Here is a 227,517-nt window from a genome sequence, read left to right as displayed (position 1 = left end):
CACATCCTTGTAAAGCAGATAGCGGAACAGCCCCGGACCACCGGCGTAACACGCCTGCGGGCAGAAGGCGCGCAGCCACATGTAGTCACCGGCCTCGACCTCGACCCAGTCCTGATTGAGCCGATAGACCGCCTTGCCCTCCAGCACATAGAGCCCGTGTTCCATCACATGGGTCTCGGCAAAGGGGATCACCGCGCCGGGTTCAAACGTCACGATCGTCACATGCATGTCGTGGCGCAGGTCTTCCGGATCGACAAAACGCGAGGTGGCCCATTTGCCATCGGTTCCCGCCATCGCGGTGGGCGTTACGTCTTGTTCGTTGGTGACAAAGGCCTCCGGCGCCTCGATGCCTTCGACCGCCTGATAGGCCTTGCGGATCCAGTGGAATCGTACCGGCGCATCGCTGCTGTTGGTCAGTGTCCATCTGGCGGATGGCGGCAGGAAGGCATAGCCGCCCTCGCCCATTTCATGCGCCTGCCCATCGATGGTCAGCAGCATCTGCCCCTCGACCACAAACAGCACCGCCTCGACGCCTGCCTCGGTCTCGGGCCGGTCGGAGCCACCACCGGGCTGCACTTCGGCGATGTAATGCGAAAACGTCTCGGCAAAGCCCGACAGCGGCCGCGCGATCACCCAGAACCGCGACTTCTCCCAGAACGGCAGGAAGCTGGTCACGATATCGCTGTTGGTGCCCTTCGGGATCACCGCATAGGCTTCGGTGAACATGGCCCGGTCCGTCAGGAGCTGGGTCTGCGGCGGCAGCCCTCCGTGGGGGGCGTAATAGGTCGGTTTTGTCATCACATCGCCTTCTCAAAATCTCTGCCCCCATCAAACCGTGTGAGCGCCCTCAGTCCAATCATTTTGATGATCCCAAAAGCATGAAGGATTATAAGGCTCGATTTGAAAGCCCGCCCCATTGACCCCCACCTCAACCGGGGGACACTATGTCCACAACCGCCCTCACGGACAGGACCGCCCGCCAATGACCCAAAGCCTGCACGACACCGCGCTGGAGCTGTTCCGCTGTGCCATTGACCGCGCTGATCCCGCAGCCGCCGTGCGTGCACACCTCGCCACGCAGCCCCTTGCACCGCTTGAGGGGGAGGGCCGCCGCATCGTTATCGCCGTGGGCAAGGCCGCGGTGCCGATGATGCGCGCCGCACTGGCCACCCTGCCCGAGGCCCCCGCCACCGCGCTGGCCATCACCAACCCGGAAAACCAAGCGGATCTCGCTGGGGCCGAGGTCATCACCGGCGCACATCCCGTCCCGGACCAGACCAGCGCCGCTGCCGGGGCGCGGGCGCTTGATCTGCTGAAGAACCTCAGCCCACAGGATCAAGTGCTCATGCTGATCTCCGGCGGTGGCTCCGCCCTGATGGTGGCACCAGCGCCGGGGTTGACCCTCACGGACAAGGCCGCCGTCAACGAGATGCTGCTGGCCTCCGGGCTGGACATCAATCGCATGAACCTGATCCGTCAGAACCTGTCGCAGCTCAAGGGCGGGGGCCTCTGTCGTGCTGCCGCCCCCGCACGGGTCACCGCGTTGATCCTGTCGGATGTGATCGGCGACGACTTGCGCGCCATCGCCTCCGGCCCCACCGTCGACCCGCTCGGCACCGCACAGGACGCCCGCGCGCTGCTGCAGGACCAAGGACTGTGGCGCACCCTGCCCGACACGGTGCAAACCCATCTGTCAGAGGCCGGTGCCGCCCACGAAACGCCCGTGGCGCAGAACATCCTGATCGGCTCCAACCGCTTCAGCCTGGAGGCGATGCGCGACCGGGCCGAGGCCCTCGGCTGGCAGGTGCCAGAGCTGATCGCCGACCTCACCGGCGACGTGACAGAGGCTGCCACCCGCGTTCTAGCGGCTGCACACTCCGCCCCCATGGACCGCCCCGTCGCGCTGTTGTTCGGCGGTGAGACCACTGTGCGCCTGACCGGCACCGGCCGCGGCGGGCGCAATCAGGAGCTTGCCCTGCGCGTCGCACAGGCGGCAGATGGGCTGGACGGGGATTGGGTCTTCCTCTCCGGCGGCACCGATGGCCGCGATGGCCCCACGGATGCGGCGGGCGGTCTGGTCACCCCGCAGACCTGGGCAGAGATTGCGCAGGCAGGCGCGGACCCAGAGGCATTGTTGAACAATAACGACAGCTACGCCGCCCTGCAGGCTGCAGACGCGCTGGTCAGCATCGGCGGCACCGGCACCAATGTGGCGGATGTGCAAATCCTGCTGCGTCGCCCCGCCTGACGCGGCTCAGTCGTCCAGCTCGTAAAGGTCGTTCAGCAGGTCCAGCAGCGCCTCATAGCGGTCCGGCCCCATTTTCTCGCGCGTGCGTTCGATCAATTCGAGGCTGGCATCGATGTTCTCCTCGATCACCGTGTCCCCTGCCGCGGTCAGGGTAATCACCTGACGGCGACGGTCGGCCTCGTCGCGGACCCGGTTGATCAGGCCCTTCTCCTCCAGCTTCTGCAGGATCCGGGTCAGGCTCGGCAGCAGCAAACAGGCACGATCAGCAATCTGCGTCGGATCGATCGGCCCGCTTTCCTGCACCACGCGCAGCACCCGCCATTGTTGTTCGGTCAGATCAACGTCGCTCAGCAAATGACGAATCGGCCCCATCACCCGCTCGCGCGCGCGCAGCAAGGCAATGGGAAGAGAGCGGTCCGTGGAGGGCAATGCATGTGTCATGCCCTCCTGTATCGCCCTGAACGACAATCTTGGCAATCATTTCGCGAAGTTAAGTAATTTCCGCAGCCTGTCGTTGACAGCAAGGGCACATAAAGATAACATGTTAAGCAGTTTGGGAGGAGGACCCGAATGCCCCATATAACCTTGGACTACGCACCCCGGCTGGCGCAGATCATCGACATAGCACAGCTCTGCGACCTGTTGCGCCGTGCAGCCATCGACACCGGCGTCCTGCCGCTGGCAGGCGTCCGGGTCCGTGCCTTTGCAGCGGACCACGTTAGCATGGCCGATGGCAACGCCGACTTCATGTATCTCGACATTTCGGTCCGTTTGCGCGGCGGGCGCGACCTGCCCACCCGCGAGGCCGCAACCGAGACGATCTTCAATGCCGCCCGCGCCTATCTCGCCCCGGCGATGGACACCCACCCCATCGCGCTCTCGCTGGAGATGCGCGACATCGACCCCGCGCTTTCGCCCAAATGCGGCACCATCCGCGATCATCTGAGCACAGGAGACCCCGCATGAGCGATCTCGCCGCCAATCTCGCCACACTCGACGCCCTGCTGGACAAACACCGCGCAAGCGGCATCACCAACCTAATCAATGGCGAGGCCCGCCCCGCCGCCTCCGGCCAGACCTTCGAGACCACCTCCCCGGTGGACGAAAGTGTCATCTGCACCGTGGCCCGTGGCGATGCCACTGACATCGACGTCGCCGCACAGGCCGCCAAGGCGGCCTTTCCCGCCTGGCGCGACATGCCCGCCACAGAGCGCAAGGCGATCCTGCATCGCATCGCCGACGGCATCGTTGCTCGCGCCGAGGAGATCGCGCTCTGTGAATGCTGGGACACCGGTCAGGCCCTGCGCTTCATGTCCAAGGCCGCCCTGCGCGGTGCGGATAACTTCCGCTTCTTTGCGGATCGTGCGCCCAGCGCCCGGGACGGTCAGATGCTGCCCTCGCCCACGCTGATGAATGTGACCACCCGGGTGCCGCTCGGCCCGATCGGCGTCATCACGCCGTGGAACACACCCTTTATGCTCTCGACGTGGAAGATCGCGCCCGCGCTGGCCGCAGGCTGCACCGTGGTGCATAAACCGGCGGAATTCTCTCCCCTTACCGCCCGCATCCTTGCCGAGATCGCCCATGATGCCGGCCTACCGCCGGGCGTGTGGAACCTCGTGAATGGCTTGGGCGAAGAGGCAGGCCGCGCCCTCACCGAACACCCCGACATCAAGGCCATCGCCTTTGTCGGCGAGAGCAAGACCGGCTCGATGATCATGGCCCAGGGCGCCCCAACCCTGAAGCGGGTGCATTTCGAACTCGGCGGCAAGAACCCGGTGGTGGTCTTTGACGATGCCGACCTGGACCGCGCCTTGGATGCGGCGATTTTCATGATCTACTCCCTGAATGGCGAGCGCTGCACCTCCTCCTCCCGCCTGCTGATCCACCAGGACATCGCCGAGGACTTCGAGGCCAGACTGATCGAGCGCGTCAACAATATTCAGGTCGGCCACCCGCTGGACCCGAGCACCGAGATCGGCCCGCTGATCCACAAGGTCCACTTCGACAAGGTAACCTCCTATTTCGACATCGCTCGCAAGGACGGCGCCACCATCGCGGCTGGCGGCGCGCGCCACGGCGACACAGGCTGGTTCGTCCGCCCCACCCTCTTCACAGGGGCCACAAACGACATGACCATCGCGCAGGAGGAAATCTTCGGCCCGGTCCTCACCGCCATCCGCTTCACCGACGAGGCCGAGGCGCTTAGCATCGCCAATGACACGCAATATGGTCTCACCGCCTATGTCTGGACCAATGATGTCACCCGCGCCATGCGCTTCACCACCCAGCTCGAGGCCGGGATGATCTGGGTGAACTCGGAAAACGTCCGCCACCTGCCAACCCCCTTCGGCGGCGTCAAGGCGTCCGGGATTGGCCGCGACGGCGGCGACTGGAGCTTTGAGTTTTACATGGAACAGAAACACATCGGCTTTGCCACCGGGCACCACAAGATCCCCCGCCTCGGCGCCTGAACCCTTCATCTTTTCCCAAATACCTCGGGGAGCGCGAGGGGCAGAGCCCCTCGCATGTCGCCCTAACATTCGGCCTGTCCATTCGGAGGAGACCCGACATGCCCATTCCCGCACCGACCCTCTACCCGCCCTTCAACATCACCCGCCTCAGCCATGTTGAATACGGCGTCACCGATCTTGCCGCCTCCCGCGCTTTCTATGTCGACATCCTCGGCCTGCAAGTCACGGCAGAGAACGACAACCGCATCTACCTGCGCGCGATGGAGGAACGCGGCCACCACTGCATCATCCTGCGCCAATCCGACAGCGCCGGCGTCTCCTGCCTCGGCTTCAAGCTCTACGACACCCCCGAACTCGACAAAGCCGCCGCCTTCTTCGAGGGCAAAGGCCTGCCCGTGGAGTGGATCGAGCGCCCCTTCATGGGGAAGTGCTTCCGCACCTGCGATCCATGGGGTGTGCCGCTGGAATTCTACGTCAAGATGGACCGCCTGCCGCCGATCCACCAGCAATACAGGCTCTACAACGGCGTCAAACCTCTGCGCATCGACCACTTCAACATGTTCTCCGCCAATGTGGACGAGGCGATCGCCTTTTACGGCGAGATGGGATTTCGCGTCACCGAATATACCGAGGATGACGAGTCCGGCCGCGTCTGGGCCGCATGGATGCACCGCAAGGGCGGCGTGCATGATGTGGCCTTCACCAATGGAACCGGGCCGCGCCTGCATCACACCGCCTTCTGGGTGCCAACCCCGCTCAACATCATCGACCTTCTCGACCTGATGGCCACCACCGGCTACGTCGCCAATATCGAGCGCGGCCCCGGCCGCCACGGCATCTCCAACGCCTTCTTCCTCTATGTGCGCGATCCTGATGGCCACCGGATTGAGATCTATTGCTCGGACTATCAGACCTGCGACGCAGACCTGGAACCGATCAAATGGTCCCTCACCGATCCTCAGCGTCAGACCCTCTGGGGCGCACCCGCGCCGCGCAGCTGGTTCGAAGAAGGCTCGCTGTTTGACGGTGCCGAGATCCGCGACAGTGATCTCAAGGCACAACCGATCATCGCGCCGTAACACACCAGAGGGCAGCGCCTGACCGCCCGCCGGAAAGGCGCTGCTCGGGCCAAAGCCCGAACAAGGGAGCATATAATGAACTGGACCGATTTCGCAGGCTGGGGCCGCAAGGTCGCCGACTGGGCGCAGGACTACCACCTCACAGTGGGCGAGCGCCCGGTGCGCGCGCAGACCAAACCCGGCGATATGCTGAACGCGCTGCCCGAGACCCCGCCGGAACAAGGCGAGGGGATGGAGGCGATCTTTGCCGATTTTGAGGAAAAGGTGATGCCCGGCATCACCCATTGGCAGCACCCGCGCTTCTTTGCTTATTTCGCCTCCAATGCCGCCGCGCCCTCGGTGCTGGCGGAATTCCTGACCTCCGCCATCGCACCGCAATGCATGCTCTGGCAGACCTCTCCGGCGGCGACCGAGATGGAGACCCGGATGATGGACTGGCTGCGCCAATCCCTTGGCCTGCCCGGGGAATTTCGCGGCGTCATCCAAGACAGCGCCTCCTCCGCCACCCTTGCCGCCGTGCTCACCATGCGCGAACGGGCCTTGAACTGGCAGGGCAACCAACAGGGGCTGTCCGGCCAGCCGACCTTGCGCATCTATTGCTCGGCGGAGGTGCATACGTCTGTGGACCGCGCCATCTGGGTTGCGGGCATCGGTCAGGCCAACCTTGTGCGCGTGCCAATCAAAGGCGACTGGCGCGGCATGGACCCCGCCGCCCTTGAGGCCGCCATTGAGGCCGACAAGGCCGCTGGCCTGCATCCGGCGGGTGTTATCCTCTGCGTGGGCGGCACCGGCACCGGCGCCACTGACCCCGTGGCCGAATGCATCAGGGTCGCCCAAGCCCACGACCTCTACACCCATGTGGACGCGGCCTGGGCCGGTTCCGCGATGATCTGCCCGGAGTTTCGCGACTACTGGCCCGGCGTTGAGAACGCCGACAGCATCGTCTTCAACCCGCACAAATGGCTCGGCGCGCAGTTCGATTGCTCGGCGCATTTCCTGAAGAACGCCGATGATCTGGTGCGCACCCTCGCCATCAGCCCGGAATACCTGAAAACCCACGGTCACGACGGCATCATCAACTATTCCGAATGGTCGGTCCCCTTGGGCCGTCGCTTCCGCGCGCTGAAGATCTGGTTTCTGATCCGCACCTACGGCATTGAAGGATTGCGACAACGCATCCGCAACCATGTTGCATGGTCGCGCCAACTTCACGACGCCCTGGCGCAAGAGCCGGATTTTGAAATCATAACCCCGCCGATGTGGTCGCTCTGGACCTTCCGCTACACGCCTGACGGGGCCACGGACCTCGATGCGCTGAACCTTGAGCTGGTCAACAAGATCAATGACGATGGCCGCATCTACCTCACCCAGACCCGCGTCGACGGCGCGCTGGTGATCCGGTTTCAGGCGGGCGCATTTGAAACCACCGAAGCAGACATCATGCTGGCCCATGATGTGATCACCGAGATTGCACGAGGACTGACATGATGCGCTTTGCCACCTATACCACCGCGGGCGAGACTTTCTATGGCGCCATCACTGACGCGGGCGCAATCGCCCTCTCAGCAGATTTCCCCGACTGGCCCAGCCTGCGCGAGGTGATCGAGGCCGACGCCCTCCATACCCTCGCCCAAGCCGTGCAGGGGCGGGATGTGACCCATACACTCGACCAGATCACCTATCAGATCCCGGTGCCCCGCCCGGAAAAGATCATCTGCGTCGGCGTCAACTTTCCCGACCGCAATGCGGAATACAAGGACGGGCAAGCGGCCCCGCCAAACATGTCGCTGTTTCCACGTTTTGCGCGCAGCTTCACCGGCGCAGGTAGCCCGCTGATCCGCCCCCCGGAAAGCCCGCAGCTGGATTACGAGGGCGAGATCGCCATTGTCATCGGCAAGGGCGGCCGCCGCATTTCTGAGGCAGACGCCTATGACCATATCGCCGCGATAACCCTCTGCAACGAAGGCACAATTCGCGACTGGGTGCGCCATGCCAAATTCAACGTCACGCAGGGCAAGAACTGGGACTCCTCCGGCGCGATCGGTCCCTGGCTGGTGCCCTTCACGGCTCCAGCACAGCTTGATGACATACGCCTCACCACCAAGGTCAATGGCGAGCTGCGCCAGGATGATCGCACCTCCCGGATGCTGTTCCCGATCCGCCGTCAGATCGCCTATATCTCTACCTTCACCACGCTGGTGCCCGGCGACATCATCGTCACCGGCACCCCCACCGGCGCCGGTGCGCGGTTTGACCCGCCGAAGTTCCTGCAACCCGGTGACGTGATCGAGGTCGAGGGCGAAGGCATCGGCATTCTGCGCAACACGGTAGAGGATGAGGCATGACCCCGGATCAACACGCCGAGGCCGCCGCCCAGCTTTTGCAGGCCGAGGAGACAGGCCAGCAATGCGACCTCCTCTCGCTCGCTTATCCCGGCATGACGCTGGACGACGCCTATGCGGTGCAGGCCGCACTGGTGGCGCAGAAGCTGGCGCAAGGGCACCGCAAAATCGGCTGGAAGATCGGCCTCACCAGCCGCGCCATGCAGCAGGCGCTGAACATCACCACGCCGGACTCGGGCGTGCTCCTCGATGATATGGTGTTTGAAAATGCCAGCACCGTGCCCGCCGGTCGCTTCATCCAACCCCGCGTCGAGGCCGAGATTGCCTTTGTGATGAAATCCCCACTCCCGGGCCGCGACTGCACCCGCGACGACATCCTGAAGGCCACCGATTATGTGGCCCCGTCGCTGGAGATCCTCGACACCCGCATCCTGCGCACCGATCCCAAAACCGGGCAGGCACGGATCATCACCGACACCATCAGCGACAACGCCGCCAATGCGGGCATCGTGATGGGCGCGGCACAGCATCCGGTCGACGCCTTTGATCTGCGTCGCGTCGGTGCGATCCTGAAACGCGATGGCGTGGTGGAGGAAACCGGCTTAGGCGCGGGCGTGCTGGACGATCCGGTCACCTCCGTGTTGTGGCTGGCGCGGCGCATGGCGGACTATGGACAACAGATCGAGGCGGGCGATATCGTCTTGTCAGGCTCCTTCATCCGGCCCGTGGAATGCCCGCCCGGAACCCAGATACATGCCGATTTTGCCGATTTCGGCACCGTCGAGATTTCATTTGAATAAAAGAGGTTAGACATGGCCGCGCCGAAAAACCACTTCAAACAGGCCCTCACCGAGGGCCAGCGTCAGATCGGCTGCTGGTGCAGCTTTGGCGAGGCCATCACAACCGAATTAATGGGCACCGCGGGCTTTGACTGGTTGGTGATCGACGGCGAACACGCGCCCAACGACATCCGCTCGATCCGCGACCAGTTGGTCGCACTTGCGACATCCAGCGCCGAACCGGTGGTGCGGGTGCCGATCGGCGAGACCTGGATCATCAAACAAGTGCTGGATGCCGGCGCGCAGACGGTTCTGGTGCCAATGGTGGAAACCGCAGATCAGGCGGCCGAACTGGTGCGCGCCTGTCGCTATCCGCCCGAGGGCACACGCGGTGTCGGCGCGGCCGGAGCGCGCGCCACCCGCTTTGGCGGCACGCCGGAGTATATTCAGACCGCAGACGCGCAGATCTGCCTGCTGCTGCAGGTGGAAAACCGCATCGGCATTGAGAACCTCGATGCCATCCTCGCGGTAGAGGGGGTCGACGGGATCTTTATCGGCCCGGCGGATCTGTCCACCGACATGGGTCATCAGGGCAATTCCGCCCATCCGGAGGTGCGCGCGGTGATCGCCGACGCGATCACAAGGATAAAGGCGGCGGGCAAAGCGCCCGGCATTCTTGGCGTCACCGAAGAGGCGACGCAGGCCTATGCCGAGATGGGCGCGCAGTTCCTCGCGGTCGGGATCGACGTGGTCTTGCTGGCCCAGAGCGCACGGGCGCTGGCGTCGCGATGGTCAGACGACGGAACCGGCTGAGGTAAGGTCACTGCCAACGCAACCCCACCGCCGTGCCTGTTGCCCACGGGAACGGCGGTCTAAGTGCATGCGACGAGCTCAGTGCATCTGTGGCAAGCCGCCAAAGCGTTTTTCCAGCTCGACGCGGGGATGGCCCAGCAGGCCAAAGGTGCAGATCTCGACGCGGCTTTGCAGGTCCACCAGACGCAGACGGCCTGCACGGGGCTTCATGTCAAATCCCTTGCCGCGCAGCATCTCCCGCAGGGTCGGCCAGCTGTCGGCCGTGGTCATCGGCTCGCTCAGGTTGGCCCGCAGCAACATCATTGACTCGGAGTCCAGACGCTCTCGGGTGCTGGCACAGCCCCAAGCGGTTTGCCCATACGTCAGCTTTTCGACTTCGTCATTCTGGTCATGAAAACTCATGGTTCACCCTCCAATCCACTCTGAGATCAGAATACCCTGATCGAAGGCAAAAATGGGGCGCTCTTAGGTTACTCAGGCGGCCCAAAAGTACAGTTTAGTGTACTTTTGAGCCGTTCCCCGATGCACTTGGCCTATCGCAGAACTTTTCCCTCGGGCCATGAAAGGCGGGTGTTGAGGGTGATAACACGGGTCTCGCCCGGCTGCATTTCCAGATCCCACGCAAGGATGCCGCGCTGCTTCTCAACGTTCTCCTCGCTCGGCGCAGGGCTGGCGGACCAGTTGATTTCCAGATCCTCCTGCTCGCTGTAGGGCACCTGGTCCAGCACTCTCAGGGGCCAGGTGTCGCCGGTCAGGTTCTCCACCTCGATCTCCGCTGTAAGGTCGCGCTGGTTGCTGCGCGAGATCACGCCGCGCCCGCCTTCGCTCTGATCCAGCAGGTCGCGTTTGATGCGCAGACCATCAATGGGGCCAAAGCCCAGATCCGCCTCGGCCTCCGAGGTCAGCCCGCCAAAATGCCCGGAGCCGATCAGCTCACCATCGACAAAGAACCGGCTGTTGGAACTGCCCAGCAGCTCCTCACCACTGGTGTTGGTCACGCTGGCCATGCGAAAGGCGGTCTGGTCGCGACGCGGCACCGCGCGCGCGGTCACCTCGGCCATCATCGTCACATCCGGCAGGTTGAGATAGGCAAGCTCCGCCCCGGAGCGCAGGGTCACCGGCGTTTCAAAGCTGTAGGAGACGCCCGCCTCGCTGGTCACGGTGCCAAAGCCGCCACCTGCTTCTTCCATCATGACAGGCGCGGCAACCGAGGCCTCGAGAGAATCACTCATGACGCGGCTATCGGAGGAAAACTGCTGCTTTGCTTCGTAGTCGTCCTCGATCCACCGCCGGGCGGGCCACAGCTCGTTTGGATTGATCCGCTGATCCGGTGTCGAGGTAGAGACGCGCAACGCCACATCCACCCAGTCCTCGCCCGTGGCCTGCTGGATCATGATGTCACGACGCAATGCGACTTGCGGGGCGTCGCCGGTCTTGAGGTTGAACTCGTACGCAGGCTGCCAAGACACCGCATCCGCCGGGTAGCTCAGGCGCAGCGGGACCGTCACCCCCTCGGAGGCCAGCACATCCAGCGCCAGGAACATCTGCTTCTCGTCCTGCTGCGACAGCGCCTCAAGCTCGGCCTGGGCCCGCAGCAGCTCCGCCTCAAGCGCTGTCAGGTCCCGCTCAAAGCTGCGTTCCGTTGCTTCGGTACGCAGGATGGTCTCGCGCGCCTGCGCGGTTTCCTCGCCAATGGTGGTGATCAGGGCGCGCAGCTGATCGGGATCGGGAAGGGCCGTGCCCTCGCCCCGCCCCAGCTGGGTCAGGAACGCGATCGAGGCCTCTGCCCCGTCCGCGGCCAGTCGCGCCTCTGCCGATGCGCGGTGCAGGGCGTCGATCTGATCCTCCACCTCCACGACGCGGGCCTTGGCGGCCTCGCGCTCGGGTGTCGAGGCATCCTGCAACACCGGATAGCCCTCGCGCATGTAAAGGCCAACACGGCGCACTCCGGGGTGGATCACCTGCAGGCCTTCGATCTCGTCAATGAAGGGCATGCCGCCAATCAGGATACGGTGGCGGCCCGCCGGCAGCTCCACCTCTGCGGTGCGCGTGATCAGCGCCTCGCTGGGGTAGACAGTGACCGCGCTGACGCGGCTTGTGGCCGAGAACGTATCGGCCAGGGCGGTGGTGGACATCAGGGCCGCGGCCCCAAGGAGGGCGGAGGACAGAAGAACGCGCATGGAAATCACCTGCAGATCAAATCATTGCGCCCACGCTCGCCCGATGCCTGCGCAAAAGCAAGGGGCGCCCCGCCGGGACGCCCCTCATGATCCGATATTGGCCGATTGCCTGATGGTATGTCCCATCCAGGCGTCAGCTCCGTGTCCGTATTGGACGACGATCAGCCCTTCTTCAGAACCTCACGGCCCAACAGCTCGGCGATCTGCACCGCGTTCAGGGCGGCGCCCTTGCGCAGGTTGTCGGAGACGCACCAGATGTTCAGACCGTTGTCCAGCGTCGAGTCCTGACGGATGCGGCTGATGAAGGTGGCAAAATCGCCGACGCATTCTTTCGGCGTCACGTAGCCGCCGTCCTCACGCTTGTCGATCACCATGATGCCCGGAGCCTCGCGCAGGATGTCGCGGGCCTCGTCTTCATCAAGGAAGTCTTCAAACTCGATGTTGATCGCCTCGGAGTGGCCGACAAACACCGGTACCCGCACGCAGGTCGCGGTCAGCTTGATGCTGGGGTCGATGATCTTCTTGGTCTCGGCGACCATCTTCCACTCTTCCTTGGTGGAGCCATCATCAAGGAACACGTCGATATGCGGGATCACGTTGAAGGCGATGTCCTTCGGGTAGACCTTGCGCTGGTAATCGTCGGTCGGATTGTAATGCGCCTTGGTCTGATCCCACAGCTCGTCGATGGCATCCTTGCCGGAGCCGGAAACGGATTGGTAGGTCGACACCACAACGCGTTTGATCTTGGCACGATCATGCAAGGGCTTCAGCGCCACAACCATCTGCGCGGTGGAGCAGTTGGGGTTGGCGATGATGTTCTTCTTGTCATAACCATGCACGGCCTCGGGGTTCACCTCCGGCACGATCAGCGGCACATCGCGGTCGTAGCGATAGAGCGACGAATTGTCGATCACCACGCAACCCGCCTTTGCGGCCTTGGGCGCGTATTGCTTGGTGGCGTCAGACCCGATGGCAAACAGCGCCATATCCCAGCCGGTGAAATCGAACGTGTCGAGGTCCTGGGTCTTCAGTGTCTTGTCGCCGAAAGTGACCTCCGTCCCCAACGAACGGCGCGATGCCAGAACGGCAATCTCATCCACTGGAAACTGGCGTTCGGCCAGAATATTCAGCATTTCACGGCCCACGTTGCCCGTGGCGCCGGCGACAACGACGCGATAACCCATGATAGTTTCTCCAAATTTGGTCCGGCCTCATGACCGGCTGCGGTGTGATATAGTTTCTGCGGCTGCATTGAAAGGCGCGATTCAGCGTGAAACACCGTTTCACAGGGTTTTGTTCCATAAGACTGCGGCTTTTCTGCCCCTGCCCCTCTGTTGAAGGCGATGTTTCGGCCTGTCACGCTTGCGCGAGGGTGGCTTGTTCCGCATGAAAATCACTACAGGTTTACGCCATCAGCGCCCAATTCGCGGCGCATGGCCGCCCAATGCAGAGACAGTGAATGACACGCGCAGATCCGTTCTACGCCAGCCTCACCAAGATGAAGAGCTTTGCGGAGCTGACCCGCGGCACCCGGTTCACGCCGCTGCCCGAGGATTGGCTCGTCGGCTGCTGCGACATCGTGGATTCGACCGGGCTGCTGGCGCAGGGACGCTACAAGACGGTGAACATGGTCGGTGCCTCCGCCATCGCTGCGCTGATGAACGCGTTTGACCACGCGCCGTTTCCGTTTGTGTTTGGCGGCGACGGCACCTCCTTTGCGGTGCCGCCTGATCTGGCCGAGACCGCGCGGCGGGAGCTGGCAAAACTGCGGTCCTGGGTGCAGCAGGAATTCGACATCACCCTGCGCGCCGCTCTGGTGCCTGTGGCGGAGGTGCGGACCGAGGGCTTTGACGTGCGCGTCGCCCGCTTTGCGGCCTCCGAGCATCTGGACTATGCGATGTTCGACGGCGGCGGTGTGGCCTGGGTCGAAGGGCAGATGAAGGCCGGACGTTTCGACATTCCGCCCGCCCACCCGGTGCAATCCCCCAATCTGGACGGGCTGTCCTGTCGCTGGGACAATGTCGCCTCGGTCAACGGGCAAATCCTGTCCCTGCTGGTGGTGCCGCAGCCCGACACGGATCGCGCCGCCTTTGACCAACTGGTGCGCGAGATTCTGTCAGAGGTCCGCAAGAGTGATCGCGGCGGCCACCCGCTGCCGGTCGCCGGGCCGAACATGCGGTTTCCGCCGCGCGGCCTCGCGATGGAGGCCCGCCTGTCACGCGGAAACTTACCTGCAATTCTCCGAAAATGCGCGCTGCTTGCGAACTCTGTATTTGCGGGGATTCTGTTCCTGCGCGGACGCCCCACGGGCAATTTCGACCCGGTCCGATATCGTTCCGTGATCGCCGCAAACGCCGATTTTCGCAAATTTGATGACGGGCTGAAAATGACCGTCGACTGCACCGCACAGACTCAGGCGGTGATCGAGGGATTGCTGACCGAGGCGCGGGCCAATGGCATTGCCCACTATGGGCTGCATACGCAGGACGAGGCTCTGGTGACCTGCATCGTTCCATCACCGATGCAGGACGATCACATGCATTTCGTGGATGGCGCATCCGGCGGCTACGCCAGGGCGGCGGAGCAGCTGAAATCCGGGGCCTGAACCGCCCCGAACCTGCTGCTCATTCCGGTGTCTTCAGACCTTGGTGAACTTGCTCGACTTGGGGTCGTAGCACTCCAGCCCGCCCTCGCCGATATCGGTCCAGAGCCCATGCAGGCTGAGCTCTCCGGACGTTACTGCGCTCTCGATGAACGGGAACGTCATCAGGTTTTCCAGCGAGGCAACAACGGCCTGGCGCTCGAACTGACGCGCCTGTTCATGCGCATCCTCGATGTGCTCGACCTCGGAGAATCGCGGCTTCAGGATATCCATCCAGCGCCCGACAAAGCTGGTCTTTTCCTCCAGCGCCGGCGCATGGCCCTTGCACATGTCGATGCATCCCTGAACACCGCCACATTGCGAATGCCCCAGCACGATCAGATGCGCCACCTTGAGCACAGTCACGGCATATTCGACCGTGGCAGAGGTGCCGTGGTGATCGCCGTCAGGCGCATAGGGGGGCACCAGATTGGCGATATTGCGGTGGATGAAGAACTCGCCCTGATCAGCGCCAAAGATCGAGGTCACATGCACCCGGCTGTCACAGCAGGAAATCACCATGGCCCGCGGGCGCTGTCCCTCTTTGGCAAGGCGGCGATACCAGCCCTGGTTCTCTTCATAGACCGTTGCTTTCCAGCCGTGATAACGGGATACCAGATAGCTCGGCAGGGGCTTTGCATAGTCCATGTCATATACCTCGGGTTGTCGACTGTCGGTTGTGATAACCGCAATTCACGGCAAATTCGAGAGATATACGTTTCGGATGGAAACCTTTTGACAACCAGTGCGGCGCAAATTGGTGCCATGCCGTGGGGGCATACCGAATACGGGGTGAATAGTGGTGGCTAATATACTCACAGTCAATCTTAGGGAAAACGTCCACTTGGACCCGCAAAAGCTGACAGAGCTCTACTCTCAGCTGGGCGAAACAAGTGCCGAAGATGTCGTGTGCCGCGCCATCGAGGAGCTCGCGGTGCGTCTGACGCATTGCGAACGACTTTGGCGTCAAGACGATTTCGAAAATCTGCGCAAGAGCGCAAGATCATTGATCGCGATCTCGGAGCAGATCGGAATGACGGCCATGGCCGGCATTGCATGCGATGTTACCAGCGCAATTGACGCGGATGATTCTCCGGCGGTGGCAGCGACGCTGTTCCGCCTGATCCGCGTCGGCGAAAGCTCCCTGACCGCAGTCTGGGAACAGCACGACCTGACGGTCTGAGGGATTCGCCGCAGACGCGGCGCGTCCATGTTGGTTTTGAGTTCGGCCCGGTTGGGCTTGCGGCGGCGGCTGCGACAGATACTCTGGTGGCAAGAGGCATTAGACCCAAGCCATACCAAGAGGACCTGTCCATGCAGCCCCATTTTGCCGTGCCCAACCTGGCCGTACCGACCTTTGCCCCCGCTTCCGACGCGGGGCTTCCCCTGCACATCGTAACAGAGCGCACCCTGGAGGCTTGGCTGTCACAGCAAGACGCCGCAACCGCAGGCTGGGCCCGTACTATGGGCTTTAGCGGCGCATGGGGTCAGGTGGTGGTGCTGCCCGGCCCTGATGGCACTGCAAGTGGTGCCCTGGTTGGCGCAGGATCGCCCAAAAGCCGCCAACGCCAGCGCTTCCTGCTCGCCGCGGCTGCCGCCAAACTGCCCGAAGGCACCTATGCGTTGGCCTCGGACCTGCCCGCTGACTTGTCCCCCGAGGTCGAGTGCTTTGGCTGGCTGATGGCGCAATACGCCTTTGATCGCTATGCAAAAAACACCGGCGCCAAGGCCCGGTTGATCGCGCCAGAGGGCGTCGATGCCGCGCGGGTCGAGGTGATGGCCGCAGGAGAGACGTTCACCCGCACGCTCATCAATACTCCAGCCGAGGACATGGGTCCGGAACAGTTGCAACAGGCGGTCGAATCGTTGGCAGAGGTGCATGGCGCGACCGTCACGACCGTGGTCGGCGAGGATCTGCTGGCGCAGGACTTCCCGCTCATTCACACGGTGGGCCGAGCCTCTGATCGCGCCCCGCGTCTGATCGACATGCGCTGGGGCAGCGAGGGCCCGACGCTGACGCTGGTTGGCAAGGGCGTGTGTTTTGACACCGGTGGCCTGAACCTCAAACCCGGCGCCAGCATGGCCTTGATGAAAAAGGACATGGGCGGATCGGCAAATGTGCTGGGTCTGGCGCATATGATCATGGCGACGGGTCTCAGGCTGCAATTGCGGGTGCTGATCCCGGCGGTGGAAAACGCCGTCTCCGGCCCTGCCTTCCGTCCCGGTGACATTCTGACGTCGCGCAAGGGGCTGACGGTTGAGATCAACAACACCGATGCCGAGGGCCGTCTGGTGCTGGCCGATGCGCTGGCGCTGGCCCAGGAAGACACCCCCGATCTGCTGATTTCCATGGCAACCCTGACCGGGGCTGCACGGGTGGCTGTCGGCGCCGACATTGCCCCGTTTTTCACGGACCGCGAGGGCGATGCGGTGACACTGGCGAGCAATGCGCAGGACGCGGCGGACCCGGTCTGGCGGCTGCCGTTTCACGCCCCCTACGAGGCGATGATCGAACCCGGCATTGCCGATCTGGACAACGCACCATCCGGGGGATTGGCTGGGGCGATCACCGCCGCATTGTTCCTGCGTCGCTTCGCCGGAGAGGCGCGCTACATGCATTTCGACGTGTTCGGCTGGTGCCCATCCAGCCTACCCGCGCGCCCCAAAGGTGGCGTCGGCCAGGGCACCCGCGCGCTATTTCAGGCGCTGCCGGACATGCTGGCGCTGTCATGACCCGTACCCGTATCGCCCGCCCGGTCAGCGATCTGTGCAAAGCGCCAAATGGCGCGCGCGAGCGGCAATTGCTGATGGGCGATCACGCCGAGATCCTGTCGCGCCAGGACGGCTGGTGCCATTTGCGCGCAGAAAAGGACGGCTACACCGGCTGGGTCGCCGAGACGCATCTGGCAGAGCCGCTCCCGATGACCCATTGGGTCAGCGCGCCCGCCACCCATGCCTATGCGCAGGCGGACTTCAAATCGCCGGAGCTGACCGCGCTCAGCCTTGGCAGCCAGGTTGCGGTACGTGGCACGCACGACCGTTTTGCTCAGACAGATCAGGGGTTCGTGCCGCTGGTGCATCTGTCCCCACTGGCGACCCGCGCCCCCGATCCGGTGACGGTGGCCGAAGCGCTTTTGGGCACGCCTTATCTGTGGGGGGGCAATAGCCGCTTTGGTATTGATTGCTCCGGACTGGTGCAGCTTTCGTGCCATGCCTGCGGTCTTGAATGCCCCGGCGACAGCGGCCCGCAGGAGGCCTCTCTGGGCAGCGCTTTGCCCGACGGCAGCCCGTATGAGCGGGGGGACCTCTTATTCTGGAAAGGGCATGTGGGCTGGGTACGCGACCCGCTGACACTGCTGCACGCAAATGCGCATGCCATGGCGGTGACTCTGGAACCGCTTCACGCGGCGATCACCCGCATCGTTGATCAGGGCGACGGGCCAGTGACAGCGCATAAACGCCTGGGCTGACCAAGCATCCAGGTTGCAGGGCGCGAAGGCTGTGCGATCAAGAGCGGTCGGATCGCGCAGCGATCCGATCCGGGCCGGGGCCGCGCGGGCTGTTACTCCACGGCGCGGATCAGTTTGCGCTCCAACACCCGCAGCACGGTCTTGAGGTCATTGCCGCGCTTCAGAATCTGGCCGTCCATCCCTACCACGGAATATTGCCCCTGCCGGTTGCGCAGCTTGGGACGTTTCTCGATCCGGTAAAGAGGATTTTCAGCCGTGCGGCGAAACACTGAAAACACAGCCATTTCGCGCAGGTGTGACAGGCCGTAATCGCGCCATTCCCCGGCCGCCACCATGCGGCCATAGAGCGACATGATCACGGAGAGCTCGCGCCGGTGAAAGGCGATCTGTTCAGACGGCGGCGGTGTCGGGAAGGACCCGGTGCTGTGATCGTTCATCTCTTTAACGTCGGGGCATTTGCGCCGTAAATCAAGCCTCTTCACAGCTTTTCGATGTGGTCCCACGCGCCAGCACGCCCCCCAAACCAAGCATATCATGGAGGGCCCGGTGCCCCGGTGCCGTCACCTCCAGCCCACGGCCGCGCACAGGGCGGCGAAGCCAGCCAGCCTCCAGCGCATGGGTGAGGATCTGCCGCCCCATCGGGCCTGCGATATGCAAACGCCGCTCGGTCCAATCCATGCAGGGCCGGGCAAAGGGCGTGCGCCCGACATGCTCCGGCACCGTCACACCAAGCCCTGTCCAGACGGCGCCTGCAACCGGATGAAAGCCGCCTGCCTCTTCGCGCAGATGACCGCGCGCGATCAGCGCATCCGCAAGTGCCACGGCCAGCGGCCCGGCGAGGTGATCATAGCAGCTGCGCACCTCCGCGAGCCCGCCGGCCTTGCGGCGCTGTGCGCGGTACAGGCTGTCCATGGGGGCAATCGCTGCCAATTGCTCCAGCGTGTGCGCCACCTCTGGCCCCGACAGGCGATGAAAAACACAACGCCCGCGCTTTTCCGCCACCACCAGACCGGCATCCTGCAACAGGCGCAGATGGGCAGAGGCCGTCTGCGGCGTGACCCCTGCGGCGCTGGCCAGTTCCTTGTTGGTGAAAGCACGCCCCTCCATCAGCTCGCAGAGCATCCGGGTGCGGCTTGCATCCGCAATCGCCTGTCCGATGATATCAAAACGCGGTGTCGCCATGCGCCGATCTTAGCGTCGATGCCGGGCGTTGCCCACGGCAAAGGCTTCGCCCCGCACCGAAGTCTTTGCAGCGAGGGCGCATTGATCGACCGCCGCACCACGGCTCACGGGCATCAACGGATCGCCCCCTCGGCCCCGAAGCCAGATGACGCCGGGATTGCGACCTGCGGTCTCAACCAGGCTTTAACCGGACGACGAGGCGCCATAGCGCGCGAGGAACATATCGACGGTCGCGTCGGCAACCCGGTCGATCTCGGCCTCCTCAACACCGTCGCGCAGATTGAAGATCAGACGCGGGAACAGATCCGCGCGCAACAGCGCCATCCATTGCTCGGCGGCCATGTCGAAATCCTCGATCTCCAGCTCGCCGCGCGCCACCGCCGCCCGCAGGTAGTCCTTGAGCTTGTCACGCTCCACCTGTGGGCCGCTGGCGAAGAATTCTCGGCCCAGATCGGGAAACCGCTCGGTCTCTGCCACGCAGATGCGATAGATCTTCTGCCCCACCTCGGACAGGATGACCGACAGGATATGGCGTGCCAGCTGCGTCAACACCTGACGCGGCCCGGAGCCTTCGGGGATGTCCAGCTGCCGTGTTGCATGACGGGCGCATTCGCTGCGCGCCACCTCCATGAACAACAGCCTCTTGTCGGGGAAATAACTGTAGAGCGTGGCCTTGGAGACCTCTGCCGCGCGGGCAATGTCATCGACACTTGCGCCTTCGAACCCATCTGCCATGAAGACCTTGCGGGCCCCCTCCAGCACTTGATCGAATTTCCGGCCCCTGCGCACGGCGGTTGCGCTTTGGTTCATCACCTTGTCCATCCTCCTTGCACGCAGCCGGGGCCGTCCCTTGCCCACTCATGCGGGCTGCGTGACACATACACTCCAGTCCAGTTGCACGCCTTCGAGGCCGTCCCAAGCCCCGATCCGTGCAATGGACCAGCATTAACGCACAAGCTGACAGCAGGAAAGCGACAGTGCCGTGTTCATGCGTGCAGAGCGCAGGCAAAAAGCCTTTTTCTTCTGGTCAGTTCAGGTTACCAATTCTGGAAATGGCCGAGATTTTCTTTCGCACACTTCCGTTCTTTGCAATCATCGGCCTGGGCTACTGGGCCGGGCGCACGCGCTTTTTCACCGAAGAAGCCACCGCGTTCCTGACCAAGTTCGTGTTCTTCTTTCCACTGTCGGCGATGATTTTCCGCTTTGCCGCGAACCTGTCGGTGGCGGAGATTTTCGATCCCAACCTGATCCTCGGCTACCTTGCAGGCACGCTTGGGGTTTATGCGGTGGCGACCGTTGTGGCGATGCTGCGGCGACAGGATATATCGACCGCCGCAGTAGAGGCCCAATGCGCGGCGATCGGCAATGTCGGCTTTCTTGGCATTCCGATGATGGTGATCCTCTTTGGTGAGGCTTCCGTGGGACCGATGATGCTTGTGCTCACGGTGGATCTGGTGGTGTTTTCCTCGCTGATCGTGGTGCTGATCAATATCCATCGCGGTGCGGGTCTGAGCCTTGCAACGCTGCGACTGGTCGGCGTGGGGCTGCTGAAGAACCCGATGATCCTGGCCATTGTGGCGGGGCTTGCATGGTCTGCCGGACAGGTGCCGATCCCGACGCCGATGAATGATTTCCTTGCGATCCTGGGCGGCGCGGCCACCCCCGGCGCGTTGTTTGCCATTGGCGCGTCGCTGGCTTCGAAATCCGCCGAACGGGTGGAGGTCGCGGGCTGGCTCTCGTTTGCCAAGCTGGTGTTGCATCCCTTGGGCGTGGCGGCGGGCGTGTTGTGGCTGATGCCGGTTGCGCCGTTTTCTGCAGCGGTGGCGATTTCTGCCGCCGCGCTGCCGGTGGCGGGCAATGTCTACATGCTGGCGCAGCACTACGGCGTCGCACCGCAACGCGCCTCGGCAGCGATCCTGATCTCCACTGTGGTGTCGATCGTGTCGGTGCCGCTGGTGATCGCCTGGGCCAATACGCTGTTATGAGTTCGGCCGTATGGCCGGACAGCGCCTGACCTTCCCCCGGGAAGGCGCTTCACGCCTCCCCAAGCTCAGGTGCTGCCCTACACACCAACCCAACCATTTGAAAAATGCGATCTTCAGCCAATTGAAACCTTCCGGCGCAAAAAGGGGTCAAGACGACGCCCCAGCACTGGATTAATACGCCCCATCCGGTTAGCGATGAGCCAACACCGATTTATGGAGGTCTTCGATGGCAACTTCGATGGAAACCCTGGCCGAGAACCGGGCCTTTGGCGGCATTCAGGGTGTCTACCGCCACGCCAGTTCCGCCACCAACTGCGACATGACCTTTGGCCTGTTCCTGCCGGAAGAGGCCACCGACGGTCCGGTGCCGCTCTTGTGGTATCTCTCCGGCCTCACCTGCACCCATGAAAACGCAATGACCAAGGCGGGCGCGCAGGCCTGGTGCGCCGAGCAGGGCATCGCCATGGTCTTTCCCGACACCAGCCCGCGCGGCGAGGGGGTTGCCAATGACGAGGCCTATGATCTGGGACAGGGCGCGGGCTTTTATGTCAATGCCACTCAGGATCCGTGGGCGCCGCATTTCCAGATGTGGGACTACGTGGCCGAGGAGCTGCCGGCGCTGCTGGCGGAGAACTTCAACCTCGACATGGCCCGGCAAGGCATCACCGGCCACTCCATGGGCGGCCACGGCGCGCTGACGCTGGCGATGAACCTGCCGGGGCGGTTCCGCTCGGTCTCGGCCTTTGCGCCGATCTGCAACCCCACCGCCTCCGATTGGGGCCGCAAGCAGCTGGGCGCCTATCTCGGCGCGGACGAGAGCCTCTGGACCAAGCATGACGCCGCGCTCATGATGCGCGACGTGGGCTTTGACGGCCCCGTTCTGATCGACACAGGCACGGCGGACCAGTTCGGCGATCTGCTGAAGACCGAAGCGCTGGCGAGTGCCATCGCGGAGCGCCGCCAAGAGGCCAGCCTGCGGATGCAGAAGGGCTATGACCACAGCTATTTCTTCGTCTCCACCTTCATGGAGGAGCATGTCTCCTTCCACGCCGACGCCCTCTACCGGGAGTAACACCATGACCGCGACCCGTTCCAAGTTCGACTATGATCTGATCGTCATCGGTTCCGGCCCCTCCGGCCGGACCGCCGCCATTCAGGCCGCCAAGCTCAAGCGCCGCGTGCTGGTGATCGACCGCAAGGATCGCTTGGGCGGGGTGTCGGTCCACACCGGCACGGTGCCATCAAAGACACTGCGCGAAACCGTGCTGAACCTCACCGGCTGGCGCGAGCGCAGTTTCTATGGCCGCGCCTACCGGGTGAAGGACCAGATCAAGGCCGATGACCTGAAGGCGCGCCTGCACATGACGCTCGACCACGAGGTCGACGTGCTGGAACATCAGTTCAACCGCAACCACGTGGATATGCTGGCCGGCATGGCGCATTTCACTGGCCCCAACGAGGTCGAGGTTGAGGTCGAGGCAGGCGACACCACCCGCGTCACCGGCGAGAAATTCCTGATTGCCACCGGCACCCGCACCTATCGCCCCGACACCGTGCCCTTCAACGGCACCACCGTGGTGGACGGGGACGAGTTCCTCGAGATGGGGGAAATCCCGCGCTCGCTGATCGTGGTGGGCGCCGGGGTGATCGGGGTGGAATATGCCACCATGTTCTCAGCCCTAGATGTGCGGGTCACGCTGATCGAGCCGCGCGACACCTTCCTTGATTTCATCGACCGCACCCTGATCCAGGAGTTCACCCATCAGATCCGCGAAAACGGCGTCGATCTGCGGCTCGGCTCTCCCATCGAGAGCATCGAGGACGAGGGCAGCCATATCGAGGTGACGCTGGACAATGGCCGCCATATCCGTGGCGAGATGCTGCTGTTTGCCGCCGGGCGCATGGGCAATACGGATCGGCTGAACCTCAAGGCCGTGGGGCTGGAGACCGATCATCGCGGCCGTCTGGAGGTGGAGCGCAAGACCTATCAGACCAAAGTGTCCCATATCTACGCCACCGGCGATGTGATCGGCCATCCGTCGCTGGCCTCCACCTCGCTGCAGCAGGGCCGCGTCGCCGCCTGTCACGCGATGGAAGTGCCCACGGTGCCCGAAAGCCCCTGGTTTCCCTATGGCATCTACTCGGTGCCGGAAATGTCCACCTGCGGCATGTCCGAAGAGGAGCTGAACGAGCGCGGCGTGCCTTACGAGGTCGGCATCGCGCGGTTCCGCGAAACCTCGCGCGGGCATATCATGGGGCTGGAGCACGGCATGCTGAAGATGCTGTTCTCGCTCAAGACCCGCCGGGTGCTGGGGGTGCAGATCGTCGGCGAGGGCGCCACCGAGCTGATCCACATCGCCCAGGCGGTTCTGAACCTCAAGGGCACGGTGGATTACTTCGTGCAGAACACCTTCAACTACCCGACCCTGGCCGAGGCCTACAAGATCGCCGGGCTGGACGCCTTCAACCGGATGCCGATCCCGGAGGCCTACAAGGACAAGAAGCCCGCCAAGCCCAAGAAAGCCCCCGCCAAGACGGCCGAGGCCAAAGCCGATAAGGCGGATGGCGAGACCGGCAAGGACAAGGCCACAAAGTGAGCGCGCTCTATATCGATGCGGATGCCTGCCCGGTGAAGGCCGAGGCGGAGCGCGTGGCCAGCCGCCACAAACTGCGGATGTTCGTGGTCTCCAACGGTGGCTTGCGTCCCTCGCAGAACCCGCTGGTGGAGAATGTCATCGTCGATGCGGGCGCCGATGTAGCCGACATGTGGATCGCCGAGCGCTGTGGCCCCGGCGATATCGTGGTGACCGGCGACATCCCCCTGGCCGCAAAATGCATCGAGGCCGGCGCCAGGGTGCTGCGCCACAACGGTGAGCGGTTCACTGAGGCCAATATCGGCCAGCAGTTGGCAATGCGCGACCTGATGGCGGATCTGCGCGCCGCCAACCCGCTTGGCATGGCAGGCGGCGGCAAGGGGTTTTCCAAGGCGGACCGCTCACGGTTCCTGGACTCGCTTGAGCGGGAAATCCGCGCGGCGAAAGGGTGAAGAGCAATGACTGACATGACAGAAAGCACTTCAGACGATGCGGTGCGCCTGAGCGGGCGGATGATCTGCGCAACCCCTGCGGATGTCGCGCTGATCAAAGCCGAGCTGCCCGAACATATCCGCCTGACGCGGAACGAGCCCGGCTGCGTCTCTTTCGAGGTGCGACAGACAGACGATCCGCTGATCTGGAGCGTCGAGGAATGTTTCACGGGTCCGGCGGCGTTTGACCTTCACCAGACCCGCTCCCGGGCATCGGACTGGTGGCATGCGACCGAGCACATTCCGCGCGAATATGAAGTTTTTGGTCTGACATAAGCCCAGATCGCCACGCCAAACGCCGGGATCACGCCAAAGCGCCCCGGTTGGATCTCTCATCCCCGCTTCGATCCGGGGTGCTGATCCCCAATGGCAAGCAAGGGATCATCTAAGGTCTACTGTCCGATAAGGATGGCGGCGCCGCCACAGGGGCGGAGGTGACCGGGGGTATCCCCCCGCGTGCTCAACGTTATCTCTGCACTGCCCCCCAACGCGGGGGAGCCGGTTCCTGGTGTGTTGCCGAGTATTTTACGCCCGGCAGATGATCGCGATCCACTACAGCCTAACCAACCTGTCTCAGGATTTCGCAACCAGTGCGCACGGCCCGCATGCAACACCGGGTGCAGGCGAGACGGGGGCGCTCCCGCCCCAACGGGTGCCTTGCCCTGCGGCAAGCCCCCCTGGTTGCGTTGGGCCAGGCCTTCCGCCCCGGTCAGGGGCGGAAGGCCGCACCGCGCGCCCCACGGGCGCGCGGTGCCACCCCCAAACCGGCATACCTGTGCCTTCGGCACAGGGCCGACGGGCGGGAGCCCTCCCCCTTTGCCACGCACTCCACTCTGACCGATTGGTACATCTTGCGAAATTGTACCTGTGCCGCATTCTCGTTGCCCTGTGCTTGACCATGCGCGACAACCGCCGGGGAGGCACACACCGATGCGTACAGCACTGATCAATTCGAATGTTCTCGGCATCCTCGCCGCGATTGGCGCCGCCGTCGCCTTCTCCGTGATTGATGTGACCTTCAAGTTCCTCTCCGACGATTATCCGCTCTACCAGGTGGTGTTCTTCCGCTCTGTTGTGGCGCTGGCCCTGCTGCTGGCGATCATCATCCCGCTGGAGGGCGGCTATCGCATCCTGCGGACACGCAACACGCGGTTGCACCTGATGCGGATCGCCGCTGTGGCCTTTGCCAATATCTCCTTTTTCTCCGGTCTTGCGGTCTTGCCCCTGGCCGAAGCGGTGGCCATTGCCTTTGCCACACCACTGATCGTCACCATCCTCTCCGTCCTGTTTCTGAAGGAACGCGTCGGACCCTGGCGTTGGGGCGCCGTTATTGTGGGGTTCAGTGGCATCCTGGTGATCGTCAAACCCGGCATGGACGCGTTTCAGCCCTATGCGCTGCTGCCCTTCTTCGGCTCCTGTGGCTATGCGACGCTGCATATCCTGACCCGACGCGCCGGTGGATCTGACAAGGCGGCAACGCTGTCGTTCTATCCCACCCTCGGGTTTCTCATCATCAGCGCTCTCGCCGGCCTGATCTTCGGTCATGGCAATTGGGCCACCGGCGCACCGCTTACGGATGTGGTACTCAAGCCCTGGGCCTGGCCCGAGGGCTTTGAGTGGGGCATTTTTGCCATTGCCGGGGTGTCCGGCGCAATCGGGGGCTATCTGGTTGGTCAAGCCTATCGCATGTGCGAGGCCGGGCTGGTGGCACCTTTTGAATATATCGCCATGCCGCTGGCTGTGGTCTGGGGGGTTCTGGTGTTTGCAGAATGGCCGGATCAGTCCGTCTGGCTCGGCTCGGCCTTGATTATCGGCGCCGGTCTTGTTTCTCTCTGGCGTGAAACCCGCACCCCCGGCCCGCCGCCACGTCCGCGGCCCCGTTCCTCCGGCTAGAAAGGCCTGCCCTTATGTCCATCACCGCCGTCGTCTTTGATATCGGTCGCGTTCTACTCGAATGGGAGCCGGAGCGTTTTTACGACCGCCTCATTGGCGAGCCGCGCCGCACCGCCCTGTTCAAGGAGGTCGATCTGCATGGCGCCAACCTCGACGTCGACCGTGGCCACCCGTTCCGCGAGACGATCTATGGCCTTGCCGACAAACATCCCGACTGGGCCGAGGAAATCCGCCACTGGCACGACAGCTGGATCAAGATGGCCAGCCCGGAAATCCCCCATTCGGTGCGCTTGCTGCGGGCGCTGAAGGCCAAGGGCGTGCCGGTCTATGCGCTGACAAATTTCGGTGCGGAGACCTTCGTGATCGCGCAGACGCATTATCCGTTCCTGCGCGAATTCGATCAGGCCTTTGTCTCCGCCCATCTGCGCTGCATCAAGCCGGATGCGGAGATCTATGCGCAGCTGGAACAGGGCACCGGGCGCCGCCCCGATGAGCTGCTGTTCACCGACGACCGACCCGAAAATATCACCGCCGCCGCCGTGCGCGGCTGGAAAACCCATCTGTTCGACCAGCCCGAAACCTGGGCCGCGCGGTTGGTTGCAGAGGGGCTATTGACTGAAGAGGAAGCGCAATGAGCCTGACCAACATTGAATTCGACCAAGGAGAGGCCTTGCTGGACTGGGTCACGCTGAGTGATGCGCTTGCCGAGGGGCACAACCATCCCAAGGCAAAGGTCGACGACACGTTTCTCTACCGGGGCGACGATACGCTGCTGTCGCGGTCTGCCTGGATCGACGGGCTGGGCATCGCCGTCAAGACCGCGATGATCTTCCCCGGCAACCCGGATCGCAATCTGCCGGTGGTGAACGGCGGCGTGAGCCTGTTCAACGACACCAACGGCCTGCTGGAAGCGCTGGTGGATTTCCATCTGGTCACCAAGTGGAAAACCGCCGGAGACAGCCTGCTGGGCGCGCGTCGTCTGGCCAATCCGGACGCGAAAGAAATCTTGATTGTCGGCGCCGGCACGGTTGCGGGCACCCTGATCGAAGCCTTCTCGGCCGTCTGGCCCGACGCGCAGATCCGCGTGTGGAACCGCACCACCGCCAAGGCCGAGGCGCTGGCGGCGGACCACCCCGGCACCGCGGTCGCCACCGATCTGCCGCAGGCTGTGTCGGCCGCCGACATTATCCTGACCTGTACCATGTCTACCAAACCGGTGATCCGCGGCGAGTGGCTGCGGCCCGGCCAACACCTCAACATGATTGGCGCCTATCGACCCGACATGCGCGAGGCCGACGATGCGGCGCTGGCAAAGTCCCAGATCTATTGCGACAGTTTCGACACCACGCTGGACCATATCGGTGAGTTCAAAATCCCCCTGGCCACCGGAACGTTGCAGCGATCCGATGTGCTGGCGGATTTCTACAACATCGCGCAATTCCCGGCCTATGATCCGCAGGCGATCACCCTGTTCAAGAACGGCGGCGGTGCGCATCTCGACCTGATGGTCAGCCGTCATATTCTGGATCTCTGGACCCAAAGTGAATGATCTGGCTGCCGGTCATTGGCCTTCTGCTCCTGAGCCTGTTGTTCCTGCCCTCGGTACAGGAAACCCTGCGCAGCCCAATGACAGAGTCGATGCGCCGCTTTGCCCGTGGCAGCTTTGCTGAGCTGAGCGAGGGGATGACCCATTTCTACTGGATCGGACCAGAACGCGGTCCGGTTGCGGTCTGCGTGCATGGCATCACCACCCCGTCAGAAGGGCTGGTGCCACTGGCCGAGGAACTGGCAAAAACCGGATACCGTGTGCTGCTCTATGATCTCTACGGGCGCGGGCTGTCGGACCATGTGACAGGACCGCAGGACCGCGCCTTCTTTCACCAGCAACTGCAGGATCTGCTGGCGCATGAGGGCGTGGTGGAGGACTTCACCCTTATTGGTTATTCCGCCGGAGGATGCATCGCCACCTCCTTTGCCGCCGAGAACTTGCCACGGGTGCGCCAGCTGATCCTGATCGCCTCGGTCGGGCTGCATTCCCCGACGTCTCCGGTCGCGAGCTTCATGGAGCACCGCCCCGGCCTGCGCGACCTGTTCCTGCGCTGGACCTATCCGATGGCGGCGCGGCGCTACCTTCGCAGTCATCTGACAGACAGCGATACCCCGCCCGACGTCACCCGTGCGCAGGTGGCGCAGACCCGGCGGCGGGGCTTTTTTCCCTCCAACCTGGCGGCCATGCGCGGCATCCTGCGTGATGATTTTGGCCCCGAGCACCGGCTGTTTCATCTTCAGGGCCTGCCGGTCCTGGCAATCTGGGGCGGCGCGGATCGGATCATCCCCGGCCATGTGATCGGGCGGCTGGCGGAGATCAACCGTTCCGCCAAGCAGGACGTGGTTGAAGGCGCCGGACATGGCGTGGTCTACACCCACCCTCAGGAGGTGGCGCGGATCATCTCCGACAACATCCGTCACGGTCTGCACTAAGCTGCACGGGCTGCGCCATCCGCTTGCCCCGGCTGACGCTCAGACCGCCGGGGCCACCGGCAAGGGGCGTTCGCGCACCGGCAGATGCACGATGGCGCTGAAGGCGCCGACGCCCACACCGATCCACCACACCATGGTGTAATCGCCGTAGATGTCATACATCCGACCGCCCAACCACACGCCGAGGAAGCCGCCGATCTGGTGGCTGAGGAAGACGATACCATAGAGCGTGCCCATGTAGCGCAACCCATAGATATGCGCCACAAGGCCAGAGGTCAGTGGCACCGTCGCCAGCCACAATGATCCCATCGCAACCGAGAAGATAATCACCGACAACGGCGTGATCGGCAGCAGGATGAAGGCCCCCGCCACAATGGTGCGCGCAGTATAGATCCCCGCCAGCAGGTATTTCTTGGAATAATGCTTGCCCGCCCAGCCTGCCAGCAGCGTGCCGCCCACATTGGCCAAGCCGATGAGCGAGATCGACACCGCCCCCAGCGCCGAGGTGGTGGTGATCCCCAGCCCATGCAGCATACCGCCCGGCATGATCGGGCCGCACATCTCCGTCACAAAGGCCGGAAAATGCGCGGTGACAAAGGCCAGCTGATAGCCGCAAGAGAAAAATCCGAGGAAAATCAGCGTGTAAGACGGATCGCGAAAGGCCTTCTTCAGGATCGCGCCCATGCTCTCTTCCAGTTCCGCCTTGCCGGCAGAAACCGGCGCGCGCATCAGCGGCAGCGACAGGATCAGCGCCAACACCACGCCGGCAAAGACCAGGAACACCGATTGCCAGGACATCAGCCCCAGCAGATATTCCGCCGTCGGCGCGCCAAAGATCTGCCCCGCCGAGCCTGCCGCGGTGACGATCGCCAGCGACATAGAGCGGTTCTCGTCCGAGCTGGCACGGCCCACCACCGCAAGCACCACGCCAAAGCCGGTGCCCGCAACGCCAAAGCCCACCAGCCATTCGTAGCTCTGCATCTCAAACGGGGTGGTGGCGCCGGAGCTGAGCACCAGACCGGCGGCATAGATCACCGCGCCGATGATGATCGCCTTGCGGTCGCCGATCTTCTCGGCGATGGCGCCAAAGATCGGCTGACCGATGCCCCAGGCGAGGTTCTGGATGGCAATGGCGAGGGAGAATTCACTGCGCAACCAGCCGAAATCCTCGGCGATCGGGATCTGGAACACCCCAAAGGAGGCGCGCACGGCAAAGCTGACCATGATGATCAGGCAGCCCACCAAAAGGACGGGCGTGAACAGGGGGGCGGGGCGGTCCATGGCGGTCTCCGGTTCTTGTTGCGCGACAGTGTGGCGATCCGGCAGGGGCCGTCAATTCAGGAGTTTTGTGTGCATACATCAGAAAAATTGAACACTCAGGCGCGCTCGCCGTGCCCGTGCCGCTTTCCTTTGCAAAATCATCCCGCTATGGCTGGACCATGACACATATGACTGACCTCTATCAGGCCCGCGTCGACGCCGGGCAGATCCAGCCGGACCCAGCGCAAGAGGCGGTCCTGCCGGAGTTTGACCGCATCGCCGAAGGCCTGCGCGCCGAGCCGGTCAAGCGCGGCCTGTTCCGCAAGGCGGTCAGGGAAGAGGTCAAAGGGCTCTATCTCTGGGGCGGCGTCGGGCGTGGCAAGTCGATGCTGATGGATCTCTTTGTCGAGAGCCTCGACGATATTCCCAGCCGCCGGGTGCATTTTCATGCCTTCATGCAGGAAATCCACGCCAAGATGCACCTCGCCCGTGAGGCCGGCACCGAGGATGCGCTGGCGCCGGTGGTGGCAGATGTGGTGGCCTCGGTGCGCTTGTTGGCGTTTGATGAGATGCAGATCACCGATATCACCGATGCGATGATCGTCGGCCGCTTGTTCGAGGCGCTGTTCGAGGCTGGCGTCGTGGTGGTGACCACTTCCAACCGGGTGCCCGATGATCTTTACAAGAACGGGCTGAACCGGCAGCTGTTCCTGCCCTTCATCGACCTCATCAAGGAGAAGATGCAGGTGCACGAAATGGTCAGCCCGAAGGACTACCGCCAGGACCGTCTGACCGGCTCTCGGGTCTATTTCACGCCGCTGAACGCCGACACCCGCGCCGAGATGGAAGAGATCTGGCGCGATCTCACCGGCGGTGCGGCGGAGCCGTTGGTCCTGACTGTGAAGGGCCGCGAGGTCACCCTGCCCGCCTATCGCAACGGGGTGGCGCGGGCGACATTCTACGACCTCTGCGGCACCATGCTGGGCCCGGGCGACTACCTTGCCGTGGCCGATGCGGTAAAGGTTCTGGTGCTGGAGAACATCCCCAGCCTCGGGCGTAATAACTTCAACGAGGCCAAGCGGTTCGTGACCCTGATCGACGCCCTCTACGAGGCGCGCGTGCGGCTCATTTGCTCGGCAGCGGCAGAGCCGGAGTACCTCTATATGGAGGGCGACGGCGCCTTTGAATTTGAACGCACCGCCTCGCGCCTGCGGGAAATGCAGGACAAGGACTGGGGGCGCGGGGATTGAAGCCGGAGCTGGGGGCGCTGCCCCCGGCCCTTTGGGCCTCCCCCGAGGTATTTCCGAAAAGATGAAGGGGTGGCGGATCCTAGCCGTTTTCGCGCAGGATATTGCCCGCGAGATAGAGCGAGCCGCAGATCAGCACTCGGCAATCGGGATCACGGGCCAGGATCGCGTCCAGCGCCGCCGCAACGCTCTCGGCCTCCTGTGCCGCAAGCCCCACGGAGGCCGCCGCAGCCGCGGTGTCTGCCGCGCTGAGCGTCGCCGCTTCGCCGGGGATCGACACTGCGGTCAGACTGTCGGCCTGGGCTGCAAGGGGGCGCATATAGCCGGTCACATCCTTGGTGTTGAGCATGCCGCAGATCAGATGCGTCGGACGTTTGGGCAGCTTGGCCAGCACATCGGCGAGCGCAATCCCGGCGGCGGCGTTGTGACCGCCATCGAGCCATAGCTCTGCCGCGCCTGCGGCCTCGACCAGCGGACCGGTTTTGAGGCGTTGCATGCGGGCGGGCCATTCGGCGCCGGTCATCGCAGCCTCGCAGGCGGCCTCATTCGCGCCGAGGTGACGCAGCACTGCGAGCGCTGCCCCCGCGTTCTGCACTTGGTGCGCGCCCATCAATGCGGGAAGTGGCAGATCCAGCAGACCGCGTTCGTCCTGATAGACCAGACGGCCACGTTCCTCATGGACATGCCAGTGCTGACCATAGGCAATCACCGGCGCCCCCAGGCGCAGGGCGGTGTCTTCGATGACCTCCATCGCCTCGTCGGGTTGCGGGCCGACCACCACCGGCACGCCGCGCTTGATGATGCCCGCCTTCTCGCCTGCGATCTTGGCCAGCGTGTTGCCAAGGAATTGTTCATGGTCGATGGAAATCGGCGTAATCACCGAGACTTCGGGCGTGATGACATTGGTGGCGTCGAGCCGCCCGCCAAGGCCAACCTCCAGCAGGGTGTAATCCGCAGAGCTCCGCGAAAACGCCAGCAGCCCCGCCACGGTGGTGATCTCGAAATAGGTGATCGTCTCGTCGCCATTGGCGCTGTAGCACTCGTCCAGCACCTGCGTCAGGTGATCCTCGGAGATCAGATCGCCCGCCAAACGAATGCGTTCGTGAAAGCGCGCCAAATGCGGCGAGGTATAGGCGTGCACGGATTTGCCCCAGCCCTCAAGCCCGGCGCGGATCATCGCCTGGGTGGAGCCCTTGCCATTGGTGCCGGCGACATGGACCACCGGCGGCAGCTTGTCCTGCGGGTTGTCCAGGGCCGCCAGCAGGCGCCAGACCCGGTCGAGCGTCAGGTCGATGATCTTGGGATGCAGCGCCATCATGCGGGCGAGGATGGCGTCGGAGGTCTGGTCAGTCATCTGGCGTGATCCGGTCTGATCACGGAGCCAGGCGATGCCACATGCGATGAGGGCAGCGCCCGTCCCGTCGGGGTGGAAGCGAAGCGCCCGTCCCGGTTTAGGGCGGGACGGGCGCTGCCCGACCTTCGGTCAGGCAAGACTTACAATGAAGGGACGCAGGCTTATTTGTCTTCGCCCGATGCGTCCTCTGCGGGCGCTTTTTCGTCTTTTTCGACCGAAATCTGTTCCGGCTCCGGATCCGGCGCGGGCAGGTCCCCGTGCACTTGCGGCGGCAGGCCCATCAACATCCTGATGATGGTGACCAGCTCGCCGCGCATCGCGGTGCGCGGAGTCACGCGGTCCAGCATGCCGTGATCCAGCAGGTATTCCGCGCGCTGGAACCCGTCAGGCAGCTTTTCACGGATGGTCTGTTCAATCACGCGGGGACCGGCAAAGCAGATCAGCGCGTTGGGTTCGGAAATATGCACATCGCCCAGCATAGCGTAGGACGCGGTGACGCCACCGGTGGTCGGATGGGTCAGCACGACGATATAGGGCAGGCCCGCCTCTTTCAGCATCTCGATCGCAACGGTGGTGCGCGGCATCTGCATCAGGGACAGGATGCCCTCCTGCATGCGGGCGCCACCGGCGGCGGAGAACAGAACCAGCGGGCGGTGCAGCTTCACAGCCTCTTCGGCGGCGGCGATGATGGCGTTGCCGACATACATGCCCATGGAGCCCGCCATGAAGGAGAAATCCTGCGCCGCGGCCACGATCGGGGTTCGGCCAATCTCGCCAGTGGCGACCAGCATCGCTTCCTTCTCGCCAGTGGTCCGCTGTGCGGTGCGCAGCCGATCCGGATAGCGTTTCTGATCGCGGAACTTCAGCGGATCCACCACGGGTTCCGGCACCTTGACCTCTGCGAAGATGCCGCCATCAAACAGCGCGTCAAAGCGATCCCGCGGCGTGATGTGCATGTGGTGCCCGCAGTTGGTGCAGACGTTCTGATTGTCGCTCAACTCGCGGTGAAACAGCATGGTGCCGCAGTCGTCGCATTTCTTCCACAGGTTCTCGGGCACTTCGCGGCGCGAAAAGATCGAGTTGATCCTGGGACGGACGTAGTTGGTGATCCAGTTCATCAAATGGCCTCTGCCTGATTGGCGTTGCGTCCCCAGATAAGGTGACTTTCAGTCAATTGCAATCAGGCCCTGATCGCAACCCGTGCCGCAAGCCATGACACGAGGATCACCAGCAGATCCACCAGCAGCCAGGGGCGCAGGGCGGCAATGTCGTCCATGGCAAAGGGATGCAGGTAGAGCGCCAGCCCGTGAAGACTGGACGGAGAGGCAATTACCAGAAGCGACCAGACATTGTTGACGAAATGCACTGCGATCGCGGGGCCAAGGCTGCCGGACCGTGCCGTCAGATCCGCCATCAACACACCGTAAAGGGTCGAGCCCGCCACGATCAGCCAGGCATTTTCTCCCGCCTCGGCCGGCATGTAGTGTCCCATGCCGAACAGTGCCGAAGGCAAGACCATCCACACCAGCGGGCTTTTGAACCGGGCCGCGAGACCTTGCTGAAGATAACCGCGAAACAGGATTTCCTCTGCGCTGACCTGAATCAGCACCAGTGCGAGCGAGAGCGGAAGCCACATCAGCCAGCGCGCAAGGTCGAGATTTCGACCCAACGGCGCGCCCATGCTGTAGGGGGGCAGGATGACCAGCACGGCCACAAGCACCGCGAGGATGCGCAACACGCGCGTTCCCTGCCAGATGGCGCGGTGCTTCGGACCGATCACCGACCCGAGGCTGCGGTGATGCAGCCCCTGCACCACCAGCCCGACAGCGACAATCGCGTAGATGAAACTGCCGAGCAGCATCGCCATTCCGGCCGGATTGGTGCCGGTGATGAAATCGGCTTGGCCGGTCGCCGCAAGCAAAACGGGCAGCAGGAACACGTCCGACAACAGGCTGAGGGCAAACCAGACGACGATCACCAACACCACACCGAGGGCAAAGCGCCAGAGTTCCGATTTGGCGCGCGCCTCCTGCAACAGGGTCTCATGCGGGTGGTAGCTCATATCGGCGGGCCTTCTTCGGTCATCATGTATTGGGGCAGGCGATCATCAGCATCAATGATCTGGTGCCACCGGGGCTGTGGCTGTCCCGTCATCCGCCGAGGTCGCCAGTGCGGAGGGGGCCGCGGGCATGCGACCTGAGCGCGCCTCCTGCAGGGCCTCTGCCGCGCTGGACAAGTGGCCCGACACGGTCTTCAACAATTGCAGGGCCACCGAAATGTCGCTTTCGATCACGGTACGATATTCCTGTGACCCGATGCGCAGGAAAACACAATCTTCTGCGGCCAAAAGATCCAGTTGCCTGGGGTCACCGGTGATCACCGCCAGGTCGCCGATCAACCGCCCCGGACCGATCATGTCCAGATGGCTTCCATCCTCGGGAAAACGCAGCGATGCCTGGCCTGACAGGCAGAGATAGACCGCATCGCCCTCTTCGCCCGCGCGAAAGACTGCGGCCCCGGTTGGGACATTTACCCAGGATGCGGAGAAGGCCAGCAGCCGGCGATGCCGCGCGTCAAGCCGCGCAAACAGATCAATCTCGCTGATGACCGCAAGTTTGCGGTCGAAATCACCGCCGGTGTCATCCGTGTCGGTCCAGACCGGCGTTGCCGACCCCTCCTGCCCGTCAACGCGCCCGTCCTTCAGCTCCAGATAGAGATCATAGCGCGATGGGTTTTCAAAATGATCCTCAAAGTGGATCATGGTGGTCTTGGGCAACAGGGCCTGCAGTCGGGTCCGGGTTTTCAGTCGGCTGTCAGAGTCGTGGCTGGCCAGCACATGGTCCAAGATCAGGATGTCCGGGCGTTTGATCGCGGCGCGGGTAAAGGCGGCACGTTCACGGAACACAGGCTCCAGCAGCGCTCCGCCGAGGCCGGTTGGCAGGTCGTAGATCATCAATGCCAGCCGTGCTTTCAGGTCGTGGTCGGCCATTACATCCGCCACGGCATCCTCGACCGCCTGCGCCCGCGCCCCCGCATGCGCCGAGATACGGCCAAACAGAGCGTTTTCCAGCACCGTCAGCTTGCGGGCGTATTCTTCCGACCGCAGGCGCCGATAGACGCCGCTGCATTCGCTCAACAGCAGATCGCTGCGGTTCTCGCGTATGCGCAGGATGTGGGTCTTGTACGCGCGCGGCAGGCCGGGGCCGATCTGCTCTTCGGTAAGCAGGAATGGCAGGGTACACAACAGCGCGCGATCCTCGCGGTTGAGCTCCTGCGCCGCCAGATGGCGCTCCGCGGCCTTGGTAATGCGGGCATAAAGGTCCTCATCGAGGCCGAGGCGACGGAACAGCGGATGCGAAGTGTCGCCGCGACCGAAGGTGCGCTGCAAGGTGTCGAGAAGCGCCAGACTGATGTCGCGGGTCTGCGCCTCCAGCCCCTCGGCGCGCAACACGCGCTGAAAGGGGCCATCCGGGTTTGTGAACAGTTTGGCCGGAACCGGCTGCACCGGAAAGGCGAACATCATGTTCTCCGCCAGCGACAGCGCCGGATTGTAGTGATCTGGCAGGAAGCGATAGACCACATCGCGCAGGCCTTTTTCCTGCAGGCGCGCCTCGATCCGAGGGCGCAGCTCGGTGATCTGCGCTTCCAGCGCGCGGTGGCGGTCCTGCAGCCGGGCGTGCAGGGTGCGATGGAAGAGCTGCCCGTCAATGCCCATGGCCTCGACCAGCTGGAACCACCAGTCGCGCAGGCCATCCTCGGACCCCAATCCGGCCAGATCCGGGTTCACCCAATCGGCGTTCAGAGGGTCCGGGCTGTTGCCCGCGCGCAGGGATTCCGCTCGCTGCAGCAATTGCAGTTCGGGGCCGGTTGCGCGTGGACGGCTGCGCAGTGGCATCAACACGTTGTCGCCAAGCGAGCCGTCAAACAGGTAGGGCGCATTGAACGCATAGCCGATGCGGCTTGCGATCACCCCCTGGTGCAGCTCTGCCAGCGGACGGCCTGCCACGATAACCTCGCCACGGCTTGGCAGCACCTCACGGGTCAACACCTGCGCCAGCGCCTGACGTTCGGCGGTCGAGCTGCTTTGGATTGCGACCTGCGCCCCCGCCGGAATGGTCAGGCTGAGGCTATCGAGGATCGGCTTGCCCTCGGCGTCCTTCACGGTGACGTCGCGCAGCTCGATCTCTCCGCGCAGGTGCGGCACTTCCCGGGGCTCACCTTCAAACAGCTTTTCATCAATCATGCCGGGAGGGGCGAATTTCTCCGCCATGATCTGCCAGCGCAGCGACATGTCCTGCACCTGATTGTAATAGGTCAGCAGCTCCTTCCAGGGGGCCGACAGGTCCTTGTAAGCCGCCAGTGCCGCCACCAGTGCGCCCACGGTGATCTCACCCCGGATCGCCAGAACGCCGCCGACCGAATAGAAAAAGAACGGCGTCAGGTGGCCGATCAGGTTGTTGAGGAACTTCATGAAGAATTTCTTCATGTAGATGCGGCGGCGGATCTCGAACAGGCGGCCCAGACGGTTGGAGACCTGCGCCAGCCGGTAGCGCCAGCCGCCATTGCTCCGCAGATCGCTGAGCCCTGCCGCCGTCTCGCCGATCTCGGCCGATAGCGCGCGCACCTCGGCGATACGGTCCTTGTTGAGAAGGTTGATCTGGCGCTGCAGCATTGGAATCAGCCAGGCCTGCAGCGGGATCAGCGCCACCGAAGCCAGGCCGAACCAGACGCTCTGGACAAAGAGAAACGTCACGATGGTCAGCATCTGCCCGGCCTGGAACACCGGCTGCGCCACCGCATCCCCCATCAAGCCGCCCATCGGCTCGGACTCGGAGGTGATCATCGACACCATCTCGCCTTGGCTGGTGGTGTGGAAATGCCCCGATGGAAACCGCATCATGCGGGCAATCATCTGATAGCGCAGCCGCCGCAGCAGGCGTTCGGAGAGGATCCCCTTCAGCGTGTTGAGCCGCATCTTCATCATGCCGCTGGCCAGCACCGCCCCGAGAAAGGCAAAGCAGAGCACCAGAAGGTAGTCCTCGGACGTCAGCCGCCAGCCCCAAAGATCCACCCATTCGCTGGGCGAACCGATGGCGTCGTTGACAATACGTTTGGGCAGTTCCAGCGTGATATACAGGAACGGAAACGTGAGCAGGGTCAGAAGCAGAAGACCAAGCTGCTGGCGTCTCGAATGGCGCCAGATGAAGGAAAACAGGCTCGGCTCCACGCCGTGTCCTTTCTGTCCGTCGGACCGCCGTGAAGCCCATGGCGGGTTGAAAACAAGAGCGATACCGTCTGTCGCAGACAAACGCGCCCCGAAAATCTGTCAAAGAGCGCCTGATACGTCACCGCATCCCGCGAAGGCGCGTCAGGTAAGCGTGTTGTTGCCGCAATTCAAGTCACGCGTGTTCACTCTCCGTTAGCACTTGTTCCGATTCAAGGCTCCGTTTAAACAAACTGGGTATGAAAATAAGGGCGTGCCCCGGTGTCGGGGTCACGCAGAATCTGGGTGCAGGGGCAGACATTGACCGGATTACGGGCACGGACCACAGCCATTCATTGCGCCCTCGGTCGGCGCCGGACAAAGGTCTTCGCTGGCCTGTTAGATCGTGCAGGCGGGCGAGTGGATCTGCGCCGATGTCTGCTCTTGCTCGTGCTGCCGCTCGTGTTGGCGGGATGCATGGAAGGCAACCGTCTGGCCTTTGCCCCTCCGGGTCAGGATATTCCTCATTCCGGCAATGGGCGCGGGCGTGCACTGACGGCGGTCTTTGGCGATGGGCAACTGATCCTCGCCGCCCCGTCCGGTTTCTGTTTTGACGCCCAGATGGAACAGCACACCGGCAGCGGCGGCTTTGCACTGCTCGCCCGCTGCGAGCGGCTTGGCACGTTTGGGCGTTTCAGGACGGGCGATGGTGCAATGCTGACCGCCACCGTGGGCGCGGTGGCCGCAAACACACCGCCTCCCTCTGCCGATGCGCTACGGTCGGCGTTTGCCACCTCCCGCTCCACCGCGAGGGTTCTGGAAACCCGCAACGACGGAGGTGTTCCGCTGGTGAAGCTGCACCTGAACGGGCATTCCGCAGAGGGGGCCAGCGGCACCCATTGGCGCGGTGCGTTTGTGGTGCATGGGCATCTCGTTTCGATTGCGCTCTATGCGCCGGACGGCAGCGGCTATCTGGGTGAATCCGGCGCCCGCCTGATCCGCGAGTTTGTTCGCGCGACCCGCAATGCCACACATCTGGCGGAGACCTCTGCTCCGCCCGCCTCCACCGATGCTGCAGAGCGGGCCGCGGCAGGAGCGCACTCTGCCGTGCCCGCGACGGCGCTGGCCGCCCGCAGGTCCACGCCGCGCACTCCGGGCGCGTGACATCACAGCGCCACAGGAGAGAGAAACTCTGTGTCGCCGTGTTGTTCCCTTGTGCTAATCCGTTAATATGTAGACGAAATCCAGAGCAGCACGCTCTGGTAAAGCACGCGACAGCGCGATCTGCGGGGGAAGAATGGGCAGATTTCTTGAACAGGTGCTGAACGCCAGCACATTTCGCCGCTGGCAAGCCGCCGTGCGCAAAGCCCCGGATGCGGGTCTTGCCCGCCTGCGGCAACAACGCAATGAGGCCCGAAAGCTGCGCGCGCGCCTCGACCAGCTGATCCATATCGCCGATGGCCAGCTTGCGTTGCCGCGGATCGGATCGTCCTATTTCGCGCGTCCGCACGGTACCGACTGGTCTTGGCGCCCGGAGCTTTGGCGCGGCCCGTTGCCGCTTGCGGGCGTGTCCTCGGCGCCCAGCAAGACGCCGCTCGGCCACGAGGTGAAGCTGTTCCATGATTGCACCATTTCAGAACTGACCCTGCGCCAGCTGCGCAACACCCGCGAAGAAGATCTGGCCCCGTTTGGCCTGCGGATGGATGTGTTCAAATTCGATGGCTCGTTTCTGTCATTGGTCATCGATCTGCCCGCGGAGGCGACCATCGGCCTGACCCGCCAGCATCTGGTGCGCCTGGACTGCATTGTCGAGAGCGAACAGCCTGTCGAGATTTTTGCCCGCCTGAACATCAAGCACGGTCCCAATACCGAACAGCTGGTGCGGGAGCTTCCGCATGGCGAGACGGCGGTCTCGGTGGAATATGATCTGGCCTATTCGCGGTTGAACGAAAAGCGGATCGAGAAAGCCTGGGTGGATCTGATCTTTGAAGCGCCCGACATGAACCAAGTGGTGCTGCGCGACGTGACTTTTGCCCGGTTCCGCCGGGCCAACCTCTGATCCCAGTGCCAGGAGACCCCTCATGAGCGCCCTGACCCTTCGCAAAATCCGCTTCCGTTCCGGCCTCTGGGAAGGACAGATCGACAATGCGCCTACCTCCGGCGCCCGACCGCAGATTTCGGTTCGGTTTCTGGACCGGGAAGTTGAGGACGTGACGCTGACCGAAGGGGACGCCCCCGGAAGCTGGCGCCTGTCCGTCCCGATCCCAAGCGAGGCCGTGGGCGATGGGGTTCAAAGCTTCCTGATCTATGACACGGTCGCGGATGTGAAACTTGGTGATTTCGCCCTTGTCGCCGGTGAGCCCCTGGCCGATGATCTGCGCGCCGAGGTGGAGTTGCTGCGCGCCGAACTGGACATGCTGAAGCGCGCCTTTCGACGGCATTGCCGGGAGACCATCTGATACGCCCTCCGGTATGGGAGTGACACGGCACCACTGGGGAAATCTGTGGCGCAAGAGGTATTGCGCCCGCTTGCGCGTCCGCCGTGGGGCGCGCGCCGGGCCACCGGCCCGGCGCGCGCGAGTCCGACCGATCCGGTCGGAAACACCTCACCAGAAGCCCTATCAGGTCTTCCTTACGCCGAAGTGGCACTCAAATCCCGCTCGATCTCGATCAGGCGTTGTTTACGCCACAGACCTCCGCCATAGCCGGTGAGCGTGCCATCTGCCCCCAGCACCCTGTGGCAGGGAATCATCACAGCGATCTGGTTTGCACCATTGGCCCGGGCCACCGCGCGGCTGGAACCGGGGCGCCCCAGATCTTTGGCCAACTGACCGTAGCTGCGGGTCTCTCCAGCCGGAATGTCACGCAGGGCACGCCAGACCTCAGCCTCAAAGGCGGTGCCATGATAGGCCAACGGGGTGTCAAACCGTGCCGCCCGGCCCGCGTAATACTCTGTCAGCTCTGCCGCAGCCTGATCGATCACCTCAGGGCGACCAAAGCCCAGACCTCCGGGCTGGCGTTTCTGCAGTTTGGCCACTTCACGTGGCAGCGCCTTGCGATCAGCGAACTCCAGAAGGTGCAGCTTGTGCCGACAGGCGACGGCCACCATCGCACCGAGGGGCGTGTCGATCCAATCCGCCAACAATTGTGCATCCTTGCGAAAAGCTCCGGGGGCCACACCGACAAGCCGGGCAAAGGCGGCACGAAAGGCGCTGGGACTGTCAAAGCCCGCATCCATCTGCGCCGCGATCACCGGCTCACCGGCGCTGAGCGCGGTGAAGCCCTCGCGCAACCGGCGCTGACGGGCCATTTCCAGAAATGTCATGCCGAACTGTCGCTTGAAGGCGCGGCGCGCGGTGGACGCATCCACCCCCAGCGCCATGAGATCCTCCTCACGCCAGCGGTAACTGGGTCGGGCCTCCAATGCATCCAGCAGGCGGCGCACCATCGGGTCATTCCCTGCAGCAGCGCTAAGAGGATGACAGCGTTTGCAGGCCCGGAACCCGGCCTCGATACAGGCACCTGGCGTGGCAAAGAACTGGCAATTCTCAAACTTGGGTTTTCGCGCCGGGCAGGTCAGGCGACAAAAGATCCCGGTAGAAGAAACGCCCACATAGGCACGCCCGTCATAGGCCGCATCGCGGGCCAGCAGCGCAGCATAGAGGGTTTCGGAATCAGGCAGATCAAACATCATCATGCCCAAACCTTAGCGCGCACGCGCGGTCCACGCCGCCGAAATTCGGGCGTCTATATGGAAAACACCCCGAAATCGCCTGTGCTCTGTGGAACAACGATCAAAACAGTGTTGCGAGCAATGAAAAAGGCCGCCCGGTGAGGGCGACCTTTGATGAATATCCTGCGAACGGAAGAGGTTACTGTTTCGGCCCCAGTGCCGACAGCCCCTTGAGGATGTCGATGGCATAGGCCATCTGATAGTCTTCCTCGCGCAGCTCGGCTGCTTTCTCCGCTTTCTCGCGATCCGCCTCGATCTGACGCACCTCGTCTTCGGAAAGGCTGTCGTTGTTCAGGCGTCCGCGCAAGTCGGCCTCGGACCGGGGGCCAAAGGCGCTGCTGGCGGGCTCTTCCTCTTCTGCCTCGGGGCGATTGCGCGGTTGCGCAACAACGATGTCGGGGCTGACGCCCAGCGCCTGAATGGACCGACCGGACGGCGTGTAATAGCGCGCCGTGGTCAAACGCATGGCGCCATCGCCGCGCAAAGGCATCACGGTCTGGACCGAACCCTTACCGAAGGATTTGGTGCCCACCACGATGGCGCGGCGGTGATCCTGCAGCGCACCGGCGACGATTTCGGAGGCCGAGGCAGAGCCGCCGTTGATCAGCACCACGATCGGCTTGCCGTCGATCAGGTCGCCCGGAGTGGCGTTGAACCGCTCACCATCCGCCGCCTGACGGCCACGGGTGGAGACGATCTCGCCGCTTTCGAGGAAGCTGTCGGCCACGCTGATCGCCTGGGTCAGCAACCCGCCGGGGTTGTTGCGCAGGTCGAGCACGATGCCGTTGACGTTGTCCATCCCGCCCAGTTCCTCGATTTGCTCTTCGAGATTGGCCTCCAGGTTGGGGGTGGTCTGCTCGTTGAAGGTGGTAACCCGCACGACAACCGACGAACCTTCCGTACGTCCACGCACAGCGGTGAGCTTGATGGTGTCGCGGATGATCGAGACATCGAAGGGCTCGTCCTCGCCCTCGCGCACCACGGTGATGATGATCTCGGACCCGACCGGGCCGCGCATCAGCTCCACCGCTTCGTCGAGGCCGAGGCCCAGCAGGCTCTCACCATCGACATGAGTGATGAAATCACCGGCCTCGATTCCAGCCTCATAGGCGGGCGTGCCGTCCATTGGCGAGACGACCTTCACAAAGCCGTCGGCTTGCGTGACCTCGATGCCGAGACCACCAAATTCGCCCCGGGTCTGCACCCGCATCTTGTCAGCGTCATCGGGCGAGAGATAGCTGGAATGCGGATCAAGCGATTGCAACATGCCACCAATGGCCGCCTCGATCAGCTCTGTCTCGTCTACTTCCTCGACATATTGCGCGCGGATGCGTTCGAAGATGTCGCCAAACAGGTCCAGCTGTTCATAGACAGATGCCTCGTTGCTTTCCTGCGCCAGCAGCGGTGCTGCCACATAGGTCGTTGCCACAATGCCCGCGAGCGTCCCGCCCAGAGCCGCCATCGCAAATTTCTTCATCTCTTGCCTATCCACCTTGCCCGGTCCGGAACCATGTCTCAGGGTCCACGGGACTGTTTTCCATTCTAACCTCTATATAGAGCGTTTCTGATCGGCCAGTTCCACCCCCTTCACCGCTAAGTGACAAAATCGCGCTTGTCGCGGCCGCATCACCGCCCATCAAACCGACCGGCGTGCCCTCGGGGATCACCTGACCGGCGGCGCCAAAGACCTCTGCAAGGCCGGACAGGATGAACAACGTGTCCGGCTGCGGCTCCAGAATCACCACATTGCCGAGATCAAGCAACGGACCGAGGTAGCGGATCGTCGCGGCCGTCGGACTGACGACCAGAGACCGGGGGCGGCTGGCCACCAGAATGCCGGCCCGCGCCACGCCGGCGGCGTCCTTGTCGCCATACCCACGCAGCAGCAACCCCTCGACCGGCAGCGCAAGATCGCCGCGGCGGTCGGAAATATCAGAACCCGACGTTTGGACCCCATTGGCCTCGGCAATCAGTGCAAGCCCATCAGCAAAGCCGGTCAGCGTCTCGGTCGAGGAAATCAGGATTGCGGTCTGCACCGGATCCTCGGTGAACCGTTGCGGCAAGTCCTGACGGTCAGCGATCGCGGTCGAGAGCGCAGCCCGGGCCGCCTGGACGCCCTGCAGCCCGTCTTCGAGCTTCTGTGCCGCGTTCTGCTGCAACAGGCGCAGGTCACGCACTTCCTGCAGATCATTGCGCAACGCATCGGCACGCGCCTGCAGCCCCGGTGTGACCTCTGCCAGCATCATCGCCGAACGCGCCGCACCCAGCGGCCCGGAGGGATGCAGCATCAGAACCGGCGGCGTCGAGGTCTCGATGGTGGTGATGACGCCCAGCAGCTCGGCCACCTCCTCATCACGGGCCCGCAGCTGCGTGGTCAGCTGTGTTTCACGCCGGGCCACCCGGCGCAGGCCTTCGCGCATGGCTTGCAGCCCGTCCTCATAGGCCCGCACGGTTTCGGTCAGTGCCTTGACCCGGTCATTCGCGGTTTGTGCGGCATCCATGCGTTCGCCCGCCGCTTCCAGCGCTGCCGCAGCCGTGCTGGCAGCCTCGCCGGGGCTCTGGGTCGCCGCAGAGGCAGACACGCCAGCCAGCAGACACAGGCCCAGCGCAAAGGTCGTCGCGAGATTTCGCATCATGCGAGCAGGCTTTCCCCGGTCATTTCCTCGGGCTGTTCCAGCCCCATCAGCGCCAGCAGGGTCGGCGCCAGGTCCGCCAGCCGCCCATCGCGCAAGGCAACACCCTCTGGGCCATTTACCAAAGCAACAGGAACGAGGTTGGTTGTATGCGCCGTATGGGCGCCGCCAGTGTCCGGATCCACCATCAGCTCGCAATTGCCGTGGTCGGCGGTGACGATCATCGCGCCACCGGCGGCCTTCAGCGCCGTAACCACCGCGCCAAGCCCCTTGTCCACCGCCTCGCAGGCCTTGATGGCCGCGTCAAGATCACCGGTGTGACCGACCATGTCCGGGTTAGCGTAGTTGGTGACGATGAGATCATAGCCCGCCTCGATCGCCGCCACGAATTTCTCGGTCACCTCGGGGGCGGACATTTCCGGCTGCAGATCGTAGGTCGCCACCTTGGGCGATTTGGGCATCGCACGGTCCTCGCCCGCCTCGGGTGTTTCCTTGCCGCCGTTGAGGAAGAACGTCACATGCGGATATTTCTCGGTCTCGGCGAGGCGGAACTGGGTCTTGCCCTGCTTGGCTACCCATTCGCCGAGCGTGTTGACGATGGCCTTTTTCGGATATGCCGTGGTCATGTAGCCGTTGTGATCGGCAGAATACTCCACCATGCCCAAGAGCGCGGCAAGGTCGGGGCGCGGCCCGGTGTCGAAGTCGGTGAAATCGGGCTCTCCGATGGCGCGCAGGATCTCGCGGGCGCGATCAGCGCGGAAGTTGAGGCAAAAGACCCCGTCGCCATCCTGCATGCCGTCAAAATCTGCCACCACCGTGGCCTTGATGAACTCGTCCAACTCCTCACGTGCGTAGGCATCCTCGACCGCCGCTTTTGCGGTCTGCGCGGTGAACTGGCCTCTGCCGTGGACCATCGCCTCATAAGCCTGGCTCACCCGCTCCCAGCGGTTGTCGCGGTCCATGGCGAAATAGCGCCCGGTGACGCTGGCGATCCGTGCGCCCTCCGCCAGTCCGGCCTCAAGCTGCTCCAAATAGCCCAGCGCCGATTTGGGTGCCACATCACGCCCATCGGTCATGGCATGCAGCCAGACCGGCACACCCGCATCGCGGATCGCCTTCACCGCCGCGAGGATATGGGTGACATGGCCATGCACGCCGCCATCGGACACCAGCCCCATCAGATGCGCCGCCCCACCGGTGTCTTTCAACTTGGCAATGAAGGCCTGCAGCGCGTCATTGTCGAAGAAGGAGCCATCCTCGATCGCCAGGTCGATCTGGCCCAGATCCATCGCCACCACCCGGCCGGCGCCGATATTGGTGTGACCGACCTCGGAATTGCCCATCTGGCCGGAGGGTAGTCCGACGTCGGGACCATGGGTGATGAGGCGGGCAGCCGGGCCGTCCGCCATGATCGCATCCAGCGTCGGGGTCTCTGCCAGATAGGGCGCGTTGGCCGGTCCCGGCGCGGCGCTGCCCCAGCCATCCAGAATGCAAAGAACGACAGGTTTGGGTGCGGGCATGTTTCGTCTCCGGTCAGCGACAGTGGTTTGATCCGGGTTCTACAGCCTGTGACGCGGTTGGGAAACCGGCGAGTGCGATCTCGGCAGTTTTGTGACACCGGGCCCTGCGGTATTTGCACATCGCAAACGGCGCGCGATGCGCAGCGCGCCGCCAGGCGCGCTGCCGGGCCCAACGGGGGCGCCGGCATGTCCAATGCAGGTGACACGGGCGGGAGCCTCCCCCGGCATGGGAGGTTTGCCACTGCGGTGAAGGCGCAAGATCCGGGTCGCTGGACGGGCAGCGAGAGGACTATCCAAAGGGCAGCCAAACAAAACAGGACCACTGCCCATGCCCCATATCATCGCCATGTCGACCAACACCGTACGCGCCTATCAATCCGGCCAGCCCGATGCGCACGGCCAACTGCCAGAGCGCGTCACGTCCAACGGCGGCGGCAACCCCTGCCGCCATTGCCTGCGCTACATCCCGGAAGGTGCTGAGATGCTGATCCTCGCCCACCGCCCCTTTCCCGCAGCGCAGCCCTATGCGGAAACCGGGCCGATCTTCCTCTGTGCCGGCGCCTGCACCCGGCACGAGGGTGCGGCGATGCCCGAGGTCTTCACCCGCTCGCCCGACTATCTGATCAAGGGTTACTCGGACGACGACCGCATCGTCTATGGCACTGGCGTGGTGGTGGAAAAGGACCGGATGATGGCGCAGGCCGAGGAGATCCTCGCCGACCCGCATGTGCGCTACATCCACATACGCTCCGCCCGCAACAACTGCTATCAGGCCAGAATCGAACGCTGAGCAGCCCGACGTCGGGGCACTAGAACGTCTTGGTCATCGCGTAGTTGTGGATCATCACGCCGCAACGCTCAAAATCACGGCGCCCTGCCTCGGCAAACCCCTGCCGCAGGAAGAAGCGCCGCGCCGCCTCGCTGGCCTCCACATAAAGCGACGCAAGACCAAGGGCGCGGGCTTCTGCCTCAAGGCAGGCATAGAGGTCCGCGCCGATGCCCGTTCCGGCCACCTCGGGCGCGAGGTAGAAACAGTCGATGTGGCCGTCGGCCTCCAACTCGATAAAGCCCTGCGCCACGTCGCGCGCATCCGCCGCAACCCAAATCCGACGACCGTCCTGCCCGCGTTCCAGCACGCGGTCGAGCGGGGCCGGTTCCGGGCTCCAGGCCGCGCATTGTTCGGGGGTGTAGTCACGCGCGCCGACCTGATGCACGGCGGCATGGAAGATGCGCGCCCAGTCGGCGGCATCGCGGGGCTCAAACGGACGGATCAGCATCAGCGGGACTTCGTCAGCGCGAGGAAGACATCTTCGAGGTCGGCCTCTTCGGTCTTTACATCACGGATGGAAATTCCCGCTGTACGCACCGCCTCCAGCACCGCCTCGGCAGAGGTCTCATTGCTGTGATAGCGCAGCACAAGGGCACCGTCGCCGCGCAATTCGGCCTCAATGCCCGGGCCCTGCGGCAGCTCCGTCACCGGGGTTGCGGGCTGCACCACCATGGCGCGCGCATCCAGACGTCCCAGCAGGTTTGCGGTCGAATCCCGCGCCACCACTTCGCCCTGGTTGATGATGGCGATCTCGTCGCACATCTCCTGCGCTTCCTCGAGGTAGTGGGTGGTGAGGATGATAGTCATGCCCTGCGCGTTGAGCTGACGGACATTCTCCCACAGCATCTGGCGCAACTCGATATCCACACCGGCGGTGGGCTCATCCAGCACCAGAATATTGGGGCGATGCACCAGCGCCTTGCCCAGCAGCAGCCGGCGCCGCATGCCGCCCGAGAGAGTCCGCGCATAGGCCTCGGCCTTGTCCTCCAGCCCGATCAGCTTCAGGATGCCGTCGCTGTCGCGCTCTGCCTTTGGCACGCCATAAAGCCCCGCCTGCACCTCCAGCGCGCCGCGCGGGGTGAAGAAGGGATCGAGGTTCAGCTCCTGCGGCATCACCCCGATCGAGGCCCGGCTCTGACGGGGGTTCTGATCCTGATCGAAGCCCCAGATCGTCACCTTGCCGGAGGTCTTAAGCACCAGCCCGGCGAGGATGTTGATCAGCGTCGACTTGCCCGCACCGTTTGGCCCCAAGAGACCAAAAACCGATCCGCGTGGCACGGTGAGGTCGATGCCCTTCAGCGCGTGCTTTTCAGGCTGGCCCTTCTGGCCTTTGTAGGTTTTGCGCAAAGCTTCAATTCGGATTGCCTCATCAGTCATCGCGACCCTTGCCCCCGGTATTTTCATGGCTCATAAAGCTCCTAACCCATTAGCCAGAGGACCGCCAGCGATGACCATTGAAGCGCCGGAAACCAAAATCGTGGACAGCATGCGAGTGGCCTGCGACGGCAGCGAAGGCGCATTGGGACATCCACGAGTCTATCTGCAGATCCCCGAGGACACCGGATTTGTGGAATGCCCCTATTGCGACTGCAGGTTCATCCACAAGGATTTCGAGGGCAAGATCGCCTGATCCGGCTTTCGCGCCTGGACATGAGCCGTTAGGCTTTGATGCATGGCAGAGCTGTTGATTGTCTATCACTCCCGCACCGGCGGCAGTCACCAGATGGCCGAAGCCGCCCGCGCGGGCGCTGCGGAAGAGATCACCACCCATCTGCTGACCGCCGATGAGACCACGCCGGAGGATCTTCTGGCTGCAGACGGCTATCTGTTCTGCGGCCCCGAGAACCTCGCCGCGCTATCCGGCGCGATGAAGGAATTCTTCGACCGCTGTTATTATCCCGTTCTGAGTCGCCTCAACGGGCGCCCCTATGCGCAAATGATCTGCGCCGGATCGGATGGCGAGAATGCCGCCCGGCAATTGGCACGGATCGCGCAGGGCTGGCGACTGAAGGCGGTGCAGGACCCGTTGATTGTCTGCACCCATGCGCAGACGCCCGAGGACATTCTGGCCGACAAGGTGATCCCCGAGGCTGACTTGCAGCTGTGCCGGGAACTGGGTCAGGCCATAGGCGCGGGGCTGGTGATGGGGATGTTTTGAAGCACTGAGGACAGCCCCCGAGCCTGGGTGGGGGTGAAGCCCCCTCCCGGGGGAGGGTCGGGGGCTGTCCGACCTATCGGCCGGACGGTGACGCCTCCCCAAGGTCAGGCACTGTCCTCTGCAACCTGCCGATCAGCCCTCCAATCCCAAACTCCAATTGCCCTTGGCCCCCGGATCATTGATAACCCAGAAACAGAACACGAACGATTTCCCGAGAAGGAGCGCGACGGTCATGAGCGGAACGCAATTCGGCAAAGGCTGCCATCTTCACCTGATCGATGGCTCCGCCTTCATCTTTCGCGCCTACCACGCGCTGCCGCCGCTGACGCGCAAATCCGACGGGCTGCCGATCGGCGCGGTTGCGGGCTTTTGCAACATGCTGCAGCGCTATGTGGAGGGCAACACCGGCCCGGACGCGCCGACCCATGTGGCGGTGATCTTCGACCATTCCGGCAAGAGCTTTCGCAACGATCTTTACGACCAATACAAGGCCAACCGCCCGCCCGCGCCCGAGGACCTGGTGCCTCAGTTCCCGCTCACGCGCGAGGCCACCCGCGCCTTCAACATCGCCTGCAAAGAGACCGAAGGCTTCGAGGCCGACGACATCATCGCCACGCTGGCCTGTCAGGCGCGCGACGCCGGTGGACGGGTGACCATCATTTCCTCGGACAAGGATCTGATGCAGCTGGTGGGCGACGGCGTCGAGATGCTGGATGCGATGAAGAACAAGCGCATCGACAGCGACGGCGTGCGCGAGAAATTCGGCGTCGGCCCCGACCGGGTGGTGGACGTGCAGGCATTGGCGGGCGACTCGGTCGACAACGTGCCCGGCGCCCCCGGCATCGGCATCAAGACCGCCGCGCTGCTGATCAACGAATTCGGCTCTCTTGAGGAGCTGCTGGACCGTGCCGAGGAGATCAAGCAGCCCAAGCGCCGCCAGACCCTGATCGAGAAACGCGAACAGATCGAGATGTCGAAAACGCTGGTGCAGCTCGATTGCGAGATGGCGCTGGACTTCACCCTCGACGAGCTGGAAGTGCGCGACCCCGACCCGGAGGTGCTGCTGGGCTTCCTGTCGGAGATGGAGTTCCGCACCCTGACCAAACGGCTGGCCGATCAGTTGGGTCAGGAGGCACCGACGATCCCCGAAACCGCCGCCCCGGCCGCGCAGGCGGATCTGCCCGAAGCCCCCGGTTTTGACGTCGCCGAATATACCACCGTGCGCGATGCCGAGACGCTGCAGCAGTGGATCGACCGCATTCGCGAGCATGGCTATGTCGCGGTGGATACCGAAACCACCGGCCTTGACGAGATGATCGCCGATCTGGTGGGGATTTGCCTCTGTGTCACCCCCGGACAGGCCTGCTATGTGCCGCTGACCCATAAGGCGGGCAATTCCGGCGATCTCTTTGGCTCTGACGATCTGGCCGAGGGGCAGATGCCGCTGGAGCAGGCGCTGGAGATGCTGAAGCCGGTGCTGGAGGATGACGCGATCCTCAAGATCGGCCAGAACATGAAGTATGACGCCAAGATCTTCGTGCGCAACGGCATCGACGTGGCGCCGATCGACGACACCATGCTGCTGTCCTATGCGCTGCACGGCGGCCTGCACGGGCATGGCATGGACACGCTGTCGGAACGCTATCTCGACCACCAGCCGATCCCGATCAAATCTCTGCTGGGCACGGGCAAATCCGCGATCACCTTCGACCGGGTGCCGATCGATGAAGCCACGCCCTATGCGGCCGAAGATGCCGACATTACCCTGCGCCTGTGGCAGCAGTTCAAGCCGCAACTACATCAGAAACAGGTGACCACGGTCTACGAGACGCTGGAACGTCCGCTGGTGCCGGTGCTGGCCCAGATGGAGCGTCATGGCATCAAGGTGGACCGCGACACGCTGAGCCGGATGTCGAACGCCTTTTCGCAGAAGATGGCGGCTTTGGAATCGGAAATCCACGAGCTGTCGGGCGAGAGCTTCAACGTCGGCTCACCAGCGCAGCTGGGGGAGATTCTGTTCGACAAGATGTCCCTACCGGGTGGTAAGCGCGGCAAGAACGGCAAGTATTCCACCGGCGCCGATATTCTTGAGGATCTGGCGACCGAGCATGAGCTGCCCGCCCGGGTGCTGGACTGGCGGCAGTTGTCCAAGCTGAAATCGACCTACACCGACGCGCTGCAGGAACATATCCACCCGGAGACCGGCCGGGTGCACACCTCCTACCTGCAGACCGGTGCCAACACCGGGCGCATGGCCTCCTCCGATCCGAACCTGCAGAACATCCCGGTGCGCAGCGAAGAGGGTCGGCGCATCCGCGAGGCCTTTGTCGCGGATGAAGGCAACGTGCTGTTGTCGCTTGACTATTCCCAGATCGAGCTGCGCATCCTCGCCCATGTGGCGGAAATCGACGCGCTGAAACAGGCCTTTGCCGACGGTCATGACATTCACGCCATGACCGCCTCGGAGATCTTCGACGTGCCGCTGGACGAGATGACCTCGGAAATCCGCCGCAAGGCGAAGGCGATCAACTTCGGGGTGATTTACGGAATTTCGGGCTTTGGCCTGGCGCGCAACCTGCGCATCCCGCGCGGCGAGGCGCAGGGCTTTATCGACCGCTACTTCGAACGCTTCCCCGGCATTCGTCATTATATGGACGACACGGTGAATTTCGCCAAGGAGCACGGCTATGTGCAGACGCTGTTTGGCCGCAAGATCCACACGCCGGAGATCGCCGCCAAGGGACCCCGGGCGAGCTTTGCCAAACGCGCAGCGATCAACGCCCCGATCCAGGGCACGGCGGCGGATGTGATCCGCCGCGCCATGGTTCGGATGCCGGAGGCGATCGCCCACCTACCGGCCCGCATGTTGTTGCAGGTGCACGATGAATTGATATTCGAGGTTCCAGAAGGTCACGTGGATGAGACCATTTCGGTCGCCCGCAAGATCATGGAAGGCGCTGCCGATCCGGCGGTGCATATGGACGTGAAACTGGTGGTGGACGCCGGTCGCGGCCAGAACTGGGCAGAGGCGCATTAAAGCGCCTCATGCCCCTCATCGGCACAGCCCTTTCCGGCGGGCGCCCGACGTGGCCGCCGGTCATTGACCAAGCCAATTGGATGAAGACCTTTGAAACCGATCATATTGACCGCAGCGCTCGCGGCGCTGTCTGCCTGCGCCCATCATATCAACCCGGAAGTCACGGCCTATAACGGCGACAGCGTCACCATCGCCACCAGCGAGACGTTCAAGCGCCGCTGGGCTTTGAATGTGGCCTCTGACGAAGCGGAGCGTGTCTGTCGTCAGGGACAGGGCAAGCGGGCGGAACATGCGTCCACCCGGAAGGATCGCGCCCGCGGTCGCAATCTCGACCTGTTTCTTTGCCTGCAATAAGCTGAGCTGGCGGCCTGGCTCCGCGCCGCGTCAGCGGCGCCGGGCCCAACGGCCAGAGATCATCTGTGATGATTGAATGGCGGGCGGGAGCCCCCCTGCCCGGATTGCGTAACAGATCACGCATCGCGACCCGCCGCGTGACAACAGGTGCCGTCAGGCCGCCTGCAAAGTCCGCATCCAGCGCAGGCTGTCCTCGGTGCGCAGCGTACTTGGCGTGTATTCCGCACTGACCCACCCGGTATAGCCGCTGTCATCCACCGCCGCGAAGAACTGATCGAAATCCAGCGCGCCGCGCCCCGGCTCGCAACGCGATGGCGCTGCCGCAAACTGCACATGGGTGGCGCGGTGGCCGAAGACCTCCCAGACCTTCAACGCGTCGCCATGTATCAGCTGAGCATGATAGGCGTCGAACTGCAGGGTGACGTTCTCCCGGTCCACCTCATCAAGGATCTCGACCGCGAGGTTATAGTCATCCAGAAAATAGCCGGGGAAATCACCGCTGTTCAGCGGTTCGATCGTGAACTGCTGATGGGGGGCAGAATCCGCAGCCGTCTGCAGGTTCTGCACATAGGTCGCCCGTGCGGCATCCCCCTTGGCGGGCCCTGCCATCACATGGACACGTTGCGCTTTCAGCATATCCGCATAGCGCATCACCCGACGGATGTCGCGCTGGAAGCGGTCCGCCAGCTTTGGCACCGCAGCATAGCCCGGGTCACCGCCGGCATAATTCGGCGGCGGGGCATTGATCAACAGCAGCTCCAGACCATTGGCCAGGAGCGCTCGCTGAGTTTCTTTCGCTGCAAACTCATAGGGAAACAACACTTCCACCGCCTTGAACCCGGCAGCGGATGCCGCGGCAAACCGGTCCAGATAGGGCAGCTCCGCAAAGAGCATGGATAGATTGGCCGCGAACCTTGGCATTCTCACCTCCTGCTGCGCATGCAGCCCCTACGTCTGACTATACCACAGACCTGCGGCTGGCGTAGATCGATTTAACTTAACTTTGAACTGCATCTGCTCTCTCGGTGCGAAGATATGCCTTTGCGCAGCACGGATGGAAATGCCCTCGATTTGTGCAATTTTAATGATCCACGTCGCACACCCCGTCCTCCCTTCGCCACCGCCTCGGGCCAAAGTCTGAGCCTGCAGCCCACACAGGCGCAAGCGTCAGGATCGTGCGACGCCCTTTCAGGCGAGATCCAGCTCGTCGGCAGGCATGATGCGAAAGAACGCGCCACCGGACCAGAGACCGAACCAGCCATCGCGCGCAACGCCACGCTCCACCAGCCGGTAGAAACTCTTGCGGTCGATCAGCGCCTCCAGCCCGCTTCGGATGTGCACATAGGGGGATGGCTCGTCGGTCTGCGGGTCACGTTCCACCCGGATCGGATTTTCAGGCCCCGCTGTCGCGCGATCCCCCACATGGGTGGTGAAGGTCAGATCCTGCGACTCCCCCTGTCCCGAGGCATCGAAATCCACCGCCACAAAAGGCGCATCATCCACCGTGATGCCGACCTTTTCCACCGGCGTGACGAGATAGTATTTCCCGTCCTCCAGCTTCAGAATCGAGGAGAAGAGCTTCACCAGCTCAAACCGGTTTATCGGGGAGCCAAGGTAGTACCAGCTGCCATCGCGCGCGATCCGCATATCCAGATCACCGCAGAACGGCGGATTCCACAGATGCACCGGCGGCAATCCGCCCTTGCCAGCCGCCTTTGCGCTTGCTTCAAGGGCATCTGCATTGGGGGTCACAACTTTTTGTCCACTCATTCGTTTTGCCATTCCATCTGCGCGCGATACACTCAAACCATATAAGCCCACGGGAAGGGAAGTCATGAGCGAAGCACAGGATCTTTTGTCCGACATCGAGGCGCTGGAAACCAAGCTGCAGGAGGCACGGACCTCCATCACCCGCCGGTTCATCGGCCAGGAACGGGTGGTGGACCTGACGCTGGCGGCGCTGCTCTGCGGTGGTCACGGGCTGCTGATCGGCCTGCCCGGCCTCGGCAAGACCCGGCTGGTCGAGGCGCTATCGACGGTTATGGGCCTCAATGGCAACCGGGTGCAATTCACGCCCGACCTGATGCCCGCCGATATCCTCGGCTCGGAGGTACTGGACACCGCCGCCGACGGCACCCGGGCGTTCCGGTTTGTGCAGGGGCCGATCTTCTGCCAGCTGCTGATGGCGGATGAGATCAACCGCGCCTCGCCCCGAACGCAATCGGCGCTTTTGCAGGCGATGCAGGAAAAGACCGTCACCGTTGCTGGTGCGGATCGGGCACTGGAGGCGCCGTTCCACGTGCTGGCCACCCAGAACCCGATCGAACAGGAGGGCACCTATCCGCTGCCCGAAGCACAGCTGGACCGTTTCCTGCTGCAGATCGACGTCCCCTACCCTGACCGCGACACCGAGCGCGATATCCTGCTGGCCACCACCGGCGTCGAGGAAGAGGAGGCACATCAGGTCTTTACCGCTGCCGAACTGATCGCCGCGCAGACGCTTCTGCGTCGGATGCCCGTCGGTGAATCGGTGGTCGAAGTGATCCTCGATCTCGTGCGCGCCTTCCGTCCTGACGAACCTGACGTGACCGCCCGGGTGGCACAGACCGTGGCCTGGGGGCCGGGACCGCGCGCCGCGCAGGCGCTGATGATGGCGGTCCGGGCGCGGGCGCTGCTGCAAGGGCGGCTGGCGCCCAACGCCGAGGATGTGATCGACATGGCCCGCCCGGTGCTGAGCCACCGGATGCAACTGAACTTTGCTGCACGGGCACGTGGTGACAACTTGGCGGATCTGATCGACGAGACCGCCGCCGCATTGGTCCGGACCGAGGCCGCAGCGTGAGCCAGCCCGCGTCCTCTCGCAACGGCATCGCGGATATCCCCGCTGGACAGCTCCGCACCCGCGCCGAAGAGGCCGCCAGTGTCCTGCCGCCCCTGCTCGTGCAGGCGCAGCAGCTGGCGGGCGCGGTTTTGTTGGGGGAGCACGGACGCAGGCGCTCGGGCGTCGGTGATGACTTCTGGCAGTATCGCCCGGTGCAGCAGGGCGACAGTCGCCGCATGATCGACCACCGCCGATCAGCCCGAGGCGATCAGCAATTTGTCCGCGAACGGGAATGGCAAATCGCCCAGACCGTTCACCTTTGGGTCGATCAGGGGCAATCCATGCGCTTTGCCTCTGATACAAACCTGCCGCGCAAGATCGACCGGGCTCGCCTGCTGTCATTGGCTGCAGCGGTGCTGATGATCCGTGGGGGCGAGCGTGTCGGCCTGACCGGCGGGCAGCTGCCGCCCCGCCGTGGCAATATGCAAGTCCTGCGCATGGCACAGCATTTCACCGATGATGACGATACCCCCTACGCCCCGCCAGAGCACAGGGCGCTGATCCCGCATGCCAGGGCGCTGTTTGTGTCCGATTTCCTCGGCCCGTTTGAGGAATTGGAGATCGCGCTCACCAAAGCTGCGGATCGTGGGCTGCGCGGCGTGCTGTTGCAGGTCTTGGACCCCAGCGAAGAACAGTTCCCCTTTGCCGGGCGCACCCGCTTTGAAGGTCCGGGCAATGGCGTCACCCATGAAACACTGAAAGCCTCCGCCCTGCGCGACCGCTATCTGGAGCGCCTGGCCGAGCGGCGGGACGCGCTGGAGCGCCTGTGCCGCGCTGCGGGCTGGACACTGGGGCTGCATCATACCGGGGACAGCGCGCAATCTGGCCTGCTCTGGCTTTATCACGCATTGGAGCGACGCCAATGATCATGATCGCGGGCATAGGTTTTGCCAGTCCCTGGTTGCTGCTGGGGCTGTTGGTGCTGCCAATCCTGTGGCTGCTGCTGCGCGCCATCCCGCCCGCGCCAAAGCGGCAGCCGTTCCCTGCGGTGACGCTGCTTCTGGGGCTGAAGGATGACGAAAGCCTGTCGGATCGCACACCGTGGTGGCTGCTGCTGTTGCGGATGCTGGCGGTTGCGGCGGCGATCATTGGCCTCTCTGGTCCGGTCCTGAACCCGGTACAGGAACACGGTGGCTCCGGCCCCCTGCTGATCGTGATGGACTCGGGCTGGGGCGGAGCGCCAAATTGGGAGCAGAACCGCGCTCAGATCGAAGCGGAACTCTCCGAAGCCGGGCGGGCGGGGCGCCCCGTCGCCATGCTGCGTCTCACCGCACCGGAACCGTTGCAATTCCTCGCTGCCGCGCAATGGACCCGGCAGCTGGCAGGGATGACACCCGCGCCATGGGTCGCCGCCCCTGCTCAGGTGGCCACGGCCCTCGACGTGATTTCCGAGACCGATGGCGGTTTCGACACGCTCTGGCTCAGCGATGGGGTGGAAATGCAGGGCCGCAGCGATCTGGTCACCGCGCTGGCAGAACGTGGCGAAATTGATGTCTACGAAAGCGGCGCGCCGGTGATCGGCCTGCTGCCTGCCACATATGAAGATGGCCTGATCGTGCTCCACGCCGCGCGCAGCACGGCGGGTCTGGCGCAAGAGGCCACGGTGCAGGCGCTTGGGCCTGACCCCAGCGGCACCGAACGCGCACTGGCCTCGGCTACGTTGGAGTTCGACGCGGCAGCGCATCATACCGAGGCGCAGCTGGCATTGCCGATGGAGCTGCGCGCCCGCATCAGCCGCTTTGAAATCCTCAACACCCGCTCTGCCGGGGCAGTTTCGCTGACCGATGATCGGCTGCGGCGACGCGAGGTTGCGCTGATCTCGGCCCAGAGCAGCGACGAGGGTCTCGCACTGCTGTCCCCTCTGCATTATCTGCGTCAGGCGCTGGAGCCAACGGCGGAGCTGCTGGAAGGGGCGCTATCGGACCTTCTGCCCGCCAACCCGGATGTGGTGGTGCTGGCCGATGTGGCCCGACTGGCCCCGGCACAGGAAAAAGCCCTGATCGACTGGGTGGATCAGGGCGGGCTGCTGCTGCGCTTTGCCGGGCCACGTCTGGCCGCCAGCGACACCGCCCGCGACACCGAAGAGCCGCTGATGCCAGTGCGCCTGCGCATCGGCGGACGTAGCATCGGCGGCGCCATGAGCTGGGGCGAACCCAAGGCGCTGGCGCCCTTTGGCGAGGGCTCGCCCTTTTACGGGCTGGAGATCCCGCAGGAGGTCACGGTCAGCTCGCAGGTGATGGCGCAGCCGGACCCCGAGCTGGCCAGCCGTGTGGTGGCCGAGCTGAGCGACGGCACGCCACTGGTCACCCGCAAGCCGCTGGGTCAGGGGCAGGTCATCCTGTTCCATGTCACGGCCAATGCGGAATGGAGCACCCTGCCGCTGTCGGGCCTGTTCGTCGAGATGCTGGAGCGCCTCGCGGTGTCCTCCGCCGCGAAACCTCCGGTGGCCGCTGATCTGGAGGGCACTACCTGGCAGGCCGCCGAGGTTCTTGATGGCTTTGGCCGCCTGACGGACGCCGACACGCTGGCCGGGGTCGCCGGTCCGAATCTGGTCGATGCGCCCTCTGGTCCCGAACTGCAACCGGGGCTTTATACCAGCGGCAGCCGTGCCTATGCCCGCAACGTCCTGCGGGAGGGCGATGATGTGCTGCCCACATCCTGGCCCGCGTCGGTGCCGGTGATGACTTATGAGGGGGCAGATGAACGGCCGTTTGGCGGTCTGCTGTTAGGTGCGGCGCTGGTGATGCTGGCGCTGGATATTGCCGCAGCGTTGCTGGTGTCCGGCCTCTGGTCACCTGCCCGTACGGCGGCAATCTTCCTGATGAGTGGTCTCATGCTTGGGGTGCCGCAGGAGATGCTGGCCAAATCGGCCACCACCCCGACCGACCTTACCGCTGAGCTGACTTTGGCACATGTTCTGACCGGCGATGCCAAGACCGACCGCATTACCTCCGAGGGGCTACAGGGGCTGAGCAACGTTCTGACCCTCCGCACGTCGATCGAGCCTGCACCGCCTTACGGCGTTGATCTGGAGACGGATGAGCTGGCGTTCTTTCCCTTCCTCTACTGGCCGGTGACGGAAGGCCAGCCGCTGCCCTCCTCCGATGCCTATGCCAAGCTCAACGCCTATCTGCGCACCGGCGGCATGATCCTCTTTGACACCCGCGATGCGGATCTGGCGCAGGCCGGAGCCACCAGCAACGCGGCGCGGCGACTACAGCAACTGGCGCTGCCGCTGGACATCCCGCCACTGGAGCCGTTGCCCGCCGACCACGTGCTGACCCGGGCCTTCTATCTGCTACAGGATTTTCCTGGTCGTCATCCGCGCGGTCAGATCTGGGTCGAGGCCGCGCCCGAGGATGCCGAACAGGTCGAGGGGCTGCCGTTTCGCAACCTCAACGACGGGGTGACACCGGTGGTCATCGGCGGCAACGACTGGGCCGCGGCCTGGGCGGTGGATCAAGACAACGCCCCCCTTTACCCGGTCGGACGCGGCTTTGCCGGCGAACGGCAGCGGGAACTGGCACGGCGCTTTGGCGTCAACCTGCTGATGCATGTGCTGACCGGCAACTACAAATCCGACCAGGTGCATGTGCCGGCACTGCTCGATCGATTGGGGCAATAGCGCCATGGCCACCCTCCAATTCGCGCCGCAAGGAGCCCATCCGCAATGACGCAATCCATCCTCTTCGACCCGCTGGTGCCCTGGCTGGTGCTGGCCGGTCTGGCCGGGCTGAGCACGCTGGCGCTGGGGCTGGCGATCTGGCGGCGGCTTGCAGGCTGGGCGCTGCGTGCGGGCGCAGCACTTGTGCTGCTGGCCGCGCTGGCTGGCCCGGTGATGCAGGTCGAAGACCGCAGCCCGCTCAGTGATATCGTCATCGTCGCTGAGGACCGCACCGCCAGCCAGCACCTGTCCGACCGCGCCGACCAGATGACGGTCGCGCGCGCCGAACTGGAGGCGGCGCTGGCCGGGCGCGCCAACACCGAGGTGCGCTGGATCACCGTGGAGGACAGCCCAGACGATGGCGGCACCCAGCTGATGGACGCGCTGACCCGAGCCCTGGCGGACGAGCCGCGCGCCCGGGTGGCCGGGCTAATCGCGCTGTCCGACGGGCAAGTGCACGACATGGCCCGCGCGCCTGACCTGCCCGCACCGCTGCATCTGCTGATGACGGGCCGCTCGGACGACTGGGACCGCCGCCTGATCGTCAAGAACGCGCCCTCCTTCGGCATCATCGGCGAACCGATCACCCTGACGCTCCGGGTCGAGGATCAGGGCGCTGTGCCCGATGATGCGCGGCTGACAGAGTTGCAGATCTCCATCGATGGTGGCGAGGCGCAGACTTTCCGCCTGCCGGTGGGGGTCGATTTCGACCTGCCGCTGACCCTGCCCCATGGCGGGCGCAACGTGGTGGAGTTCCGCGTCCCCGAGGCCGAGGGCGAGCTGACCGCCCGCAACAACGCCGCGTTGTTGCAGATCAACGGCGTGCGGGACCGGCTGCGGGTGCTGCTGGTCTCTGGCGCGCCGCATCCGGGCGGGCGCACATGGCGCAACCTGCTGAAATCCGACAGCGCCGTCGATCTGGTGCATTTCACCATCCTGCGGCCACCCGAAAAACAGGATGGCGTGCCGGTGGACGAGCTGTCGCTGATTGCCTTCCCAACCCGCGAACTGTTCCTGGAGAAGATCGAGGATTTCGATCTCATCATCTTTGACCGCTACAAGCGACGCGGAATCCTGCCCTCAGCCTATCTCGAGAATGTGGCCAACTACGTGCGCCGCGGTGGCGCGGTGCTGGTGGCGGCGGGGCCGGATTTCGCCAGCGCCGACAGTATTTTTCGCACGCCTCTCGCGGAGGTTCTGCCTGCCAGCCCCTCGGCCCGCGTACTGGAAGAGCCCTATCGCCCCACCATCAGCGAGACCGGCCTGCAGCATCCGGTCACCGCAGAGCTGACCGGCGCCGAGGACTGGGGGCGCTGGATGCGGCAGGTGGAGCTGGACACCACCGGCGGCACCACACTGATGCGCGGCATCGGCGAGCGCCCCCTGCTGACGCTGGACCGGGTGGAGGAGGGCCGTGTCGCGCTATTGGCCTCGGACCACGCCTGGCTGTGGAGTCGCGGGTATGAGGGCGGCGGACCGCAGCTGGAACTGCTGCGCCGTCTCGCCCATTGGATGATGAAGGAGCCGGAGCTGGAAGAAGAGGTGCTCACCGCCGAGGCCACCGGCCAGCGCATGCGCATCCAGCGGCGCACGCTTGGGGAAACCGTCGGCCCGGTGACGGTGACCGCCCCGGACGGCAGCACCTCGCAGATTCGCTTGCGCGAGGCACGTCCCGGTCTCTGGGAGGGGCGCTATGAAAGTGATCAGATCGGCCTCTACCATCTGGCGGAGGGCGACGAACGTGCGGTGATCGGCCTTGGCCCCGCCGCGCCCCGGGAGTTCGAACAGACCATCGCCACCGCCGATGTGATGTCGCCCTTGGTGCGCAGCCTGCGCGGCGGTGCTGTGGCGCTGGAGGATGGGCTGCCATCGTTGCGCAACATCCGCGAGGGGCGGCCCGCGGCGGGGCGTGGCTGGATTGGTCTGGTACCGCGTGGCGCCTATGAGACCACCGCCGTGACCCAGTCGCCGCTGTTGCCCGCGTGGCTGTTGGTGCTGCTGGCCGCGTCACTGCTGATCGGCGCCTGGCTGCGCGAAGGGCGCAGCTGACATAACTCATGGGTCGCTTACGGACCTGAGCCTGAGTCGCGCGGCGTTGGAGCAACAGCACCTCCGCCCGCTCTTGTGGCCTGAGGCATTTTTCACGCAGTGGGCCAAGCGCCGCGCCAAAGGCGCGGCGCGGGTCGCATCGGGCAAAGCCCGATGCGAAACCCTTCACTCCTCAGATGTTCTTGCAAACCACCGCGGGCAGGTGGGCTTGGACAATTTCCCTCAGGACGACGGCCCAAACAGCACCGACACCTCCGGGCTTCCCGGCAGGCCCTCGTAGCTCACCGTCGCACCGCCCTTGAGGCTGCCGGGTGGCACCAACGGTCCGAAAGAGCCCACCGAGACCAAATCTCCCGCCTTGAAGGTCACGCCAACCGCGTGCAGCCAGAGGATCGTCTCCGCCGGATGCCCCAGAACGGAGGTTCCAGGCGCGGAGAGCACGACCTCGCCCGCGCCATCGCGCAGCTGCACCTGCATCTCGGCCAGCGCCTTGGTCATTGCGGCGGCGTCCTCCACCGGGATCGCCGCGCCCAGAACCCCGTGTCGCGCGCCCACCCCCATTGCGGTGATCGTTTCCGGCGTCATCGGCTGGCTTTGGTCCACCGCAAGATCCGGCAGTTCGATGAAGGGGCGGATGCTGGCAATGTTCTGCATCACTTCCTCGCGTGTGGTGGCGGAATTGACGGCGGAATCGCCGATCTCCAGCACCAGATCCGCCTCTACCATAGGCACCGCGCCCCAGGGCACGTCGAGCGTCGCGCCGGTTTCCAGCATCATGTCACGATAAAGCACGCCGCGCACCGGCGCACTGGCGCCAAACCGCTCCTGCGCCGGGGTGCTGGTCAGCCCTGCCTTGTAGCCGATCACCGGTCCCAGATGCGCAGCCAAGGCATCACTCAGACGGGCTTGGGTGCAAAGTGCATCCACCATCGTGCCGCCCTGCCCCAGTGCTTCGGTTGGACGATGATCCATGTAATCCGCCACAAACCGCGCAACCTCCTCGTCGCTGGCGCAATCGGCGGCAGCACTGCCCGCCCCGATCACCCCCGCCGCGATCAGCGCCCAAATCCAGTGTCCTGCCTGCTGCATTCCGCTCGCCTCCTCTTTCGCTCGCGTCAGCCCGTCTCCTCGATCTCGACGGTCACCCGGGCAGATTGCCCGTCCGCATCGATCACCACAAGCGTGGCGTGGCCCGGCCCGGGGCTCGGCAGGTCGAGATCACGCGACCGCAGACCCCGGGCTACCGGCAGACCGTTGGCCAGCACCGTGAAGGGCAGCCTCCCGCCGCGCAGCTTCAGCGCCAGACGGCCTTCCACCAGCGCGAGCCGGGCGCGGGTGGGCGGAAAGACCACCTCCGGCGCCCCGATGCCAGTGTCGGAAAACACCTCATCCCGGGCGCGGAACCGCTGCAGCGGTTGCGGCAACTCGGCCGAGGACAGCACCAGCGCATTGGGCGGCGGCGGCGACAACGGCGTCAGGTCGGGCTTCAACGCGGCAAAGGCCTCGAACAGCACCGGCGCCGCCAGTTCCGCGCCAAAGACGCCCGGAACCGGGGTACCATCCGCCCGTCCCAGCCAGACGCCGATCACATGCTGGCCGTCCCACCCCACGGCCCAGGCATCCCGATGCCCGTAGGAGGTGCCGGTCTTGTAGGGCAGAACGCCCGCCCGGGCACCGCGCGGCACCGGCACATCGCGCAGGATATTGCCAAGGTACCAAGCCGCAACAGGGGAAATCACCTGCGGGGTTCGGTCGCTGCCGTCGCCTGCCTGAACCGACAGCCGTGGTCCCGCCCCCCCCGCTGCTAGAACCGCATACATCTGCACCAGATCCTGCAGGCTGACGCCAACGCCACCAAGGCTCACCGCCAGCCCGGGTTTGCCACCCGGCAGCACGGGGCGCATGCCGGCCTGACGCATTGCCGCCATCAACCGCGAGGGCCCAAGCGCGTCGGTCAGGGTCACCACCGGCGTGTTAAGTGACATCTGCAGCGCATCCCGCACGCGAATGTCGCCGCGAAAACTGCCGTCGAAATTCTGCGGCGCGTAACCGCCAAAGGACACCGGCGCGTCGCGGATCAGCGTATCGGGATGCACCAGCCCCTCGTCAAAGGCGAGGCCGTAGACCAGCGGTTTCAGGGTCGAGCCGGGCGAGCGCTCAGCCGTCACCATATCGACAAAACCGCGCCGCGCGGAATTGGTATAGTCCGGCGCGCCGATCCGGGCGAGAATCTCGCCCGTTTGGTGGTCCGCCACGATCATCGCGGCACCAAGCCGTGGCCCCGCCGCCGTCACCCGCCGGTGCAGAACAGCCTGTAGCCGCGCCTGCAGATCGGCGTCCAGCGTCACGTCAAACCGCGCCTGCGCTGGCGAGGCCGTCCGCAGCTGGTCGCCCAGATGCGGCGCCAGCAACGGGAACGGGCGGCGGCTGTCCGGCACCCGTGCCTGCGCCGCCTGACGCGCGACCTGTGCCGACAGCACACCGGCTTCATGGCTGCGTTGCAACACCCGCGCCCGTGCGGAGCGTGCTGCACCTACCGAACGGTCAGGGCGGCGTGTTTCCGGCGATTGCGGCAGCGCCACCAGCAAGGCCGCCTCGGCGGCGGTCAGGCGATGCGGCTCCTTGCCGAACCAGGCAAAGCTCGCCGCCCGCACCCCTTCGAGATTGCCGCCAAAGGGCGCATGGGTCAGATAGAGCGTCAGGATCTCCGATTTCGACAGCTGCCGCTCCAGCGCCAGCGCCACCCGGATCTGGCGCAGCTTGCCGCTCCAGCGCCCGGTCGAGCCATCCTCCAGCAGCCGCGCCACCTGCATGGTCAGCGTGGAGCCGCCAGAGACTGTGCGCCCGTGCCACAGGGCCTGCCCGGCCGCGCGCAGCATCGCCAGCGGGTCAACCCCGATGTGCGTGTCGAACCGCTTGTCCTCATAGGCGTGCAGCATCTGCAGATAGGTCGGGTCCACATCCTCGGCCCGCACCGCCATGCGCCAGATGCCATCCTCCACAGGATAGGCCCGCAACAGGCGACCAGCGCGGTCCCGCAGCTCGACCGAGGTTTCCGCAAGCCTGCGGGGCAGCTCGGTGGCCGCGACCCAGGCCTCCAGCCCTTTGCCACCCAGACCCCCTGCAACCAGCATCACCAACAGCGGCGTCCTGAGCCGCGCCATCGTCTGGACCAAGGGGCGGGCACCGCCCCCGCCTGACCGAACGGTCAGGCCGCGCCCGGCCCCGGCAGGGGCCGGGCGCCCCCGCCGTCGCCGCAACATGCGCAGCCAGCCGGGGCGATCTGTCGGTGTCATTTGACCTGCAGCCGTCCCGCCGCCGTATTGGCGCGATAGGCCGGGCGATACATGTCCTCAACCGAGGCCGCCGGGTGGTGGAACTCACCGGGGCTGACCGCGCGCACCATATAGGCCAGCGTGATCGGATCGTCCCCCCGCGAGGTCACCGCCGCCAGAAAGCGATCCGAGCGGAACTCCACATGATCGGCCTCCCAGAGGCTGAGCCAGTCCAGATCTCGCAGATCGCCGGAGCGCAGCAGGTTGGGGTTGTCGATCTCCAGCCCCGCCGGCAGCGGGTCATTGATCATCAGCCGGGCACCGATCTCCTCCTGCGGCAACACCCGCAGCACCGTCACCAGCCGGGTGCCGACCGCGACCGAGGCCAGATCCACCGGCTCCCCTTCCAACGTGTAATACTCCCGCGTCAGGGCAAAGCCGTAGCCACGCGCCGGAGGCGGCACGATAGGCACGCCGATGCGGGTCAGGGTAATGTCGGTGCTCCGCCCGGAGGCCGCCGTGACCGACAGATCTGCCGGACTGTCACCCTCCATCACCTCGACAAAAGCGCCGCTAACGGGCTGGCCGTTGACGCGCAGACCGGAGTCTTCGGGATTGTCGACCAGCGCCTGCGCCGCCATCAGGCTCCAGGCCGCTTCCTGGGTGGAGCGATAGCCGTCACCGCCCGAAACCCGCGCCGTGAGGTAGTCGCGATTAACCGCCGTGCTGCCGGCCTCCACCGCGAGCGCCAAGACCGCAGCCGAGTCACGCAGTTGGGTGCCGTAATCGACACGCCACACTGGCTTTTCGGCGCCTTGGCCTGCGATCATCTGCGCGGCGCGGGCAAACATCTTGTCCGCCCGGCGCTGATCACCGTAGGCCGCAAGCGCCGCCCCCAGTTGCGCCGCGCCCATCGGGGTTGAGAAGGCCTCGGCCTTCACATCCGCATAATACCGCAGATCCCCCATCGCCGCAGCGCCCTCCCGCGCCAGCACCAGCAGCGCATAGGCCACTTCCTCACCGCCGCTGTCAAAATCAGGCGCGTAGTTCAGCCGGTTGCGCAGATTGTCCATGGCGCGGGCAAAGGCCTGATCTGGCACGATGTAGCCTTTGGTCCGGGCCCGGCTGAGGAAGTCGGAGGCATAGGCATCCAGCCACAGATCGCCGCTTTCGGCGCGCCAGAGGCCAAAGGCGCCATTGGCGGCCTGCCGGGTCAGCACCTTGCGGATGGCGCCGTTGATGCGCGCGTCCACCTTGGGGCCATCGCCCAGACCGGCAGCCTCGGCCACCGACGACAGATAGAGGAGCGGCAGCGCCTTCGACGTCACCTGCTCGGTGCAGCCGTAGGGGTAGCCGTCCAGTTGCGATAACAGACCCGGCACGTCGAATTTGGCCAGCGGTCCTGCCGACATCACCGCGCGGGCGGAGCCGGGGCGCAGACCTGCGAACACATCCGCGTTGAACAGGAAGCTGTCGCCGCCCGCCAGCGAGAAGCGCCGGGTTTCCGAGACCTCGGGATCATTGGCGCGCACCGGCAGGCGCAGGGTCTGGTCCAGCACCTCGCCGCCGGGGGTGGTCAGGCTCAGGCGGACCTCGGGATCGCCCACGGCCTCTGCCGTGACCGGCAGTTCTAGCAGCACCCGGCCCTGTTCGGTGAGTGTCACCGAAGGCGGCAGCGCGCCCAATTGCAGCCCAGCCCCGATCACCTCAGCCCCCAGACCGATCTCGCCCGCAGGCCCATCGGCGTGGGTGATATCCAGCCGGATGCGGCTCTGATCGCCGGGCGCTAAGACGCGAGGCAGCGATGCGGTCAGCACCACCGGATCGCGAACGATCATATCGGCCTCCGCCTGCCCGACCGAGCGGTCAGTCCAAGCCACAGCCATCAGCCGCACGGTGCCATTGAAGTCCGGCAGATCGATGGGCAGGCTCACGCTACCATCTTCCCCGACCTGCACCGCGCCGTGGAAGACCGACATCAGATCCTGCGTCGGCGGGGGGGACTGGAATTGCGCCCCAAGCCCGGCATCGCCGCCGGAGCGCACACGCCCTAACGCGCCGTTGCCCGGATCGATGAGGCGGCCATAGAAGTCGCGCAGTTCCATCCCCAGACGCCGCTGACCGTGGAAATAGCCCACGGGATCCGGGCTTTGAAAGCCGGTGAGATTGAGAATACCGACATCAACGGCGGCCAGCGTCAGCCAGACTTCCTCGCCCGTCTCGGCCCCGGCGACAGTCACGGTCGCCTCGACCGTCTGGCGGGGGCGGGTGACCTCAGGAGTCTTGATCGTGACATCCAACTCCTGCCCCGGCTGGGTCACCGTGGCATGGGCGATGCCCAGCGCCCGGGTCGGTGTGCGGCCCTGCCGACTGGCGACGGGCTGCACGACAGAGGCGGTCACATAGGCGCCGCTGCCCCAGTCGGATGTGACTTCAAGCGGGATCACGTTCTCGCCTGCTGTCACCTCGACCGCCTGACGGTGGATCAACTCGCTGCCCATGACGGAGATCAGCGCGGTTCCTGCCGCTTGCGGCACGATCCGCAGGCGAGCAGTGTCGCCGGGGGCGTAGCTTTCGCCATCCAGCGACAGTTCCAGACGATCCGGGGTCTGCGCGTCGGAGGCGGGCACATACCAGCCAGCGTAGAAATCCTGCGCAGCGGTCACATAGTCGCCATCCAGACGTTCCACCACCAGCTCGTAGCGCCCCCAATCCACCGGCGCGGTGACCGCCACCGGATCGCCGCCCAGCATCGCCTCGCCCGAGGCCACGCGGGTGCGGCGGGTGATCGGCTCCCACTGCCAGTCGCCATAGAGCTGATACCACTGATAGCGCGTCTCGACCCGGTTCAGCACCCATTGCACCTGCATCGGGGCGGGGGCGAGATCCGGTGCGAGCGAGATCAGCTCGAAGCCGGCCTCGGTGCCCTCGGCCACCACGTCATCGGCAAACTGCGTCTTGATCCCGATCACGGGTGTCGCAGGCTGCACCGGTACAGTCAGTTCACGCTCGACAGGGCGGGCGGAGCCATCGGAAAGTCGCGTGCGCAAGCGTGCCTCAAGCGGCAGGCCGGCGGCTTCGACCTCGGGCAGGTCACCGATGGCCACGGACTGCCCTTTCGGGTCCGTTTCATCGCCACCAAAATACCTGGTCTGGCGGGTGGTCTGCGCATCATAGCGCCCAAAGCGATAGCCGGGCCAATCCGCAAGCTGCCGCACCGGGGCGAGAGAAACGTCGCCCTCGACACTCAGGCCAGCGCCGGGAGCGCCAAACAGGAAGCGGGCGTCGATGTCGACAACCAGCTGGCCGCCGGGGCGCAGGCTGGCGACGTCGCGGATGTCCTGCTCGAAATCGATCCGCTCGGGTAGGAAATCCTCGACCAATACGGTTTGCCGCGCCAGCGGATCGGCCTTTGGATCGGTGTAGAGCTCCACCGCCCAGGAGCCGCGCGGGGCGCTGTCGCCCACGGGCAAGGCAAACACATGGCCACCGGCGTTACCACCGTCAGAGATATGGCGCGAATATTCCACACCGTCAGGGCGTTTCAGCACCGCGATCAGCGGCAGGCCTTCGATGGCCTGCGCGCGGGGATCTCGCGACAGAGCGGTGATGTTGATGGTTTCACCGGCACGATAAGCGCCACGATCCGTGGTCAGGAAGACATCAACCGGACCGGGCGCGGGACGGCCCTCGACACCACGATCCGACAGATCAAAAGCGGCATCACGCAGCGACAGGAAGGCAAAGTCCTCCTCACCCGCACGGGCCAGCAGCATCGCGGGCGCGGCGCTGCCGGTGCCCCGCGTCAAGCCTGGTGCAAAATGCGCATAGCCGGTGGCATCGCTGGTGGCTCGGGCAATCACCGCGTTGGCCTCCGAGATCAGCTCGACCTCGACGCCTGTGCGGGCCTTGGCATCCGACAGGCCCTGAACCTGCACATGCAACCCATCGGCCCCGGACATGGAGCTGAGGCCAAGATCGGTCAGCACAAACCACTGCATCGCCGCCGGGCTGTCATAGGGATCGGCGCCCGGCACCGCCGCGCTGAGCGCGTAGATGCCCACAGGTTGGTCGGCCAGCACATCGTCCAGCGGCAACCGTGTGGTCATGTCGCGGTTGAGATCCTGCTCCACCTCGGCGGTGCCGGTCCAGAGTTCCTCGGCGAGCGTGGCGTCAAAACTGTCGCTCTGCCACTGGTTCAGCGGGCGTGCGAACAGATCCTCCTGCATGCTGCGCAACAGGTTGCGATCGCTGATGCGGGAGAGTTTCAGATCGAGCTTGTCGACATTGACCGTCTCCACCGGCAGCGCAATCACATCGCTGCGCGCCAGCACATAGGCGCGACCGGGGAAGCGCACCGAGGGGCTGCGGTCGCGGATGTATTGGCTGAGGTCGACGTCCTTGATCAGTGTCTCGCCATTGGCCGCCGGAAGGCCCCGGCGCAGGGTGACCCGCAGGTGCTGACCATGGCTGAGACCGGTGAGGCATAGCTCCTGCCCCGCGGCTTCAACCGCCAGACCCTCGGCCTCGGATTTCACGTAATCGCCATAGGTTACGCCGGTTTTGACCAACTCCTCGGAGAAGACGACGCACATGCGCGGATCAGCGCTGTCGGCCTCGACCCGGGTGTCGCTGACGCGGAAGCCGTATTTTGCGACGGCCCGGCTCAGAATGTCAGCAATTTGCTTACGAGGTTCGATGGTCTCCGCCAGACGCAGCACGGAAATCATATCGCGGCCACGGCCCAGTTTCTCCAGTGCGAGTGCAGCCTCAGTCAGGGCGGTGGCCTGCATTGGCGGCGAGTCAGCACGCAGATATCCATTCAGCGCGGCCGCAACGGCCTCGGCATGATTACGGCGGGTTTCACTGCCGCCATCAGTCGGCATTGCGCGCATGTAGCGGGCATATTCGACCCAGAGATCGGCAGCGTCGCTGAGGGCCACGGCTTCGCCCATCCAGCGGACAGCCATTTCGGCATTATTGCCGACAAAGAACTGTTGCGCCCCTTCGACCAGCGTGTCGAGATCACGTCCGCTCAGCTGGTACCGCGTGCCGATCTCGACGGCGAGATCACGCGCAGACGCGACATCCACGCCACCGGGCAAGGACAGCCGGGACGCGCGCTCCGCGGCACGTGCAGCGAGGCCTTCATCCACCGACAGTTTGCGGACCGTCAGGGCACCGACAAAGGACGAGGGATCGCGCAGCGCTGATTTCGGGAAGCAGGCATCGGATTTCAGATTGTAGACGAAGCCGACACAGGCCGATTGCGTAGCGCAGGCCCGCTGGCAGGACTTCAGAGATGTATCGAAGAGCGCCTGCAGATCGGCACCAAAATGATCGGTGTCAGGCTGCGAGACAAACCGTTGTGCCGGCAAAGGACCAGAATCATCAGCCTGGGCCTGCACTGCGGGCAACAAAATATGAGAAAAAAGAAAAGTGAATAAAATCAAAAGGCGCCGCATGGCATTCTCCCTGTCAACGCGCAGAGGCTCGCATGCGGTTAACCTCATGGCAAGCATGCTCGCCATACCACTAGCGCTAAAGGCAAATTAAGGATTGGCTGCGAGATTGAGGCCGCAGGTTTGGAAATGAGTAGTGTTGGAGTTGGCGCATATGTCGCTTGCTGATAAATTGGCCCAGGAACGCAGAGCCCGTCTGGCGGCAGAGCGACTACTGGAGCTGAAACAAGCGGAATTGACGGACGCCAACCGCAAGCTCGGTCGGCATGCGCTGGCCTTGACCAAACGCATCGGTGCTACGCAGGCAGAGATCGCGACCTTTCGCAACGAAAACGAAAAGGTCAAAAGTGATCTCAACACCGCCAATGAGAAGGTTGAACAAGCCGAACGACGCCTGTGGCATTCCATTCAGGCCTTTCAGGACGGGTTTGCGTTTTTCGACAACAACAGCAAGCTGATCGGCGCCAACACCGCCTACCTCAACATCTTTGAAGGGGTCGAGGAGGTCTCGCCCGGCGTATCCTATGTGCGCATTCTGCAGATCCTGACGGATGAGGGGCTGATCGACACCGAGGAGCTCTCGGCGGATGCCTGGCGCGCGACGATGACCGAACGCTGGATGTCGCCCGCGCCGGAACCCACGGTGATCCGCCTGTGGAATGACCGCTACCTGAAGCTGATCGACCAACGCGGCCATGATGGCGATATCGTCAGTCTTGCACTCGATATCACCGCGACCGTGCATTACGAGGAAGAGCTACGCACGGCCCGCGAACGCGCCGAGGCCGCCAACCGCGCCAAATCCGCTTTCCTCGCCAACATGAGCCATGAGATCCGCACGCCGATGAACGGTGTCGTGGGCATGGCCGAGCTGCTGAACGATACCAGCCTCAGCGAAGAACAGCGCCTATACGCAAACACCATCAAGAATTCCGGCGACGCGCTCTTGGTGATCATCAATGACGTGCTCGACTATTCCAAGATCGAGGCGGAAAAGCTGGTCCTGCATCCCGAACCCTTCGATTTGGAGGCCTGCATGCATGAGGTAGTCATGCTGCTTCAGGCCAATGCCCGCGACAAGGGTCTGACATTGCTGGTGGATTACGATCTGTTCATGCCGACCAGCTTCATCGGCGACCCGGGTCGCATTCGTCAGATCCTGACCAACCTCATCGGGAATGCGGTGAAATTCACCAACACCGGCCATGTGACCACACGGGTCACCGGGGTGCCCCACCCCGAAGATAACACCGTGATGCTTCATATCGCGATCGAGGACACCGGCATCGGCATACCCGAGGAAAAAATCCAGCACATCTTTGGCGAGTTCAATCAGGTCGAGGATGAAGCCAATCGCCAGTTCGAGGGCACCGGTCTTGGCCTTGCGATCACCGAGCGGCTGATCAAGATGATGGATGGCGAAATATGGGTCGAGAGTGAGCTTGGCCAAGGGTCGTGCTTTGGGTTCCGCCTGCCGCTCGTGGTATCAAACGGCAGCCAGATCAATGCGCCGGAGCTGCCGGAGAACCTGAACTGCGTGATGATCGTGGACGACATGGAGGTCAATCGCGAGATCCTCAACCGCCAGCTGCAACGCCTTGGGCTCAAGGTGCTTGCGGTCAACAACGGCGCCGAGGCGCTGGAGAAGGTCTCCGACGAAGTTGATCTGGTGATCACTGATCGCAACCTGCCCGGCATGGATGGGCTGAAGCTGGCACGCAGCCTGCGACACGCGCAGCGGAATATGCCGGTGCTGTTGCTGTCATCCGACCCCGCCGACAGTCGCGACCCCGCGATCCGCGAGATCTTTTCCGGTGTCTTGCAAAAACCGCTACCACGTGGCGCCCTCTTTACGGCGCTGGCAGGTCTCAACACATCGACAATGGATGTTGAAACATCCCCTGCCCCAACGGACACGACACCCCCGCCATCAACCGGGTCTCCCCCCCAAGAGACGCCAAAGCAGGCAGGTCGATCAGATCAACGGCCAATGCGAATTCTGGCGGCAGAAGACAACCGCACCAATCAACTTGTGTTCCGCAAGATGGTGAAAGACCTGAACATCGATCTGCAGTTTGCCGGCAATGGGCAGGAAGCGGTGGAACTCTACCAGAACTTCAAGCCCGACATGATCTTCATGGACATCTCGATGCCAAAAATGGACGGCAAGGAAGCCACCCGAACGATTCGGGGGCTGGAGCAGGAGTCAGGGCGTCGGATCAAGATCGTGGCGCTCACCGCCCATGCGATGGACGGTGACTCCGAGGGTATTCTGGCGGCTGGCCTCGACGATTATTTGACCAAACCGCTCCGCAAGGCCCTGATCCACGAGCGTATCATGGACAACAAGCCTGATGATGTGGCGCCGCTGACCGACGAGGCGGGCCGGCTGCGCGCCACCGGCTAGGGGTCAGCCCTTGCGCAGAAACACCGGCTTGTCGGTCTCCGACAATTCGGGCTGATACGCATAGCCACCGCTGTCGAAATCACGGATCGCTTCGGCGTCGGTCAACCGATGCTGGATGATGAAGCGAGCCATCCCGCCACGGGCCTTCTTGGCATAGAAACTCACAACCTTGGGCCCGCCCGGCTTGTCTTCCATAAACACCGGCGTCACGACGCGCAGCTTCAGCGCCTGCAGATCCACGGCGCCGAAATACTCCTGGCTGGCACAGTTCACCAGCAGATCGCCCCCCACGGCCCCGGCTTGCGCATTCAGCGCTTCGGCAATGGTGCTGCCCCAGTACTCGTAGAGGTTCTTGCCCTTGGCCGTCTTCAGCCGCGAGCCCATCTCCAGTCGGTAGGGCTGCATCCCGTCTAGCGGCCGCAGGAGCCCATAAAGGCCTGAAAGAATACGGAAATGATCCTGCGCCCAGGCCATCTCCTCCGCGTCCAGCGAGACCGCATCCAGCCCCTGATAAGTATCGCCGGCAAAGGCCAGCGCGGCGGGGCGCAGATCCTCAAATTTGGGGTCATCTTCAAACGCGCGAAAGCGGTCGTGGTTCAGCTTGGCCAGATCCTCGCTGATATGCATCAGCTTCATCAGATCGCCCACCGACAGCTTGCGTGCCTCTTCGGCCAGCGCGATGACGTCGCCCTGCAGCGCCGGATAGGTCATGTCCACATCGCGGTCGGACCAGTCGAGTTTCTTGGCGGGGGATGTCACTACAAGCATTCACTGCCTCCGTTGGTTCAGGGCACCGACTTAGCCCGCGCCGCGCAAGACGTCCAGAAACGCCATGGCGAAACGTTCCGCGCGGCGCTCCCCCAGCAGACGTTCAAGACCCGTTTCATCATCACTGCGCATCTGCGCCACTTTCGCCAGCTGCGAGGCTGAACAGGTCAGCGGCTTCTGGGTGCCGCACTCGCCCCGTTGCAACCGCGCCTGCACTTCCAGCAGCGTGTCGTAGATCGAGCCCTGTTCGCGCCCGGCCAGCTTGCGCCGCGCCGGGTGCAGCACCTCTGCCTCGCCGGTGATCACAGTGAGAAAGGCATCGCCGTAGCGCTCCAGCTTCTTGGCGCCGACGCCGCTGATCCGCGCCATCTCGTCCAGGTTTTGCGGGCGTTTCTCGGCCATCTCGATCAGGGTGCGGTCGGGGAAGATCACATAGGCCGGGACTTTTTGCGCCTCGGCCAAGGCGCGGCGCTTTGCCTTCAGGGCAGAGAGCAGCGGCGCGTCTTCATCCGAGACCAGCGCCTTCACTGCCGGACGGCGGGCGGCGGATTTCACAGTGTCCTTGCGCAGGGTGATCTCCGCCTCTCCGCGCAGGATCGGCAGCGCCGGTTCGGTCATCCGCAGCGCACCGTGGCGTTCCGGGTCGGGCCTTACCAGGTCGCGGCCCATCATCTGACGAAAGATCGCCTGCCATTCCGGTTTCGAGTGATCCTTTCCGCAGCCGAAAACCGACAGGTCGTCATGGCGCTTCTGCCGCACCCGGTCATTGGCGTTGCCGATCAGGATGTCGATCAGATGCCCCGCGCCATAGGTCTCATCGGTGCGCAGGATCGCCGACAGCGCCTTCCTCACCGAGGTGGTGCCATCAAAGGTCGCCACCGGCGTGTCGCAGAGATCGCAATTGCCGCAGGGCTGCGCGTCTTCGCCGAAATAGCCCAGCAGTGTCTGGCGGCGACAGATCATCGCCTCGGCCAGACCCAACAGCGCATTGAGCCGCGCATGATCCGCGCCACGACGCTCGGGCGGGGCGAGCCCTTCGTCGATCTGGGTGCGGCGCAGGCGAATGTCCTCGGGGCCGAACAGCGTCATCGTCTCCGCCGGGGCGCCATCGCGACCGGCACGGCCGATCTCCTGATAATAGGCCTCGATGCTTTTGGGCAGATCCGCATGGGCCACCCAGCGGATATCAGGCTTGTCGATACCCATGCCAAAGGCCACCGTGGCCACCACGATCAGACCGTCCTCGCGCGCAAAGCGGGTTTCGACGATGCGCCGGTCCTCGGCCTCCATGCCACCGTGATAGTGGCAGGCCACATGGCCGGAGGCCTCAAGCGCTCGGGCGATGTCCTCGGTCTTGGCACGGGTGCCGCAATAGACGATGCCGGACTGACCGCGCCGCGCGTCGGCAAACTCCAAAATCTGTTTGCGTGGGCTGTCCTTTGCGGCAAAGGCGAGGTGGATGTTGGGTCGATCAAAGCCACGCAAAAAGGCGCGCGGCACCTCGCCATCGAACAGTTTCTGGACGATTTCAGCTTGGGTTTCCTGATCCGCCGTTGCGGTAAAGGCCGCCAGCGGCACATCCAGCGCCCGACGCAGCTCTCCGATGCGCAGATAGTCTGGGCGGAAATCGTGGCCCCACTGGCTGACGCAATGGGCCTCGTCCACCGCGATCAGCGACACGCCGATGCGGCGCAGCATGCCCATGGCGCTGCCCGCCGCCAGACGTTCGGGGGCCATATAAAGCAGCTTCAGCTCGCCCGCCTCGATGGCATTCCAGACCGCCTCGGTCTCTTCTTCCGTGTTGCCGGAGGTGAGCGCGCCCGCGCAGACGCCGGCCTCCTGCAGGGCGCGGACCTGATCGCGCATCAGGGCGATCAGCGGCGAGATCACCACGGTGATCCCATCGCGCCGCAGCGCAGGCAGCTGGAAACACAGGGATTTGCCGCCCCCGGTGGGCATGATCGCCAGTACGTTTTCGCCCGCGGTCACGGCATCGACGATCTCTTCCTGTCCGGGCCGAAAGCCGTCGAAGCCAAAGATATCGCGCAACAGGGGGATTGCGTCGCTCATGTGAGGGGCCTGTGGGTTGGTCTGCTCATGCTATGCGCGGCACAATCCCACAGGTGGAATCGGGGGGCAAGAGGTGCAGCGCGGGATGGCGTTCAATTGACGCGCCTTACATCGCCCTGCACCAGACCCGATTAGTAGAAAACGCTCGCGTTGTTCACGAGAATGATGCGCAGAGCGTAGACCGCGACCAGAACCACCAACGGCGCCAGATCAATACCCTGCATGTTAGGCAGAACACGGCGCACCGGCGCATAGATCGGCTCAAGAATACGGTTGAGACCGTACCAGATCTGCGCAACGAACTGCTGGTTCAGGTTCAGAACCTGGAAATTGATCAGCCAGCTCATGATCACGTGGGCAATGATGAAGAACCAGACAATGTCCAGAACCAGCATCAGAATTTGAAACAGCGACTGCATCTTTGAAATTTCCTCTTTCGCTCTGCATCACAGGTAGGCGGGACATGCCGATTTCGCAACCCTTCCGCAAGGTCCCTGGTTGACGTGAAGTGAACGGGTGGCATCTAGGGAACAAGTAAACCGGAGTGTTCAGATGTACCCGATTGTCCGCCTGCTGAAAGACGCTGTTCTTGCCAGCCGCCAACCGCGCCTTGCGCCGCTCGACACCCATGTGTCGCGCCACCATTGCTGGCCGTGGGACATCGACATCTGGATGGAGCTGAACAACGGCCGCACGCTGACGCTCTATGATCTCGGGCGCACCATGCTGACCTTGCGCAGCGGGCTGGCCGGGGTGCTGAAGCGCGAAGGCTGGGCAGTGGCTGTGGCCGGTACGTCGATCAGGTATCGCCGCCGCATCAAGGCCTTTGAACGTTTTGAGATGAAAAGCCGGGCAATCGGCTGGGACGACCGGTTTATTTATGTGGAACAGGGCATGTGGAAGGCCAACGGTGACTGCGCCAACCATGCGCTGTTGCGCACGGTGGTGACGGACAAGAACGGTATCGTGGCCCCCGCGCGGGTGATCAAGGCCTGGGGGTTGGATATCGACAGCCCGCCCCTGCCCGACTGGGTGCTGGCCTGGTGCGCGGCAGAAGACAAGCGCCCCTGGCCGCCGATGCGCGACGCCAAGACCGACCCGGACCACGTGAGGCTTGCCAGCGCCTCCTGACCCCTGCCATACCTTGCCCGAACAAGGCACGTCGGGGGCAGTGATGGCAGAGGTTTCAGTGGCGCAGGGCATTCCCCTGCGCAAACGCATCTGGGGGTGGTGGTTCTTTGACTGGGCCAGCCAGCCCTATCACACGCTGCTGGTGACCTTTATCTTTGGCCCCTTCTTTGCCGCCACCGCGACGGAGTATTTCCTCGCCACCGGCCTGAATGACGAGGCGGCGCGGGCGCAGGCCCAATCGAGCTGGTCGCTCTGCCTGACCATCACCGGGCTGATCATCGGGCTTTCGGCGCCGTTCCTCGGGGCGCTGGCCGACATTGCCGGGCGCAAGATGCCGTGGATCATCGGCTTTTCCGTCGCCTATGTGGTCGGCTCAGCCGGCCTGTGGTTCATGGACCCCGCGGGCAGCAACCTGTGGTGGATGCTGATCAGTTTCGGCATCGGCTTCATCGGCGCGGAGTTTGCGCTGATCTTCGTCAACGCGCAGCTGCCCTCGCTGGGAAGCAAGGAGGAAGTCGGGCAACTGTCCGGTTCCGGCTTTGCCTTTGGCTATCTCGGCGGGGTGGTGGCCCTGTTCATCATGCTGCTGTTGTTTGTCGAGCAGGACAGCGGCAAGACGCTGATCGGCCTTGATCCCGCGCTCGGGCTGGACGCCAGCGCCAGAGAGGGCACCCGGGCCGTCGGCCCCTTTGTGGCGCTGTGGTTTGCGGTGTTCATGATCCCCTATTTCGCTTGGGTGCGCGACCCGCGTGGACCGCGTCTGGGCACGGCCAGTCTGACACGCGCAGTGTCCATGGTGGTCGCTTCCGTGAAAGGGTTGGGGCAGCGCCGCAGCCTGACCAGCTATCTGGTGTCTTCCATGCTTTATCGTGACGCGCTGAACGGGCTTTATGGCTTTGGCGGCGTCTATGCGGGGCTGGTGCTCGATTGGTCAATCACCCAGATCGGCATCTTCGGCATCATTGCCGCCGTTTCCGCCGCGCTGTTCAGCTGGGGCGGCGGGCTGGCGGACAAGCAATTCGGGCCGAAACCCGTCATCATCAGCGCCATACTGGTGCTGAGCCTGGTTTGCCTGATCGTCGTCAACATGTCCCGCACGCATCTTTTTGGCATCCCGCTGGCAGACGGGACAGCGCTTCCGGATCAGGTGTTCTTTGCCTGCGGCGTGCTGATCGGCGGCTTCGGCGGAATATTGCAAGCCACCAGCCGCACCCTTATGGTGCGTCATACAACCCCAGAAACCGCCACCGAAGCCTTTGGTTTATATGGACTTTCTGGACGAGCGACGGCCTTTCTTGCACCCGCACTGATCGGCCTGATGACAACAATAACAGGCAGTGCGCGCCTCGGAATTACACCGGTGATTGCGCTCTTTGCCCTTGGTCTGCTCTTATTGATGCGGGTGGATGGTGAAGGAGATCAGGTTTGAGGTTTATTCGACACGTCACCCTTGCGGCGCTGTTTCTGGCCGCCTGTGCCCCGGCACAGGACAGTCCGCGCGCATCCGCAACGGCATTTGCGAACAAGGCCGTGAATTCCACCGTACCCGCGAAACAGCTGTTTGGTGCCAAGCGCAATAGCTCAGCCCAGCGCCCGGCACCGCTCGGCTCCTACGCCAAGGGCTGTGTTGCAGGCGCGGCGCAACTGCCGGAAACCGGACCCACCTGGCAGGCGATGCGCCTGAGCCGCAACCGCAACTGGGGCCATCCCGAAACGATTGACTTCATTCAGGACCTGAGCCGCGTGGCCGCACGTCAGCCGGGCTGGCAGGGCCTTTATGTAGGCGACATCAGCCAGCCGCGTGGCGGGCCGATGCTGTCGGGCCACCGCAGTCACCAGATCGGGCTGGATGCCGACATCTGGATGCTGCCGCCGAACCGTCTCGACCTGAGCCGCGATGCGCGCGAGAACATCTCCTCAATCTCTTTGCGGCGGGCGAGCGGTGCTTATGTCAACGACAACTGGAGCCCGCAGCATCAGGCTATTCTGAAGGCTGCCGCCTCTGATCCGCGTGTCGCACGGATCTTTGTCTTCCCCGGCGCAAAGGTGAAGATGTGCGATACAGCCACCGGTGATCGCAGCTGGCTGCGCAAGATCCGTCCCTGGTGGGGGCACCACTACCATTTCCACGTCAGGCTGAATTGCCCGCGCGGCGCCCGAGGCTGCGTCGAGCAGGATCCGCCACCACGCGGCGATGGCTGTGATGATGCCCGTGAATGGGTGTCCAACATCATCAACCCGCCGCCGCCAAAACCGGTTGACCCGAACGCGCCAAAGCCTAAACCGCGCAGGGACTACACCCTTTCGGATCTTCCCCAGCAATGCGCCGCCGTTCTCTCCTCCGACTGATCACGCTCTCTGCCGCCCTGGTCGTCACGCTCTGCGCGGCGGCCTGGGCGGCCTCTGCGGTCTGGAAGGCGACGCAAACTGACAGCAACAGCGCCCGGCACATTGCCAGCTTCCGCTGGTCTGAAGAGGCTGATTGGTTTGGTGGCCTGTCCGGGCTTGAATTGAACAGCGACGGTACCCGGTTTGTTGCGATCACTGATCGTTCCCATATCGTCGAAGGCACGCTGGTCCGGAAAGCAGGCAAGATCACCTCGGTTCGTATGCTGCGGGAGGCGCGGCTGCTGGATGCAGACGGCACCCCGATCAAAAAAGGTGCCGAGGACAGCGAAGGGCTGGCGTTGGCTGGCGACGGGCATTTCTACGTCTCCTTCGAAAGCCCACATCGGGTTCTGGAGTACACCCCCGAAGGCCCCCGCGCACTGCCCTCACCAGAGGCATTCTCCACCTTCCGCTTCAATGCCTCGTTCGAGAGTCTCGCCCGCGACGCCGCTGGGCAACTGTTGATGATTTCCGAAGCACCCTCGCGTCAGCCACAGATTGCCCGCGTCTGGACCTGGTCCCGCGACACGGGCTGGCACGGCCTTGGTGCCTATCCGGAGCAGGACGGGTTTCTGCCTGTTGGCGCAGATTTCGGGCCGGACGGGACGCTCTATGTGCTTGAGCGAAAGTTTGTCACCATCGGATTTCGCAGCCGCCTGCGCCGGTTCGCCGTAACCAGTACAGGCCTTTCGGGTGGAGATGTGCTGCTCAATACGCCGTTGGCAGAGCATGACAACCTCGAGGGTCTCAGCATCTGGCGAGACGACAGCGGGGCGCTTCGGGCCACCATGATCTCGGACGATAATTTCTTCTGGGTCCAGCGCACCGAGATTGTCGAGTACCGGCTGCCCGACCCGCTCTGAGCGATCACGAATCGGGGAATCACTTGCCATTCCAGCCTGACCCGAATAACTGAGGCGATCCTTCGCGCCCGGAGTCCTGACCGGACGGGGTGCACAAGTCTCCGCGACCTTGTCTAAAAAACGGTATGAAAACATGACCCGCACTTATCTACCTGGCATTCTTGCCATGGCTGCCGTCGTGGTGGCCTCAAACATTCTCGTACAATTCCTGTTCGGCAACTGGCTGACCTGGGGCGCGTTCACCTATCCGGTGGCCTTCCTTGTCACCGATGTCACCAACCGCGTCTATGGCGTCGGCCCTGCCCGCAAAGTGGTCCTGGCCGGCTTTGTCGTCGGTGTCATCTGCTCCCTCATCGGCACGCAGATCATGGGCGAATTTGGCCCGCTGGTGACCCTGCGTATTGCGCTTGCCTCCGGCCTTGCCTTCCTGCTGGCGCAGCTGTCGGATGTCGCGATCTTTGCCCGCCTGCGTGGCGGCAAATGGTGGCGTGCACCGCTGGCCTCGACGCTGATCGGGTCGTCGCTCGACACGGCGATCTTCTTCACCGTGGCCTTCTCCGGTGCGCTGAGCTTTATCGAACCCGCAAACGACGTATCCTGGGCCGGTGAGATGTTGCCGCTGCTGGGCGTCGGCCCGATCAGCCCGCTCTGGGTCTCGCTGGCGGTCGCTGACTGGTTGGTGAAACTGTCTCTGGCTCTGCTCGCGCTGGTTCCGTTCCGCCTGATTGTTGCGCGCCTCACAAGCGCGCGACCCGCGAACGCCTGATTTCGCGAGAATTTCATTTGGAGATCCTCGAATTCCGTGCCAGTCTAAATCCAACGGAAACAGAGAGAATAGGAGGTGATCCAGTGTCAGAAAAGGTGTTGGAGCAAGGCGTAGCAACAACCGGAGCGGCCCGCCTCTGAGGCAGCCCTCTTTGGCAGTGGCCGACCGGCTGGGTATTGCACCCTAACCTGCCTTTGCTCTCAAACTTTCGGAAGGGCCGCTCCCCTCGGGGCGGCCCTTTTAATATTCCGCCCTGTATGTTCCACCTTCACACACGCTCTCGTTGGTTTTTCATTTGCCCTTTGGCATCAACGTTCTATGGTCCGCACCATGCTGCGTATCAGTGATGACATAACCCTGCAGGACTGGGAGCTGACCGAAAGCTTCATGCGTGCCTCCGGCCCCGGTGGGCAGAACGTGAACAAGGTGTCCTCTGCCGTGGAACTCCGTTTCGAGGCAGAGCGTTCGCCGCACCTGCCGGGACCGGTCAAGACACGTCTGCGTCGTATTGCCGGACGCCGTTGGACCAACGACGGCGCACTGGTGATGCAGTGTGACGAGACCCGCTCACAAGCCCGCAACCGCGAGATCATACGCGAGCGTCTGGCCGAGCTGATCCGCCGCGCATTGGTAAAACCCAAGCGGCGCATCGCTACCAAGCCGACCCGCGGCAGCGTGGAACGGCGTCTCAAGGCCAAGAAAACCCGCGCCGAAGTCAAGAACATGCGCGGGCGTGTCGACGGCGACTGAATTACACGATTGCCCTTCTGATCACTGCGCGCCATCCTGCCCGAAACAAGCGATTTGAGGGAGGATTATTCATGCGTCTCAAGGACAAGACCGCCATCGTAACCGGCGGCGCTTCCGGATTTGGACAGGGCATCGTAGAGGCATTCCTGCGCGAAGGCGCGCGGGTGATGATCGCAGATATCAACGGAGATGCTGCCGCTGATCTGGCCCACCGCTGCGGCGACAAAGCCATTGCACAGCGCGTCGACGTTGGCGACCGCGCCTCGGTGAACGCCATGAGCAAGGCCGCGCGACAGGCCTTTGGCCAGGTCGATATCCTGGTGAACAACGCCGGTGTCACCCATCTTCCGACGCCCCTGGAGGAGGTCTCCGAGGAAGAGTTCGACCGGGTGGTCAACGTGAACATGAAATCCGTCTATCTGACCGCGCAGGCGCTGGTGCCGCATATGAAAGCGCAGGGCAGCGGCGCAATCCTCAATGTTGCCTCCACCGCGGGCGTGTCACCGCGTCCCAACCTCAATTGGTATAATGCCTCCAAGGGCTGGATGATCACGGCCACCCGCACCATGGCGGTCGAACTGGCCCCCTCCGGCGTGCGCGTGAATGCAATCAATCCGGTGGCGGGCGAAACGCCTCTGTTGAAGTCCTTCATGGGAGAGGACACGCCGGAGGTGCGGGCAAAATTCCTCTCCACCATTCCGCTGGGTCGCTTCTCCACGCCACAGGACATGGGCAACGCGGCGCTCTACCTCTGCTCGGACGAGGCCAGCATGGTCACCGGCGTCTGCATGGAGGTGGACGGCGGCAGGTGTATCTGACGCAGGCCTCCCCCACCAAACGGCGCGTCAGCGCTGACCCTGCGCGCCCGGCACGGGCGCTCCGCTTCGCAACCCTCCCTCCCGCAAGGATCAGAGAAAATGAAACCCGGCCCCCGCAACCTGATCACCGATGTCGCCGGCCTCAAGGTCGGCAATGCATCCGACACGGCGTTGAAGTCCGGCACCACGGTGCTGACCGCAGATCAGCCCTTTACCGCTGCCGTGCATATCATGGGGGGCGCGCCGGGCACCCGAGAGACCGATCTGCTCGCCCCCGACAAAACGGTGCAGGCGGTGGACGCTCTGGTTCTGTCTGGCGGCTCTGCTTATGGGCTCGATGCCTGTTCCGGTGTTGTGGACGGGCTGCGGGCCATGGGGCGCGGCTTTCGCCTTGGTCCCGCGCTGGTTCCGATCGTCCCCGGTGCCATAATCTTCGACCTGCTGAATGGCGGAGAGAAGGATTGGGACCAAAACCCCTACCCCGCTCTGGGCCGCGCTGCGCTGCAAAACGCAAGCGCGGATTTTGCGCTCGGCACCAGTGGTGCCGGGACTGGCGCGCTCACCGGGATGCAAAAGGGCGGGCTTGGCTCGTCCTCGCTGGTGCTCGACAGCGGGCACACCGTTGGCGCGCTGGTGGTCGCAAACCCGATCGGATCGGTCACCACACCGGGCGAACGGCATTTCTGGGCCGCACCGTTTGAGATCGACGCGGAGTTTGGCGGCCTTGGCCCCGACCCGGCAGCGGGGCTCGGGCGTAGTTTGCGCAGCCGCAAGATGGAAGCCATGGCTGCGCTGGCCGGTGCACCAGTGTCCTCAAACGGCTCAAACACCACCATTGCCATCGTCGCGACAGACGCCACACTGACCAAGGCCGAGGCCCAGCGCATGGCAACCACCGCGCATGACGGCATGGCCCGCGCCATCCTACCCTCACATGGGCCACATGACGGCGATCTGGTGTTTGCAGCCGCCACCGGGTCCCGCCCTCTGGAGGATCCGGCGCAGGACATGCTCGGCCTGTGTCACGCCGCCTCACTGTGCCTGGCCCGTGCGATTGCCCGTGCGGTCTACGAAGCGCGTCCGGCCGATGGAGATATCCTGCCGTGCTGGCAGGCCTGATCGGCAAGTCTTTTGGCATGATTTGAAAGTGATTTCTGATCAGCGCGACCACATGTCTCTTATGTCGCGTTGACTTCACACCGGAAACACCCCGAACCTGCCGCCAGCGACTAGAACTCATAGGAGCCAGTTTATGAAACGAATTCTAACCACAGCCGCGCTTGTCTGTCTCGCGATGCCAGCCCTTGCCGAAGGCGACGCCGAGAAGGGCGAGAAAGCCTTCAACAAGTGCAAATCCTGTCACCAGATCGTCTCTGACACGGATGAAACCATCGTCAGAGGCGGCAGAACCGGCCCCAACCTCTGGGGCATCGCTGGCCGTCAGGCTGGCACCGTCGAGGATTTCCGCTACGGGGATGATCTCGTAGCCGCAGGTGAAGCCGGACTGGTCTGGGATGAGGCAAAATTCGTGGCCTACGTCCAGGACCCGCGTGGCTTCCTCAAGGAAGAGCTTGACGATAGTGGCGCCAAATCCAAGATGTCTTTTCGCGTGAAGAAAGGCGGCGAGGATGTCTACGCCTATCTGGCGCAGTTTGGCCCAGCCGAGGCCGCAGCAGACGACGCGGCCACCGCGACCGACTAAGGTCTGTCTTGGCGAAATCTTGCGACACACGCCGCGGCCTTCCGGGCCGCGGCGTCTTGCGTCATCGCCCGCGCACTTGAGATATGTCACGGCTTGCCCTACATGACCGGCTTTCCACACGCGGCCCCATCCGGCCGCTCATCCGCAGGAGCACCATGCCAGAGCGCCGCCCCGATCTGATCCCCGCCTGGGTCGATGACACGTTGACCCCGGTGGACAAGTTGCGCGCCCATCAGGAGGGCCTGCGGCACAAGGCCGTTTCCGTCTTTGTGGTCCAGGGCCGTGAGATCCTGATGCAGCGACGGGCGATGGGCAAATACCATACACCCGGCCTCTGGGCGAACACCTGCTGCACCCATCCGATGTGGCGCGAAGCCTCGGATCATTGCGCGGTGCGCAGGCTGGAAGAGGAACTCGGCCTCTCCGGCTTGCACCCGGAATACCGCCACACGCTGGAGTATCGTGCCGACGTGGGCGATGGTTTGATCGAGCATGAGGTGGTCGATGTCTATCTGGCCCATATGCTCGCGCCGCTTGGTCTCGCGCCAAACCCGGCAGAGGTGATGGAGACCCGCTGGGTCGATTATCATGATCTTCTGGCCGAGGTCAGCCGCCACCCAGAGCGTTTCACGCCGTGGCTGAAGATCTATCTTGCGGAGTATGCCGACGTGATCTTCGGCCCGGAACTGATCGTCTCTTCACGCATCTGAGGCCTGTCTGCGGCTTGCCTTTTGTTTTGAACGCGTGGTCTTATGCCGCGCGGGAGGAACCAGAACAGATGACAGTTTTGATTGCAGGCGGCGGTATCGCCGGGCTCACCCTCGGGTTAACGCTTCACCAGATCGGGGTGCCGTTTAAGGTCTTCGAGGCCACGCGGGAGCTGAAGCCCATGGGGGTTGGCATCAACCTCCAGCCCAATGCGGTGCGCGAACTCTTCGATCTGGGACTGGAAGCCGAGCTGGATACCATAGGCGTGCGCACGCAGAGCCTTGGTTTCTTCTCCAAGCTGGGAAACACGATCTGGGAAGAGCCGCGCGGGATGGAGGCGGGCTATGCTTGGCCACAGTTTTCCGTGCACCGTGGCGAACTGCAGATGCTGCTGTATCGGACGTTGCTTGACCGGGCTGGACCGGATGTGATCGAGACCAACGCCCGCGCGGTGGGCTGGGCAGATACAGGCACGGAGGCGAAGTTGCAGCTTGCCGACGGGCGCCATGCCTCGGGCGCCTTGGTGGTGGCCGCTGACGGCATCCACTCCGCCCTGCGTGCAGTTGAATACCCTGATGAAGGCGCTCCGATTTGGGATGGGCGCATCCTGTGGCGTGCCACCACCCGCGCGCCGCTGTTTCGGGGCGAGGGCGCGATGGTGATGATCGGCCATGATGATCTGCGGTTTGTATCCTACCCGATCTCCACCCCCGATACAGACGGCCTCGCCACGCTCAACTGGATTGCGGAAAAGCGCTTTGATCCCAATCAGGATTTCCAGCGCGAGGACTGGAACCGGGCCGTGGACGTGGAACGCTTCGTGGCGGAGTTTACAGACTGGCGGTTCGACTGGATCGACGTGCCCGCCCTGATCCGCGGCGCCGAGACGGTTTATGAATACCCGATGGTGGATCGCGATCCGCTGCCGCGCTGGACCTTTGGCCGCCGCACCCTGATGGGAGACGCCGCGCATCCAACCTATCCGGTGGGATCAAATGGGGCGAGCCAGGCGATTCTGGATGCTCGCGTGATGGGGGCACATGTCCTGACGCAGGGGCTGACCCCCAAAGCGCTACACGCCTATGAGGCCGAGATGCGCCCGGCGGCCACCAAGATCGGCATGGCGAATCGCTCTGGCAACGGCCCGGATGCGGTATTGCAGCAGGTCGAGGCCCTGTGTGGCGGCGCGTTTGATAACATCGACAGCGTTATCCCACGGGCTGATCTGGCCGCGCATGCCGCGAAATACAAAGCCATCTCCGGCTTTTCCATCGAGGCTCTCAACGCGCGACCGCGCACCATTGCCGACGGTGCGCGACTGGCCTGACAGCAGGGCCCCGAACGCGCCGGGGACCTGCCAGCATCAGACTCGTTTCGGTTAGACCCCGATCACTGCCTGAACGGCACGTTTCCAACGGGCATAGGCCTCTTCGCGGCGGCCTGTGTCCAGCATCGGCTTGAACTCGCGATCAAGCGCCCAGGTTGCGGCAAAGCCTTCCTGATCCGGGTAAACACCCGCCTTCATCCCTGCGAGCCAAGCAGCCCCCAGCGCCGTGGTCTCCTGCATCACAGGACGATCAACAGCCGCGCCGAGAATGTCCGACAGGCTCTGCATCGCCCAGTCACTGGCGCTCATGCCGCCGTCGACGCGCAGGGTGACATTGGCCTCGCCCTGCCAGTCGGCCCGCATCGCCTCCCAGAGATCACGGGTCTGGTAGGCCACGCTTTGCAGGGCCGCGCGAGCAAATTCTGCCGGACCAGAATTGCGGGTCAGCCCAAACATGCCGCCACGACATTCGGGTTCCCAATAGGGGGCGCCGAGGCCGGTGAAAGCAGGCACCAGGATCACGTCCTGCGTCGGGTCCGACTTATCCGCCAGCACGCCCGACTCACTCGCCTTGCCGATAATGCCCAGCCCATCGCGCAGCCATTGCACCGCTGCACCTGCGATGAAGATCGACCCTTCCAGCGCATATGTCGGCTTGCCGTCCAACTGATAGGCGATGGTGGTCAGCATGCGGTTCTTCGACAGCACCGGTGTGTCGCCAGTGTTCAGCAGCGCAAAGCACCCGGTGCCATAGGTGGATTTCATCATCCCCGGTTTGAAACAGGTCTGGCCCACGGTGGCGGCCTGTTGGTCCCCGGCCACCCCAAGGATCGGGATAGCGCCACCCAGATGCTCTGCAGAGGTGTGTCCGAAGTCCGCAGCACTGTCTTTGACCTCGGGCAGGAGGGCCATCGGAACGTCGAGTATCTTGCAAATCTCCGCGCTCCACTGGCCGTCCTTGATGTCATACATCAGCGTGCGGGCCGCGTTGGTGGCGTCAGTGACGTGCGAGGCCCCCCCGGTCAGACGCCAGATCAGGAAGCTGTCGACGGTTCCGAACAGCAGTTCCCCCGCCTCGGCGCGGGCGCGGGTGCCTTCGACCGTATCGAGGATCCACTTTACTTTGGTGCCCGAGAAGTAGGGATCCAACAACAGACCGGTGGTTTCCCGCACCAGATCCTCATGCCCCTCGTCGCGGAGCGCTTCGCATGTCTCTGCCGTGCGCCGATCCTGCCAGACGATCGCATTATGGACCGCCTTGCCGGTCGCCTTGTCCCAGACCACCGTGGTTTCGCGCTGGTTGGTGATGCCGATCCCGGCAATGTCGGAGGCGGAAACACCCTTTTGCTCAAGCACCTTGCGGCAGGTGGAGAGCGTGGTGGCCCAGAGGTCCTCCGGGTCATGCTCAACCCAGCCCGCCTGCGGGTAGTGCTGGGGAAACTCCTCCTGCGCCACGGCGGCCACCTGCATATCAGCATCGAACAGGATCGCGCGCGTCGAGGTGGTTCCCTGGTCGATCGCAAGAATGAATGTCATGAGGTCCCCTCCAAAGTATCTCTTTGGGGCGGAGATTAGGCATAAATTGTTAGCGCGACCAGCCCCTACTAATCAATTAGTAGATCAAGAGTCTGAATTGCGCTCACACAGCGATGTTGTCGATCAGGCGCACCCCATCGAGCCACGCCGCCACGAACATCCGCGCCGGGCGATCAAGGCGCTCCATCGTGCAGAGTGTCTCGGCACAGCGCAGGTCGATGTATTCCACCTCAGAAAATCCCAGATCTGCCAGCTGGCGGCGCATGTCGGCCTCTTGCGCGGCGTAGACCTCTCCGGCGCGCAAACGTTCGGCGGCGGCCTCCATCATGGGGTTCAATTGACCTGCTACCGCCACCGCCGCAGGCGACAGCCGCATATTGCGCGAAGACATGGCAAGACCGGAGGCTTCACGGACAGTGGGGCACCCGATCACCTCGATAGGAATATCCAGATCCCGCGCCATGCGTTTGACGACCATCAACTGCTGATAGTCCTTTTCGCCAAAGAATGCCCTGTCGGCGCCGGACTGCAAGAACAGCTTGGCCACCACGGTCGCGACCCCCTCAAAATGACCCGGACGATTGGGGCCCTCCATCACTTCGGTCACGCCAGTGAGGCTGATCGTGGTCGCATAGCCCTCTGGATAAATCTGATCCGGATCAGGCACATAGATCGCATCAGCACCATAGGGGGCGAGCTTCTCGGCATCGTCATGTTCGGTGCGCGGATAGTTCGCCAGATCTTCGGGGTTGTTGAACTGCTTCGGGTTCACGAAAATGGTCACGACAACGTGGTCACACGCCGCCTTCGCAGCCTCCACCAATGACAAGTGACCGGCGTGCAATGCGCCCATGGTGGGCACGAGGGCGAGTGTCTCACCCTTCTGGGTCCAGTCGCGGCGCAGCGCGCGCAGGTCTTCAAGGCGGCGCAAAATCGGAGTCGTCATGTTTGGCATGGTCCTTCAGGTCTTCTTGGCCGGGGCCTGATCGGCAAAGGTATGTTCCGGTTCCGGAAAGCGTCGCGCCCGTACCTCGGTGGCATATTCTGCAATCGCGGCCTCGGCCTGGGTACCAAGATCGGCATAGCGTTTCACGAACTTCGGTTTGAAGGCGGTGAAGAAGCCCAGCATGTCATCCACAACCAGCACCTGGCCATCGCACCCCACCGAGGCGCCAATGCCAATGGTGGGAATGTCCACGATTTCAGTGACCTGATCGGCCAGGGTGGCAGGCACTTTTTCCAGCACCACGGCAAAGGCACCGGCATCGGCCACCGCGCGGGCATCGGCGATCAGCGGCTTGGCCGCCTCATCGCGGCCCTGCACCCTGTAGCCGCCCAGCGTGTTGATAGATTGCGGCGTCAGCCCGATATGCGCCATCACCGGGATGCCCCGTTTGACAAGGACGCGGATGGTTTCGGCCATCTCCACGCCGCCTTCGAGCTTGACCGCAGCGGCGCCGGTTTCCGCCATCAGACGGGCCGCATTGCGAAAGGCCTGCGCCGGGCTTTCCTCGTAGGAGCCGAACGGCATGTCGATCACCATCATGGCGTGGCTCAGTCCCCGGGCGACGGCGGCCCCATGCATCACCATCATGTCCATCGTCACGCCCAACGTCGACGGCAGACCGTGCAGCACCATGCCGACACTGTCGCCGACCAGCACAAAATCGCAATGTCCATCCATCAGTCGCGCCATCGGGGTGGTATAGGCGGTAAGGCTCACGATGGGGGTCTGCCCCTTCATGGCGCGGATATCCGCCGCATTGAGGGCAGTTTTTCGGGCGGTGGCGCTCATGTCTCGGCTCCCTGTCTGGGCCTGCGCTGCGGGACTGGTCGCCGCCTGCGGGCAGGTGACCATTTCGGCACAGTGGAAATTCTATATCAACTGACACAGCTGCATACCAGCCGTGCGGCAGCGCAGCAAAGCTTGATTACGTCGCGAAAAAGACCGACGCTCTGTTCAATCGCCCCAGCAACGTGGGCGCAATGATCCGGCGGACGCCCAGCGCTCGTCGACAGAGGAGGACCTGTGACGATGAAATTGAAGAAGCCCTTTGTGGCCGCGGTCTCCGCGCTTGGCCTGATGGCCGGAGCGGCGTGGGCCAAGGATACAGTGACATATGCCACGCAGCTGGAGCCCCCACATCTGGACCCGACCGGCGGCGCAGCGCAGGCGATCGATACCGTGGTGTATCTCAATATCTTCGAGGGTTTGACACGCTTTACCCCGGATGGGGCGGTTGTCCCGCTGCTGGCCAAGTCATGGGAGATCTCCGAGGATGGGATGACCTATACGTTCAAGTTGCAGGACGGCGTGACCTTCCACGATGGCACCGCCATGACGGCTGAGGACGTGAAATTCTCGCTGGACCGCGCCCGTGCCGAAGACAGCACCAACGCGCAGAAATCACTCTTCTCCACCATCGCCGACGTCAAGGCGACAGAGCCGCAAACCGTGGTGGTCACCTTGTCGGAACCGAATGGTAGCCTTCTGTTCAACCTCGCCTGGGGGGATGCGGTCATCGTCGCACAAGAGAGCGTCGAGACCCTGAAAACCGCACCTGTGGGCACCGGCCCTTATCGCTTCAACGAGTGGGTTCAGGGCGACCGTGTGGAACTGGTGCGCAATCCCAATTACTGGGGTGAAATCCCCGAGCTGACCAGCGCGACGATCAAGTTCATTTCAGATCCGACTGCCGCGTTTGCTGCCATGATGGCCGAAGATATCGACGCGTTCGACAATTTTCCGGCGCCAGAGAACATGGTGCAGTTTGAGGCGGATCCCCGGTTTCAGGTCATCATCGGATCCACCGAGGGGGAAACGATCCTCTCTACCAACAATGCGCAGGCACCATTCGACAATCCCAAGGTCCGCGAGGCCCTGGCCCATGCGATTGACCGCAACGCGATTATCGACGGTGCCATGTTCGGCTACGGCACCCCGATCGGAACCCATTTCGCCCCCCACAATCCGGCCTATGTGGACCTGACCGCTCAGTCTGATTTTGATCCGGAAAAGGCCCGCGCATTGCTCGCCGAGGCCGGGCTGTCCGACGGGTTTGAAACCACGCTGCACCTGCCGCCCCCCGCCTATGCCCGCCGTGGAGGCGAGATCGTGGCGGCTCAGCTGGCTCAGGTCGGTATCAAGGCCGAGATCATCAATGTCGAATGGGCGCAGTGGCTGGAAACGGTGTTCAAGGGCAAGACGTTCGGCCTCACCATCGTCAGCCACACGGAGCCGATGGACATCGGCATTTACACACGCCCGGACTATTACTTTCAGTATGACAATCCGGACCTGCAGGGTGTGATGAACCGTTTGAACGCCACAACGGATCCAGACAAGCGGACAGAAATGCTGCAGGAGGCGCAGACAATCATCGCTGACGACTACGTCAACGGCTATCTGTTCCAGCTTGCAAAGCTTGGTATCGCCAAGGCTGGTTTACAGGGAGTCTGGGCCAACGCACCCACCGCAGCGATCGAGATCGGCGCGCTGAGCTGGGCGGAATAAGGCCGGACCGCTGCAGTTTTCGCGCCGTCTTTAGGGGCGTCGGGTCACCTAACCCGGCGTCCTCAACCAAGACATAGCGGTCTGCCACTAGGCACGCTGCACCCTTTGACCGGCGGCTTGCCATCGTTGCCTCAAGTGCGCGACACGATCCGTGATGTCCTGTCGTATTGGTCCGTTGCGTGGCGCATCGCGCAATGTGCTGAACCAATGCTCCGGTGGATTGCGACCAAGGCGGTGACCCTTGAACTCCAGCGCGCGCAGGAGTGCCTCAGCCTCTGGGGGCAGATGGTCAGGGATCTCCGCCCCCAGCAATGTGGCCCAGACCCCGGTCCATAACCGCCCCACCGACCACGGGTTATACCCGCCGCCGCCGAGAACCAAGTAACGCGGCGCCAAGCCATTCAGCGCCGACACCACTGCCCAATGGGCAGTGTTTGACAGGTCGAGATGCGCCAGCGGATCCTCGGTCACCGCATCTGCCCCGCATTGCAGGACCACCGCATCCGGCGCGAAATCCGCCACCGCAGGCACGACCAGCGCATCACGGATATATGCCATCTCGCTGTCGTTCAGCCCCCGCGGCACTGGCAGGTTCAGCGCCGAGCCGCCGGCGTCGTCCTGCAGCAGCCCGGTCTTCGGCCAGAGGTTCTCCTCATGCACCGAGATCATCAGCACGTCGGGATCGCCTGCAAAGGCGGCCTCGACCCCGTCGCAGTGATGCGCGTCAATATCCACATAGGCGATCCGCTGAGCACCATGATGGCGCAGCGACAACATCGCCAGCACCGGATCGTTCAGATAGCAAAACCCGTTGGCCCGATCCGGCATGCCGTGATGGGTGCCGCCCGCCGGATTGTAGACCACCCCACCCCGGGCCAGCAGTTCTCCGGCCAGGATCGACCCGCCCGCCGCCGTTGCCGGGCGGCGAAAGACCTCAGGGAAGACTGGATTCGACACGGTGCCAATGTGGTGGCGCGCTCGCACATCGGCACTGACCTCCTGCGCGGCCTCTGCCGCTTGAAGGGCCGCCACATACTCAGGCGTGTGAAAGGCGTGCAAAGCGGCTGGCTTGGCCCGAGGCGATGTCACGAATGCCTCTTGCGGCAGCCACCCCATCGCTCGTGACACGTCCATCACCGTCGACACACGCGGCACCCGCAGCGGATGCGCGCGGCCATAGGACGACCCGCGATAAATCTCATGACCGATGAAAAGAGGGCGTGGCAGCATCTCACAATAGCTAGCGAACCGCGCCGAATTGGCAAGCACCGCGACACGCAAAGCAGTTTTGTAATCATGCCTCTGGACGCATGACCTGCACGCGCCTAACGTGCCGTCAATGCTGCACTATCTCCTCAAACGACTGATGTCGCTGATCCTGAGCCTTGCCGTCGCCTCGATGGTAATCTTTGCCGTGATCGAGGTGGCACCGGGCGATCCCGCCTCCTTCATGCTCGGCACGGGCGCGCAGGAGGATACGGTGGCCGCCCTGCGCAGTGAACTGGGCCTCGATCAAGGCAAGGTCAGCCGCTACCTGACCTGGGTCGGCGGCATGCTGACCGGAGATTTTGGCACCTCCTACACCTACCGCACCCCGGTGGCAGAGATGGTGGGCGAGCGCCTCTGGGTGTCCCTGCCGCTGGCACTTTATGCGCTGACGCTATCGACGCTGATCGCCCTGCCCGCCGGGATCTATGCCGCCGCACGCCGGGGCAAGGCGGGCGACATGGCCGTGATGGGGGCAACGCAACTGGGTGTGGCGGTGCCGAACTTCTGGTTCGCGATGCTGCTGGTGCTGGTGTTTGCCATCAATCTGCGCTGGTTCTCCGCCGGAGGATTTGTCGGCTGGGACAAAGGGCTCTGGGCCGGGTTGCACGCGCTGACCCTGCCGGCGGTGGCGCTGGCCCTGCCGCAGGCGGCGATTCTGGCCCGTGTCATGCGTTCAGCGCTGCTGGAAGCGCTAGGCGAGGACTTCATGCGCTCCGCTCGCGCCAAGGGGCTGAGCCAGCGGCAAGCGATCCGCCGTCACGGGGTACGCAATGCGCTGATCCCGGTGCTGACCATCATCGGGCTGCAGTTTTCCTTTCTGCTGGCGGGTGCGATTATCATCGAGCAGGTGTTCTACCTCCCCGGTCTGGGTCGACTGGTGTTCCAGGCGATCTCGGCGCGCGATCTGATCGTGGTGGAAAGCGTGGTGATGCTGCTGGTCTTTGCGGTGATCCTGGTGAATTTCCTCGTCGATCTGACCTATGCGGTGGTTGATCCGCGGCTTCGGAGGGCAGCATGACAGGCATCAACTCTGAAGTTAAGTGTCCGGCCTCGCCGGACAGCGCCCGACCCTCCCCACGGGAGGGCGCTTCGCACCCACCCAGGGTCGAGCGCAGTCCTCATATCTTGCACGCGAGGGCGTCATGAACCGAAGCCTGTTTCTTGGCGGTCTTCTCTCGGGGATCATGCTGCTTCTGGCCATAGCCTCCTTTGTGTGGACACCGTTTGATCATGCGGTGATGAACATCCCCGACAAGCTCCAGACGCCCAACGCCACGCACTGGCTGGGCACCGATCATTTTGGCCGCGATATCCTGTCGATGGTGATGGTCGGTGCGCGCACCTCACTGGCGGTGGCACTGCTGGCCGTGGGAATCGGCGTCGGGCTGGGCGTTCCCTTGGGCCTTGCTGCCGCCGCCACCCGCGGATCGTGGCTGGACGAGGTCATCATGCGCGGCAATGATCTGGTCTTTGCCTTCCCCTCGCTGGTGATCGCGATCCTGATCACCGCCGTCTTTGGCCCCAGCGCCACCAATGCTATCATCGCCATCGGCATCTTCAACATCCCGGTCTTTGCCCGCGTCGCTCGGGGCGGCAGCCTCAGCCTCTGGGCGCGGGAATTCATTCTGACCGCGCGTGTGGCGGGCAAATCCCGCGCCCGCATCTCGGCCGAGCATATCCTGCCCAATATCGCCAATCTGCTGATCGTGCAGGGCACCATCCAGTTCTCGCTGGGCATTCTGGCCGAGGCCGGACTGTCCTACGTGGGTCTTGGCGCGCAGCCCCCGACCCCCAGTTGGGGCCGCATGCTGGCGGAGGCGCAGACCCTCGTCAGCCTGGCGCCGCATCTGGCCATCGTGCCGGGGCTGGCGATCATCCTCACCGTGGTGGGGCTTAACCTCCTTGGCGACGGGCTGCGCGACCGATTTGATCCGCGCCTGATGGAGGGCCGCGCGTGAGCCTACTGGACATCTCCGGCCTCACGCTGTCGATCGGGGCGCTGCCGATCCTGCGCGATGTGACCCTGTCGATCGCCGCCGGCGAGATCCTTGCGGTCACCGGCGAAAGTGGCTCCGGCAAGTCGATGACCGCGCTTGCGGTGATGCGCCTGCTGCCGCAGGCCGCGGCCACCCGCGGCGCGGTCTATCTGGAAGACGAAGACCTCTGCGACCTCAGTGAAGACGAGATGTGCCAGCGTCGGGGGCGTGACATCGGCATGGTGTTTCAGGAGCCGATGACGGCGCTGAACCCGGTGATGACCATCGGCGCGCAGGTGATGGAAACCATCCTGATCCACACCGATACCTCCACCGCCGACGCACAGGCAGAAGCCGCCCGCGTCCTCACCCGCGTCGGCCTGCCACCGGAGCGGTTTCCGCTGGACCGCTACCCGCATGAACTGTCAGGCGGCCAACGCCAGCGGGTGGTGATCGCCATGGCCATCGCGCTGCGTCCGAAACTGCTGATCGCGGATGAACCGACCACCGCACTTGATGTCACCACACAGGCGCAGATCCTCGACCTGCTGCGTGATCTGGTGCGCGAATATGGCATGGGGCTGATGATCATCACCCATGACCTCGCTGTCGTGGCAGGGCTTGCCGACCGCATCGTGGTGATGCGCAAGGGCGAGGTGGTGGAGCGTGGCCCGACCATGAGCGTCCTGACCCACCAGCGCCATCCCTACACGCGGATGCTGTTCGAGGCGTCGCGCCATGCGGTCACCCTGCCCGCCGCACCAGCGGCTCCCGCCCCCTTGCTGGAGGTACGCGAAGCCGTGCGGGATTATACCACCCCGCGCAAAGGCTGGCTTGGCAAACCGGGGCGGTTCCGCGCGGTGAACAACGTCAGCTTCACGCTCCACAAGGGCGAGCGTCTGGGGCTGGTGGGCGAGTCGGGCTGCGGCAAATCCACCCTGACCCGCGCCCTTCTGGGCCTCGAAGAGCTGCAAGGCGGTGAGCTGCTGCTGAATGGTCAGCCGCTGTCGCAACAGCGCAGCCCCGCTGAACGGCAGGCGATGCAGGTGGTGTTCCAGGACCCCTACGGCAGCTTCAATCCCCGCCACCGGGTGGAGCGCCTGGTGACCGAACCCTTTCACCTGTCGCCGGATGCCCCCATGGGCCGCGCCCGGCAGGATCTCGTGGCGCAGGTGCTGGAGGACGTGGGCCTGTCCGCTGCCGACGCGCAGAAATACCCGCATCAGTTCTCCGGCGGTCAACGCCAGCGTATCGCCATCGCCCGGGCGCTCATCACTCGGCCTGAACTGATCCTCTTTGATGAGGCGGTCTCGGCGCTGGATGTCTCGGTCCGTGCACGCATCCTCGATCTGATTGCCGACCTCTGCGACGCCTATGGGCTGACCTATCTCTTTATCAGCCACGACCTGAGCGTGGTGCGCGAGGTCTGCGACCGGGTGCTGGTGATGCAAAAGGGTGAAATCGTCGAACAAGGCCCGGTGGAAGATGTCTTTACCGCGCCCAGACACGCCTACACCCAGACACTGCTGGCCGCCGCCCCCGTGCTGCCGGATATCACGCCGACCGAACCGCTCGAGGCCCCGGCATGAGCGTCACGCTCTCGCTGATCCTGCCGCGAGAGCGGGGACGGCTTGCCAGCCTGCTGGCGCCCTATTTTGCCGAGGTGGCCCCGCAGGCCCGCATCGACCCGACCGAGCGCGCGGGCCAGCTGCTCAATCGCAGGGATGTCACCACCTTCTGGATCCACGACGCGGCCCGTCGGGTCGGCGTTGCCATCGTGCTGAACCTGCCCGATGACCGGCGCGAATTGTCCGAATTCATGATCCTGCCGCAACACCGTCGCCGGGGGCTGGGCATGCAGGCGGCAGCGCTTATCCTCAATGAATTTCCCGGCTTCTGGCGTATGGGCATCTCCCGACATTCACCGGCGGCAGCGGCGTTCTGGGGCACCCGCCTCAGCCTGCTGCCCAATGTCAGGGCGCTGCAGGAGGGCGCGCCCTTTACCGACCATCAGGTCAAGAGCTTCACCTTTGAAATCCAAGGACCGCATCATGGCTGACACCCCTCCCCTCTGGTTCGACCCGCACCTGTGCTTCATCGCCGGACAGTGGCGCCCCGCACAGGATGGCGCCACCCTGCCGTTGACAAACCCCTCAGATGGTAGCGAAATCTGCCAGATAGCACGCGGTCAGTCTGCCGATATCGACGCCGCCGTTGCCGCAGCGCAGGCCGCGCAAGAGGGTGCATGGGGCGAGATGAGCGCCACCGAGCGTGGCCGTATCCTGACCCGCCTCGGCCAGGTGATTTCGCAGAACGTGGACAGGCTTGCAGCGCTGGAGGTGATGGACGTCGGCAAGCCGCTGACCCAGGCGCGCGCCGATGCGGTGGCGCTGGCGCGCTACTGCGAATTCTACGGTGGCGCGGCGGACAAGATCACCGGCGACACCATCCCCTATATGAACGGTTACACCGTCTTCACTCTGCGCGAACCCTTTGGCGTCACCGGCCATATCGTGCCCTGGAACTACCCGATGCAGATCATCGGACGCTCTGTTGGCGCGGCGCTGGCGATGGGTAATTCCTGCGTGCTGAAACCCGCAGAAGAGGCCTGCCTCACCGCGCTGGCTTTTGCCCATCTGGCAGCGGAGGCGGGCCTGCCAGCAGGAGCGTTGAACGTGGTGCCGGGGCTGGGGGCGGAGGCCGGGGCGGCGCTCTCGGGCCATGGAGGCGTGCAGCACATTTCCTTCACCGGCTCGGTCGCCACCGGCGCGCTGGTGCAGGCCGCGGCGGCGAAAAACGTGGTTCCGGTGACGCTGGAGCTGGGCGGCAAATCCCCGCAGATCGTCTTTGCCGACGCCGACCTCGACTCGGCCCTGCCGTTCCTCGTCAACGCCGGCATCCAGAACGGCGGCCAGACCTGCTCTGCCGCCTCGCGCATCCTGGTCGAACGCCCGGTCTACGAGGCGGTCAAGGCGCGCATGGCAGCGGCCTACGCCGACCTCACCGTCGGCCCGGCTGCAGAGGACTTGCGGCTTGGTCCGCTGATCTCAACCCGCCAGAAAGAGATTGTCGAAGGTTTCCTCGCCAAAGGTGCGGATCTCGAAATCGCGGGTCAGGGCCGGATCAGCGACAACGCGCCAGAAGCAGGCGCCTATGTGCGCCCCACCCTGTTTGCCGATGTGCCCGCCGATCATCCACTGGCGCAGCAGGAGATCTTCGGCCCAGTGCAGGTGCTGATCCCTTTCGAGACCGAGGCCGAGGCGGTCAGGATCGCCAACAGCACCGACTACGGCCTTGTGGCCGCCCTCTGGACCCGCGACGGAGCCCGGCAACTCCGGCTGGCCAAGCGGCTGAAAGCGGGACAAGTCTTCCTCAACACCTATGGCGCGGGCGGCGGCGTGGAACTGCCATTTGGCGGCATCGGCAAATCCGGCCATGGCCGCGAGAAGGGCTTCGAGGCGCTCTATGGCTTCTCACAATTGAAAACCGTGGCCGCCCACCACGGCTGATCATTTCATCTTTTCAGAAATACCTCGGGGGTGAGGGCCCAATGGCCCGAGGGGGCAGCGCCCCCCCCTGTCACCACCGGCGATCAGACAATCACGTCCATACTCTCCTGTGCCCCAACGCCAAAGACCCGCTTGTAGCGCGCAATCTCCTCCGCCGGTCCCATCGCTTTCTCCGGATTATCCGACAGCTTTACCGTGGGACGTCCGTTGGCCGAGACCGCCTTGCAGACCAGCGAGAATGGCGCAAGCCCCTCATCGGGTACCAACCCGCGGAAGTCATTGGTCAGCAGTGTGCCCCAGCCGAACGACGCCTTCACCCGGCCTGAGAACTGCCGGTGCAGCTCGGCGATCTTGTCCACATCGAGCCCGTCGGAGAAGATTACCCGCTTTTCACGCGGGTCCTCGCCGCGCTCTTGCCACCAGCGGATGGCGATCTCGGCCGCCGCCGCAGGATCGCCGCTGTCGACGCGAATGCCGGTCCAGCCCGCCAGCCAGTCCGGCGCATTGTCGAGGAACCCCTGGGTGCCATAGGTATCCGGCAGGATGATGCGCAGGTTGCCGTCGTGCTCCTCATGCCAATCGGACATCACATCATAGGGCGCACGCGCCAAGGCGGCATCATCCTCGGCCAGCGCCGAATAGACCATCGGCAGCTCATGGGCATTGGTGCCGATCGCCTCCACCTCGCGTCGCATGGCGATGAAGCAGTTCGAGGTGCCGGTGAAGGATGACCCCAGCCCCTCCATCATTGCCTGCACGCACCAGTCCTGCCAGAGGAACCCATGCCGCCGACGGGTGCCGAAATCCGCAATACCAAGCCCGTCGATGCCGCGCAGCGTCTCGATCTTCTCCCAGACACGGGTCATGGCGCGGGCATAGAGGATCTGGAGTTCGAACCGGTCCATCTGATCCAGCACTGCGCGCGAGCGCAGCTCCATCAGCACCGCCAATGCCGGTATCTCCCACAGCATCACCTCAGGCCAGGAGCCCTCAAACGTCAGCTCGTATTGGTCGCCCTTGCGCTCCAAGTGGTAGGGCGGCAAGCGTAGCCCCTCGAACCACTCCATGAAGTCGGGGCGGAACATCTGCCGCTTGCCGTAGAACGTATTGCCGCGCAGCCAGGTGCTTTCCCCCCGGCTCAGTGACAGCGAGCGGATATGATCCAGCTGCTCGCGCAGCTCGCCCTCATCGATCAGCTTTGCCAGAGGCACCGAGGTGGAGCGATTGATCAGCGAAAAGGTGACCTGAGTGTCCGGCTTGTTGCGGAACACCGACTGGCACATCAGCAGCTTGTAGAAATCCGTATCAATCAGGGACCGGACGATCGGATCGATCTTCCACTTGTGATTGTAGACGCGCGTTGCAATATCCAAGGGCCGACCTCTTGCGGTTGTTCACCGATTGATAGGACAGGCTGCGCCAGTTCAGCAAGCAGTTCAACCGCCTTCGGTCTCGCGGGCGGTTTCGGCGAATTCCAGCAACAGGTTCAGCAACTCGTGGCGCGACAGCGGTTTGCACAGGAATGTGTCCATGCCGGCCTCAAAACAGGCTTCGCGACTGGTGTCGTCCGCATTGGCGGTCAACGCGGCGATAAACGGCTGCACGATGTCGAGTTTGCGAATGGCGCGGGTTGCTTCAAGCCCATTCACCTCCGGCATCGACATATCCATCAGGATGATCTGTGGTTTGAAACCGACCGTCAGCTCCTCTGCCTCCGCGCCATTGCGGGCGAAACGCAGATTGAGTGGCGCATCAGCCAGGAATTTGCTGATCAGCAGACGGTTGACCCGGTTGTCCTCGGCGACCAGCAACCGCAGCCCGTCCAGCCCTGACAGGTCCGGAAGATGGCTCACCGTTTCGGACACTGCCACCGGTACAGTCGGGTTGGAGGCCAGCTCCAGATCGAGTGTCAGCTTGAAACAAGAGCCCTTGCCAGGTGTGGATGTCACGCTGATGTCACCGCCCATGGCCTGCGCCAGCCCCCGAGAGATCGACAGCCCAAGCCCGGTGCCGCCGTATTTACGTGAAATCGCATTATCCGCCTGCGAGAACCGCTCAAAGATATGATCCAGCTTGTCTGCCGGTATCCCAATCCCCGTGTCCTCCACCGCAATGACAGTCGCAAGCGCCTCATCGCGCATCTCGGCGCTGACCCGGATTTTGACATTGCCAGTGGTGGTGAATTTTACGGCATTGCCCACCAAGTTGACGAGGATCTGGCGCAAACGGCGATCATCCCCACACACCCAGGCGGGCACATCGGGATCGATATTGATCGAGAGCGACAGCTGTTTCTCATCCGCCTGACCACGGAGCAGAAGCGCAGTATCGCGCACGCAGGCGTGTAGATCGAATTCCACATTGAACAGGGACACCCCGGCTGCGTTCATACGCGACAGGTCCAGCACATCGTTGATCAGCGACAACAGAGCGCGGGAGGAACTGAGGATCGTCTCGGTGTAGAGTTTCTGGTCCTCGCTCAGATCGGTGGCCTGCAGCATCTGCGCCATGCCGATCACCCCGTTCATCGGCGTGCGGAATTCGTGGCTCATGGTTGCGAGGAACTCTTCCTTGATACGCGCGCCCTCTTCGGCTGCCCTGCGGGCTTCTTTCAATTCGCGTTCGTGCTCCTTGGTTGCGGTCACGTCCCGCTCCACCGCGATGTAGGTCTCCACGCGACCCGCATCATCGAAAACAGGGACCTGATTTGTCTCGATCCAGATGTTCTTGCCATCCTTGCGCCGATTGATCAGCTCTGCCCGAAACGGACGGGCCTCCTTGCGGCCATCCTCAATGAACCGCAATGTGTCCTTGTCAGTCGCATCACTGTTTAGGATCGCTCCCGGATTGCACCCCACCAGCTCATCAAAGGAGTAGCCGGTCATCCGCGAGAAACCGTCGTTGACCCAGCGTACGATTCCATCGCACCCGATCAGCATGACGCCATCATTGGCGTGTTCGGCGATCATTGCCAAGCGCCGCGCTTCCTGCTTCTGGTCGAACAGGCGCATATAGGCATCTTCGAGCGCCTGCCGCTGCAGTGCCTGCGACCGCAGAGTGCGTCGCGCATTTCGATGCCTTTTCTGAACCAGCACTAGAAACCAGATTTGTGTCAGGGCGAAGGCCAAGAAGCCGGCGCCCATGACCTGCAAGCTTGTGCTATCGACTTCATGTACCTGCAAGATATGCGCTGCAATCCCAAGCGGCGGTAAGAGCAGGAAGATCAAGCGCACCGTGGCCGACCACGGCGAATAGCGAAAATCAAGAGAAGCGCTTAGCGAGGCGCCAAGTACGATGCACAAGGCAAAGAAGGGCTCAACCAGCACATCATGAGTGCTGCGCTCCACATGCACTCGAAAATAAGGGATGATTGCGAAGGCGCACATACACAGCGCATGCACCCCTGAATAGACCGAGATTACCAGATGTGCCCGAACGAGCGGCAGCCCTGCATTCAGACGCTTGGGCAAGTTGCGCAGATATGCGGTCTCTGCCAGATCAGCGGTCAGGTAGATTGCAAAAACAAGCAAGGGCCAAAAGGTGCTGAAAATCAGCGACAGAACAAGAGTCGCTCCAACGGCAACCGAAAGGCGGCCATAGAAAAGCCTGCTGCGAATGACTGCATAGCGCGACAATAGCCCCTTGGGGCTGAACTGAGCATTGTGTAACGACAGTGGGCCGTCTGATGCAGGTTTGGTCTGCTCCATGTCACGTGTACTCGGTTGCGCCTGCTCTCTGTCGGCAGGCTCAGACATCTTCTTACAGCACTGAGATTAACAAATGACCGACCTGCTCAGGCAAATTTCACGCCCCGCTGACGCATATTCTCCATTTGCGTGCTCAGAGATCCGTCAAGGTCAATCGCCCGGCAGGCGTCGAGCACAACCCTGACGGAGAAATTGAGACGACGGGCATCCAGCGCGGAAAAGGCGACACAGAAATCCGTGGCCAACCCGACCATCGTCAGATCCGTGATCCCGCGGCTGCGCAAATATCCTTCAAGCCCGGTTGGAGTGGTCTGATCGTTCTCAAAAAACGCAGAGTAGCTATCAACATCGGGACGAAACCCCTTGCGAATAATCAGGTCGCCATCGGTTCGCAAATCGGAGTGAAACGCCGCGCCCGAGCTGCCCTGCACACAGTGATCCGGCCATAACACCTGTTGGCCATAGGGCATCTCTGTCGTATCAAACGGCCCGTGTCCGGGATGCGAGCTGGCAAAGGAAGAATGCCCCGATGGATGCCAGTCCTGAGTCAGAATCACCGTATCGAACTGCTGCATCATGGCATTGATGGGTGCGACCACCTGATCTCCATCCGGCACGGCCAGCGCTCCGCCGGGGCAGAAATCATTCTGCACATCGATTACGATCAGCGCTTCGGTCATCATCGTCTCCAATATCGTTCATATCGTTGGCTCTTTCTGATCAGAAGACTGCGCCAAACGGCCTGCAAGCGCAATCAACCACAAGGTGTTTCACCCTGAGGTTGCCTGTGACTCGAACGCCAGCAAATGATATATTTCAGCTACTTATTTCCGCGCTCATGGTTGACATTTTCTCATCTTGCAAAATTGCGCACTTCGCTCTATCCGCCCCTTCTATGTACACCATTGCCGCACTCTACCAGTTCACCCGCTTTGACGATCCAGCCGCGCTAAAGCCGGCGCTGCTCGACCTGTGTCTTGCGCAAGACGTCAAGGGCTCGCTTCTGCTGGCCAAGGAAGGGATCAACGGAACGATCGCAGGGCCGCGGCGCGGGATCGACACAGTTCTTGCGCACATCAAGTCCCTGCCCGGCTGTGACGGGCTGGAGTGGAAGGAAGCGACAGCAGAGCAAGCTCCCTTTGGCAAGATGAAGGTTCGGCTGAAGAAAGAGATTGTCACCATGGGCCAGCCGGACGTCGATCCGCGCGCCACAGTCGGCCACTATGTGGAACCGGGTGAATGGAACGACCTGATCCGCTCTGACGATGTGGTGGTGATCGACACCCGGAATGACTACGAGGTCGCCATCGGCACCTTCGAAGGCGCTCTGGACCCGAAAACCGAGAGTTTTCGCGAATTTCCGAAATGGTGGGAAGAGAACAAGGACCGCTTTCACAACAAGCGCGTTGCCATGTTCTGCACGGGCGGCATTCGCTGCGAGAAGTCGACCAACTACCTGCTCTCGCAGGGGGTCGAGGACGTCTATCACCTGAAGGGCGGTATCCTGCGTTATCTTGAAGAAATGCCCGAGGACAACAGCACCTGGCAGGGCGAGTGTTTTGTCTTCGACAATCGCGTGTCTGTCGGGCACGGGCTGGCGGAAGGCCCGCACGAGCTATGCCACGGCTGCCGACGTCCGATCCTGCCTGCCGACAAGGCGCGTCCGGAGTTCGAGGCCGGGGTCTCCTGTCACCAATGCCGCGACACCACCAGCGACGCGGACAAAGCGCGCTTCCGTGAGCGGCAGAAACAAATCCACCTGGCGCGCGAGCGCGGCGAGCTCAGTTGAAGTTTTAAAGACCGCATTCCAACCAGTCAGATACCTCGTCCCAAAGAGCCTCACGCCCCGGGCGAAAGGCACCTTCGTGCCCGATGCGGTTCACGCCGTACTCTCGTGGACTGCGCACGACCAGTTCCGTATCCGCACTCGGATAAACCGCGAGCAGGTCCCGTCCACTCGCGCGCGTGGCTATGGGATCATCCGAGAAGATCCACGACCGGATCGGCGCGTTGACCTCTGCATAGGCTTGAGGTTGCAGGGCGCCCTCTAGATCAGGCTGGAAATAGCCCCGCCGGTGGCTCCAGCGTCTCCATGTGCGGAACAGACGCGGAGGTAGCGCCTCGCCCTGCCAGCCTCCGATCGGCATCACAGCCTTGTGCCGCCACAAAGAGTAGCTTCCCAGTCCCCACCAGAAGTAGAGTTCCTTAGGTATATTCCGCCAGTGATGGCCGCCCCAGTAACCGGTTCCAATACTGAGAAACGCATGCCGTAGCAGCCGGGATTGGTTCGGCATCAAACCCAGAAAATGCCCCCCCACACTATGCGCTACATGCGCGAGCGGGAGATCACCGGCAACGCGTGCCAGAACATCAACTGCGGCGGACATGTCATACCGGCCCCAGTCGGAGTACTCGATATTGGCAAAGTCATGCCCAGCGTTGAAGGATCCACCGATACCGCGATAGTCGTAGGTCAATACCAGTGCACCCCGATCCGTAAGATACTGTGCAAAATGACGGTAGAACCTGCGGGGAAACCCTGTGCCCGCCGACATCATCACCGCGTGTGTCGCTTCGGCTTGACTGTGGTACAGCGTGCCCGCCAGAGGCCAACCATCTGCCGCCGCAAAGCCAATGTCTTCGATCAAAGTTTCAGCCATGGGACGCTGGGCCTCCTGCGATGATCTCGTCGGCGTTGTCTTCCAGATGGGTCAGAAAGCGCCGGATCACCTCGCATTCCTCGTCGCTGAATGGAGCCAGCAAGGTTGCATTATAGTGACGTGTGTCCTGACGTGCGCGCATCGCCAGCGCTTCGCCCTTCTCGGTCAGGTGGACGAGAATGCTGCGTCCATCGGTTGTCGCCGGTTTGCGGGACACCAACCCTCGCGTGCTCAGCCGGTCTACCAGACCTGTGATGCCGGAGTTGGCCATGGAAAGCTGCGCGGCAAGTGCGGTTGATGGAAGGGCACCGTCGTTCAGCAGGATAATCAGCACCGCCATCTGGCTAGTGCTCAGATCCAACTCCTGCCGGCCGCGATTGTCTGCGGCACGGAACAACGAGCTATGGGCCTTTTGCAAGTGATGAAAGACACGAAACCTTGTCAAACCAATCTCCTTCGCATGCAAAGCAATTTAGTTTGTATAGGAATTACTTTCAGCTCATGACAATGGTGTCCCTACGTCAGGCAAGCGCGCCTCGATACAAAAAAGGCCACGCCCAGGGGGCGCGGCCTCTCTCATTCCGGGGGGGGGCTGGCGGCCCTGTCAGAGCGCCGCTTTGAACAGCTGCGTCAGGTTTTCTTCGGTCAGTTTGATCGGGTTTCCGCCGCAGCTCGGGTCAATGATCGCGCCTTTGACCAGCTCCGGAATCGAGTCCTCGGTCACGCCCAGTTCGGAAAGGCCACGCGGGATGCCGAGACTGTCGTTGAACTCCTGCACAAAGGCTCTGAAGCCTTCAAAGCCCCCCTCAATCCCGAGGTAGGCTGCCGCCATGTCAAACCGCTCCGATATCTCAGAGGCGTTGAACTCCAGCACAGCAGGCATGCAGACTGCATTGGTGGTTCCATGGTGAGTATTGAAATGCGCACCAATCGGGTGGCTCATGGCGTGGATTGCACCGAGGCCTTTCTGAAAGGCTGTCGCGCCCATGGCCGCCGCAGACATCATATGCGCGCGCGCCTCAATGTCGGTGCCATCGGCGTAAGCGCGCGGCAGGTAGTCCTTGACCAGGCGCATGCCTTCAAGCGCCATGCCCTGAGACATCGGGTGGTAGTGCGGCGAGGAGAATGCCTCGACACAGTGAGCAAAGGCATCGAGCCCGGTGCCCGCGGTGATGAACTTGGGCATGCCGACGGTCAGTTCGGGATCGCAAATCACCACGGCCGGCAGGACCTTGGGGTGGAAGATGATCTTTTTCTGATGGGTGACACTGTCAGTGATCACAGAGGCACGGCCCACTTCAGAGCCGGTGCCGGCGGTGGTCGGTACTGCGATGATCGGTGCGATGGCATCTGCATCGGCACGGGTCCACCAGTCGCCGATGTCCTCAAAATCCCAGACCGGGCGGGTCTGGCCCGCCATGAAGGCAACCATCTTGCCCAGATCAAGACCGGAGCCGCCGCCAAAGGCGATCACGCCGTCATGGCCGCCGGCCTTGTAGGCCGCGACACCGGCATCGAGGTTCTTCTCGTTCGGGTTGGGATCCACCTCGGAAAACATCCCGCGACCAAGGCCGGCGGCCTCCATGATGTCGAGGGTGGATTTTGTCACGGGTAGATCCGCAAGCCCCTTGTCGGTGACCAGCAGCGGTTTCTTGATCCCGGCCTGCGCGCAAGCATCGGCCAGTTCCTTGATCCGGCCTGCGCCGAATTTGATGGCGGTCGGGTATGACCAGTTTCCAATGAGAGACATCAGCATGTTCCTGTGGTGAGCCGGAGGTGGGGGCGCTGCCCCCGCTTGCCATACGGCAAGCTCCCCCGAGATATTTTCAAAAAGATGAAGGGCCTCAGCCCGTGACTTTTTTCAGGTGGTAAGACTTGGGTCGGGTCAGGTTGTGATAGCCGATCATCGACAGGCCACCGCCGCGACCGGTGTTCTTGCAACCGGTCCAGCACAGCCCCGGATCGAGGTAGTCGGCGCGGTTCATGAACACGGTGCCGGTTTCGATCTGATCGCCCATGGCTTGCGCGCGCTCCAGATCCTTGGTCCAGATGGAGGCGGTGAGACCAAATTCGCTGTCGTTCATCAGCTTGATCGCTTCCTCATCGGAAGAGACCTTCATGATGCCGACCACCGGACCAAAACTCTCATCGCGCATCACCCGCATCTCATGGGTGACATTGGTCAGGATCTGCGGTGTCAGATAAGCGCCGCCATCATCGGCTTCCGTGGTGGCGATATGGGCCACGGCGCCCTGTTCGACCGCCTCGGCGATCTGGTCGCGCACCTCTTGGGCGAAGCGCACATTGGCCATCGGACCAATGGTAGTCTCCGCATCAAGCGGGTTGCCGAGCTTGTAGCCATTGACCACCGCCAGCGCCTTTTCAAGGAAGCTGTCGTAAAGACTTTCATGCACATAGATGCGTTCGATGCCGCAGCAGCACTGGCCGGAGTTGAACATGGCCCCGTCGATCAGCGTGTCGACCGCCGCATCCACATCGGCGTCCTCCATGACGTAGCCGGGATCCTTGCCACCAAGCTCCGTGCCAACACCGGTGAAGGTGCCCGCCGCTGCGCGTTCCATCGCCTGTCCGCCACCAACGGAGCCGGTGAAGTTCACGAAATCAAACGCCTTTTCGGCAATCAGCGCCGATGTGGTGTCATGATCGAGGAACACATTCTTGAACACATCTTCGGGCACGCCCGCTGCATGGAAGGCCTTTGCCATCCGTTCCCCGACCAGCAAAGTCTGGGTTGCATGTTTCAGCACCACACTATTGCCCGCAATGAGCGCCGGAGCGACCGTGTTGATGGCGGTCATATATGGGTAGTTCCAGGGCGCGACCACAAAAACCACGCCGTGGGGAATGCGCTTGATGTAGCGTTTGAACGTCGCGTCTTCGCCGACCTCGATATCCGCCAGCGACTCAGCCGCGATCTGCGCCATATGTGATGCGCGTTCGTTAAACCCGCCAAACTCGCCGCCAAAGCGCACGGGACGGCCCATCATATGGGCCAGCTCCGGCACGATCTCGTCGTTCATCTCGCCAATGGCCGCCACACCCGCCATCACGAGGTCAATGCGCTCCTGAAGCGGGCGCGCCGCCCAGGCCTTCTGTGCCGTCCGCACAGCGACCACCTCGGCGCGGGCGGCGTCCAGATCCAGCGTCTCGCGGCTGGCGTAGACCGATCCGTCGATCGGCGAAATACAGTTCAGTGTCTTGCCCATTGGCCAACTCCTCCGGGGGCGCAGGATACGGCCCCGATTATCTTCAGCTTTTTCCAAATACCTCGGGGGTGCGGGGGCTGGCCCCCGCCTGTCCGCGCGATATCAGGCTTTCTCAAACCCGCGCGCAACTTCGTAGTCGGTCACCACGCGGTTGAACTCTTCAATCTCCCATTCAGCCGCGCGGGCATAATGAGTGATCACCTCTTCGCCAAAGGCCTCACGCAGCATATCAGACGCCAAAAGCGCCTCACGTGCGGCCAGCAAGGTGTTCGGTATGTGCTGCTGCGGCTTGCCCGCATAGGCGTCGCCAGCGAAGGCGTCCTGCAACTCGAGCTTCTCCTCGATCCCTTTGAGGCCCGCCGCCAGCATAGCAGCTTGTGCCAGATAGGGGTTCATATCAGATCCCGGCACTCGGCATTCCACGCGCACCGCTTTGCTTCCTTCACCGCACAGGCGGAACGCTGCGGTGCGGTTATCAACCGACCAGACCAGCTGTGTCGGTGCAAAGGTGCCCTTGGCGAAACGCTTGTAACTGTTGATGTAGGGCGCCATGAAATAGGTGAAGTCAGCCGCGTATTTCAACAGCCCCGCCATATAGTGGTCCATCAGCTTCGACTTGCCGAGCGGCGCGCTCTCATCAAAGAAGGCGTTCGCGCCCTCTTTCCACAGCGACTGATGCACATGCGCGGCAGACCCGACACGATCCTGGTGCCATTTGGGCAGGAAGGTCGCGGCATAACCCTGCTGGTGCGCGATTTCCTTGATGCCGTGCTTGGCCAGCGTGTGGTGATCGGCGGTCGCCAAAGCCTCGTCATATTTGACGTTCAGCTCTTCCTGACCGGCTTCTGCCTCGCCCTTCGAGCCTTCGATCGGAATACCCATAGCGCGCAAATGGTTGCGGATCGGGCGCATCACGGGTTCCTCCTTCGAGGTCTGCATGATGCTGTAATCTTCGTTGTAGGTGGAGATTGGCTCAAGTTTCTGGAACCCACCGGCAGCGATTTCGTCATGGGTGCCTTTGAAGAGGAAAAACTCCAGCTCGGTGGCCATGACCGGCGACAGCCCCAGTTCCGCACAACGCGCGATCTGTGCCTTCAGCATTTCCCGCGGGGAATGCGCCACCGGCGCGTGGGTGTGGTGGTCGATCACATCACAGAGCACCATGGCGGTCCCATCGAGCCACGGCACCGGGCGCAGCGTCGAGAGATCCGGCTTCATGATGTAGTCGCCGTAGCCCCGCTCCCAGCTGGTGGAGGCATACCCATCGGGCGTTGCCATGGCGAGGTCGGTGGCCAGCAGATAGTTGCAGCAGTGGGTTTCACCTTCGGCCATCTCAAGAAAGGCGTCGGCGTGGAAGCGTTTGCCCATCAGGCGGCCCTGCATGTCCACAATGCAGACCAGCACGGTGTCGACCTGTCCGGCGGCGATCTGTTCCTTGAGATCCTCGAAAGTCATCTGGCGTTCCCTGTTATTCTGACAGGGGGCAGGACAAAGCCCTGCCCCCGACATATGTTGGTTTTCTTACGGAGATCAGCCGTAGCGATACGGACGGCCGGCCTTGGCCATGTCGGCGTTGTACTTCTTGAAGATCTCGACAACGCGCGCCTTGGTCTCGGACTCGGCTGCAATCTCGTCCCAGAACTTCACGGCAGCGTCTTCGACCTGCTGCCATTCGGCATCGGGGATCGACGTCAGTTTCAGCTTGTCACCGTTGACCCGCAAGGACGCTTCACCACCCCAATACCACCACTGACGATAGTAGTGCGACTGATCCGTGCAGACGCGGAACAGCGCCTGCAGATCTTCCGGAAGCTCATTCCAGCGATCCATATTGGCAAAGAACGACCCGGCCCAAGCACCCGAGATATTGTTGGTCAGGAAGTGGTTGGTCACATCGGCCCAACCCACGGTGTAGTCTTCGGTAATGCCGGACCATGCGACGCCATCCAGCTCGCCGGTCTGCATCGCGACTTCGATGTCCTCCCATGGCAGGGTCACCGGCACCACGCCAAACTGGCTCAGGAAACGGCCCGCAGTCGGGAAGGTGAAGACGCGCTTGCCCTTCAGATCCTCAAGCGAGTTGATCGGATCTTTGGTGGCAAAATGGCAGGGATCCCAGGCCCCGGCAGAGATGTGCTTCACGCCGACCTTGGAGTACTCTTCGTCCCAGATCTCGTTCAGGCCGTACTGGTTGAACAACACCGGAACGTCGAGCGAATAGCGGGACGCGAAGGGGAAATAGCCACCAAAGACGGTGACTTCGGTCGGTGACGCCATGGAGTCATCATCGGACTGCACCGCATCGATCGTGCCTTTTTGCATTGCGCGGAACAGCTCGCCGGTGGGCACCAGCTGATCGGCGTAGAACAGCTCGATCTGCATGCGGTCGCCTGCGATCTTGTTGAACATCTCGATCGCCGGATCGATCACATGAGCTGCCAGCGCAGGACCGGCATAGGTCTGCATCCGCCAGGTGATCTTGTTCTGCGCGATGGCCGGGGTGGCCAGCGGAGCCGCCGCGGCGCCCAGCGCTGTGGTCTTTAGAAAATTACGACGTGTTGTCATGTCTTTCAGTCTCCTCTGTCGGACTAAGTTCAATGGCTGTGCCCGCAGGGCCTCAGCCGTCTGAATCCTTCCCGGAGCCGTTGCGGTGCATTCTCGCGAAGGATGTCGCCATGCGCGAGCACGACGATATTGGGCTGCCAATCCAGCATCCGGGTCAGCGCATCGCGCAACTTGTCCCGATTGCCGGAGAAGGACATCCAGATGTCCAACGGCATTTTTCCATTGGGGGCGAGGATACCCGCCACCCAGGCAAAGGGTCGGATCCACAGGGGCAGATCCTTGCCATGCATGTTCTCGATCAGGTCGGTGAGCACCAGCGTGTGGCTCTTTTGGTGAAAGAACACGACCTCTGTGTGCGCCTTGCTCCCCCGAACGATAAGTTGATCAATCTCACCCGACCAGTCTGTCGCAGGGCCGTCCTCCAAATCTCGATCAAAGTTGATCTCGACCTTGCGGCTCTGTGCCCGCTCCCGCACGCCGGGTGACGCCCACGCGATGGTATCAGCACAGTGGCGCTGCCAATCCGCGATGTAGGCGTAGTGAATCCAGTTGGGCGACACGAGGTGACGGATGGTGCCCAGCCTCTTCAGTTCTTCCGCCAATGCCTCTGTGTAGGCGATGGGCGAATGCAGGAAGAGGTCGCCGTTCGCCAGCCGGATGACCGTCATCCGGGTCGGGAAAGGGATCCGGTAGAAGTCGATGGTCGGACCATCCACAATCCAGATATCCTCACCCAGAGGCGTCAGGAGAGGCCCGTCATTTCCCATAGACAGTCTCCGGCAGCCACAGCGCAATTTGCGGGAACGCCATGATGATCGCCAGCGCCAGAACCATGATCCCAACAAACGGCACGATCGAACGATAGATATCCGTCAGCGAGATTTCTGGCGGCGCCATCGCGCGCATCAGGAACAGGTTGTAGCCAAACGGCGGCGTCATATAGGCGATTTGCGTGGTGATGGTGTAGAGCACACCATACCAGACCAGATCAAAGCCAAGCGCGGCCACCAGCGGCACATAGAGCGGCGCCACGATCACCAGCATGGCGGTATCATCAAGGAAGGTGCCCATGATGATGAAGCTGAGCTGCATCAGGATCAGGATCATCCAAGGGTTGAGACCCAGCTGCTCGGTGAACAGGCTGTCGATCGCCTTGACCGCGCCGAGACCGTCAAACACCGCGCCAAAGCCAAGGGCCGCGAGAATGATCCACATGAACATGCAGGAAATCGCTAGCGTGCTCTTGGTGCAGGATTCGAAGATCTTCCAGGTCATGCGGCGCTTTGCGACCGATGCCGCCAATGCGGTGAGCGCGCCAATGGCTGAGCTTTCCACCAGCGAGGTCCAGCCGTTGACGAACGGCACCATCATCGCGGCAAAGATCATCAACGGCAGCGCCCCGGCCCAGAGCAGGCGCAGCTTCTCGGCCCGCGGGACCTCATGCGCATCTTCCATGGCCGGGCCCAGCTCCGGGTTCGCTTTGCAGCGCAGCCAGATGTAGAGGATGAAAAGGCCCGCCATCATCAGCCCCGGCACGACCCCGGCAAGCCAGAGCTGCCCGACCGGCTGACGCGCAATCATCGCATAGAGCACCAGAACCACCGAGGGCGGCACCAGAATGCCTAAGGAGGACCCCGCCTGAATGACGCCGGTCACCATGGTTTTGTCATAGCCGCGCCGCAGAAGTTCCGGCAGCGCGATCGTGGCACCGATGGCCATACCAGCCACCGACAGGCCGTTCATGGCCGAAACCAGCACCATCAGGCCGATGGTGCCGATCGCTAGGCCGCCATTGATCGGCCCCATCCAGACGTGGAACATCTTGTAGAGGTCATCGGCAAGGCGGCTTTCGCTCAGCACGTAGCCCATGAAAATGAACATCGGCAGGGTCAGCAGCGGATACCATTTCATCAGCTTCATCGCAGCTGAGAAGGGGATATCATAGCCGCCCACGCCCCACAGCAGCAGCGCCGCTACGGCACCCACCGCGCCAATGGCACCAAAGACGCGCTGCCCGGTAAAGAGCATCAGCATCATCGATGCAAACATGAAGATGGCGATATATTCCTGGCTCATGAGGCGCGCTCGCTTGGGATGTCATGGCCCTTGAGGCGGGCGATATCTTTGAAGAGTTCCGAGATGGCTTGCAGCAGCATCAAGAAGAAGCCGAAGACCATGATGGATTTGATCGGCCAGATGAAAGGGCGCCACGCGGTGGAGGCACGCTCCATGTGGCCAATTTCTTCGGCGCCGGTGATCAAGCCCCAGAAGAAGGCAAAGGGATTGTCGCCCCAATAGCCCAATGAATACGCCGTGGATCCAAGCCCGCCGTAGAACAGAATGGCCAGATAGGTGATCAGCGCCAGCACGGTGAAGGCATCGAACCAGGCTTTCCGTCGTGTTGACCAATTGTGATAGAACAGATCCATGCGCACGTTCGAGCCTAACTGGATCGAGTAAGCGCCGCCGAGAATATAATAGGTGACCATGGCAAATTGTGCCATTTCCAGGGTCCAGAGCGAGGGCAGAAAGAAGGTCTTGGAGATCGAGGACCACAACAGGATCCCCATCATCGCAAACAACCCCCACATCATCACGCGGCCGATCCGATAATTTACCGCATCAACCACGCGCACATATCCAAGCATGGCGCCGATCATGCAAACGCCTCCTTCAGGGTGGAGCGGATCCAGGGCGCGAGCTGTTCAGCCCAATCCGCCTGCTGCTCCGCCGTGGCAATCAGATCGTTTCGTATTTCCAGCATGACGTTCAGGAGCCCGTTGTCGCAGCCATGCAAGTCCAGCGTATGTGCAACCCCGTCCGCGGCGCTGTACGGTTCATTCAACCGAACATTCCACGGCAAGGTTTCGGGCTGCCTGACCATCATCGCCTCGGCAAAGCGATCATCGCGCCCATGCAACAGACCCAACTCCACCGCCCGGCTCTCGCCTTTGTAGATCGGCGTGAAGCTATGCACCGTGACCACCAGGCGCAACGCGTCCTTGCCCCGGTGAATTTCATCGGCAAGCGCGGCGCAGAACGGTTCGTACACCGCCTGCACACGCTGCGCACGGGCGGCATCCGACAGATTTTGATTGCCCGGCACGTCAAAAATCTCTGACGCTGCGGGAATTGCGGTCGGCGACTCCGGCGGTCGGTTGAGGTCATAAACCAGACGCGAGATGCGCCCCTCGACAAGCGGGCCTTGCAACAGTTCTGCCAGTTTGCGGGCCACGCCCAGCGCACCTGGATCCCAGGCAATGTGACTATTGCGTGCAGAGACTTCGAGGCCAAGATCCGCCAAACCCGGAGGGATCCAGTTGGCGGCGTGTTCACACACCACAATCACCTCAGCCCCAGTAGCAGATGAGGTCGTTGAGAAGGAGGGACCGAAGTCAAAGGCAGAGGAATCCGTATTCATATGTAGCATGCTCTTCAGCCGACACCGTTCTGTCAATATGGTTTCTGTAAAAATTCTTTCATCATCATACGTTCTGTAATAAAATGCGAAAAACCTGAGCAGGAGAGCCGTGGATGCCGACGATCGCCGAGAAACTGAAAGCCCGCGAACCTGAATTGACACGGGCGGAACGGCAACTGGCGGCAGCGATCTTGGACAACTATCCCATTCCGGGCCTCGGCAGCATCACAGAGCTGGCAGAGCTGGCCGAAGTCTCCACTCCTACAGTCGCTAGAATGGTGCAAAAGCTGGGTTTTTCCGGCTATCCCGAGTTCCAGCATGCCCTACGAGAAGAACTGCGGGAGATCATCTCCAACCCAGTGGAAAAGCGCGCTGAGCACGCGCCTGCCCTGCCAGAATCACATATGCTGAACCGCTACGCGGTGGGGGTTTACGACAACATTCGCGCCACGCTGGAAAATGTGAACCTGGAAGAGTTCGACACGCTCTGCGCCCTCTTGGCGGACACAGATCACCGGGTCCATATTGCCGGTGGACGGCTCAGTGGCACCTTGGCGCAGTCCTTCTACCTGCATCTGCAGATGATCCGAAGAGATGTCTTCATGATCCCGCCGCGGGCCTCCTGGACCCACTCGGTGCTCGACCTTCTGCCCGGCGATACGCTGATCCTGTTCGATATCCGTCGCTATGAAAACGCCACCCTGCTTCTGGCCGAAATGGCGCATGAGCGCGGGGTCAAGGTCGTGCTGTTCACCGATCAGTGGCGCTCACCGATCCAGAAGGAGGCGACATACACCTTTGCCGCGCGTATCGCGGTGCCGTCGGCCTGGGATTCAGGCCTCGCACTGCTGCTGCTGGTCGAAAGCATGATCGCCAAAATCCAGGAAGATCACTGGGAAACGGTGAAGGCGCGCACCGATGAGCTTGAGGCGGCCTTCGACCGCACCCGCCTGTTTCGCAAGTTCACCTGAGCCCTGTTCCCCGAAAGCCAGCTCGGCTATTCTGCGCGCCGACCCGGATCAGGCAGACATGGATATGCGCAAGGCTCACGACAGATTTCACCTCTCGCCCGAGACCCATGTCCTGACCCCGGATGTGGCAGGTCTGACGGTGCTGCTGGAGACCCTGCGCGAGGGCCATTCCCTTCTTGCACGCCCCTCGGATGAGCCGATTTCCCCTGTGTTAGAGCCGAAACAGTGGCTCTATTGTCAGAGTTCCGGCTCTACAGGCTATGCCAAGACAATCCGGCGTACGCCTGACAGCTGGATCCGCAGCTTCGAGATGGATCAGGAGATGTTCGGTCTGTCCTCGGCGGATGTTTACGCCAGCCTCGGCACGCTTTCGCATTCGCTGACGCTGTTTGCAGCCGTCGCGGCCTGTCATATCGGTGCCGACCTGGCGATGCTGGGGAACATGGCTCCGAGGGGGCAGATTGCTGGGCTTGAGCGCCTTGACGCCTCGGTGCTGTACGCCACCCCGGCGCAGCTTCGGCTGTTGCTGCGGGCGGGTGAGGGGAGCGTGCTTCCTGGTATCCGGCTGATCTTCTCCTCCGGTGGCAAACTGGATCAGCCGACGCGTGCGGCGCTTGGAGTTTTATTTCCGCAGGCCGAGGTGCAAGAGATCTTTGGCGCCACAGAGACCAGTTATATCACGCTGGCCGGACCCGACGCCCCCGCGGGGTCCGTTGGCACGGCCTATCCGGGGGTGGAGCTGCGCCTGACGGAGATGGATGCGGCAGGCGTGGGCGAGATCTGGATGCGCAGCCCGTTCCTGTTTGATGGCTACGCCGAAGGACACAGTGCCGAGACCCTCTGGGACGGCGATTGGCTCACCATTGGCGAGATGGGTTGGATCGACGCTGACGGGAACCTCTACCCAAAGGGGCGGCGCAACCGCATGGTGACAGTAGCGGACAAGAACGTATTCCCCGAAGAAATCGAAGGCGTGCTGATGCGGGTCGAAGGGGTGGAGCTTGCAGTGGCGCTGGCCTTGCCGGACGCCCTGCGCGGCCACCGGATTGTTGCTGTCATCCAGGGCACTGCCGAGGCAAATAAACTGCGACTCCTTTGCCGACAGGAGATTGGCGATCACGCCGCGCCTAAGGAGATCCGCCAACTTGACGCCCTCCCCATGCTGCCCGCCGGCAAGCCCGATTTGCGCGCGCTAGCGCGCCTGTGGGAAGACGTTTGATGCCGAGGATCATCGCGGCCCGACGCACTGCTGTCGTTCCACGGGGCGGCAAATTCGCCTTGTTAGAGCCACATAATCTGGCCAGACCGGTGATCGAGGCCTGTCTTGCGGATGCCGCGCTTGACGCCAGTGATGTCGGCGAACTGATCCTGTCCAACGCGCTGGGTGGCGGTGGCAACCCGGCGCGGATCGCGGCGCTGGCCGTTGGTCTGCCGGAACGGGTGGCAGGCCTCAGCATCGACCGTCAATGCGCGGGCGGGTTGGATGCCATCCTGCTGGCACATGCGCTGATCGAGGCCGGGATGCATGAGGTGGTGATCGCTGGCGGAGCGGAGAGCTACTCCCGCCGACCATTGCGGTCCCGTACCTTTGCCGATGGTCGCCCTCCTGTTCCTTACGATCAGGCGCGGTTCACGCCCTGGGCCGAGCGCGATCCCGACATGGCCAAAGCGGCGGACACATTGGCCCGGACGCTCGACATAACGCAGGGCACTCAGGACGTATGGGCGCAGCGCAGTCATGCCCGCGCCCGCGCGCATGCGGACAAAAGACAGGCCGAAATTGTGCCCGTTGAAGGCGTCACTGAGGATACATTTACCCGCGATCTGACGGATCGGCATTGCCAGCGGGCGAAGACGGTCACCGGCAGCATCACCGCCGCAAACATGGCCGTGGCTGCGGATGCCGCCGCCTTTGTGGTGGTCGTCAGCGATCGTGTAGCGACGCGCTTGCAGAAAGGCGGCATGACACTGGCGCAAGGCGTGACACTTGGCGCCACGCCCGATCAGCCCGGCCTCGCGCCCGTTCCCGCCATTCGCGAGGTGCTGCGCCGTCAGGGCCTGCAGCCCAATGATCTACAGCGGGCAGAGATCATGGAGGCCTTTGCCGTTCAGGCGCTGGCTTGTGTCACAAACGCCCAGTTAGAGCCTGATATTGTCAATCCCGCTGGCGGTGCGCTGGCGCAGGGACACCCTGTTGGTGCCTCCGGCGCGATCCTCGCGGTGAAGCTGTTCCACACCCTGCGTATGGGGGACAGACCGGCCTTGGCCGCGATCGCCGCAGCCGGAGGACTCGGCACCGCCGCTCTGCTTGAGGCCGTCGGCCCAGACTAAAGAAGGCGCCGCAGGACGCGACGCCTTCCTCGATATCTTAGGCCTCAGCGGATCAGCTGAGGTCGAAGCGGTCCAGCTCCATGACCTTGACCCAGGCCGCCACGAAGTCATTGACGAACTTGCCGGCATTGTCGTCCTGGGCATAAACCTCGGACAGGGCACGCAGCTGCGAGTTGGAGCCGAAGATCAGATCGGCACGGGTGCCGGTCCATTTGACCTCGCCGGTTGCCCGGTCGCTGCCCTCGAAGATCTCGCCCGAGTCGTCTGTGGCGGTCCATTTGGTGCCCAGATCCAGCACATTGACGAAGAAGTCATTCGTCAGCTGGCCCTTGCGGGTGGTGAGCACGCCATGGGCACTGTCGCCATAGGTGGCTCCGATTGCCCGCAGACCGCCGATCAGCACCGTCATTTCCGGTGCGGAGAGCGTCAGCAGCTGCGCCTTGTCGATCAGCATCTCCTCGGTGGAGACGGTGAACTTGGTCTTGGCGTAGTTGCGGAAGCCATCGATCTGCGGCTCCATCACGTCAAAGCTCTCGATCTCGGTCTGTTCCTGAGACGCATCGGTGCGGCCCGGGGTGAAGGGCACGGTCACGTCGAACCCTGCGTCCTTGGCAGATTTCTCCACGGCTGCCGTGCCCGCCAGAACGATCAGATCGGCCAGTGAAACCTTCATGCCGCCAGAGCCCGCAGCGTTGAAGCTGCTCTGGATACCTTCCAACACGCCCAGGACCTTTTCCAGCTTGGCAGGCTCATTTGCCTCCCAGGCCTTCATCGGTGCCAGACGGATGCGCGCGCCATTGGCGCCACCCCGCTTGTCGGAACCACGGAAGGTGGAGGCAGAGGCCCAGGCCACATAGACCAGATCCTGCACCGACAAGCCGGAGGCGAGGATGTCTGCCTTCAGAGACGCGACCTCAGTCGCACCGATCAGCGCATGATCGACCGCCGGCACCGGATCCTGCCAGATCAGATCTTCGTCCGGCACATCCGCGCCGAGGTAGCAGGCCTTCGGCCCCATGTCGCGGTGGGTCAGCTTGAACCATGCGCGTTTGAAGGCGTCGGCGAACTCTTCCGGATTCTCGTGGAACCGCTTGGAGATCGGGCCATAGATCGGGTCCATCTTCATCGCCATGTCGGCGGTGGTCATCATGATCGGAACCTTCTTGCCGGAGCCATCCACCTCGGGCGCATGGTCTTCGTCCTTCAGGTCCTTGGCATGCCAGATCCATGCACCGGCAGGGGATTTGGTCAGCTCCCAATCGTAGCCGAAGAGAACGTCGAAATAGCCCATGTCCCATTGGATCGGGTTGGACGTCCACGCGCCTTCGATGCCGGAGGTGATGGTGTCGACGCCCTTGCCGGACTTGTGCGACGACAGCCACCCCTGCCCCATCGCCTCGATGGGTGCGCCTTCGGGCTCTGGTCCGACGGCCTCGACCGGCCCGTTGCCATGCGCCTTGCCAAAGGTATGGCCCCCGGCGGTCAGCGCCACGGTTTCCTCGTCGTTCATCGCCATCCGCGCAAACGTCTCACGAATGTCGCGACCGGAGGCGATCGGATCCGGGTTGCCGTCCGGGCCTTCGGGGTTCACGTAGATCAGCCCCATCTGCACGGCGGCCAGCGGATCTTCCAACTCGCGGTCACCCTGATAGCGGGCCAGCTCGTGGTCGGAGGTGGCAAGCCATTCGTCCTCAGCCCCCCAGTAGATGTCTTCCTCGGGTTCCCAGACGTCGGCACGACCGCCGCCAAAACCAAAGGGCTTCAGCCCCATGGATTCGATAGCGCAATTGCCCGCGAGGATCATCAGGTCGGCCCAGGACAGGGCGTTGCCGTATTTCTTCTTGATCGGCCACAGCAGCATGCGGGCCTTGTCGAGGTTGCCATTGTCCGGCCAGGAGTTCAGCGGTGCGAAACGCTGTGTGCCAGTGGAGCCACCACCGCGACCGTCTGCGGTCCGGTAGGTCCCCGCCGAGTGCCAGGCCATGCGGATCATCAAGCCGCCGTAATGACCGTAATCCGCCGGCCACCAGTCCTGACTGTTGGTCATCAGCGCGATCAAGTCTTTTTTCACTGCATCGAGATCAAGGCTCTTGAAGGCCTCGGCATAGCTGAAATCTTCGCCCAGCGGGTTCTGGCGGGCCTGATGCTGATGCAGAATCGCCAGGTTCAGCTGGTTCGGCCACCAGTCGCGGTTGGAGCGACGCCCCTTGCTGGCGTTGGCTCCGGAAAACGGGCAACCGCCTGCGCTATTGTCTTGTCCGTCCATATCTTCCTCCAGAAAATGTCCGTGGTGGGGACTGTTTGAACTGTTGGGTCAGCCGGGACAGCAACACGCCCTGTCGGCGAATCCGCGACATCAACCCTCGGCCTCATTCGTAGCAAGCATTCAGAATTATTCTAAGTTGCATTTTTTCATGGCGTCGATAAGAAAATCCTATGATGAACATCACCCTCAAACAGCTCCGTTATTTTGAAGCCCTGACGCGCTACCGTCATTTTGGTCGCGCCGCAGAGACCTGTGCGATCTCGCAGCCCGCCTTATCCGTGCAGATAAAGGAGCTGGAAGAAACACTTGGCGTTGTTCTGTTTGAACGTAGTGCGCGGCAGGTTCGGCTGACAGGGTTCGGGCAGGATTTTGCCGAACGCGCCCGCGACGTCCTGCGGGCTGTGGATGAGCTGGGCGATCTGGCCCGGCTGGCCAAGGATCGAATGGTGGGACGTCTTCGAATTGGGGTGATCCCGACCGTTGCACCGTATCTGCTGCCCACCTTGATCCATCAGTTGAATACTCAGCACAGCGGATTGGACGTGCATATCCGCGAAACACTGACGCAGAGACTGATTGCCGAGTTGCTCGACGGGCGGCTGGATACGGCCATCGTGGCACTGCCGGTGTCCGAACCCGGCCTGGTCGAGACCCCTCTGTTTGAAGAGAAGTTCGTATTGGTACGCAACGCTCAGGACGCCGAGGCTCCGGTCCCGTCGCCCGAAGGCATGCGGGAGATGAAGCTTCTGCTGCTGGAAGAGGGGCATTGCTTTCGCGATCAGGCGGTCTCCTTCTGCCACCTCCGCCCAGCCCTTGCCCGCGACGGCCTCGACGGTAGCTCGCTGTCGACGCTGGTTCAGATGGTCGGGGCCGGCATCGGCGTGACGATCATTCCGGAAATGGCTGTATCAGTCGAAACCCGCTCTGCCCCGGTTGCATTGGCGCGTTTCCCGGGCGAGGAGCCGGGTCGTTCGCTCGGTATGGTCTGGCGCAAGACCAGCCCCCTGGCGCCGCAACTAAATGAGATCGCCGAGGTTGTGCGCAACTCCGCAGAGACTCTTCACGCGCAAAATCAGCACTTGTTGCCAATCTGACCGTGTCATTCAAACGCCAATATAGCTGCCAGCATATATCATGCGACTGCGCACCCACTGATACGGGTGATAAATTATCATGTATTTTGAAGAATAATGGTGCCCAGAAGAGGACTCGAACCTCCACGTCCTTGCGGACACTAGCACCTGAAGCTAGCGCGTCTACCAATTCCGCCATCTGGGCACGGATATCGTGGTCAGCCGTATAGGAGGAAATCAAAGGGGCAGCAAGCGGAAAATGCTCTGGGCGCGGGCATATTTTCAGCCACCCTCAACACGGCTGAACCGCGCGCATTTGTCTTTCAACTCAATGAGTTGCTCTGACTAGTCTAGCTACATTTAAGGGGGTATAAATGGTGCCCAGAAGAGGACTCGAACCTCCACGTCCTTGCGGACACTAGCACCTGAAGCTAGCGCGTCTACCAATTCCGCCATCTGGGCACGGATATCGTGAGAGCGGCGTATAAGCAAAGTCGCGAGGAGCGTCAAACGGATTTTTGACATTTTTGCAAAACCTCCGCTCATTTCCCGCAAATCACACGCCTGCAGGACCGCCAGCGGCGTTTTGCGCCTTGTTTGAAAGGGCTTGGGGCGGTAAATCGGATCAACAGCTACGCGAGAGGAGCCAAGTCATGTCGAAACTGGTCACCATCTATGGCGGATCGGGGTTTGTCGGTCGCTACATCGCGCGCCGCATGGCGAAAGAAGGCTGGCGCGTTCGCGTCGCCGTGCGCCGCCCCAACGAGGCGATGCATGTCAAACCCTATGGCGTTCCGGGCCAGGTTGAACCTGTCTTCTGCAACATTCGCGACGATGCCTCTGTTGCGGCCGTCATGGCCGGAGCGGATGCCGTGGTGAACTGCGTCGGCGTCCTGAGTGAGACTGGCAAGAACACATTCAGCGCCGTTCAGGCAGAGGGCGCCGGTCGGATTGCGCGAATCGCTGCTCAGAATAATGTCGAACGCCTCGTCCAGATCTCCGCCATTGGCGCAGATGCCGCAGGGTCGAGCGACTACGCACGCACCAAAGGCGAAGGCGAGGCCGCCGTACTGGCAGCCTATCCCGACGCCATGATCCTGCGTCCTTCGATCATTTTTGGCCCCGAGGACCAGTTCTTCAACCGCTTCGCCAGCATGACCCGCCTAGGCCCCGTGCTACCGATCGCCGCCGGCAGCACCCGCTTCCAGCCGGTCTATGTCGACGATGTCGCCAAGGCAGCAGTTGCCGGGCTTACCGGCGAGGCCAAGCCGGGCGTCTTTGAGCTGGGCGGCCCGGAGGTGAAGAGCTTTTCCGAACTGATGACACAAATGCTCGAAGTGATTCATCGCCGCCGGCTCGTGGCGTCCTTGCCAAACTTTGTCGCGCGCTTGATGGCCTTCAGCTTTGATCTGGCCCAGTCCGCGTCCTTCGGGCTCTTTCAGAACGGGCTCTTGACCCGTGACCAGCTGAAAAACCTGCAGAACGACAATGTTGTCTCTCAGGACGCAAACGGGTTTGCAGACCTCGGAATTGAGCCAATCACCCTTGGCGCTGTCCTGCCCGACTACCTGTGGAAGTTCCGCCCCTCCGGCCAGTACGATGAGCTGATGAAATCGGCGCGCAACCTGCACGGCGACGTCTGATCCTTACCTCATCGGATTTGTGACAAAAGGCGTGGCGATTGCTGCGCCTTTTTAGCTATAGGCGATCCCGAGCAGCACGACACCAAGGATCACGCGATAGATCACATAGGGCGTAAAACTCACCGACTTGAGCAGGCGCATCATCAGAGCCAAGGCCGCCAGGGCGGCCCCCATTGCAAGCAGTGCAGCAATCCCCATGTCCCGCATCAGGGCGACGTCGGCCTCGATCGCAACCTCGGCCCCCAACAAAACGCCGGAGGCGATAATCGTCGGGATTGACATCAACATGGCGATCCGCGCGCCGTCCTTCCGGTCATACCCCAATTGACGGGCGCCAGTGATGGTGATGCCAGAGCGCGATGTGCCCGGGATCAGTGCAATCATCTGCCACAGCCCCATGATCAACGCATCGCGCAGGCCCCAATCGTCCATCGACTTGTGGGTCCTCCCCCATTGATCGGCGATATAAAGCACCAGCCCGAAACCGAGCATGGTCCAGCCGATCACGGCCACCGACCGCAACGCGTCGCTGAAACCGCTGAAATGCAGGAATGCGCCAAAGAGCACGGTCGGAATCGTTGCCACGATCAACCCCATCGCAAGCCGTGACCCTTCCATGTCCCAGCGCCCGGTCAAGGCCCGCGGCAGCCCCATGAGCCCCACCCGCACGTCACGCCAGAAGTAGATGACAACGGCGGCAAGCGTGCCGACGTGGACAGCAACGTCGATGGCCTGTCCCTGATCCTGCATTCCAGTCAAACTCGGCAATAAGATCAGATGACCTGACGAGGAAACTGGCAAAAATTCAGTAATGCCCTGAATCAGGGCAACGAGGATGAGCTGGAACAAAGGCATAAATCAGGGACCGAAGGCTATGCTGCGCGAAGGCCGCAGCTTCGGCATCCTGTATAGCTCCCTTGATTTTATGAGAAAGTCTATTTTTAGGACCGGATCGGATCTAAAAATACTGTACAAAGCCACCGGAACGGCTATTCACAGACAGCTAGTCAAGTAATAGGTCAGCATTACTGACGTACTACTTGAGCTTCAAGACTTTGTACTGTCGCCGCCAGCTAAAAGGAGAGTGTCACCGTGGCCAAGCAACCGATGCTTAAGTTCGTGAAGATTGATCGCGATATGCCCGTGAAACGGGCGGCGGAAACGCGCAAGGAAGATTTCGACGAGATCTATGCGGAATTCGCCGCGATCAAGGCAGAAGAACAGGCAAGCCGCTGCAGCCAATGTGGCGTGCCCTATTGCCAGTCGCACTGTCCGCTGCACAACAACATCCCCGACTGGCTGAACCTGACGGCCACCGGTCGCCTGAAAGAGGCCTATGAGACATCGCAGGCCACCAACACCTTTCCGGAAATCTGCGGCCGCATCTGCCCGCAGGACCGCCTGTGCGAGGGCAACTGCGTCATCGAGCAATCCGGCCATGGCACAGTCACCATCGGCGCGGTTGAAAAATACATCACCGACACTGCTTGGGACAAAGGCTGGGTGAAGCCCAACGCCCCGCGCGCCGAGCGTGAGGAATCCGTAGGTATCATCGGTGCGGGCCCAGGTGGCCTGGCGGCGGCGGACATGCTGCGCAAGGCTGGCGTGCAGGTCACCGTCTATGACCGCTATGATCGCGCAGGCGGCTTGCTGACCTATGGCATTCCCGGCTTCAAACTGGAAAAAGACGTGGTCATGCGCCGCAACCAGTTGCTGGCCGACGGCGGCGTCACCTTCGTGATGAACTGCAACATCGGCGAGGATATCTCGTTTGACGAGATCCGCGGCAAACATGACGCGGTGATCATCGCCACCGGTGTCTACAAGTCCCGCGACCTCACCATGCCCGGCTCCGGCGCCACCGGCATCGTCAAGGCGATCGACTTTCTCACCGCCTCCAACCGGGTGGCGAACTTTGGCGACAGCGTGCCGGAGTATGAAGACGGCACCTTCAACGCCGACGGCAAGAACGTGGTGGTGATCGGTGGCGGTGATACGGCCATGGACTGCCTGCGCACCTCGATCCGCCAAGGCGCCAAATCGGTGAAATGCCTCTACCGTCGCGACCGCGCAAACATGCCCGGCTCGCAGCGCGAGACTCAGAACGCCGAGGAAGAAGGCGTGGTGTTCGAATGGCTGTCCGCCCCCAAGGGCTTCACCGACGAGAGCGGCAAGGTCACGGGCGTTATGGTGCAGAAGATGCGCCTGGGTCAGCCCGATGCCTCTGGCCGACAATCCCCCGAGGTGATCGAGGGCGCCGACTACGTTGAGGACGCCGATCTGGTGATCAAGGCGCTTGGCTTTGAACCCGAAGAGCTGCCGACGCTCTGGGACCAACCCAACCTTCCGGTGACCCGCTGGGGCACCATCAAGGCGGAGTTCCGCACCGGCGCGACCAACCTCGATGGTGTCTATGCGGTGGGGGACATCGTGCGCGGTGCCTCTCTCGTGGTCTGGGCGATCAAGGATGGTCGCGATTGTGCCGAGGCAATCCTGGAACGCTTCACCACCAAGGCGGCTGTCGCAGCCGAGTAATCAACAGGTTCCCGAGCGGTCCGGCGCCCCTGACACAGGCGCGGCGCCACCGCCAGGCAGAGGAGAATACACAGATGACCAAATATGATGAGAACTGGGTCCGCGCAGAAGAAGCCAAGCGCCAGTGGATGGCCGAAAACGGTCTTTACTCTGAGGAAGAAGAGCATTCTTCCTGTGGTGTGGGGCTTGTGGTCTCCGTTGACGGCAGTAAGAGCCGCAAGGTGGTTGAGGCCGGCATCGACGCACTAAAGGCGATCTGGCATCGTGGTGCGGTGGATGCCGATGGCATGACAGGCGATGGCGCGGGCATTCACGTGCAAATCCCGGTGCCTTTCTTCCACGATCAGGTCAAGCGCACCGGCCACGAGCCGCGCAAGGATGAGCTGATGGCCGTGGGTCAGGTGTTCCTGCCACGCACCGATTTTGGCGCTCAGGAAACCTGCCGGACCATCGTCGAGACCGAAGTGCTGCGCATGGGGTACTATATCTACGGCTGGCGCCATGTGCCGGTGGATGTGACCTGCCTCGGCGACAAGGCCAACGCAACCCGCCCCGAGATCGAGCAGATCCTGATCTCCAACGCCAAGGGTGTGGACGAAGAAACCTTCGAACGCGAGCTTTACGTCATCCGTCGCCGCATCGAGAAGGCCGCTGCCGCCGCGCAGGTTGGCGCGCTCTATATCGCGTCGCTGTCCTGCCGGTCGATCATCTACAAGGGCATGATGCTCGCCGAACAGGTTGCAGTCTTCTACCCCGACCTGATGAACGAACGGTTCGAAAGCGCCTTTGCGATCTATCACCAGCGCTATTCCACCAACACCTTCCCGCAGTGGTGGCTGGCACAGCCGTTCCGCATGCTGGCCCACAACGGCGAGATCAACACGTTGAAGGGCAACGTCAACTGGATGAAGAGCCATGAGATCCGCATGGCGTCTTCGACCTTTGGCGACCACGCCGAGGACATCAAGCCGATCGTCGCCAATGGGTCTTCGGACTCCGCAGCACTGGATTCGGTGTTTGAGGTTCTGGTGCGCGCAGGCCGCTCCGCACCTATGGCAAAAACCATGCTGGTGCCGGAAAGCTGGTCCAAACAGGCCGAGGAACTGCCGCAGGCCTGGCGTGACATGTATTCCTACTGCAACGCCGTGATGGAGCCCTGGGACGGGCCCGCCGCGCTGGCGATGACCGATGGCCGCTGGGTCTGTGCTGGTCTCGACCGCAACGGTCTGCGCCCGATGCGCTATGTGGTCACCGGCGACGGTCTGGTCATTGCGGGCTCCGAGGCCGGCATGGTGCCGATCGACGAAGCCTCTGTGGTGGAAAAGGGCGCACTGGGTCCGGGTCAGATGCTGGCCGTGGACATGAAGAAGGGCGAACTCTACCACGACGTTGAAATCAAGGATAAACTTTCCCGCGCGTTGCCCTTTGGCGACTGGGTGGCGAAAGTCAACGATCTGGACGCGGTGCTGGGCAGCGTGCAGGAGACGCCCCTGTTCTCCGGCGAGGAGCTGCGCCGCCGTCAGGTTGCTGCCGGCTATACCATCGAGGAGCTGGAGCAGATCCTGTCGCCGATGGCCGAGGACGGCAAGGAGAGCCTTGCTTCCATGGGCGATGACACCCCTTCTGCGGTGCTATCGAAGCAATATCGCCCGCTGAGCCACTTCTTCCGCCAGAACTTCTCTCAGGTGACCAACCCGCCGATCGACTCTTTGCGCGAATTCCGCGTGATGAGCCTGAAGACTCGCTTCGGCAACCTCAAGAACGTGCTCGACGAGGACAGCTCCCAGACCGAGATCGTGGTGCTGGAAAGCCCCTTTGTCGGCAACTCGCAATGGGACAAGCTGGTCGAGAACCTCGGCTCCAAACTGGCCGAGATCGATTGTTCCTTCGCCCCCGGCAAAGGGTCGCTGCACAGCGCGCTGGCCCGCATTCGCGCCGAGGTGGAAGAAGCCGTGCGCTCCGGCGCTGGCCATATCGTTCTGACCGATCAGCACTCAGGTGCGGGCAAGGTCGCGATGCCGATGATCCTGGCGACATCCGCCGTACACTCGCATCTGATCCGTCAGGGCCTGCGCACCTTCTGCTCGCTCAACGTGCGTTCGGCGGAGTGTATAGACCCGCATTACTTCGCAGTGCTGATCGGCTGTGGTGCAACCGTGGTGAACGCCTATCTGGCGGAAGATTCGCTGGCCGACCGCATCGAGCGCGGATTGCTTGATGGCTCCCTGACCGAGAATGTCGCCCGCTACCGCGAGGCGATCGATCAGGGCTTGCTGAAGATCATGGCGAAGATGGGCATCTCCGTGGTGTCGTCCTACCGTGGTGGCCTCAACTTCGAGGCGGTGGGCCTGTCGCGCGCCATGGTGGCAGAGTATTTCCCCGGCATGACCTCGCGGATTTCCGGCATTGGTGTCTCGGGGATTCAGGTGAAGGCCGAGGAGATCCACGCAAAGGGCTGGGATACCGCGGAAAACGTGCTGCCGATCGGCGGCTTCTACAAGGCACGCAAATCGGGTGAGACCCACGCCTGGGAAGCCACCTCGATGCATATGATGCAGATGGCCTGCAACCGCGCGTCTTTCGAGATGTGGAAGCAGTACTCGGCCAAGATGCAGTCAAACCCGCCGATCCATCTGCGTGATCTGCTGGACATCAAGCCGCTGGGCAAGGCGATCCCGATCGAAGAGGTGGAATCGATCACCTCGATCCGTAAACGCTTTGTCACCCCGGGCATGTCGCTGGGCGCACTCAGCCCCGAGGCGCACAAGACCCTGAACGTGGCGATGAACCGGATCGGCGCCAAGTCCGACTCCGGTGAGGGCGGCGAAGATCCGGCGCATTTTGTGCCAGAAGCCAACGGCGACAACCCGTCGGCGAAGATCAAGCAGGTGGCGTCGGGCCGTTTTGGCGTGACAGCCGAATACCTGAACCAGTGCGAAGAGCTGGAGATCAAGGTCGCTCAGGGCGCCAAGCCCGGCGAGGGCGGTCAGCTGCCCGGCATGAAGGTCACCGACCTGATTGCGCGCCTGCGTCACTCCACCAAAGGTGTCACGCTGATTTCGCCGCCGCCGCACCATGACATCTACTCGATCGAGGATCTGGCGCAGCTGATCTACGACCTGAAGCAGATCAACCCGCGCTGCAAGGTGACGGTGAAGCTGGTGGCCTCCTCCGGTGTTGGCACCATTGCCGCCGGTGTGGCCAAGGCGAAAGCCGACATCATCCTGATTTCGGGCCACAACGGCGGCACCGGGGCCTCGCCTGCGACCTCGATCAAATACTGCGGCCTGCCGTGGGAGATGGGTCTGACCGAAGCGCATCAGGTTCTGGCAATGAACAACCTGCGCGGCCGCGTCACCCTGCGGACCGATGGTGGCCTGCGCACCGGGCGTGATATCGTCATGGCCGCGATGATGGGCGCCGAGGAATACGGCATCGGCACCGCCGCACTGATCGCGATGGGCTGCATCATGGTACGCCAGTGCCAGTCCAACACCTGCCCGGTGGGCGTCTGCACCCAGGACGAGGCACTGCGCGGCAAGTTCACCGGCAATGCCGACAAGGTGGTGAACCTCATCACCTTCTACGCACAGGAAGTCCGCGAGATCCTCGCCTCCATCGGGGCGCGCAGCCTTGATGAGGTGATCGGGCGGGCGGATCTTCTGGCGCAGGTGTCGCGTGGCTCGGCCCACCTCGATGACCTCGACCTGAACCCGCTGCTGATCACCGTCGATGGCTCTGCCAGCATCGTCTACAACCGCGACAAGGACCGCAACGCGGTGCCGGATACGCTGGATGCTGAAATCGTGCGCGATGCCGCTCGGTTCCTCAAGGACGGCGAAAAGATGCAGCTGTCCTATGCGGTGCAGAACACGCATCGCACCGTGGGCACCCGCACCTCCAGCCACATCGTGCAGAACTTCGGCATGCGCAACACGCTGCAGCCCGATCACCTGACGGTGAAACTGCAGGGCTCTGCAGGTCAATCGCTCGGGGCATTCGCCGCGCCAGGGTTGAAACTGGAAGTCTCTGGCGACGCCAACGACTATGTTGGCAAGGGACTTTCGGGCGGCACCGTGGTTGTGCGCCCCTCGATGGCGTCGCCGCTGACCGCGTCTGAAAACACCATTGTCGGCAATACCGTGCTCTATGGTGCAACTGCAGGCTACCTGTTCGCCGCGGGCCGTGCGGGTGAGCGTTTCGCGGTGCGCAACTCCGGCGCCAAGGTGGTGATCGAAGGCTGCGGCACCAATGGTTGCGAGTACATGACCGGCGGCGTTGCTGTCATCCTCGGCACCATTGGCGCGAACTTCGGGGCCGGCATGACCGGCGGTATGGCCTATCTTTACGATCCAGAAGGCACCGCCGAGCATCTGATGAACATGGAAAGCCTCGTCACCTGTCCGTTGACTGTGGACCATTGGGAGGCAGAGCTGAAAGCGCTTGTCGAACGTCATCTGGCGGAAACAGGCAGCCGCAAGGCCGCCGAGATCCTGCAGCACTGGGATAGCGAAAAGCAGCATTTCCTGCAGGTCTGCCCAAAGGAGATGCTGAACAAGCTGCCGCATCCCATCGCAACGGAATCTTCGGCGATCCCCGCCGAATAACTCAACGATCCCCGAGAATAAGATCCTATCTTATTCCTGAAACTGAGCCCCGCAGTGTTTCGACCTGTGGGGCGCTTTTTTGCCCCGAACACTGCAACCTGCCAAGCTGGACGTTTCCCTGTTGGAGAGCAGCGGTTCTCTGTCTTATAGAGAGCCCATGGCAAAGGCAGCACGCAAGAAGACATCCCGCAAATCGAAATCGAAGCCCGCACGGTTCAGCCCGCGCGCGCTCTATCTCCGCCTGCGTCGTTGGGCGCTGCGGGCTGCACTTGGCGGCCTGGCCTTTCTGCTGGCGATGATTCTGCTTTACTCCGTGGTGAACCCGCCACTCACCCACACGATCTGGACCGAGAAGCGTCGCCTCGGCCATGTGGAACGTGAATGGGTCCCCATCGAGGACATCGCCCCTGCCCTCGCCCGCTCCGTTGTGGCGGCAGAGGATGCGCGATTCTGTGAACACTGGGGATTTGACGTCAATGCAATCCGCAACGCGCTGGAAGCGGGCGCAAATCGCGGGGCGTCGACGATCACGCAGCAGGTCGTGAAGAACGTCTTTCTCTGGCAGGGACGCAGCTGGGTACGTAAAGCGCTGGAGACTTTTATGACCCCCGTGGTCGAAGCCACCTGGAGCAAGCGCCGCATCGTCGAGGTCTATTTGAATGTGGCCGAGATGGGCAATGGTGTGTTTGGCGCCGATGCCGCCGCGCAGCACTATTTCGGTATCGGTGCAGATGCGCTCAGCTCACAGCAGGCGGCACTGATCGCAGCGCTTCTGCCCAACCCGAAAGAGCGATCAGCCGCTCAACCCGGCAATTTCATGCGCAAAAGAGCGCGCCAAATCATGGATGGCGCCGCCACCATCGAGCGTGACGGGCGCTCGGCCTGTTTCGAGCATTGAAGTTTCCGCTCTGGCAAGGCATTGCTGGAGAAACCCGACCTCATCACAACCGGAGAGCACTTGACGCCCATGGCACGTCTCTATCACGTCCCCCTGTCCCCCTTCTGCCGCAAGGTCCGCCTGTCGCTGGCAGAAAAGAAGATAGAGGTGGAGCTTGTCGAGGAACGCTACTGGGAGAAGGACGCGGACTTCCTGCGTCGCAACCCTGCGGCCAAGGTCCCGGTGTTGCGTCTCGACGGCATGTTGATGGCCGAAAGCGCCGCCATCTGCGAATACATCGAAGAAACCCGCCCCGACCCGTCACTGATGCCAAAGACCGCGCCCGAGCGGCTGGAAGTGCGCCGTCTGGTCAGCTGGTTCGACGACAAGTTCCACAGCGAAGTGACCTCGAAGCTGCTCTATGAGCGGGTGAACAAGAAGATGACCGGCGAAGGCTATCCCGACAGCTCGAACGTGAAATCAGGCGCCAAAGCGATCAAGTATCACATCGACTATATGTCCTGGTTACTGGATCACCGGCGTTGGTTGGCGGGGGACAACATGACGCTGGCAGATTTCGCGGCCGCGGCGCATTTATCGTCGCTCGATTACATCTCGGATGTGGACTGGAACCGCTCTGCCGTGGTCAAGGATTGGTACGCCAAGATCAAATCCCGCCCCGCCTTCCGCTCTATCCTGGCCGATCAGGTGTCTGGCTTCCGTCCGCCGTCGCATTACGCGGATCTTGATTTCTGAGACCGCTCTGGGGGCGCTGCCCCCTCCGGACCTTGCGGCCCGTTCACCCCCGAGGGTATTTCTGAAAAGATGAATGACGTCGGCGATATAAAGTCACGGCTTGTGGAACAGGCACGCGCCGAGGGGTTTGTCTCTGCGCGCATCTGTCGGCCATGGGATGTGCCGGAGGTGCCAGAGCGGCTGCGCGCGTTTCTCGATGCTGGACACCATGGCCAGATGGGCTGGATGGCAGACCGGGTGAACTGGCGTGAAAATCCGGCCGCACTCTGGCCGGAGGCGCGCTCTGTCATCATGCTGGCGGAAAGCTATACGCCGGATGAAAACCCGATGTCGGTTGTGGGCTTGCCGGACCGCGCTGCGATCTCCGTCTATGCCCGCGGCAAGGACTACCATGATCTCGTCAAGAAACGGCTGAAGCGACTGGCGCGCTGGTTGATTGCCGAGGCGGGTGATGAAACGCAAGTGAAGGTGTTTGTCGACACAGCTCCAGTGCCAGAAAAGGCGCTGGGACAGGCTGCCGGCTTGGGTTGGCAGGGCAAGCACACCAACCTTCTGAGCCGAGATTGGGGAAACTGGGCCTTTTTAGGCTCTGTTTTTACCACATTGGAGCTGCCCATCGACCCGGCTGAACCGGATCATTGCGGCTCCTGCAAGGCCTGCCTGACGGCCTGTCCGACGGACGCCTTTCCAGCGCCCTACCAGCTGGATGCGCGGCGTTGCATTTCTTATCTGACGATCGAACATAAGGGACCCATCGACGAGGAGCTGCGCGGCAAACTCGGCAATCGGATCTATGGCTGTGACGATTGTCTGGCGGCCTGCCCCTGGAACAAATTTGCGGTTGAAGCCTCCGACATCCGCTATGCTGCGCGGGAGGGTACGGTTGCGCCGCCGCTGGCCGAGCTGGCGCAACTGGATGATGCCGATTTTCGCGCGCGTTTTTCTGGCTCGCCGATCAAACGGATCGGGCGGGATCGGTTTGTGCGCAATGTGCTTTATGCCATCGGAAATTCCGGCGACCCCGGCCTGTTGTCCGATGCCCAACGGCTGTGTGAAGATCCCGATCCCACCGTGGCCGATGCTGCGCGTTGGGCCGTGATGCGACTGCAGGAATGACGCAAACAGAGTGGACGTGACGCGAATGGTCGTGACACCCATGCAGGCGTGAACAGAATTCGAGGATAACATGGCATTGTTGCTTGGGGTGGACACCGGGGGCACCTACACGGATGCGGTCCTGATCCGCGACGAAAAGGAAGTGATCGCTTCGGCCAAAGCGCTCACCACCCGACAGGATCTGGCGATCGGGATTGGTGGTGCCGTGCGGGCGGTGCTGGAACAATCCGGCGCTTCACCCAATGAGGTGTCCTTGGCGGCCCTGTCCACGACCCTGGCCACCAATGCGCTGGTTGAGGGACAGGGCGGGCGTGTGGCGCTCATCTACATCGGCTTTTCCGAACAGGATCTGGACCGCCATGGCCTCAATGAAGCGCTGAAAGGCGACCCGGCGCTGATCATCTCTGGCGGCCATACCCATGCGGGCAGTGAGGCGAAACCACTCGACACAGAGGCCCTGATTGCCTTTTTAGAGACTGAAACTGCCGGTGTGAGCGGCTTTGCCGTCGCCGGGGTCTTTGCCACTCGCAACCCCGCGCATGAGCTGGAAGTGGCGAAGATTATCCAGGAGCGCACTGGCGCGCCGGTGACCTGCTCGCATCAGCTCTCGGCCAAGCTGAACGGACCCAAGCGGGCGCTGACAGCGGTGCTGAACGCGCGCCTCATCGGCATGATCGACCAGCTTATCAATCGCGCGGCGGACACGCTGGCGCATATCGGGATCGAAGCCCCGATGATGGTGGTGCGCGGGGACGGGGCCCTGATGTCGGCGCAGCAGGCGCGCAGCCGGCCGATCGAAACGATCCTCAGCGGGCCTGCCGCCTCGATCGTCGGTGCGCGCTGGATGACCGGGGCTGAAAACGCACTGGTCAGCGACATTGGTGGCACCACCACCGATGTCGCACTGATCGAACGTGGCCTGCCCAAGATCGACCCCGAAGGCGCGTTGGTGGGGGGCTTTCGCACCATGGTGGAGGCAGTGGCCATGCGCACCACCGGCCTTGGTGGTGACAGTCAGGTGCATCTCAACACCGATGGTCTGGACGGTGGCGTGACGCTTGGTCCGCGCCGGGTACTGCCGGTTTCCCTCGTTGCCGCCGAGGCACCTGATGTCGTGCATGCCGCGCTTGAGGCGCAGCTGCGCGCGCCTGTGGTGGGGGAGTACGACGGTCGATTTGTCCGCGCCGTCGAAGGGCAGCCCGCAGTTGGTCTGTCGGAACGAGAGGCCACTGTTCTGGCACGGGTCGGCACCGGCGTCCGTGCACTGGGTGACGTGCTGCGCACCCGGATGGAGCACGGGGCGCTGAACCGCTTGGTTGACCGTGGTCTGGTGCAGATTGCGGGTATCACGCCCTCCGATGCCAGCCACGTCCTGAACCGGGTTTCCGCATGGGATCGAGACGCGGCAGAAAAGGCCCTGACGATATTTGCCCGCCGCCGGATCGGAAGCGGCGACACAGTGGCCGAAGACGCGAAAGCGCTGGCGCAGATGATCGTCGACCAACTGACGGAGCAGACGGCGCTGACGTTGCTGGAATCAGTTTTTTGCGAAGAGCAGACCTCGTTTGGGGGCAACCCAAAGGATCTCGCCCGTCATATCCTGCTGCAGCGTGGTCTGGCGGGGCATCGGGGCGTGTTGGCACTGGATGCGCGCGTGAACGTGGATGTGATTGGTCTTGGCGCTTCTGCCCCAAGCTATTACCCGGCGGTGGGTGATCGGCTGCGCTGCAGAATGATCCTGCCGGAACACGCCGGGGTCGCCAATGCCATCGGTGCCGTCGTCGGGCGGATATCCCAACGACGGAGCGGAACCGTCACCTCCCCGTCCGAGGGCAAGTTCCGGGTGCATTTCGACACCGGTCCGCGAGATTTCACGGCCAGTGCGGAGGCCCTGGAGGCGCTGGAAAAATATCTGCGCGCGGACGCCGTCGCCGCCGCCGAAGCAGCAGGGGCCGGCGATATCCACGTACATGTCAGCCGGGACATCCGGACCGCAGAGGTCGAAGCGCGGTCGATCTTCGTCGAAGCGCTGCTGACGGTGCAGGCCAGCGGCCGCCCGCGCGTTGCGCATCAGTAGCATCTGAAATGGCAAACGGCCGTCCTGTACCGGACGGCCGCTTCTGGGTTCAGGGCCTGATATCAGGCTCTAATCAGGTTTATTCCGCTGCTTGATTCCGCTTGGGCAAGACCCAGTCGGGACGAGCAAAGTGGCAAGTGTAGCCACTTGGCAGGCGCTGCAAATAGTCCTGATGTTCGGACTCGGCCTCCCAGAAATCGCCTACGGGCTCCACTTCTGTCACCACTTTGCCAGGCCAGATGCCAGAGGCATCCACATCGGCGATCGTGTCCAGCGCCACCGCTTTCTGCGCCTCATCCACATAGTAGATGGCGGAGCGATAGCTCATGCCGACGTCATTGCCCTGGCGATTCTCTGTGGTGGGATCGTGGATCTGGAAGAAGAACTCCAGCATTTCACGGTAGGAGGTCTGCTCGGGATCAAAGATGATCTCGATCCCCTCAGCATGAGTACCATGGTTCTGATAGGTCGCGTTCGGGACATCGCCGCCGGTATAGCCGACACGGGTGCTCAGCACGCCTGTGCGCTTCCGGATCAGCTCCTGCATGCCCCAGAAACAACCGCCAGCCAGAACGGCACGTTCGGTATTGCTCATCGGTGGTCCTCCACTTGATTGATGTAGGCGCCATAGCCTTCCGCCTCCATGTCGTCGAGGTGGATAAAGCGCAAGGACGCCGAGTTGATGCAGTAGCGCAGGCCGCCCCGATCCGCCGGTCCATCAGGAAAAACATGCCCGAGATGACTGTCGCCATGGGTGGAACGCACTTCGGTGCGGATCATGCCGAGGGTCCGATCCTCGATTTCCTGCACATGGGCGGACTCGATCGGCTTGGTAAAACTCGGCCAGCCACACCCCGACTCATATTTGTCGGCAGAAGCAAACAGCGGCTCGCCGGAGACGATGTCCACATAGATACCGGGTTCCTTGTTGGACAGCAGCTTGCCCGTGCCCGGCCGTTCGGTTCCCGCATTTTGCGTAACGTGGAATTCCTCTTCCGACAGCGCTGCGACGGCATCTGGGTTCTTGAAGTATTTGGTCATGGGCCCCTCCCACATGATTGATAGGGCAATATTTGGGGTCGGAGACTGCGCTTTCAAACCCCAATGCGCAAGAGGGTGACTGGCATTCACCTCCTCCCGTGAGCAAAAGTGATCCATCCTGCGGGACGGTCCGTATACTTTCAAAAGGAGAGTTCTGATGCGCGTGTTTCTGGCAGGGATGTTGATGTTGTTTGGGATTTTCGGAATGTCGACGGTAAACAGCGCGCCGCTACAAGGCACGTTTCAATCCATAGATGGCGAGACCCTCGATCTGGAGAGCTTTCGCGGGCAGCCGGTGCTTGTGGTCAACACGGCCTCAATGTGCGGGTTTACCGGACAGTATGATGGGCTGCAGACCCTCTACGATACCTATCGTGAACGGGGTCTGATTGTGCTGGCCGTCCCGTCGAATGACTTCAATCAGGAGCTTTCCAACGCCGAAGAGGTGAAAGAGTTCTGCGAAACCCGTTTCGATCTCACATTGCCGATGGCGGATATCACGCAGGTGACCGGTCAGGACGCCCATCCGTTCTTTCGCGAAGTGGCACAGCAGACCGGGTTTGTGCCGCGCTGGAACTTCAACAAGATCCTGCTGTCACCAGACGGAAATGTTGTGAAGACTTGGGGCTCCCTCACGCGGCCAATGTCCGGTGCGATCCGTCAGGCCGTCGAAGGGCAGCTGAACAGCTGAGTTTTTAATCCGCCCGCGCCGAGAGACTGGGCGCCATCGGTGCGGTTCTGGTCGCGGGCTGCCGCGACAGCTGCACCGCAAGAATACCAAGCGTCACGATCCCCACGCCAACCACATCCAGCACTCCGAGGCGCTCTCCCAGCAGAATGCTGGCAATCGCGACACCGAACACCGGGTTGAGGAAGTGGAAGGTCGCCGCCCTCACCGCACCGATCCGGTTGAGCAGCATCACCCAGATCAGCGTCGCCGCCAGCCCGGGCACCAATGTCGTATAGATGAACGCGAGCGCGAGCGGCCAGCTCGGGTCGACGCGAATGGTCTCAAACGTCAGGGCCGCCGGAAACAGCACTGCGGAGCCGATCAGCATCTGCAACCCCACCACCATCATGAAGTTGCCACCTGACGTCGCCCCGCGCAGCGCAAGTGTGGCTGCAGTCAGGGCCAAGACCCCAAGCCCACAGAAGGCCACACCAACAAGGTCGACACCGGCACCAATCCGCGTTCCCATGATCAGGCCGACCCCGGCCACACCGGCCACAAGTCCCAGCAACCCGAGCGGGCGAATTTTCTCACGGAACACGATCAGCGAGGCAAGCGCCACCAGCAGCGGCATGGTCGACGCAATAATGGCGGCCAAAGACGCCTCGATCCATTGCATCGCAACGAAGTTGAGCCCGAGATAGAGCGCATTCTGACAGACGCCAAACACGATGGTCGCCTTCCACTGCCCAGACGTCAGTCGCCATGTCTGCCCAAGGGCACGCGCGATCAGGACACCAATCACGCCGGAGATCAGAAACCGCATCGCCAGCGAAAACAAAGGTGAAGCATCCACAACGATGATCCGCGCCGAGGTAAAGGCAGAAGACCACATCAGGGCAAATGTCAGCCCCATCGCTATTGCACGCAAATCCATCAATGGCCCCTTCGTTGTCATCGCCGGCACGCTAACCAGTTCCCGACGGGGTGAATAGATCGTGATCGGATATTGGTACAAAACAAAAGGGCCGCCCCAAAGGGCAGCCCCGAAGCTGTCGCCAGACCAAAAGGTCTATCAGGCGTCGCCGTTCACGCTGTCTTTCAGCGCTTTGGCGATGGTCATTTTCACGACCTTGTCTGCTTCTTTCATGAACTTCTCGCCGGTGGCCGGGTTGCGCACTTCGCGCTCCGGACGCTCACGGCAATAGATCTTGCCAACGCCCGGCAGAGTCACGGCGCCACCGCCGGACACTTCACGGGTGATCAGGTTGCACACGGCATCCAGCGCGGCGCCAGCGGTTTTCTTGTCGCTGTCCATTTCCTCAGCAAGCGCTGCCACAAGCTGAGTTTTGGTCATCGGTTTGGACATTCTTAGTCTCCTTGAAACTGCCCGACGTGTTGGGGCCTCATCGCGTAACATTAGCGTTATGTTGTGGGACAACACAACGCGTAGCGCATAAGATCAAGCGCCAAACTAGAGATTTTCGGTGGAAAACAGCATATTTTCGCCTTTACAGGAAGGCTGTTTCGTCGAAAGAGCGCAATTTCCGGCTATGAAGGCGCTCCAACGGCATGCTCCGGAGCATTTCCATCGCCTTGATCCCGATCAGCAAATGCTTTGAGACCTGGGTGCGGTAGAAGTCCGAGGCCATGCCCGGCAGCTTCAACTCACCGTGCAGCGGCTTGTCGGACACACACAACAGCGTCCCGTAGGGCACCCGGAAGCGGTATCCGTTGGCGGCAATGGTTGCACTCTCCATATCAAGCGCGATGGCGCGGGATTGGCTGAGGTGCTGCACCGGGCCGGACTGATCCCTCAGCTCCCAATTGCGGTTGTCATGACTGGCGACGGTGCCGGTGCGCATGATCCGTTTCAGGTCATACCCTTCAAGGCCGGTTTCCTGCGCCACCGCCTCTTCCAATGCGACCTGAATTTCGGCCAGCGCCGGGATCGGCACCCAGACCGGCAGATCGTCGTCCAGCACGTGATCCTCGCGCAGATAGGCATGCGCCAGCACGAAGTCCCCCAGCGCCTGCGAATTTCGCAGACCGGCACAATGGCCAACCATCAGCCAGGCATGCGGGCGCAGCACCGCGATGTGGTCGGTGGCGGTCTTTGCATTCGACGGTCCGACCCCGATGTTGACCAGGGTGATGCCGTTCCCGTCCGGTCGCTTCAGGTGATAGGTTGGCATCTGAGGCATCTTTGGGGACCCAGGCAGCACTTCCTCGGCATCGGTAATCTCGACGTTGCCGGTGGAGACAAAGCTGGTGTAGCCGCTGTCGGTATCTGCCAGTTGGGCGCGGGCATAGGCCTCGAACTCGGTCACGTAGAACTGGTAGTTGGTGAACAACACATGGTTCTGGAAATGACCCGGGTCGGTGGCCGTGTAATGCGCCAGACGCGCCAGCGAATAATCAACCCGTTGGGCGGTAAACAGCGACAGTGGTCCGACGCCATTTTCCGGCACATGGGTGCCATTGACGATATCGTCGTTGGTGGTTGCCAGATCCGGTACGTCAAAGACGTCACGCAGGGTGAAACGCGCGGCCCCTTCCTGCGGCACGGTCAAACCGGGGCGAGAGGCAACTGCAAAATGCACCGGCATCGGTGTTTCCGAAACACTCACGACCACAGGCTGACCGTGGTTCTTGATCAACAGGCCAATCTGCTGCTCCAGATAATGTTCAAACAGATCCGGTCTGGTCACCGTGGTTGAATAGGTCCCCGGATCGGCCACATGGCCAAAGCTCAGGCGACTGTCCACCTGCGCATAGGTAGTCGTTGTAAAGCGAACTTCCGGATAAAACGCGCGCATGCGGCTTCCGGGTGCAGCACCTGCGCTCATCGCCGACATGAACTCGTCGCACAGAAAGTTGGTGGCCGCATCATAAAGTTCGATCAACCGGGCCACGGCGGCCTTGGGATCGGTAAAGCTCTGGGCTTCGGGCAGGTCGGGTGTTTTTATGTCAGTCATTGAACGGCTCGATTACTGGAATTTTCTGGAATGTACGCACATCGACGAGGCCGAGATCGCTGATCCTCAGCTCAGGTATGACCACGAGGGCCAGCAACGAGTGCTGCATATAGGCATTGTTGAGCTGGCAGCCGCAGTCCTGCATGGCCGCAACCAGCTTGTCCGCGTCCGCAGCCACCATGGAGGCAGGACGGTCCGACATCAACCCGGCGATCGGCAACTCCACCAGCGCCAGCTCTTCACCATCTCGGAAGATCGTGATGCCGCCGCCAACTTCGGCCAGACGGTTTGCCGCCAGCGCCATCTGCGCGCGGTCGGTGCCGACCACGATCATGTGGTGACTGTCATGGGCGACGGTGGAGGCCATCGCCATCCGCCCCTCATAGCCAAACCCCGAGACAAACGCGTTGGTGACGCCGCCCGTGGCCTGATGACGTTCGACCAGCGCGATCTGACACACTGGCCCCTCACCTTCGACCAGCCCATCCTTGACTGGCAGCTCCGCCTTCAGCGCCTTGGTCGGGGCCTGGTTCTCCACCACGCCGATCACATTGGCGGTGACGGAGTTCGCACCCTCTGGCGCTGCGAGTTCAAAGTCCCGCGCGGTCAGGTGATGCCCCAGATGCACGGTGCCCCGGGCGCTATCCGGCCAGTCCAGATGCGGGCAATCCACCTTGATAGAGCCTGATTCTGCCACGACCTGCCCGCGCGCAATGACCACTTCGATGGGCAAGGTTGTCAGATCCGAGCTCAGGATCACATCCGCCCGCCGACCGGGGGTGAGGGAGCCGATCTCGCGCTCCAGACCAAAATGCGTCGCGGTGTTGATGGTCGCCATCTGGATCGCCACCACCGGGTCACAGCCGCAGGCGATGGCGTGGCGCACCACCCGGTTCATATGGCCATCGTTGACCAGCGTGCCGGAGTGGCAATCATCGGTGCAGAGGATGAAATTGCGAGGATCGAGGCCTTTCTCGGTGATCGCGGTGATCTGCGCCTCGACGTCGTACCAGGCGGAGCCCAGACGCACCATCGTCCGCATCCCCTGCCGCATCCGCGCGATGGCGTCCGCCTCGCAAGTGCCCTCGTGATCATCTGCCGGGCCGCCGGCCACGTAGGCGGCGAAATCCGGCCCCAGATCGGGCGAGGCATAATGCCCGCCGACGGTCTTGCCCGCGCGCTGGGTGGCGGCGATCTCCGCCAGCATCTTGGCATCACCATTGGCGACACCGGGAAAGTTCATCATCTCGCCCAACCCGATGATGCCGGGCCAGTTCATTGCCTCCGACACGTCCTCGGGCGAGATCTCATAACCGGTGGTCTCCAGCCCCGGCGCCGAGGGCGCGCAGGAGGGCATCTGGGTGTAAATGTTGACCGGCTGCAAAAGCGCCTCGTCATGCATCAGCCGCACGCCTTCGAGGCCCAGCACATTGGCGATCTCATGCGGGTCGGTGAACATAGTGGTGGTGCCATGCGGGATCACCGCGCGGGCAAATTCCGCCGGCGTCAGCATGCCGCTCTCGATGTGCATATGCGCATCACACAGGCCTGGCACCATATAGCGCCCTTCGGCCTCGATCACCTGCGTGTCGGCGCCAACGCAGTAAGAGGCATCCGGCCCCACATATGCGATCCGACTAGCCTTGATCGCGATGTCATGGCCATCCAGTACTTCCCGCGTGTGCACATTTACCCATTTGCCGTTACGGATCACCGTATCGGCCGGGGCACGTCCGGCTGCGGTTTCAATCAATTGGGGGGCGACGTCGGGCCAGCTTGGGAAGGTCTTGTTTGTCATGGCCTACTGTCATTGATTGCGATCCGGGGTGCAAGACCCCTAATCTGCGATCATAACAGCCTGATGAACAACAAGTGGGCCTCCGCGCATGGACGGTATCATGCCCAGGAACTGATCGCGGGAGCTTGCGCCGCCTGCCGTTGCGGATAAGTACCGCAGGCAACGACCCGACGGTCGTGACGGACCTGAAGACCGGCCTGCACCAAAGACCTCATATGCCCTGCCCACGCTGATCCCGTATGGATTTCCCGGCCTTGTTCATTCTTCAGTTAACGTGTCACCCTGAGCAAAGACCATGACCACAAGGATCTCGATATGCATGTGATTGCCGATACCGAGGCGCTGGTCGCCGATGGCACCCTGACACCAGACCAGGCCGCGATCCTCGAGCGCCGCTCGCGCGAGGTTATGGTAACGCTCGCAGTAAACGCGATCCTGTGCTTCGGAATTCTTGCCGCCACGGTCGGGTTCATCTTTTGGCTCGCGGATCCGTTTCTGGTGGCAATAGTCGGCGGCTTGATGCTGGCCGGGGGCCTCGCAGTTCTTGCCCGGGCGGGGGTCAACTACGCGATGTTCGGCAACTCCGCCGTATTGATCGGCGTGGGCATGTTGCTTGGCGGCGCGACGGTGGAGTTGGTTGATCGCTACGAGCAACTTGCAGGGTGGGTGCTGGCGCCGGGTGGGGTGCTGGTCGCGCTGATATGTCTCTGGCGCTGGCGGACCAGCGCATGGTCCGCGCGGTTCGTCCTCGGCACGGTCCTGCTGATGGGGCTGAGCATGCATCTTGGCGGTATCGAAATTCTGGCGCAGCTGCATGACCTCGGTCCTCCGTGGCGCAACCTGCTGCTGCTCTATTATGCCGTGGCGCTGGCCGGGACAGGCTGGCAACTGGACGTAAGGCTGATCACCGCTGCTGCCCTGATCCCCTTTGCACAGATTCTGGAAACCGGCACCGCCTATTTCCACGCGGTCTATGCCTTCTACTCCCCCGAGCCGACACTGACGATCCTGCAAATGGGCCTGTTGATCGCTGCCTGCATGTGGGGCGTTGTCCGCGTATCTGAACGGGATGCACGGCATCTGCGTATTCTGGCTGTGATGGGCTTTATCATCGCCAACCTCTGCGCATTGGTCGGGTCAATCTGGGGCGATGTCGTTGGCGAACACCTCTGGGGCCCCGGGCGCTATCGGGACGGCTGGGCAGACTATGAAACCTACAGCGCCGCGCGCGATGCCTTCCGTGAGGCCGCGCTGACCATACCTGAACTGACGTATTCCATACTGTGGGCCATAACGCTCTTGGCGACCATTATATGGGCCGCCTCCCGCACCCAAAGGGGGCTGTTCAACGCGGCGCTCACTTTCGCCGCGATCCATTTCTACACCCAGATGTTCGAAAGCTTCTCAGACGAGCCGTTGGCCTATGTGGTCGGTGGGCTGGGCGCCATTCCGCTGGCCTGGGGTGTCTGGCGCCTCAACCAATGGATGGTGGCACGCAAGATCTGACAAAGTCAGGCCCCTCCCTTGCGCAGCGCCCGAGGCGTCGTCGCAAACTCATTTCTGAAGGCGCGGGTCAAGGCGCTCGGATCTTCGTATCCGCTGCGAGTGGCCACCTCCGACACCGTGATATCAGTCTCTAACAAGAGTCTTCGGGCCTGAATCAGACGCAGCCTGCGATAGACCCCCGCCGGCGTGGCACCTAGATCCGCCTTCATGCGCGCCTCCAGATCCTTTCGTGATCGCCCGATACGTCGTGCGATCTCTGGAATGGGCAGTGGATGCTCCAGATGAGCCTGCATCAGGGCAACGGCACGGGACACAGTTCGCGTCCGCGCCAATGCGGTTTCCGGTGCGGCACCGCCACTTTCAGCACTCATGAACAACGCGGCCACTTCCAGACGCAAGGCTTGACCATGCGCCGCGCCGATCCGTTCGATCATCAGGTCGAATGCGGCCAGCGCGCCGGTGCAGGTGGTGCGGTCCCCGTCGCGCAGGAAACGCGCACGGATCACCTCCACCTCTGGAAATCTCTCTTCAAGCCGCGTGATCTCATGCCAATGGATTGTTGCCTTGCGCCCATCCAGCAAGCCAGCCGCAGCCATCAACCATGGGCCGGTATCGAACCCCGCCATCTCCGCATAGCGGGCCACGGCGGCGCGCAGCGCCCGGCGTGTCTCAGGCCCATCATGGCGCAGGAAATTATAGCTCGGCATGATGGCCAGCATATCACCGGAACAATCGGCAAGCCGCGCATGCGCCGTGACTTCCATACCGGAGGAGGACACCACGGTCCCACCATCGCGGGACAGGAACCGCCAGCGATAGAGCTCCCGTCCGGCCAATGTGTTGGCCGCCCGCATCGGCTCCACCGTGTTTGCCAGACAATGCGCGGAGAAATCATCGAACAGCAGGATATCCACCTGCTGCACCGTCGCAAGATCATTTGTCCATTTCTGCATGATTTGCGCCATTACTGCATGGTGCCCATCCTATGTTCGGCATACCCTGTCTGACAAGCACCCAGACAGCCCAGACCAGCAAGGAGACCGCCCGTGCATTTCGGCATGACAGAAGAACAGGCGATGATCGTCGAGACCACCCGCGCCTTTGTGGAGAACGAGATCTACCCGCATGAGCTGGAGATTGAGCGCAGTGGCCATCTCGATATGGATCTGGTGAAGGAGATCCAGAAAAAGGCCATCGAAGCCGGGCTTTATGCGGCCAATATGCCTGAAGAGGTCGGCGGCGCCGGGCTCGATACACTGTCGTGGCTTCTCTATGAAAAAGAACTCGGTCGCGCCAACTACGCCCTGCATTGGACCAGCGTCGCGCGCCCCTCGAACATCCTCTTGGCGGGCACGGAGGAGCAGAAAGAGAAATATCTCTTCCCCTGTATCCGCGGTGAGAAATGGGATTGTCTGGCAATGACGGAGCCGGGCGCGGGGTCCGACCTGCGCGGCATGGCCGCTTCTGCCCGCAAGGATGGTGACGACTGGATCCTGAACGGTACCAAGCATTTCATCTCCCACGCGGATGTGGCCGATTTCGCCATCGTCTTCATGGCCACGGGGGAAGAGGACACCCCACGCGGCAAGAAGAAAAAGATCACGGCGTTCTTTGTCGACAAGGGCACGCCGGGCTTTTCCGTGCGCGATGGTTATCGCAACGTCTCCCACCGCGGCTACACCAACGCAGTGCTGGAGTTCGACGATTGCCGCCTGCCCTCCTCCGCCGTTCTGGGCGAGGTCGACAAGGGGTTCGAGGTCGCCAACACTTGGCTGGGCGCCACCCGCCTGCAAGTGGCTGCGACCTGTCTCGGCCGCGCCGAACGGGCGCTGCAACACGCCGTCGAATACAGCGCCGAGCGCAAGCAGTTCGGCCAGCAGATCGGCAAATTTCAGGGGGTGTCCTTCAAGCTCGCCGATATGGCCACCGAGCTGAAGGCGGCAAACCTGCTCACCTGGGAGGCCGGCTGGAAGTTCGATCAGGGCAGCGTCACCGAGAGCGACATGTCGATGGCAAAGCTGAAAGCGACCGAGATGCTGGCCATGGTGGCGGACGAGGCGATCCAGATCCACGGCGGCATGGGGCTGATGGACGAGCTTCCCCTCGAACGCATCTGGCGTGACGCGCGCGTGGAGCGTATCTGGGAGGGCACCAGTGAAATCCAGCGGCATATCATCAGCCGCGAGATGCTGAGACCGCTTGGAGGCTGACCTTGTCCGATCCCGCTGAAACCAACCAGAAACCTGTAGTGACCATCACCTATTGCATCGGCTGCAACTGGCTGTTGCGCGCCGCCTGGATGAGCCAGGAACTGCTCTCGACCTTTCAGGAACAACTGGGCGGGGTGACTCTGGTGCCGGGCGAAATTGGCGGAACCTTTGAGATCACCCTCGATGATGCGGTGATCTGGGAGCGTAAGCGGGACGGTGGATTTCCGGATGTGAAAGAGCTGAAAACCCGCGTGCGCGATCATATCAACCCGGATCAGAGCCTTGGGCATCTGGACCGTGAAACCTTGGGTGAATAACGTCAAATGCAGTCTCTAAAAAGGCTCTTTAGGCCCAAAACCATTGCCGTTGTCGGCGGTGGGGCGTGGTGCTCGGCCGTGATCGAACAATGCCGCAAGATGGGGTATGAGGGCGAAATCTGGCCCGTGCATCCCAAGGCCGAGGAGGTCGCGGGCCTGCCTGCGTTCAAAGACGTGGCTTCCCTCCCCTCGGCGCCGGACGCCAGCTTCATCGGCGTGAACCGCTTTGCCACCATTGACATCGTCACGGCGCTGGCCGCGCGCGGTGCGGGTGGCGCGGTCTGTTTCGCCTCCGGCTTTCTGGAGGCCGAGGCCGAGGATGCCGAGGGCGCGGATCTGCAGGAGCGACTGCTGGCAGCGGCCGGGGAGATGCCGATCCTCGGGCCGAACTGCTACGGGTTCATCAACTACCTCGACGGCGCGCTGTTGTGGCCCGATCAGCATGGCGGCAAGCGGGTGGACAAAGGCGTGGCCATCGTTACCCAAAGCTCCAATATCGCCATCAACCTCACCATGCAGACCCGCGCACTGCCGGTGGCCTATGTGGTGACCTGCGGCAATCAGGCCCAGACCGGACTGGCGGCGATCGGCGAGGCGCTGCTGGAAGATGACCGTGTCACCGCGCTGGGGCTGCATATCGAGGGCTTTGGCGATCTGCGCGCATTCGAGGCGTTGGCGCTGAAGGCGCGGCAACTTGGTAAGCAGATCATCGCGCTCAAGGTCGGACGGTCCGCGCAGGCGCGTGCCGCAACAGTCTCGCACACGGCCTCGCTGGCCGGGGGCGACGCGGGTGCCGGGGCTTTGCTCTCACGTCTCGGCATCCCGCGGCTTTATGACCTGCCGTCGTTCCTCGAGACGCTGAAACTGATGCATGTGGTGGGCCGCCTGCCCTCTACCCGCATCGCGACGATCAGCTGTTCCGGAGGCGAGGCAAGCCTTTCGGCGGATACCGCCTACGGACGGGATGTCAGCTTTCCGCCATTGAATGACCGCCAACGCAGCGATCTGCGCGCGGCATTGGGCCCGATGGTGGCGCTGGCGAACCCGCTCGACTACCACACCTATATATGGCGTGACACGGAGGCGATGACGCGGGCCTTCTCCGCCATGGTCGACCCGCAGCTGGCGCTGACGATTCTGGTGGTGGATTTCCCGCGTGCCGACCGCTGCGATGCCTCCGATTGGGATTGCGCCATCCAATCCGCCATCGCGGTGCGGCAGCAAACCGATCAACCGGTGGCCATGCTTGCGACCCTGCCGGAATTGCTGCCCGAAGAGGTGGCCGAGCAGCTCATCGCCGCCGGTGTGGTGCCGATGCTGGGCCTACCCGAGGCGATTTGCGCCATCGAGGCGGCGGGCCAGCCGCTGGCAGAACTTGCGCACCCCCTGTTGCTGCCCACCAAGACCCATGCCGAGCCGGATCTGGTGCCTGAGGGCGAAGCCAAGGCCTGGCTTGCGCGATTTGGTCTCCGGGTGCCGCGTGCCAAACCCGCCCGCACCGTCGTGGCCGCGCGCGCGGTGGCGGCGGATATCGGCTACCCGGTGGTGCTCAAGGGCGAAGGCATCGCGCATAAGACCGAGGAAGGCGCGGTAAAACTGAACCTCGGCTCCGGCCAGGAGGTCAGCGATGCCGCAGTGGCCATGCCCACCGACCGTTTTCTGGTCGAGGAGATGGTCACCGGCGCGGTGGCCGAGTTGCTGGTTGGCGTGGTGAAGGATCCCGCACATGGCTTCGTGCTGACGCTGGCCGCTGGCGGGACGCTGACCGAGATCATGCAGGACAGCGCCTCGGTGCTGCTGCCCGCCTCTGACGCCGCCCTGAACGCAGCGCTCGACGGGTTGAAGATCGCCCCCTTGCTGGCAGGCTATCGCGGCGCGCCTGCAGCGGATCGCAATGCGATCCTGCGCGCGATCCGTTCCATCGAGGCCTATGTGGTCGCCGAGGCCGAAGGACTGGAAGAAATCGAAATCAACCCGCTGCTCTGCACCCCCACGGAGGCCGTGGCGGCGGATGCGCTGATGCGCAGAAAGGACATGTTGCGATGACTGAAACGAGCCCCGTCAAGACCCGCCGCGAAGGCGCCATCCTCGAGGTGACGCTGGACCGCCCCAAGGCCAACGCGATTGATCTGCAAACCTCGCGCCTGATGGGCGAGGCGTTTCAGGCCTTTCGCGATGACGACACGTTGCGGGTGGCGATCATCACCGGCGGTGGCGAGAAATTCTTCTGCCCCGGATGGGACCTTAAGGCAGCCGCCGACGGTGATGCGGTGGATGGCAACTATGGCGTTGGCGGCTTTGGCGGCCTGCAGGAGCTGCGCGAGCTGAACAAGCCGGTGATCGCCGCCGTCAACGGCATCGCATGCGGCGGCGGGCTGGAACTGGCGCTGTCGGCGGACATGATCCTCGCGGCCGATCACGCCACCTTTGCCCTGCCGGAAATCCGGTCCGGCACCGTGGCCGATGCGGCGTCGATCAAACTGCCCAAACGCATCCCCTATCACATCGCGATGGAGCTGCTGCTGACCGGGCGCTGGTTCGACGCCGAAGAGGCCAACCGCTGGGGGCTGGTGAATGAGATCATCGCCGGCGATCAATTGATGGACCGCGCTTGGGAGCTTGCGCGCCTCCTCGCCTCCGGCCCGCCGCTGGTCTATGCCGCGATCAAGGAAATCGTGCGTGATGCCGAGGATTCCAAGTTCCAGGACGCGATGAATCGCGTCACCGGACGGCAGCTGCGCAGCGTCGATGTGCTCTATGGCTCCGAGGACAATCTTGAAGGCGCGCGCGCCTTTGCCGAGAAGCGCGATCCGGTCTGGAAGGGGCGCTGACGCGGGCAGCTGGACGCCACTGCAGCGCGCCGCCAGGCGCGCTGCCCGGCCCAAGGCTTTGTGTGGCATCAAGGATGGCATGCAAAGGGGCGGGAGCGCTCCCGCCTGTGCCCACCGTCCTGACGGACGTCCACCCCAGTTGGGCCGGGCGCCGCGCCTAACGGCGCGGCGCGGTCGCACCGGGGGTCAGACCTTCTGAAACACCGCAATCAGCGCGGTGTCGTTGCGGTGTGCGCCCTCCGCGTCCTCGCCATAAATGCGCACCTCAGGCAGCGACAGATTGGTGATCCACTGCCCACGCAGCAATCGATCAAAGGCGGTGGCAAACCCGCCCTCCTCGTAATGCGCGGCATTCACCGAGAGGGCAAACCAGGCGCCACTCCGCGCCACCCGCAGGATCGCGGGCAACACCTCCGGGCCAAGATGGCCGTGGGTGAAGGTGCCGGAAGAGACCACCCCGGCATAACTCTGTCGTGGCACCGGAATGCCCACGTTCAGATCGGCCTCGATCACGTCGCGATAGACATCCTTGCGCAGCGCCTGTGCCAACATATCGGGGCTGATGTCGGTGGCATCCACGGGCGTGACCCGCAGTCCAGACAGCGCCACACCGCAAAGCCCGGTGCCCGCGCCAACGTCCAGCACGGGGCCGCACCCCCCTGCCTGCGCAAAGGCCCGCGCGGTCAAATCCGGCAGAAGATAGGCCCGCGCGTTGGCAAAGCTATCATCGTAGCTCTTCGCCCAACCGGCATAGAGCTGACGCGCAGCCTTCGGCGTGTCCAATGCATAGGCATCGCTGACGTCTGGCGTTTTCTCGGTCATGGCCAAATCAAAAGCGGTGTTTGGATTCGAAGCAAGACCTTATCGTCTTGCATCTGCCTGCAACCAAAAGCATGGTCCGGTCCATGACGAAAAAGACGCTTCTTTGCTTTGGGTTTGGATACACCGCTCGTGCGCTGGCTCAGGTGCTGACCGGGCCCGATTGGCGCATTCTCGGCACCACCCGGGATCGTGCGGAAATCACCCCGGTCGAGGGCGTGGAGCTGCTCACCTGGCCCAGCGAGGATGTCCCGCTCGACGGAGTGACCCATATCCTGCTGTCGATCAGCCCCTCCGAGGAGGGTGACCCGGTGCTGAATGCGCTGGGCGCGCGCATCGCGGAGCTGCCGTCGCTGGAATGGGTCGGCTATCTGTCCACCACCGCGGTCTACGGCGACCATGATGGCGCCTGGGTTGATGAGGCAACTCCCATAACCCCTTCCAGCCAGCGCGGCGATTGGCGTGCCCGGGCCGAGGCCGACTGGCAGGCCCTGCCAGAACTGCCGCTGCATATCTTCCGCCTTGCCGGGATCTACGGCCCCGGGCGCGGGCCGTTCGCCAAGCTGATGTCGGGCCGGGCGCGACGGATCGTGAAGCCGGGTCAGGTGTTCTCGCGCATCCATGTGGAGGACATAGCGCAGGTGCTCGCGGCCTCCATCGCGCAGCCCAATCCGGGCGCGGTCTACAATGTCTGCGATGACAATCCGGCGCCGCCGCAGGATGTGCTTGGCTACGCGGCAGAACTGCTGGGCCTGCCGGTGCCCGCCGAAGTGCCCTTTGACGAGGCCGGAATGAGCCCGATGGCGCGCAGCTTCTATGGTGAGAACAAGCGGGTGCGCAATGACCGGATCAAGGCAGAGCTGGGTGTGGACCTGCGCTATCCGGACTATCGCAGCGGCTTGAGGGCGGTGTTTGCAGCCGAGGACATGGAGCGTTTTGTCCCGCCAGCGGATCCGCCCGGAGTTTGAGCATCAAAAGCCTACATCTCTATATGGTGCTATCGCGATATCGCTCATTGGGGCGACTCAAGGCCGCGATCAAGACGAACTTCCCCGGCGTACTCGATCAGCTATGGGAACACTACGTTCGCGACAGCATTGTCGAAAGCGTATTTGGTCCACCCCTGTTTCGAAAGCGGGCCATGCTACTGTACTTCTCAGTCCTGCGCCCCAATTATCTTCCGGTCTATCTACTTGGGAAAGAAGATGTTTCATCGCTTGTCATTGAGCTTCACAGCAGCAGTCTCGCAGAGTTCTACAGGGCGAACTATGCATCATGGACTGAGGATAGATAGCGCGCATCCCTACGTGCCGCACACACCCATTCTTGCAGCCGCACTCACCACGACGTCAGGCGACTAAGCCCGCTTCTCGCCGATCTGCGCCACGCCCAGCACATCCAGCACCTTGGCCTCGATATGCTCTGCATTCATTGCCGCACTCGCGTACATGTCCGCGGGGCTGGACTGGTCGATGAAGGTGTCCGGCAGCACCATGGAGCGGTACTTCAGCCCGTCGTCAAACACGCCCTCGTCGGACAGGAGCTGCGCCACGTGAGAGCCAAAACCGCCCACAGCGCCTTCTTCGATGGTGATCAGCGCCTCGTGATCCGCGGCCAGCCCCAGGATCAGGTCGCGATCCAGCGGCTTGGCAAAGCGCGCATCGGCAATCGTTGGCGTGATGCCCTTGGCCGCGAGCGCTTCGGCGGCCTTTTTGACCTCGCCCAGACGGGTGCCGAAGGACAGTAGTGCGACGCGCGCGCCAGACTGGATCATCCGGCCCTTGCCGATCTCCAGCACCTGCGGCTGTTCCGGCATCTCGACGCCTTCGCCCTCGCCTCGCGGATAGCGGAAGGCGATGGGACCATCATCATGCGCGGCGGCAGTGGCAATCATATGCTTCAGCTCGGCCTCGTCGGCGGCGGCCATCACCACCATGCCGGGCAGGTTGGACATGAAACCAATGTCGAAAGATCCCGCATGGGTGGCGCCATCCGCCCCCACCAGACCGGCGCGGTCGATGGCAAAACGCACCGGCAAGCGCTGGATCGCCACATCATGCACCACCTGATCGTAGCCACGCTGCAGGAAGGTGGAGTAGAGCGCGCAGAATGGCTTCATTCCACCTGCGGCAAGAGCGGCGGCAAAGGTGACGCCATGCTGTTCAGCGATCCCGACGTCAAAACAGCGCGACGGGTAGCGCTCCGCCATCAGATTGAGGCCGGTGCCATCGGGCATCGCGGCGGTGACGGCGCAGATCTTGCTGTCCTGCGCGGCTAGCTCCACCAGCGTGTTGCCAAAGACCGACGTGTAGGAGGGCGCGTTGGAGGGCGCTTTTTTCTGCTCGCCGGTCACCATGTCGAATTTTGCGGTGGCATGACCCTTGTCGCGGGCGATCTCGGCGGGGCGATAGCCCTTGCCCTTCTTGGTGACCGCGTGGATCAGGATCGGCCCCGCCGCGCGCGCCTTCACGGTGCGCAGCACCGGCAGCAGCTGGTCCATGTCGTGGCCATCAATCGGCCCGATGTAGGAAAAGCCCAGCGATTCAAACAGGGTGCCGCCCATGGCCATGCCCTTCAGCATGTCCTTGGCGCGTTTCGCCCCTTCGCGGAACGGTTCCGGCAAGAAGGAGACCGCGCCCTTGGCCGCGGCTTTCAGGTCGTGAAACGGCGCCTCGGTATAAAGTCGGCTGAGGTAGGACGACAGCGCCCCCACCGGCGGTGCGATCGACATCTCGTTGTCGTTCAGGATCACGATCAACCGCTTGCCCAGATGGCCGGCGTTGTTCATCGCCTCGAATGCCATGCCGGCGCTCATCGCGCCATCGCCGATCACCGCGATCGCATCCCCAAGGCCCTCTTCAGTGACACCGCCAAGGTCGCGCGCCACGGAAAACCCTAGCGCGGCGGAAATCGAGGTGGAGCTATGCGCCGCGCCAAACGGATCATAGGCACTCTCGGAGCGTTTGGTGAACCCGCTCAGACCATCCTTCATCCGCAGGGTGCGGATACGATCCCGCCGCCCGGTCAGGATCTTGTGCGGATAACACTGGTGCGAGACGTCCCAGATCACCTTGTCCTTGGGGGTGTCGAACACCGCGTGCAGCGCCACGGTCAGCTCCACCACCCCAAGCCCTGCGCCCAGATGGCCGCCGGTGACGGAGACGGCAGAGATGGTTTCCTGCCGCAGCTCATGGGCAACCTGCTCCAACTGCGCGTCAGTCAGCCGTTTCAGGTCCGCAGGTGATGCGATCTGGTCGAGGAGCGGGGTCTGTGGCCGGTCGGTCATATGGGTCGTGGCTCCTGTGGCGCGTCAGCTATCGCGCGAGATAACGAAGCGGGCGGCGTCCTTCAAGGTCTCGCCTGCCGCACCATAGGGTGTCAGCGCGGTGCTGGCGAGCTGTGCAAGTTCTTGTGCGCGGCTCTTTGCGCCCTCCAGTCCCAGCAGCGAGACAAAGGTCGCCTTGCCCGCGTCGGCGTCCTTGCGCACAGCCTTGCCGACCGTGGCGGCATCGCCCTCGATATCCAAGATGTCGTCGGCGATCTGAAAAGCCAGCCCCAGGGCCTGCGCATAGTGTCGCAGCGGCTCGGGGTTCGCCCCGGCCAGACGGGCGCCAGCGCAGGCGGACCATTCGATCAGGCAGCCGGTCTTACGCGCCTGCAGAGTGGTGATCTGGTCGAGTGTCAGCGGTGTTGCCGCACTTTCGGCGGCGATATCCAGCATCTGGCCCGAGACCATGCCGTCCTTGCCCGCCGCCTGCGCAAGAGCTCGGATCAACGGGAGCGCATGAGGTCCAACCTCATCCCGTGCCAACAATTCAAATGCAAATGTTTGCAGGCTGTCGCCCGCCAGCACGGCGGTGGCCTCGTCCCATTTGCGGTGCAGCGTGGGCTGGCCCCGGCGCAGGTCGTCATCATCCATGCTGGGCAGATCGTCATGCACCAGTGAATAGGCATGGATGCATTCGATCGCCAGCGCCGCCTCTAGTGCTGCGGCCTCCGGCACATCATGCAGGCGCGCGCTTTCCAGCACCAGAAACCCGCGCAGCATCTTGCCGCCGCGCAGCGCATAAGCCATCGCCTCATGCAGCAAGTCCGCTTGCGGCAGACGCATGTCCATATGGGTGGAGATCTTCGCCTGCGCTTGCGAGAGCGCGGCGGCAAACCCTGCCGTCATGCGCGCTTATCCCGCGTCGAGCGGCTGGGTGCCGGTGGGCTGGCCATTTGCGTCGAGGGTGATCGCGGCGACCTTCTCCTCGGCGCGCTTCAACTCGTCCTCGCAGCGTTTCTTCAGTGCCGCACCCCGCTCATAAAGCGCGATGGAGGCATCCAGCGCCACATCGCCGCGCTCCAGCTGATCGACGACGCGTTCCAGCTCCTGCATCGCCTGTTCAAAGCTCATTTCGGTGACGGGGGTCTCGGTAGTCATGTCGCGGCCTTTATCAGTTCTTCCACATGCGCCTTGGCGGCGTCGGTCAGCGCGTTCAGATCATATCCGCCCTCCAAAGTCGAGACGATACGACCCTGGCACAGCTCTTGCGCAAGGCTGCACAGCTGCGCCGTCAACCAGCGGAAATCCTCGGTTTCCCACTGCAATTGCGCCAGCGGGTCGTCGGTGTGGGCGTCAAAGCCAGCCGACAGAATGATCAGCTCCGGCTTGAAGGCGCGCAGGCGGGGAAACACCTGCTCGGTGTAGAGGTCCCGCATATCCGTACCGGTGCTTTCCGGCGGCAGGGGCAGGTTCATCACATTGCCATGCGCGCCGTCTTCTTCCGGGTGGCCGGTACCGGGCCAGAGCGGCAATTGTTGCGAGGTGACGACCAGCGCGCGTTTCTCGTCCCACAGCAAATCCTGGGTGCCATTGCCGTGGTGAACATCAAAATCAACCACTGCGACGCGGCTCAGCCCGTGGTGGTCCAGCGCATGTTTCGCCGCCAAGGCTGCATTGCCAAACAAGCAGAAGCCCATCGGCGTGTCGGTTTCGGCATGATGCCCCGGCGGGCGGGTAGCGCAGAAGGCATTACCGACCTCACCGCCCAGCACCAAGTCCACCGCACGCACCGCGGCGCCCGCGGCACGAAAGGCGGCATCCAGCGACCCCGGCGACATCCACGTATCCGCATCAAGCTGCTTGCGCCCTTCGGCGGGCAGCTCCCGGCGCAGCTCGGCCAGATAGGATGCGGGATGCACGCGCAGGATGTCATCCTCCGCCGCCATGGGTGCGGTCACACGCTGCAGGTCCAGCCCGGCCAGCGCATGCAGCACATGTTCCAGCCGCGCCACCTGCTCCGGGTGGCCTTCGGGCGTTTCGTGAGACAGGCAATCCGCGTGGGTCAGCAATGCAGTGGTCATAGGCGTCCTCAAATGATTTGCAGCACGATCCCCGTTTGACCGGCGCAATTCAAGGGGGCCACCGTCAGTTCAGCGTCAGTCCGCATGAGGCCTGATTACCACCGCCCCGCACAGCAGCCCCCAAAGAAAACAGTGGCCTGCGCGCATGAGCAGGCCGGGCGTTGAGGTGCCCCGACAGCGGGGACGACTGCCTCGATGTCGCGAAACTTCAGTCCGGGGCCAACATGTAGCCCGCACCGCGCACGGTTTGCAGGTATTGCGGCTGTTTTGGATTGGGCTCGATCTTGCGGCGTAGGCGGGTGATCTGCACGTCAACCGCGCGCTCCTGTGCCTGACCACGGTCGCGGCCCAGATCCTCCACCAGCTTGGCCCTACTGACAGGCTCTCCCGGCTGGGCGGAAAAGATCTTCATCAGCTGTATCTCGGTCGAGGTCAGGCGGATCAAATCCTCGCCCTGCCACATTTCGCCCCGGTCGATGTCATAGCGAATGGCCCCCAGTTGCAGGAATTTCGGCGTCACCTCTTCCGGCTGGTTCTCCGGCATCCGCCGCAGGATCGCATTGATCCGCAACAACAGCTCCTTGGGCTCGAACGGCTTTGGCAGGTAGTCATCCGCTCCGGCCTCCAGCCCCTTGATGCGGTCGTCTGTCTCGCCCCGCGCGGTCAGCAACAGGATCGGCGTCACCATGGTTTCGCGCAGCGATGCGGTCAGCGACAGGCCATCCTCCCCCGGCATCATCACGTCAAGCACGATGAGGTCGAAATCCAGCCCCGACAGCACCCGGCGCGCATGGGCGGCATCGCGTGCGGCGGTGACCAGGAACCCGGCCCGCATCAGGAACTTCTTCAACAGGTCGCGGATGCGTTCGTCATCGTCGACGATCAGCAGATGCGCATCAGGGGTGCTCATTGCGGCTTCTCGCGCATTTCAACATAGGCCCGGCGCATATCGGCATCCATCATGGCTTCCAGTACTTTCTTGAATCCCTGCACCGCCTCTGGCCCGGCCTGCTTGTAGGCGGAACGCATGCGGATGCGCTGGGCATCGGACAGACGCTGCTCCAGCTCCTGCCCCTGCTCGGTGAGGTAGAGATTGCGCTCGCGCTTGTCGAGCGTGCCGACCCGACTGTCCACCAGCCCATCCTCGACCAGAGCCCGCAGCACGCGGTTCAGCGATTGCTTGGTAACCCCGAGAATGCTCAGCAGATTGTTGACCGTGGTACCAGGAGAGCGGCTGATGAAGTGCAACGCCCGATGGTGTGCACGTCCATAGGCCAGCTCAGCAAGAATACGATCAGGATCGGCCGTAAAGCCCCGATAGGCAAAGAACATCGCCTCAATCCCTTGGCGCAGCTGCTCATCGGTCAGAAACAGCAGGCTCTCGCCACCAAATCCCGACCCGGACCGCCCGTCAGACATCTTTGCCTCTCCTCCGTTTTGCAGGCCAGTTTATGTCAGCATTGTTGACATTCCAAGACCCGAGATGTATCGAGTTTCCGGTTTGGCGCAATTATGTGAACGCGTTCACGGCAACTTGCGCAAGAAGTGAAAATGCTACGGCGCTGAAAAGGAATGTGGAATGGCTGGATATGATGACCGCGATGGTCTGATCTGGATGGATGGCGAACTGGTGAACTGGCGCGACGCCAAGGTCCATGTGCTGACCCATGCAATGCATTATGCCTCTTCCGTGTTCGAGGGGGAGCGCGCCTACAATGGCAAGATCTTCAAAAGCCGCGAACATTCCGCACGCCTGATCGCCTCGGCCGAGGCGCTGGACATGCCGATGCCCTATTCGGTAGATGACATCGAAAATGCCAAGGAAGAGACGTTGAAAGCTTCCGGCCTGACGGACGCCTATGTGCGCGCCGTTGTCTGGCGTGGCTCAGGCGAAGACATGGGCGTGGCGTCCGCAAAGAACCCCGTGCGGATGGCGGTCGCGGTCTGGGGCTGGGGCGCCTACTATGGTGACGCCAAGATGCAGGGTGCAAAGCTCGACATCGCGGAGTTCAAGCGCCCTTCGCCGGAGACCATTCCCGTGCATGCCAAGGCGGCGGGTCTCTACATGATCTGCACCATCTCCAAGCACAAGGCGGAGGCCAAGGGCTGTTCCGACGCTCTGTTTATGGATTATCGTGGCTATGTGGCCGAGGCGACCGGCGCCAATATCTTCTTCGTCAAGGATGGCGAAGTGCACACGCCGAAACCCGATTGCTTCCTCAACGGCATCACCCGCCAGACCGTGATCCAAATGCTGAAGGATCGCGGGATCACCGTGCATGAGCGCCACATTATGCCAGAGGAAATGGACGGGTTCGAACAGTGCTGGCTCACCGGGACTGCTGCCGAGGTGACTCCTGTGGGCGAAATTGGTCCCTATACCTTCGAGGTGGGCGCAATGACCCGGGAAATTTCCGAAGCCTACGAGAGGCTGGTCCGCAGCTGATCCGCCGTCTGTAGTAAAGCGGCAAAAGCGCGGAGCTCACGCCCCGCGCTTTTTCTGTTTGAGCACCTGCGGTGCCGTCGGGTGCTTGCTGCACCTTCATCTTTTCACAAATATCTCGGAGCGCGAGGCAGAGCCTCGCCCCCCTTAAATTGATCCTGTGCGCCGCAGGCGCTCCGCGGGATCAGGCGATTTCGGTGGTGACGTCGACGTTGCCGCGCACCGAGTTGGAATAGGGGCAGATCTTGTGACCAGCCTCGGTGAGGCGCTCCGCCGCGTCCTTGTCCATCCCCGGCAGGGTCACCTTCAGATGTACGGTCAGGCCAAAGCCGCCCGCCTCGCGTGGGCCGATGCCAACAGCGGTCTCCACCGCAACGTCATCGGGTACCTTCGCCAAGCTATCATCCTGCGTGGTCGCAAATTTCATCGCGCCGATGTAGCAGGCGGAATAGCCGGCCGCAAAGAGCTGCTCGGGGTTGTAGCCCTTCCCGTCACCGCCCATTTCGGTCGGTGGGGCGAGATCGAGAACAAGGTCGGTTCCGGCCACTTTGGCCTGGCCATCACGGCCTCCGGTGGCGGATCCATGGGCGGTGTAGACGGGGGAAACGGACATTTACAACTCCTGTTATCGTGGACGATTATATCGCGTACGATCAATATGGATACTGTCGACGCGAATTCAACCGCTTGCGATCAGATCGCGCGAGATCTAAATTCCCCTCATGGATCGACCTCTGCAAATCGACGAGCTTCTGTGCTTCTCCGTCTATTCGGTGAACCATGCGATCTCGCGCCTCTATCGCCCGCTGCTGGCCCCTCTGGGGCTGACCTATCCGCAATACCTAGTGCTGGTTGCGCTCTGGGACAGGGACAAGCGACGGGTGAATGATCTGGGGACCGAGCTGCAGTTGGACACAAACACCCTGACCCCGCTCCTGAAGCGGATGGAGGCGGCCGAGCTGCTGACCCGCAAAAGAAACCCCGAGGATGAGCGCAGCCTGATCGTCGCCCTCACAGACAAAGGTCGCAACCTGCAGGACAAGGCAGGTGAGGTGACCTCCTGCGTGCTGGAGGCGATGGGCGGCGATATCGAGGAACTGTCCGCCCTGCATGACAGGCTGAATGCCCTGAGGCACAAGCTGGAACAGCAATAAACCTGCTCAGCCCCCCTTGGGGTCGGTCAGCGGCTTAGCCTTGCCGCGATCCAGCCCGAGACGGCTTTCGCGCCAGATCACGATGCCATTGGCTGTAACAACCAACGCTGCCCCGGCCAACACGACCAGCGAGGGCCACTCGGCAAACCAAACGTAGCCGATCACCAATGCAAACAGCATCGAGACATAGTCGTAAGGTGCCAACAGCGATGCCGGCGCAAAGCGGTAGGACGAAGTGATCAGGATCTGCGCGATCGCCCCGATGAAGCCGGTGCTGATCAGCAGCAACAGTAGCGGCGTATCTGGAACCACCCAGCCAAAGGGCAAAGTCAGCAATGATAGAAACGATGCGGTAATCGAAAAGTAGAATACGATTGCCGCTGTTTCCTCACTCTGCACCATTTTGCGAATATGGATCTGCACGAACCCGCGCAAGGCCGCAGCAGCCAGCACCAGGATCGCGCCAACAAATGCCGTGTCCTGTATCACCTCAGAACTGCCCAGGCGCGGCGACAACATGATGACAACGCCAACCAACCCTATGGCCACCGCGCTGATACGGATGACGCGAATACGCTCTCCCAAGAAAAGGGCCGCCAGAATGAGCGTGAAAATCGGCGTCACATAGCCAAGGGCCGTCACTTCGGGGAGCGGCAGCAGCGACAAGGCCGCAAAATTTAACCCCATCGCTGACGTACCAACAACGCCGCGCCAGAAATGCAGCATCGGGCTTTTTGTGCGTAGGCCCTTGGGCAGATCCCCCCGCAGCGCCAGCCAGACCAGAATCACCGGCAGGACAAAGAACGACCGAAAGAACACCGCCTGCCCCGTCGGCACCGTTTGGGTGATTTCCTTGATCAGGCCAGACATGATCGTGAAGAGGCCGATGGCCGTCACTTTAAGAATGATCGCCAGCAAAGGTCGATGCGATGTTAAGCTTTTTGCCATGCGCGGACCCTGCGCGCTTGGCCTGTGATTGGCAAGCACGCAGGGCTGGATTGGTACATTATAGTGTGCGCCTGGCAGACCTTAGTGCGCGTGGGTATGCCCATCCTCCGCGGCCTGCCCCTGATCGTGGGTATGCCCGCCGGACGGTGTCTTACCACCACGCCATTCAGCCAGCGCCTGACGCAGGATCTGCACCGCAGAGGAAAGGAACAAACCCGCCATAATGCCCGCAACGATCAGGTCCGGCCAACCGGTTGCGGTCCCCCAAACGCCCAGCGCGGCAATCATAACCGCCACGTTGCCCACGGCGTCATTGCGTGAACACAGCCAGACAGAGCGCACATTCGCATCGCCATCTTTGTAGGCAGCCAGGAGCGCCACCGACAACAGGTTGGCGGCCAGTGCCATGAAACCGATGTAGCCCATCACCTGTGCTTCGGGCACACCAACCACAAAGACCTTCCAGACAGTCGACCCCAAAACCCAACTGCCCATCAGCAGAAGGCTCACACCTTTGCCGATCGCAGCCATAGATCGCGTGCGCAGGCTGGCACCGATCACTGCCAGAGAAATCCCGTAGGTCAGCGCATCCCCAAGAAAGTCCAGCGCGTCGGCCTTCAGCGCCTGACTGTTGGCAGCCTGACCCGCTGCCATTTCGACGAAGAACATCGCCGCATTGATCGCGATCACCGCCCAGAGGCGGCGTTTGTATTCCCTCGACACACCGTCAAACTGGGCGTCATGATTGCAGCATCCTGCCATGGGTCAGGTCCTTTATGCTTGTCCTTGAACTCGATTCGGGATCAACCTAGGTGCTCTAGTCACTAGAGGTTCAAGAGGGAATTGAGATGTTTTCCATCGGCGCATTGTCAAAGGCCACTGGCGTGAAAGTCCCCACCATCCGCTATTACGAGGAAATCGGCCTGATCGACCCCGCCACGCGCAACGCGGGCAACCAGCGTCGCTACGATCAGGCCGGGCTGGAGCGGTTGGGGTTCATCAAACACGCCCGCGATCTTGGCTTTGGCCTTGAGGAGATCAAAGAGCTGATGGGCCTCAATGGCGAACTGGGACAGGATTGCCACGCCGCCGATCAGATCGCCAAGGCGCAGCTGGAGAAAGTCCGGTCCCGCATCCTGCGCTTGCGGCAGCTGGAGACGGAACTGGAGCGGATCACCCACCTCTGCGAAGGCGGCACCGGCGGCACCTGTCAGGTGCTGACCGCGCTGGGCGATCACAGCCAGTGCCTTGGCGAGCACGGCTGAAGCGCGACCTCAGGTCAGCAGCCACAGCAACCCGTTCAGGGTGAAAAACGCCAGCACCGTCGCCGCCAGGGAGGCCAGACTGGCCGCGCCCTCATGCCCGCGGGCCTGGGCAAAGATGGTGTAGGTCGCAAAGATCGGCATCGCGGCGGAGAGGATCAGCGCGGCGCGGATCTGCGGTGAGATGTCCAGCAGCCCCGTCAGGACAAAGACACCAGCCACCAGCCACCAGCGCCACGATCATGGGATGCAGCACCAGCTTGCCCAACGTGGTCTGCAGCGCGAGGCTCTTGTTGCCACGCAGGGGAAGCCCGGCCAGAGAGCCGCCGATCACGATCAGCGATACCGCCCCGGCAGAGGCCGCCAGCATGTCGGTAAAGCGGAACACCGGCGCCGGGATCGACAGCGGTAGCACTGAAACCACCAGCCCTGCCATCAGCGCCATCATCGTCGGCATTTTCACCACGTTCCAGACGATCCTCCGCAGGCGCGGGCCAAGAGGCTGCGCCGTATCGCTGGCAGCGGCCTCCATCAGCATCAGGCAGATCGGGATCAGGATCAGCGTTTCGATCACCAAGTTGAGCGTCAGCACCACGCCGGCGATGTCAGGAAACGCCAGCAGCATCACCGGATAGCCGACAAAGCCGTTGTTGGGGCAGGTAGATCCCATCACGCCCACGGCGCGGCGCATCGGGTCAAAACCCCGCGCGCTCAGCAACGCATAGGCCACGGCGATATTGATCAACCCGCCAAGCAGATAGGGCAGCACATAGGCCGTCTGGAAGACCTCGATCGGGTCCCGCTGCGCCAGGGTGGTAAAAATCAGCGCGGGCAGCGCCAGGTTGAAGACAAAGGCGCCGAGGCTCTTGATGTCGGACTGGCTGAAAATGCCTTTCCAGACAAAGAGATACCCAAGCCCCAAGGCCGCGTAGATCGGAAAGGTGATCCCGAGGATGGCGGCCATCGGCGGAGTTTACCCGATGTGGCCCTGATTCTCGCCGATCTGGCCGCGATGCAGCAGCAGGTGGTCGAGAATGACGCAGGCCATCATCGCCTCTGCCACCGGCACCGCGCGGATGCCAACGCAAGGGTCATGACGGCCCTTGGTGATCACCTCGGCGGCAGAGCCATCTTTGCGGATCGACTGGCGCGGCGTCAGGATAGAGGATGTCGGCTTGACCGCAAAGCGCACCACAACGTCCTGCCCGGTGGAAATGCCGCCAAGGATGCCGCCGGCATGGTTGGAGGAATAGACCGGCTGGCCATCGTTGCCCATGAAGATCTCATCGGCATTCTGGGAGCCTTTCAGCTGGGCCGCCTGCATGCCCTCGCCGATTTCCACGCCCTTCACGGCGTTGATCGACATCATCGCGGCCGCCAGATCGGTGTCGAGCTTGCCATAGACCGGCGCGCCAATGCCGGCCGGGACGCCACGTGCCACCACCTCGACCACGGCGCCAACCGAATCGTGATCCTTGCGCAGGGCCTGTAGATAGTTTTCCCAGTCCTGCACGGCGTCGGCGTCGGGAATCCAGAAATCATTCTGCGGGATCGCATCCCAGTCAAAGCGGCTGCGGTCGATCTCCATCTCGCCCATGCGGGTCATGTAGCCCGTGATTTCCAGACCCGGCACCAGCGCCTTGATCGCCGCGCGTGCCACGCCGCCGGCGGCCACCCGCGCGGCGGTTTCGCGGGCGGAGGAACGTCCGCCGCCGCGATAATCGCGGTTGCCGTATTTCTGGAAATAGGTGATGTCCGCGTGGCCGGGGCGGAAGGTCTGGGCGATGTCGCCATAGTCCTTCGAACGCTGATCCGTGTTCTCGATCATCAGCTGGATCGGAGTGCCGGTGGAATGACCCTCGAACACACCGGACAGGATCTTCACCGCATCCGGCTCGTTGCGCTGGGTGGTGTTCTTGTTCTGGCCGGGACGGCGCCGGTCCAACCACTGCTGCAGCATATCCGCATCCAGCGGCACATTCGGCGGGCAGCCATCCACAGTTGCACCGAGGGCAGGCCCGTGGCTTTCGCCCCAGGTGGTGACACGGAAGAGGTGGCCGAAAGAGTTCATGGACATGCGCGCGGGTCTCCTTATGTCCTGCCCCTTTAACGGCAAAGGCGGCGCGGGAAAAGAGAGTGGCGCATTAACCCCGCAGAAAGGACAGAATGTCTCCCCCAATGTTTCGCGCGCGAAACATTAGGTCAGGAGGGGTGTCTTAAATCCTCCAAGGCAAAAGCCCGCCCCATCCAGGCCCTGCATGCGCGACCTTGCCAAGCTTTGATGTCAGCCCTAGTGTCCTCCTCACCTCGGGGTGCGCAGATCAATGCGCTGAGATGTCGATTGACGAACCCGCTGAACCTGAACCGGATTATACCGGCGGAGGGAAGGTTTCGGATCTTCCGGCACGCGATGCCCGGATCCCCCTCGCCTTACGCCGCACTGGAGACTGACATGAAAACCCTCGTTCTTGCGAGCAGTGTTGCGGGCGCGATTACCTTGTCCACAGCAGCCACGGCCGAGACCCCGGAATTGGTGGTCTATACCTATGACAGCTTTGTCTCTGAATGGGGGCCCGGCCCCGCGGTGGAAAACGCCTTTGAGGCGACCTGCGGTTGCGATCTGAAATTTGTCGGTGCGGGCGATGGCGCCGCGCTGCTGGCACGGATCAAGTTGGAAGGGGCGCGCTCTGACGCCGATGTCGTGCTGGGGCTCGACACCAACCTGACGGCGGCGGCAAAGGACACCGGTCTGTTTGCGCCGATTTCAGTGACAGCGGAATATGCTCTGCCGGTGGAGTGGCAGGACGAGATGTTTGCGCCCTATGACTGGGGCTATTTCGCCTTTGTGCATAATGCCGATGCCGACGCCCCCACGAACTTCAAGGCGCTGGCCGAGAGTGATGCAAAGATCGTGATCCAGGATCCGCGCTCTTCCACCCCCGGCCTCGGCCTGCTGATGTGGGTGAAAGCCGCCTATGGTGACGAAGCCCCCGCGATCTGGGAGGGTCTGAGCGACAATATCGTCACCGTGACCAAAGGCTGGTCCGAGGCCTATGGCCTGTTCCTCGAAGGTGAGGCGGACATGGTCCTGTCCTACACCACCTCGCCTGCCTATCACCTGATTGCCGAGGAAGATGACACCAAGGCGGCGGCGGTGTTTGACGAAGGCCACTACATGCAGGTGGAGGTCGCGGGCAAGCTGGCGTCCAGCGATCAGCCAGAGCTGGCGGATCAGTTCCTGCAATTCATGGTCTCTGACGCGTTTCAGTCGATCATTCCGACCACCAACTGGATGTATCCGGCGGTGATCCCGTCCGACGGCCTGCCACAGGGGTTCGAAACCCTCGTGAGCCCGGAGAAATCCCTGTTGTTGCCGGAAGAGGATGCAGCCTCCGTCCGCGATGAAGCATTGGCCGAATGGCTCTCCGCGCTCAGCCAGTAACCCTGCGCCCGGTTGCGACCTGGCCCGGAACCTGCGCCGCCCTTGGGGTGGCGCTTCTGGTTCTGGGCACATTGACTGCCGTGGCGCTGCGCGCCGAAGGGCCTGCGGGCCTTGGCCCGGCGGATTGGTCCGCGCTGCGCTTCACGCTGCTGCAGGCGAGCCTGTCGGCTCTGTTCAGCATCGGGCTTGCGGTACCCGTAGCGCGGGCGATGGCGCGGCGGCGGTTCTTTGGACGGCGGGTGCTGATCACCCTTCTGGGCGCGCCGTTCATCCTGCCGGTGATTGTTGCCATCCTCGGATTGCTCGCCGTGTTTGGCCGCTCCGGCTGGGTCAGTGACCTGCTGGCGCTGTTTGGCTTTGCCCCCGTGCAGATCTACGGCTTGCATGGTGTGGTGATCGCGCATGTGTTCTTCAACCTGCCGCTGGCAACACGGCTGATCCTGCAAGGCTGGCAAGAAATCCCCGCTGAGCGGTTTCGCCTTGCCGCCCAGTTGAACGCCGGCCCCCGCGCAATGTGGCGTCTTCTGGAGGCCCCGATGTTGCGACAGGTCCTGCCGGGCGCCACAGCAGTGGTTTTTGCCATCTGCCTGTCGAGCTTTGCGGTCGCCCTGACACTCGGCGGCGGACCCAAATCGACGACGCTGGAATTGGCGATCTATCAAGCCTTTCACTTTGATTTCGACCTTGGTCGAGCGGCCATGCTGTCCGGTGTGCAGCTGGGTCTGACAGTCATCGCGGCCCTGCTGGCGCTGCGCGTGCCCGCCGGTGACGGGTTTGGCGGTGGTCTTGATCGGGCGGTGTCCCGATGGGACGGACGCGGTATCGGCTCACGCCTGCTCGACAGTCTCTGGATCAGCCTGGCCGCACTGTTTCTGATCCTGCCACTTCTGGCGGTGCTCGTTGCCGGAGTTCCAGGCCTCATGTCGCTGCCAAGCTCGGTCTGGAGCGCCACCTGGGTCTCATTGCAAGTGGCTGCGCTGAGCACGACACTGCTGTTGCTCATTGCCCTTCCGCTGTCTGCCAGCATCGCATTGGGGCGCAAGGCATTGGGAGAGGTGGCCGGCATACTGGGGCTCGCGGCTTCGCCATTGGTGATCGGAACCGGACTGTTTGTACTGGTGTACCCGATTGCCGACCCGTTTGCGCTGGCCTTGCCGGTCACGGCGGTGGTGAACATGGTGATGGCGTTGCCCTTCGCCCTGCGCATTCTGGTCCCGCGCGTGCGACAGGTGATGCAGCAGAACAGTCGGCTGGCGCTGGCGCTCGACATGCGTGGCACAGCGTTCTGGTGGCAGGTTCTGCTCCCGCGGTGTCGGGCCCAAATCGGGTTTGCCGCAGGTCTGACCGCGGCGCTCTCCCTGGGCGATCTCGGCGTCATCGCACTTTTTGCCGATCCGGAGGTGGCCACATTGCCGCTTCAGGTCTATCGGCTGATGGGAGCCTATCGAATGGAGGCGGCACAGGGCGCAGCGCTCTTGTTGTTCATTCTGTCCATGGCAGCATTCTGGCTGCTGGATCGCGGAGGACGCTTTCATGCTGAAGCTTGAGACCATGCAGGTGCAAAAGGGCGATTTTCACCTGTCCGGCAGCCTTCAGATTGCCGCTGGCACCCGGGTTGCTGTGATCGGCCCATCGGGCGCTGGCAAGTCGACGCTGCTGGAAGCCATCGCCGGGTTCCAGCCTTTGCAGAGCGGACGCATCCTGTGGAATGGAGACGATCTGGCAGGCAAACCACCCGGCAAGCGTCCCGTGGCAATGCTGTTTCAGGACGGCAACCTGTTCCCGCATCTGACGGTGCGACAGAACGTGCGACTGGGTATCGGCGCCAACAGACGTCTGTCTGCGCAAGAGGACGCACAGGTATCGCAGGCGCTGAAACGCGTTGGTCTCGGTGATATGGCAGACCGCAAACCTGCCGCTCTGTCCGGTGGACAACAGAGCAGAGCCGCACTTGCACGGGTCCTGGTTCAGGGGTGCGCGTTGCTTTTGCTGGATGAACCTTTTGCCGCCCTCGGACCGGCTTTGAAGGCGGAGATGCTGGACCTTGTCGCCGACATCGCGACCGAATGCGGAGCCACACTCCTGATGGTCAGCCATGACCCACAGGATGCACGCCGGATCGCCGAGCAGGTCATACTGGTGGCCGAGGCAGTGATTTCCCCCCCTGCCCCAACGGCGATGCTGCTGGACAATCCACCTCCGGCGTTGCGGGCATATCTCGGATCAGACGCCGGCGACTGACACAGGTTTGACTATTTCAGAGATAGACTATTTTCATAATCTCCAGTCACCCGCTAGAGTTGCGCCAACCAGGGAGACCCAGCGACATGAAACTCTTTTACTCCGCGTCATCGCCATTCGTGCGCAAGGTGGTGCTCGTATTGCATGAAACCGGCCAGGTCGAGGACGTCGAGCTGCTTCACGTCAGCACCTCTGTGACCGGACCTGACGCGGCCCTCGCGGCCAGCAATCCGCTGGCAAAGATCCCGGCACTGACACGCGACGGCGGGCCGACGCTCTATGACAGCCGGGTGATCTGCGAATTCCTCGATGACCGGGCTGGCGGAGCGCTCTACCGGGGCGGCTGGGACATGAAGGTGCTGGAGGCCACGGCAGATGGCATCATGGATGCCGGTGTTTCCATGGCATATGAAAAGCGCCTTCGTCCCGCGGACAAGCAATGGGATGCCTGGCTGGAAGGTCAGCGCAAGAAGATTATCGGAGCCTGCGCCGCGGTCGAGGCGCGCTGGATGCCGAGTTTGAACGGGCCAGTGAATATCGGCCAGTTGGCTATGGCAGCGGCACTGGCCTATGTAGATTTCAGGCACCCCGACGCGGGCTGGCGCGATGGCCACCCGCAGTTGGCGGATTGGCTGATGAAATTCGAATCGCGGCCGTCGATGAAAGCGACCCGGCCAGACACGGCCTAAGTCCCGCTTTCACCTCGTCTTAAGGGAGGAGAAGGCACATAAGTCCGGAAGAGGCGCAGCAATGCAACGGTTCTGTGAAAGAATACCACATTCAGGACAACCTGCGCTGCTTTGACCGCTAGACGAACCGGGTTTGCATCGCTAGACACGCGGCTGAGTCACCGCGTCCAGTTGCGGTGTAAGCGCATGTTTGCCCTAAACGGGCGCTGAAATTGGAGAAAACCTCGTGTCCCACGCAGAAGACCACGAAGGAACCCGGAGAGATTTCCTCTACTACGCCACTGCCGGCGCAGGGGCGGTTACCGCGGGTGCCGCCGTTTGGCCATTGGTCAATCAGATGAACCCCTCGGCTGACGTTCAGGCCCTGTCCTCCATCATTGTGGATGTCTCCGGCGTTGACGTTGGCACGCAGATCTCCGTGATGTTCCTCGGCAAACCGGTATTTATCCGTCGCCGTACCCAAGAAGAAATTGACGAAGCGCGCGCTGTCGAGATGCAAGAGCTGATCGACTCGTCCTCGGAAAACCCGAACAAACCGGGCACCGACGCCGCTGACGAAAACCGTACCCTCGACGAAAATGGCGAATGGCTGGTGATGATGGGTGTCTGCACCCACCTCGGCTGTGTGCCGCTCGGTGATGGCGCGGGTGAGTTCAACGGCTGGTTCTGCCCCTGTCACGGGTCGCACTACGACACTGCAGGCCGTATCCGTAAAGGTCCGGCGCCTCAGAACCTGCATATCCCGGTGGCTGAGTTCACCGACGAAACCACCATCAAGCTGGGATAAGGAGACGCGCGAATGGCTGGTATTCCACACGACCATTACGAGCCGAAGACGGGCGGAGAAAAGTGGCTTAACAGCCGCCTGCCCATCGTTGGCCTGATTTACGACACCATCATGATTCCCACCCCCAAGAACCTGAACTGGTGGTGGATCTGGGGCATCGTCCTCGCCTTCTGCCTGGTGCTGCAGATCGTCACCGGCATCGTGCTGGTGATGCACTACACGCCGCATGTGGATCTCGCCTTTGCCTCCGTTGAGCATATCATGCGCAACGTGAATGGTGGCTACATGATCCGCTACATGCACGCGAACGGCGCCTCGCTGTTCTTTGTTGCCGTCTACATCCACATCTTCCGCGGCCTTTTCTACGGCTCCTACAAGGCACCGCGCGAGATCACGTGGATCATCGGTATGCTGATCTACCTCGCAATGATGGGCACCGCCTTCATGGGCTATGTTCTGCCCTGGGGTCAGATGTCCTTCTGGGGTGCGACCGTGATCACCGGCCTGTTTGGTGCGATCCCGTTCATCGGTGAGCCGATCCAGACCTGGCTTCTGGGCGGACCCGCGGTGGATAACGCCACGCTGAACCGCTTCTTCTCGCTGCACTATCTGCTGCCTTTCGTGATTGCGGGTCTTGTGATCCTGCACATCTGGGCCTTCCACACCACGGGCAACAACAACCCGACCGGTGTCGAGGTGCGTCGCGGTTCCAAAGAAGAAGCCAAGAAAGATACGCTGCCGTTCTGGCCCTACTTTGTGATCAAGGACTTCCTCGGTCTCGCCGTAGTGTTGCTGGTGTTCTGGGCGATTGTCGGCTTCATGCCGAACTACCTCGGCCACCCGGACAACTACATCGAAGCGAACCCGCTGCAGACTCCTGCGCACATCGTTCCGGAATGGTACTTCCTGCCGTTCTACGCGATCCTGCGGGCCTTCACCTCTGAGGTCTGGGTTGTGCAGATCGCGTCCTTCGTGACCGGCGGTATCATCGATGCGAAGTTCTTCGGTGTTCTGGCGATGTTTGGTGCGATTGCCGTCATGGCGCTGGCGCCGTGGCTGGATACCTCTCGCGTGCGCTCGGGCAGATATCGTCCGCAGTTCAAGTGGTGGTTCCTGTTGCTGGTCATCGACTTCTTTGCGCTGATGTGGCTGGGGGCGATGCCCGCGGAAGAACCCTATGCGTCCTTCTCGCTGATCGCATCCGCCTATTGGTTTGGCTACTTCCTGGTGATCCTGCCGCTGCTTGGTGTGATCGAAAAGCCCGAAGCCATTCCTGCCACAATCGAAGAAGATTTCGACGCCCACTACGGCAAGAAATCCGAAGCTACTCCTGCTGAGTAAGAAGAAGGACAGCTACCCATGTTCAAGAAACTTGTAACCGGTGCTGCCTTTGCCCTGGCACTCGTTCCGGCCGCGTCCTTCGCGGCTGGTGGCGAGGGGCATATCGAAGACTTCGCCTTCTCCTTCGAAGGCCCCTTCGGCACCTATGACCAGAACCAGCTGCAGCGCGGCCTTCAGGTCTTTACCGAGGTCTGCTCCGCATGCCACGGCCTGAAGCAGGTTCCAATCCGCACCCTGGCTGACGAAAGCGGCCCCGGCCTGCCGGAAGACCAGGTGCGCGCCTATGCTGCGGACAACTTCGAAGTGTTCGACGAAGCACTGGACGATTTCCGTCCGGCAACCCCGGTCGATCACTTTCCGGCCAACACAGCGCTTGGTGCACCTGACCTCAGCCTGATGGCAAAGTCCCGCGCCGGCTTTCACGGCCCCTATGGTTTGGGTCTGAACCAGCTGTTCAAGGGCATGGGCGGTGCGGAATATATCGCCTCGCTGCTCACCGGCTACACTGGTGAGACCAAAGTTGAGGCTGGGACCACATTCTATGAGAACACCGCATTCTCTGGCGGCTGGATCTCCATGGCCCCTCCGATGTCGGACGAGCAGGTGGAATTCATAGACGGTCACGAGAACGATCTGCACAGCTTGTCCAAGGACGTCTCTGCTTTCCTGATGTGGACCGCAGAACCCAAGATGATGGCGCGCAAGCAAGCCGGCTTTGTCGGTGTGCTCTTCCTCACCGTCCTCTCGGTGCTGCTCTACCTGACCAACAAGCGCCTCTGGGCGCCGCACAAGGGCAAAAAGACCTCCTGATCTGTTGATCTACAAAAATGCAAAAGCCCCCGCATCATCTGGTGCGGGGGCTTTCTCTTTTGTGAAGACACCCATCAGCCGATCAATTTTCGCAACATAAACACCACCGGTGAGTCTGGGTCGAGGGGCACTCGATGTCAGGCAAAGAACCCAGAACGTGGCAGTGGGTCCTTGAGCGCCGCCAGGACGCGACGCGCGCTGTCTGAGACCGAAGCCGTGCCATCGAGCGTGATATCGTAGGTGAGGCCTGCATGCACGCTGTGGAAGTCCTGCGCGGCGCTGCCTATGATACGGTCCCCGCGCGCGGCTTCGCGTTGTTGCAGCGCGGACAACGGCGTGTGCAGGCCGACAAACAATACATCGTGCGAGGCGAGCAGTACCTGCAGCTCTGCCTGCCAGCCCGGGGTATCGAGGATATGTTCCAGGATCAGGTCATTGCCCGCCCCGGCAAAGCCCGCCACCGCGGCGTGGAAGCCCGAGAAGAAGCCAGGTCGTGCGCCGCGCCAGTCTGGGTAGCGGGCGGGGTCCCAAGCACCGCTGTCGCGCAAATGGTCGATGGAAAGATGCAGGAACGGACGCCCTGCCCGTCGACGCAATTCTGCGGCGAGCGTGGATTTGCCGCTGCTGGAAGGACCGTGAAGGAAGACGACCAGAGCCATTGCGTCCTCCTTGCTCGGGTCAGGCGATAAGTTGCGTGCCGTTGCAGCCCGAAATCTGCGTCTGCACCAATTCGCCCTCGGTCTGCGGCGTGGCAAAGCTCACCTCGGTGAACTGCTCGGTGCGACCCATGTGGGCGTTCTCCATCAGCACGCTATGACGACGCCCGATCTGTGCCGCGAGATGCTTTTCCACCTGCGCGTCCCCAGCAGCGCGCAGCCGGGCCGCACGGTCCTTGATGACATTGCCATTCACCTGCGACGGGATCTTCGCCGCCGGTGTGCCTTCGCGCTTGGAATAGGGGAAGACGTGCAGCCAGGTGAGATCGCAGTCGGTGACCAGTTTCAGAGAATTCTCGAAATGCGCCTCGGTCTCCGTCGGGAAGCCCGCAATGATATCGGCGCCAAAGGTCATCTCGGGGCGCAGCTTGCGCGCGTCCTCGGCAAAGCGGATGGCGTCGTCGCGCAGATGGCGGCGTTTCATCCGTTTCAGGATCATGTCGTCACCATGTTGCAGGGAGAGATGCAGGTGCGGCATCAGGCGTGGCTCCGTGGCGATGGCCTGCATCAGGTTCTCGTCGACCTCGATCGAGTCGATGGAGGAAATGCGCAGTCGCGGCAGGTCCGGCACCAGCTTCAGGATGCGCATCACCAGATCACCGAGTTTCGGCGTCGCAGGCAGGTCGGCACCCCAGCTTGTGAGGTCGACACCGGTCAGCACCACCTCGTTGTAGCCTCTGTCCACCAGCCGCTTGATCTGATCCACGACGACGCCCGCCGGAACCGAACGAGAATTGCCGCGCCCGTAGGGAATGATGCAGAAGGTGCAGCGGTGATCGCAGCCATTCTGCACTTGCACATAGGCGCGGCTGCGGGTGCCGAACCCGTCGATCAGATGGCTGGCGGTCTCGGTCACCGACATGATGTCGTCGACCAGAACCTTTTCAGTGGTGCCGATGAAATCCGGCCCCTTGGCCATGCGCTGCCAAGTCTCGGGCTGCATCTTTTCAGTGTTGCCGATGACCTGGGTGACCTCGCTCATGGCGGCGAAGGTCTCCGGTTCGGTCTGGGCGGCGCAGCCGGTGACGATGATCGGCGCGTCCGGATTGTCGCGGCGCAGCTTGCGGATCTCCTGGCGCGCCTTGCGCACCGCCTCGGCCGTGACGGCGCAGGTGTTCACCACCACGGCATTCTCCAGCCCGGCCTGACGGCTGAGCTCCTTCATGGCTTCGGTCTCATAGGCGTTGAGACGGCAACCAAGGGTGGTGAATTTGGGCGCGGCGGTCACGAGGCGAGGCTTTCGAGGAACTGGCGGGTGAACGCGCCATCGGCGACATGCATGGTCGGGCCGGTCATCCAGACGCCATCGGCGCGCCAGTCGATCCAAAGCGTGCCGCCATCAAGATCGATCCGTACCTTGCGGCCCGTGAGGCCCCGGCGCGCAGCCGCCACGGCGGTGGCACAGGAGGAGGAGCCAGAGGCCAGGGTCACGCCCACCCCACGCTCCCAGACGCGCATGCGGATGTGATCAGGACCCGCCACATGGGCCACCTGCACATTGGTGCGTTGTGGGTAGAGCGGGTGGTATTCGTAACGCGGCCCGAAGTCCTCAAGCGGGATCAACTCCGCATTCTCGACAAAGAAGGTGCAATGAGGGTTGCCCATGCCAGTGGCCGTGGGCGCGCCTTCGATTGGCAGCTCCAGCGTGTCCATGGCCTCGGCCAGCGGGATCTCGTCCCACTCCAGTTGCGGCGGCCCCATATTGACTGAAGTCAGCCCCTCGCCCGCATCCTGTGCCATCAGATCACCGCGATCGGTGGTCAGATGCAGCGCGTCCTTTTGACTCTCATCCATCAGGAAGCGCGCGATACATCGGGTGGCATTGCCGCAGGCCGCCGAGGTGGAGCCATCTGCGTTGTAGAAAGTGAGATGCGCATCGGACGCACTGCCCGCCTCCCCCGCGGAGATCACGGCAAGCTGGTCGAAGCCGAGGCCGAACTGGCGATGGGCGATTCCCTTGGCCAAGGCGGGTGTCACTTCGAATTTATTGGCGCGGGCGTCGACAACAACAAAGTCGTTTCCGAGCCCATGCATTTTCATGAACGGCAACATATGATCGGGTCCTGGGGAGGTCATGAACCGCATATAGACCCCATGGGAAAATGAATCCAGAGATAGCGCGGAAAACTTTGAAATTGGGGGTTGACCATCTGCTGGCTTGACCGTAGAAGCCCCCCCTATCGGAACGGTATGATCAACGAGGTCAGACAGTTTCAGCCCAAAATAAGTTCTTGATCTTCCGAGATTAATCAGCTTTAAGGGCGTTCCGCGGAGGCCGGATACTTGCCTCCCCAGAGAGTGGGCCGTTAGCTCAGTTGGTAGAGCAACTGACTTTTAATCAGTGGGTCGCAGGTTCGAATCCTGCACGGCTCACCACTCTTTTCAACGACGAACGACAGGCATATTGTCGTCACAAACGAAATATTGACGCCTTTCGACACCTCGAACGGCGTTTCTCTATTTTCGGTGGCTGTGTCGGTTGATGGCATTAAATCTGTAGATTTCGCATGACTATCTGTGGGCAGGCAGCTTGGCCGTACACTTAGTAATCCCGAGCCAATTCTAAAGCCGCGCTCAATGATTTGTACCACGCCGCGAGTCCATCTATCAGAGCCGAAAGCGTGAAGCTCGTTGTTGTGTGCGCCGATACACCTACATCGTTCTGCAAGCTCCGTGTGGGGTAAATTCGCTGGTCATCTGCACATCCTTACCCCTAGACGCATGGCGCAGTTAAGCACCTTCATCGATGCGGTTGGCGAGTGGGCGACGCATATCTCGGCTGATACAGTTGAAAGATTCGCCAGCTGTTCTCGCCGGCAATATCAGGCGAACGGGCACCCCAAGTGAAGCTCCAAGGGCTGCTGTAGGGGCGCAGGCGTGAGAACGGCCTGCCTGCTGTCAAATTGGACTGCCTTCGTTAGCAAGGCGATAAAGGGTCAGCTTTGCTCAGCTTCGTCGACGGTTCTGCATACAGCCAACGTATGACACGCAGATTGGAAAGGGCGCAGTCGGCGATCATGGTGAGGTAGCAATCATTCCGTCCCGTCGCAACGTCAGCCGATGGAAGCCGGACAGCACCGGAGCGAAACGAGGTCCTGCGAATATCGAAGCATAAACACCGGACGCGATGGCGGATCTGGAGAGGCGATCACCAGTCAAGCAGAGGGAGCGAAAATGTACTGTATAAAGATGCTGGGACAGAGGTCGATGTGCCGCACTTCGACCGCGATTTAGCCGAAGTTCAGATCCTCGCGGCGGCCATATGCCGCGTCACTGCACTCGACACCCCGGTCACCGCCCCTTTTGATAAGGGCGTTATTGCGCAAATCGAAAAGAGCGATTCACTTGGCGAATCCTGATGGTTAGATCAGGCACACGCCAAAGCCTACACCCTCCGCTACCGCCCGACGAACTGGTCAATACCGCTAGCCCAGACAGTGCTTATGACATGCGGCGGTGTCATGGCGCGGTCATTGAACGAGGCGCGAACGGCATCATACCTATCCGCCGCAACGGTCGCGCCTGGGAGGCTCACCGCCCCGCGGCCATTGCGCGAAACGAGATCCTCTACGCAACGCGGAACCTAACCCGGCGCTCTGGAAGAAGTGCGCGATACCATGTCCGCGGTCGGATCGAGGCCGTGATGAACTGCCTCAAGCGCTTTGGGGAACGGATCGTGCCACAAGACCCCGACCGCCATGCCGCCGAAATCAATATCCGCATCGCGATCATGAACCCCGCCTCGGCCTTCGCTAGGGCAGAGATCAAAGGGTACCCCCCCATTTTTGATGGGGCTTAGCCGTAAAACTCAGGCGAGAAAGGGCACATTTACCCTCAAACCTGGCTTGCGCCACAACGCCTATTGAGCCTGCCAGTCTCTGTCACCGACTGCCCAGAGTCGCGATCAGAACCTTGCGGGTAGGAACAGCCGGCAGGCAGATCGCATCCTGGGTCTTCAATAATTGCAATTGGCTTGGGTGCGCTGGCCGCTCCTTGCGGAGCGACCTCTCTGAACTGGCTCAAATGCCCTCGAAGATCATTTAGGGCCTGAGTCCGCGGCCGGTTTAGTAGCTCGCACAGGCGAAACACCATCGCCGCACCGTGTGTCTCTTCGTGTCTCTTCGATTTTCACAGGTAGGGAGCTGACAGAAAAACTCTAGCATCTGAGCGCGCCGCAGCTTCTTGCGCACGACCTGAGGCGTCCGCAGTGTGCGCCTGCCTGGAACACGTTTTCGCCAGGCCGAACCCGGTTGTGGCAATCTCCGACGTGACCGCTCTCCTGCGTGGATCATCGCAAACCCACCTTGGCACACTGATGCCGTCGGAGGCGGTCACATCATCAAGGCATACTTCACGAGATGTTTCAGAAATCGAGATTTTCGACGCTGAGCGCATTCTTCTGAATGAACTCGCGCCGCGGCTCCACCACATCGCCCATAAGCTTCGTGAAGAGGTCGTCCGCTTCGATCATGTCGTCGACACGCACTTGCAGCAACGTGCGGGCATCGGGGTCCAGCGTTGTCTCCCACAGCTGATCCGGGTTCATCTCACCAAGACCCTTGTAGCGCTGCAGGCTGAGGCCTTTTTCGCCCTCATCCAAAATCGCCTTGAGCAGCTCCAACGGGCCATAGATCGCCTGCTGGCGATCCTTTCGATGCAGCATCGCAGGTGTGCCATAGATCTCTTGCAGGGACTTCGTGAAGCTACCGGTCTTGCGCGCCTCACCAGAGCGCAGCATTGGGCCATCCAACGTGCGCACCTCTTCGACGCCACGCAGAATGCGGGCCAGCCGAATGCCGTGATCCTGCGTGATGCGCCCCTGCCAGCCACGCTCATATTCCAGCGCAATCAGATCGAGACGAGTTGCAACCTTGTCAGCCACACCCTGAAGATCGCTGTCCACTGCACCAGGCACGAAGGCACCCGCAATGGCGGATTGCTCGAGGATATGGCGTGGGTAATGCGTTGGAAATGCATCCAAAAGACGCTTCAGGCGGCGCGCCTCATCGACCACCCGGGTCAGATCCTGACCGGCAATTTCAGACCCGTCACCAAGACGCAGGAGCGCACCATCGACGCCCTGATTGATGAGGTATTCCTCCATCGCGGCCTCATCCTTGAGGTAGACTTCGGATTTGCCACGCGCCACTTTGTACAGGGGCGGTTGTGCGATGTAGAGATACCCGCCCTCGATCAGCTCCGGCATCTGACGGTAGAAGAAGGTGAGCAGCAGTGTACGGATGTGCGCACCATCGACGTCCGCGTCAGTCATGATGACGATCTTGTGGTAACGCAGCTTTTCAATGTTGAACTCGTCGCGGCCGATACCGGTGCCGAGCGCCATCACCAGATTGCCAATCTCCTGACTGCCGAGCATACGGTCAAATCGTGCGCGCTCCACATTCAGGATCTTACCCTTCAAGGGCAGGATCGCCTGAGTTTGACGATCACGACCAGTCTGGGCGGAGCCACCGGCGGAGTCACCCTCGACGAGGAAAACTTCGGTCTTGGAGGGGTCCTTTTCCGAGCAATCCTTGAGCTTTCCAGCGAGGAAATTCACATCCATCGCGGTCTTGCGGCGGGTCAGCTCGCGCGCCTTGCGCGCCGCCTCACGGGCCAATGCAGCTTCGATGATCTTGCCGACCACCTGCTTGGCCACGTTGGGGTTTTCCTCGAACCATTCAGAGAGTTTTTCGCCCATCAGGCTCTCGACCACCGGGCGCACCTCGGAAGACACCAGCTTGTCTTTGGTCTGGGAGGAGAATTTCGGATCCGGCACTTTCACGGAAAGAACACAGGTCAGGCCTTCGCGGGCATCATCACCGGTGAAGGAAATCTTCTCCCGTTTGGCGATACCGGAAGACTGTGCGTAATTGTTGATCGTCCGGGTCAACGCGCCGCGGAAGCCCGCCACGTGGGTGCCGCCATCGCGCTGGGGAATGTTGTTGGTAAAGGGCAGGACGGTCTCGTGATAGCTGTCGTTCCACCACATCGCGATCTCGATGCCGATCTCATCGCGCTCACCCTTGATGTAGATCGGGGCCTCCATGACAGGGCTCTTGGAGCGGTCGAGGTATTTCACGAATTCCTTGACACCGCCCTCGTAGAACAGCTCTGTCTCCAGCCGCTCGGCCGGGCGCTCGTCTGCCAGCACGATGCGCACACCGGAGTTCAGGAATGCCAGTTCCCGCAGGCGCTTTTCCAGCGTCTCGAACGAGAATTCCAGATTTGAGAACGTGTCGGTTGAGGCCAGGAAGCGCACCTCGGTGCCCGTGCGATCGCCGCAATCGCCAACGACGCTCAGGTGCTCTGCCGTGTCGCCACGTTCAAACCGCGCCACATGCTCCTTGCCCTTGCGCCAGATGCGCAGCTCCAGCCAGTCCGACAACGCGTTCACAACAGAAACCCCGACGCCGTGCAGGCCGCCGGAGACCTTGTAGGAGTTGCTGTCGAACTTACCGCCCGCATGCAGCTGGGTCATGATGACCTCCGCTGCCGAAACGCCTTCTTCCTGGTGGATATCCACCGGAATGCCGCGACCGTTGTCACTGACAGAGACGCTGGAATCGGCATGAATTGTGACTGTTACACGATCCGCATGGCCAGCCAGCGCCTCATCGATGCCGTTGTCCACGACCTCATAAACCATGTGGTGCAGGCCGGAGCCGTCGTCGGTGTCGCCGATATACATGCCGGGCCGCTTGCGGACGGCCTCCAGCCCCTTGAGAACCTTGATGGAATCGGCGCCATATTCTGTCGGAGCTTGCTCGTTTTCGGACATTCACGTGATCCTATTTTTACTTTCGGATTTTATACGCGCTCCGAGGGGGGATGTCACGCGCAAGCCCCCTTTTTTCTTGGCAGAATCATGCTGCGCGCGCCCCAAGTTCAGCTGATTTTTCACACCATGCTTTGACCTGTGACTCCGCCGGATGTGACGCTGGTGCAAAAGAGGTGAAACGGGTTGGCTTGATGCCCACAAAACCAAGGATTTGCCGCGACAGGATCTTCTTGATCGCGTTCCCGTAGAACAGTTTCAGGAAGATCGACGGCGTATCCGACGTCATCAGAACGCGCGCCGTTTTTCCGGTCAGCATCGGCGCGGGCAACCCAAGCGCAGAGGTGTTGCGCGTGTCGAAGGTGCGGCCCGGCAATAATGCGCGATCAAAAGCCCCCTTGAGCTTGGCGGGCATCGCTCCCCACCACAGCGGCGTTGTGAGCACCACATGCTCCGCCCACTCCAAATCGCCGACGAATGCCTCCAGATCCGCTTCCAGAGGCTTGGCGCTATGATAGCCACCCAGCCCGTAGTCCATGTCGAACTGCATCGCCGAAAGGTCGTGGTATCGAACCTCGTGACCGGCATTTATCGCCGAGTCCCGATAGGCTTCGGCAAGGGTCTTGTTGAGGGACGTTTGGCCGGGATGACCGTTCAGGATGATGATCTTTCGCGTGGACATGACAGGCTCCGCTCTGCTAATTGTGACCGCGGTCAATTTGCCGCTGCCTCGTCAATGTCCACAAAAGTGACCATGGTCAACTTATAAATTGACCGCGGTCATATTTTTCTTATCGGAGGTTTCAACCTAATGCCACGCGCCCCGCAGAAACGTCGTTTGGAAACAAGGGCCAAGCTGCTGTCCGTTGCCGAGGAGATCATCGACACCCAGGGCTGCTCTGCGCTGCGCGTTGAAGACGTGGTGGAGAAAGCCGGCGTCGCCAAGGGCACGTTCTTCTCGCATTTCGGCGACAAGGACGGGCTGCTGACGGTGATTCTCGGCGCTCGAGTGATGGGTTTTCTCGACGAGATGGAGGCCGCACCCAGGCCGCAGAGCCCCGCCGAGATCGCCGACCGGCTCGCGCCGCTTTTGAACTTCGTGGCGCAAGATCGGGTCATCTTCGACCTGCTGTTGCGCTATTCGGGCACCACCGGGGCGGAGGTGGACGAGGTCATCACCCAAGGCTTCATCCGCCAGATCACTATGTTTGCTGGCTGGATCAACGCCCTGCAGGCCGAGGGGACCCTGCGCGCCGACACGGACCCTGCGCTGCTGGCAGAGGGTGTACAGGCCTTCCTGAACCATGTGCTCGCCATCGGTTTTTGCATGGAACACGCAGACAAGAGGCCACCGGCAGAGGCGATCCTGCCTTACCTGGAACGCTGGCTGGTCAGGTGAAGGGGATGATGGCCGCGACAGCGATCAGCAAATAGCCTGCGCCAAGGTTCATCCGCCTGAGTGCCGTGGGCGATGATAGCAACATCCGCACCCGCCCGACAAAGCCCGCGAGGATGATGTTGCCCAGCATCGGCACCACCATCGAAACCACGATGATCGCCGCGATGTCCTGCGCGTTCACCGCAGAAAGATCAAAGAACCCGGGCAGGATGCCCATGTAGAACAGCGCTGCCTTGGGATTGCCGAGGATCACGATGACCCCGGCCACAAATCCTGCCCAATGGCCAGGCCGGGTCAACCGGCTGTTGGTGCTGATCGGCTGGCCCGCGCTGCGGATCGTCGCAACCCCCATCACCAGAAACACCAGTACCGCCACGCCCTTCAGCACCAGCGCAATCTGGGCCGAGGCGGCGGTGATCCATCCAACCCCGAGGATCGCAACCAGCGGCCAGACAGCATCCCCGACCGAGACCCCGATCGCCAGTGGCCAGCCAGCGTGAAAGCCCCCCGCCATCGCCCGCGCCACCAGCGCCAGCCAGACCGGTCCGGGGGTGAGGAACAGCACAAAGACAGCGCCCGCGTAGATCGCGAGATCCCAGGGGGTCAAGGTCATGTCTGGCTCACCTCACTTATACCAGTCCTATCGGTTACAGTCAGATGCTGCGCCCGGTCGCCAAGCTCGGCAAACAACTCCGGCCCGGTGCCAGTCATCCAGGCCTGGGTGCCCAGGGCGCAAATCTCGTCATAAAGCGCGCCGCGGCGCCCCGCATCCAGGTGCGCGGCGACCTCATCCAACAGCAGGATCGGTGCCGCCCCCTCCTCCGCCTGCAACGCGCGCGCATTGGCGAGGATCAGCGACACCAGCAGCGCTTTCTGCTCGCCGGTGGAACACTCCTTTGCTGGTAGATTTTTGGCGGCGTAAGTGCCCAATAGATCGCTGCGGTGCGGCCCCACCAGGGTGCGCCCGGCCGCCAGGTCGCGGGCGCGCCCATCCGCAAGTGCGGCGTGCAGATCGGCGGCATTTCCGGGCATTTCGCCCTCGGCCTGAACAAGCTGCAGATCGGCTATCGGAAAGGCGGTCTCGGCCTCGGCCTGTGCCGCCGCAAGCCGTGCCACCGACGCCACGCGGGTGGCGTGGATGCGGTGGCCGGCCTCTGCCATCTGCCCTTCCAGCACCCGATACCAACCGGCGTCGCGAACATTGTCCTTCAGCAGCCGGTTACGCTCCCGCATCGCCTTTTCATAGGTCAATGTCGCCTCGGCATGATCGGGGTCGAAGCTGAGCGCGATCCGGTCTAGAAACCGCCGCCGCCCCTCAGCGCCCTCGATCCACAGCCGGTCCATCGCAGGAACCAGCCAGACCACTCGGGCGATGCGACCCAGTGCCACCTGACTGGCGCTTTTGTTGTCGATCTTCACCTGCCGGGCATTGCCGCCCTCAGAGGAGGTCTCCACCTCGTAGGCCTGTCGGGTGGTCTGCAAGACTCCGCGCAGCTTCCAACCGAGCGCCTCGGGCTGGCGCGCCATGTCGGCAGCCGAAGCCCGCCGCAATCCGCGTCCCGGAGAAAACAGCGACACCGCCTCCAGGATATTGGTCTTGCCAGCGCCATTGTTACCATGGATGGCCACGGGCCGCGCATCCAAATGCAAATCCGCCCGCAAATGCGAGCGGAAGTGAGAGATGAACAGGGAAGTCAGTGCCAGCACGGGCCTTCATCTTTCCAGAAATACCTCCGCCGGAGGCCGGGCCGAAAGGCCCGCTCCAACAAGGGTCAGACGCGCATCGGCATGACCACGTAAACCGCGCTCTCGTCGCTGCCTTCGCGCATCAGGGTCGGATCGCCGGAGGAGTTGAACATGAACACGGCGTTTTCGCGGTCCACCTGATTGGCGATCTCAAGAAGATACTTGGCGTTGAAGCCGATCTCCAGCCCCTCGTCGTTATAAGCCACCGCCAACTCTTCTTCGGCGGCACCGCTATCGGGCGCGTTCACCGACAGCACCAGGCGGTCCTCGTCCAGCTGTAGCTTCACCGCACGCGAGCGTTCCGATGACACCGTGGCCACCCGGTCCACCGCCTTGGCAAACTCGCTGGCGTCCACTTCCAGCCGCCGGGTGTTGCCCACTGGAATCACCCGTGTGTAGTCGGGGAAGGTGCCGTCGATGACCTTGGAGGTCAGGGTGATGTTCGGCGTGGCAAAGCGCACCTTGGTCTCTGAAACCGACACCGCGATGTCCATCTCGTCATCGTCCAGCAGCTTGCGCATCTCGCCCACGGTCTTGCGCGGCACAATCACGCCGGGCATGTCCTCGGCGCCCATCGGCAAATCCGCGTCGATGCGGGCCAGACGGTGACCATCGGTGGCGACGCAGCGCAGCACCTTGCCGCCGCTCTCACCGGTGGAGACATGCATGTAGACACCGTTCAGATAATAGCGCGTCTCCTCCGTGGAGATGGCGAACTTCGACTTGTCGAACAACCGGCGCAGCACGGCAGCGTTGGCGGTGAAATTCGAGTGGTACTCCGAGGTGGCCATCACCGGGAAATCCTCGCGCGGCAGGGTCGCCAACGAGAAATTCGACCGGCCGGCCTCTACGGTCAAGCGGCCCGTTGCGGCATCCGCAGTGAGGGTCACCAGCGCGCCATCGGGCAGCTTGCGGACGATTTCATGCAGAGTGGTGGCGGCGACCGTGGTGGCACCGGCGCGCTCCACCTGAGCGGGGGCCTTGTCGACCACCTCGATATCCAGGTCGGTGGCGCGGAACATCACGTCGCTGCCCTCCGCCTCGATCAGCACATTTGCCAAGATCGGAATGGTGTTGCGCCGCTCAACAACCGACTGTGCCTGCGCCACAGCCTTCAGAAGCGTACCGCGCTCAATGCTGATCTTCATATCCCTCATTCCTCTTTGGCTGGCAGTCTTGGAAAGGCGGTGGTTCGACCGGACCGGCAGATTAACGCCCCCACCCTTCAACACAAGGTTTTTTATTGATTTCTCCAAGGGATTGGAGGGGCCGTCAAGGGCTGAGAGCCGCGCCTGTGCTCAAAGACAAAAAACATTTCCGGTTGCGTCTGATTTGCCGCGCCCCAAACAAAAACCGGCCCCGGTGGGCACCCGGGGCCGGTAAAGATCGGCAGATGAATTTGAGGCGCCACCTGCCTGTTTTCTTTTGGCGCTACGCCTCCAAAGAGCGGCGCAGCATTTCCACGTCTTCGGCGATCTGGCCGTCGATTGTTTTCAGCTCTTCGATGCGGCGCACCCCATGCATGACGGTGGTGTGGTCGCGCCCGCCAAAGCGGCGTCCGATTTCCGGCAGGCTGCGGCTGGTCAGCTGCTTGCAGAGATACATCGCCACCTGACGCGGCCGCGCATAGGAGCGCAGGCGCTTGGGGCCGATGATGTCGGACATGCGGATGTTGTAGTATTCCGACACCTTGCGCTGGATCTCCTCGACGGTGATCTTGCGCTCGGAGGCGCGCAGCACATCCGCCAGACAGTCCTGGGTGAGATCCATGTCGATCTCACGCCCCACGAGCGAGGCGAAGGCGAACAGACGGGTCAGCGCGCCCTCAAGCACCCGCACATTGGTCGAGATCCGATGCGCCAGCAGCTCCAGCACACCATCCGCGATCTGCAGATCCGGGTAGTTCTTGCGGTTCTGCTCCACCTTGGTCTGCAGGATGCCCAGACGCAGCTCGTAGTCGGTCGGATGCAGGTCCACAACCAGGCCACACTGCAGGCGGGATTTCACACGATCCTCGAGATCCTTGATCTCGCCCGGCGCACGGTCGGCAGAGATGATGATTTGCTTGTTCTGATCCACCAGCGCGTTGAACGTGTGGAAGAACTCCTCTTGTGTGGAATCCTTACCGGCAATGAACTGCACATCATCGACCATCAGCACATCGACGGAGCGGAACAGGTGCTTGAAATCCATCATCTTGCGTTCGCGCAGCGCCTGCACGAAGCGATACATGAACTGTTCTGCCGACAGATACAGCACGTTCAGCTGTGGGTCGCGTTCTTTCAGCTCCCAAGCGATAGCGTGCATCAGGTGCGTCTTGCCTAGCCCCACGCCACCATACAGCACCAGCGGGTTGAAGGTCACGGGACCGCCCTCGGCCACGCGACGCGCGGCAGCATGAGCCAACTCGTTGGGCTTACCCACAACAAAGCTGTCAAAGGTAAACCGCGAATCCAGCGGAGCCGCTTGCAGCTCTTCCAGCGGAGACTTCGCTGAGGCGACGGCGTCCCGCACGGCAGGCTGCTCCGAAACGGCATTCTGCGTTGAGGCCATCGGTGCCTCGATCGCTTCGGATACCGTCGGCTGTACCGGACGAGTCGGGGAATTCGCGGCGACCTTGAAGGCCAAACGCTGAACCGGTTCACCCGACAGGTTAAATTCATGCAGGATCAGATCCGCAAAGTTCTGGCTAACATAGTTGCCCATGAAATTTGTGGGCACCTGAAACGTAGCCACCCCCCCGGAGACCTGCTCCAGTTCAAGCGGCTCAATCCATGTCGTAAAGTTGTTCTGTCCCACCGTCTTTAGCAAACGTTTTCTTAGTAGACCCCATGTGTCGTCTGTCATGCTGCGCCTCACGCATCCTATGTTATGGCCAATTGTAACGGCCTTTCGTATCGTCCCAATCCGCTTGCCACTAATGCGGCAACCAGATGCGATCGGGCACAAAAAGAGCGCTGCCAGCCTGCAAGCAAGCTGACATTCACGTGTTTCGAAAACCGAAAACAACGTCAAAAGCGCGCGACACCACACAAACGTCCGCGACGCAAAAAAACGCTCAACCCTTAGATCGCTGAAGTAGGACAGTTGCCTAAACACAGTGTTCAGCGCAGTGCGCCAATATATCACTGTCCGGTGCCACGCGCAGCGCGCAGTTCACCAGCCATGACAACTCTAATGCCCGTTAGAGTTGCCGCGAGCAGCCTGTCCCCCCAGCGAATGAATCGCTGTAACAGTGGTAGCAATTTCGGGCAGGGAGCGGCAACGAAACTATGATGTTGACTCCGGCTTCGGTGGCAAAGAATCCCCGAGACTCATCAGAAGTGACCGAAATCCCTAAGACAAAAAAACACCGCCATAGGCGGTGCTTTTTAGTATTGAAATCTAGAAAACCACCGCGTCCTGCGGCGCCCTAGAATCGTCTGTTCGCAAGTGCGAGTCGAGCCTTAGCCCAGGGCCTTCACACGCGCGGACAGACGGGAAATCTTACGGGATGCGGTGTTCTTGTGGTAGACGCCTTTGGTCACACCACGCATCAGCTCTGGCTGTGCCGCACGCAGGGCTGCGGTTGCAGCTTCCTTGTCGCCGGATGCCAGTGCTTCTTCGACTTTACGCAGGTAGGTACGGATGCGCGAACGACGAGCTTTGTTAACAGCAAAGCGCTTTTCGTTCTGACGTGCGCGCTTCTTTGCCTGAGGTGTATTTGCCATGGTGTGGTGACCTTATCTTCGAGTTCGTAGTGTACAATAATGGCGAATGCCAGCCGAACCCGGATCAAGTCACCGGTCGTGATTCTAGCCAGAGCGGGCTGCACGCGCATGTATGACGGCGGTTCCTAATGGATTTCCTGTACAAGCGCAAGCAAGCAATGCGCCCCCGCTTCGGAGACGGTGTGGCCAAAGAAAAAGCGGGCACATCATGCCCGCTTTGAATCACTGTATCTCTTCGGCAGCTACCGGACATCAGAGCCGACCAGAGGCTCCGCACGTCTTCGCAGGTGGCTCGCCCTCAAATCCCGATTACTTATCCCGGAACTGCGCTTCGCGCTTTTCGAGGAACGCTGCCATACCTTCTTTTTGATCTTCGGTTGCAAACATCGAGTGGAAAACCCGGCGCTCGAACAACATACCTTCGCTCAACGGCACTTCGTAGGCACGATTGACCGATTCCTTCACTGCCATCGAGGTCAGCACCGATTTTTCGGTGATCTTCTGAGCGGCAGCCATGGTCTCTTCCAGCAGCTTCTTGGCCGGGACGACCCGTGATACCAGACCAGCACGCTCTGCTTCTTCGGCCGCCATGAAGCGCCCTGTCAGGTTCATATCCATGGATTTGGATTTGCCGACAAACCGGGTCAGACGTTGCGTGCCGCCCATGCCGGCCACGACACCGAGGTTGATCTCTGGCTGGCCAAATTTGGCAGTGTCCGCAGCAATGATGAAGTCGCACATCATGGCGATCTCACACCCGCCGCCCAGCGCATAGCCAGAGACAGCCGCGATGATCGGCTTACGGATGGCCGAAATACGATCATTGGCAGCGGCAAACAGGTTCGATGTGAACACATCGACATAGCTCATTTCCGACATCTCCTTGATGTCGGCGCCCGCGGCAAAGGCTTTCTCCGAGCCGGTCAGCACGATGCAACGCACCTTATCGCTGGCATCCGCTTCTTCCAAAGCGGCACACAACTCACCCAGAAGGACGGAATTGAGCGCGTTCAACGCTTCAGGCCGGTTCAGCTTGATGAGGCAGACGTGGTCCTGAGTATCGACGTTGATCGTCTCATAGGCCATGACAGTTCGCTTTCGATTGTTTCTCCTGAGCTTCCAGTCCTTATCACGGCGGCTCTCGCTTTCAAGCTATCTTTGGCACTTGCCACAGTAGAAGGAGGATCGCCCGGATTGGGTGATTCGAGCCACTGTACCATCGCATCCCTCGCGCCTGCAGGGCGCACCTTCGCGTCCATACACATCAAAGCTGTGCTGGAAATATCCAAGTTCTCCATTGGCTTGCCGGAAATCCTTGAGCGAAGAGCCGCCTGCGATGATAGCCTCCTGAAGCACTTGGCGAATGATAGGCACCAGAGACGCAACCCGCGTTTCACTGATCCGGCCCACTTCGCGACGTGGCGAAATGCCCGCCCGGAACAGCGCCTCGCAGACGTAGATATTGCCCAGTCCGGCGATGATTCCCTGATCCAGAAGCGCCGATTTCACCGGCGTGCGGCGCCCCTTGAAGGCGGCGACCAGATGCGCCTCGTGAAAATCATTACCCAAGGGCTCCGGCCCCAGCACCGCCAGCAGCTTGTGGCGGTCCGCGGTGGCCGTTTCCAGCAGATCCATCGCGCCAAAGCGGCGCGGGTCGTTGAATGTCACTCGGGCACCGTTTTCCATATGGAACACCACATGGTCGTGTTTCGCCTGCGCCGGGTGGTTATGCGCGAACTGCCCCAGCGGGTCGCCAGAGACGGTCATCCGCCCGGACATGCCCAGATGCACCAGCAGGGTCTCCCCGCTATCAAGGTCCGCTAGGATGTATTTTGACCGCCGCCGCATCGCAACAACGCGCCGCCCGGACAGCCGATCCGCCATGCCGTCGGGAAAAGGCCAGCGCAGATCAGGACGGTTCACGTCGGCGCGTGTGATCACCGCACCCTCCATCGAAGGCTGCAGCCCCCGCATCACCGTCTCGACCTCGGGCAATTCTGGCATTAGATGACTCCCTGACAGATGGGCGCATTGTACCGCCCTGTGAGCGCTCTATAACAAGTGCGAAACTGCGAGGACGGCAAGCCATATGACCGAGAAATCTGACAGCACCACCCATTTCGGCTTCCAATCCGTGCCGGAGCACGAAAAGGCGGGCCGGGTGCAGGGCGTATTCAACTCCGTCGCCTCCAAATATGACGTTATGAACGACGTAATGAGCCTCGGGATTCACCGGGTCTGGAAGGATGCGATGATGGACTGGCTGGCCCCGCGCCCCGGCCAGCGGCTGCTGGATGTGGCGGGCGGCACCGGCGATATCTCCTTCCGCTTTTTGAAACGCGCAGGCCAAGGTCATTCCACAGTGCTGGACCTCACCGCGCCGATGCTGGAAGAGGGACGCAAGCGTGCCGAGGCCGAGCAGATGGCCGACAGTCTGGATTGGGTCACCGGTGACGCGATGGCACTGCCGTTCAAGGACAATACCTTTGACGTCTACACGATCTCTTTCGGCATCCGGAATGTGACCCGCCCGCAGGAGGCCTTGAACGAAGCCTACCGCGTGTTGAAACCCGGCGGCCGCCTGATGGTGCTCGAATTCTCGCAGCTGCCCAACGACGGGCTGCAAAAGCTCTATGATCTCTACAGCTTCAACGTCATCCCCCGTATGGGCGAGATGATTGCCGGCGATTACGACAGCTACCAGTATCTGGTGGAATCGATCCGCAACTTCCCCGATCAGGACAGCTTCCTTGGGATGGTCAAACAGGCCGGTTTCGAGAATGCCAAATTCCGCAACCTGTCCATGGGTATCGCGGCGCTGCATTCCGGCTGGAAGATCTGAGCCATGCGCGGTCCTCACAACATCATCCGCCTGATCCGGACAGGCGCAACCCTGGTGCGCACAGGTGCCATGAACGTGGTGCTCGACGCCTTTGACGCCCCGGCGCCCCTGCGCATGGTGGCCTACACGCTCGGCTGGCCGTTCCAGTGGCTGGGCTACAAGGGCGATCCCGCAATGCCCCCTGCCCCGCGCGCGCTGACAGCGCTGGGTCCGGCCTACATAAAGTTCGGCCAGGTGCTGTCGACCCGCCCGGATGTGGTGGGCGAGGACATGGCACTGCAATTGCGCGTGCTGCAGGACAAGCTGCCGCCCTTCGCCAAAGAGCGTGCCATGGCCGAGGTGGAAAAGGAACTGGGCCGCCCGGTGTCTGAGATCTTCTCGGAGTTTTCCGAGCCGATCGCCGCCGCGTCGATCGCGCAGGTCCATCACGCCAAACTGGCCGACACCGGTCAGGATGTGGCGGTGAAAGTGCTGCGCCCGGGCATCGAGCGCGCCTTTCGCAAGGATGTGGATGCCTTCTATTTTGCTGCCCGGATCGTTGATATTTGCGCCCCCGGCGCCCGGCGCCTGCGGCCGATGGATGTGATCGAACATTTCGACGGGGTGGTCCGGGGCGAACTGGATCTGCGACTGGAAAGCGCTGCCGCCTCGGAATTTGCCGACAACACCGCAAAAGATGCGGGGTTCAAGCTGCCGCCGGTCAAATGGGACCTCTCCGCGCGCCGGGTGATGACTCTGGGCTGGGCCGACGGGTTGCCGATCGGCGACAATGCGGCGCTGGATGCTGCCGGTCATGACCGGCGCGCCCTCGGCGAACGGGTGCTGTCGCTCTTCCTCAACCATGCCCTGCGCGACGGATTCTTCCATGCCGATATGCATCAGGGCAACATGAAGGTGGCTGCCGACGGTGACATTATCGCCTATGACTTTGGCATTATGGGGCATATCGACCTCTACACCCGCCGGGTCTATGCAGAAATCCTCTATGGTTTCATCAAGCGCGATTATCAGCGCGTGGCCGAGGTGCATTTCGAGGCCGGTTACGTGCCCGCCCATCAGGATGTGGACGAATTCGCCCGTGCTCTGCGTGCGGTGGGAGAACCGATCTTTGGCATGGACGCCACCCATATCTCCATGGGCCGCCTGCTGAATTATCTATTCGAGGTCACAGAACGGTTCGGCATGGAAACCCGCACCGAGCTGATCCTGTTGCAGCGCACCATGGTGGTGGTGGAGGGCGTGGCCCGCTCGCTCGATCCGCGTATCAACATCTGGGACGTCGCCAAACCGGTGGTGGAGGATTACATCAAGTCGTCGATCGGCCCCCGCGCCATCGCCGCCGATCTGGGCAAAACCGCGATGGTTCTGGCCCGTTTCGGCCCCCGTTTGCCGGGGCTGGTGGAACGCGCATTGATCGCCCAGGCTGGCGAGCCGGAAGCCGACCAGGGCCATCGCCCGTGGAAACGCGCCGCCGCCCTCGGCGTGGTGGCCGGGATCGTCACAACCCTCCTTGCCACACATATGCTCTGACAGTCAGGGGCGCGGCCCAACGCCGCGCCCCTCATTCTTCTAACTCCAAACATCCCGTGGTGAATGGCCCAAAAGGCCAGAGGGGCAGCGCCCCTCCCCCAAGGCGCAGATCACAGCCGTTCGATCGCCAGCGCAATGCCCTGTCCGCCACCAATGCACATGGTGATGATCGCGCGGGTACCGCCGGTGCGCTCCAGCTCATAGAGCGCCTTGACGGTGATGATGGCTCCCGTGGCGCCCACCGGATGGCCAAGCGCAATTGCACCACCGTTGGGGTTCACCCGATCTGCATCCAGTCCCAGCGCCTTGTTCACCGCCAGGGCCTGCGCGGCAAAGGCCTCGTTGGATTCGATCAGGTCGAAGTCACCCACCGTCATGTCGATCCGCTGCAGCAGCTTCTCCACCGCCGGGATCGGCCCGATGCCCATCACCTCGGGGCGCACGCCGGCATGGGCATAACCGAGGATACGGGCCTTGGGTTTCAGCCCAGCCTTCTCCGCCGCATCCGCCGTTGCCAGCACCAGTGCTGCCGCGCCGTCGTTGATGCCGGAGGCATTGCCCGCCGTGACCCGGCCGTCTTTCTGGAACACAGCGCGCAAGCCTGCCAGCGCCTCCATCGAGGTGCCCTTGGGGTGCTCATCCACCTCAAACGGCACCATGTCGCGCTTGACCTTCACCTCGACCGGGACGATCTGCTCCTTGAAAGACCCCGCCTCGATGGCCGCCGCAGCTCGGGTCTGGCTGGCCAGCGCAAAGGCGTCCATCTGGGCGCGGGTGATCTCGTGCTCATCGGCAACCTTCTCGGCGGTGACGCCCATATGGCCAGTGCCGAAGGGGCAGTTCAGGGCCCCCAGCATCATGTCGAGGGATTGCACATCCCCCATCTTCTGCCCCCAGCGGGTCGAGGGCGTGATGAAGGGGCTGCGCGACATATTCTCGGCCCCGCCTGTGAGTGCAAACTCTGCATCGCCCAGCATCAGGGCCTGAATACCGGAGACGATCGCCTGCGCGCCCGAGCCACACAGCCGGTTCACGTTCATCGCCGGCACACTGTCCGGCACGCCAGCTTGCATCGCCGCCACGCGGGACAGATACATGTCGCGCGGTTCGGTATTGATGACATGGCCATACACAACGGAGCCGATCTGCGCGGGCTCCACCCCGGACCGCTCCATCGCCGCCTTTGCCACCACGGTACCCAGATCGATCGGCGCAGTCCCCGCAAGCGATCCGCCAAAGGTGCCGATGGCGGTGCGCGCGCCGTCCAGAATCACGATATCGGTCATGTCTCACTCCTCATGTGCTTTGCCGATCACTATGCACCCGCAGCATCAACCTGTCGCCCGCAACGTCCCGTCATTGACACTCCCCAGCCGGCGCGCCACTACTCCGTTATGACGGAAACGACAGACGATATCCTGACCCTCCTGCCTGCCCGCCTGAAAGAGGCGCGCCGGGCGCAGGGTTTGAGCCTGGAGGCGGTGGCCAACCTCTCCGGCGTCAGCCGCTCCATGGTGAGCCAGATCGAACGCGGCGAAAGCTCGCCTACCATCGCGACCCTGTGGAACCTGACCCGGGCCTTGCAGGTGGATTTTGCCGGGCTCTTGGAAACCGGCGAGGCGGTGGATCATATCGAGGTGCTGCGCGCACCGCAGGTTCCGGTCATCGACAGCAAATCCGCCCGTTGCACCATCGCGATCCTGTCACCGCCAGAGGACGTCGGCGGGCATGAGGTCTATGACATTAGCTTTGCCTTGGGCGGCGCGCTGAACAGCCAACCGCATGGGCCGGGCACTTTGGAGCAGCTGACGGTGCTGGAAGGGGCGGTCGTGATCACCTCCGGCACCGCCAATGAGCAGCTGTCGCCGGGGGACACTGCACGCTACGCAGCCGATGTGCCCCATGCCATCACGGCCCTCGATGGCCCGGCGCGGGTGTTTCTGATCGTGAAGACGGGCTGAATGGTCTGAATTCCAGTATTGCGGATTTTTTTCCGCAAAACCATAATTCCATCTTTACGGATACGCATCCAGTATGACAGACTTCGGGAAACAACCGGAGTCGTGCTCATGTCCAATGCTTTTCTCAGCCACATCAGCGAAACCCTGACGCAGATCGAGGCCGATGGTCTGTACAAGCGCGAGCGAATGATCACCTCGCCCCAGGCGGGCGAGATCCACGTGGGCGACCGCGCGGTCATCAACCTCTGTGCCAATAACTATCTCGGCCTCGCCGATCATCCAGACCTGATTGCGGCGGCCAAATCGGTGATGGACAAGAAGGGTTATGGCATGGCCTCGGTCCGCTTCATCTGCGGCACCCAGGATCTGCACCGCGAACTCGAGCAGCGCATTGCGCAGTTCCTCGGCATGGATGATTCGATTCTCTTTGCCGCTTGTTTTGATGCCAATGGCGGGCTTTTCGAACCGCTGTTGGGGCCGGAAGATGCGATCATCTCCGACAGTCTCAACCACGCGTCCATCATCGACGGCATTCGTCTCTGCAAGGCGCAGCGCTACCGCTATGCCAACAACGATATGGTGGACCTTGAGGCCAAGTTGAAAGACGCCCGCGCCGCGGGTGCGCGTCATATCATGGTGGCGACCGATGGGGTCTTCTCCATGGATGGCTATCTGGCAAACCTGCCCGCGATCCGCGAGATTGCCGACCGTTATGATGCGGTGGTGATGGTCGATGACTGCCACGCCACCGGTTTCATGGGCACAAGGGGCGCCGGGACGCCGGATCATTTCGGGGTCGAGGTCGACATCCTCACCGGCACGCTGGGCAAGGCGCTGGGGGGCGCGATCGGCGGCTATATCGCCGGGCCGCAACCGGTGATCGACCTGCTGCGTCAGCGCGCGCGGCCCTATCTGTTCTCGAATTCCTTGCCCCCCGCAGTGGTGGCTGCGGGGCTGGAAGCGATCCGGCTGGTAGAGGAAGGCGCGGAGCTGCGTCAACAGCTGGTGGAAAACGCTCGGTTCTGGCGTGCCGGGCTGACCGAGCTGGGGTTTGACCTGTTGCCCGGAGAGCACCCGATCATCCCGGTGATGCTGGGCGACGCCAAGCTGGCGCAGGCGATGGCTGCAAAGCTGTTTGAGGAGGGCGTCTATGTCTCCGGCTTCTTCTTCCCGGTGGTGCCCAAAGGCAAGGCCCGCATCCGCACCCAGATGAACGCCGCCCTGACCCGGGAAGATCTGACCCGGGCGCTTGGTGCGTTTGAACGGGCTGGCAAAGCCTACGGGGTGATTTGAGATGCGACCAAACACAATGAAAGCCCTGGAGAAATCCAAGCCCGAGGAAGGCCTGTGGATGGTACAGGCGCCGGTGCCGGAGATCGGCCCTGATGAGGTGCTGATCAAGATCAACACCACCGGCATCTGCGGCACCGATATCCATATCTGGAACTGGGATGACTGGGCCGCGCATACCGTGCCGGTGCCGATGATCACCGGTCATGAATTCGCTGGTGAGATCGTCGAGCTGGGCCGCAATGTCAGCGGGCTGAGTATCGGGCAGCGGTGTTCCGGCGAGGGGCATCTGGTGCGGACCGACAGCCGTCAGTCGCGCTCGGGCAAATTTCACCTCGACCCCGGCACCCGGGGGATTGGCGTCAACGAACAGGGGGCCTTTGCGCAATATCTGCGGCTGCCCGCCTTCAACGTGGTGCCGCTGCCGGATGACATCCCGGACGAGATCGGTGCCATCCTCGACCCGCTTGGCAATGCGGTGCACACGGCGCTGAGCTTTGATCTGCTGGGTGAGGACGTACTGATCACCGGCGCCGGCCCCATCGGCATCATGGCCGCCGCCGTGGCCCGCCATGCCGGCGCCCGCAATGTGGTGATCACCGATGTGAACCCCGACCGGCTGACGCTGGCCGAAGAGGTCACCCGGGTGCGCACCGTGAATGTTGCCAAGGAGGACCTGAACGATGTGATCCATGAGCTGGGGTTAAAGGAAGGCTTTGACGTCGGGCTTGAGATGTCAGGCAACCAGCAGGCGCTTGATCAGATGGTGGAAGCGCTGGTGATGGGCGGCAAGATCGCGCTTCTGGGCATTCCGCCCGGCAAGTCGCCGGTGGACTGGTCGCGGATCGTGTTCAAGGCAATCACCCTCAAGGGCGTCTACGGGCGTGAAATGTTCGAAACCTGGTACAAGATGATCGCGATGTTGCAGAACGGCCTCGACGTGAGCCGCGTCATCACCCACCGGTTTGCGGTTGATGACTTTGCCGAAGGTTTTGCGGCGATGAAGTCCGGTCAGAGCGGCAAGGTGGTCCTGGACTGGACCAAAGCCTGAGTGGACCTGACAAAAAAGGAGGCAGGCGACCCGGGTTCTGGGCGCCTGCCTGAGTAAGGACAACGTGAATCACACCTCAACATCGCTAATGACAGGGGGCTGTCTGCATGGGGTTACAGACATGTCAGTATGTGAGACATGCAGTTCCTACATACAACCCTTGCGATAGTCGGCGCAATACAACTCTCTCAAGTATTTGCTCTGTTGGATCTATCCTTCCGGCAGCAGGCGTTGCCGTCCCTGATCGGTCAGGCACCAGGCCTGCGTCCCCTCGAACACCACCGGCACCAAAGCCCGTCCATAGCCCGCGCCGCAGTCGATATCGACGCGGTTGCCATAGTGCACGGGATGCTGCTCTGCGGTGTGCCCATGCACCACCAGCCAGGGGTGCGGCGCGGCGTGATCCAGAAACCCGTCCCGGATCCAGACCAGATCGTTTTCCGCCTGATCCGCGAGGGCGATACCGGGGCGGACACCCGCGTGCACGAAAAGCAGATCGCCCGACAAATGGGACAGCGACAGGTTCCGCAGGAAGGTGACGTGATCCTCGGGGACCGTTGCCTTGGCCTGCCGATGCAGATCCTCCAACCGGATGCGATCCGGGACCTCCAGGCCATAGGACCCTAGCGTTGCAACGCCGCCGATCCGTTCATGGAACCAGTGATAGCCCACCAGCATGTGCGGATCATGCCGCGGCGTATCCTCCATGAACCATTCGAACATCCGGTCGTGATTGCCCTTGAGGCAGGTCCAGTTGCGCCCTTCGGCCTGCCCCTGCATCAACCGCGCAATCACGCCGCGACTGTCCGGGCCGCGATCCACGTAGTCGCCGACAAAGACCACCTCGGCCTCCGGCCCGCCATCTGCTGCGATCAGCTCCAACGCGCGGTCAAGCTGGGCGGTCTGCCCGTGAATGTCACCGATGGCATAGATGGGTTTGGTCATAGCGGCTCTTCTTTCAGTTTTTCTGCAAGCCCGGGTCTTATCCGGCTAAGATCACGGAGAGATAACATCTCGACCGGTAACAAAGGCAAACGGGGCATCAAGGGCAAGGTGAAAACCCCGTCACCCAGGAAAGGAACGTGGGATGAAGGGAATAGCATTCGGATTCATGGTTCTGGCTGTATGTTTGGGCATACTCGGAATGATCTGGGGCATCCAGATGGCGGCCTCCAAGGACCACACTTTGGCAAATGCCCACGCGCATCTGAACCTGATCGGCTGGGTCGGCTTTGCGCTCTATGGATTTTACTATCACGTGGTGCCATCCGCCGCACAGGGCCGGTTGCCGCGCCTGCATCTGGTGGTTTCGGTGCTGGCGGTAGGCACCATCGCGCCGGGTATCGCCATCGTCAAAAGCGGCGGCGGTGATGCGCTGGCCATTCTGGGCAGCTTTCTCACGCTTGCGAGCGCCCTGATATTCTTGGTCACGGTGATCCGCAGCCGCGCTGCGTGATGCAAGTTCGGGTCCGCCATTGCTGGCGAACCCGATCATCTCATAAGCCAGCCTGCACAAACGCTGTTCAGGCGACGTCGAACACCAGCGGCTTGATCTGGGTGAACAGGCCGGTTTCGGCCAGTTTCGCCCGTGCATCCGCAGGCACCGGTGCGTCGACATACAGAAGCGCGATCGCCTCGCCGCCCTCGTTCGACCGACCAAGCGTAAAGTTGGCGATGTTCACATCCATGTCGCCCATGGTGCGACCCAGCGCGCCGATGATGCCCGGCACGTCGTTGTTGGTGGTGTAGAGCATGTGCTGGCCGACCTCGGCGTCGATGTTGATGCCCTTGATCTGGATGAACCGCGGCTTGCCGTCCGAGAACACCGTGCCCGCAACCGAACGCTCCCGCTTGGCCGTCACCACCGTCACCTTGATGTAACCGTCAAAGGTGCCGGATTTGTCCTGGTTGGTGGTCGAGATCTGGATGCCGCGCTCCTTGGCCACCACGGGAGCGGAGACCATGTTCACGTCCGGGTTCACATTCTTCATGATGCCGGAGATCACCGCGCAGTTCAGCGCCTCCAGGTTCATGTCCGACACCACACCATCGTAAAGCACGTTGATCGCGGTGATCGGCTCGTCCGACATCTGCCCGGCAAAGGAGCCGAGGTGATCGGCGAGTTTGATCCACGGCCCCATGACCTTGGCTTCCTCGGCGGTCACCGACGGCATGTTGAGTGCATTTTCCACCGCGCCGGTCAGCAGGTAGTTGGCCATCTGGTCGGCAACCTGCAGGGCGACGTTTTCCTGTGCTTCGGACGTCGCGGCACCCAAATGCGGGGTGCAAACCACATTCGGCAGGTCAAACAGCGGATTGTCCTTGGCCGGTTCCACCGAGAACACGTCGAAGGCGGCACCCGCCACATGGCCGGAAGTCAGCGCCTCGGCCAATGCGGCCTCGTCGACCAGTCCACCGCGGGCACAGTTGACGATGCGCACGCCCTTCTTGGTCTTGGCGAGGTTTTCGCGGCTGAGGATGTTCTTGGTCTGATCGGTCAGCGGCACATGAAGGGTGATGAAATCGGCGCGGGTCAGCAGCTCGTCCAACTCGACCTTCTCGACCTGCATCTTCTTGGCCTTTTCCTCGCTGAGGAAGGGATCATAGGCCACGACCTTCATCTTCAGGCCCCGGGCGCGGTCGCAGACAATGCCACCGATGTTGCCCGCGCCGATCACACCAAGTGTCTTGCCGGTCAGCTCGACGCCCATAAACTTGGACTTTTCCCATTTGCCCGCATGGGTGGAGGCAGAGGCCTCGGGGATCTGGCGGGCAACGGCAAACATCATCGCAATGGCGTGTTCGGCGGTCGTGATCATGTTGCCGAAGGGGGTGTTCATGACGATCACCCCCTTCTTGGAGGCGGCGTCCTTGTCGATGTTGTCGGTGCCGATACCGGCGCGACCGATCACCTGCAGCTTGTCCGCCGCTTCGAGGATGGTCGGGGTCACCTTGGTGGCGGAGCGGATGGCGAGGCCATCATACTGCCCGATGATCTCGGCCAGCTTGTCTTTGTCCTTGCCCACGTCGGGCAGGAAGTCCACGTCGATGCCACGGTCGCGAAAGATCTGTACGGCGGCGTCGGACAGCTTGTCGGAGATGAGTACCTTGGGGGCCATTGTCTTGGTCCTTTGTCTGCGGGGGCCGGGATGCGGCCTGAAACTGGGAATAGGGGTCGGCGCTGCCCGGGCTGTCGCCCGGGCGATTTGCGTTAGCCTTGCGCGGCGATCTCGGCCTCGAAGGCCCAGGCCAGCCACGGCAGCATGGCCTCGATATCCGAGGTCTCCACCGTGCCACCGCACCAGATCCGCAGACCGGCGGGTGCATCACGGTAAGCGCCAATGTCATAGGCGATGCCTTCAGACTCCAACCGCTTGGCCACGGATTTGGCAAAGCTGGCGCCATCCTTGATCCGCTTGTCGGTGAACTTCAGGCAGACGGAGGTATTCGACCGCGTCGCCGGATCATTGGCGAGGTTGTCGATCCAGTCGTTGGCATAGGCAAAGGCGTGGATCGCATCCGCATTCGCGTTGGCGCGACCGATCAGCCCCTCAAGGCCACCCACCGAACGGGCCCAGTCCAGTGCAAAGAGGTAATCCTCCACCGCCAGCATCGACGGCGTGTTGATGGTTGCGCCGGTAAAGATCCCGTCGATCAGCTTGCCGCCCTTGGTCAGGCGGAAGATCTTCGGCAGCGGCCATGCCGGCGTGTAGCTTTCCAGACGTTCCACCGCGCGGGGGCTGAGGACGATGACGCCGTGTGCCGCCTCGCCGCCCAGCACCTTCTGCCAGGAGAAGGTGGTGACATCGAGCTTGTCCCACGGCAGGTCCTGCGCAAAGGCGGCAGAGGTCGCATCGCAGATGGTCAGGCCCTCGCGGTCATCCGCGATCCAGTCACCATTGGGCACCCGCACGCCGGAGGTGGTGCCGTTCCAAGTGAACACCACATCATGCGCGGGGTTCACGGTGGTGAGGTCGACAATGTCGCCATAGTCGGCGGTCTTCACCTCGGCGTCGATCTTCAGCTGTTTCACCACATCGGTGACCCAGCCAGCGCCAAAGCTTTCCCAGGCGATCATCTCGACCTTGCGTTCGCCCAGCAGGTTCCACATCGCCATCTCCATCGCGCCGGTGTCGGACGCGGGCACGATGCCGATCTTGTAGTCTGCGGGGATGCCTAGGATCTCGCGGGTGCCTTCGATGGCGGCGAGGAGCTTTTCCTTGCCGACGGCAGCGCGATGGCTGCGACCGAGAGGCGCGTCAGCGAGTTTGGACAGATCATATGTGGGGGGTTTGGCGCAGGGGCCAGAAGAAAAACGCGGATTGGCCGGCCGCGATGCCGGTTGTGCAATAGCCATTGATGCTACCCTTCCAGATAAGCGCCCCTCGTTGGGGAGGGGTGTCCCACCGACAGCGATATGCGGCGGTTTGATTCCGCGCAACTGGGAAAATTGCCTGTTTGCGCCGCTTTGGAAAAATAATGCGACCTTCAATGACGCCGATCGGAAACTTTGTACCACGCAGCCCGCCCCCACTGGTGCCGCTGGAAAGCCGCCGTTAAGAGAAGGCATCCCGTTTAGATCGGAGAACGCCATGTATGTCGCCACGCTGCTCGTGAACCCCGCCACCCCGACGCTGGAGCCCGCGTTGGTCGAATCTCTCAGGAACGCCTGGGGCGGGGGAGAGGCGAACTGGCTCAACCCCGGCATTGCAGCGGAATTCACCCTGGAGAGCCTGCCCGACAACCGCTGGGACGTCTGGGGCGACCTGCAGGGCATGGGCGTCGATCTGGTGCTGCAACCTGACCAAGGCCGACGCAAGAAGATGCTGTTGGCGGATATGGACTCGACGATGATCCAGCAGGAATGCATCGACGAGCTGGCCGATGAGGCGGGAGTGGGCGCCCGGGTCAAGGATATCACTGCTCGCGCCATGAACGGTGAATTGGATTTCGAGGGCGCACTGACCGAACGTGTCGGCCTGCTGAAAGGCCTGCCCGAGGAGGTCATCACGCAGGTGTTGAACAGCCGCATTAGCTTCATGCCCGGCGGGCGCGAGCTTCTGGCAACAATGAAGGCGGATGGCGCCTACGCGGCGCTGGTCTCTGGCGGTTTCACCGCCTTTACCGCGCGGGTCGCCGCGGAACTGAGGTTTGACGAGAACCGCGCCAACACGCTGATCGTTGCGGATGGCAAGCTGACTGGCGAGGTCGGCCGTCCCATTCTGGGCCGCGAGGCCAAGGTGGAGGCGCTGGAACAGATCACCGCCCGCCTCGGGATTTCCGAGGCAGATGTGATCGCGGTCGGCGATGGAGCCAATGACCTCGGCATGCTGACCCGGGCAGGCGCCGGGGTGGCGCTGCATGCCAAACCTTCGGTGGCGGCGGAATGCGAGATCCGCATCAATCACGGCGACCTTACGGCGCTCTTGTACGTTCAGGGCTACAGCCGGGGCGACTTCAAAGGATAAGACATGTTCGAAGTGACCTTCGAGGTCCTGCTGCTGTTGATCGCAGCGGGGTTTGTGGCCGGATTCATTGATGCGGTGGCCGGTGGCGGCGGGCTGATCACCGTGCCGGTTCTGCTCATCGCCGGTGCCAATCCGGTGACCGCGCTGGCCACCAACAAGATACAGGGCCTGTTCGGTTCTGCGACCGCGGCGATCTCTTATGCCCGCGGTGGGCACGTGGACCTTCGTAGCCAATGGAAGACTGCGGTGATCGCCTTCTTCGCCTCCATAGGGGGTGCGCTGCTGGTGTCCTTGTTGCCGGTAGAACTGATCCGATACGCTCTGCCGATCCTGCTGGTGGGAATCGCGATCTTCTTTGCCACCAAGAAAGGCCTGGACGATGTTGACCGGGCGCGTCGCCTGTCGCCTGCGATCTTTGCCGCCACTGTGGTGCCGCTTTGCGCCGCGTATGACGGCCTGCTCGGCCCCGGCGCGGGCAGTTTCTACATGCTCGCCTTTGTTGGCCTTGCAGGCTACGGCATCCTGAAAGCCACGGCACATACAAAACTGCTGAATTTCGCCTCCAACGCCGGCGCGCTTGCGGCCTTTGCCGTTGTGGCGACGCCCTGGTGGTTCACCGGGCTTGCCATGGGCATTGCACAGATTGCCGGCGCGCGCGTCGGCGCTGGGCTTGCTCAAAAACAGGGCGCGAAGGTCATCAAACCGCTGTTGGTTCTGACCACCATCACCCTGGCTCTGAAATTGATCTGGGATTTGATCTGATCAGAACTGCAATTCTGCGGCGGGGCGCATCTCGCCGCAGTGGATACCGTTCCAGTTGGTGATGGCGGCGCTCATGTAGGCCTTGGCCGATGGGCTATCTTTGTCGAGTACTCCGAGGCTGACCAGCAAGGCAGCGATGGCATTCTCAGCTGCACGCGTTGCACCGTCGGACACCTTCAGCGCGATCCCCAGTTCCTGCTCTGGCAGGATCGCGACAAACACCCCCTCAGCCCCGGTTTTCACCGACACCTTGCCGCCCATGTCACGCATCAGGGCGGTGCAGGCCCGACCCTCTCCCGCGACCAGCTCCGGGTGCTGCGCCATGGCGGCACGCAATTGCACGGCGGCCTCGTCGGACCGGGTGGACCGTGTGTGAGCAGAGGCAAACCACCCCATGCCGCGCGCCAGTCCCGTCACGGTGCAGGCAAAGTTGGGCGCAGAACACCCGTCAATCCCATAGGTCGGACTGGTTTCACCGGTGACCTCCTCAAAGGCCTCATGGCAGGCCTGCTGAACCGGATGATCGATCTCCACATATTCCGGACCCGCGCCCAAGTGCTGCGCCAATGTCAAAAAGCCCGCATGCTTTCCGGAGCAGTTGTTGTGGATCTGACAAGGGCTGTCGTCAGTCTTGATGAGACCATGCATGACCTCTTTGTCGCGCGGCATTTGGGCGCCGCAGCGCAGATCGCCCTCGCTCAACTCCAGTTGATCGAGCCACCGGCTGACACGGTCCACATGGATACGGGCCCCGTTGTGGGACGCACAGGCAAGCGCTAGCTGTTCGCTGTTCAACCCGTAGCGCGCCGCAGCACCGGAGGTCAGAAGCGGCAATGCCTGCACCATCTTGCAGGAGCTGCGTGGGTAGATCACCTGATCTGGATTGCCCCAACTGTGCACGATCTCACCCTTGCCATTGCAGACGACGGCATGACCGTGGTGCTGACTCTCCAGCAGGCTGCCGCGCCAAATCTCTGTCAAAGGGGCGGGGGTGTTCTGGCGCGTCATCTGGGGAACTCATTGCTTGGGGTGTGTTTGAGCAGCACCAAACATCCAAAACCCCGGGCTTTCAAGGAAAAGGCGGCAGAAACCCGCCAAACCCGGCATTTGCGCATGGCCCTTGTTCCGCTAATATGCTTGTGTCAAGGATCATGATACATGGGCAAAGACGATGTGCAAAACATCGCGGACAGCCCAGGGACATTTGAGGACAAGACAGTCTTGGAGGCGGGACGCATGGCATTTAAACTCCGTTGCTTGGCAGGGGCGCTCTTGCTGGTTGGCATGGCCACCACTGCAAGCGCACAGCAAGCAACGACCGAAAATCGCGTGGGCGCGCATGTGGATTGGAGCGTCTTTGAAGAGAGCTCTCCGCGTGAGTGTATCGGTGTATCGGCACCAAAAGAAACTGTGAACACAAGGGATGGTCGCGTGGTCGCCGTGCGCCGCAGCGAAATTCGCTTGTTCGTGTTTTACCGCCCGGATGGCGGCAACAAGGGCCAGGTTACCTTTACCGGCGGATATCCTTTTGCTCCCGGCTCAACCGTCAACATGAAAATTGGCGACTCGGAGTTCGAGCTGTTCACCGAGGGCGAATGGGCCTGGCCAGCGACGCCGACCGATGATTCAAAGATCATCACCGCGATGAAACGCGGCACCGATGCGGTGCTGACCGCACGATCTTCGCGCGGGACACAGACACAAGATACCTTCTCCCTGCTGGGGTTCACCGCCTCTATCGAGGATGCGGAGAAACGCTGCGCCGGGTGATCACGGACTGAGTGTAAAGAAAATTCTGACGGCGGGGCTGCGGCTTCGCCGTTTTCTTTTCAAAGCCCCGCCTCGCGCTTTGGGATATTTTGCGTTAGAAACGAGGTAAGGAGACCTCTGCACGCATAGCAGGGTTGAACGAGAATCCTTTTGATCTCGGGCCAATCTCCTATATAGAGCCGCATCCAGCCACGTTTTATCCACAACCCAGCGAGTCCCGTCTCATGACAGCCTCAGCGCCGATCACTCAAGATGTCCTGACCTTGCCCCGCAAGGCACCCGAAGGCGGCAAGATCAACCTTGTCGGCCTGACCCGCGATCAAATGCGCGAGGTGCTGATTGCCAATGGCACCGCAGAAAAGCAGGCCAAAATGCGCGTCGGTCAGATCTGGCAGTGGATCTATCAATGGGGCGTGCGCGACTTTGCCTCGATGACCAACCTCGCAAAGGGTTATCGCGCGCAGCTGGAAGAGACCTTCGAGATCCGCATCCCGGAGGTGGTTTCGCGTCAGGTGTCCGTCGACGGCACTCGCAAGTATCTGGTGCGTATCGAAGGCGGCCATGAGGTCGAGGTGGTTTATATCCCCGAGGATGACCGCGGCACGCTGTGTATTTCCAGCCAGGTCGGCTGCACCCTGACCTGTTCCTTCTGCCACACCGGCACCCAGAAGCTGGTGCGCAACCTGACTCCGGCCGAAATCGTCGGGCAGGTGATGATGGCGCGCGATGACCTGGAGGAATGGCCGACGCCGGGCGCACCCAAGGATGAGACCCGACTGCTGTCAAACATCGTGCTGATGGGTATGGGCGAGCCGCTGTATAACTTCGAAAACGTGCGTGACGCGATGAAGATCGCGATGGACCCGGAAGGGATCTCTCTGTCGCGTCGCCGCATCACGCTGTCGACCTCCGGTGTGGTGCCGGAAATTGCCCGCACCGCGCAGGAAATCGGCTGTCTGCTGGCGGTCTCCTTCCACGCGACCACCAATGAGGTCCGCGACAAGCTGGTGCCGATCAACAAGCGCTGGAATATCGATGCGCTGCTGCAGGCGCTGGCGGATTACCCCAAAGTGTCGAACTCCGAGCGGATCACCTTTGAATACGTGATGCTCGACGGGGTGAATGATTCCGATGAGGACGCGCAGCGGCTGCTCGATCATATCAAGCGTTACAATATCCCGGCCAAGATCAACCTCATTCCCTTCAACGAATGGCCCGGCGCGCCCTACAAACGGTCGTCGAACAACCGCATCCGCGCTTTTGCCAATATCATCTATCAGGCGGGCTATGCCTCGCCGATCCGCAAGACACGCGGCGATGACATCATGGCGGCCTGCGGTCAGTTGAAGTCGGCCACCGAGCGCGCCCGCAAGAGCCGCAAGCAGATCGAGGCCGAGGCTGGCATCGCCGAAAGCTGACGCCACCCCATCCAACATTTCCTATTCTGCCCCAAAAGGCGCTGCGAAAATCGCGGCGCCTTATTCTTTCCCAATTTTAGCAAAATTTGCGCCATCAGCTGCCGACAGTCTCAGAATCAGAAACAGTACACGGAAAAACTTCCGGGCAGCAAAGGGCAGCACAATGATTGGACAGCAGGGCGCAACAATGGATGACGGCATTCTTTCGCTGGTACGCGAGGAACGGCGCAAGGCACTGAGCACGCGGGAATGGCAATTCCGTCTGCGCGGCTACGGCTATGCCATCCGGGATGAGGATGGGGCACAGATCCTGACCCGCCTGCCGCGCGGCGAAGCGCTTGGCGTGCTGCCCGCAGAACTGACCTGAGGCTTGACAGTTAGAACACGACAAATTCTCGACATACCAATGATCTGACGCGCTCCCGACGTTCCCACAAACGTTCTCACCCCACCCAAAAGGGACACCGACATTTGATCATTGGCTTCTGCCCTCTCGGGCAGACCCGCGCGCCGAGCCCCATGGGCTCGGCGCGCGGGCGTGTTTCTCAACTGCTTTGGTCCAATGCGGCCTCGCCTCAGCGCTCGCGGCCAGGGAGATTCTGACGCGCCGGAACCGGGCTCCAGGTCTCGATCACCTGGATCGCCTCATCGGCGCTTTCGACGAACTTGAATAGCTCCAGATCCTGCTCCGAAATGGTGCCGGCATCCGCCAGCGCATCCCAGTTGATGATCTTCTCCCAGAAGGCGCGTCCGAACAGCAGGAAGGGCACCGGCTCCATGCGCCCGGTCTGGATCAGGGTCAGCGCCTCGAACATCTCGTCCAGCGTGCCAAAGCCGCCAGGGAAGACGCAGATCGCCTCTGCCCGCATCAGAAAGTGCATCTTGCGGATCGCGAAATAGTGGAAATTGAAGCACAGCTCCGGCGTCACGTATTCGTTCGGCGCCTGTTCATGCGGCAGAACGATGTTGAGACCGATCGAGACGCCTTCCGCATCCACCGCACCGCGGTTGCCCGCTTCCATCACTCCCGGTCCGCCACCCGTAACCACCACATGGCGACGACCGCCGGTGGTCTTGGATTTCTCGGTCATCTTCTTCGCAAAGGCACGGGCCTCGTCATAGAAATGGCTGAGGTCGGCCAATGTTTTGGTACGTGCCTTGGCTTTATCGGCCGGTGCCGGGATACGGGCGCCACCGAACATCACCACGGTGCTCTCGATCCCCTGCTCATCCAGCATCAGCTGCGGCTTCAACAGCTCCAGCTGCAGACGCACCGGACGCAGCTCCTCGCGACAGAGGAAGCCTTCGTCCGCAAAGGCAAGCTGGTAGGCCGGGGACTGGGTCTGCGGGGTCACGGGCACATGTTCGGCGCGGTTGCGGTCGGCGCTTGCATCCGTGAAGCGGCTGTGGCGGTCGTCACTCATATCAATTCTTGCCTGTTCTGCGGTACCAAAGGTCAGACCTTGTCTTAGCCCGGAAGACGACGGCAAACCAGCTTTGAGATCAGCCCTCCCCTTGCCTCCGGCCGATAATCCCCTAGGGTTCGCCGCAACTGCAAAGACTCGAGGACAGACAATGGACTGGACACCGCTGATTTCCGGCGCGCACAATCGGATTGCCGAACATGTGGTGGAAACCCCGTTGCTCAACGTGCAGAGCTTCGGCCTCGGCTACCCGGTGCAACTGAAGCTCGAACAGCTGCAGCACGCAGGTAGTTTCAAGGCGCGCGGCGCCTTCAACACACTGCTATCGGAACCGGTGCCGGAAGCCGGCCTGGTGGCCGCATCCGGCGGCAATCACGGCGCTGCGGTGGCCTTTGCCGCCCGCGCACTGGGCTTTCACGCGAAGATCTACGTGCCTGAAATCGCAGGACAGGCCAAGATTGAACTGATCCGCTCCACCGGCGCCGACCTAGAAGTGATCCCGGGCGCCTATGCCAATGCGCTGGAGGCCGCGCAGGACTGGGAGTTGCAGACCGGCGCCATGCAGATCCACGCCTATGACGCCCCCGCCACGGTTGCCGGACAAGGCACGCTCTTTGCCGAGTGGGAGGCGCAGGGGCTTGACGCTGATACCGTACTGATCGCGGTCGGCGGCGGCGGGCTGATCAGTGGCGCACTTGGCTGGTTTCAGGATCGGCGCAAGGTGGTTGCTGTCGAACCTGCCACCTCCTGCGCGCTGAAATCGGCGCTGATGACCGGAGCCCCCACCAACGTAGACGTCAGCGGTATCGCCGCCAATGCGCTTGGCGCGCGCCGCATCGGTGACATCTGCTTCGACCTCGCTAGCGCCCAGCGCACCCCAAGTGTCATCGTCCCAGATGCCGCAATTGAGGCCGCCCAACATGCGCTTTGGCGCGATCACCGCCTGCTGGTCGAGCCCGCCGGGGCCACCGCACTGGCGGCGCTGATGTGCGGCGCTTACCTGCCCGCGCGGGGGGAGAAGGTCGCGGTGCTGCTTTGTGGTGGCAATATCGACCCGGAACCCCTGAGCGATCCCGCAACACAGGTGGACGTCTCCTTCACCTGAGAATGGGAAAGCCTTGCGGCGGACGGCGTGCGCGCCTATCGAACGGGCATGAGTGAGACCACAGCCGACAAGATATTTCGCGCCCTGATGGAACGGATCGTCACCGGCGATCTGCCCGCCGGCGACAAGCTGCGGCAGGACCATATCGCGCGCGACTACCAGACCTCGCATGTGCCGGTGCGCGAGGCCTTTCTACGGCTGGAGGCCAAGGGGCTGGCGAAATCTGTGCCCCACAAGGGCATGCGGGTCACCGCGTTGGAGCCTACGGAAATCCGCGAAGTGATTGAGATGCGAGTGGCCCTGGAGGTGCTCGCCCTGACCCATGCCCTGCCCCGCCACGACGCGGACACACTGGCAACCATTGAAGACGCCTGCCGCGCCTGTGATGCGGCCAGCGACATGATCACTTGGGATCGCTGCAACCGTCGCTTTCACCTGGCGCTTCTGGCACCGTGCGACATGCCCCGGCTGTTGTCGGCGATCGAGGATCTGCACATCACTGCCGCGCGGCATCTTTTTGCCCATTGGCAGGATCGCTGGGTCCCACGCCCCGATGGCGATCACGCAGCACTGCTGCAGGCGCTGCGCGCTCAGGATCTGACGCTGGCTTGCGATCTGCTGCGCCGTCACCTGCGCCGGGTCAGCTGACCACACCCGCCGATGCCGCTCCGCAACTGAACGGGGGCGCGTTCAGGACATGACCTCCGGAGATTTTGTGGCTATAAGCGCTCGAATCCAACAAAACCCGGAGCCGGAACATATGTCCAACGCGCAGCTGGAAACCGCAATCGAGGCCGCCTGGGAGGCCCGTGACACCATCACCCCCGCCACCACCGGCGAAACCCGTGACGCCATCGAACAGACCCTCGCCGCGCTCGACAGCGGCAAGCTCCGCGTGGCCGAGAAACAGGAAAACGGCGACTGGCATGTGAACCAATGGGCGAAAAAAGCGGTTCTGCTCGGCTTTCGCCTGAAAGATATGGAAGAGCAATCCGGTGGCCCGCAGGGCGCTGGCTGGTGGGATAAGGTAGATAGCAAGTTCAAGGGCTGGCAGGCCGCTGACTGGAAATCCGCTGGCTTCCGCGCGGTTCCCAACTGCGTGGTCCGCAAATCCGCCTATATCGCCCCCGGCGTGGTGCTGATGCCCTCCTTTGTGAACCTCGGCGCCTATGTCGACGAAGGCACCATGGTCGACACCTGGGCCACCGTCGGCTCCTGTGCGCAGATCGGCAAGGGCGTGCACCTGTCTGGCGGTGTCGGCATCGGCGGCGTGCTGGAACCGATGCAGGCGGGCCCAACCATCATCGAGGACAACTGCTTTATCGGCGCCCGCTCCGAGGTGGTCGAGGGCTGCATCGTGCGCGAAGGTTCGGTGCTAGGCATGGGCGTCTTCATCGGCCAGTCCACCAAGATCGTTGATCGCGAAACCGGCGAAGTGATGTATGGCGAAGTACCGCCCTACTCGGTCGTGGTTGCGGGCTCGATGCCGTCGAAAAACGGCATCAACCTCTACTGCGCGGTGATCGTGAAGCGCGTTGACGCCAAGACCCGCTCCAAGACCGGCATCAACGAGCTGCTGCGCGACTGACAGCGGCGGCGGTTCGCGGCGTTAACACGAAAGTTTTACCACAGGCAGCTTCGGCTGCCTGTTTTTTTATTGCGCCACGTATAGGGTATGTGGAATATTATTAATAATTGCGATGAATTTTTGATTGCACCGTCATTACATCGCCCGGATGTGAACAGCTGAAGGAGTAGCCCCAATGCCTGCGTCCTGGAAGCCGACGAACTATCCGTCATTGAGTCCCTACCTCGTCTGTCATGATCCGGAGGCCACCATCGCTTTTCTGGAAACCGTCTTCGATGCCCGCGTGTTGCAGCGCTACGATCACAAGGATGGCAGCTTGATGCATGCGGAGATGCGGATCGATGATAGCATCATCATGATCGGAGGACTGCCCGAGGCCGAAGACAACGACACCCATGTCCACCTCTATGTGCCAGACGTTCAAACCGTCTTTGATCGGGCCATCGCCGCGGGCGGCATGATCGTGCAGGAACCCCTGCGCAAACAATCCGAGGGCGACATCAGGGGCGGGATCAAGGGACCGAGCGGCACCACCTGGTGGCTGGCTACTCAGGTTGCTCCATAGTCCGAAACCCACCTCTGGTGCACAAAAATGGGGGCTCCGTAGGAAGCCCCCATGAATTTTTTTTTCGCTGCAGCTGGTTCAGTCGAGAATGCCGGGCAGATCCAGTCCATGTTCCTTCGCGCAATCCTTGGCGATGTCGTATCCCGCATCGGCGTGTCGCATCACGCCCGTCGCCGGATCATTCCACAACACGCGCCCGATGCGGCGATCCGCATCCTCGGACCCGTCACAGCAGATCACCACGCCGGAGTGCTGCGAAAAACCCATGCCGACACCGCCACCGTGGTGCAGCGACACCCATGTGGCACCGGATGCGGTGTTCAGCAGCGCGTTCAGCAGCGGCCAGTCCGACACCGCGTCGGAACCGTCCATCATCGCCTCTGTCTCGCGGTTCGGCGAGGCCACGGAGCCACTGTCGAGGTGGTCGCGACCGATCACAACCGGCGCCGACAACTCGCCCGTGCGCACCATCTCGTTGAACGCAAGCCCCGCCTTGTGACGATCCCCCAGACCGATCCAGCAGATCCGAGCCGGCAGACCCTGAAAGGCAATGCGTTCCTGCGCCATGTCGAGCCAACGGTGCAGGCCTTCATTCTCGGGGAACAGCTCCTTCATCTTGGCGTCGGTCTTGCGGATGTCCTCCGGATCACCGGACAGGGCCACCCAGCGGAACGGGCCGATGCCACGGCAGAACAGCGGGCGGATGTAGGCGGGCACAAAACCGGGGAAGTCAAAAGCGTTCTCCAGCCCCTCGTCCAGCGCCACCTGACGGATGTTGTTGCCGTAATCCACTGTGGGCACGCCCATGGCGTGGAAGGCACACATGGCCTCTACCTGCACGCGCATGCTGGCGCGAGCGGCCTTTTCCACCGCTTTCTTGTCGGTCTCGCGCTTCTCTTTCCACTCAGCCATGGTCCAGCCCTGCGGCAGGTAGCCATTCACAGGATCATGAGCCGAGGTCTGGTCGGTCACCATGTCAGGGCATGTGCCGCCGGCCTTTGCGCGCTCCACCAGCTCTGCAAAGACATCCGCGGCATTGCCCAGAAGGCCCACGGATTTCGCCTCACCGGCCTTGGTCCAGCGCTCGATCATTTCCAGCGCTTCGTCCAGAGTCTCGGCCTTCTCGTCGAGGTACTTGGTGCGCAGGCGGAAATCGATCGAGTCCGGGTTGCACTCCACCGCCAGACAGCAGGCGCCTGCGAACACGGCCGCCAGCGGCTGCGCGCCGCCCATGCCGCCAAGGCCGCCGGTCAGGATCCATTTGCCGGTCAGGTCGCCGTCAAAATGCTGACGGCCCGCTTCGGCAAAGGTCTCATAGGTGCCCTGCACGATGCCCTGAGTACCGATGTAGATCCAGGACCCTGCGGTCATCTGGCCGTACATCATCAGGCCTTTCTTATCGAGCTCGTTGAAATGGTCCCAATTGGCCCAATGCGGCACCAGGTTGGAGTTGGCGATCAGCACACGCGGCGCGTCCTTGTGGGTCTGGAACACGCCAACAGGTTTGCCCGATTGCACCATCAGCGTCTGGTCATCTTCCAGATCACGCAGGCTGTCGACGATCAGGTCGAAATCCTTCCAGGTCCGTGCGGCGCGACCGATGCCGCCGTAAACCACCAGTTCATGCGGATTTTCGGCCACATCGGGGTGCAGGTTGTTCATCATCATCCGCAAAGGTGCCTCGGTCATCCAGGACTTTGCGGTCAGTTCGGTGCCCGTGGCGGGGTAGATGTCACGGGTGTTCTTGCGCGGATCGCTCATGCGGGCCTCCATTGAGTCAGGTCAGTCAAAATTCGGGAAAGATGCGCGCGCATCCGGTCGGCGCGCGCTGGATCGTAACGCCAGGGCGGCGTCTCGTCGCAGTAGGTGGCCTGAGCCAGCTCCATCTGGATCGCGTGCCAGCCTTCGTTCGGGCGGCCATAGTGGCGCGTGGTCCAGCCGCCCTTGAAGCGACCGTTCAGCACCGACGTATAGCCCTCGGCCTGCTGGCAGTGATTGAAAACCATCACCTCCAGATCGCGGGAACAGGTGGTGCCGAGGTTGGTGCCGACGTTGAAATCCGGCAGGCGGCCATCGAACAGGAACGGAATGTCGCCCCGGATCGAGTGGCAGTCATAGAGGATGGCAAAACCGTGGAGTGCCTTGACCCGCTCCATCTCCGCCGTCAGTGCAGCGTGATAGGGTGCGTGATATGTGTCTCGGCGACGGGTGATTTCTGCCGCATCCGGTTCATGCTCCCAGATCGGGTTGCCGTCAAAATCCGTCAGCGGCACCAACGTGGTGGTGTTTTGCCCGGGATAGAGACTGACGCCAGAGGGGTCGCGGTTCACATCGATCACATAGCGATGGATCGGTGTGCGCACGGTGGTCACCCCGTCCGCCAGCCCGGCATAGAGGTCATGGATGTGCCAGTCGGTATCGGCCAGCCCCCGACCCTGCGCGTTCAGATTTGCGCTGATATCCTCAGGCACCTCGGTGCCAGTATGTGGCAGACCAAGGACCAACGGAGAGGTGCCTTGCGAAACCTCGATCATACTGCGACCTCCACGCCCGCGGCATCACCCACGCGTCCCGCACGCACCATTGCGCTGGCCCCTTCGATTTCCCGCGCGAGGTAGCGGTCATCGCCCAGGCTGGGGATCTCGCTGCGCAGCATTGCCAGCAGATCCTGCAGCCTATGAGAGGTTTTCAGCGGCGCACGCGCCTCGACGCCTTGCGCCGCGCAGAGCATCTCCACCCCCAGAATGACCGAGAGATTCGCGGTCATCTTCGCCAGACGCAGCGCGCCATGGGCGGCCATCGAAACGTGATCTTCCTGATTGGCGGAGGTCGGCGTGGAATCGGTCACGCAGGGATTGGCCAGATGCTTGTTCTCGCTCATCAGCGCAGCTGTCGTCACCTCGGCGATCATGAAACCGGAGTTCAGTCCCGGGTTCGGTGTCAGGAAGGGCGGCAGGTCGTGGCTAAGGGTCGGGTCGACCATAAGCGCCACCCGGCGCTGCGCGATCGCGCCGATTTCGGCCACGGCGAGAGCGATCTGATCGGCAGCAAAGCCCACGTATTCGGCGTGGAAGTTGCCGCCTGAAACGATTAGTCCCTGTTCGACCAGCACCAGCGGATTGTCGGTCACCGCGTTGGCTTCGACCTCCAGCGTGCGGGCAGCCATGCGCAGGACATCCAGCGCCGCGCCCACAACCTGCGGCTGGCAGCGGATGCAGTAGGGGTCTTGGACGCGGGTGTCGCCCTCGCGGTGGCTTTCGCGGATCTCCGACCCCTGCATGATGTCGCGCATCTGGGTCGCCACGTCGATCTGACCAGCATGACCGCGCAGGGTGTGGATGTCCGCCACCAGCGGCGCGGTGGAGCCCATGATCGCATCCGTGGTGAGCGAGGCGATCGCCATCGAGGCGCGCGCCAGCTCCAGCGCCTGGAACAGTCCCGCCAAGGCACAAGCCGTGGAAAACTGCGTACCGTTGATCAGGCCGAGGCCTTCCTTCGGGCCCAGCACGATCGGCTCCAGCCCGGCGCGTTTCAGCGCCTCGGCTCCGGTCAGACGCGCGCCCTCGAAGGTCGCCTCGCCCTCACCGATCATCGCCGCGGTCATATGTGCCAGCGGGGCAAGATCGCCCGACGCCCCAACAGAGCCCTGCGAGGGCACCACGGGGGTGACGCCGCGCGCCAGCATCTCCTCGATCTGTTCGATCACCAGCCAGCGCACACCGGAGGCACCTCGACCCAGCGACAGCAGCTTCAGCGCCATCATCAGCCGAACCTTATCTTCCGCAAGCGGTTCACCCACCCCGCAGGAATGGCTGAGGATCAGGTTGCGTTGCAGCGTCTCGGTGTCTCCGGCGGCGATCTTGGTCGAGGCCAGTTTGCCAAATCCGGTGTTGATACCATAGACCGGTGCCTCGCCCGCGGCGGCCTCGGCCACCATGGCGGCAGCCGCCTCGACGCCCTCGCGGGCGGAGCGGTCCAGACGGGCGGGGGTGCCCTTGCGCCAGATTTCTTCCAGAGTAGCGAGGGTGACTGTGCCGGGGATCATCTCGATCATGTGCGGGTCTCCAGTTTGCCGCCCGTTACGCGGGCGTGAAGCGGGTTGAAGCCAATGCGGTAAGCCAGCTCTGCCGGGCGGGTTACATCCCAGATCGCCAGATCGGCGCGCAGGCCAGAGGTGATGCGGCCCCGGTCCGACAGGCCCAGCGCGCGGGCTGCGTTGCAGGTCACACCCGCCAGCGCCTCTTCGGGCGTCAGACGAAACAGGGTGCAGCCCATGTTGAGCGTCAGCAGAAGCGAGCTCAGCGGTGAGGAGCCGGGGTTGCAATCCGTCGCCAGCGCCATCGGCACGCCATGGGCACGGAAATGCTCCATCGGCGGCAGTTGCGTCTCTCGGATGGTGTAGAAAGCGCCGGGCAGCAGCACCGCAACGGAGCCCGCCGCCGCCATGGCGCGGGCGTCGTCTTCGGTAGCGTATTCCACGTGATCCACCGACAGCGCGCCGCGTTCGGCGGCCAATTTGCTGCCGCCCTGATGCGACAGCTGTTCGGCGTGCAGCTTCACCGGCAGGCCCAGTTCTGCCGCCAGATCGAACACGCGCGCGATTTGTTCGGCGGAAAAGGCTATCCCCTCGCAAAATCCATCTACCGCATCAATCAGCCCTTCGGCATGGGCGGCGCGTAGGGTCGGCAGGCAGACCTCATCGAGGTAGGCATCGGCGCGATTCGCATACTCCGCCGGCACGGCATGAGCGCCGAGGAAAGTGGTCTTCACCGTCACATCCCGCAGCTCGCCCAACCGACGCGCCGCACGCAGCATGGTCAGTTCGGTTTCACGGTCGAGCCCGTAGCCGGATTTCACTTCGATCGAGGTCACCCCTTCGGCGATCAGTGTATCCAGGCGCGGCAGTGCACCCGCTACCAATGCATCCAGATCCGCCGCCCTCGTTGCCGTCACGGTGGAGACAATGCCGCCCCCAGCGCGGGCGACTTCCTCGTAAGAGGCACCGTTCAACCGCATTTCGAACTCGCCCGCGCGGTCGCCGCCAAAGACGATATGGGTGTGGCAATCAATCAGCCCCGGCGTAACCAGCCGACCGCCAAGATCCTCAGCGGCCCATTCGGAATAGGAGTCAGGCAGCGCATCGGCCGGTCCACACCATGCGATCCTGTCGCCCTGAACGGCCATCGCCCCGTCCTCGATCAACCCATAAGGCGCCCCTGGCTCCATCGTGGCCAGCTTCGCCCCGGTCAGCACGTATCTGTCGCGCATATCGCCCCCCTTAGAATTCACTTGCTCCTTAGACGGTATGCGCATATTCTCATTATGTCTATACATAAGAGGGTCAGATGCAGACAATTTTTGCCGCCACCGCCTGTTTGCCCGAGGGTTGGGCTAGTGATGTTCGTCTGACCATCGACGGCGGCCGCCTTCAGCGGATCGACCTCGGAGCCGCGCCACAACCCGACGATACCCATGTGGACGTCGTGATGCCGGCGTTGGCAAATCTGCACTCGCACAGCTTTCAGCGCGCCATGGCCGGGCGGACCGAATATCGCGCAGGCGGTCGGGATAGCTTCTGGACGTGGCGCGAGCTGATGTACCGCTTCCTCGACCACCTGACGCCAGAGCACTACGAGGCCATTGCGGCGCTCACCTTCATGGAGATGCTTGAGGCAGGCTATGCCTCAGTGGGAGAATTCCACTACGTCCACCACCAACCCGGAGGCGGCGCCTATGACACACTCACCGAACTCAGCCAGCGGGTGATGGCGGGCGCCTCGCAGACCGGCATCGGTCTGACCCATCTGCCGGTGCTCTATACCTATGGCGGTGCCGAGCGGCAGACGCTGGCTGGCGGTCAGCAGCGGTTTGGCAATGACGTTGAGCAGTTCGCGCGGCTTGTCGCCGAGGCCCGCGGCGCGGCGCAAGAGCTACCGTCCGACACACGGGTCGGTATCGCGCCGCATTCCCTGCGCGCCACCTGCCCCGAAGACCTCGCCTCCGTTCTGGCAGTGGCCGAGTGCAACCCGATCCACATCCACATCGCCGAGCAACCGCGCGAAGTGGCCGAGATCAAGACCTGGCTTGGCGCACGACCTGTCGAATGGCTCCTGGACAACGCCCCGGTCAACGATCAGTGGTGCCTGATCCATGCCACCCATATGACCAAGGACGAGACACGCGACATGGCCCGCAGCGGCGCCGTGGCCGGCCTGTGTCCGGTGACCGAAGCCAACCTTGGCGACGGCCCCTTCAATGGGCCGCAGTATCTGGCAGAGGGCGGGCGCTTTGGGGTCGGATCAGACTCTAATGTGCGGATTTCATTGGTCGAGGAGCTGCGCACGCTAGAATATTCCCAGCGACTGCGGGATCTCGCCCGCAATGTACTGGTGCCCGGCGAAGGCTCTGTTGGCGACACGCTTTACCGCGGCGCGGCCATGGGCGGTGCGCAGGCGCTGGGACGAGATGCTGGGCGGCTGGAGGTCGGCGCGCTGGCGGATCTGGTGGCCATTGATCGCAATCACCCGGCAATGTTCGGCCTGCCGGAGGAGCAGATTCTTGACGGTCTGTGTTTTGCCGCCGACGACCGAAGCGTCACCGATGTCTGGGCCGCCGGGCGCCATATGGTACAGGGTGGGCGCCACATCGCCCGCGACGCCATTGTGGCGCATTACCGCACCGCGATCAGCGATCTTCTGGCAGCGATGTAAACCTAAGCCGCACCGCTGAACCCAAGGTCGCCGCTTCGGTGGCAACCGGACAGCGCATGCCCTGCCCCTCGGTCAGGATGGTACCGTCAGACAGCGTCAAATCGGAAGTGATCGCATAGAGGATATCCCCGGCCGCAGCTCTGATGCTCTCTGCAAACACCACCATATCAGCCTGAACTTGCGCAGGATCGTAGATCACATTGAAGGCCCGGCAGGGACCGCCAATGAGCGTCGCGTCCAATGGCATTCCACCGTCGAAACGCAGCGGTTTCAGCGGTCTGGCCTGCAACACCTCATCCGCACCGCGAAGGTCGAGCCCGCGCCCCTCCACGATGGTGTGGATTCTCTGCACCCCCGGAAAGGCTGAAAACGGTCCGTTCCGCGTGATGTCCGCAAGGCTCAACCGCCACAGCAGCTTGCCCGCCCGTTCTTGCAGCGCAAGCTCCCGCGTTGTACCGCCACCGTTCTTCCACGGCACGGGCTCCGCTGTTGTTGCATCAAAGCGCATGAGCTCTCCTTTACAATCGCAGTTTAATGCAGACATATTGAACATAAGCCAGAGTTATTATTCAAGCGGAGCCCTGAGGTGCCACAGCAGAAGAAAATCAGCTTTCAGGACGTGCGTGACGAGGTCATGCGGCGGATCGAGGCGCGCGTCTGGCCGCAAGGCGCCCTGCTGCCGACGGAAGCGGAACTGGCAGAAGAATTCGGCTGCGCCCGCGCCACCGTGAATCGCGCCCTGCGCGAACTGGCTGATCGTGGCGTGATCGATCGCAAACGCAAGAGCGGCACTCGGGTTGCAACATTGCCAGTGAAGCAGGCCAAGCTGGAGATCGCAACCTCTCGCAAGCTGGTAGAGGAACGCAACGCCACCTACCGCTTTGCCTTGGTATCGCGCGAGATGCGCGTCGCACCCGGCTGGGTCATTTCGCAGATGCAGCTGGCGGCTGGGACCGAGGTGCTACACCTCGAAGGCATGCATTACGCCGATGGTCAGCCCTTCCATTTCGAGGATCGCTGGATCAACATTGCGGCTGTCCCTGACAGCGCCGAGGCCGATTACGCCGAAACGCCCCCGGGGGAATGGCTTCTGGCAGCGGTGCCGTTTTCCAATGCCGAGGTGAGTTTTGGTGCGACATCCGCAGATGCGGCGCTGGCAGAGTATCTGGCCTGCGCACCCGGTGCGGCACTGTTTCAGATGGAACGATCAACGTGGTTTCAGGAGGAGCCGGTGACCTTTGCCCGGATGACCTTCCACCCGGGTTATCGCATGCGCAGTCGCTATTGAGCCTTGCCAATCAGCGCCTTGGTTTCAAAAGACCTAAGCGTTGGGCGCGACATGCTTTTGTAGCTCCGCCAGCTGTCGCCCATCAGAGCAAAGAACTCGGCGCGGGTCTCGGCATCCAGCCCGTCAAGGCTGGCCGCACCGGGATGATAGCTCTCGCTTTCCAAACCATTGCCACGAATGACTTCGTGACGATCAAACAGAACATGGAAATACGTGACCGGTTGTCCGTCCACACGGCGGCGAATGGAGGTGTCGTTCACCAGGTGATGCGCAGGGACCAGAACTTCATCCTGCCCAAACAAGACCTCGGCGGTGGCCGACTGCACCAGCACACGATGGCTGGGCGAAAGTTCTATTTCGTCATGCTCCCCCAGCGCATTGGCCGCAAAGCGCACCGGGGCCTGCACGCCTTCTGCAACACGGGTGCTACGCCCGATCCAGCGAATGGACTGTCCGCCATGATCGCGGGTGAGAACCCTCATCCCCACCGTCAGATCTTCGACAGGGACCGGGCCTTGGTCTGTTTCGATTAGTGTGCCCGCCACGAAACAGGGGGTTGTGGTGACGTTGACGAACCCGACGTCGGAATTCCCTTCGTCATCTTCGATCGTATAAGTGAAGGTGGTCGTTTCATCATCGTCCACATCATCCTGGCCGGAGATGTCGAATGTCCCGTCCGCGTTGAGCGTGACAATCTCGCCATTGGCCAAGGTGACGGAACTGCCAGCCGTAACGGGCTGGTTGTTGATGTGGGTGATGGTCAGTTGCGCGCCATTGCTCTGATCGTCATTGGCCAGAACATCGACGTTGACCGTATCCCCTTCCTGCACCTCGACCTCGTCATCGCCCGCCACCAGCGCTGTCTGGACCGAGTCCCCAGCGATCAGGAGGTTGGAATCGTAGCTTGAGTCACCGCCATCCGCGATCGCAATCTTGATGTCGTTGGTCTCGCCAGGGTTTACCGGCGCGGTCAGCTTCAGCGTGATGGTAAAGCCATCCATCTCGGTGTTGAAGGGATCCGTCCCTGCAGGGTTGTCAACGTACAGATCCTGATTGGAAGAATCGTTGATGTTGTTGATGGTGATATTTCCATCCCCCACCACCAACTGCGCTTCGACCCCGTTGACCCAGACCGACACCGCATCGTTAAAACCGGAGTTCACGTATTCGAGGTACTCCTCGGACGAAAACACGAACTGCATCGTCAGAGTGGACCCTTCCGGCACAAATTCTGCCTCGAACACCGCCGCGTCATAGGTCGTGGCTCCGGCGATCTCGTCCAAGTCGGAATCACCGGCTGTACCGTGGCTCGTCGACGTGCCGGCGCTGGTATTGGTGTTTGTGGAGCCGGAACTGTTGGTAAAGTCGCGAGCGTTGCCGGTGGACAGGATCACACCACTGTCGGAGGGCGTCACATTGGGCGCAACCGCGTCACCATCGCTGTAGATACCCGACGCCCCGCTGGCGCCCGTATAGCTGGCCGATTCAACGACAATGCCATTGCCGAACATGGCTTGGGCCATCTCGTCAGCCGTTGCACCCGTGTCGATTGGCAGTTCCTGAGCAGTCGCCATAGCATTGTCACCCACAGTATTGCGAATACATCCCCGTGATGCGCAGTAATCTCGCGTAGCGATCCCCTGCCCGAGGAAGTTGGCAAAACTGTGGCGACCTTTGGATCAGCCGGCAAGCAAATTGGTTTGACCTTCCCTGCCGCACCCGTCTAATGCAGGCCCATGACACAAAAGAAGCCCTCTCGTCAGCAGGTCTATACCTTGCTTGTTCAAATCGGTCGCAAGGATGGCGACGGCCTGCCTGCGGGTGCAACCGGCGCTGCGCTCATGATTTATGCGTCCGGCGTCGACGAAGCCGAAGCGGTGCGCGAGACGGTCGCAATTCTCAAACAGGCCGACACTGCACCGCTCGACGTCACAGGCTACGGCACCATTGCCGAGCGTGAGGCAGAAGGCCATGAAATTCCAGACGAAGAACGCGAGTTGATGCAGCGTGCGCTGGATGAGAACGCAGTGATCGTTGCTCAGGTGACGCCATTTTTCGGCGACGAGCTGAACAGCTCAAAAGACGGCAGCGCGCTGCACTGATCGCTCTTGTTGGCGCAGATCAGGACCTGCGCCCAAACCATTTTCGATAGATGGTTTCATAGGTTCCGTCTTCCTGCATCTGCAGCAGCACTTGGTTGGTCGGCTCCACCTTCTCCGAGCCCTGTGGAAAGATGATGCCGTAATATTCCGTCAGGAACGTGCGGCCCATCACGTGCCCGATCCCGGCCCCCTCGGTACGCACATAGTGGTTGAGCACCGGTGCGTCGAAGACCACGATTCGCGTGTCGCCGTCCTCGAAATCCTTCAGCATCTTGTCGAGTCCCGGAAAGGCGACATAGTCGATCTCGCGCCGATCCAGAAAGCCGGCGGCGGTGGATCCCTGAATCGTGCCCACCCGTTTGCCATAGAGGTCATTGACGGAATTGACCGATCCGTTGATCGCATCCACCGTCATGGCAGCGGTGATCTTCGCCACGAAGACCGACACGACAAAGAGCGAGGACAACACCAGGAGGACGCCGAAAATTCGCCCCAGGAAGCTGCGTGGCACACGTTCCTCAAATCCGCCGTTCACCACTAGGTTCAAAGCCCACCAAAAAGACGGGAACCAGGCGTCCTTCAGTGGACGGTCGAAATAGGGTTGTGCGCGGCGCTCGAACAGCCACATCAGCATGCCACCGACCAAAAGCAGCACAAAGGCGATGCCGATTGCTGCGAAAAGGTCCCAGGACAGCAGCGCCGCCATCAGGCTCGGCTCCGAGACATCGTCCTCATGCAGCATGATCTGCAGCCCGCTCTCAAAGATCGGCTGGCTGAAATCCATCACCGCTTCGCGCCCTGCCGTGATGGAGACGTTGGCCGCCGCCATATCCGCCTCGCCGCGCTCCACTTCCTCCAGCATCTGCTCAAAGCTCTCGACGCGTTTGACGCGCATGTCCCAATTCAGACGGCGCGACACCTCGCGCATCAGATCCATGGTGAACCCAACCTCCTGACCGCCCAGCGGCATCGAAAAGGGCGGGCGGGTCACCGTATTGACCACCACCTGCTCCTGCGCGCGTAGCGGCATGGCAGGCAGGCTCATCAGGAATGTAAACAGGCAGAACCAAAGGGAACGCAGGGTCATGGCGTCAGTCTCGCATGCAGCATCGGATCTGCCTTAGAGGGGAGGAATAGTATTTTTCAAGCCCTTCCGCTCAGGCTGTACGATGTTCCGCGAGAATTGCTGCATCAAAGGCGCGCACGACCGGATATCGGGGCTGGGCATGTTCTGGCAGGCTGTTGCGATCCACATCGGAAAAGAGGCTCGCTGCCAGGGCCTGACGGTCCCGCCTGAGCCGCCCCAGAAACAGGCTCTCGACACCCAGTCCTGCGGCCACTGGCACCTCATGTCCCGGAAGGATCACCTGGGTGTAGGTCGTCAGTGGTTTCTGGCGCAGCTCTCGATGAGCGGTAAGCGTGCCAGCCAACATCTCCGCAGGGGCCAGTACCGCCTCGCATCCAAAGAGATACTCGACCTCCGATCCCGTCAGAACCATGCGCTGATAGGGGGCAACCACGATATCCTGTGTCAGACCAAAATAGGGCGCACGCAGACGTACCGGGTGAAAGGTCCCCAGTGCCGGCACCTGCCGCGTTGCTACATGCAGCACGGGCACCAGCTTACCACTGGCACAGCGCAGCAGATCTCCGCGCCGTAGATCTCCGACCCTTCGCAGCCCCGCTTCCGTATCAACAGGCGTATCCGGCGCCAGTCCGGGCATCGGGCCGACCGGCTCCAGATTGCTGGATAGCGCGATATAATCAACCCCAGGCGCAACATAGCACTGTGGCACACCGCCTAGCAGCGCCTGCAAATCTTCCAACCGCCAGGGCCGTGGCCCTTCGATCTGTGCGATTTCGGCCCGTCCGCCCTCCGGCCATTCCAGTGCCAACTGCCCGCGAAAGGCTGGTGCATCCCAGCTGTAGGTCAGGCGCACACGATCCGCACGGCCCTTCGTGGTTGGATTCACCGTCTTGTGCAGGACCGTGCCATATTGCTCCAGAACGAGGTTGATCCCGCCACCGGGCACCGCCGACAGTGCAAAGCGCAGCGGCCAGTCACCGCCGCGCTCAAAAAGGATCAATGGCTCTGGCTTGTGCAGCACAGGCATGGCGACTTCCAACACCAACGCACCGCGCGCCAGCAACGCATTGGCTTCCCGCAGCAAAAGGCAGCTGTTTTCTCCCTCGGGCGTCAGCCCGGCCGGGTCGAAATACTGCGCATCACGGTGCCAGAGCCCCAGCCACGTCATGATCCAGCCTCCACAACGCCGGAGCACTCTGTCCTGTACCTGTTGCCCGTCATCCTGCACCTCGCCGCGCGTATATGTCGTGCCCCGGGCGGCACGTTGATCGGCCTTTTGATGCCCGGGGCGTCCCTCAGTTTCAGTCCCGACGTTCCCGGTCAGGGGCCATGCACGGCGCAGAAAAAGGCACATGTGTCACGCATGCCCGAAGAACCGTAGTCTCCGGCAGGGCGTCTATTCAGTGATATGCTTGACCTGCTCGTCACGCACGCGGGCGATCTTGTCGCCGCCCCATTCCATGCTTCGGTCTGTTATTCTCTCCATCCTAGCACGTGCCTTTTCACCTGTCAGGGCCATGATTGTCGCGACCCCGCCAGCACGAGCATTTACGCCACAGACGATGCTGCCGATTGCACGAGACCGCCAATTCGCGCTAGGTCGGTGCCCGGACAACTCAGGAGACCTCCGCATGACCGCCACAGACCCCGTTCAGCTGACAGCCGATCTGATCCGGTGCCCTTCGGTCACACCCCAAGAGGGCGGCGCGCTGACGCTACTGGAGCGTATTCTGACCGAGGCGGGCTTCTCCTGCACGCGCGTTGATCGCGGAGAGGTCTCCAATCTGTTTGCCCGCTGGGGGGACAAGGCGCATGCCAGAACCTTTGGGTTCAATGGGCATACGGATGTTGTACCCGTCGGCGACGAGGCCGCATGGACCCATGACCCCTTCGCTGCGGAAATCATTGACGGCGTGATGTACGGGCGCGGGGCCACCGACATGAAATCGGGCGTTGCAGCCTTTGCTGCCGCCGCCATCGACTTCGTCCGCGACACCCCTCCTGACGGGTCCATTGTGCTGACGATCACCGGCGACGAGGAAGGTGATGCCGTGGACGGCACCACCGCGCTTCTGGACTACATGGAGCAGGCAGGAGAGCAGATGTCCGTCTGCCTTGTGGGCGAACCCACCTGCCCCAACCACATGGGCGAGATGATCAAGATCGGCCGCCGTGGCTCGATGACCGCCTGGTTCACCGTGACCGGCGTGCAGGGGCATTCAGCCTATCCGCACCGCGCAAACAATCCGCTGAACGGCATGGCACGGTTGATGGATCACCTTGGCAGTCACACTTTGGATGAAGGCTCCGAGCATTTCGATGCCTCCACGCTGGCGATTGTAACCATAGACACTGGCAACCCGGCCACCAATGTGATCCCGGCGCAAGCCCGCGCCGCCGTCAACATCCGCTTCAACGAGCTGCACTCCGGCGCATCGCTGACCAAGTGGTTGCAGACCGAAGCGGACAGGGTGGCGGATGACTTTGGCCTGAACATCGACATGAAAGTACAGATTTCCGGCGAGAGCTTTATCACGCCTCCCGGTGACCTGTCGGCGTTGGTCTCAAAGGCAGTTCAAACCGAGACCAATCAAGTGCCAGAGCTGTCCACAACAGGCGGCACGTCCGATGCCCGGTTTGTCAAATCGCATTGCCCGGTGGTGGAATTCGGCCTTGTGGGCAAGACCATGCATCAAGTTGATGAATGCGTCGACATTGCGCAAATCCACCAGCTGAAGTCCATCTACACCCGTATTCTATCGGATTATTTCGCATGAGCCTGCTCATCTCCGTGACCGACGACCTCGACGCCTGCCTGACGCTGCGCTTCGAGGTCTTTGTGGATGAACAAGGCGTGCCAGTGGAAGAAGAGCGCGATGCGCTTGACGATACCGCGACCCACATTTTGGCAACACTGGATGGTACGCCCGTTGGCACGGCCCGGGTTGTCTTTCAGGATGATGTCGCCAAGATCGGTCGCGTTTGCGTGGTGAAACCGGGGCGCGGAACAGGTCTCGGGGCAAAGCTGATCGAAGCCTGCGTGGCCGAAGCGAGCAAGCACGACGGTGTCACCAAAGCCAAGCTGGGCGCGCAGATCCACGCGCTGGGGTTTTATGAAAAACTCGGGTTCGAGGCTTTTGGCCCGATCTACCTCGACGCTGGTATCGACCACCGCGACATGATGAAACCTCTGTAGGTCAACCGCTTGCGACAGTGAGCAATAGGCGCAGAGCTGGCCGTACGCCCGTCTGACAACGCCCACAATACCTGGCGGCGTTCCTAATTATTGGTTTCGCTTGCGGAAAAACGTGGACGTGACTGCTGATCGACCACTCCAGACCACCACGGGAGCGCTCCCGCCCGTCCGATTTGCTTTGAAAATGCAAACCTGCCCGTTTGGCCCGGCAGCGCGCCTGCGGCGCGCTGCCCCCGAAAACCGCGGCCACTGCGTCTTCGTCAGCCCGGTCTTTCTTGCAAGACCTCGATGGCGCGATCGTTACGCCGCACCAAAGGTGCGGAGCCCGGCCCAACGGGAGGGGCTGCATCTATGATGCAGACCCGACGGGCGGGAGCGCGCCCGACCTTTGCGCCACACCTCTTTTCAGCATGACGTCGCCTGCGCGCCGTGCTACGGCAACGATATGGCGCGTATACCCACAAAGGCCGAGATTCTCGAATGGATCTCCGCCCACCCGACCCAAACCTCCAAACGTGACATTGCCAAGGCTTTTGGCATCAAGGGTGCTGAGCGGATCGACCTCAAGCGCGTCCTGAAGGAGCTGGAGGCCGAGGGCCATCTGGAAAAGCGCAAACGCAGCTATACCGACCCTGATCGCCTGCCGCCGGTCACGGTTCTGTTGGTCAAGGCGCCGGACGACAATGGCGACCTCTTTGCCCAACCGCTGGAATGGCATGGCGAGGGGCTGGAGCCTGTCGTCATGGTGATCCCGCGCGCCTCCGACCCGGCCCTTGGCGAAGGGGATCGCATTCTGGCCCGCCTCACCGTGGTGCAGGAAGAGGACCACAACTACGAGGCCCGGCTGATCCGTCGTATCGGAAGCAATCCGAAGCGCATCCTCGGTATCTACCGTGCCGGCTCCGAAGGCGGGCGCATCGTGCCGATCGATAAGGCCAGCTCCAACGACTGGCAGGTGCCAGAGGCCAATACCCACGGCGCGAAGGACGGCGAGCTGGTGGAGGCCGAACAGGCCGGTCCCAAGGCGCGTCTGGGGCTGCAGAAGGCCCGCATCGTCGAGCGGCTTGGAGATCCCTCCGCCCCCAAGGCGGTGTCGCTGATCGCGATCCATCAGCACGGTATCCCCGACCACTTTCCCGATGCCGTCATAAGCGAGGCCGACAGCGCCAAGCCAATGGGTCTCAAGGGCCGCGAAGATCTGCGTGACCTGCCGCTGATCACCATCGACCCGGCAGATGCTCGCGACCACGACGATGCCTGTTTCGCCCATCCAGACGAAGATCCCAAGAACCCGGGCGGCCATGTGATCTGGGTCGCCATCGCCGATGTCGCGGCCTATGTAACACCCGGATCTGCGCTGGACCGCGAGGCACGCAAACGCGGCAACTCCAGCTACTTCCCAGACCGGATGGTGCCCATGCTGCCGGATCGGCTGTCGGGCGATCTGTGTTCGCTGCATGAAGGCGTGCCGCGCCCCTGCCTGGCTGTACGCATGCAGATCGACGCCGAGGGCAACAAGATCGCCCATCGCTTTGTGCGCGGCCTGATGAAGTCCCAGGCGTCGCTACACTATGGCGAGGTGCAGGACGCCATGGAGGGCCGTGTCACCAAACGCACCGAGCCCTTCCTCGAGGAGGTCATCAAACCGCTCTATGCCGCCTATGAGGCCCTGAAGTCCGCCCGCGGCACCCGCCAACCGCTGGAGCTCGACCTGCCGGAGCGCAAGATCGTGCTGGACGACAGCGGCAAGGTGGCCTCGGTCAATTTCCGCGACCGGCTGGATGCGCACAAGCTGATCGAGGAATTCATGGTGCTGGCCAATGTCGCCGCCGCCGAGACCCTGATCAAGAAGCAGCAGCCGCTGTTGTTCCGGGTGCACGAGGAACCAAGTCAGGACAAGCTCGACAATCTGCGCGATACCGCCCGCGCTGCCGGTCTGACCCTTGCCAAGGGGCAGGTGTTGCAGACCCGGCATCTGAACGCACTGCTGAACGCCGCCGCCGGAACCGATGATGCGGAGCTGATCAACATCTCCACCCTGCGGTCGATGCAGCAGGCCTACTACTACCCAGAGAATTTCGGCCATTTTGGTCTGGCGCTGCGCAATTACGCGCATTTCACCTCGCCGATCCGCCGTTACGCCGACCTGATCGTGCATCGCGCGCTGATCACCGCCCATGGCTGGGGCAAGGACGGGCTGTCGGTGGAAGAGGTCGAGCGGCTGGAAGACACCGCCACGCATATCTCCACCACCGAGCGGCGTTCGATGCTGGCGGAACGTGACACCACCGACCGCTATCTCGCCTCCTATCTGGCAGAGCGGGTGGGCAATGAATTCACCGGCCGCATTTCCGGCATCGCCCGTTTCGGGGCCTTTGTGAAGCTGGACGAGACCGGTGCCGACGGGCTGGTGCCGGTGCGCTCCATCGGTCGGGAGTATTTCCACTTCGACCCGAATGCGGGCACCTTGATGGGCTCCGACACCGGGTTGCTTATCACCATCGGCCAGCGGGTGACCGTGCGCCTGACACAGGCGGCGCCTGTTACCGGCGGGCTGGAGCTGGAGCTACTGGCGCTGGAAGATGCGGAACTGCCCAAGGGACGCGGTGGCGGGCCTGGCAAGGGTGGTCACCGTCGTAGCTCGGCTGGACGTACCGTGACCCGCAGCAAGGCCGCAAAGGCGAAACACAAGGCTGCCAAGGTGAAGCGCAAGGTCGCCCGAAAGCGCAAGTGACACTGCAAATAGCGGCTTGCAACCATTGGCACAGGGGCAAGCGCCGGAGATTTTGCGCTCCGCTCCGCGGATCGCCCGGGGGCAGGCCGCGCCTTTGGCGCGGCCTGCCCGGCCCAAGGGGAGAACTTGCATTTCCGATGCTAGGGAAACGCGCGGGAGGGCTCCCGGATGGGCCTGTCGCCGGCCTGGGCTCAGGCGGCCCGGGGCAATTCCAGCGCGGCGCGGTCCATGACGCGGGAGATATACGCCAGCAGTCTTGGATGTTGCTGAACCACATCTACCACCTGCGGCGCGGCGGGCGGTCGAGCGAGCGCCTGCAACATCGGCGCGGCTGAGCAATCGGCAGCCGTCATAGCGTCCCCGAACAAAAAGCGCTGGTCGCCGAGGAGCCCCTCAATCGCCGTAAGGTCCTGAGACAACCGCGCCAGCCGCTCCGAGCTTTCAAAACGAGAATGTCCCGCAAAGTGCAGCCCTTCAAGAACCCCTGCGCGAAATTCGTTTACCGGCGCTTCTGGCACCCCGGCAAAGACTGTCTGCCGCATTCCGGCCCAACCGTCTTCCTCGAGCCAGCGAGCACACATGAGTTGCAGCCAAAGCCCCTCATCCACCATTCGAATGAGCACGCGTGACTGACCTTTCTGCACTGCACTCAGCCCCGTATCGAATTCCGCACCGCGCTGCTCGAGGAAACGACGGATGCCTTCGCTGTCGGGGATCAATGTACCGGTCTCGTCGCTCAGTACAGGCAGTTTTGAGTGCGGCATCGAGGCCAGCTCTGCCGGGTCGTGCACGTCCTGCCGCTGCCAAGCTTCACCGGACATCTGCAACAGCAGCGCCGCTTTGGTGCAGAACATGCTCAAGCTGTAAAATTCGTCGTTTCCACCGTGCGTGAGTAGGGTCAACATCGTCTCTCTCCATTTGGGATGTGATGCGACCGTGCTACAAGTCGCTCATGACAGATATTGTCATCAGGAGAAGGCACACTCAGAAGATGACCAAAACAGAGCGCCTCTTTCGTCTGATGCAAACCCTGCGGCAGCTGCCGCCGCCGGTGACGGCCGAGCAGCTGGCGCAGGATCTCGGCGTCTCGGGCCGCACCATTCACCGCGACATCGACGCGTTGCGGGCGCTTGGAGCGGTGATCGACGGCGCAGCAGGATATGGCTTCACCCTGATAGAAGATGCCACACTGCCGCCGCTCGGCTTTGGCGCCACAGAGCTGGAAGCGCTGGTCTTGGGGCTGTGCGAAGTGCAGCAAAGAGGCGACCCGGACTTGGCAGAAGCCGCCGGCACCGCGCTGAAAAAGCTCCGCGCACGTCTGCCACAGAGTCAGGCGGACAGGCTGCAACATGCGGTGCTCTCGGCCCACAGGTTTGCCCCACCCATATTGCCTGCGGTTGATGCCGCACAGCTGAGGCAGGCCACATGGGATGAATGCGAAGTGGCCTTTGGGTATGCAGATGCCCAGGGCGCGATCACCCAGCGCCAAGTCAAGCCATTGGGTCTGGTCTACTTTGATCGATCCACGGTTTTGGTGGCCTGGTGCTTGCTGCGGCAAGGCTTCCGGGTATTCCGACTGGACCGGATGTGCGACCTGGTGGTGACGGAGGTTTCCTTTCGTCCGCATCGCGTGCGGCTCTATCGCGAGGCGCTGGACCATCTGCGCAGCCAGACCTTCGACTGACCGGCAATGGCGCGCTGACCGCCAGCCTGTCGCGTCAGAGCGCTTTTGCACCCGTCCGCATCAAGCTACACTGATCCAAAGATCATAAAACGGTATTGAGGTGGAACATGCGCAGTTGGGCAAAAACAGCGCTGTGGCTCGGGGTCGCATTCCAAGCGGGTCTGCTGCACGCAGCGCCATCGGGTCAGAGTAGTTTGAGCGATACACCGCGCCCTCTGGTGCGGCCTGAGACAAGTCAGGACGCTCCGGCGCCAGTGCAGATCGCCGCCGCCACGACCGTCCGCCCCGTGGCCCGGAGTTCTGTGGCCATCCCCACGCCCTCAACTTCGACACCAACTGAAGCGGCGGCAAACCTGCGATTTCAGACTTGGATGCAGGGGTTTGAGACCCGTGCGCAGGCGCAGGGCATTGGTAAGGCCACACTGTCTCAGGCCTTCGACGGTGTGACCTATGACCCCAAGGTGATCAAACGCGACCGGAACCAATCCGAATTCAGCAAAACGATCTGGGAGTACCTCGACAGCGCGGCCTCAGATACCCGTGTGACAAGCGGCAGCAAAGCGCTTCGTGAGAACCGCGGCGCTCTGAACCAGATCGAACAGACCTATGGGGTCGACAAGGAAGTGGTCGTTGCTGTCTGGGGGTTGGAGAGCAACTATGGCAGCTATCGCGGCAGCATGGACATCGTCCGCTCGCTCGCGACGCTGGCCTTTGACGGACGGCGTGGTCCGTTCTTCGAGAGTCAGTTGATTGCGGCGCTGAAGATCCTGCAATCCGGTGACGTGGCACCGCGCAACATGACCGGGAGCTGGGCTGGCGCAATGGGGCATACCCAGTTCATTCCGACCTCCTATCTCGACTACGCAGTCGATTTTACCGGGGATGGCAAGCGTGACATCTGGTCGGATAATCCAACCGACGCATTGGCCTCAACCGCCGCGTATCTGAAGAAATTCGGCTGGGTTCAGGGCCAACCCTGGGGCGTTGAAGTCACCCTGCCCCGCAATTTCAACTACGCTCTGGCGAGTCGCAAGATCAAGAAAAGCCCCGACGACTGGGCGAAACTCGGCGTGCGCGGGGTGGATGGAAAACCGGTGGCCAAGCATGGCAGCGCCTCGATCCTGCTCCCCGCAGGCGGCAAAGGGGCGGCCTTTATGATTTTCAAGAATTTCGCCGTGATCGAGCGTTACAACACCGCCGACGCCTATGTCATCGGCGTCGGCCACCTGAGTGATCGGCTGAAAGGCGGTGCAAAGATCCAAGGCGATTGGCCACGCGGAGATCGTGCCCTGACCTTCACCGAACGCAAGGAACTTCAGAAGCGGCTGACCGAGGCCGGGTTTTCAACACAAGGCATCGACGGGCGGATCGGCCCCAACACCGTCTCCGCGATCCGGTCGTATCAAACGACCAAAAACGTGATGCCCGATGGATATGCTTCGCTCGACCTGCTGAAAATGCTGAGGTGACACAGGCCAACGGGCATTCTCGCCCTCGTCGTGCCCGCACGCAGCTTCCCACAAACCAAAAGCCCCGCCTTTCAGCGGGGCTTTGTTGTTTCATGCAGGTACGCCGGATCAGCTGGGGGACATGCCCCGCAGGCGCTCGCTCCGACGGCGCAGGAATTCGACCGTCGTCAACAGGCAGATCGAGATCCCCACCAGAATGGTCGCGACCGCAAGGATTGTCGGCGAGATCTGCTCACGCAGACCAGTGAACATCTGCCACGGCAGCGTCTTTTGACCGGCAGAACCGACGAAAAGCACCACAACCACCTCATCAAACGAAGTAATGAAGGCAAACAGGCCACCTGAGATCACACCGGGCAGGATCAATGGCATCTGGATCCGGAAGAAGGTCGTAATGGGTCCCGCCCCCATATTCGCAGCCGCTCGCGTCAGCGAACGATCAAAACCCACCAGTGTTGCGGTGACAGTGATGATCACGAAGGGAATGCCAAGCGCCGCGTGCGCGAGAACCACACCAAAGTAGGTGCCTTGCAGGCCGATCCGGCTGTAGAAGAAGTACATGCCCGCAGCCGAAATGATCAACGGCACGATCATTGGCGAGATAAGCACCGCCATGATCGCCCGGCGGAAGGGAACATGTGGCTGGCTGAGACCGATCGCCGCCAAGGTACCGAAGCTCACCGAAAGCAGTGTGGCCATCGGCGCAATACTCAGACTGTTCCACAACGCCTGCTGCCAGTCGTCATTGGTGAAAAAGTCCCTGTAGTGGCGGAGCGAGTAGCCCTCCGGATCGAACCGCAACATCTCCGGGGTGAAGGTGAAGAAGTTCTCGGCGTTGAAGCTCAGCGGCATCACCACGAGGATCGGCGTGATCAGGAACACAAAGATCGCGCCGCAGATCACCCGAAAACTGAAGTGCCACAGAACCTGACCGGGGGTCAGGTACGGCGGCAGGCGTTTGCGATAGCTGGAGGTCGCGAGCCAGAAGGTGAACCAGCCAGCAAACCAGCCAAAGAGCAACCCGAGTACCGCTGCGGGCAGGCCGCCGAACAGGAAGCCCAGCACGCCAAAGATCGCAGTAGTCGCCCAGCGGATCGGTTTCTGCTGATCCAGCATATGGGTGAAGGCAAAGCCCATCGCCCCCAGAAGGACAGCGCCGATCACAAGACCGAGAAGACCCGATCCCTGCGCGGTGCCAACGAAGAGGCCGAAGAAGCCCCCCGCGCAGGCTGCCACTGCGGCAGTGAAGGCGGGGGTCTGATTTTGAACAGGTGTCAGTGCCATGTTGTCTTATCCCAACTTCACATTATCGATGCCGACGATCTTGTCATATGCCCAGTAGAGCAGCAGCACGACCGCCAGGAGGATACTCCCGAGCGCCGCCGCCAAGCCCCAGTTGAGCGAGGACGAGATGTGGTAGGCAATCCGGTTGGAAATAAAGACACCCTTAGTACCACCAACGATTTCTGGCGTGATGTAGTAGCCGATCGCCAGAATGAAGACGAGGATCGAACCCGCGCCGATACCGGGCACCGACTGCGGGAAGTAAACCCGCCAGAAGGCTGTCCAATTGGTTGCACCCAGAGATTTCGCCGCCCGAAGGTAGGTCGGGTTGATGGTCTGCATCACTGAATACATTGGCAGGATCATGAACGGCAACAGGATGTGGGTCATTGCCACGATAGTACCGAATTGGTTGTTGATCATCACCAGGCGCGCGTCGTCGCCCACCAGTCCGAGCCAGACAAGCACATCATTGATGACACCCTGCTGCTGCAGCATGACTTTCCAGGCCGAGGTCCGCACCAACAGCGATGTCCAGAATGGCAACAGAACGAGAATCATCAGCATGTTGGCCGAGCGTGTCGGCAGGTTCGCCAAGATCCAGGCAACCGGATACCCCAGAAGGATACAGGACCCGGTAATCATCAGCGACATGATCATCGTGCGTACAAACAGCGTCATGTAGATCTGCTGATTCTCAGGACGTGGCTCGGCGCCTTCAGGCCCCTTTTGCATGTCGATGGAATTCAGAAAATAGCCGCTGGTGTACGTCGGACTGTAGGTCCGCATCGTCCGCCAGTTGCCCAAGTCGCCCCAATCCTCGTCAATTTCGAGGAATGCGGTTTTGAACGCGATCGGTTCCAGATCAGCGATGGCCGCAGCCGCAGCCTGAAGCTCTGCCGCTCCGGGACCGGAGTAACTGGCCAAAGCCTCGGCACCGCCGTCTGCCTGAACTGAGTGCGCGAAGGCCACGAAGACCGTTTCCCATGGATCTTCTTCAGCCACGACATCTTCGTCAGCGACAGCTGTGAAGAGTGCGAAATCCGTATAGGCAACAGCCATGCGCGGGAAGAGTTCTGAGATTTCAGCGCCGGGCACAAAGCCGATGTCAGCCGCAAAACTTTCGCTCGTCAGCTGTTCCATTTTCAAGCGCTGAGCGTCCAGAAGGGCCGTGTTGCCCTCGGCATTGCTGCCGCCTGTCATGATCTCGAACCAGAGCGCCTCGTCCTTCAGCGCCCCGTCGCTGGCACGTTCGATGGCCTTGACGTGATCTTCGCCAATATCATCCACTTTACGGCCACTGCCACGGAAGAGCGATGAAATGCCAGTCTGCTCGTAGTTCAGTCGGGTGCCAAGTTTGGTGTGCTCCTTGGCCTCGGCTGCAACGAAAAGATCGTAATAGAGGCTTTCGTAGACCGCTTCATCCGGGGTCTCACCACTGAGAGCATCCCAGTCTTCCAGCCTCACCACGGTCTCGGACAGGGTGTCGGATACGATGCGATTCTCAACCGAGCGGAACAACATGTCCGCGATCGGGAGAATGAATGTCAGAAGAACGA

201 protein-coding genes, 3 tRNA genes, 2 pseudogenes and 1 riboswitch (2 of these 207 cut by a window edge) are annotated in these 227,517 nt (G+C 62.4%); of the genes and pseudogenes, 108 read left to right on the top strand and 98 right to left on the bottom strand.

Annotated features, from left to right (window positions below; genetic code table 11):
- Window positions 1-798: the 5' portion of a bifunctional allantoicase/(S)-ureidoglycine aminohydrolase gene (locus R1T40_RS17555; RefSeq protein ID WP_317385039.1), read on the bottom strand. 33 nt of this gene lie to the left of the window's left edge; the window shows 798 of its 831 coding nt (coding positions 1-798); it begins with the start codon at window positions 796-798; its stop codon lies beyond the left edge, outside the window.
- Window positions 799-982: 184 nt separating this feature from the next.
- Here R1T40_RS17555 and R1T40_RS17550 point away from each other — a divergent pair, with 184 nt between their 5' ends.
- On the top strand, window positions 983-2,248 hold the full coding sequence (locus R1T40_RS17550) for a glycerate kinase type-2 family protein (RefSeq protein ID WP_317385038.1): 1,266 nt from the start codon (window positions 983-985) through the stop codon (window positions 2,246-2,248).
- A gap of 6 nt (window positions 2,249-2,254) precedes the next feature.
- On the opposite strand, the gene hpaR is transcribed toward R1T40_RS17550, so the two are convergent.
- The gene (gene hpaR, locus R1T40_RS17545) at window positions 2,255-2,689 is read right to left on the bottom strand and encodes a homoprotocatechuate degradation operon regulator HpaR (RefSeq protein WP_106164320.1); all 435 of its coding nucleotides are present in this window, start codon (window positions 2,687-2,689) and stop codon (window positions 2,255-2,257) included.
- A gap of 129 nt (window positions 2,690-2,818) precedes the next feature.
- Between hpaR and R1T40_RS17540 the strand changes: the two genes are divergently transcribed.
- From R1T40_RS17540 to R1T40_RS17510, 7 genes are all read left to right on the top strand, one after another.
- Window positions 2,819-3,214 (top strand): 5-carboxymethyl-2-hydroxymuconate isomerase, encoded by a 396-nt coding sequence (locus R1T40_RS17540; protein ID WP_317385037.1) that lies wholly within the window; start codon window positions 2,819-2,821, stop codon window positions 3,212-3,214.
- The gene (gene hpaE, locus R1T40_RS17535; RefSeq protein ID WP_317385036.1) at window positions 3,211-4,722 is read left to right on the top strand and encodes a 5-carboxymethyl-2-hydroxymuconate semialdehyde dehydrogenase; all 1,512 of its coding nucleotides are present in this window, start codon (window positions 3,211-3,213) and stop codon (window positions 4,720-4,722) included. Before R1T40_RS17540 ends, hpaE begins: the two co-directional genes overlap by 4 nt.
- A 98-nt stretch (window positions 4,723-4,820) precedes the next feature.
- The gene (hpaD, locus tag R1T40_RS17530; RefSeq protein ID WP_317385035.1) at window positions 4,821-5,801 is read left to right on the top strand and encodes a 3,4-dihydroxyphenylacetate 2,3-dioxygenase; all 981 of its coding nucleotides are present in this window, start codon (window positions 4,821-4,823) and stop codon (window positions 5,799-5,801) included.
- Window positions 5,802-5,876: 75 nt separating this feature from the next.
- On the top strand, window positions 5,877-7,289 hold the full coding sequence (locus R1T40_RS17525; protein WP_317385034.1) for a pyridoxal phosphate-dependent decarboxylase family protein: 1,413 nt from the start codon (window positions 5,877-5,879) through the stop codon (window positions 7,287-7,289).
- Window positions 7,289-8,146: a fumarylacetoacetate hydrolase family protein gene (locus tag R1T40_RS17520; protein ID WP_317386997.1), complete on the top strand. Its 858-nt coding sequence runs from the start codon at window positions 7,289-7,291 to the stop codon at window positions 8,144-8,146. Before R1T40_RS17525 ends, R1T40_RS17520 begins: the two co-directional genes overlap by 1 nt.
- Window positions 8,143-8,943, top strand: a complete 801-nt coding sequence (gene hpaH, locus R1T40_RS17515; RefSeq protein ID WP_317385033.1) for a 2-oxo-hept-4-ene-1,7-dioate hydratase — start codon at window positions 8,143-8,145, stop codon at window positions 8,941-8,943. The genes R1T40_RS17520 and hpaH overlap by 4 nt, the downstream gene beginning before the upstream one ends.
- Before the next feature lie 12 nt (window positions 8,944-8,955).
- A complete protein-coding gene (locus tag R1T40_RS17510; protein WP_317385032.1) occupies window positions 8,956-9,735 on the top strand; it encodes an HpcH/HpaI aldolase/citrate lyase family protein in 780 nt (259 codons plus the stop codon).
- Between the two features lie 78 nt (window positions 9,736-9,813).
- Here the strand turns inward: R1T40_RS17510 and R1T40_RS17505 are convergent, their stop codons facing one another.
- The 3 genes from R1T40_RS17505 to R1T40_RS17495 form a co-directional block, all read right to left on the bottom strand.
- Window positions 9,814-10,137, bottom strand: a complete 324-nt coding sequence (locus R1T40_RS17505) for a hypothetical protein (RefSeq protein ID WP_106164328.1) — start codon at window positions 10,135-10,137, stop codon at window positions 9,814-9,816.
- Window positions 10,138-10,268: 131 nt separating this feature from the next.
- Window positions 10,269-11,915, bottom strand: coding sequence for a DUF4139 domain-containing protein (locus R1T40_RS17500; protein WP_317385031.1), 1,647 nt, complete (start codon window positions 11,913-11,915; stop codon window positions 10,269-10,271).
- Between the two features lie 161 nt (window positions 11,916-12,076).
- Window positions 12,077-13,099: an aspartate-semialdehyde dehydrogenase gene (locus tag R1T40_RS17495; RefSeq protein WP_106164330.1), complete on the bottom strand. Its 1,023-nt coding sequence runs from the start codon at window positions 13,097-13,099 to the stop codon at window positions 12,077-12,079.
- Window positions 13,100-13,374: 275 nt separating this feature from the next.
- Between R1T40_RS17495 and R1T40_RS17490 the strand changes: the two genes are divergently transcribed.
- On the top strand, window positions 13,375-14,520 hold the full coding sequence (locus tag R1T40_RS17490) for a DUF3095 domain-containing protein (protein ID WP_317385030.1): 1,146 nt from the start codon (window positions 13,375-13,377) through the stop codon (window positions 14,518-14,520).
- Window positions 14,521-14,553: 33 nt separating this feature from the next.
- Here the strand turns inward: R1T40_RS17490 and R1T40_RS17485 are convergent, their stop codons facing one another.
- On the bottom strand, window positions 14,554-15,204 hold the full coding sequence (locus R1T40_RS17485) for a carbonic anhydrase (RefSeq protein WP_106164332.1): 651 nt from the start codon (window positions 15,202-15,204) through the stop codon (window positions 14,554-14,556).
- A 196-nt stretch (window positions 15,205-15,400) separates the two neighbouring features.
- Here R1T40_RS17485 and R1T40_RS17480 point away from each other — a divergent pair, with 196 nt between their 5' ends.
- The 3 genes from R1T40_RS17480 (at window position 15,401) to R1T40_RS17470 (ending at window position 18,026) form a co-directional block, all read left to right on the top strand.
- Complete coding sequence (locus tag R1T40_RS17480) at window positions 15,401-15,739, top strand: hypothetical protein (RefSeq protein WP_106164333.1); 339 nt, start codon at window positions 15,401-15,403, stop codon at window positions 15,737-15,739.
- Between the two features lie 131 nt (window positions 15,740-15,870).
- On the top strand, window positions 15,871-17,289 hold the full coding sequence (locus tag R1T40_RS17475) for a leucyl aminopeptidase family protein (protein ID WP_317385029.1): 1,419 nt from the start codon (window positions 15,871-15,873) through the stop codon (window positions 17,287-17,289).
- Window positions 17,286-18,026 carry a C40 family peptidase gene (locus tag R1T40_RS17470; RefSeq protein ID WP_106164335.1) on the top strand — a complete coding sequence of 247 codons (741 nt, stop codon included), beginning with the start codon at window positions 17,286-17,288 and terminating at the stop codon, window positions 18,024-18,026. Before R1T40_RS17475 ends, R1T40_RS17470 begins: the two co-directional genes overlap by 4 nt.
- 92 nt (window positions 18,027-18,118) lie before the next feature.
- On the opposite strand, the gene R1T40_RS17465 is transcribed toward R1T40_RS17470, so the two are convergent.
- The 3 genes from R1T40_RS17465 to R1T40_RS17455 form a co-directional block, all read right to left on the bottom strand.
- The gene (locus R1T40_RS17465; RefSeq protein ID WP_106164336.1) at window positions 18,119-18,463 is read right to left on the bottom strand and encodes a DUF2794 domain-containing protein; all 345 of its coding nucleotides are present in this window, start codon (window positions 18,461-18,463) and stop codon (window positions 18,119-18,121) included.
- Window positions 18,464-18,494: 31 nt separating this feature from the next.
- Window positions 18,495-19,208, bottom strand: a complete 714-nt coding sequence (locus tag R1T40_RS17460) for an ArsR/SmtB family transcription factor (protein WP_317385028.1) — start codon at window positions 19,206-19,208, stop codon at window positions 18,495-18,497.
- Between the two features lie 183 nt (window positions 19,209-19,391).
- Complete coding sequence (locus R1T40_RS17455; RefSeq protein WP_317385027.1) at window positions 19,392-20,018, bottom strand: TetR/AcrR family transcriptional regulator; 627 nt, start codon at window positions 20,016-20,018, stop codon at window positions 19,392-19,394.
- Window positions 20,019-20,260: 242 nt separating this feature from the next.
- Between R1T40_RS17455 and R1T40_RS17450 the strand changes: the two genes are divergently transcribed.
- The 9 genes from R1T40_RS17450 to R1T40_RS17410 all read left to right on the top strand — a co-directional run bounded on the left by R1T40_RS17450 (window position 20,261) and on the right by R1T40_RS17410 (window position 28,652).
- Window positions 20,261-21,193, top strand: coding sequence for an AEC family transporter (locus R1T40_RS17450; protein WP_106164338.1), 933 nt, complete (start codon window positions 20,261-20,263; stop codon window positions 21,191-21,193).
- 238 nt (window positions 21,194-21,431) lie between these two features.
- Window positions 21,432-22,265: an S-formylglutathione hydrolase gene (gene fghA, locus R1T40_RS17445; RefSeq protein ID WP_317386996.1), complete on the top strand. Its 834-nt coding sequence runs from the start codon at window positions 21,432-21,434 to the stop codon at window positions 22,263-22,265.
- A 4-nt stretch (window positions 22,266-22,269) separates the two neighbouring features.
- Window positions 22,270-23,790 carry a Si-specific NAD(P)(+) transhydrogenase gene (sthA, locus tag R1T40_RS17440; RefSeq protein WP_317385026.1) on the top strand — a complete coding sequence of 507 codons (1,521 nt, stop codon included), beginning with the start codon at window positions 22,270-22,272 and terminating at the stop codon, window positions 23,788-23,790.
- Complete coding sequence (locus tag R1T40_RS17435; protein WP_106164340.1) at window positions 23,787-24,239, top strand: YaiI/YqxD family protein; 453 nt, start codon at window positions 23,787-23,789, stop codon at window positions 24,237-24,239. Before sthA ends, R1T40_RS17435 begins: the two co-directional genes overlap by 4 nt.
- A gap of 6 nt (window positions 24,240-24,245) precedes the next feature.
- Window positions 24,246-24,554: a putative quinol monooxygenase gene (locus R1T40_RS17430; protein ID WP_317385025.1), complete on the top strand. Its 309-nt coding sequence runs from the start codon at window positions 24,246-24,248 to the stop codon at window positions 24,552-24,554.
- A 654-nt stretch (window positions 24,555-25,208) separates the two neighbouring features.
- The gene (locus R1T40_RS17425) at window positions 25,209-26,171 is read left to right on the top strand and encodes a DMT family transporter (RefSeq protein WP_317385024.1); all 963 of its coding nucleotides are present in this window, start codon (window positions 25,209-25,211) and stop codon (window positions 26,169-26,171) included.
- A 14-nt stretch (window positions 26,172-26,185) separates the two neighbouring features.
- Entirely contained in the window at window positions 26,186-26,806 is a 621-nt protein-coding gene (locus R1T40_RS17420) for an HAD family hydrolase (protein WP_317385023.1), read from the top strand.
- Window positions 26,803-27,720 (top strand): ornithine cyclodeaminase family protein, encoded by a 918-nt coding sequence (locus R1T40_RS17415; protein WP_317385022.1) that lies wholly within the window; start codon window positions 26,803-26,805, stop codon window positions 27,718-27,720. Before R1T40_RS17420 ends, R1T40_RS17415 begins: the two co-directional genes overlap by 4 nt.
- Window positions 27,717-28,652 (top strand): alpha/beta fold hydrolase, encoded by a 936-nt coding sequence (locus R1T40_RS17410; protein ID WP_317385021.1) that lies wholly within the window; start codon window positions 27,717-27,719, stop codon window positions 28,650-28,652. Before R1T40_RS17415 ends, R1T40_RS17410 begins: the two co-directional genes overlap by 4 nt.
- A gap of 39 nt (window positions 28,653-28,691) precedes the next feature.
- On the opposite strand, the gene R1T40_RS17405 is transcribed toward R1T40_RS17410, so the two are convergent.
- Window positions 28,692-29,933 carry an MFS transporter gene (locus tag R1T40_RS17405; RefSeq protein ID WP_106164345.1) on the bottom strand — a complete coding sequence of 414 codons (1,242 nt, stop codon included), beginning with the start codon at window positions 29,931-29,933 and terminating at the stop codon, window positions 28,692-28,694.
- Between the two features lie 158 nt (window positions 29,934-30,091).
- On the opposite strand from R1T40_RS17405, the gene zapE reads away from it, so the two are divergent.
- On the top strand, window positions 30,092-31,162 hold the full coding sequence (gene zapE, locus R1T40_RS17400) for a cell division protein ZapE (RefSeq protein WP_317385020.1): 1,071 nt from the start codon (window positions 30,092-30,094) through the stop codon (window positions 31,160-31,162).
- A gap of 79 nt (window positions 31,163-31,241) precedes the next feature.
- On the opposite strand, the gene R1T40_RS17395 is transcribed toward zapE, so the two are convergent.
- From R1T40_RS17395 to R1T40_RS17380, 4 genes are all read right to left on the bottom strand, one after another.
- On the bottom strand, window positions 31,242-32,513 hold the full coding sequence (locus R1T40_RS17395; RefSeq protein WP_317385019.1) for a bifunctional folylpolyglutamate synthase/dihydrofolate synthase: 1,272 nt from the start codon (window positions 32,511-32,513) through the stop codon (window positions 31,242-31,244).
- 161 nt (window positions 32,514-32,674) lie between these two features.
- Window positions 32,675-33,631, bottom strand: a complete 957-nt coding sequence (gene accD, locus R1T40_RS17390) for an acetyl-CoA carboxylase, carboxyltransferase subunit beta (protein WP_106164347.1) — start codon at window positions 33,629-33,631, stop codon at window positions 32,675-32,677.
- A gap of 62 nt (window positions 33,632-33,693) precedes the next feature.
- Entirely contained in the window at window positions 33,694-34,575 is an 882-nt protein-coding gene (locus tag R1T40_RS17385) for a CPBP family intramembrane glutamic endopeptidase (protein WP_317385018.1), read from the bottom strand.
- Between the two features lie 51 nt (window positions 34,576-34,626).
- Window positions 34,627-37,740 carry an ABC transporter transmembrane domain-containing protein gene (locus tag R1T40_RS17380; protein WP_317385017.1) on the bottom strand — a complete coding sequence of 1,038 codons (3,114 nt, stop codon included), beginning with the start codon at window positions 37,738-37,740 and terminating at the stop codon, window positions 34,627-34,629.
- 453 nt (window positions 37,741-38,193) lie between these two features.
- Here R1T40_RS17380 and R1T40_RS17375 point away from each other — a divergent pair, with 453 nt between their 5' ends.
- The 3 genes from R1T40_RS17375 (at window position 38,194) to R1T40_RS17365 (ending at window position 40,175) form a co-directional block, all read left to right on the top strand.
- Complete coding sequence (locus R1T40_RS17375) at window positions 38,194-38,880, top strand: hypothetical protein (protein ID WP_317385016.1); 687 nt, start codon at window positions 38,194-38,196, stop codon at window positions 38,878-38,880.
- Window positions 38,881-39,013: 133 nt separating this feature from the next.
- Window positions 39,014-39,775 (top strand): DUF6478 family protein, encoded by a 762-nt coding sequence (locus R1T40_RS17370; RefSeq protein WP_317385015.1) that lies wholly within the window; start codon window positions 39,014-39,016, stop codon window positions 39,773-39,775.
- A 22-nt stretch (window positions 39,776-39,797) separates the two neighbouring features.
- The gene (locus tag R1T40_RS17365) at window positions 39,798-40,175 is read left to right on the top strand and encodes a hypothetical protein (RefSeq protein ID WP_317385014.1); all 378 of its coding nucleotides are present in this window, start codon (window positions 39,798-39,800) and stop codon (window positions 40,173-40,175) included.
- Window positions 40,176-40,348: 173 nt separating this feature from the next.
- Here R1T40_RS17365 and R1T40_RS17360 read toward each other — a convergent pair whose 3' ends face one another.
- The 4 genes from R1T40_RS17360 to gpmI all read right to left on the bottom strand — a co-directional run bounded on the left by R1T40_RS17360 (window position 40,349) and on the right by gpmI (window position 45,602).
- The gene (locus R1T40_RS17360) at window positions 40,349-41,410 is read right to left on the bottom strand and encodes a bifunctional transcriptional activator/DNA repair enzyme AdaA (RefSeq protein WP_317386995.1); all 1,062 of its coding nucleotides are present in this window, start codon (window positions 41,408-41,410) and stop codon (window positions 40,349-40,351) included.
- A gap of 178 nt (window positions 41,411-41,588) precedes the next feature.
- Window positions 41,589-42,926, bottom strand: a complete 1,338-nt coding sequence (locus R1T40_RS17355; protein WP_106164352.1) for a S41 family peptidase — start codon at window positions 42,924-42,926, stop codon at window positions 41,589-41,591.
- A 7-nt stretch (window positions 42,927-42,933) separates the two neighbouring features.
- Entirely contained in the window at window positions 42,934-44,082 is a 1,149-nt protein-coding gene (locus tag R1T40_RS17350) for a murein hydrolase activator EnvC family protein (protein WP_317386994.1), read from the bottom strand.
- Entirely contained in the window at window positions 44,082-45,602 is a 1,521-nt protein-coding gene (gene gpmI / locus R1T40_RS17345; RefSeq protein ID WP_317385013.1) for a 2,3-bisphosphoglycerate-independent phosphoglycerate mutase, read from the bottom strand. The genes R1T40_RS17350 and gpmI overlap by 1 nt, the downstream gene beginning before the upstream one ends.
- 328 nt (window positions 45,603-45,930) lie before the next feature.
- Here gpmI and R1T40_RS17340 point away from each other — a divergent pair, with 328 nt between their 5' ends.
- Window positions 45,931-46,392, top strand: a complete 462-nt coding sequence (locus R1T40_RS17340; RefSeq protein ID WP_317385012.1) for a DUF1203 domain-containing protein — start codon at window positions 45,931-45,933, stop codon at window positions 46,390-46,392.
- Window positions 46,393-46,411: 19 nt separating this feature from the next.
- Here R1T40_RS17340 and R1T40_RS17335 read toward each other — a convergent pair whose 3' ends face one another.
- On the bottom strand, window positions 46,412-46,879 hold the full coding sequence (locus R1T40_RS17335; RefSeq protein WP_317385011.1) for a GNAT family N-acetyltransferase: 468 nt from the start codon (window positions 46,877-46,879) through the stop codon (window positions 46,412-46,414).
- On the bottom strand, window positions 46,879-47,808 hold the full coding sequence (locus R1T40_RS17330) for an ABC transporter ATP-binding protein (RefSeq protein WP_317386993.1): 930 nt from the start codon (window positions 47,806-47,808) through the stop codon (window positions 46,879-46,881). The genes R1T40_RS17335 and R1T40_RS17330 overlap by 1 nt, the downstream gene beginning before the upstream one ends.
- A gap of 70 nt (window positions 47,809-47,878) precedes the next feature.
- Here R1T40_RS17330 and R1T40_RS17325 point away from each other — a divergent pair, with 70 nt between their 5' ends.
- From R1T40_RS17325 to R1T40_RS17310, 4 genes are all read left to right on the top strand, one after another.
- Entirely contained in the window at window positions 47,879-48,061 is a 183-nt protein-coding gene (locus tag R1T40_RS17325; protein ID WP_106164358.1) for a zinc-finger domain-containing protein, read from the top strand.
- Between the two features lie 42 nt (window positions 48,062-48,103).
- Window positions 48,104-48,589 (top strand): flavodoxin family protein, encoded by a 486-nt coding sequence (locus R1T40_RS17320; protein WP_317385010.1) that lies wholly within the window; start codon window positions 48,104-48,106, stop codon window positions 48,587-48,589.
- 232 nt (window positions 48,590-48,821) lie between these two features.
- Window positions 48,822-51,626 carry a DNA polymerase I gene (gene polA, locus R1T40_RS17315; RefSeq protein WP_317385009.1) on the top strand — a complete coding sequence of 935 codons (2,805 nt, stop codon included), beginning with the start codon at window positions 48,822-48,824 and terminating at the stop codon, window positions 51,624-51,626.
- A gap of 90 nt (window positions 51,627-51,716) precedes the next feature.
- Window positions 51,717-51,980: a hypothetical protein gene (locus R1T40_RS17310; RefSeq protein ID WP_106164361.1), complete on the top strand. Its 264-nt coding sequence runs from the start codon at window positions 51,717-51,719 to the stop codon at window positions 51,978-51,980.
- A gap of 153 nt (window positions 51,981-52,133) precedes the next feature.
- Here the strand turns inward: R1T40_RS17310 and R1T40_RS17305 are convergent, their stop codons facing one another.
- Together R1T40_RS17305 and R1T40_RS17300 are read right to left on the bottom strand one after the other, a co-directional pair.
- Window positions 52,134-52,901, bottom strand: coding sequence for a hydroxypyruvate isomerase family protein (locus R1T40_RS17305; RefSeq protein WP_317385008.1), 768 nt, complete (start codon window positions 52,899-52,901; stop codon window positions 52,134-52,136).
- A 267-nt stretch (window positions 52,902-53,168) separates the two neighbouring features.
- Window positions 53,169-53,750 (bottom strand): DUF1285 domain-containing protein, encoded by a 582-nt coding sequence (locus R1T40_RS17300; protein WP_317385007.1) that lies wholly within the window; start codon window positions 53,748-53,750, stop codon window positions 53,169-53,171.
- Between the two features lie 64 nt (window positions 53,751-53,814).
- Here R1T40_RS17300 and R1T40_RS17295 point away from each other — a divergent pair, with 64 nt between their 5' ends.
- From R1T40_RS17295 to R1T40_RS17280, 4 genes are read left to right on the top strand one after another with little or no spacing between them, the layout of a single operon-like run.
- Window positions 53,815-54,822, top strand: coding sequence for an AAA family ATPase (locus tag R1T40_RS17295; protein WP_317385006.1), 1,008 nt, complete (start codon window positions 53,815-53,817; stop codon window positions 54,820-54,822).
- On the top strand, window positions 54,819-55,727 hold the full coding sequence (locus tag R1T40_RS17290; RefSeq protein ID WP_317385005.1) for a DUF58 domain-containing protein: 909 nt from the start codon (window positions 54,819-54,821) through the stop codon (window positions 55,725-55,727). The genes R1T40_RS17295 and R1T40_RS17290 overlap by 4 nt, the downstream gene beginning before the upstream one ends.
- Window positions 55,724-58,486 (top strand): DUF4159 domain-containing protein, encoded by a 2,763-nt coding sequence (locus tag R1T40_RS17285; RefSeq protein WP_317385004.1) that lies wholly within the window; start codon window positions 55,724-55,726, stop codon window positions 58,484-58,486. The genes R1T40_RS17290 and R1T40_RS17285 overlap by 4 nt, the downstream gene beginning before the upstream one ends.
- 45 nt (window positions 58,487-58,531) lie before the next feature.
- On the top strand, window positions 58,532-60,574 hold the full coding sequence (locus R1T40_RS17280) for a DUF7408 domain-containing protein (RefSeq protein WP_317385003.1): 2,043 nt from the start codon (window positions 58,532-58,534) through the stop codon (window positions 60,572-60,574).
- Window positions 60,575-60,796: 222 nt separating this feature from the next.
- On the opposite strand, the gene R1T40_RS17275 is transcribed toward R1T40_RS17280, so the two are convergent.
- The 3 genes from R1T40_RS17275 to R1T40_RS17265 form a co-directional block, all read right to left on the bottom strand.
- Window positions 60,797-61,663, bottom strand: a complete 867-nt coding sequence (locus R1T40_RS17275) for a 2-keto-4-pentenoate hydratase (protein WP_317385002.1) — start codon at window positions 61,661-61,663, stop codon at window positions 60,797-60,799.
- A 26-nt stretch (window positions 61,664-61,689) separates the two neighbouring features.
- Window positions 61,690-63,738, bottom strand: coding sequence for a penicillin-binding protein 1C (pbpC, locus tag R1T40_RS17270; protein WP_394805039.1), 2,049 nt, complete (start codon window positions 63,736-63,738; stop codon window positions 61,690-61,692).
- 128 nt (window positions 63,739-63,866) lie between these two features.
- Window positions 63,867-69,314, bottom strand: a complete 5,448-nt coding sequence (locus tag R1T40_RS17265; protein ID WP_317385001.1) for an alpha-2-macroglobulin family protein — start codon at window positions 69,312-69,314, stop codon at window positions 63,867-63,869.
- 151 nt (window positions 69,315-69,465) lie between these two features.
- On the opposite strand from R1T40_RS17265, the gene R1T40_RS17260 reads away from it, so the two are divergent.
- A complete protein-coding gene (locus tag R1T40_RS17260) occupies window positions 69,466-71,718 on the top strand; it encodes a response regulator (RefSeq protein ID WP_317385000.1) in 2,253 nt (750 codons plus the stop codon).
- Between the two features lie 3 nt (window positions 71,719-71,721).
- Here R1T40_RS17260 and yaaA read toward each other — a convergent pair whose 3' ends face one another.
- The 3 genes from yaaA to R1T40_RS17245 form a co-directional block, all read right to left on the bottom strand.
- Window positions 71,722-72,486 (bottom strand): peroxide stress protein YaaA, encoded by a 765-nt coding sequence (gene yaaA, locus R1T40_RS17255; RefSeq protein ID WP_317384999.1) that lies wholly within the window; start codon window positions 72,484-72,486, stop codon window positions 71,722-71,724.
- A 30-nt stretch (window positions 72,487-72,516) separates the two neighbouring features.
- Window positions 72,517-74,556, bottom strand: a complete 2,040-nt coding sequence (recQ, locus tag R1T40_RS17250) for a DNA helicase RecQ (protein ID WP_317384998.1) — start codon at window positions 74,554-74,556, stop codon at window positions 72,517-72,519.
- Between the two features lie 131 nt (window positions 74,557-74,687).
- Window positions 74,688-74,975, bottom strand: a complete 288-nt coding sequence (locus R1T40_RS17245) for a YggT family protein (RefSeq protein ID WP_106164370.1) — start codon at window positions 74,973-74,975, stop codon at window positions 74,688-74,690.
- Between the two features lie 133 nt (window positions 74,976-75,108).
- Here R1T40_RS17245 and R1T40_RS17240 point away from each other — a divergent pair, with 133 nt between their 5' ends.
- From R1T40_RS17240 to R1T40_RS17190, 11 genes are all read left to right on the top strand, one after another.
- Entirely contained in the window at window positions 75,109-75,687 is a 579-nt protein-coding gene (locus R1T40_RS17240; RefSeq protein ID WP_317384997.1) for an acyl-CoA thioesterase, read from the top strand.
- 43 nt (window positions 75,688-75,730) lie between these two features.
- The gene (locus tag R1T40_RS17235) at window positions 75,731-77,116 is read left to right on the top strand and encodes an MFS transporter (RefSeq protein ID WP_317384996.1); all 1,386 of its coding nucleotides are present in this window, start codon (window positions 75,731-75,733) and stop codon (window positions 77,114-77,116) included.
- Complete coding sequence (gene mepA, locus R1T40_RS17230) at window positions 77,113-78,036, top strand: penicillin-insensitive murein endopeptidase (RefSeq protein WP_106164373.1); 924 nt, start codon at window positions 77,113-77,115, stop codon at window positions 78,034-78,036. The genes R1T40_RS17235 and mepA overlap by 4 nt, the downstream gene beginning before the upstream one ends.
- Complete coding sequence (locus tag R1T40_RS17225) at window positions 78,009-78,938, top strand: esterase-like activity of phytase family protein (protein WP_317384995.1); 930 nt, start codon at window positions 78,009-78,011, stop codon at window positions 78,936-78,938. Before mepA ends, R1T40_RS17225 begins: the two co-directional genes overlap by 28 nt.
- A 133-nt stretch (window positions 78,939-79,071) precedes the next feature.
- Window positions 79,072-79,704, top strand: coding sequence for a queuosine precursor transporter (locus tag R1T40_RS17220; RefSeq protein WP_106164375.1), 633 nt, complete (start codon window positions 79,072-79,074; stop codon window positions 79,702-79,704).
- A gap of 330 nt (window positions 79,705-80,034) precedes the next feature.
- The gene (gene arfB, locus R1T40_RS17215; protein WP_106164456.1) at window positions 80,035-80,454 is read left to right on the top strand and encodes an alternative ribosome rescue aminoacyl-tRNA hydrolase ArfB; all 420 of its coding nucleotides are present in this window, start codon (window positions 80,035-80,037) and stop codon (window positions 80,452-80,454) included.
- Window positions 80,455-80,525: 71 nt separating this feature from the next.
- Entirely contained in the window at window positions 80,526-81,272 is a 747-nt protein-coding gene (locus tag R1T40_RS17210; protein WP_317384994.1) for an SDR family oxidoreductase, read from the top strand.
- A 99-nt stretch (window positions 81,273-81,371) separates the two neighbouring features.
- Entirely contained in the window at window positions 81,372-82,391 is a 1,020-nt protein-coding gene (locus R1T40_RS17205; protein WP_317384993.1) for a P1 family peptidase, read from the top strand.
- 133 nt (window positions 82,392-82,524) lie between these two features.
- Entirely contained in the window at window positions 82,525-82,974 is a 450-nt protein-coding gene (locus R1T40_RS17200) for a c-type cytochrome (protein WP_317384992.1), read from the top strand.
- 155 nt (window positions 82,975-83,129) lie between these two features.
- Window positions 83,130-83,684, top strand: a complete 555-nt coding sequence (gene idi, locus R1T40_RS17195; RefSeq protein WP_317384991.1) for an isopentenyl-diphosphate Delta-isomerase — start codon at window positions 83,130-83,132, stop codon at window positions 83,682-83,684.
- Between the two features lie 68 nt (window positions 83,685-83,752).
- Window positions 83,753-85,009 (top strand): flavin-dependent oxidoreductase, encoded by a 1,257-nt coding sequence (locus R1T40_RS17190; RefSeq protein WP_317384990.1) that lies wholly within the window; start codon window positions 83,753-83,755, stop codon window positions 85,007-85,009.
- Between the two features lie 51 nt (window positions 85,010-85,060).
- Here R1T40_RS17190 and glpK read toward each other — a convergent pair whose 3' ends face one another.
- The 3 genes from glpK to panB all read right to left on the bottom strand — a co-directional run bounded on the left by glpK (window position 85,061) and on the right by panB (window position 88,340).
- Complete coding sequence (gene glpK / locus R1T40_RS17185) at window positions 85,061-86,545, bottom strand: glycerol kinase GlpK (protein ID WP_317384989.1); 1,485 nt, start codon at window positions 86,543-86,545, stop codon at window positions 85,061-85,063.
- Between the two features lie 103 nt (window positions 86,546-86,648).
- Entirely contained in the window at window positions 86,649-87,491 is an 843-nt protein-coding gene (gene panC / locus R1T40_RS17180) for a pantoate--beta-alanine ligase (RefSeq protein ID WP_317384988.1), read from the bottom strand.
- Between the two features lie 15 nt (window positions 87,492-87,506).
- A complete protein-coding gene (gene panB / locus R1T40_RS17175; RefSeq protein WP_317384987.1) occupies window positions 87,507-88,340 on the bottom strand; it encodes a 3-methyl-2-oxobutanoate hydroxymethyltransferase in 834 nt (277 codons plus the stop codon).
- A gap of 240 nt (window positions 88,341-88,580) precedes the next feature.
- Here panB and R1T40_RS17170 point away from each other — a divergent pair, with 240 nt between their 5' ends.
- Window positions 88,581-90,059 carry an ABC transporter substrate-binding protein gene (locus R1T40_RS17170; RefSeq protein ID WP_317384986.1) on the top strand — a complete coding sequence of 493 codons (1,479 nt, stop codon included), beginning with the start codon at window positions 88,581-88,583 and terminating at the stop codon, window positions 90,057-90,059.
- A gap of 87 nt (window positions 90,060-90,146) precedes the next feature.
- Here R1T40_RS17170 and R1T40_RS17165 read toward each other — a convergent pair whose 3' ends face one another.
- Window positions 90,147-91,289 (bottom strand): acetoin utilization protein AcuC, encoded by a 1,143-nt coding sequence (locus R1T40_RS17165; RefSeq protein ID WP_317384985.1) that lies wholly within the window; start codon window positions 91,287-91,289, stop codon window positions 90,147-90,149.
- A 109-nt stretch (window positions 91,290-91,398) separates the two neighbouring features.
- On the opposite strand from R1T40_RS17165, the gene R1T40_RS17160 reads away from it, so the two are divergent.
- The 5 genes from R1T40_RS17160 (at window position 91,399) to R1T40_RS17140 (ending at window position 96,813) form a co-directional block, all read left to right on the top strand.
- The gene (locus R1T40_RS17160; RefSeq protein WP_317384984.1) at window positions 91,399-92,346 is read left to right on the top strand and encodes an ABC transporter permease; all 948 of its coding nucleotides are present in this window, start codon (window positions 91,399-91,401) and stop codon (window positions 92,344-92,346) included.
- Between the two features lie 124 nt (window positions 92,347-92,470).
- Window positions 92,471-93,286 carry an ABC transporter permease gene (locus R1T40_RS17155; RefSeq protein WP_106164386.1) on the top strand — a complete coding sequence of 272 codons (816 nt, stop codon included), beginning with the start codon at window positions 92,471-92,473 and terminating at the stop codon, window positions 93,284-93,286.
- Complete coding sequence (locus R1T40_RS17150) at window positions 93,283-94,893, top strand: ABC transporter ATP-binding protein (RefSeq protein ID WP_317384983.1); 1,611 nt, start codon at window positions 93,283-93,285, stop codon at window positions 94,891-94,893. Before R1T40_RS17155 ends, R1T40_RS17150 begins: the two co-directional genes overlap by 4 nt.
- Window positions 94,890-95,363 carry a GNAT family N-acetyltransferase gene (locus tag R1T40_RS17145; protein ID WP_317384982.1) on the top strand — a complete coding sequence of 158 codons (474 nt, stop codon included), beginning with the start codon at window positions 94,890-94,892 and terminating at the stop codon, window positions 95,361-95,363. Before R1T40_RS17150 ends, R1T40_RS17145 begins: the two co-directional genes overlap by 4 nt.
- Window positions 95,356-96,813: an aldehyde dehydrogenase family protein gene (locus tag R1T40_RS17140; RefSeq protein ID WP_317384981.1), complete on the top strand. Its 1,458-nt coding sequence runs from the start codon at window positions 95,356-95,358 to the stop codon at window positions 96,811-96,813. Before R1T40_RS17145 ends, R1T40_RS17140 begins: the two co-directional genes overlap by 8 nt.
- Before the next feature lie 83 nt (window positions 96,814-96,896).
- On the opposite strand, the gene pncB is transcribed toward R1T40_RS17140, so the two are convergent.
- The 3 genes from pncB to pncA form a co-directional block, all read right to left on the bottom strand.
- Window positions 96,897-98,186 (bottom strand): nicotinate phosphoribosyltransferase, encoded by a 1,290-nt coding sequence (pncB, locus tag R1T40_RS17135; protein WP_317384980.1) that lies wholly within the window; start codon window positions 98,184-98,186, stop codon window positions 96,897-96,899.
- Window positions 98,187-98,249: 63 nt separating this feature from the next.
- Window positions 98,250-100,343 (bottom strand): hybrid sensor histidine kinase/response regulator, encoded by a 2,094-nt coding sequence (locus R1T40_RS17130; RefSeq protein WP_317384979.1) that lies wholly within the window; start codon window positions 100,341-100,343, stop codon window positions 98,250-98,252.
- Window positions 100,344-100,606: 263 nt separating this feature from the next.
- Window positions 100,607-101,200, bottom strand: coding sequence for a bifunctional nicotinamidase/pyrazinamidase (gene pncA, locus R1T40_RS17125; RefSeq protein WP_317386991.1), 594 nt, complete (start codon window positions 101,198-101,200; stop codon window positions 100,607-100,609).
- A 215-nt stretch (window positions 101,201-101,415) separates the two neighbouring features.
- On the opposite strand from pncA, the gene trhO reads away from it, so the two are divergent.
- Window positions 101,416-102,309: an oxygen-dependent tRNA uridine(34) hydroxylase TrhO gene (gene trhO, locus R1T40_RS17120; protein WP_317384978.1), complete on the top strand. Its 894-nt coding sequence runs from the start codon at window positions 101,416-101,418 to the stop codon at window positions 102,307-102,309.
- A 4-nt stretch (window positions 102,310-102,313) separates the two neighbouring features.
- Here the strand turns inward: trhO and R1T40_RS17115 are convergent, their stop codons facing one another.
- The 10 genes from R1T40_RS17115 to R1T40_RS17070 form a co-directional block, all read right to left on the bottom strand.
- Complete coding sequence (locus tag R1T40_RS17115; RefSeq protein ID WP_317384977.1) at window positions 102,314-103,180, bottom strand: alpha/beta hydrolase family protein; 867 nt, start codon at window positions 103,178-103,180, stop codon at window positions 102,314-102,316.
- On the bottom strand, window positions 103,173-103,625 hold the full coding sequence (locus tag R1T40_RS17110) for a MarR family winged helix-turn-helix transcriptional regulator (RefSeq protein WP_317384976.1): 453 nt from the start codon (window positions 103,623-103,625) through the stop codon (window positions 103,173-103,175). The genes R1T40_RS17115 and R1T40_RS17110 overlap by 8 nt, the downstream gene beginning before the upstream one ends.
- A 159-nt stretch (window positions 103,626-103,784) precedes the next feature.
- Complete coding sequence (locus R1T40_RS17105) at window positions 103,785-104,930, bottom strand: iron-containing alcohol dehydrogenase (RefSeq protein ID WP_317384975.1); 1,146 nt, start codon at window positions 104,928-104,930, stop codon at window positions 103,785-103,787.
- A 94-nt stretch (window positions 104,931-105,024) separates the two neighbouring features.
- A complete protein-coding gene (locus R1T40_RS17100) occupies window positions 105,025-106,407 on the bottom strand; it encodes an aldehyde dehydrogenase family protein (protein WP_317384974.1) in 1,383 nt (460 codons plus the stop codon).
- A gap of 102 nt (window positions 106,408-106,509) precedes the next feature.
- Entirely contained in the window at window positions 106,510-107,862 is a 1,353-nt protein-coding gene (locus tag R1T40_RS17095; RefSeq protein WP_317384973.1) for a glutamine synthetase family protein, read from the bottom strand.
- A gap of 75 nt (window positions 107,863-107,937) precedes the next feature.
- A complete protein-coding gene (locus tag R1T40_RS17090) occupies window positions 107,938-108,972 on the bottom strand; it encodes a TRAP transporter substrate-binding protein (protein ID WP_317384972.1) in 1,035 nt (344 codons plus the stop codon).
- A 29-nt stretch (window positions 108,973-109,001) separates the two neighbouring features.
- Window positions 109,002-109,739: a DUF4336 domain-containing protein gene (locus R1T40_RS17085; protein ID WP_317384971.1), complete on the bottom strand. Its 738-nt coding sequence runs from the start codon at window positions 109,737-109,739 to the stop codon at window positions 109,002-109,004.
- Window positions 109,729-111,048 (bottom strand): TRAP transporter large permease, encoded by a 1,320-nt coding sequence (locus R1T40_RS17080; protein WP_106164398.1) that lies wholly within the window; start codon window positions 111,046-111,048, stop codon window positions 109,729-109,731. The genes R1T40_RS17085 and R1T40_RS17080 overlap by 11 nt, the downstream gene beginning before the upstream one ends.
- On the bottom strand, window positions 111,045-111,632 hold the full coding sequence (locus R1T40_RS17075) for a TRAP transporter small permease subunit (RefSeq protein WP_106164399.1): 588 nt from the start codon (window positions 111,630-111,632) through the stop codon (window positions 111,045-111,047). Before R1T40_RS17075 ends, R1T40_RS17080 begins: the two co-directional genes overlap by 4 nt.
- Window positions 111,629-112,393, bottom strand: a complete 765-nt coding sequence (locus R1T40_RS17070; protein ID WP_317384970.1) for an N-formylglutamate amidohydrolase — start codon at window positions 112,391-112,393, stop codon at window positions 111,629-111,631. The genes R1T40_RS17075 and R1T40_RS17070 overlap by 4 nt, the downstream gene beginning before the upstream one ends.
- 113 nt (window positions 112,394-112,506) lie before the next feature.
- Between R1T40_RS17070 and R1T40_RS17065 the strand changes: the two genes are divergently transcribed.
- From R1T40_RS17065 to R1T40_RS17055, 3 genes are read left to right on the top strand one after another with little or no spacing between them, the layout of a single operon-like run.
- Window positions 112,507-113,364: a MurR/RpiR family transcriptional regulator gene (locus R1T40_RS17065; protein WP_317384969.1), complete on the top strand. Its 858-nt coding sequence runs from the start codon at window positions 112,507-112,509 to the stop codon at window positions 113,362-113,364.
- A 58-nt stretch (window positions 113,365-113,422) separates the two neighbouring features.
- The gene (locus tag R1T40_RS17060; protein ID WP_317384968.1) at window positions 113,423-114,583 is read left to right on the top strand and encodes an AMP-binding protein; all 1,161 of its coding nucleotides are present in this window, start codon (window positions 113,423-113,425) and stop codon (window positions 114,581-114,583) included.
- Window positions 114,583-115,695 (top strand): acetyl-CoA C-acyltransferase, encoded by a 1,113-nt coding sequence (locus R1T40_RS17055; RefSeq protein WP_317384967.1) that lies wholly within the window; start codon window positions 114,583-114,585, stop codon window positions 115,693-115,695. The genes R1T40_RS17060 and R1T40_RS17055 overlap by 1 nt, the downstream gene beginning before the upstream one ends.
- Before the next feature lie 52 nt (window positions 115,696-115,747).
- On the opposite strand, the gene katG is transcribed toward R1T40_RS17055, so the two are convergent.
- Window positions 115,748-117,961, bottom strand: coding sequence for a catalase/peroxidase HPI (gene katG / locus R1T40_RS17050; RefSeq protein ID WP_317384966.1), 2,214 nt, complete (start codon window positions 117,959-117,961; stop codon window positions 115,748-115,750).
- 170 nt (window positions 117,962-118,131) lie between these two features.
- Here katG and R1T40_RS17045 point away from each other — a divergent pair, with 170 nt between their 5' ends.
- Entirely contained in the window at window positions 118,132-119,055 is a 924-nt protein-coding gene (locus tag R1T40_RS17045) for a hydrogen peroxide-inducible genes activator (protein ID WP_317384965.1), read from the top strand.
- A 97-nt stretch (window positions 119,056-119,152) separates the two neighbouring features.
- Here the strand turns inward: R1T40_RS17045 and R1T40_RS17040 are convergent.
- A tRNA-Leu gene (locus tag R1T40_RS17040) sits at window positions 119,153-119,239 on the bottom strand.
- 170 nt (window positions 119,240-119,409) lie between these two features.
- Window positions 119,410-119,496: transfer RNA gene (locus tag R1T40_RS17035), tRNA-Leu, on the bottom strand.
- A 191-nt stretch (window positions 119,497-119,687) separates the two neighbouring features.
- On the opposite strand from R1T40_RS17035, the gene R1T40_RS17030 reads away from it, so the two are divergent.
- Window positions 119,688-120,677, top strand: a complete 990-nt coding sequence (locus R1T40_RS17030; protein ID WP_317384964.1) for a complex I NDUFA9 subunit family protein — start codon at window positions 119,688-119,690, stop codon at window positions 120,675-120,677.
- A gap of 51 nt (window positions 120,678-120,728) precedes the next feature.
- Here the strand turns inward: R1T40_RS17030 and R1T40_RS17025 are convergent, their stop codons facing one another.
- Window positions 120,729-121,532: an undecaprenyl-diphosphate phosphatase gene (locus R1T40_RS17025; RefSeq protein ID WP_317384963.1), complete on the bottom strand. Its 804-nt coding sequence runs from the start codon at window positions 121,530-121,532 to the stop codon at window positions 120,729-120,731.
- 237 nt (window positions 121,533-121,769) lie between these two features.
- Between R1T40_RS17025 and R1T40_RS17020 the strand changes: the two genes are divergently transcribed.
- The 6 genes from R1T40_RS17020 (at window position 121,770) to R1T40_RS16995 (ending at window position 132,645) form a co-directional block, all read left to right on the top strand.
- The gene (locus tag R1T40_RS17020; protein ID WP_317384962.1) at window positions 121,770-123,212 is read left to right on the top strand and encodes an NAD(P)-dependent oxidoreductase; all 1,443 of its coding nucleotides are present in this window, start codon (window positions 121,770-121,772) and stop codon (window positions 123,210-123,212) included.
- A 74-nt stretch (window positions 123,213-123,286) separates the two neighbouring features.
- A complete protein-coding gene (gltB, locus tag R1T40_RS17015) occupies window positions 123,287-127,819 on the top strand; it encodes a glutamate synthase large subunit (protein ID WP_317384961.1) in 4,533 nt (1,510 codons plus the stop codon).
- Between the two features lie 157 nt (window positions 127,820-127,976).
- Window positions 127,977-128,717, top strand: a complete 741-nt coding sequence (gene mtgA, locus R1T40_RS17010) for a monofunctional biosynthetic peptidoglycan transglycosylase (protein WP_317384960.1) — start codon at window positions 127,977-127,979, stop codon at window positions 128,715-128,717.
- Between the two features lie 69 nt (window positions 128,718-128,786).
- A complete protein-coding gene (gene fzlA, locus R1T40_RS17005; protein ID WP_106164410.1) occupies window positions 128,787-129,452 on the top strand; it encodes an FtsZ-binding protein FzlA in 666 nt (221 codons plus the stop codon).
- A gap of 69 nt (window positions 129,453-129,521) precedes the next feature.
- Window positions 129,522-130,568 (top strand): tRNA epoxyqueuosine(34) reductase QueG, encoded by a 1,047-nt coding sequence (queG, locus tag R1T40_RS17000; RefSeq protein ID WP_317384959.1) that lies wholly within the window; start codon window positions 129,522-129,524, stop codon window positions 130,566-130,568.
- 70 nt (window positions 130,569-130,638) lie between these two features.
- Window positions 130,639-132,645, top strand: coding sequence for a hydantoinase/oxoprolinase family protein (locus R1T40_RS16995; protein ID WP_317384958.1), 2,007 nt, complete (start codon window positions 130,639-130,641; stop codon window positions 132,643-132,645).
- A 79-nt stretch (window positions 132,646-132,724) separates the two neighbouring features.
- Here the strand turns inward: R1T40_RS16995 and msrA are convergent, their stop codons facing one another.
- Window positions 132,725-133,240: a peptide-methionine (S)-S-oxide reductase MsrA gene (gene msrA / locus R1T40_RS16990; protein WP_317384957.1), complete on the bottom strand. Its 516-nt coding sequence runs from the start codon at window positions 133,238-133,240 to the stop codon at window positions 132,725-132,727.
- Window positions 133,237-133,686, bottom strand: coding sequence for a peptide-methionine (R)-S-oxide reductase MsrB (msrB, locus tag R1T40_RS16985; RefSeq protein WP_106164414.1), 450 nt, complete (start codon window positions 133,684-133,686; stop codon window positions 133,237-133,239). Before msrB ends, msrA begins: the two co-directional genes overlap by 4 nt.
- Window positions 133,687-133,843: 157 nt before the next feature.
- Between msrB and R1T40_RS16980 the strand changes: the two genes are divergently transcribed.
- Window positions 133,844-134,377, top strand: coding sequence for a glutathione peroxidase (locus R1T40_RS16980; RefSeq protein WP_394804999.1), 534 nt, complete (start codon window positions 133,844-133,846; stop codon window positions 134,375-134,377).
- 4 nt (window positions 134,378-134,381) lie between these two features.
- On the opposite strand, the gene R1T40_RS16975 is transcribed toward R1T40_RS16980, so the two are convergent.
- The 4 genes from R1T40_RS16975 to ade form a co-directional block, all read right to left on the bottom strand.
- Window positions 134,382-135,293 carry a DMT family transporter gene (locus R1T40_RS16975; RefSeq protein WP_317384956.1) on the bottom strand — a complete coding sequence of 304 codons (912 nt, stop codon included), beginning with the start codon at window positions 135,291-135,293 and terminating at the stop codon, window positions 134,382-134,384.
- A gap of 138 nt (window positions 135,294-135,431) precedes the next feature.
- On the bottom strand, window positions 135,432-135,725 hold the full coding sequence (locus tag R1T40_RS16970) for an HU family DNA-binding protein (RefSeq protein WP_005618395.1): 294 nt from the start codon (window positions 135,723-135,725) through the stop codon (window positions 135,432-135,434).
- Between the two features lie 142 nt (window positions 135,726-135,867).
- The gene (locus tag R1T40_RS16965) at window positions 135,868-137,334 is read right to left on the bottom strand and encodes an AMP nucleosidase (RefSeq protein WP_317384955.1); all 1,467 of its coding nucleotides are present in this window, start codon (window positions 137,332-137,334) and stop codon (window positions 135,868-135,870) included.
- A complete protein-coding gene (gene ade / locus R1T40_RS16960; RefSeq protein ID WP_317384954.1) occupies window positions 137,327-139,132 on the bottom strand; it encodes an adenine deaminase in 1,806 nt (601 codons plus the stop codon). The genes R1T40_RS16965 and ade overlap by 8 nt, the downstream gene beginning before the upstream one ends.
- A 315-nt stretch (window positions 139,133-139,447) precedes the next feature.
- Here ade and R1T40_RS16955 point away from each other — a divergent pair, with 315 nt between their 5' ends.
- Window positions 139,448-140,638, top strand: coding sequence for a hypothetical protein (locus tag R1T40_RS16955; protein WP_317384953.1), 1,191 nt, complete (start codon window positions 139,448-139,450; stop codon window positions 140,636-140,638).
- A gap of 5 nt (window positions 140,639-140,643) precedes the next feature.
- Here the strand turns inward: R1T40_RS16955 and R1T40_RS16950 are convergent, their stop codons facing one another.
- Entirely contained in the window at window positions 140,644-141,591 is a 948-nt protein-coding gene (locus R1T40_RS16950) for a GlxA family transcriptional regulator (RefSeq protein ID WP_317384952.1), read from the bottom strand.
- A 93-nt stretch (window positions 141,592-141,684) separates the two neighbouring features.
- Between R1T40_RS16950 and R1T40_RS16945 the strand changes: the two genes are divergently transcribed.
- Genes R1T40_RS16945 through R1T40_RS16930 form a run of 4 tightly spaced genes read left to right on the top strand, consistent with a single transcriptional unit; the run spans window position 141,685 to window position 145,996 of the window.
- Complete coding sequence (locus tag R1T40_RS16945; protein ID WP_106164419.1) at window positions 141,685-142,848, top strand: acyl-CoA dehydrogenase family protein; 1,164 nt, start codon at window positions 141,685-141,687, stop codon at window positions 142,846-142,848.
- 2 nt (window positions 142,849-142,850) lie between these two features.
- Window positions 142,851-143,165, top strand: a complete 315-nt coding sequence (locus tag R1T40_RS16940; protein ID WP_106164420.1) for a SelT/SelW/SelH family protein — start codon at window positions 142,851-142,853, stop codon at window positions 143,163-143,165.
- A gap of 6 nt (window positions 143,166-143,171) precedes the next feature.
- Window positions 143,172-145,211 (top strand): acetate--CoA ligase family protein, encoded by a 2,040-nt coding sequence (locus tag R1T40_RS16935; protein ID WP_317384951.1) that lies wholly within the window; start codon window positions 143,172-143,174, stop codon window positions 145,209-145,211.
- A complete protein-coding gene (locus R1T40_RS16930; RefSeq protein ID WP_317384950.1) occupies window positions 145,208-145,996 on the top strand; it encodes a carnitinyl-CoA dehydratase in 789 nt (262 codons plus the stop codon). The genes R1T40_RS16935 and R1T40_RS16930 overlap by 4 nt, the downstream gene beginning before the upstream one ends.
- Before the next feature lie 186 nt (window positions 145,997-146,182).
- On the opposite strand, the gene R1T40_RS16925 is transcribed toward R1T40_RS16930, so the two are convergent.
- A complete protein-coding gene (locus R1T40_RS16925; RefSeq protein ID WP_317384949.1) occupies window positions 146,183-146,818 on the bottom strand; it encodes a class I SAM-dependent DNA methyltransferase in 636 nt (211 codons plus the stop codon).
- Window positions 146,819-146,901: 83 nt separating this feature from the next.
- Between R1T40_RS16925 and R1T40_RS16920 the strand changes: the two genes are divergently transcribed.
- Window positions 146,902-147,783 carry an SDR family oxidoreductase gene (locus tag R1T40_RS16920; RefSeq protein WP_317384948.1) on the top strand — a complete coding sequence of 294 codons (882 nt, stop codon included), beginning with the start codon at window positions 146,902-146,904 and terminating at the stop codon, window positions 147,781-147,783.
- A gap of 389 nt (window positions 147,784-148,172) precedes the next feature.
- On the opposite strand, the gene dxs is transcribed toward R1T40_RS16920, so the two are convergent.
- The 6 genes from dxs to R1T40_RS16890 all read right to left on the bottom strand — a co-directional run bounded on the left by dxs (window position 148,173) and on the right by R1T40_RS16890 (window position 153,583).
- On the bottom strand, window positions 148,173-150,101 hold the full coding sequence (dxs, locus tag R1T40_RS16915; RefSeq protein ID WP_317384947.1) for a 1-deoxy-D-xylulose-5-phosphate synthase: 1,929 nt from the start codon (window positions 150,099-150,101) through the stop codon (window positions 148,173-148,175).
- Window positions 150,102-150,125: 24 nt separating this feature from the next.
- Window positions 150,126-150,989, bottom strand: a complete 864-nt coding sequence (locus tag R1T40_RS16910; RefSeq protein ID WP_317384946.1) for a polyprenyl synthetase family protein — start codon at window positions 150,987-150,989, stop codon at window positions 150,126-150,128.
- A 6-nt stretch (window positions 150,990-150,995) separates the two neighbouring features.
- Window positions 150,996-151,241, bottom strand: coding sequence for an exodeoxyribonuclease VII small subunit (locus tag R1T40_RS16905; RefSeq protein WP_106164426.1), 246 nt, complete (start codon window positions 151,239-151,241; stop codon window positions 150,996-150,998).
- Window positions 151,238-152,164, bottom strand: coding sequence for a histone deacetylase family protein (locus R1T40_RS16900; RefSeq protein ID WP_317384945.1), 927 nt, complete (start codon window positions 152,162-152,164; stop codon window positions 151,238-151,240). Before R1T40_RS16900 ends, R1T40_RS16905 begins: the two co-directional genes overlap by 4 nt.
- A gap of 208 nt (window positions 152,165-152,372) precedes the next feature.
- Window positions 152,373-153,074 (bottom strand): response regulator, encoded by a 702-nt coding sequence (locus R1T40_RS16895; protein WP_317384944.1) that lies wholly within the window; start codon window positions 153,072-153,074, stop codon window positions 152,373-152,375.
- Window positions 153,071-153,583 carry a MarR family winged helix-turn-helix transcriptional regulator gene (locus tag R1T40_RS16890; protein WP_106164429.1) on the bottom strand — a complete coding sequence of 171 codons (513 nt, stop codon included), beginning with the start codon at window positions 153,581-153,583 and terminating at the stop codon, window positions 153,071-153,073. Before R1T40_RS16890 ends, R1T40_RS16895 begins: the two co-directional genes overlap by 4 nt.
- Window positions 153,584-153,743: 160 nt before the next feature.
- Here R1T40_RS16890 and R1T40_RS16885 point away from each other — a divergent pair, with 160 nt between their 5' ends.
- Window positions 153,744-154,610, top strand: a complete 867-nt coding sequence (locus tag R1T40_RS16885) for a branched-chain amino acid aminotransferase (protein WP_317384943.1) — start codon at window positions 153,744-153,746, stop codon at window positions 154,608-154,610.
- Window positions 154,611-154,791: 181 nt separating this feature from the next.
- On the opposite strand, the gene R1T40_RS16880 is transcribed toward R1T40_RS16885, so the two are convergent.
- The gene (locus R1T40_RS16880; protein WP_106164431.1) at window positions 154,792-155,220 is read right to left on the bottom strand and encodes an organic hydroperoxide resistance protein; all 429 of its coding nucleotides are present in this window, start codon (window positions 155,218-155,220) and stop codon (window positions 154,792-154,794) included.
- Between the two features lie 109 nt (window positions 155,221-155,329).
- Between R1T40_RS16880 and R1T40_RS16875 the strand changes: the two genes are divergently transcribed.
- On the top strand, window positions 155,330-155,761 hold the full coding sequence (locus R1T40_RS16875; RefSeq protein WP_317384942.1) for a MarR family winged helix-turn-helix transcriptional regulator: 432 nt from the start codon (window positions 155,330-155,332) through the stop codon (window positions 155,759-155,761).
- A gap of 6 nt (window positions 155,762-155,767) precedes the next feature.
- Here R1T40_RS16875 and R1T40_RS16870 read toward each other — a convergent pair whose 3' ends face one another.
- Both R1T40_RS16870 and R1T40_RS16865 read right to left on the bottom strand, forming a co-directional pair.
- On the bottom strand, window positions 155,768-156,709 hold the full coding sequence (locus R1T40_RS16870) for a DMT family transporter (protein WP_106164433.1): 942 nt from the start codon (window positions 156,707-156,709) through the stop codon (window positions 155,768-155,770).
- Between the two features lie 81 nt (window positions 156,710-156,790).
- Window positions 156,791-157,471 carry a cation transporter gene (locus tag R1T40_RS16865; protein WP_317384941.1) on the bottom strand — a complete coding sequence of 227 codons (681 nt, stop codon included), beginning with the start codon at window positions 157,469-157,471 and terminating at the stop codon, window positions 156,791-156,793.
- A gap of 86 nt (window positions 157,472-157,557) precedes the next feature.
- On the opposite strand from R1T40_RS16865, the gene R1T40_RS16860 reads away from it, so the two are divergent.
- Window positions 157,558-157,974 (top strand): MerR family transcriptional regulator, encoded by a 417-nt coding sequence (locus R1T40_RS16860; protein WP_317384940.1) that lies wholly within the window; start codon window positions 157,558-157,560, stop codon window positions 157,972-157,974.
- A gap of 91 nt (window positions 157,975-158,065) precedes the next feature.
- Here R1T40_RS16860 and R1T40_RS16855 read toward each other — a convergent pair whose 3' ends face one another.
- Window positions 158,066-158,935 (bottom strand): AEC family transporter, encoded by an 870-nt coding sequence (locus R1T40_RS16855; RefSeq protein ID WP_317384939.1) that lies wholly within the window; start codon window positions 158,933-158,935, stop codon window positions 158,066-158,068.
- Window positions 158,936-158,944: 9 nt separating this feature from the next.
- A complete protein-coding gene (gene aroC, locus R1T40_RS16850; protein WP_317384938.1) occupies window positions 158,945-160,048 on the bottom strand; it encodes a chorismate synthase in 1,104 nt (367 codons plus the stop codon).
- 221 nt (window positions 160,049-160,269) lie between these two features.
- Window positions 160,270-160,374, top strand: a riboswitch (TPP riboswitch).
- A gap of 49 nt (window positions 160,375-160,423) precedes the next feature.
- Here aroC and thiB point away from each other — a divergent pair.
- The 7 genes from thiB (at window position 160,424) to R1T40_RS16815 (ending at window position 167,281) form a co-directional block, all read left to right on the top strand.
- A complete protein-coding gene (gene thiB, locus R1T40_RS16845) occupies window positions 160,424-161,413 on the top strand; it encodes a thiamine ABC transporter substrate binding subunit (RefSeq protein ID WP_317384937.1) in 990 nt (329 codons plus the stop codon).
- A complete protein-coding gene (locus R1T40_RS16840) occupies window positions 161,389-162,960 on the top strand; it encodes a thiamine/thiamine pyrophosphate ABC transporter permease ThiP (RefSeq protein ID WP_317384936.1) in 1,572 nt (523 codons plus the stop codon). The genes thiB and R1T40_RS16840 overlap by 25 nt, the downstream gene beginning before the upstream one ends.
- Window positions 162,947-163,654 (top strand): thiamine ABC transporter ATP-binding protein, encoded by a 708-nt coding sequence (locus R1T40_RS16835; protein ID WP_317384935.1) that lies wholly within the window; start codon window positions 162,947-162,949, stop codon window positions 163,652-163,654. Before R1T40_RS16840 ends, R1T40_RS16835 begins: the two co-directional genes overlap by 14 nt.
- An 86-nt stretch (window positions 163,655-163,740) precedes the next feature.
- Window positions 163,741-164,343 carry a glutathione S-transferase gene (locus tag R1T40_RS16830; RefSeq protein WP_317384934.1) on the top strand — a complete coding sequence of 201 codons (603 nt, stop codon included), beginning with the start codon at window positions 163,741-163,743 and terminating at the stop codon, window positions 164,341-164,343.
- 226 nt (window positions 164,344-164,569) lie between these two features.
- Complete coding sequence (gene petA / locus R1T40_RS16825) at window positions 164,570-165,130, top strand: ubiquinol-cytochrome c reductase iron-sulfur subunit (protein WP_106164441.1); 561 nt, start codon at window positions 164,570-164,572, stop codon at window positions 165,128-165,130.
- 12 nt (window positions 165,131-165,142) lie between these two features.
- A complete protein-coding gene (petB, locus tag R1T40_RS16820) occupies window positions 165,143-166,471 on the top strand; it encodes a cytochrome b (protein WP_106164442.1) in 1,329 nt (442 codons plus the stop codon).
- Between the two features lie 18 nt (window positions 166,472-166,489).
- On the top strand, window positions 166,490-167,281 hold the full coding sequence (locus R1T40_RS16815; protein WP_317384933.1) for a cytochrome c1: 792 nt from the start codon (window positions 166,490-166,492) through the stop codon (window positions 167,279-167,281).
- A 137-nt stretch (window positions 167,282-167,418) separates the two neighbouring features.
- On the opposite strand, the gene R1T40_RS16810 is transcribed toward R1T40_RS16815, so the two are convergent.
- The 3 genes from R1T40_RS16810 to dapF are packed head-to-tail and all read right to left on the bottom strand — an operon-like array spanning window position 167,419 to window position 170,049.
- Window positions 167,419-167,940, bottom strand: coding sequence for a chloramphenicol phosphotransferase CPT family protein (locus tag R1T40_RS16810; RefSeq protein ID WP_317384932.1), 522 nt, complete (start codon window positions 167,938-167,940; stop codon window positions 167,419-167,421).
- 19 nt (window positions 167,941-167,959) lie between these two features.
- Window positions 167,960-169,225 carry a tRNA (N(6)-L-threonylcarbamoyladenosine(37)-C(2))-methylthiotransferase MtaB gene (mtaB, locus tag R1T40_RS16805; protein WP_317384931.1) on the bottom strand — a complete coding sequence of 422 codons (1,266 nt, stop codon included), beginning with the start codon at window positions 169,223-169,225 and terminating at the stop codon, window positions 167,960-167,962.
- Window positions 169,222-170,049, bottom strand: a complete 828-nt coding sequence (dapF, locus tag R1T40_RS16800) for a diaminopimelate epimerase (protein WP_317384930.1) — start codon at window positions 170,047-170,049, stop codon at window positions 169,222-169,224. The genes mtaB and dapF overlap by 4 nt, the downstream gene beginning before the upstream one ends.
- 248 nt (window positions 170,050-170,297) lie before the next feature.
- On the opposite strand from dapF, the gene R1T40_RS16795 reads away from it, so the two are divergent.
- The 3 genes and pseudogenes from R1T40_RS16795 to R1T40_RS16785 form a co-directional block, all read left to right on the top strand.
- Window positions 170,298-170,373, top strand: a tRNA-Lys gene (locus R1T40_RS16795).
- A gap of 833 nt (window positions 170,374-171,206) precedes the next feature.
- Window positions 171,207-171,356 carry a hypothetical protein gene (locus R1T40_RS22305; RefSeq protein ID WP_394804998.1) on the top strand — a complete coding sequence of 50 codons (150 nt, stop codon included), beginning with the start codon at window positions 171,207-171,209 and terminating at the stop codon, window positions 171,354-171,356.
- Between the two features lie 38 nt (window positions 171,357-171,394).
- A pseudogene (locus R1T40_RS16785) lies at window positions 171,395-171,796 on the top strand (transposase); the annotation flags it as partial.
- A 94-nt stretch (window positions 171,797-171,890) separates the two neighbouring features.
- Here R1T40_RS16785 and R1T40_RS22300 read toward each other — a convergent pair.
- From R1T40_RS22300 to R1T40_RS16770, 3 genes and pseudogenes are all read right to left on the bottom strand, one after another.
- Window positions 171,891-172,116: pseudogene (locus R1T40_RS22300) on the bottom strand (IS110 family transposase); the annotation flags it as partial.
- A gap of 244 nt (window positions 172,117-172,360) precedes the next feature.
- The gene (gyrB, locus tag R1T40_RS16775; protein WP_317384929.1) at window positions 172,361-174,778 is read right to left on the bottom strand and encodes a DNA topoisomerase (ATP-hydrolyzing) subunit B; all 2,418 of its coding nucleotides are present in this window, start codon (window positions 174,776-174,778) and stop codon (window positions 172,361-172,363) included.
- Window positions 174,779-174,863: 85 nt separating this feature from the next.
- Window positions 174,864-175,457 (bottom strand): NAD(P)H-dependent oxidoreductase, encoded by a 594-nt coding sequence (locus tag R1T40_RS16770; protein ID WP_317384928.1) that lies wholly within the window; start codon window positions 175,455-175,457, stop codon window positions 174,864-174,866.
- Window positions 175,458-175,586: 129 nt separating this feature from the next.
- On the opposite strand from R1T40_RS16770, the gene R1T40_RS16765 reads away from it, so the two are divergent.
- Window positions 175,587-176,174, top strand: coding sequence for a TetR/AcrR family transcriptional regulator (locus R1T40_RS16765; protein ID WP_317384927.1), 588 nt, complete (start codon window positions 175,587-175,589; stop codon window positions 176,172-176,174).
- Here the strand turns inward: R1T40_RS16765 and R1T40_RS16760 are convergent.
- The 7 genes from R1T40_RS16760 to mutM form a co-directional block, all read right to left on the bottom strand.
- The gene (locus R1T40_RS16760) at window positions 176,167-176,787 is read right to left on the bottom strand and encodes a LysE family translocator (protein ID WP_317384926.1); all 621 of its coding nucleotides are present in this window, start codon (window positions 176,785-176,787) and stop codon (window positions 176,167-176,169) included. The genes R1T40_RS16765 and R1T40_RS16760 overlap by 8 nt on opposite strands.
- Window positions 176,784-177,881, bottom strand: coding sequence for a DNA replication/repair protein RecF (gene recF / locus R1T40_RS16755; protein WP_106162357.1), 1,098 nt, complete (start codon window positions 177,879-177,881; stop codon window positions 176,784-176,786). Before recF ends, R1T40_RS16760 begins: the two co-directional genes overlap by 4 nt.
- Before the next feature lie 65 nt (window positions 177,882-177,946).
- Window positions 177,947-179,068 carry a DNA polymerase III subunit beta gene (gene dnaN / locus R1T40_RS16750; RefSeq protein WP_106162358.1) on the bottom strand — a complete coding sequence of 374 codons (1,122 nt, stop codon included), beginning with the start codon at window positions 179,066-179,068 and terminating at the stop codon, window positions 177,947-177,949.
- A gap of 283 nt (window positions 179,069-179,351) precedes the next feature.
- Window positions 179,352-180,767 carry a chromosomal replication initiator protein DnaA gene (dnaA, locus tag R1T40_RS16745; RefSeq protein WP_106162359.1) on the bottom strand — a complete coding sequence of 472 codons (1,416 nt, stop codon included), beginning with the start codon at window positions 180,765-180,767 and terminating at the stop codon, window positions 179,352-179,354.
- A 599-nt stretch (window positions 180,768-181,366) separates the two neighbouring features.
- A complete protein-coding gene (gene rpsT, locus R1T40_RS16740; RefSeq protein WP_106162360.1) occupies window positions 181,367-181,630 on the bottom strand; it encodes a 30S ribosomal protein S20 in 264 nt (87 codons plus the stop codon).
- A gap of 309 nt (window positions 181,631-181,939) precedes the next feature.
- Window positions 181,940-182,716, bottom strand: coding sequence for an enoyl-CoA hydratase (locus R1T40_RS16735; protein ID WP_106162361.1), 777 nt, complete (start codon window positions 182,714-182,716; stop codon window positions 181,940-181,942).
- A 66-nt stretch (window positions 182,717-182,782) separates the two neighbouring features.
- Window positions 182,783-183,634: a bifunctional DNA-formamidopyrimidine glycosylase/DNA-(apurinic or apyrimidinic site) lyase gene (gene mutM / locus R1T40_RS16730; protein WP_317384925.1), complete on the bottom strand. Its 852-nt coding sequence runs from the start codon at window positions 183,632-183,634 to the stop codon at window positions 182,783-182,785.
- 85 nt (window positions 183,635-183,719) lie between these two features.
- On the opposite strand from mutM, the gene ubiE reads away from it, so the two are divergent.
- Window positions 183,720-184,472: a bifunctional demethylmenaquinone methyltransferase/2-methoxy-6-polyprenyl-1,4-benzoquinol methylase UbiE gene (ubiE, locus tag R1T40_RS16725; RefSeq protein ID WP_317384924.1), complete on the top strand. Its 753-nt coding sequence runs from the start codon at window positions 183,720-183,722 to the stop codon at window positions 184,470-184,472.
- Window positions 184,473-184,475: 3 nt separating this feature from the next.
- Window positions 184,476-186,002 (top strand): 2-polyprenylphenol 6-hydroxylase, encoded by a 1,527-nt coding sequence (gene ubiB / locus R1T40_RS16720; protein ID WP_317384923.1) that lies wholly within the window; start codon window positions 184,476-184,478, stop codon window positions 186,000-186,002.
- Between the two features lie 110 nt (window positions 186,003-186,112).
- Here the strand turns inward: ubiB and R1T40_RS16715 are convergent, their stop codons facing one another.
- The gene (locus R1T40_RS16715; protein ID WP_317384922.1) at window positions 186,113-187,288 is read right to left on the bottom strand and encodes an acetyl-CoA C-acyltransferase family protein; all 1,176 of its coding nucleotides are present in this window, start codon (window positions 187,286-187,288) and stop codon (window positions 186,113-186,115) included.
- Window positions 187,289-187,396: 108 nt separating this feature from the next.
- Between R1T40_RS16715 and R1T40_RS16710 the strand changes: the two genes are divergently transcribed.
- The 3 genes from R1T40_RS16710 (at window position 187,397) to tdh (ending at window position 190,304) form a co-directional block, all read left to right on the top strand.
- Entirely contained in the window at window positions 187,397-187,963 is a 567-nt protein-coding gene (locus tag R1T40_RS16710; RefSeq protein WP_317384921.1) for a helix-turn-helix domain-containing protein, read from the top strand.
- A 108-nt stretch (window positions 187,964-188,071) separates the two neighbouring features.
- On the top strand, window positions 188,072-189,256 hold the full coding sequence (locus R1T40_RS16705) for a glycine C-acetyltransferase (protein ID WP_317384920.1): 1,185 nt from the start codon (window positions 188,072-188,074) through the stop codon (window positions 189,254-189,256).
- A gap of 16 nt (window positions 189,257-189,272) precedes the next feature.
- Window positions 189,273-190,304 (top strand): L-threonine 3-dehydrogenase, encoded by a 1,032-nt coding sequence (gene tdh, locus R1T40_RS16700; RefSeq protein WP_106162368.1) that lies wholly within the window; start codon window positions 189,273-189,275, stop codon window positions 190,302-190,304.
- Between the two features lie 210 nt (window positions 190,305-190,514).
- Here tdh and R1T40_RS16695 read toward each other — a convergent pair whose 3' ends face one another.
- Entirely contained in the window at window positions 190,515-191,249 is a 735-nt protein-coding gene (locus R1T40_RS16695) for a metallophosphoesterase family protein (RefSeq protein WP_317384919.1), read from the bottom strand.
- A 142-nt stretch (window positions 191,250-191,391) separates the two neighbouring features.
- On the opposite strand from R1T40_RS16695, the gene R1T40_RS16690 reads away from it, so the two are divergent.
- A complete protein-coding gene (locus R1T40_RS16690; protein ID WP_317384918.1) occupies window positions 191,392-191,760 on the top strand; it encodes a hypothetical protein in 369 nt (122 codons plus the stop codon).
- Between the two features lie 67 nt (window positions 191,761-191,827).
- On the opposite strand, the gene serA is transcribed toward R1T40_RS16690, so the two are convergent.
- Together serA and R1T40_RS16680 are read right to left on the bottom strand one after the other, a co-directional pair.
- Window positions 191,828-193,423: a phosphoglycerate dehydrogenase gene (gene serA / locus R1T40_RS16685; protein ID WP_106162371.1), complete on the bottom strand. Its 1,596-nt coding sequence runs from the start codon at window positions 193,421-193,423 to the stop codon at window positions 191,828-191,830.
- Between the two features lie 92 nt (window positions 193,424-193,515).
- Window positions 193,516-194,661 carry a phosphoserine transaminase gene (locus R1T40_RS16680; protein ID WP_317384917.1) on the bottom strand — a complete coding sequence of 382 codons (1,146 nt, stop codon included), beginning with the start codon at window positions 194,659-194,661 and terminating at the stop codon, window positions 193,516-193,518.
- Window positions 194,662-194,896: 235 nt separating this feature from the next.
- Here R1T40_RS16680 and serB point away from each other — a divergent pair, with 235 nt between their 5' ends.
- Both serB and R1T40_RS16670 read left to right on the top strand, forming a co-directional pair.
- Window positions 194,897-195,772, top strand: a complete 876-nt coding sequence (serB, locus tag R1T40_RS16675; protein ID WP_317384916.1) for a phosphoserine phosphatase SerB — start codon at window positions 194,897-194,899, stop codon at window positions 195,770-195,772.
- 3 nt (window positions 195,773-195,775) lie between these two features.
- Window positions 195,776-196,534 (top strand): TSUP family transporter, encoded by a 759-nt coding sequence (locus R1T40_RS16670; protein WP_317384915.1) that lies wholly within the window; start codon window positions 195,776-195,778, stop codon window positions 196,532-196,534.
- Here R1T40_RS16670 and R1T40_RS16665 read toward each other — a convergent pair whose 3' ends face one another.
- Window positions 196,535-197,542 carry an asparaginase gene (locus tag R1T40_RS16665; protein WP_317384914.1) on the bottom strand — a complete coding sequence of 336 codons (1,008 nt, stop codon included), beginning with the start codon at window positions 197,540-197,542 and terminating at the stop codon, window positions 196,535-196,537. It lies immediately after the preceding gene.
- 228 nt (window positions 197,543-197,770) lie between these two features.
- On the opposite strand from R1T40_RS16665, the gene R1T40_RS16660 reads away from it, so the two are divergent.
- From R1T40_RS16660 to R1T40_RS16650, 3 genes are all read left to right on the top strand, one after another.
- Window positions 197,771-198,304 carry an invasion associated locus B family protein gene (locus tag R1T40_RS16660; protein ID WP_317384913.1) on the top strand — a complete coding sequence of 178 codons (534 nt, stop codon included), beginning with the start codon at window positions 197,771-197,773 and terminating at the stop codon, window positions 198,302-198,304.
- 224 nt (window positions 198,305-198,528) lie between these two features.
- The gene (gene rlmN, locus R1T40_RS16655) at window positions 198,529-199,722 is read left to right on the top strand and encodes a 23S rRNA (adenine(2503)-C(2))-methyltransferase RlmN (RefSeq protein ID WP_317384912.1); all 1,194 of its coding nucleotides are present in this window, start codon (window positions 198,529-198,531) and stop codon (window positions 199,720-199,722) included.
- Between the two features lie 163 nt (window positions 199,723-199,885).
- Entirely contained in the window at window positions 199,886-200,089 is a 204-nt protein-coding gene (locus R1T40_RS16650; RefSeq protein WP_106162376.1) for a hypothetical protein, read from the top strand.
- A gap of 208 nt (window positions 200,090-200,297) precedes the next feature.
- Here the strand turns inward: R1T40_RS16650 and R1T40_RS16645 are convergent, their stop codons facing one another.
- A complete protein-coding gene (locus tag R1T40_RS16645; RefSeq protein ID WP_106162377.1) occupies window positions 200,298-201,146 on the bottom strand; it encodes an LOG family protein in 849 nt (282 codons plus the stop codon).
- Window positions 201,147-201,297: 151 nt separating this feature from the next.
- On the opposite strand from R1T40_RS16645, the gene R1T40_RS16640 reads away from it, so the two are divergent.
- From R1T40_RS16640 to R1T40_RS16625, 4 genes are all read left to right on the top strand, one after another.
- Entirely contained in the window at window positions 201,298-202,251 is a 954-nt protein-coding gene (locus R1T40_RS16640) for a threonine/serine dehydratase (RefSeq protein ID WP_317384911.1), read from the top strand.
- Window positions 202,252-202,299: 48 nt separating this feature from the next.
- A complete protein-coding gene (locus R1T40_RS16635; RefSeq protein ID WP_106162708.1) occupies window positions 202,300-202,899 on the top strand; it encodes a GntR family transcriptional regulator in 600 nt (199 codons plus the stop codon).
- A 112-nt stretch (window positions 202,900-203,011) separates the two neighbouring features.
- Window positions 203,012-203,839: a 2,3,4,5-tetrahydropyridine-2,6-dicarboxylate N-succinyltransferase gene (gene dapD, locus R1T40_RS16630; RefSeq protein WP_106162379.1), complete on the top strand. Its 828-nt coding sequence runs from the start codon at window positions 203,012-203,014 to the stop codon at window positions 203,837-203,839.
- 175 nt (window positions 203,840-204,014) lie between these two features.
- On the top strand, window positions 204,015-204,404 hold the full coding sequence (locus tag R1T40_RS16625) for a VOC family protein (RefSeq protein WP_106162380.1): 390 nt from the start codon (window positions 204,015-204,017) through the stop codon (window positions 204,402-204,404).
- A 78-nt stretch (window positions 204,405-204,482) separates the two neighbouring features.
- Here the strand turns inward: R1T40_RS16625 and hutU are convergent, their stop codons facing one another.
- From hutU to hutI, 4 genes are read right to left on the bottom strand one after another with little or no spacing between them, the layout of a single operon-like run.
- Window positions 204,483-206,165: a urocanate hydratase gene (hutU, locus tag R1T40_RS16620; RefSeq protein ID WP_317384910.1), complete on the bottom strand. Its 1,683-nt coding sequence runs from the start codon at window positions 206,163-206,165 to the stop codon at window positions 204,483-204,485.
- Window positions 206,162-206,938: an N-formylglutamate deformylase gene (gene hutG / locus R1T40_RS16615; protein ID WP_317384909.1), complete on the bottom strand. Its 777-nt coding sequence runs from the start codon at window positions 206,936-206,938 to the stop codon at window positions 206,162-206,164. Before hutG ends, hutU begins: the two co-directional genes overlap by 4 nt.
- Window positions 206,935-208,458, bottom strand: coding sequence for a histidine ammonia-lyase (gene hutH / locus R1T40_RS16610; protein ID WP_317384908.1), 1,524 nt, complete (start codon window positions 208,456-208,458; stop codon window positions 206,935-206,937). The genes hutG and hutH overlap by 4 nt, the downstream gene beginning before the upstream one ends.
- Window positions 208,455-209,672 carry an imidazolonepropionase gene (gene hutI, locus R1T40_RS16605; protein ID WP_317384907.1) on the bottom strand — a complete coding sequence of 406 codons (1,218 nt, stop codon included), beginning with the start codon at window positions 209,670-209,672 and terminating at the stop codon, window positions 208,455-208,457. The genes hutH and hutI overlap by 4 nt, the downstream gene beginning before the upstream one ends.
- A gap of 77 nt (window positions 209,673-209,749) precedes the next feature.
- On the opposite strand from hutI, the gene R1T40_RS16600 reads away from it, so the two are divergent.
- Entirely contained in the window at window positions 209,750-211,114 is a 1,365-nt protein-coding gene (locus R1T40_RS16600; protein WP_317384906.1) for a formimidoylglutamate deiminase, read from the top strand.
- Here R1T40_RS16600 and R1T40_RS16595 read toward each other — a convergent pair.
- Complete coding sequence (locus R1T40_RS16595) at window positions 211,089-211,622, bottom strand: HutD/Ves family protein (RefSeq protein ID WP_317384905.1); 534 nt, start codon at window positions 211,620-211,622, stop codon at window positions 211,089-211,091. The two genes, R1T40_RS16600 and R1T40_RS16595, sit on opposite strands and share 26 nt — an antisense overlap.
- A 78-nt stretch (window positions 211,623-211,700) precedes the next feature.
- Between R1T40_RS16595 and R1T40_RS16590 the strand changes: the two genes are divergently transcribed.
- A complete protein-coding gene (locus tag R1T40_RS16590) occupies window positions 211,701-212,402 on the top strand; it encodes a GntR family transcriptional regulator (protein ID WP_106162387.1) in 702 nt (233 codons plus the stop codon).
- Here R1T40_RS16590 and R1T40_RS16585 read toward each other — a convergent pair.
- Window positions 212,396-213,976 (bottom strand): choice-of-anchor L domain-containing protein, encoded by a 1,581-nt coding sequence (locus tag R1T40_RS16585; protein ID WP_106162388.1) that lies wholly within the window; start codon window positions 213,974-213,976, stop codon window positions 212,396-212,398. The genes R1T40_RS16590 and R1T40_RS16585 overlap by 7 nt on opposite strands.
- A 162-nt stretch (window positions 213,977-214,138) precedes the next feature.
- Between R1T40_RS16585 and R1T40_RS16580 the strand changes: the two genes are divergently transcribed.
- Window positions 214,139-214,504, top strand: coding sequence for a hypothetical protein (locus tag R1T40_RS16580; RefSeq protein WP_317384904.1), 366 nt, complete (start codon window positions 214,139-214,141; stop codon window positions 214,502-214,504).
- 19 nt (window positions 214,505-214,523) lie between these two features.
- Here the strand turns inward: R1T40_RS16580 and R1T40_RS16575 are convergent, their stop codons facing one another.
- Window positions 214,524-215,591: a transporter substrate-binding domain-containing protein gene (locus R1T40_RS16575; RefSeq protein WP_106162390.1), complete on the bottom strand. Its 1,068-nt coding sequence runs from the start codon at window positions 215,589-215,591 to the stop codon at window positions 214,524-214,526.
- Window positions 215,592-215,661: 70 nt separating this feature from the next.
- Window positions 215,662-216,759, bottom strand: a complete 1,098-nt coding sequence (locus tag R1T40_RS16570) for a Hint domain-containing protein (protein ID WP_317384903.1) — start codon at window positions 216,757-216,759, stop codon at window positions 215,662-215,664.
- A gap of 463 nt (window positions 216,760-217,222) precedes the next feature.
- On the opposite strand from R1T40_RS16570, the gene dapE reads away from it, so the two are divergent.
- The 3 genes from dapE (at window position 217,223) to rnr (ending at window position 221,521) form a co-directional block, all read left to right on the top strand.
- Window positions 217,223-218,368 (top strand): succinyl-diaminopimelate desuccinylase, encoded by a 1,146-nt coding sequence (dapE, locus tag R1T40_RS16565; RefSeq protein WP_317384902.1) that lies wholly within the window; start codon window positions 217,223-217,225, stop codon window positions 218,366-218,368.
- Window positions 218,365-218,787 (top strand): GNAT family N-acetyltransferase, encoded by a 423-nt coding sequence (locus R1T40_RS16560; protein ID WP_106162392.1) that lies wholly within the window; start codon window positions 218,365-218,367, stop codon window positions 218,785-218,787. The genes dapE and R1T40_RS16560 overlap by 4 nt, the downstream gene beginning before the upstream one ends.
- 445 nt (window positions 218,788-219,232) lie before the next feature.
- Window positions 219,233-221,521: a ribonuclease R gene (gene rnr / locus R1T40_RS16555; RefSeq protein WP_317384901.1), complete on the top strand. Its 2,289-nt coding sequence runs from the start codon at window positions 219,233-219,235 to the stop codon at window positions 221,519-221,521.
- 191 nt (window positions 221,522-221,712) lie between these two features.
- Here rnr and R1T40_RS16550 read toward each other — a convergent pair whose 3' ends face one another.
- Complete coding sequence (locus R1T40_RS16550) at window positions 221,713-222,426, bottom strand: glutathione S-transferase family protein (RefSeq protein WP_317384900.1); 714 nt, start codon at window positions 222,424-222,426, stop codon at window positions 221,713-221,715.
- 86 nt (window positions 222,427-222,512) lie between these two features.
- Here R1T40_RS16550 and R1T40_RS16545 point away from each other — a divergent pair, with 86 nt between their 5' ends.
- Both R1T40_RS16545 and R1T40_RS16540 read left to right on the top strand, forming a co-directional pair.
- The gene (locus tag R1T40_RS16545) at window positions 222,513-223,205 is read left to right on the top strand and encodes a helix-turn-helix transcriptional regulator (protein WP_317384899.1); all 693 of its coding nucleotides are present in this window, start codon (window positions 222,513-222,515) and stop codon (window positions 223,203-223,205) included.
- Between the two features lie 107 nt (window positions 223,206-223,312).
- Window positions 223,313-224,674, top strand: coding sequence for a lytic murein transglycosylase (locus tag R1T40_RS16540; protein ID WP_317384898.1), 1,362 nt, complete (start codon window positions 223,313-223,315; stop codon window positions 224,672-224,674).
- Window positions 224,675-224,782: 108 nt separating this feature from the next.
- On the opposite strand, the gene R1T40_RS16535 is transcribed toward R1T40_RS16540, so the two are convergent.
- Both R1T40_RS16535 and R1T40_RS16530 read right to left on the bottom strand, forming a co-directional pair.
- Window positions 224,783-225,958 (bottom strand): ABC transporter permease, encoded by a 1,176-nt coding sequence (locus tag R1T40_RS16535; RefSeq protein ID WP_106162397.1) that lies wholly within the window; start codon window positions 225,956-225,958, stop codon window positions 224,783-224,785.
- 6 nt (window positions 225,959-225,964) lie between these two features.
- Window positions 225,965-227,517: the 3' portion of an ABC transporter permease gene (locus tag R1T40_RS16530; RefSeq protein ID WP_317384897.1), read on the bottom strand. The gene runs 127 nt beyond the window's last position; 1,553 of the gene's 1,680 nt are visible here — the last part of the coding sequence; its start codon lies beyond the right edge, outside the window; the stop codon is at window positions 225,965-225,967.

This window comes from Tritonibacter scottomollicae (assembly GCF_032924845.1).
Classification (GTDB): Bacteria; Pseudomonadota; Alphaproteobacteria; order Rhodobacterales; family Rhodobacteraceae; genus Epibacterium; species Epibacterium scottomollicae.
This window is presented reverse-complemented; position numbering and strand designations above follow the sequence as displayed.

What these genes read in the sequence shown, in the direction of transcription:
- R1T40_RS17550 (WP_317385038.1), top strand. Translation starts at nt 983, where the DNA reads ATGACCCAAAGCCTGCACGACACCGCGCTGGAGCTGTTCCGCTGTGCC.
- hpaR (WP_106164320.1), bottom strand. Translation starts at nt 2,689, where the DNA reads ATGACACATGCATTGCCCTCCACGGACCGCTCTCTTCCCATTGCCTTG.
- R1T40_RS17540 (WP_317385037.1), top strand. Translation starts at nt 2,819, where the DNA reads ATGCCCCATATAACCTTGGACTACGCACCCCGGCTGGCGCAGATCATC.
- hpaE (WP_317385036.1), top strand. Translation starts at nt 3,211, where the DNA reads ATGAGCGATCTCGCCGCCAATCTCGCCACACTCGACGCCCTGCTGGAC.
- hpaD (WP_317385035.1), top strand. Translation starts at nt 4,821, where the DNA reads ATGCCCATTCCCGCACCGACCCTCTACCCGCCCTTCAACATCACCCGC.
- R1T40_RS17525 (WP_317385034.1), top strand. Translation starts at nt 5,877, where the DNA reads ATGAACTGGACCGATTTCGCAGGCTGGGGCCGCAAGGTCGCCGACTGG.
- R1T40_RS17520 (WP_317386997.1), top strand. Translation starts at nt 7,289, where the DNA reads ATGCGCTTTGCCACCTATACCACCGCGGGCGAGACTTTCTATGGCGCC.
- hpaH (WP_317385033.1), top strand. Translation starts at nt 8,143, where the DNA reads ATGACCCCGGATCAACACGCCGAGGCCGCCGCCCAGCTTTTGCAGGCC.
- R1T40_RS17510 (WP_317385032.1), top strand. Translation starts at nt 8,956, where the DNA reads ATGGCCGCGCCGAAAAACCACTTCAAACAGGCCCTCACCGAGGGCCAG.
- R1T40_RS17505 (WP_106164328.1), bottom strand. Translation starts at nt 10,137, where the DNA reads ATGAGTTTTCATGACCAGAATGACGAAGTCGAAAAGCTGACGTATGGG.
- R1T40_RS17500 (WP_317385031.1), bottom strand. Translation starts at nt 11,915, where the DNA reads ATGCGCGTTCTTCTGTCCTCCGCCCTCCTTGGGGCCGCGGCCCTGATG.
- R1T40_RS17495 (WP_106164330.1), bottom strand. Translation starts at nt 13,099, where the DNA reads ATGGGTTATCGCGTCGTTGTCGCCGGCGCCACGGGCAACGTGGGCCGT.
- R1T40_RS17490 (WP_317385030.1), top strand. Translation starts at nt 13,375, where the DNA reads ATGACACGCGCAGATCCGTTCTACGCCAGCCTCACCAAGATGAAGAGC.
- R1T40_RS17485 (WP_106164332.1), bottom strand. Translation starts at nt 15,204, where the DNA reads ATGGACTATGCAAAGCCCCTGCCGAGCTATCTGGTATCCCGTTATCAC.
- R1T40_RS17475 (WP_317385029.1), top strand. Translation starts at nt 15,871, where the DNA reads ATGCAGCCCCATTTTGCCGTGCCCAACCTGGCCGTACCGACCTTTGCC.
- R1T40_RS17470 (WP_106164335.1), top strand. Translation starts at nt 17,286, where the DNA reads ATGACCCGTACCCGTATCGCCCGCCCGGTCAGCGATCTGTGCAAAGCG.
- R1T40_RS17465 (WP_106164336.1), bottom strand. Translation starts at nt 18,463, where the DNA reads ATGAACGATCACAGCACCGGGTCCTTCCCGACACCGCCGCCGTCTGAA.
- R1T40_RS17460 (WP_317385028.1), bottom strand. Translation starts at nt 19,208, where the DNA reads ATGGCGACACCGCGTTTTGATATCATCGGACAGGCGATTGCGGATGCA.
- R1T40_RS17455 (WP_317385027.1), bottom strand. Translation starts at nt 20,018, where the DNA reads ATGAACCAAAGCGCAACCGCCGTGCGCAGGGGCCGGAAATTCGATCAA.
- R1T40_RS17450 (WP_106164338.1), top strand. Translation starts at nt 20,261, where the DNA reads ATGGCCGAGATTTTCTTTCGCACACTTCCGTTCTTTGCAATCATCGGC.
- fghA (WP_317386996.1), top strand. Translation starts at nt 21,432, where the DNA reads ATGGAAACCCTGGCCGAGAACCGGGCCTTTGGCGGCATTCAGGGTGTC.
- sthA (WP_317385026.1), top strand. Translation starts at nt 22,270, where the DNA reads ATGACCGCGACCCGTTCCAAGTTCGACTATGATCTGATCGTCATCGGT.
- R1T40_RS17430 (WP_317385025.1), top strand. Translation starts at nt 24,246, where the DNA reads ATGACTGACATGACAGAAAGCACTTCAGACGATGCGGTGCGCCTGAGC.
- R1T40_RS17425 (WP_317385024.1), top strand. Translation starts at nt 25,209, where the DNA reads ATGCGTACAGCACTGATCAATTCGAATGTTCTCGGCATCCTCGCCGCG.
- R1T40_RS17420 (WP_317385023.1), top strand. Translation starts at nt 26,186, where the DNA reads ATGTCCATCACCGCCGTCGTCTTTGATATCGGTCGCGTTCTACTCGAA.
- R1T40_RS17415 (WP_317385022.1), top strand. Translation starts at nt 26,803, where the DNA reads ATGAGCCTGACCAACATTGAATTCGACCAAGGAGAGGCCTTGCTGGAC.
- R1T40_RS17410 (WP_317385021.1), top strand. Translation starts at nt 27,717, where the DNA reads ATGATCTGGCTGCCGGTCATTGGCCTTCTGCTCCTGAGCCTGTTGTTC.
- R1T40_RS17405 (WP_106164345.1), bottom strand. Translation starts at nt 29,933, where the DNA reads ATGGACCGCCCCGCCCCCCTGTTCACGCCCGTCCTTTTGGTGGGCTGC.
- zapE (WP_317385020.1), top strand. Translation starts at nt 30,092, where the DNA reads ATGACACATATGACTGACCTCTATCAGGCCCGCGTCGACGCCGGGCAG.
- R1T40_RS17395 (WP_317385019.1), bottom strand. Translation starts at nt 32,513, where the DNA reads ATGACTGACCAGACCTCCGACGCCATCCTCGCCCGCATGATGGCGCTG.
- accD (WP_106164347.1), bottom strand. Translation starts at nt 33,631, where the DNA reads ATGAACTGGATCACCAACTACGTCCGTCCCAGGATCAACTCGATCTTT.
- R1T40_RS17385 (WP_317385018.1), bottom strand. Translation starts at nt 34,575, where the DNA reads ATGAGCTACCACCCGCATGAGACCCTGTTGCAGGAGGCGCGCGCCAAA.
- R1T40_RS17375 (WP_317385016.1), top strand. Translation starts at nt 38,194, where the DNA reads ATGGAAGGCAACCGTCTGGCCTTTGCCCCTCCGGGTCAGGATATTCCT.
- R1T40_RS17370 (WP_317385015.1), top strand. Translation starts at nt 39,014, where the DNA reads ATGGGCAGATTTCTTGAACAGGTGCTGAACGCCAGCACATTTCGCCGC.
- R1T40_RS17365 (WP_317385014.1), top strand. Translation starts at nt 39,798, where the DNA reads ATGAGCGCCCTGACCCTTCGCAAAATCCGCTTCCGTTCCGGCCTCTGG.
- R1T40_RS17360 (WP_317386995.1), bottom strand. Translation starts at nt 41,410, where the DNA reads ATGATGTTTGATCTGCCTGATTCCGAAACCCTCTATGCTGCGCTGCTG.
- R1T40_RS17355 (WP_106164352.1), bottom strand. Translation starts at nt 42,926, where the DNA reads ATGAAGAAATTTGCGATGGCGGCTCTGGGCGGGACGCTCGCGGGCATT.
- R1T40_RS17350 (WP_317386994.1), bottom strand. Translation starts at nt 44,082, where the DNA reads ATGCGAAATCTCGCGACGACCTTTGCGCTGGGCCTGTGTCTGCTGGCT.
- gpmI (WP_317385013.1), bottom strand. Translation starts at nt 45,602, where the DNA reads ATGCCCGCACCCAAACCTGTCGTTCTTTGCATTCTGGATGGCTGGGGC.
- R1T40_RS17340 (WP_317385012.1), top strand. Translation starts at nt 45,931, where the DNA reads ATGCCCCATATCATCGCCATGTCGACCAACACCGTACGCGCCTATCAA.
- R1T40_RS17335 (WP_317385011.1), bottom strand. Translation starts at nt 46,879, where the DNA reads ATGCTGATCCGTCCGTTTGAGCCCCGCGATGCCGCCGACTGGGCGCGC.
- R1T40_RS17330 (WP_317386993.1), bottom strand. Translation starts at nt 47,808, where the DNA reads ATGACTGATGAGGCAATCCGAATTGAAGCTTTGCGCAAAACCTACAAA.
- R1T40_RS17325 (WP_106164358.1), top strand. Translation starts at nt 47,879, where the DNA reads ATGACCATTGAAGCGCCGGAAACCAAAATCGTGGACAGCATGCGAGTG.
- R1T40_RS17320 (WP_317385010.1), top strand. Translation starts at nt 48,104, where the DNA reads ATGGCAGAGCTGTTGATTGTCTATCACTCCCGCACCGGCGGCAGTCAC.
- polA (WP_317385009.1), top strand. Translation starts at nt 48,822, where the DNA reads ATGAGCGGAACGCAATTCGGCAAAGGCTGCCATCTTCACCTGATCGAT.
- R1T40_RS17305 (WP_317385008.1), bottom strand. Translation starts at nt 52,901, where the DNA reads ATGCCAAGGTTCGCGGCCAATCTATCCATGCTCTTTGCGGAGCTGCCC.
- R1T40_RS17300 (WP_317385007.1), bottom strand. Translation starts at nt 53,750, where the DNA reads ATGAGTGGACAAAAAGTTGTGACCCCCAATGCAGATGCCCTTGAAGCA.
- R1T40_RS17295 (WP_317385006.1), top strand. Translation starts at nt 53,815, where the DNA reads ATGAGCGAAGCACAGGATCTTTTGTCCGACATCGAGGCGCTGGAAACC.
- R1T40_RS17285 (WP_317385004.1), top strand. Translation starts at nt 55,724, where the DNA reads ATGATCATGATCGCGGGCATAGGTTTTGCCAGTCCCTGGTTGCTGCTG.
- R1T40_RS17280 (WP_317385003.1), top strand. Translation starts at nt 58,532, where the DNA reads ATGACGCAATCCATCCTCTTCGACCCGCTGGTGCCCTGGCTGGTGCTG.
- R1T40_RS17275 (WP_317385002.1), bottom strand. Translation starts at nt 61,663, where the DNA reads ATGCAGCAGGCAGGACACTGGATTTGGGCGCTGATCGCGGCGGGGGTG.
- pbpC (WP_394805039.1), bottom strand. Translation starts at nt 63,738, where the DNA reads ATGGCGCGGCTCAGGACGCCGCTGTTGGTGATGCTGGTTGCAGGGGGT.
- R1T40_RS17265 (WP_317385001.1), bottom strand. Translation starts at nt 69,314, where the DNA reads ATGCGGCGCCTTTTGATTTTATTCACTTTTCTTTTTTCTCATATTTTG.
- R1T40_RS17260 (WP_317385000.1), top strand. Translation starts at nt 69,466, where the DNA reads ATGTCGCTTGCTGATAAATTGGCCCAGGAACGCAGAGCCCGTCTGGCG.
- yaaA (WP_317384999.1), bottom strand. Translation starts at nt 72,486, where the DNA reads ATGCTTGTAGTGACATCCCCCGCCAAGAAACTCGACTGGTCCGACCGC.
- recQ (WP_317384998.1), bottom strand. Translation starts at nt 74,556, where the DNA reads ATGAGCGACGCAATCCCCCTGTTGCGCGATATCTTTGGCTTCGACGGC.
- R1T40_RS17245 (WP_106164370.1), bottom strand. Translation starts at nt 74,975, where the DNA reads ATGCAGTCGCTGTTTCAAATTCTGATGCTGGTTCTGGACATTGTCTGG.
- R1T40_RS17240 (WP_317384997.1), top strand. Translation starts at nt 75,109, where the DNA reads ATGTACCCGATTGTCCGCCTGCTGAAAGACGCTGTTCTTGCCAGCCGC.
- R1T40_RS17235 (WP_317384996.1), top strand. Translation starts at nt 75,731, where the DNA reads ATGGCAGAGGTTTCAGTGGCGCAGGGCATTCCCCTGCGCAAACGCATC.
- R1T40_RS17225 (WP_317384995.1), top strand. Translation starts at nt 78,009, where the DNA reads ATGCGCCGCCGTTCTCTCCTCCGACTGATCACGCTCTCTGCCGCCCTG.
- R1T40_RS17220 (WP_106164375.1), top strand. Translation starts at nt 79,072, where the DNA reads ATGACCCGCACTTATCTACCTGGCATTCTTGCCATGGCTGCCGTCGTG.
- arfB (WP_106164456.1), top strand. Translation starts at nt 80,035, where the DNA reads ATGCTGCGTATCAGTGATGACATAACCCTGCAGGACTGGGAGCTGACC.
- R1T40_RS17210 (WP_317384994.1), top strand. Translation starts at nt 80,526, where the DNA reads ATGCGTCTCAAGGACAAGACCGCCATCGTAACCGGCGGCGCTTCCGGA.
- R1T40_RS17205 (WP_317384993.1), top strand. Translation starts at nt 81,372, where the DNA reads ATGAAACCCGGCCCCCGCAACCTGATCACCGATGTCGCCGGCCTCAAG.
- R1T40_RS17200 (WP_317384992.1), top strand. Translation starts at nt 82,525, where the DNA reads ATGAAACGAATTCTAACCACAGCCGCGCTTGTCTGTCTCGCGATGCCA.
- idi (WP_317384991.1), top strand. Translation starts at nt 83,130, where the DNA reads ATGCCAGAGCGCCGCCCCGATCTGATCCCCGCCTGGGTCGATGACACG.
- R1T40_RS17190 (WP_317384990.1), top strand. Translation starts at nt 83,753, where the DNA reads ATGACAGTTTTGATTGCAGGCGGCGGTATCGCCGGGCTCACCCTCGGG.
- glpK (WP_317384989.1), bottom strand. Translation starts at nt 86,545, where the DNA reads ATGACATTCATTCTTGCGATCGACCAGGGAACCACCTCGACGCGCGCG.
- panC (WP_317384988.1), bottom strand. Translation starts at nt 87,491, where the DNA reads ATGACGACTCCGATTTTGCGCCGCCTTGAAGACCTGCGCGCGCTGCGC.
- panB (WP_317384987.1), bottom strand. Translation starts at nt 88,340, where the DNA reads ATGAGCGCCACCGCCCGAAAAACTGCCCTCAATGCGGCGGATATCCGC.
- R1T40_RS17170 (WP_317384986.1), top strand. Translation starts at nt 88,581, where the DNA reads ATGAAATTGAAGAAGCCCTTTGTGGCCGCGGTCTCCGCGCTTGGCCTG.
- R1T40_RS17165 (WP_317384985.1), bottom strand. Translation starts at nt 91,289, where the DNA reads ATGCTGCCACGCCCTCTTTTCATCGGTCATGAGATTTATCGCGGGTCG.
- R1T40_RS17160 (WP_317384984.1), top strand. Translation starts at nt 91,399, where the DNA reads ATGCTGCACTATCTCCTCAAACGACTGATGTCGCTGATCCTGAGCCTT.
- R1T40_RS17155 (WP_106164386.1), top strand. Translation starts at nt 92,471, where the DNA reads ATGAACCGAAGCCTGTTTCTTGGCGGTCTTCTCTCGGGGATCATGCTG.
- R1T40_RS17145 (WP_317384982.1), top strand. Translation starts at nt 94,890, where the DNA reads ATGAGCGTCACGCTCTCGCTGATCCTGCCGCGAGAGCGGGGACGGCTT.
- R1T40_RS17140 (WP_317384981.1), top strand. Translation starts at nt 95,356, where the DNA reads ATGGCTGACACCCCTCCCCTCTGGTTCGACCCGCACCTGTGCTTCATC.
- pncA (WP_317386991.1), bottom strand. Translation starts at nt 101,200, where the DNA reads ATGACCGAAGCGCTGATCGTAATCGATGTGCAGAATGATTTCTGCCCC.
- trhO (WP_317384978.1), top strand. Translation starts at nt 101,416, where the DNA reads ATGTACACCATTGCCGCACTCTACCAGTTCACCCGCTTTGACGATCCA.
- R1T40_RS17115 (WP_317384977.1), bottom strand. Translation starts at nt 103,180, where the DNA reads ATGGCTGAAACTTTGATCGAAGACATTGGCTTTGCGGCGGCAGATGGT.
- R1T40_RS17105 (WP_317384975.1), bottom strand. Translation starts at nt 104,930, where the DNA reads ATGTCTCTCATTGGAAACTGGTCATACCCGACCGCCATCAAATTCGGC.
- R1T40_RS17100 (WP_317384974.1), bottom strand. Translation starts at nt 106,407, where the DNA reads ATGGGCAAGACACTGAACTGTATTTCGCCGATCGACGGATCGGTCTAC.
- R1T40_RS17095 (WP_317384973.1), bottom strand. Translation starts at nt 107,862, where the DNA reads ATGACTTTCGAGGATCTCAAGGAACAGATCGCCGCCGGACAGGTCGAC.
- R1T40_RS17090 (WP_317384972.1), bottom strand. Translation starts at nt 108,972, where the DNA reads ATGACAACACGTCGTAATTTTCTAAAGACCACAGCGCTGGGCGCCGCG.
- R1T40_RS17085 (WP_317384971.1), bottom strand. Translation starts at nt 109,739, where the DNA reads ATGGGAAATGACGGGCCTCTCCTGACGCCTCTGGGTGAGGATATCTGG.
- R1T40_RS17080 (WP_106164398.1), bottom strand. Translation starts at nt 111,048, where the DNA reads ATGAGCCAGGAATATATCGCCATCTTCATGTTTGCATCGATGATGCTG.
- R1T40_RS17075 (WP_106164399.1), bottom strand. Translation starts at nt 111,632, where the DNA reads ATGATCGGCGCCATGCTTGGATATGTGCGCGTGGTTGATGCGGTAAAT.
- R1T40_RS17070 (WP_317384970.1), bottom strand. Translation starts at nt 112,393, where the DNA reads ATGAATACGGATTCCTCTGCCTTTGACTTCGGTCCCTCCTTCTCAACG.
- R1T40_RS17065 (WP_317384969.1), top strand. Translation starts at nt 112,507, where the DNA reads ATGCCGACGATCGCCGAGAAACTGAAAGCCCGCGAACCTGAATTGACA.
- R1T40_RS17060 (WP_317384968.1), top strand. Translation starts at nt 113,423, where the DNA reads ATGGATATGCGCAAGGCTCACGACAGATTTCACCTCTCGCCCGAGACC.
- R1T40_RS17055 (WP_317384967.1), top strand. Translation starts at nt 114,583, where the DNA reads ATGCCGAGGATCATCGCGGCCCGACGCACTGCTGTCGTTCCACGGGGC.
- katG (WP_317384966.1), bottom strand. Translation starts at nt 117,961, where the DNA reads ATGGACGGACAAGACAATAGCGCAGGCGGTTGCCCGTTTTCCGGAGCC.
- R1T40_RS17045 (WP_317384965.1), top strand. Translation starts at nt 118,132, where the DNA reads ATGATGAACATCACCCTCAAACAGCTCCGTTATTTTGAAGCCCTGACG.
- R1T40_RS17030 (WP_317384964.1), top strand. Translation starts at nt 119,688, where the DNA reads ATGTCGAAACTGGTCACCATCTATGGCGGATCGGGGTTTGTCGGTCGC.
- R1T40_RS17025 (WP_317384963.1), bottom strand. Translation starts at nt 121,532, where the DNA reads ATGCCTTTGTTCCAGCTCATCCTCGTTGCCCTGATTCAGGGCATTACT.
- gltB (WP_317384961.1), top strand. Translation starts at nt 123,287, where the DNA reads ATGACCAAATATGATGAGAACTGGGTCCGCGCAGAAGAAGCCAAGCGC.
- mtgA (WP_317384960.1), top strand. Translation starts at nt 127,977, where the DNA reads ATGGCAAAGGCAGCACGCAAGAAGACATCCCGCAAATCGAAATCGAAG.
- fzlA (WP_106164410.1), top strand. Translation starts at nt 128,787, where the DNA reads ATGGCACGTCTCTATCACGTCCCCCTGTCCCCCTTCTGCCGCAAGGTC.
- queG (WP_317384959.1), top strand. Translation starts at nt 129,522, where the DNA reads ATGAATGACGTCGGCGATATAAAGTCACGGCTTGTGGAACAGGCACGC.
- R1T40_RS16995 (WP_317384958.1), top strand. Translation starts at nt 130,639, where the DNA reads ATGGCATTGTTGCTTGGGGTGGACACCGGGGGCACCTACACGGATGCG.
- msrA (WP_317384957.1), bottom strand. Translation starts at nt 133,240, where the DNA reads ATGAGCAATACCGAACGTGCCGTTCTGGCTGGCGGTTGTTTCTGGGGC.
- msrB (WP_106164414.1), bottom strand. Translation starts at nt 133,686, where the DNA reads ATGACCAAATACTTCAAGAACCCAGATGCCGTCGCAGCGCTGTCGGAA.
- R1T40_RS16980 (WP_394804999.1), top strand. Translation starts at nt 133,844, where the DNA reads ATGCGCGTGTTTCTGGCAGGGATGTTGATGTTGTTTGGGATTTTCGGA.
- R1T40_RS16975 (WP_317384956.1), bottom strand. Translation starts at nt 135,293, where the DNA reads ATGGATTTGCGTGCAATAGCGATGGGGCTGACATTTGCCCTGATGTGG.
- R1T40_RS16970 (WP_005618395.1), bottom strand. Translation starts at nt 135,725, where the DNA reads ATGTCCAAACCGATGACCAAAACTCAGCTTGTGGCAGCGCTTGCTGAG.
- R1T40_RS16965 (WP_317384955.1), bottom strand. Translation starts at nt 137,334, where the DNA reads ATGACTGACATAAAAACACCCGACCTGCCCGAAGCCCAGAGCTTTACC.
- ade (WP_317384954.1), bottom strand. Translation starts at nt 139,132, where the DNA reads ATGACAAACAAGACCTTCCCAAGCTGGCCCGACGTCGCCCCCCAATTG.
- R1T40_RS16955 (WP_317384953.1), top strand. Translation starts at nt 139,448, where the DNA reads ATGCATGTGATTGCCGATACCGAGGCGCTGGTCGCCGATGGCACCCTG.
- R1T40_RS16950 (WP_317384952.1), bottom strand. Translation starts at nt 141,591, where the DNA reads ATGCAGAAATGGACAAATGATCTTGCGACGGTGCAGCAGGTGGATATC.
- R1T40_RS16935 (WP_317384951.1), top strand. Translation starts at nt 143,172, where the DNA reads ATGCAGTCTCTAAAAAGGCTCTTTAGGCCCAAAACCATTGCCGTTGTC.
- R1T40_RS16930 (WP_317384950.1), top strand. Translation starts at nt 145,208, where the DNA reads ATGACTGAAACGAGCCCCGTCAAGACCCGCCGCGAAGGCGCCATCCTC.
- R1T40_RS16925 (WP_317384949.1), bottom strand. Translation starts at nt 146,818, where the DNA reads ATGACCGAGAAAACGCCAGACGTCAGCGATGCCTATGCATTGGACACG.
- R1T40_RS16920 (WP_317384948.1), top strand. Translation starts at nt 146,902, where the DNA reads ATGACGAAAAAGACGCTTCTTTGCTTTGGGTTTGGATACACCGCTCGT.
- dxs (WP_317384947.1), bottom strand. Translation starts at nt 150,101, where the DNA reads ATGACCGACCGGCCACAGACCCCGCTCCTCGACCAGATCGCATCACCT.
- R1T40_RS16910 (WP_317384946.1), bottom strand. Translation starts at nt 150,989, where the DNA reads ATGACGGCAGGGTTTGCCGCCGCGCTCTCGCAAGCGCAGGCGAAGATC.
- R1T40_RS16905 (WP_106164426.1), bottom strand. Translation starts at nt 151,241, where the DNA reads ATGACTACCGAGACCCCCGTCACCGAAATGAGCTTTGAACAGGCGATG.
- R1T40_RS16900 (WP_317384945.1), bottom strand. Translation starts at nt 152,164, where the DNA reads ATGACCACTGCATTGCTGACCCACGCGGATTGCCTGTCTCACGAAACG.
- R1T40_RS16895 (WP_317384944.1), bottom strand. Translation starts at nt 153,074, where the DNA reads ATGAGCACCCCTGATGCGCATCTGCTGATCGTCGACGATGACGAACGC.
- R1T40_RS16890 (WP_106164429.1), bottom strand. Translation starts at nt 153,583, where the DNA reads ATGTCTGACGGGCGGTCCGGGTCGGGATTTGGTGGCGAGAGCCTGCTG.
- R1T40_RS16885 (WP_317384943.1), top strand. Translation starts at nt 153,744, where the DNA reads ATGGCTGGATATGATGACCGCGATGGTCTGATCTGGATGGATGGCGAA.
- R1T40_RS16880 (WP_106164431.1), bottom strand. Translation starts at nt 155,220, where the DNA reads ATGTCCGTTTCCCCCGTCTACACCGCCCATGGATCCGCCACCGGAGGC.
- R1T40_RS16875 (WP_317384942.1), top strand. Translation starts at nt 155,330, where the DNA reads ATGGATCGACCTCTGCAAATCGACGAGCTTCTGTGCTTCTCCGTCTAT.
- R1T40_RS16870 (WP_106164433.1), bottom strand. Translation starts at nt 156,709, where the DNA reads ATGGCAAAAAGCTTAACATCGCATCGACCTTTGCTGGCGATCATTCTT.
- R1T40_RS16865 (WP_317384941.1), bottom strand. Translation starts at nt 157,471, where the DNA reads ATGGCAGGATGCTGCAATCATGACGCCCAGTTTGACGGTGTGTCGAGG.
- R1T40_RS16860 (WP_317384940.1), top strand. Translation starts at nt 157,558, where the DNA reads ATGTTTTCCATCGGCGCATTGTCAAAGGCCACTGGCGTGAAAGTCCCC.
- R1T40_RS16855 (WP_317384939.1), bottom strand. Translation starts at nt 158,935, where the DNA reads ATGGCCGCCATCCTCGGGATCACCTTTCCGATCTACGCGGCCTTGGGG.
- aroC (WP_317384938.1), bottom strand. Translation starts at nt 160,048, where the DNA reads ATGTCCATGAACTCTTTCGGCCACCTCTTCCGTGTCACCACCTGGGGC.
- thiB (WP_317384937.1), top strand. Translation starts at nt 160,424, where the DNA reads ATGAAAACCCTCGTTCTTGCGAGCAGTGTTGCGGGCGCGATTACCTTG.
- R1T40_RS16840 (WP_317384936.1), top strand. Translation starts at nt 161,389, where the DNA reads ATGGCTCTCCGCGCTCAGCCAGTAACCCTGCGCCCGGTTGCGACCTGG.
- R1T40_RS16835 (WP_317384935.1), top strand. Translation starts at nt 162,947, where the DNA reads ATGCTGAAGCTTGAGACCATGCAGGTGCAAAAGGGCGATTTTCACCTG.
- R1T40_RS16830 (WP_317384934.1), top strand. Translation starts at nt 163,741, where the DNA reads ATGAAACTCTTTTACTCCGCGTCATCGCCATTCGTGCGCAAGGTGGTG.
- petB (WP_106164442.1), top strand. Translation starts at nt 165,143, where the DNA reads ATGGCTGGTATTCCACACGACCATTACGAGCCGAAGACGGGCGGAGAA.
- R1T40_RS16815 (WP_317384933.1), top strand. Translation starts at nt 166,490, where the DNA reads ATGTTCAAGAAACTTGTAACCGGTGCTGCCTTTGCCCTGGCACTCGTT.
- R1T40_RS16810 (WP_317384932.1), bottom strand. Translation starts at nt 167,940, where the DNA reads ATGGCTCTGGTCGTCTTCCTTCACGGTCCTTCCAGCAGCGGCAAATCC.
- dapF (WP_317384930.1), bottom strand. Translation starts at nt 170,049, where the DNA reads ATGTTGCCGTTCATGAAAATGCATGGGCTCGGAAACGACTTTGTTGTT.
- gyrB (WP_317384929.1), bottom strand. Translation starts at nt 174,778, where the DNA reads ATGTCCGAAAACGAGCAAGCTCCGACAGAATATGGCGCCGATTCCATC.
- R1T40_RS16770 (WP_317384928.1), bottom strand. Translation starts at nt 175,457, where the DNA reads ATGTCCACGCGAAAGATCATCATCCTGAACGGTCATCCCGGCCAAACG.
- R1T40_RS16765 (WP_317384927.1), top strand. Translation starts at nt 175,587, where the DNA reads ATGCCACGCGCCCCGCAGAAACGTCGTTTGGAAACAAGGGCCAAGCTG.
- R1T40_RS16760 (WP_317384926.1), bottom strand. Translation starts at nt 176,787, where the DNA reads ATGACCTTGACCCCCTGGGATCTCGCGATCTACGCGGGCGCTGTCTTT.
- dnaN (WP_106162358.1), bottom strand. Translation starts at nt 179,068, where the DNA reads ATGAAGATCAGCATTGAGCGCGGTACGCTTCTGAAGGCTGTGGCGCAG.
- dnaA (WP_106162359.1), bottom strand. Translation starts at nt 180,767, where the DNA reads ATGACAGACGACACATGGGGTCTACTAAGAAAACGTTTGCTAAAGACG.
- rpsT (WP_106162360.1), bottom strand. Translation starts at nt 181,630, where the DNA reads ATGGCAAATACACCTCAGGCAAAGAAGCGCGCACGTCAGAACGAAAAG.
- R1T40_RS16735 (WP_106162361.1), bottom strand. Translation starts at nt 182,716, where the DNA reads ATGGCCTATGAGACGATCAACGTCGATACTCAGGACCACGTCTGCCTC.
- mutM (WP_317384925.1), bottom strand. Translation starts at nt 183,634, where the DNA reads ATGCCAGAATTGCCCGAGGTCGAGACGGTGATGCGGGGGCTGCAGCCT.
- ubiE (WP_317384924.1), top strand. Translation starts at nt 183,720, where the DNA reads ATGACCGAGAAATCTGACAGCACCACCCATTTCGGCTTCCAATCCGTG.
- ubiB (WP_317384923.1), top strand. Translation starts at nt 184,476, where the DNA reads ATGCGCGGTCCTCACAACATCATCCGCCTGATCCGGACAGGCGCAACC.
- R1T40_RS16715 (WP_317384922.1), bottom strand. Translation starts at nt 187,288, where the DNA reads ATGACCGATATCGTGATTCTGGACGGCGCGCGCACCGCCATCGGCACC.
- R1T40_RS16710 (WP_317384921.1), top strand. Translation starts at nt 187,397, where the DNA reads ATGACGGAAACGACAGACGATATCCTGACCCTCCTGCCTGCCCGCCTG.
- R1T40_RS16705 (WP_317384920.1), top strand. Translation starts at nt 188,072, where the DNA reads ATGTCCAATGCTTTTCTCAGCCACATCAGCGAAACCCTGACGCAGATC.
- tdh (WP_106162368.1), top strand. Translation starts at nt 189,273, where the DNA reads ATGAAAGCCCTGGAGAAATCCAAGCCCGAGGAAGGCCTGTGGATGGTA.
- R1T40_RS16695 (WP_317384919.1), bottom strand. Translation starts at nt 191,249, where the DNA reads ATGACCAAACCCATCTATGCCATCGGTGACATTCACGGGCAGACCGCC.
- R1T40_RS16690 (WP_317384918.1), top strand. Translation starts at nt 191,392, where the DNA reads ATGAAGGGAATAGCATTCGGATTCATGGTTCTGGCTGTATGTTTGGGC.
- serA (WP_106162371.1), bottom strand. Translation starts at nt 193,423, where the DNA reads ATGGCCCCCAAGGTACTCATCTCCGACAAGCTGTCCGACGCCGCCGTA.
- R1T40_RS16680 (WP_317384917.1), bottom strand. Translation starts at nt 194,661, where the DNA reads ATGGCTATTGCACAACCGGCATCGCGGCCGGCCAATCCGCGTTTTTCT.
- serB (WP_317384916.1), top strand. Translation starts at nt 194,897, where the DNA reads ATGTATGTCGCCACGCTGCTCGTGAACCCCGCCACCCCGACGCTGGAG.
- R1T40_RS16670 (WP_317384915.1), top strand. Translation starts at nt 195,776, where the DNA reads ATGTTCGAAGTGACCTTCGAGGTCCTGCTGCTGTTGATCGCAGCGGGG.
- R1T40_RS16665 (WP_317384914.1), bottom strand. Translation starts at nt 197,542, where the DNA reads ATGACGCGCCAGAACACCCCCGCCCCTTTGACAGAGATTTGGCGCGGC.
- R1T40_RS16660 (WP_317384913.1), top strand. Translation starts at nt 197,771, where the DNA reads ATGGCATTTAAACTCCGTTGCTTGGCAGGGGCGCTCTTGCTGGTTGGC.
- rlmN (WP_317384912.1), top strand. Translation starts at nt 198,529, where the DNA reads ATGACAGCCTCAGCGCCGATCACTCAAGATGTCCTGACCTTGCCCCGC.
- R1T40_RS16650 (WP_106162376.1), top strand. Translation starts at nt 199,886, where the DNA reads ATGATTGGACAGCAGGGCGCAACAATGGATGACGGCATTCTTTCGCTG.
- R1T40_RS16645 (WP_106162377.1), bottom strand. Translation starts at nt 201,146, where the DNA reads ATGAGTGACGACCGCCACAGCCGCTTCACGGATGCAAGCGCCGACCGC.
- R1T40_RS16640 (WP_317384911.1), top strand. Translation starts at nt 201,298, where the DNA reads ATGGACTGGACACCGCTGATTTCCGGCGCGCACAATCGGATTGCCGAA.
- R1T40_RS16635 (WP_106162708.1), top strand. Translation starts at nt 202,300, where the DNA reads ATGAGTGAGACCACAGCCGACAAGATATTTCGCGCCCTGATGGAACGG.
- dapD (WP_106162379.1), top strand. Translation starts at nt 203,012, where the DNA reads ATGTCCAACGCGCAGCTGGAAACCGCAATCGAGGCCGCCTGGGAGGCC.
- R1T40_RS16625 (WP_106162380.1), top strand. Translation starts at nt 204,015, where the DNA reads ATGCCTGCGTCCTGGAAGCCGACGAACTATCCGTCATTGAGTCCCTAC.
- hutU (WP_317384910.1), bottom strand. Translation starts at nt 206,165, where the DNA reads ATGAGCGATCCGCGCAAGAACACCCGTGACATCTACCCCGCCACGGGC.
- hutG (WP_317384909.1), bottom strand. Translation starts at nt 206,938, where the DNA reads ATGATCGAGGTTTCGCAAGGCACCTCTCCGTTGGTCCTTGGTCTGCCA.
- hutH (WP_317384908.1), bottom strand. Translation starts at nt 208,458, where the DNA reads ATGATCGAGATGATCCCCGGCACAGTCACCCTCGCTACTCTGGAAGAA.
- hutI (WP_317384907.1), bottom strand. Translation starts at nt 209,672, where the DNA reads ATGCGCGACAGATACGTGCTGACCGGGGCGAAGCTGGCCACGATGGAG.
- R1T40_RS16600 (WP_317384906.1), top strand. Translation starts at nt 209,750, where the DNA reads ATGCAGACAATTTTTGCCGCCACCGCCTGTTTGCCCGAGGGTTGGGCT.
- R1T40_RS16595 (WP_317384905.1), bottom strand. Translation starts at nt 211,622, where the DNA reads ATGCGCTTTGATGCAACAACAGCGGAGCCCGTGCCGTGGAAGAACGGT.
- R1T40_RS16585 (WP_106162388.1), bottom strand. Translation starts at nt 213,976, where the DNA reads ATGGCGACTGCTCAGGAACTGCCAATCGACACGGGTGCAACGGCTGAC.
- R1T40_RS16580 (WP_317384904.1), top strand. Translation starts at nt 214,139, where the DNA reads ATGACACAAAAGAAGCCCTCTCGTCAGCAGGTCTATACCTTGCTTGTT.
- R1T40_RS16575 (WP_106162390.1), bottom strand. Translation starts at nt 215,591, where the DNA reads ATGACCCTGCGTTCCCTTTGGTTCTGCCTGTTTACATTCCTGATGAGC.
- R1T40_RS16570 (WP_317384903.1), bottom strand. Translation starts at nt 216,759, where the DNA reads ATGACGTGGCTGGGGCTCTGGCACCGTGATGCGCAGTATTTCGACCCG.
- dapE (WP_317384902.1), top strand. Translation starts at nt 217,223, where the DNA reads ATGACCGCCACAGACCCCGTTCAGCTGACAGCCGATCTGATCCGGTGC.
- R1T40_RS16560 (WP_106162392.1), top strand. Translation starts at nt 218,365, where the DNA reads ATGAGCCTGCTCATCTCCGTGACCGACGACCTCGACGCCTGCCTGACG.
- rnr (WP_317384901.1), top strand. Translation starts at nt 219,233, where the DNA reads ATGGCGCGTATACCCACAAAGGCCGAGATTCTCGAATGGATCTCCGCC.
- R1T40_RS16550 (WP_317384900.1), bottom strand. Translation starts at nt 222,426, where the DNA reads ATGTTGACCCTACTCACGCACGGTGGAAACGACGAATTTTACAGCTTG.
- R1T40_RS16545 (WP_317384899.1), top strand. Translation starts at nt 222,513, where the DNA reads ATGACCAAAACAGAGCGCCTCTTTCGTCTGATGCAAACCCTGCGGCAG.
- R1T40_RS16540 (WP_317384898.1), top strand. Translation starts at nt 223,313, where the DNA reads ATGCGCAGTTGGGCAAAAACAGCGCTGTGGCTCGGGGTCGCATTCCAA.
- R1T40_RS16535 (WP_106162397.1), bottom strand. Translation starts at nt 225,958, where the DNA reads ATGGCACTGACACCTGTTCAAAATCAGACCCCCGCCTTCACTGCCGCA.